At 44.6% G+C, this 230,686-nt stretch carries 205 protein-coding genes, 17 tRNA genes, 3 pseudogenes and 1 riboswitch (2 of these 226 running past the window's edge); of the genes and pseudogenes, 110 read left to right on the forward strand and 115 right to left on the reverse strand.

Annotated features, from left to right (window positions below; all coding sequences use genetic code 11):
- The 5 genes from lnt to miaB form a co-directional block, all read right to left on the reverse strand.
- Positions 1 to 1,355 carry the 5' portion of an apolipoprotein N-acyltransferase gene (lnt, locus tag OJ16_RS03745; protein ID WP_040987598.1) on the reverse strand. It extends 160 nt beyond the left edge of the window, so only the first 1,355 of its 1,515 coding nucleotides appear in the window; its start codon is at positions 1,353 to 1,355; the stop codon falls past the left edge of the window.
- Between the two features lie 30 nt (positions 1,356 to 1,385).
- Entirely contained in the window at positions 1,386 to 2,285 is a 900-nt protein-coding gene (gene corC / locus OJ16_RS03750) for a CNNM family magnesium/cobalt transport protein CorC (RefSeq protein WP_040987600.1), read from the reverse strand.
- A 100-nt stretch (positions 2,286 to 2,385) separates the two neighbouring features.
- Positions 2,386 to 2,850 (reverse strand): rRNA maturation RNase YbeY, encoded by a 465-nt coding sequence (ybeY, locus tag OJ16_RS03755; protein WP_040987602.1) that lies wholly within the window; start codon positions 2,848 to 2,850, stop codon positions 2,386 to 2,388.
- Positions 2,850 to 3,947, reverse strand: coding sequence for a PhoH family protein (locus tag OJ16_RS03760; protein WP_040987605.1), 1,098 nt, complete (start codon positions 3,945 to 3,947; stop codon positions 2,850 to 2,852). Before OJ16_RS03760 ends, ybeY begins: the two co-directional genes overlap by 1 nt.
- A gap of 67 nt (positions 3,948 to 4,014) precedes the next feature.
- Positions 4,015 to 5,439 carry a tRNA (N6-isopentenyl adenosine(37)-C2)-methylthiotransferase MiaB gene (gene miaB, locus OJ16_RS03765; protein WP_040987607.1) on the reverse strand — a complete coding sequence of 475 codons (1,425 nt, stop codon included), beginning with the start codon at positions 5,437 to 5,439 and terminating at the stop codon, positions 4,015 to 4,017.
- A 267-nt stretch (positions 5,440 to 5,706) separates the two neighbouring features.
- On the opposite strand from miaB, the gene OJ16_RS03770 reads away from it, so the two are divergent.
- Positions 5,707 to 6,876 (forward strand): 2-octaprenyl-3-methyl-6-methoxy-1,4-benzoquinol hydroxylase, encoded by a 1,170-nt coding sequence (locus OJ16_RS03770; RefSeq protein WP_040987609.1) that lies wholly within the window; start codon positions 5,707 to 5,709, stop codon positions 6,874 to 6,876.
- A gap of 61 nt (positions 6,877 to 6,937) precedes the next feature.
- Here the strand turns inward: OJ16_RS03770 and crr are convergent, their stop codons facing one another.
- From crr to cysZ, 5 genes are all read right to left on the reverse strand, one after another.
- The gene (gene crr, locus OJ16_RS03775) at positions 6,938 to 7,447 is read right to left on the reverse strand and encodes a PTS glucose transporter subunit IIA (RefSeq protein ID WP_040987611.1); all 510 of its coding nucleotides are present in this window, start codon (positions 7,445 to 7,447) and stop codon (positions 6,938 to 6,940) included.
- A 200-nt stretch (positions 7,448 to 7,647) separates the two neighbouring features.
- Positions 7,648 to 9,372 (reverse strand): phosphoenolpyruvate-protein phosphotransferase PtsI, encoded by a 1,725-nt coding sequence (ptsI, locus tag OJ16_RS03780; RefSeq protein ID WP_040987613.1) that lies wholly within the window; start codon positions 9,370 to 9,372, stop codon positions 7,648 to 7,650.
- Between the two features lie 137 nt (positions 9,373 to 9,509).
- Positions 9,510 to 9,767, reverse strand: coding sequence for an HPr family phosphocarrier protein (locus OJ16_RS03785; protein WP_040987615.1), 258 nt, complete (start codon positions 9,765 to 9,767; stop codon positions 9,510 to 9,512).
- A 297-nt stretch (positions 9,768 to 10,064) separates the two neighbouring features.
- On the reverse strand, positions 10,065 to 11,033 hold the full coding sequence (gene cysK / locus OJ16_RS03790; RefSeq protein WP_040987617.1) for a cysteine synthase A: 969 nt from the start codon (positions 11,031 to 11,033) through the stop codon (positions 10,065 to 10,067).
- A gap of 193 nt (positions 11,034 to 11,226) precedes the next feature.
- A complete protein-coding gene (gene cysZ / locus OJ16_RS03795) occupies positions 11,227 to 11,964 on the reverse strand; it encodes a sulfate transporter CysZ (RefSeq protein WP_040987619.1) in 738 nt (245 codons plus the stop codon).
- A 200-nt stretch (positions 11,965 to 12,164) separates the two neighbouring features.
- On the opposite strand from cysZ, the gene zipA reads away from it, so the two are divergent.
- The 4 genes from zipA (at position 12,165) to OJ16_RS03815 (ending at position 17,840) form a co-directional block, all read left to right on the forward strand.
- A complete protein-coding gene (zipA, locus tag OJ16_RS03800; RefSeq protein WP_040987621.1) occupies positions 12,165 to 13,226 on the forward strand; it encodes a cell division protein ZipA in 1,062 nt (353 codons plus the stop codon).
- A gap of 135 nt (positions 13,227 to 13,361) precedes the next feature.
- Positions 13,362 to 15,371: an NAD-dependent DNA ligase LigA gene (gene ligA / locus OJ16_RS03805; protein WP_040987623.1), complete on the forward strand. Its 2,010-nt coding sequence runs from the start codon at positions 13,362 to 13,364 to the stop codon at positions 15,369 to 15,371.
- A 503-nt stretch (positions 15,372 to 15,874) separates the two neighbouring features.
- On the forward strand, positions 15,875 to 16,984 hold the full coding sequence (locus tag OJ16_RS03810) for a porin (RefSeq protein WP_040987625.1): 1,110 nt from the start codon (positions 15,875 to 15,877) through the stop codon (positions 16,982 to 16,984).
- A gap of 85 nt (positions 16,985 to 17,069) precedes the next feature.
- Positions 17,070 to 17,840 (forward strand): YccT family protein, encoded by a 771-nt coding sequence (locus OJ16_RS03815; protein ID WP_040987627.1) that lies wholly within the window; start codon positions 17,070 to 17,072, stop codon positions 17,838 to 17,840.
- 78 nt (positions 17,841 to 17,918) lie between these two features.
- On the opposite strand, the gene OJ16_RS03820 is transcribed toward OJ16_RS03815, so the two are convergent.
- The 6 genes from OJ16_RS03820 to OJ16_RS03845 form a co-directional block, all read right to left on the reverse strand.
- A complete protein-coding gene (locus OJ16_RS03820) occupies positions 17,919 to 18,104 on the reverse strand; it encodes a hypothetical protein (RefSeq protein WP_040987629.1) in 186 nt (61 codons plus the stop codon).
- A gap of 244 nt (positions 18,105 to 18,348) precedes the next feature.
- Positions 18,349 to 18,798, reverse strand: a complete 450-nt coding sequence (locus OJ16_RS03825) for an NfeD family protein (RefSeq protein ID WP_040987631.1) — start codon at positions 18,796 to 18,798, stop codon at positions 18,349 to 18,351.
- 42 nt (positions 18,799 to 18,840) lie between these two features.
- Positions 18,841 to 19,761 (reverse strand): SPFH domain-containing protein, encoded by a 921-nt coding sequence (locus tag OJ16_RS03830; RefSeq protein ID WP_040987633.1) that lies wholly within the window; start codon positions 19,759 to 19,761, stop codon positions 18,841 to 18,843.
- A 167-nt stretch (positions 19,762 to 19,928) separates the two neighbouring features.
- Entirely contained in the window at positions 19,929 to 20,783 is an 855-nt protein-coding gene (locus OJ16_RS03835) for a co-chaperone YbbN (RefSeq protein ID WP_040987635.1), read from the reverse strand.
- A gap of 350 nt (positions 20,784 to 21,133) precedes the next feature.
- A complete protein-coding gene (locus OJ16_RS03840; protein ID WP_040987637.1) occupies positions 21,134 to 21,961 on the reverse strand; it encodes an SDR family oxidoreductase in 828 nt (275 codons plus the stop codon).
- A gap of 46 nt (positions 21,962 to 22,007) precedes the next feature.
- Positions 22,008 to 22,922, reverse strand: a complete 915-nt coding sequence (locus OJ16_RS03845; RefSeq protein WP_040987639.1) for a TIGR01777 family oxidoreductase — start codon at positions 22,920 to 22,922, stop codon at positions 22,008 to 22,010.
- Between the two features lie 339 nt (positions 22,923 to 23,261).
- Between OJ16_RS03845 and OJ16_RS03850 the strand changes: the two genes are divergently transcribed.
- Genes OJ16_RS03850 through yfcE form a run of 5 tightly spaced genes read left to right on the forward strand, consistent with a single transcriptional unit; the run spans position 23,262 to position 26,150 of the window.
- Positions 23,262 to 24,008 (forward strand): DUF1538 domain-containing protein, encoded by a 747-nt coding sequence (locus OJ16_RS03850; RefSeq protein WP_040987640.1) that lies wholly within the window; start codon positions 23,262 to 23,264, stop codon positions 24,006 to 24,008.
- A complete protein-coding gene (locus OJ16_RS03855; RefSeq protein ID WP_040987642.1) occupies positions 24,005 to 24,790 on the forward strand; it encodes a DUF1538 domain-containing protein in 786 nt (261 codons plus the stop codon). Before OJ16_RS03850 ends, OJ16_RS03855 begins: the two co-directional genes overlap by 4 nt.
- A complete protein-coding gene (locus OJ16_RS03860; RefSeq protein ID WP_040987644.1) occupies positions 24,791 to 25,141 on the forward strand; it encodes a P-II family nitrogen regulator in 351 nt (116 codons plus the stop codon).
- The gene (locus tag OJ16_RS03865; RefSeq protein ID WP_040987646.1) at positions 25,138 to 25,560 is read left to right on the forward strand and encodes a CBS domain-containing protein; all 423 of its coding nucleotides are present in this window, start codon (positions 25,138 to 25,140) and stop codon (positions 25,558 to 25,560) included. The genes OJ16_RS03860 and OJ16_RS03865 overlap by 4 nt, the downstream gene beginning before the upstream one ends.
- Before the next feature lie 32 nt (positions 25,561 to 25,592).
- Positions 25,593 to 26,150 (forward strand): phosphodiesterase, encoded by a 558-nt coding sequence (gene yfcE, locus OJ16_RS03870; RefSeq protein ID WP_040987648.1) that lies wholly within the window; start codon positions 25,593 to 25,595, stop codon positions 26,148 to 26,150.
- Between the two features lie 107 nt (positions 26,151 to 26,257).
- Here yfcE and OJ16_RS03875 read toward each other — a convergent pair whose 3' ends face one another.
- Genes OJ16_RS03875 through OJ16_RS03890 form a run of 4 tightly spaced genes read right to left on the reverse strand, consistent with a single transcriptional unit; the run spans position 26,258 to position 28,762 of the window.
- Positions 26,258 to 26,536, reverse strand: coding sequence for a SelT/SelW/SelH family protein (locus OJ16_RS03875; protein ID WP_040987650.1), 279 nt, complete (start codon positions 26,534 to 26,536; stop codon positions 26,258 to 26,260).
- A 9-nt stretch (positions 26,537 to 26,545) separates the two neighbouring features.
- Positions 26,546 to 27,301 carry a sulfite exporter TauE/SafE family protein gene (locus tag OJ16_RS03880; RefSeq protein ID WP_040987652.1) on the reverse strand — a complete coding sequence of 252 codons (756 nt, stop codon included), beginning with the start codon at positions 27,299 to 27,301 and terminating at the stop codon, positions 26,546 to 26,548.
- Between the two features lie 48 nt (positions 27,302 to 27,349).
- Positions 27,350 to 27,865, reverse strand: a complete 516-nt coding sequence (locus OJ16_RS03885; RefSeq protein ID WP_040987654.1) for a regulatory protein ToxS — start codon at positions 27,863 to 27,865, stop codon at positions 27,350 to 27,352.
- A 9-nt stretch (positions 27,866 to 27,874) separates the two neighbouring features.
- A complete protein-coding gene (locus OJ16_RS03890) occupies positions 27,875 to 28,762 on the reverse strand; it encodes a winged helix-turn-helix domain-containing protein (RefSeq protein WP_040987656.1) in 888 nt (295 codons plus the stop codon).
- 263 nt (positions 28,763 to 29,025) lie between these two features.
- Between OJ16_RS03890 and htpG the strand changes: the two genes are divergently transcribed.
- The 3 genes from htpG to hemH all read left to right on the forward strand — a co-directional run bounded on the left by htpG (position 29,026) and on the right by hemH (position 33,033).
- Positions 29,026 to 30,930, forward strand: coding sequence for a molecular chaperone HtpG (htpG, locus tag OJ16_RS03895; protein WP_040987658.1), 1,905 nt, complete (start codon positions 29,026 to 29,028; stop codon positions 30,928 to 30,930).
- A gap of 357 nt (positions 30,931 to 31,287) precedes the next feature.
- Complete coding sequence (gene adk, locus OJ16_RS03900; RefSeq protein ID WP_040987660.1) at positions 31,288 to 31,932, forward strand: adenylate kinase; 645 nt, start codon at positions 31,288 to 31,290, stop codon at positions 31,930 to 31,932.
- Between the two features lie 147 nt (positions 31,933 to 32,079).
- Positions 32,080 to 33,033 carry a ferrochelatase gene (hemH, locus tag OJ16_RS03905; protein ID WP_040987661.1) on the forward strand — a complete coding sequence of 318 codons (954 nt, stop codon included), beginning with the start codon at positions 32,080 to 32,082 and terminating at the stop codon, positions 33,031 to 33,033.
- A 71-nt stretch (positions 33,034 to 33,104) separates the two neighbouring features.
- Here the strand turns inward: hemH and OJ16_RS03910 are convergent, their stop codons facing one another.
- Together OJ16_RS03910 and OJ16_RS03915 are read right to left on the reverse strand one after the other, a co-directional pair.
- Positions 33,105 to 33,548, reverse strand: a complete 444-nt coding sequence (locus OJ16_RS03910; RefSeq protein WP_040987663.1) for a DUF411 domain-containing protein — start codon at positions 33,546 to 33,548, stop codon at positions 33,105 to 33,107.
- A gap of 8 nt (positions 33,549 to 33,556) precedes the next feature.
- On the reverse strand, positions 33,557 to 36,268 hold the full coding sequence (locus OJ16_RS03915) for a heavy metal translocating P-type ATPase (RefSeq protein ID WP_040987665.1): 2,712 nt from the start codon (positions 36,266 to 36,268) through the stop codon (positions 33,557 to 33,559).
- 480 nt (positions 36,269 to 36,748) lie between these two features.
- Here OJ16_RS03915 and chiP point away from each other — a divergent pair, with 480 nt between their 5' ends.
- The 4 genes from chiP (at position 36,749) to OJ16_RS03935 (ending at position 41,630) form a co-directional block, all read left to right on the forward strand.
- Positions 36,749 to 37,888, forward strand: coding sequence for a chitoporin (gene chiP, locus OJ16_RS03920; RefSeq protein ID WP_040987667.1), 1,140 nt, complete (start codon positions 36,749 to 36,751; stop codon positions 37,886 to 37,888).
- Positions 37,889 to 38,032: 144 nt separating this feature from the next.
- Positions 38,033 to 38,629 carry a YccT family protein gene (locus OJ16_RS03925; RefSeq protein ID WP_040987669.1) on the forward strand — a complete coding sequence of 199 codons (597 nt, stop codon included), beginning with the start codon at positions 38,033 to 38,035 and terminating at the stop codon, positions 38,627 to 38,629.
- Between the two features lie 207 nt (positions 38,630 to 38,836).
- Entirely contained in the window at positions 38,837 to 40,261 is a 1,425-nt protein-coding gene (gene gltX, locus OJ16_RS03930; RefSeq protein WP_040987671.1) for a glutamate--tRNA ligase, read from the forward strand.
- A gap of 409 nt (positions 40,262 to 40,670) precedes the next feature.
- A complete protein-coding gene (locus tag OJ16_RS03935) occupies positions 40,671 to 41,630 on the forward strand; it encodes an OmpA family protein (protein WP_040988774.1) in 960 nt (319 codons plus the stop codon).
- A gap of 110 nt (positions 41,631 to 41,740) precedes the next feature.
- On the opposite strand, the gene OJ16_RS03940 is transcribed toward OJ16_RS03935, so the two are convergent.
- Both OJ16_RS03940 and OJ16_RS03945 read right to left on the reverse strand, forming a co-directional pair.
- Positions 41,741 to 42,247 carry a hypothetical protein gene (locus OJ16_RS03940; RefSeq protein WP_040987673.1) on the reverse strand — a complete coding sequence of 169 codons (507 nt, stop codon included), beginning with the start codon at positions 42,245 to 42,247 and terminating at the stop codon, positions 41,741 to 41,743.
- 406 nt (positions 42,248 to 42,653) lie between these two features.
- Positions 42,654 to 43,790 (reverse strand): flagellar assembly protein FlgT, encoded by a 1,137-nt coding sequence (locus tag OJ16_RS03945; RefSeq protein ID WP_040987675.1) that lies wholly within the window; start codon positions 43,788 to 43,790, stop codon positions 42,654 to 42,656.
- Positions 43,791 to 43,952: 162 nt separating this feature from the next.
- Here OJ16_RS03945 and OJ16_RS03950 point away from each other — a divergent pair, with 162 nt between their 5' ends.
- Positions 43,953 to 44,588 (forward strand): FlgO family outer membrane protein, encoded by a 636-nt coding sequence (locus OJ16_RS03950; protein ID WP_040987677.1) that lies wholly within the window; start codon positions 43,953 to 43,955, stop codon positions 44,586 to 44,588.
- A gap of 8 nt (positions 44,589 to 44,596) precedes the next feature.
- Entirely contained in the window at positions 44,597 to 45,028 is a 432-nt protein-coding gene (gene flgP / locus OJ16_RS03955; protein ID WP_040987679.1) for a flagellar assembly lipoprotein FlgP, read from the forward strand.
- A gap of 126 nt (positions 45,029 to 45,154) precedes the next feature.
- Here the strand turns inward: flgP and OJ16_RS03960 are convergent, their stop codons facing one another.
- The 3 genes from OJ16_RS03960 to flgA form a co-directional block, all read right to left on the reverse strand.
- The gene (locus OJ16_RS03960; protein ID WP_040987680.1) at positions 45,155 to 45,580 is read right to left on the reverse strand and encodes a flagella synthesis protein FlgN; all 426 of its coding nucleotides are present in this window, start codon (positions 45,578 to 45,580) and stop codon (positions 45,155 to 45,157) included.
- A 15-nt stretch (positions 45,581 to 45,595) separates the two neighbouring features.
- Positions 45,596 to 45,907 (reverse strand): flagellar biosynthesis anti-sigma factor FlgM, encoded by a 312-nt coding sequence (flgM, locus tag OJ16_RS03965; protein WP_040987683.1) that lies wholly within the window; start codon positions 45,905 to 45,907, stop codon positions 45,596 to 45,598.
- 115 nt (positions 45,908 to 46,022) lie between these two features.
- Positions 46,023 to 46,769 (reverse strand): flagellar basal body P-ring formation chaperone FlgA, encoded by a 747-nt coding sequence (flgA, locus tag OJ16_RS03970; RefSeq protein WP_040987684.1) that lies wholly within the window; start codon positions 46,767 to 46,769, stop codon positions 46,023 to 46,025.
- Between the two features lie 76 nt (positions 46,770 to 46,845).
- Here flgA and OJ16_RS03975 point away from each other — a divergent pair, with 76 nt between their 5' ends.
- From OJ16_RS03975 to OJ16_RS04040, 14 genes are all read left to right on the forward strand, one after another.
- A complete protein-coding gene (locus OJ16_RS03975) occupies positions 46,846 to 47,772 on the forward strand; it encodes a chemotaxis protein CheV (RefSeq protein ID WP_040987686.1) in 927 nt (308 codons plus the stop codon).
- Between the two features lie 10 nt (positions 47,773 to 47,782).
- Positions 47,783 to 48,610 carry a protein-glutamate O-methyltransferase gene (locus tag OJ16_RS03980; RefSeq protein ID WP_040987688.1) on the forward strand — a complete coding sequence of 276 codons (828 nt, stop codon included), beginning with the start codon at positions 47,783 to 47,785 and terminating at the stop codon, positions 48,608 to 48,610.
- 173 nt (positions 48,611 to 48,783) lie between these two features.
- Positions 48,784 to 49,179 (forward strand): flagellar basal body rod protein FlgB, encoded by a 396-nt coding sequence (flgB, locus tag OJ16_RS03985; RefSeq protein WP_040987690.1) that lies wholly within the window; start codon positions 48,784 to 48,786, stop codon positions 49,177 to 49,179.
- A 4-nt stretch (positions 49,180 to 49,183) separates the two neighbouring features.
- Positions 49,184 to 49,600, forward strand: a complete 417-nt coding sequence (flgC, locus tag OJ16_RS03990) for a flagellar basal body rod protein FlgC (RefSeq protein ID WP_040987691.1) — start codon at positions 49,184 to 49,186, stop codon at positions 49,598 to 49,600.
- Positions 49,601 to 49,616: 16 nt separating this feature from the next.
- The gene (locus tag OJ16_RS03995) at positions 49,617 to 50,324 is read left to right on the forward strand and encodes a flagellar hook assembly protein FlgD (RefSeq protein WP_040987693.1); all 708 of its coding nucleotides are present in this window, start codon (positions 49,617 to 49,619) and stop codon (positions 50,322 to 50,324) included.
- A gap of 28 nt (positions 50,325 to 50,352) precedes the next feature.
- Positions 50,353 to 51,657: a flagellar hook protein FlgE gene (flgE, locus tag OJ16_RS04000; protein WP_040987695.1), complete on the forward strand. Its 1,305-nt coding sequence runs from the start codon at positions 50,353 to 50,355 to the stop codon at positions 51,655 to 51,657.
- A gap of 206 nt (positions 51,658 to 51,863) precedes the next feature.
- Positions 51,864 to 52,613 (forward strand): flagellar basal-body rod protein FlgF, encoded by a 750-nt coding sequence (gene flgF / locus OJ16_RS04005; protein ID WP_040987697.1) that lies wholly within the window; start codon positions 51,864 to 51,866, stop codon positions 52,611 to 52,613.
- Positions 52,614 to 52,632: 19 nt separating this feature from the next.
- Positions 52,633 to 53,421, forward strand: a complete 789-nt coding sequence (gene flgG, locus OJ16_RS04010) for a flagellar basal-body rod protein FlgG (RefSeq protein WP_006712360.1) — start codon at positions 52,633 to 52,635, stop codon at positions 53,419 to 53,421.
- Between the two features lie 29 nt (positions 53,422 to 53,450).
- Entirely contained in the window at positions 53,451 to 54,239 is a 789-nt protein-coding gene (gene flgH / locus OJ16_RS04015; RefSeq protein ID WP_040987702.1) for a flagellar basal body L-ring protein FlgH, read from the forward strand.
- A 50-nt stretch (positions 54,240 to 54,289) separates the two neighbouring features.
- Complete coding sequence (locus OJ16_RS04020) at positions 54,290 to 55,381, forward strand: flagellar basal body P-ring protein FlgI (protein WP_040987704.1); 1,092 nt, start codon at positions 54,290 to 54,292, stop codon at positions 55,379 to 55,381.
- A gap of 10 nt (positions 55,382 to 55,391) precedes the next feature.
- The gene (gene flgJ / locus OJ16_RS04025; RefSeq protein ID WP_040987706.1) at positions 55,392 to 56,315 is read left to right on the forward strand and encodes a flagellar assembly peptidoglycan hydrolase FlgJ; all 924 of its coding nucleotides are present in this window, start codon (positions 55,392 to 55,394) and stop codon (positions 56,313 to 56,315) included.
- 141 nt (positions 56,316 to 56,456) lie between these two features.
- Positions 56,457 to 58,331, forward strand: a complete 1,875-nt coding sequence (gene flgK, locus OJ16_RS04030; protein ID WP_040987708.1) for a flagellar hook-associated protein FlgK — start codon at positions 56,457 to 56,459, stop codon at positions 58,329 to 58,331.
- A 10-nt stretch (positions 58,332 to 58,341) separates the two neighbouring features.
- Positions 58,342 to 59,535 carry a flagellar hook-associated protein FlgL gene (gene flgL, locus OJ16_RS04035; RefSeq protein ID WP_040987710.1) on the forward strand — a complete coding sequence of 398 codons (1,194 nt, stop codon included), beginning with the start codon at positions 58,342 to 58,344 and terminating at the stop codon, positions 59,533 to 59,535.
- A 362-nt stretch (positions 59,536 to 59,897) separates the two neighbouring features.
- Positions 59,898 to 61,076, forward strand: a complete 1,179-nt coding sequence (locus tag OJ16_RS04040) for a flagellin (protein WP_040987711.1) — start codon at positions 59,898 to 59,900, stop codon at positions 61,074 to 61,076.
- A 741-nt stretch (positions 61,077 to 61,817) separates the two neighbouring features.
- Here OJ16_RS04040 and OJ16_RS04045 read toward each other — a convergent pair.
- From OJ16_RS04045 to lolB, 19 genes are all read right to left on the reverse strand, one after another.
- Positions 61,818 to 61,902 (reverse strand) — tRNA-Leu (locus tag OJ16_RS04045).
- A gap of 77 nt (positions 61,903 to 61,979) precedes the next feature.
- Positions 61,980 to 62,054: transfer RNA gene (locus OJ16_RS04050), tRNA-Gln, on the reverse strand.
- 33 nt (positions 62,055 to 62,087) lie between these two features.
- Positions 62,088 to 62,172 (reverse strand) — tRNA-Leu (locus tag OJ16_RS04055).
- A 77-nt stretch (positions 62,173 to 62,249) separates the two neighbouring features.
- Positions 62,250 to 62,324: transfer RNA gene (locus OJ16_RS04060), tRNA-Gln, on the reverse strand.
- Positions 62,325 to 62,392: 68 nt separating this feature from the next.
- Positions 62,393 to 62,477, reverse strand: a tRNA-Leu gene (locus tag OJ16_RS04065).
- An 80-nt stretch (positions 62,478 to 62,557) separates the two neighbouring features.
- Positions 62,558 to 62,634, reverse strand: a tRNA-Met gene (locus OJ16_RS04070).
- Positions 62,635 to 62,672: 38 nt separating this feature from the next.
- Positions 62,673 to 62,757 (reverse strand) — tRNA-Leu (locus tag OJ16_RS04075).
- A 77-nt stretch (positions 62,758 to 62,834) separates the two neighbouring features.
- Positions 62,835 to 62,909 (reverse strand) — tRNA-Gln (locus OJ16_RS04080).
- A 33-nt stretch (positions 62,910 to 62,942) separates the two neighbouring features.
- Positions 62,943 to 63,027: transfer RNA gene (locus OJ16_RS04085), tRNA-Leu, on the reverse strand.
- A gap of 27 nt (positions 63,028 to 63,054) precedes the next feature.
- Positions 63,055 to 63,139, reverse strand: a tRNA-Leu gene (locus OJ16_RS04090).
- 53 nt (positions 63,140 to 63,192) lie between these two features.
- Positions 63,193 to 63,269: transfer RNA gene (locus tag OJ16_RS04095), tRNA-Met, on the reverse strand.
- Positions 63,270 to 63,349: 80 nt separating this feature from the next.
- Positions 63,350 to 63,424, reverse strand: a tRNA-Gln gene (locus tag OJ16_RS04100).
- 33 nt (positions 63,425 to 63,457) lie between these two features.
- Positions 63,458 to 63,542 (reverse strand) — tRNA-Leu (locus tag OJ16_RS04105).
- A gap of 48 nt (positions 63,543 to 63,590) precedes the next feature.
- Positions 63,591 to 63,667: transfer RNA gene (locus tag OJ16_RS04110), tRNA-Met, on the reverse strand.
- A 283-nt stretch (positions 63,668 to 63,950) separates the two neighbouring features.
- Positions 63,951 to 65,042, reverse strand: a complete 1,092-nt coding sequence (ychF, locus tag OJ16_RS04115; protein WP_040987714.1) for a redox-regulated ATPase YchF — start codon at positions 65,040 to 65,042, stop codon at positions 63,951 to 63,953.
- Positions 65,043 to 65,052: 10 nt separating this feature from the next.
- Positions 65,053 to 65,643: an aminoacyl-tRNA hydrolase gene (gene pth / locus OJ16_RS04120; RefSeq protein ID WP_005595060.1), complete on the reverse strand. Its 591-nt coding sequence runs from the start codon at positions 65,641 to 65,643 to the stop codon at positions 65,053 to 65,055.
- A gap of 283 nt (positions 65,644 to 65,926) precedes the next feature.
- Positions 65,927 to 66,871 (reverse strand): ribose-phosphate pyrophosphokinase, encoded by a 945-nt coding sequence (locus tag OJ16_RS04125; RefSeq protein WP_040987719.1) that lies wholly within the window; start codon positions 66,869 to 66,871, stop codon positions 65,927 to 65,929.
- Between the two features lie 29 nt (positions 66,872 to 66,900).
- Positions 66,901 to 67,773 carry a 4-(cytidine 5'-diphospho)-2-C-methyl-D-erythritol kinase gene (gene ispE / locus OJ16_RS04130; protein WP_040987721.1) on the reverse strand — a complete coding sequence of 291 codons (873 nt, stop codon included), beginning with the start codon at positions 67,771 to 67,773 and terminating at the stop codon, positions 66,901 to 66,903.
- Positions 67,773 to 68,390: a lipoprotein insertase outer membrane protein LolB gene (lolB, locus tag OJ16_RS04135; RefSeq protein ID WP_040987723.1), complete on the reverse strand. Its 618-nt coding sequence runs from the start codon at positions 68,388 to 68,390 to the stop codon at positions 67,773 to 67,775. The genes ispE and lolB overlap by 1 nt, the downstream gene beginning before the upstream one ends.
- A 284-nt stretch (positions 68,391 to 68,674) precedes the next feature.
- On the opposite strand from lolB, the gene hemA reads away from it, so the two are divergent.
- The 8 genes from hemA (at position 68,675) to ybaK (ending at position 76,778) form a co-directional block, all read left to right on the forward strand.
- Positions 68,675 to 69,934 carry a glutamyl-tRNA reductase gene (hemA, locus tag OJ16_RS04140; protein WP_040987725.1) on the forward strand — a complete coding sequence of 420 codons (1,260 nt, stop codon included), beginning with the start codon at positions 68,675 to 68,677 and terminating at the stop codon, positions 69,932 to 69,934.
- 23 nt (positions 69,935 to 69,957) lie between these two features.
- Positions 69,958 to 71,046, forward strand: a complete 1,089-nt coding sequence (prfA, locus tag OJ16_RS04145) for a peptide chain release factor 1 (RefSeq protein ID WP_040987727.1) — start codon at positions 69,958 to 69,960, stop codon at positions 71,044 to 71,046.
- A 4-nt stretch (positions 71,047 to 71,050) separates the two neighbouring features.
- Entirely contained in the window at positions 71,051 to 71,905 is an 855-nt protein-coding gene (prmC, locus tag OJ16_RS04150) for a peptide chain release factor N(5)-glutamine methyltransferase (RefSeq protein WP_040987729.1), read from the forward strand.
- A gap of 17 nt (positions 71,906 to 71,922) precedes the next feature.
- Positions 71,923 to 72,294 carry a SirB2 family protein gene (locus OJ16_RS04155; RefSeq protein WP_040987731.1) on the forward strand — a complete coding sequence of 124 codons (372 nt, stop codon included), beginning with the start codon at positions 71,923 to 71,925 and terminating at the stop codon, positions 72,292 to 72,294.
- 12 nt (positions 72,295 to 72,306) lie between these two features.
- Complete coding sequence (locus tag OJ16_RS04160; protein ID WP_040987733.1) at positions 72,307 to 73,116, forward strand: SirB1 family protein; 810 nt, start codon at positions 72,307 to 72,309, stop codon at positions 73,114 to 73,116.
- A 47-nt stretch (positions 73,117 to 73,163) separates the two neighbouring features.
- On the forward strand, positions 73,164 to 74,015 hold the full coding sequence (gene kdsA / locus OJ16_RS04165; RefSeq protein ID WP_040987735.1) for a 3-deoxy-8-phosphooctulonate synthase: 852 nt from the start codon (positions 73,164 to 73,166) through the stop codon (positions 74,013 to 74,015).
- Between the two features lie 383 nt (positions 74,016 to 74,398).
- Complete coding sequence (ushA, locus tag OJ16_RS04170; protein ID WP_040987737.1) at positions 74,399 to 76,060, forward strand: bifunctional UDP-sugar hydrolase/5'-nucleotidase UshA; 1,662 nt, start codon at positions 74,399 to 74,401, stop codon at positions 76,058 to 76,060.
- Between the two features lie 244 nt (positions 76,061 to 76,304).
- A complete protein-coding gene (ybaK, locus tag OJ16_RS04175) occupies positions 76,305 to 76,778 on the forward strand; it encodes a Cys-tRNA(Pro) deacylase (protein ID WP_040987739.1) in 474 nt (157 codons plus the stop codon).
- A 152-nt stretch (positions 76,779 to 76,930) separates the two neighbouring features.
- Here ybaK and OJ16_RS04180 read toward each other — a convergent pair whose 3' ends face one another.
- On the reverse strand, positions 76,931 to 78,178 hold the full coding sequence (locus OJ16_RS04180) for a uracil-xanthine permease family protein (RefSeq protein ID WP_040987740.1): 1,248 nt from the start codon (positions 78,176 to 78,178) through the stop codon (positions 76,931 to 76,933).
- Positions 78,179 to 78,522: 344 nt separating this feature from the next.
- Here OJ16_RS04180 and OJ16_RS04185 point away from each other — a divergent pair, with 344 nt between their 5' ends.
- On the forward strand, positions 78,523 to 79,827 hold the full coding sequence (locus tag OJ16_RS04185; RefSeq protein WP_040987742.1) for a DUF2066 domain-containing protein: 1,305 nt from the start codon (positions 78,523 to 78,525) through the stop codon (positions 79,825 to 79,827).
- Between the two features lie 62 nt (positions 79,828 to 79,889).
- Here the strand turns inward: OJ16_RS04185 and OJ16_RS04190 are convergent, their stop codons facing one another.
- The 4 genes from OJ16_RS04190 to bepA are packed head-to-tail and all read right to left on the reverse strand — an operon-like array spanning position 79,890 to position 82,732.
- Entirely contained in the window at positions 79,890 to 80,339 is a 450-nt protein-coding gene (locus OJ16_RS04190; protein ID WP_372153967.1) for a DUF2069 domain-containing protein, read from the reverse strand.
- Between the two features lie 11 nt (positions 80,340 to 80,350).
- Complete coding sequence (gene wrbA, locus OJ16_RS04195; RefSeq protein WP_040987746.1) at positions 80,351 to 80,920, reverse strand: NAD(P)H:quinone oxidoreductase; 570 nt, start codon at positions 80,918 to 80,920, stop codon at positions 80,351 to 80,353.
- Entirely contained in the window at positions 80,917 to 81,261 is a 345-nt protein-coding gene (gene arsC / locus OJ16_RS04200) for an arsenate reductase (glutaredoxin) (protein WP_040987748.1), read from the reverse strand. The genes wrbA and arsC overlap by 4 nt, the downstream gene beginning before the upstream one ends.
- A gap of 13 nt (positions 81,262 to 81,274) precedes the next feature.
- Positions 81,275 to 82,732, reverse strand: coding sequence for a beta-barrel assembly-enhancing protease (gene bepA / locus OJ16_RS04205; RefSeq protein WP_040987750.1), 1,458 nt, complete (start codon positions 82,730 to 82,732; stop codon positions 81,275 to 81,277).
- Between the two features lie 231 nt (positions 82,733 to 82,963).
- Between bepA and OJ16_RS04210 the strand changes: the two genes are divergently transcribed.
- The 3 genes from OJ16_RS04210 to OJ16_RS04220 all read left to right on the forward strand — a co-directional run bounded on the left by OJ16_RS04210 (position 82,964) and on the right by OJ16_RS04220 (position 86,347).
- A complete protein-coding gene (locus OJ16_RS04210) occupies positions 82,964 to 83,206 on the forward strand; it encodes a sulfurtransferase TusA family protein (protein WP_408063498.1) in 243 nt (80 codons plus the stop codon).
- 1 nt (position 83,207) lies between these two features.
- On the forward strand, positions 83,208 to 84,272 hold the full coding sequence (locus OJ16_RS04215; protein WP_040987752.1) for an AI-2E family transporter: 1,065 nt from the start codon (positions 83,208 to 83,210) through the stop codon (positions 84,270 to 84,272).
- Positions 84,273 to 84,475: 203 nt separating this feature from the next.
- Positions 84,476 to 86,347 (forward strand): methyl-accepting chemotaxis protein, encoded by a 1,872-nt coding sequence (locus OJ16_RS04220; RefSeq protein WP_040987754.1) that lies wholly within the window; start codon positions 84,476 to 84,478, stop codon positions 86,345 to 86,347.
- A gap of 102 nt (positions 86,348 to 86,449) precedes the next feature.
- Here the strand turns inward: OJ16_RS04220 and OJ16_RS19715 are convergent.
- Positions 86,450 to 86,587, reverse strand: a pseudogene (locus OJ16_RS19715) (thioredoxin-dependent thiol peroxidase); the annotation flags it as partial.
- A 548-nt stretch (positions 86,588 to 87,135) separates the two neighbouring features.
- Between OJ16_RS19715 and OJ16_RS04225 the strand changes: the two are divergent.
- From OJ16_RS04225 to OJ16_RS04240, 4 genes are all read left to right on the forward strand, one after another.
- On the forward strand, positions 87,136 to 88,203 hold the full coding sequence (locus tag OJ16_RS04225) for a hypothetical protein (RefSeq protein ID WP_040987757.1): 1,068 nt from the start codon (positions 87,136 to 87,138) through the stop codon (positions 88,201 to 88,203).
- Between the two features lie 17 nt (positions 88,204 to 88,220).
- Positions 88,221 to 88,667 (forward strand): hypothetical protein, encoded by a 447-nt coding sequence (locus OJ16_RS04230; RefSeq protein ID WP_040987759.1) that lies wholly within the window; start codon positions 88,221 to 88,223, stop codon positions 88,665 to 88,667.
- The gene (locus tag OJ16_RS04235) at positions 88,667 to 89,413 is read left to right on the forward strand and encodes a hypothetical protein (protein WP_040987761.1); all 747 of its coding nucleotides are present in this window, start codon (positions 88,667 to 88,669) and stop codon (positions 89,411 to 89,413) included. Before OJ16_RS04230 ends, OJ16_RS04235 begins: the two co-directional genes overlap by 1 nt.
- Positions 89,414 to 90,384: 971 nt before the next feature.
- The gene (locus OJ16_RS04240) at positions 90,385 to 92,373 is read left to right on the forward strand and encodes an ATP-binding protein (RefSeq protein WP_040987763.1); all 1,989 of its coding nucleotides are present in this window, start codon (positions 90,385 to 90,387) and stop codon (positions 92,371 to 92,373) included.
- 186 nt (positions 92,374 to 92,559) lie between these two features.
- Here the strand turns inward: OJ16_RS04240 and OJ16_RS04245 are convergent, their stop codons facing one another.
- The 4 genes from OJ16_RS04245 to OJ16_RS04265 form a co-directional block, all read right to left on the reverse strand.
- Positions 92,560 to 93,273 (reverse strand): hypothetical protein, encoded by a 714-nt coding sequence (locus OJ16_RS04245; RefSeq protein WP_040987765.1) that lies wholly within the window; start codon positions 93,271 to 93,273, stop codon positions 92,560 to 92,562.
- 642 nt (positions 93,274 to 93,915) lie between these two features.
- Positions 93,916 to 94,167, reverse strand: coding sequence for a hypothetical protein (locus OJ16_RS04250; RefSeq protein ID WP_040987766.1), 252 nt, complete (start codon positions 94,165 to 94,167; stop codon positions 93,916 to 93,918).
- 775 nt (positions 94,168 to 94,942) lie between these two features.
- Positions 94,943 to 96,322, reverse strand: coding sequence for a DEAD/DEAH box helicase (locus tag OJ16_RS04260; protein ID WP_040987768.1), 1,380 nt, complete (start codon positions 96,320 to 96,322; stop codon positions 94,943 to 94,945).
- The gene (locus tag OJ16_RS04265; RefSeq protein WP_040987769.1) at positions 96,316 to 96,846 is read right to left on the reverse strand and encodes a hypothetical protein; all 531 of its coding nucleotides are present in this window, start codon (positions 96,844 to 96,846) and stop codon (positions 96,316 to 96,318) included. Before OJ16_RS04265 ends, OJ16_RS04260 begins: the two co-directional genes overlap by 7 nt.
- A gap of 103 nt (positions 96,847 to 96,949) precedes the next feature.
- Here OJ16_RS04265 and OJ16_RS04270 point away from each other — a divergent pair, with 103 nt between their 5' ends.
- Complete coding sequence (locus OJ16_RS04270) at positions 96,950 to 97,294, forward strand: helix-turn-helix domain-containing protein (protein ID WP_040987770.1); 345 nt, start codon at positions 96,950 to 96,952, stop codon at positions 97,292 to 97,294.
- A 54-nt stretch (positions 97,295 to 97,348) separates the two neighbouring features.
- On the opposite strand, the gene bcp (OJ16_RS04275) is transcribed toward OJ16_RS04270, so the two are convergent.
- The 7 genes and pseudogenes from bcp (OJ16_RS04275) to OJ16_RS04305 form a co-directional block, all read right to left on the reverse strand.
- Complete coding sequence (gene bcp, locus OJ16_RS04275) at positions 97,349 to 97,813, reverse strand: thioredoxin-dependent thiol peroxidase (RefSeq protein WP_040987771.1); 465 nt, start codon at positions 97,811 to 97,813, stop codon at positions 97,349 to 97,351.
- A 114-nt stretch (positions 97,814 to 97,927) separates the two neighbouring features.
- Positions 97,928 to 98,416: a bacterioferritin comigratory protein gene (locus OJ16_RS04280; RefSeq protein ID WP_040987773.1), complete on the reverse strand. Its 489-nt coding sequence runs from the start codon at positions 98,414 to 98,416 to the stop codon at positions 97,928 to 97,930.
- Complete coding sequence (locus OJ16_RS04285; protein ID WP_040987776.1) at positions 98,413 to 100,614, reverse strand: site-specific integrase; 2,202 nt, start codon at positions 100,612 to 100,614, stop codon at positions 98,413 to 98,415. Before OJ16_RS04285 ends, OJ16_RS04280 begins: the two co-directional genes overlap by 4 nt.
- Positions 100,615 to 100,627: 13 nt before the next feature.
- Positions 100,628 to 102,949, reverse strand: coding sequence for a hypothetical protein (locus tag OJ16_RS04290; protein WP_040987778.1), 2,322 nt, complete (start codon positions 102,947 to 102,949; stop codon positions 100,628 to 100,630).
- Between the two features lies 1 nt (position 102,950).
- Positions 102,951 to 104,342, reverse strand: a complete 1,392-nt coding sequence (locus OJ16_RS04295; protein WP_040987780.1) for a tyrosine-type recombinase/integrase — start codon at positions 104,340 to 104,342, stop codon at positions 102,951 to 102,953.
- 91 nt (positions 104,343 to 104,433) lie between these two features.
- Positions 104,434 to 104,766 (reverse strand): annotated as a pseudogene (gene bcp / locus OJ16_RS04300) (thioredoxin-dependent thiol peroxidase); the annotation flags it as partial.
- Positions 104,767 to 104,778: 12 nt separating this feature from the next.
- Positions 104,779 to 105,321: a glycine cleavage system protein R gene (locus OJ16_RS04305; RefSeq protein WP_040987782.1), complete on the reverse strand. Its 543-nt coding sequence runs from the start codon at positions 105,319 to 105,321 to the stop codon at positions 104,779 to 104,781.
- A gap of 428 nt (positions 105,322 to 105,749) precedes the next feature.
- Here OJ16_RS04305 and dapA point away from each other — a divergent pair, with 428 nt between their 5' ends.
- Together dapA and bamC are read left to right on the forward strand one after the other, a co-directional pair.
- Positions 105,750 to 106,628 carry a 4-hydroxy-tetrahydrodipicolinate synthase gene (dapA, locus tag OJ16_RS04310; RefSeq protein WP_040987784.1) on the forward strand — a complete coding sequence of 293 codons (879 nt, stop codon included), beginning with the start codon at positions 105,750 to 105,752 and terminating at the stop codon, positions 106,626 to 106,628.
- Between the two features lie 53 nt (positions 106,629 to 106,681).
- Positions 106,682 to 107,707: an outer membrane protein assembly factor BamC gene (bamC, locus tag OJ16_RS04315; RefSeq protein WP_040987785.1), complete on the forward strand. Its 1,026-nt coding sequence runs from the start codon at positions 106,682 to 106,684 to the stop codon at positions 107,705 to 107,707.
- Positions 107,708 to 107,820: 113 nt separating this feature from the next.
- Here bamC and OJ16_RS04320 read toward each other — a convergent pair whose 3' ends face one another.
- Both OJ16_RS04320 and rnt read right to left on the reverse strand, forming a co-directional pair.
- A complete protein-coding gene (locus OJ16_RS04320; RefSeq protein ID WP_040987788.1) occupies positions 107,821 to 109,146 on the reverse strand; it encodes a Na+/H+ antiporter family protein in 1,326 nt (441 codons plus the stop codon).
- A gap of 185 nt (positions 109,147 to 109,331) precedes the next feature.
- Complete coding sequence (gene rnt / locus OJ16_RS04325) at positions 109,332 to 109,991, reverse strand: ribonuclease T (RefSeq protein ID WP_040988780.1); 660 nt, start codon at positions 109,989 to 109,991, stop codon at positions 109,332 to 109,334.
- 291 nt (positions 109,992 to 110,282) lie between these two features.
- Here rnt and motY point away from each other — a divergent pair, with 291 nt between their 5' ends.
- Positions 110,283 to 111,164, forward strand: a complete 882-nt coding sequence (gene motY, locus OJ16_RS04330) for a flagellar protein MotY (protein WP_040987790.1) — start codon at positions 110,283 to 110,285, stop codon at positions 111,162 to 111,164.
- Positions 111,165 to 111,272: 108 nt separating this feature from the next.
- Here the strand turns inward: motY and gloA are convergent, their stop codons facing one another.
- From gloA to rsxA, 8 genes and pseudogenes are all read right to left on the reverse strand, one after another.
- Positions 111,273 to 111,689, reverse strand: coding sequence for a lactoylglutathione lyase (gene gloA / locus OJ16_RS04335; RefSeq protein WP_040987791.1), 417 nt, complete (start codon positions 111,687 to 111,689; stop codon positions 111,273 to 111,275).
- A gap of 120 nt (positions 111,690 to 111,809) precedes the next feature.
- Complete coding sequence (gene nth, locus OJ16_RS04340) at positions 111,810 to 112,445, reverse strand: endonuclease III (RefSeq protein ID WP_040987793.1); 636 nt, start codon at positions 112,443 to 112,445, stop codon at positions 111,810 to 111,812.
- 105 nt (positions 112,446 to 112,550) lie between these two features.
- Positions 112,551 to 113,239 (reverse strand): annotated as a pseudogene (locus OJ16_RS04345) (electron transport complex subunit E).
- Complete coding sequence (gene rsxG / locus OJ16_RS04350) at positions 113,232 to 113,870, reverse strand: electron transport complex subunit RsxG (RefSeq protein ID WP_040987795.1); 639 nt, start codon at positions 113,868 to 113,870, stop codon at positions 113,232 to 113,234. The pseudogene OJ16_RS04345 and the gene rsxG overlap by 8 nt, the downstream one beginning before the upstream one ends.
- A gap of 8 nt (positions 113,871 to 113,878) precedes the next feature.
- A complete protein-coding gene (gene rsxD / locus OJ16_RS04355) occupies positions 113,879 to 114,925 on the reverse strand; it encodes an electron transport complex subunit RsxD (RefSeq protein WP_040987797.1) in 1,047 nt (348 codons plus the stop codon).
- The gene (gene rsxC / locus OJ16_RS04360; RefSeq protein ID WP_040987799.1) at positions 114,925 to 117,561 is read right to left on the reverse strand and encodes an electron transport complex subunit RsxC; all 2,637 of its coding nucleotides are present in this window, start codon (positions 117,559 to 117,561) and stop codon (positions 114,925 to 114,927) included. The genes rsxD and rsxC overlap by 1 nt, the downstream gene beginning before the upstream one ends.
- Positions 117,562 to 117,569: 8 nt before the next feature.
- Positions 117,570 to 118,154: an electron transport complex subunit RsxB gene (gene rsxB / locus OJ16_RS04365; RefSeq protein WP_040987801.1), complete on the reverse strand. Its 585-nt coding sequence runs from the start codon at positions 118,152 to 118,154 to the stop codon at positions 117,570 to 117,572.
- The gene (gene rsxA / locus OJ16_RS04370; protein WP_040987803.1) at positions 118,154 to 118,735 is read right to left on the reverse strand and encodes an electron transport complex subunit RsxA; all 582 of its coding nucleotides are present in this window, start codon (positions 118,733 to 118,735) and stop codon (positions 118,154 to 118,156) included. Before rsxA ends, rsxB begins: the two co-directional genes overlap by 1 nt.
- A gap of 359 nt (positions 118,736 to 119,094) precedes the next feature.
- On the opposite strand from rsxA, the gene OJ16_RS04375 reads away from it, so the two are divergent.
- Positions 119,095 to 120,408, forward strand: a complete 1,314-nt coding sequence (locus tag OJ16_RS04375; RefSeq protein ID WP_040988782.1) for an anaerobic C4-dicarboxylate transporter family protein — start codon at positions 119,095 to 119,097, stop codon at positions 120,406 to 120,408.
- A 212-nt stretch (positions 120,409 to 120,620) separates the two neighbouring features.
- Here OJ16_RS04375 and OJ16_RS04380 read toward each other — a convergent pair.
- Positions 120,621 to 120,696: transfer RNA gene (locus OJ16_RS04380), tRNA-Asn, on the reverse strand.
- A gap of 542 nt (positions 120,697 to 121,238) precedes the next feature.
- Between OJ16_RS04380 and uvrB the strand changes: the two genes are divergently transcribed.
- The 3 genes from uvrB (at position 121,239) to luxU (ending at position 125,363) form a co-directional block, all read left to right on the forward strand.
- Positions 121,239 to 123,269: an excinuclease ABC subunit UvrB gene (gene uvrB / locus OJ16_RS04390; protein WP_040987806.1), complete on the forward strand. Its 2,031-nt coding sequence runs from the start codon at positions 121,239 to 121,241 to the stop codon at positions 123,267 to 123,269.
- A gap of 355 nt (positions 123,270 to 123,624) precedes the next feature.
- Positions 123,625 to 125,004, forward strand: coding sequence for a quorum-sensing sigma-54 dependent transcriptional regulator LuxO (luxO, locus tag OJ16_RS04395; RefSeq protein WP_040988784.1), 1,380 nt, complete (start codon positions 123,625 to 123,627; stop codon positions 125,002 to 125,004).
- A 20-nt stretch (positions 125,005 to 125,024) separates the two neighbouring features.
- Positions 125,025 to 125,363, forward strand: a complete 339-nt coding sequence (gene luxU, locus OJ16_RS04400; protein ID WP_040988786.1) for a quorum-sensing phosphorelay protein LuxU — start codon at positions 125,025 to 125,027, stop codon at positions 125,361 to 125,363.
- Here luxU and OJ16_RS04405 read toward each other — a convergent pair.
- On the reverse strand, positions 125,349 to 126,236 hold the full coding sequence (locus OJ16_RS04405; protein ID WP_040987808.1) for a YvcK family protein: 888 nt from the start codon (positions 126,234 to 126,236) through the stop codon (positions 125,349 to 125,351). The two genes, luxU and OJ16_RS04405, sit on opposite strands and share 15 nt — an antisense overlap.
- Before the next feature lie 190 nt (positions 126,237 to 126,426).
- A riboswitch (molybdenum cofactor riboswitch) is annotated at positions 126,427 to 126,565 on the forward strand.
- On the opposite strand from OJ16_RS04405, the gene moaA reads away from it, so the two are divergent.
- The 9 genes from moaA (at position 126,554) to udp (ending at position 135,063) form a co-directional block, all read left to right on the forward strand.
- Positions 126,554 to 127,543 (forward strand): GTP 3',8-cyclase MoaA, encoded by a 990-nt coding sequence (moaA, locus tag OJ16_RS04410; RefSeq protein ID WP_040987810.1) that lies wholly within the window; start codon positions 126,554 to 126,556, stop codon positions 127,541 to 127,543. It overlaps the preceding riboswitch by 12 nt.
- A gap of 87 nt (positions 127,544 to 127,630) precedes the next feature.
- Positions 127,631 to 128,143, forward strand: a complete 513-nt coding sequence (gene moaB, locus OJ16_RS04415) for a molybdenum cofactor biosynthesis protein B (RefSeq protein ID WP_040987812.1) — start codon at positions 127,631 to 127,633, stop codon at positions 128,141 to 128,143.
- A 25-nt stretch (positions 128,144 to 128,168) separates the two neighbouring features.
- A complete protein-coding gene (gene moaC / locus OJ16_RS04420) occupies positions 128,169 to 128,648 on the forward strand; it encodes a cyclic pyranopterin monophosphate synthase MoaC (protein WP_040987814.1) in 480 nt (159 codons plus the stop codon).
- Entirely contained in the window at positions 128,645 to 128,890 is a 246-nt protein-coding gene (gene moaD / locus OJ16_RS04425; protein WP_040987816.1) for a molybdopterin synthase sulfur carrier subunit, read from the forward strand. The genes moaC and moaD overlap by 4 nt, the downstream gene beginning before the upstream one ends.
- 1 nt (position 128,891) lies before the next feature.
- Positions 128,892 to 129,347 carry a molybdopterin synthase catalytic subunit MoaE gene (moaE, locus tag OJ16_RS04430; protein WP_040987818.1) on the forward strand — a complete coding sequence of 152 codons (456 nt, stop codon included), beginning with the start codon at positions 128,892 to 128,894 and terminating at the stop codon, positions 129,345 to 129,347.
- A 206-nt stretch (positions 129,348 to 129,553) separates the two neighbouring features.
- Complete coding sequence (locus tag OJ16_RS04435; protein WP_040987820.1) at positions 129,554 to 129,970, forward strand: CBS domain-containing protein; 417 nt, start codon at positions 129,554 to 129,556, stop codon at positions 129,968 to 129,970.
- A 59-nt stretch (positions 129,971 to 130,029) separates the two neighbouring features.
- A complete protein-coding gene (locus OJ16_RS04440; RefSeq protein ID WP_040987822.1) occupies positions 130,030 to 131,481 on the forward strand; it encodes an MATE family efflux transporter in 1,452 nt (483 codons plus the stop codon).
- Positions 131,482 to 131,552: 71 nt separating this feature from the next.
- Positions 131,553 to 133,859 carry a zinc/cadmium/mercury/lead-transporting ATPase gene (locus tag OJ16_RS04445; RefSeq protein ID WP_040987824.1) on the forward strand — a complete coding sequence of 769 codons (2,307 nt, stop codon included), beginning with the start codon at positions 131,553 to 131,555 and terminating at the stop codon, positions 133,857 to 133,859.
- 445 nt (positions 133,860 to 134,304) lie between these two features.
- Positions 134,305 to 135,063 carry a uridine phosphorylase gene (gene udp / locus OJ16_RS04450; RefSeq protein WP_040987826.1) on the forward strand — a complete coding sequence of 253 codons (759 nt, stop codon included), beginning with the start codon at positions 134,305 to 134,307 and terminating at the stop codon, positions 135,061 to 135,063.
- A 113-nt stretch (positions 135,064 to 135,176) separates the two neighbouring features.
- Here the strand turns inward: udp and OJ16_RS04455 are convergent, their stop codons facing one another.
- A complete protein-coding gene (locus OJ16_RS04455; RefSeq protein ID WP_040987828.1) occupies positions 135,177 to 135,656 on the reverse strand; it encodes a YehS family protein in 480 nt (159 codons plus the stop codon).
- Positions 135,657 to 135,840: 184 nt separating this feature from the next.
- Positions 135,841 to 137,898 (reverse strand): methionine--tRNA ligase, encoded by a 2,058-nt coding sequence (metG, locus tag OJ16_RS04460; RefSeq protein WP_040987830.1) that lies wholly within the window; start codon positions 137,896 to 137,898, stop codon positions 135,841 to 135,843.
- A gap of 157 nt (positions 137,899 to 138,055) precedes the next feature.
- On the opposite strand from metG, the gene apbC reads away from it, so the two are divergent.
- The 3 genes from apbC to OJ16_RS04475 all read left to right on the forward strand — a co-directional run bounded on the left by apbC (position 138,056) and on the right by OJ16_RS04475 (position 142,383).
- Positions 138,056 to 139,129: an iron-sulfur cluster carrier protein ApbC gene (gene apbC / locus OJ16_RS04465; RefSeq protein WP_040987832.1), complete on the forward strand. Its 1,074-nt coding sequence runs from the start codon at positions 138,056 to 138,058 to the stop codon at positions 139,127 to 139,129.
- 244 nt (positions 139,130 to 139,373) lie between these two features.
- Positions 139,374 to 140,015 (forward strand): uridine kinase, encoded by a 642-nt coding sequence (gene udk, locus OJ16_RS04470; RefSeq protein ID WP_040987835.1) that lies wholly within the window; start codon positions 139,374 to 139,376, stop codon positions 140,013 to 140,015.
- A gap of 226 nt (positions 140,016 to 140,241) precedes the next feature.
- A complete protein-coding gene (locus OJ16_RS04475; RefSeq protein ID WP_040987837.1) occupies positions 140,242 to 142,383 on the forward strand; it encodes an AsmA family protein in 2,142 nt (713 codons plus the stop codon).
- Positions 142,384 to 142,522: 139 nt separating this feature from the next.
- Here OJ16_RS04475 and cobO read toward each other — a convergent pair whose 3' ends face one another.
- The 4 genes from cobO to sodB form a co-directional block, all read right to left on the reverse strand.
- A complete protein-coding gene (cobO, locus tag OJ16_RS04480) occupies positions 142,523 to 143,128 on the reverse strand; it encodes a cob(I)yrinic acid a,c-diamide adenosyltransferase (protein WP_040987839.1) in 606 nt (201 codons plus the stop codon).
- 177 nt (positions 143,129 to 143,305) lie between these two features.
- Positions 143,306 to 143,968, reverse strand: coding sequence for an SDR family oxidoreductase (locus tag OJ16_RS04485; protein ID WP_040987842.1), 663 nt, complete (start codon positions 143,966 to 143,968; stop codon positions 143,306 to 143,308).
- Positions 143,969 to 144,159: 191 nt separating this feature from the next.
- On the reverse strand, positions 144,160 to 144,663 hold the full coding sequence (locus OJ16_RS04490) for a VC2046/SO_2500 family protein (protein ID WP_040987844.1): 504 nt from the start codon (positions 144,661 to 144,663) through the stop codon (positions 144,160 to 144,162).
- 122 nt (positions 144,664 to 144,785) lie between these two features.
- Positions 144,786 to 145,370, reverse strand: coding sequence for a superoxide dismutase [Fe] (sodB, locus tag OJ16_RS04495; RefSeq protein ID WP_040987846.1), 585 nt, complete (start codon positions 145,368 to 145,370; stop codon positions 144,786 to 144,788).
- 387 nt (positions 145,371 to 145,757) lie between these two features.
- Between sodB and OJ16_RS04500 the strand changes: the two genes are divergently transcribed.
- The gene (locus tag OJ16_RS04500; protein WP_006712385.1) at positions 145,758 to 146,093 is read left to right on the forward strand and encodes a Grx4 family monothiol glutaredoxin; all 336 of its coding nucleotides are present in this window, start codon (positions 145,758 to 145,760) and stop codon (positions 146,091 to 146,093) included.
- A 100-nt stretch (positions 146,094 to 146,193) separates the two neighbouring features.
- Positions 146,194 to 148,134, forward strand: coding sequence for a DNA topoisomerase III (locus OJ16_RS04505; protein ID WP_040988788.1), 1,941 nt, complete (start codon positions 146,194 to 146,196; stop codon positions 148,132 to 148,134).
- Between the two features lie 96 nt (positions 148,135 to 148,230).
- Here OJ16_RS04505 and OJ16_RS04510 read toward each other — a convergent pair whose 3' ends face one another.
- The 6 genes from OJ16_RS04510 to OJ16_RS04535 all read right to left on the reverse strand — a co-directional run bounded on the left by OJ16_RS04510 (position 148,231) and on the right by OJ16_RS04535 (position 154,705).
- Positions 148,231 to 148,434 (reverse strand): hypothetical protein, encoded by a 204-nt coding sequence (locus tag OJ16_RS04510; RefSeq protein WP_040987849.1) that lies wholly within the window; start codon positions 148,432 to 148,434, stop codon positions 148,231 to 148,233.
- A 146-nt stretch (positions 148,435 to 148,580) separates the two neighbouring features.
- Positions 148,581 to 150,218 carry a diguanylate cyclase domain-containing protein gene (locus tag OJ16_RS04515; RefSeq protein WP_040988790.1) on the reverse strand — a complete coding sequence of 546 codons (1,638 nt, stop codon included), beginning with the start codon at positions 150,216 to 150,218 and terminating at the stop codon, positions 148,581 to 148,583.
- 147 nt (positions 150,219 to 150,365) lie between these two features.
- Entirely contained in the window at positions 150,366 to 151,499 is a 1,134-nt protein-coding gene (locus OJ16_RS04520) for an acyltransferase family protein (RefSeq protein ID WP_040987852.1), read from the reverse strand.
- Between the two features lie 185 nt (positions 151,500 to 151,684).
- A complete protein-coding gene (locus tag OJ16_RS04525; protein WP_152613817.1) occupies positions 151,685 to 152,065 on the reverse strand; it encodes a RidA family protein in 381 nt (126 codons plus the stop codon).
- 47 nt (positions 152,066 to 152,112) lie between these two features.
- Entirely contained in the window at positions 152,113 to 153,549 is a 1,437-nt protein-coding gene (locus OJ16_RS04530; RefSeq protein WP_040987856.1) for a Na+/H+ antiporter NhaC family protein, read from the reverse strand.
- 4 nt (positions 153,550 to 153,553) lie between these two features.
- Positions 153,554 to 154,705 (reverse strand): trans-sulfuration enzyme family protein, encoded by a 1,152-nt coding sequence (locus OJ16_RS04535; protein ID WP_040987858.1) that lies wholly within the window; start codon positions 154,703 to 154,705, stop codon positions 153,554 to 153,556.
- A 200-nt stretch (positions 154,706 to 154,905) separates the two neighbouring features.
- Between OJ16_RS04535 and OJ16_RS04540 the strand changes: the two genes are divergently transcribed.
- A complete protein-coding gene (locus tag OJ16_RS04540; protein WP_040987860.1) occupies positions 154,906 to 155,556 on the forward strand; it encodes a helix-turn-helix transcriptional regulator in 651 nt (216 codons plus the stop codon).
- A 76-nt stretch (positions 155,557 to 155,632) separates the two neighbouring features.
- Here the strand turns inward: OJ16_RS04540 and OJ16_RS04545 are convergent, their stop codons facing one another.
- From OJ16_RS04545 to OJ16_RS04565, 5 genes are all read right to left on the reverse strand, one after another.
- The gene (locus OJ16_RS04545; RefSeq protein ID WP_040987862.1) at positions 155,633 to 156,541 is read right to left on the reverse strand and encodes a glucosaminidase domain-containing protein; all 909 of its coding nucleotides are present in this window, start codon (positions 156,539 to 156,541) and stop codon (positions 155,633 to 155,635) included.
- Between the two features lie 194 nt (positions 156,542 to 156,735).
- Positions 156,736 to 156,826 (reverse strand) — tRNA-Ser (locus tag OJ16_RS04550).
- Positions 156,827 to 157,015: 189 nt separating this feature from the next.
- A tRNA-Pro gene (locus OJ16_RS04555) sits at positions 157,016 to 157,092 on the reverse strand.
- Positions 157,093 to 157,143: 51 nt separating this feature from the next.
- Positions 157,144 to 158,943 carry a DUF3413 domain-containing protein gene (locus OJ16_RS04560; protein ID WP_040987864.1) on the reverse strand — a complete coding sequence of 600 codons (1,800 nt, stop codon included), beginning with the start codon at positions 158,941 to 158,943 and terminating at the stop codon, positions 157,144 to 157,146.
- A gap of 34 nt (positions 158,944 to 158,977) precedes the next feature.
- Complete coding sequence (locus tag OJ16_RS04565; protein WP_040987866.1) at positions 158,978 to 159,193, reverse strand: YejL family protein; 216 nt, start codon at positions 159,191 to 159,193, stop codon at positions 158,978 to 158,980.
- 86 nt (positions 159,194 to 159,279) lie between these two features.
- Between OJ16_RS04565 and yejK the strand changes: the two genes are divergently transcribed.
- The 3 genes from yejK to OJ16_RS04580 all read left to right on the forward strand — a co-directional run bounded on the left by yejK (position 159,280) and on the right by OJ16_RS04580 (position 163,237).
- A complete protein-coding gene (yejK, locus tag OJ16_RS04570) occupies positions 159,280 to 160,281 on the forward strand; it encodes a nucleoid-associated protein YejK (RefSeq protein WP_040988792.1) in 1,002 nt (333 codons plus the stop codon).
- 192 nt (positions 160,282 to 160,473) lie between these two features.
- A complete protein-coding gene (locus OJ16_RS04575; RefSeq protein ID WP_040987869.1) occupies positions 160,474 to 161,877 on the forward strand; it encodes an Hpt domain-containing protein in 1,404 nt (467 codons plus the stop codon).
- A gap of 169 nt (positions 161,878 to 162,046) precedes the next feature.
- Positions 162,047 to 163,237, forward strand: a complete 1,191-nt coding sequence (locus OJ16_RS04580) for a hypothetical protein (protein ID WP_040988794.1) — start codon at positions 162,047 to 162,049, stop codon at positions 163,235 to 163,237.
- A gap of 92 nt (positions 163,238 to 163,329) precedes the next feature.
- Here the strand turns inward: OJ16_RS04580 and nhaC are convergent, their stop codons facing one another.
- Positions 163,330 to 164,763: a Na+/H+ antiporter NhaC gene (gene nhaC / locus OJ16_RS04585; protein WP_040987871.1), complete on the reverse strand. Its 1,434-nt coding sequence runs from the start codon at positions 164,761 to 164,763 to the stop codon at positions 163,330 to 163,332.
- Positions 164,764 to 165,334: 571 nt separating this feature from the next.
- On the opposite strand from nhaC, the gene asd reads away from it, so the two are divergent.
- Both asd and OJ16_RS04595 read left to right on the forward strand, forming a co-directional pair.
- Positions 165,335 to 166,450 (forward strand): aspartate-semialdehyde dehydrogenase, encoded by a 1,116-nt coding sequence (gene asd, locus OJ16_RS04590; protein ID WP_040988796.1) that lies wholly within the window; start codon positions 165,335 to 165,337, stop codon positions 166,448 to 166,450.
- Between the two features lie 312 nt (positions 166,451 to 166,762).
- A complete protein-coding gene (locus OJ16_RS04595) occupies positions 166,763 to 167,419 on the forward strand; it encodes a GntR family transcriptional regulator (protein WP_040987873.1) in 657 nt (218 codons plus the stop codon).
- A gap of 239 nt (positions 167,420 to 167,658) precedes the next feature.
- Here the strand turns inward: OJ16_RS04595 and OJ16_RS04600 are convergent, their stop codons facing one another.
- Together OJ16_RS04600 and OJ16_RS04605 are read right to left on the reverse strand one after the other, a co-directional pair.
- Positions 167,659 to 168,510, reverse strand: coding sequence for an ion transporter (locus tag OJ16_RS04600; protein WP_040987875.1), 852 nt, complete (start codon positions 168,508 to 168,510; stop codon positions 167,659 to 167,661).
- Positions 168,511 to 168,604: 94 nt separating this feature from the next.
- Positions 168,605 to 169,246, reverse strand: a complete 642-nt coding sequence (locus OJ16_RS04605; RefSeq protein ID WP_040987877.1) for a YchE family NAAT transporter — start codon at positions 169,244 to 169,246, stop codon at positions 168,605 to 168,607.
- 650 nt (positions 169,247 to 169,896) lie between these two features.
- Between OJ16_RS04605 and adhE the strand changes: the two genes are divergently transcribed.
- Positions 169,897 to 172,593: a bifunctional acetaldehyde-CoA/alcohol dehydrogenase gene (gene adhE / locus OJ16_RS04610; protein WP_040987878.1), complete on the forward strand. Its 2,697-nt coding sequence runs from the start codon at positions 169,897 to 169,899 to the stop codon at positions 172,591 to 172,593.
- A 324-nt stretch (positions 172,594 to 172,917) separates the two neighbouring features.
- On the opposite strand, the gene minE is transcribed toward adhE, so the two are convergent.
- Genes minE through minC form a run of 3 tightly spaced genes read right to left on the reverse strand, consistent with a single transcriptional unit; the run spans position 172,918 to position 174,683 of the window.
- Positions 172,918 to 173,181, reverse strand: a complete 264-nt coding sequence (minE, locus tag OJ16_RS04615; RefSeq protein ID WP_040987881.1) for a cell division topological specificity factor MinE — start codon at positions 173,179 to 173,181, stop codon at positions 172,918 to 172,920.
- Between the two features lie 6 nt (positions 173,182 to 173,187).
- On the reverse strand, positions 173,188 to 174,000 hold the full coding sequence (gene minD / locus OJ16_RS04620) for a septum site-determining protein MinD (RefSeq protein ID WP_040987884.1): 813 nt from the start codon (positions 173,998 to 174,000) through the stop codon (positions 173,188 to 173,190).
- 20 nt (positions 174,001 to 174,020) lie between these two features.
- Positions 174,021 to 174,683, reverse strand: coding sequence for a septum site-determining protein MinC (minC, locus tag OJ16_RS04625; RefSeq protein WP_040987886.1), 663 nt, complete (start codon positions 174,681 to 174,683; stop codon positions 174,021 to 174,023).
- Positions 174,684 to 174,865: 182 nt separating this feature from the next.
- Between minC and OJ16_RS04630 the strand changes: the two genes are divergently transcribed.
- From OJ16_RS04630 to OJ16_RS04645, 4 genes are all read left to right on the forward strand, one after another.
- Positions 174,866 to 175,147, forward strand: coding sequence for a YcgL domain-containing protein (locus OJ16_RS04630; protein WP_040987888.1), 282 nt, complete (start codon positions 174,866 to 174,868; stop codon positions 175,145 to 175,147).
- A 27-nt stretch (positions 175,148 to 175,174) separates the two neighbouring features.
- Positions 175,175 to 176,149: a lytic murein transglycosylase gene (locus OJ16_RS04635; RefSeq protein ID WP_040987890.1), complete on the forward strand. Its 975-nt coding sequence runs from the start codon at positions 175,175 to 175,177 to the stop codon at positions 176,147 to 176,149.
- Between the two features lie 96 nt (positions 176,150 to 176,245).
- The gene (locus OJ16_RS04640) at positions 176,246 to 177,190 is read left to right on the forward strand and encodes a LysR family transcriptional regulator (RefSeq protein ID WP_040987892.1); all 945 of its coding nucleotides are present in this window, start codon (positions 176,246 to 176,248) and stop codon (positions 177,188 to 177,190) included.
- 239 nt (positions 177,191 to 177,429) lie between these two features.
- The gene (locus tag OJ16_RS04645; RefSeq protein WP_040987901.1) at positions 177,430 to 178,629 is read left to right on the forward strand and encodes a NupC/NupG family nucleoside CNT transporter; all 1,200 of its coding nucleotides are present in this window, start codon (positions 177,430 to 177,432) and stop codon (positions 178,627 to 178,629) included.
- Positions 178,630 to 178,754: 125 nt separating this feature from the next.
- Here the strand turns inward: OJ16_RS04645 and folD are convergent, their stop codons facing one another.
- Positions 178,755 to 179,615: a bifunctional methylenetetrahydrofolate dehydrogenase/methenyltetrahydrofolate cyclohydrolase FolD gene (gene folD / locus OJ16_RS04650; RefSeq protein WP_040987911.1), complete on the reverse strand. Its 861-nt coding sequence runs from the start codon at positions 179,613 to 179,615 to the stop codon at positions 178,755 to 178,757.
- Between the two features lie 901 nt (positions 179,616 to 180,516).
- Here folD and OJ16_RS04655 point away from each other — a divergent pair.
- From OJ16_RS04655 to OJ16_RS04690, 8 genes are all read left to right on the forward strand, one after another.
- On the forward strand, positions 180,517 to 181,953 hold the full coding sequence (locus tag OJ16_RS04655; RefSeq protein ID WP_040987912.1) for a tyrosine-type recombinase/integrase: 1,437 nt from the start codon (positions 180,517 to 180,519) through the stop codon (positions 181,951 to 181,953).
- Positions 181,950 to 185,294 (forward strand): hypothetical protein, encoded by a 3,345-nt coding sequence (locus OJ16_RS04660; RefSeq protein ID WP_040987914.1) that lies wholly within the window; start codon positions 181,950 to 181,952, stop codon positions 185,292 to 185,294. Before OJ16_RS04655 ends, OJ16_RS04660 begins: the two co-directional genes overlap by 4 nt.
- Positions 185,295 to 185,300: 6 nt before the next feature.
- Entirely contained in the window at positions 185,301 to 185,975 is a 675-nt protein-coding gene (locus tag OJ16_RS04665; protein WP_040987916.1) for a hypothetical protein, read from the forward strand.
- Between the two features lie 68 nt (positions 185,976 to 186,043).
- Positions 186,044 to 186,481 carry a VPA1267 family protein gene (locus tag OJ16_RS04670; protein WP_040987918.1) on the forward strand — a complete coding sequence of 146 codons (438 nt, stop codon included), beginning with the start codon at positions 186,044 to 186,046 and terminating at the stop codon, positions 186,479 to 186,481.
- Positions 186,478 to 188,643: an AAA family ATPase gene (locus OJ16_RS04675; protein WP_040987920.1), complete on the forward strand. Its 2,166-nt coding sequence runs from the start codon at positions 186,478 to 186,480 to the stop codon at positions 188,641 to 188,643. The genes OJ16_RS04670 and OJ16_RS04675 overlap by 4 nt, the downstream gene beginning before the upstream one ends.
- Positions 188,644 to 188,768: 125 nt before the next feature.
- Entirely contained in the window at positions 188,769 to 189,083 is a 315-nt protein-coding gene (locus OJ16_RS04680) for a hypothetical protein (protein WP_040987922.1), read from the forward strand.
- A gap of 3 nt (positions 189,084 to 189,086) precedes the next feature.
- Positions 189,087 to 190,529 carry a DUF4041 domain-containing protein gene (locus tag OJ16_RS04685; RefSeq protein WP_040987924.1) on the forward strand — a complete coding sequence of 481 codons (1,443 nt, stop codon included), beginning with the start codon at positions 189,087 to 189,089 and terminating at the stop codon, positions 190,527 to 190,529.
- A gap of 341 nt (positions 190,530 to 190,870) precedes the next feature.
- Positions 190,871 to 191,203 carry a hypothetical protein gene (locus tag OJ16_RS04690; protein ID WP_052810330.1) on the forward strand — a complete coding sequence of 111 codons (333 nt, stop codon included), beginning with the start codon at positions 190,871 to 190,873 and terminating at the stop codon, positions 191,201 to 191,203.
- A gap of 40 nt (positions 191,204 to 191,243) precedes the next feature.
- Here the strand turns inward: OJ16_RS04690 and ygjK are convergent, their stop codons facing one another.
- Both ygjK and OJ16_RS20195 read right to left on the reverse strand, forming a co-directional pair.
- Positions 191,244 to 193,916, reverse strand: coding sequence for an alpha-glucosidase (ygjK, locus tag OJ16_RS04695; RefSeq protein WP_040987926.1), 2,673 nt, complete (start codon positions 193,914 to 193,916; stop codon positions 191,244 to 191,246).
- 670 nt (positions 193,917 to 194,586) lie between these two features.
- Positions 194,587 to 194,739 carry an IS66 family transposase gene (locus tag OJ16_RS20195; RefSeq protein WP_330217472.1) on the reverse strand — a complete coding sequence of 51 codons (153 nt, stop codon included), beginning with the start codon at positions 194,737 to 194,739 and terminating at the stop codon, positions 194,587 to 194,589.
- A 647-nt stretch (positions 194,740 to 195,386) separates the two neighbouring features.
- Between OJ16_RS20195 and OJ16_RS04700 the strand changes: the two genes are divergently transcribed.
- From OJ16_RS04700 to OJ16_RS04710, 3 genes are all read left to right on the forward strand, one after another.
- Positions 195,387 to 195,764, forward strand: a complete 378-nt coding sequence (locus OJ16_RS04700; RefSeq protein WP_040987928.1) for a VOC family protein — start codon at positions 195,387 to 195,389, stop codon at positions 195,762 to 195,764.
- A gap of 143 nt (positions 195,765 to 195,907) precedes the next feature.
- Positions 195,908 to 196,402: a YcxB family protein gene (locus tag OJ16_RS04705; protein ID WP_040987930.1), complete on the forward strand. Its 495-nt coding sequence runs from the start codon at positions 195,908 to 195,910 to the stop codon at positions 196,400 to 196,402.
- Positions 196,403 to 197,480: 1,078 nt separating this feature from the next.
- Positions 197,481 to 197,981 (forward strand): hypothetical protein, encoded by a 501-nt coding sequence (locus OJ16_RS04710; protein WP_040987932.1) that lies wholly within the window; start codon positions 197,481 to 197,483, stop codon positions 197,979 to 197,981.
- Between the two features lie 296 nt (positions 197,982 to 198,277).
- Here the strand turns inward: OJ16_RS04710 and OJ16_RS04715 are convergent, their stop codons facing one another.
- Complete coding sequence (locus tag OJ16_RS04715) at positions 198,278 to 199,480, reverse strand: DUF5666 domain-containing protein (RefSeq protein ID WP_040987934.1); 1,203 nt, start codon at positions 199,478 to 199,480, stop codon at positions 198,278 to 198,280.
- 350 nt (positions 199,481 to 199,830) lie between these two features.
- Here OJ16_RS04715 and lepB point away from each other — a divergent pair, with 350 nt between their 5' ends.
- Entirely contained in the window at positions 199,831 to 200,355 is a 525-nt protein-coding gene (lepB, locus tag OJ16_RS04720) for a signal peptidase I (RefSeq protein WP_052810329.1), read from the forward strand.
- Positions 200,356 to 200,454: 99 nt separating this feature from the next.
- Here the strand turns inward: lepB and OJ16_RS04725 are convergent, their stop codons facing one another.
- The 5 genes from OJ16_RS04725 to OJ16_RS04745 all read right to left on the reverse strand — a co-directional run bounded on the left by OJ16_RS04725 (position 200,455) and on the right by OJ16_RS04745 (position 206,435).
- Positions 200,455 to 201,201: an RluA family pseudouridine synthase gene (locus OJ16_RS04725; RefSeq protein WP_040988804.1), complete on the reverse strand. Its 747-nt coding sequence runs from the start codon at positions 201,199 to 201,201 to the stop codon at positions 200,455 to 200,457.
- A 245-nt stretch (positions 201,202 to 201,446) separates the two neighbouring features.
- Positions 201,447 to 202,856 (reverse strand): leucine-rich repeat domain-containing protein, encoded by a 1,410-nt coding sequence (locus OJ16_RS04730; protein ID WP_236688416.1) that lies wholly within the window; start codon positions 202,854 to 202,856, stop codon positions 201,447 to 201,449.
- A gap of 341 nt (positions 202,857 to 203,197) precedes the next feature.
- A complete protein-coding gene (locus tag OJ16_RS04735) occupies positions 203,198 to 204,799 on the reverse strand; it encodes a long-chain fatty acid--CoA ligase (RefSeq protein ID WP_040987938.1) in 1,602 nt (533 codons plus the stop codon).
- Between the two features lie 325 nt (positions 204,800 to 205,124).
- On the reverse strand, positions 205,125 to 205,820 hold the full coding sequence (locus OJ16_RS04740; RefSeq protein WP_040987941.1) for a VC0807 family protein: 696 nt from the start codon (positions 205,818 to 205,820) through the stop codon (positions 205,125 to 205,127).
- A 213-nt stretch (positions 205,821 to 206,033) separates the two neighbouring features.
- Complete coding sequence (locus tag OJ16_RS04745) at positions 206,034 to 206,435, reverse strand: hypothetical protein (RefSeq protein WP_040987942.1); 402 nt, start codon at positions 206,433 to 206,435, stop codon at positions 206,034 to 206,036.
- A 911-nt stretch (positions 206,436 to 207,346) separates the two neighbouring features.
- Here OJ16_RS04745 and OJ16_RS04750 point away from each other — a divergent pair.
- The 9 genes from OJ16_RS04750 to OJ16_RS04790 all read left to right on the forward strand — a co-directional run bounded on the left by OJ16_RS04750 (position 207,347) and on the right by OJ16_RS04790 (position 215,034).
- Positions 207,347 to 208,132 (forward strand): DeoR/GlpR family DNA-binding transcription regulator, encoded by a 786-nt coding sequence (locus OJ16_RS04750; protein WP_236688415.1) that lies wholly within the window; start codon positions 207,347 to 207,349, stop codon positions 208,130 to 208,132.
- A gap of 27 nt (positions 208,133 to 208,159) precedes the next feature.
- A complete protein-coding gene (locus OJ16_RS04755) occupies positions 208,160 to 208,648 on the forward strand; it encodes a PTS system mannose/fructose/N-acetylgalactosamine-transporter subunit IIB (RefSeq protein ID WP_040987947.1) in 489 nt (162 codons plus the stop codon).
- Between the two features lie 11 nt (positions 208,649 to 208,659).
- A complete protein-coding gene (gene agaW, locus OJ16_RS04760; RefSeq protein WP_005594611.1) occupies positions 208,660 to 209,430 on the forward strand; it encodes a PTS N-acetylgalactosamine transporter subunit IIC in 771 nt (256 codons plus the stop codon).
- On the forward strand, positions 209,420 to 210,301 hold the full coding sequence (locus tag OJ16_RS04765) for a PTS system mannose/fructose/sorbose family transporter subunit IID (protein ID WP_040987951.1): 882 nt from the start codon (positions 209,420 to 209,422) through the stop codon (positions 210,299 to 210,301). The genes agaW and OJ16_RS04765 overlap by 11 nt, the downstream gene beginning before the upstream one ends.
- Positions 210,302 to 210,313: 12 nt before the next feature.
- Positions 210,314 to 210,754: a PTS galactosamine/N-acetylgalactosamine transporter subunit IIA gene (agaF, locus tag OJ16_RS04770; protein ID WP_040987953.1), complete on the forward strand. Its 441-nt coding sequence runs from the start codon at positions 210,314 to 210,316 to the stop codon at positions 210,752 to 210,754.
- A 176-nt stretch (positions 210,755 to 210,930) separates the two neighbouring features.
- The gene (locus OJ16_RS04775; RefSeq protein ID WP_040987955.1) at positions 210,931 to 211,971 is read left to right on the forward strand and encodes a glycoside hydrolase family 88/105 protein; all 1,041 of its coding nucleotides are present in this window, start codon (positions 210,931 to 210,933) and stop codon (positions 211,969 to 211,971) included.
- A gap of 56 nt (positions 211,972 to 212,027) precedes the next feature.
- Entirely contained in the window at positions 212,028 to 212,756 is a 729-nt protein-coding gene (locus OJ16_RS04780; RefSeq protein WP_040987957.1) for a carbohydrate-binding family 9-like protein, read from the forward strand.
- A gap of 2 nt (positions 212,757 to 212,758) precedes the next feature.
- Positions 212,759 to 213,400, forward strand: coding sequence for an RpiB/LacA/LacB family sugar-phosphate isomerase (locus tag OJ16_RS04785; RefSeq protein ID WP_040987959.1), 642 nt, complete (start codon positions 212,759 to 212,761; stop codon positions 213,398 to 213,400).
- Positions 213,401 to 213,537: 137 nt separating this feature from the next.
- Positions 213,538 to 215,034, forward strand: coding sequence for a DUF2264 domain-containing protein (locus OJ16_RS04790; protein ID WP_040987960.1), 1,497 nt, complete (start codon positions 213,538 to 213,540; stop codon positions 215,032 to 215,034).
- Between the two features lie 12 nt (positions 215,035 to 215,046).
- Here the strand turns inward: OJ16_RS04790 and OJ16_RS04795 are convergent, their stop codons facing one another.
- Both OJ16_RS04795 and OJ16_RS04800 read right to left on the reverse strand, forming a co-directional pair.
- Entirely contained in the window at positions 215,047 to 216,231 is a 1,185-nt protein-coding gene (locus tag OJ16_RS04795; protein WP_040987962.1) for a MalY/PatB family protein, read from the reverse strand.
- 93 nt (positions 216,232 to 216,324) lie between these two features.
- Positions 216,325 to 216,681: a PTS lactose/cellobiose transporter subunit IIA gene (locus OJ16_RS04800; protein WP_040987963.1), complete on the reverse strand. Its 357-nt coding sequence runs from the start codon at positions 216,679 to 216,681 to the stop codon at positions 216,325 to 216,327.
- A gap of 177 nt (positions 216,682 to 216,858) precedes the next feature.
- Here OJ16_RS04800 and OJ16_RS04805 point away from each other — a divergent pair, with 177 nt between their 5' ends.
- The 4 genes from OJ16_RS04805 (at position 216,859) to OJ16_RS04820 (ending at position 220,846) form a co-directional block, all read left to right on the forward strand.
- Positions 216,859 to 217,197 (forward strand): PTS sugar transporter subunit IIB, encoded by a 339-nt coding sequence (locus OJ16_RS04805; RefSeq protein ID WP_040987965.1) that lies wholly within the window; start codon positions 216,859 to 216,861, stop codon positions 217,195 to 217,197.
- Positions 217,198 to 217,268: 71 nt separating this feature from the next.
- On the forward strand, positions 217,269 to 218,612 hold the full coding sequence (locus OJ16_RS04810; protein WP_040987967.1) for a PTS sugar transporter subunit IIC: 1,344 nt from the start codon (positions 217,269 to 217,271) through the stop codon (positions 218,610 to 218,612).
- A gap of 76 nt (positions 218,613 to 218,688) precedes the next feature.
- Positions 218,689 to 219,768, forward strand: coding sequence for a M24 family metallopeptidase (locus OJ16_RS04815; protein ID WP_040988806.1), 1,080 nt, complete (start codon positions 218,689 to 218,691; stop codon positions 219,766 to 219,768).
- Between the two features lie 25 nt (positions 219,769 to 219,793).
- Positions 219,794 to 220,846: a M42 family metallopeptidase gene (locus tag OJ16_RS04820; protein WP_040987969.1), complete on the forward strand. Its 1,053-nt coding sequence runs from the start codon at positions 219,794 to 219,796 to the stop codon at positions 220,844 to 220,846.
- Here the strand turns inward: OJ16_RS04820 and OJ16_RS04825 are convergent.
- Both OJ16_RS04825 and yegD read right to left on the reverse strand, forming a co-directional pair.
- Positions 220,794 to 222,590, reverse strand: a complete 1,797-nt coding sequence (locus OJ16_RS04825) for a helix-turn-helix domain-containing protein (RefSeq protein ID WP_236688693.1) — start codon at positions 222,588 to 222,590, stop codon at positions 220,794 to 220,796. The genes OJ16_RS04820 and OJ16_RS04825 overlap by 53 nt on opposite strands.
- A gap of 175 nt (positions 222,591 to 222,765) precedes the next feature.
- A complete protein-coding gene (gene yegD, locus OJ16_RS04830) occupies positions 222,766 to 224,118 on the reverse strand; it encodes a molecular chaperone (protein ID WP_040987971.1) in 1,353 nt (450 codons plus the stop codon).
- A 171-nt stretch (positions 224,119 to 224,289) separates the two neighbouring features.
- Between yegD and yghU the strand changes: the two genes are divergently transcribed.
- A complete protein-coding gene (yghU, locus tag OJ16_RS04835) occupies positions 224,290 to 225,150 on the forward strand; it encodes a glutathione-dependent disulfide-bond oxidoreductase (protein WP_040987973.1) in 861 nt (286 codons plus the stop codon).
- A 112-nt stretch (positions 225,151 to 225,262) separates the two neighbouring features.
- Here yghU and OJ16_RS04840 read toward each other — a convergent pair whose 3' ends face one another.
- Positions 225,263 to 226,021 carry a hypothetical protein gene (locus tag OJ16_RS04840; RefSeq protein WP_040987975.1) on the reverse strand — a complete coding sequence of 253 codons (759 nt, stop codon included), beginning with the start codon at positions 226,019 to 226,021 and terminating at the stop codon, positions 225,263 to 225,265.
- Between the two features lie 355 nt (positions 226,022 to 226,376).
- Here OJ16_RS04840 and OJ16_RS04845 point away from each other — a divergent pair, with 355 nt between their 5' ends.
- Together OJ16_RS04845 and OJ16_RS04850 are read left to right on the forward strand one after the other, a co-directional pair.
- Positions 226,377 to 226,820: a TM2 domain-containing protein gene (locus tag OJ16_RS04845; protein ID WP_040987977.1), complete on the forward strand. Its 444-nt coding sequence runs from the start codon at positions 226,377 to 226,379 to the stop codon at positions 226,818 to 226,820.
- A gap of 433 nt (positions 226,821 to 227,253) precedes the next feature.
- On the forward strand, positions 227,254 to 228,726 hold the full coding sequence (locus OJ16_RS04850; RefSeq protein ID WP_040987978.1) for a protein adenylyltransferase SelO: 1,473 nt from the start codon (positions 227,254 to 227,256) through the stop codon (positions 228,724 to 228,726).
- A 36-nt stretch (positions 228,727 to 228,762) separates the two neighbouring features.
- On the opposite strand, the gene OJ16_RS04855 is transcribed toward OJ16_RS04850, so the two are convergent.
- The 3 genes from OJ16_RS04855 to OJ16_RS04865 form a co-directional block, all read right to left on the reverse strand.
- Positions 228,763 to 228,951 carry a hypothetical protein gene (locus tag OJ16_RS04855; protein ID WP_040987980.1) on the reverse strand — a complete coding sequence of 63 codons (189 nt, stop codon included), beginning with the start codon at positions 228,949 to 228,951 and terminating at the stop codon, positions 228,763 to 228,765.
- Between the two features lie 185 nt (positions 228,952 to 229,136).
- Positions 229,137 to 229,970 carry a heme ABC transporter ATP-binding protein gene (locus tag OJ16_RS04860; protein ID WP_040987983.1) on the reverse strand — a complete coding sequence of 278 codons (834 nt, stop codon included), beginning with the start codon at positions 229,968 to 229,970 and terminating at the stop codon, positions 229,137 to 229,139.
- Positions 229,970 to 230,686 carry the 3' portion of a FecCD family ABC transporter permease gene (locus tag OJ16_RS04865; protein WP_040987985.1) on the reverse strand. 354 nt of this gene lie beyond the right edge of the window, so 717 of the gene's 1,071 nt are visible here — the last part of the coding sequence; its start codon lies beyond the right edge, outside the window; the stop codon is at positions 229,970 to 229,972. The genes OJ16_RS04860 and OJ16_RS04865 overlap by 1 nt, the downstream gene beginning before the upstream one ends.

The raw sequence follows: 230,686 nt of genomic DNA on the forward strand, positions 1-230,686 counted from the left end.
TGACCTCTGTAATCGGTCACGGCAGTCACGCCGTTGTTGGTGGAGCGAATCACGGGTTTACCGAACTCTAATGCACGCATACGTGCGATTTCCATGTGCTGGAGTGGGCCAACAGAACGGCCAAACCATGCGTCGTTTGATAGGGTGAGAATAAAGTCGGTCTCATCGGTGATGTTTGCACGCACCTGTTCACCAAAGATGATCTCATAACACAATGCAGGGGCGAGTTGTTTGCCATTTGCATCAATGTTTTGCTGTATATAGTCACCACGACTAAACGATGACATTGGTAAATTGAAGAAAGGTGCGAGTGGTCGCAGCAACGCTTCAAACGGGACAAACTCACCGAAAGGCAGTAAGTGGTGTTTGTGGTAGCGCTTTTCTAAGTCGTAACTGTAATCACCGTAGCTCGTTTCACCTAGCGATAGGATGCTATTGTAGAACTGGCGATCGTTCCCTTGATTGACCACTCCAGTGATCACCGCACTTTGATTGGCCTTAGCATGGCTATCTAAATTTGATAAGAAAGAGCTGATCTCAAACTCGAAAGCCGGGATCGCGGCTTCTGGCCAAATGATAATATCCGCATCCCAGTTTTCACTGGTGAGATCGACATATTTCATAATGGTTGGCCAGCGCTGACTTGGTTGCCATTTTAGAGCTTGTTCGATGTTGCCTTGAATCAAAGCAAATTTAGTCGTGCTGTCTTTGTCTGGTGTGACCCAGTGGATATTGCGTAGACCAAAGCCGGTTGCCATGATAATCAGAGGCAAAAGCAGCATTGACCATTGTTTATGGATGATCGCATAAGCGATGGCGCTGGCACTGATGAGGATCAGTAAGGTAATCAGTTCTACCCCGCCTAGCGGAGCAAAACTCGCCAGTGGCGAATCGATTTGGCTGTAGCCAAGCCAAAGCCATGGAAAGCCCGTCATAACCCAGCCGCGTAACCAATCACAGATAAGCCATAGTGCGGGTGCGAGAAGTAAAAATCGAATGCGATTGCTTTTTGGCGCCAAGCGATTGAGTAGCCCAGCAAATAATGCAGGATAAATAGCCAGGTAAGTGACCAATAGCGTCATCAAAAACAGGCTGGCAATCTTTGGCATGCCACCGAAATTATCAATGCTAACGTGTACCCAACTGATGCCGGTTGCGAACTGACCGATGCCCCATGCAAAACCGATCACGATTGCTTTTTTGGTACTTTGACCCTCTAGAATCCACAGTAAGGCCACGATGCTGATGATCGCTAAAGGCCATACTTGGTATGGGGCAAATGAAAATGTGGTTAGAGCGCCAACAAAAGCGGCCCCTAGGGGCCGCTTGAGGCGATGAACTAGTGTACTAATCATCGTTATTATCTTATCTAGAAGAAGTGTAGATTATTCTTCAATAGGTTGCGGTGATGGTTCGCCGTCCGGCACAGTCACTTGCAGTTGGATAACGCGGCGGTTATCTGCTGCAGTTACTTTAAAGCTGTAGTGATCAATTTCTACAACTTCACCTCGTGCTGGTAAATGACCGAATGTCGTCATTACCAAACCACCCACGGTATCTACTTCTTCATCACTGAACGAAGTGCCGAAGGTTTCATTGAACTCTTCAATAGTGGTGAGGGCTTTGACAGCATACGTGTGCTTACTGAGCTGGCGAATATCAAGTTCTTCCTCGTCGTCGAACTCGTCTTCGATGTCGCCAACGATTTCTTCAAGAATGTCTTCGATAGTCACTAGACCTGATACACCACCAAATTCATCCACAACGATCGCCATATGGTAGCGTTCTTCACGGAATTCTTTCAGTAGTCGATCAACACGTTTGCTTTCAGGCACGACAACCGCAGGACGAATAACTTCTTCGATATCGAAGCCTGCGCAGTCAGAACCTAGGTATTTGATTAAGTCCTTCGCGAGTAGGATGCCTTCCACATGGTCTTTATCTTCGCTGATCACTGGGTAGCGAGAGTGTTGAGCGTCGGTAATCAGTGCAACCAGTGCATCTAGATTATCGGTGCGTTCAACCGTAACCATTTGCGAACGCGGGATCATAATGTCACGCACACGCATTTCGGAAATTTCCATAACACCTTCGAGCATGTCGCGAGTGTCGTGGTCAATTAGGTCATTCGATTCTGAGTCACGGATGACATCGACGAGTTCTTGGCGATCTTTAGGATCACCTTGAAATAGTTGACCTAGGCGTACAAAGAAGGACTTTCTACTCGGACCTTCTGATTTTTCTTTCTTACCTTCTAGAGATGAGGGCGAATTATCTTCGTTCATTGTGTCTCAATTACGTAACGCTATCAGAAGTGTGATAGCTCACATTCGAAAACCAAACTGGCAATGGCGAGCTTAATTTTTTTCGGTAGAGTAATCGAAATTACTCTTTTTCTGCAATGTACGGGTCTTCAAAACCCATAGATTGCATAATTTCAGTTTCGAGCGATTCCATCTCTTCAGCTTCATCGTCTTCGATATGATCATAACCTAGCAGATGCAAGCTGCCATGTACAACCATATGAGCCCAATGTGCTGAGGTCGGCTTGCCTTGTTCAATCGCTTCTTGTTCAACAACTTGTCGACAAATAATTAAGTCACCCAATAAATTCATTTCCATGCCAGCGGGCACCTCAAAAGGAAATGACAGGACGTTAGTGGGTTTATCTTTGCCGCGGTACGTTAAATTCAGTTGGTGACTTTCTTGTTCATCCACAATACGCACGGTGATTTCAGCGTCTTTTTGAAACAGTGAAATCGCTTTGCTCGACCAAAGGTGGAGATCTTCAAAACTTGGTAAACCTTGTTCATTGCCGACGGCAAGTTGTAGATCCAGTTCGATTGTCATTATTGCTTATTCTCCGGAGCTACTTGGCTAAGCTCGGCTTGTTGCATTGCAAGCAATTGCTTTTCGCGTTCTTCTTGGCGACGCTTTTCAATCGCTTTGCGTTCTTTTTGGTCTTGTGTTTCCCATTTCTCATAGGCATTCACGATTCGCGCAACCACTGGGTGGCGTACGACGTCGTCTGCAAGGAAGAAATTGAAACTGATTTCGTCGACTTCATTCAGCACTTCAATCGCATGACGTAATCCTGAACGAGCACCACGCGGTAAGTCGATTTGAGTTACATCACCGGTGATCACCGCACGAGAATTAAAACCAATTCGGGTTAAGAACATTTTCATTTGTTCTACCGTGGTATTTTGGCTTTCATCTAAGATGATAAAGGCATCGTTCAGTGTGCGACCACGCATGTACGCCAGTGGCGCGACTTCAATCACATTACGCTCGATAAGTTTTTCAACTTTTTCAAAGCCAAGCATTTCGAACAAGGCATCGTATAACGGGCGTAAATAGGGATCGACTTTTTGACTCAAGTCACCCGGTAAAAATCCGAGCTTTTCACCGGCTTCAACGGCAGGGCGAGTCAATAGGATTCGGCGTACTTCTTGACGCTCAAGTGCATCCACGGCGGCGGCTACGGCGAGGTAAGTCTTACCTGTACCGGCAGGGCCAATACCAAAAGTAATGTCGTGGGTGACCATGTTAACCAAGTATTGGGCTTGATTCGCCGTGCGAGGCTTGATCACCCCTTTCTTTGTTTTGATAAAGACTTCTTTACCATGGTCGGTATTTGGTGCGGTCTCTTGTTCAAGGATGCCCGTTTCTTTCACCGCAAGATGAATCTCTTCAGGGTCAATGTCGGGGATATTTCCGCGAACAGGGGCCGTATTGACGTAAAGGGTTTTAATGATTTCAAGCGCAGCTGCGGAGGTGTGAGGCTTGCCCACGATAGTGAAGAAATTACCTCGGTAGCTAATTTCAACGCCTAAACGACGTTCTAGATGCTTAATGTTGTCATCGAATGGTCCGCAAAGGCTGGCTAAACGGCGATTATCGGCAGGTTCTAGATCGATCTCTAGCGTGATAATTTTATTGCTCAAAGTTACCTCTCATTGTGGCCATGATAAGGAGAACTGAACGTCAGTTCTCCTATAGCATTATACGAGCTTATGGCGTAAACGTAGCAACACCGAGCTCGTCTTCGCGACGAGTATTCACCATCATTTGTGTTGGTGAGATCATCGAGCGAAGATCCATGTCTTTTTCTGTGCGAATCAGCTCACCACGTAGGGAGTTGGTCATCACATCGACAATTTTCACATCAACGAACTGGCCGATCAGATCAGCAGAGCCTTCGAAGTTAACTACTCGGCTGTTTTCAGTACGGCCGCGAAGCTCCATCAGATTCTTTTTCGATGGGCCTTCAACCAGAATGCGTTGCTCAGTATCAAGCATTTGACGAGAGTAGCGCATTGCTTGTGCATTGATGGTTTGTTGCAGTTCATACAAACGTTCTTTCTTCACTTCTTCTGCAAGATCACATGGGTAATCGGCCGCTGGTGTACCAGGGCGAGGCGAGAAGATGAAGCTGAAGCTCATATCAAAATCGACGTCTTTGATAAGCTTCATTGTGTCTTGGAAATCTTTGTCTGATTCACCAGGGAAACCAACAATAAAGTCAGAGCTAATTTGGATATCAGGGCGAGCTTTACGCAGTTTACGAATGATCGATTTGTACTCAAGTGCCGTGTGCGGACGCTTCATCATTGTTAAAACGCGATCACTACCACTTTGTACCGGCAAGTGAAGGAAGCTCACAAGCTCAGGCGTGTCTTCATAAACAGCAATGATGTCGTCAGTAAACTCAAGTGGGTGACTTGTGGTGAAGCGGATGCGATCGATACCATCGATAGACGCCACTAAACGCAGAAGTTCAGCAAATGAGCAGATTTCACCATCGTGCATTGGACCACGGAACGCATTCACGTTTTGGCCAAGCAGGTTTACTTCACGGACACCTTGTTCCGCTAGCTGTGCAATTTCAAAAAGCACATCATCTAGAGGACGGCTTACTTCTTCACCACGTGTGTATGGCACAACGCAGTAAGTACAGTATTTAGAACAGCCTTCCATGATGGAAACAAACGCCGTTGCGCCTTCTGCGCGAGGCTCAGGCAGGTTATCGAATTTTTCAATTTCTGGGAAAGAAATGTCCATTACTGGCGCTTCGGTCTGCTGCGATTGTTTAATCATTTGTGGTAGGCGGTGCAGAGTTTGCGGGCCAAAAATCACGTCCACGAATGGTGCACGCTGGCGAATATGATCACCTTCTTGAGTTGCCACACAGCCACCCACACCAATTACAACACCGGCTTTTTTATCTTTTAGTGTTTTCCAACGGCCCAGCTGGTGGAAAACTTTTTCCTGTGCTTTTTCACGGATCGAACAGGTGTTAAGTAGAAGTACATCTGCTTCTTCAGGGTCTTCCGTTAGCTCGTAGCCGTTTGCAGCATTAAGCAGGTCGGCCATTTTTGATGAATCGTATTCGTTCATCTGGCAGCCCCAAGTTTTAATTAGCAGTTTCTTACTCATCACTTTCGCTCGTGTTTAATCTTAAAAAATCGTTGAACTGGCGGTCTTTAATGACGGCTGTTCATTCAAATTATAGCCGCTGTCAAAGCGGTAAGCGGCGTATTGTACTGCTTTAAAAAGCACCTGACTAGTGCTGCGATAAAATCAGTCAATGCTTGATTTTACAAGGGCTTTGCCCATGGTCGCCTTGAGGTTTTTAGTTACATTTTATTAATCAATCCGTACAATAAAAATTCACCCACAAATCAAGATGATGACGCGCATAAAATGAACAAGTTTGATATTGCAGTGATTGGTGGCGGCATGGTTGGTGCTGCTGTAGCGCTCGGTTTAGCGAAGCAGGGCAGGCAAGTCGTATTGATTGAAGGTCAGCAACCACAAGACTATGTTGATGATCAGGCCATGGATATTCGTGTCTCAGCGATTTCTCATCATTCGGTTGAAATATTGCAAAAACTTGGCGCGTGGCAAGCCATTACACAAATGCGAGTTTGTCCGTATCGTCGCTTGGAAACATGGGAACATCCAGACTGCCGTACCCGCTTTAGCAGTGAAGAGCTCGGGTTAGAGCAGCTAGGTTACATTATCGAGAATCGCCTTATTCAGCTGGGCTTGTGGGCGCAATTTGAACAATATCCCAATTTAACAGTGATTTGCCCTGACTCACTCGCCTCTTTGTCATTTGGCGACAGTGTCTATTTGACGTTAAATTCGGGCAGCCAATTAACCGCTGAATGGGTCGTTGGGGCGGATGGTGCCAATTCAAAAGTACGTGATTTGGCCGGCATAGGCGTTACCGCATGGGATTATCGTCAACATTGTATGCTAGTGAATGTGGCCACAGAGTCCGAACAACAAGACATTACTTGGCAGCAATTTCATCCGACGGGGCCTCGTTCATTTTTACCGCTTTGTGGTCAGCAAGCATCATTGGTTTGGTATGACACACCGAAGCGTATTCAACAGCTCCGTATGATGACAGATGCGAACTTGCGAGATGAAATTCGCGCCCACTTTCCCGAAGAGTTGGGGGATATACAAGTGCTGCAACACGGAGCATTTCCTTTAACACGACGTCATGCTCAGTCGTATGTTAAGAATCGCTGTGTTCTTGTTGGGGATTCGGCGCACACCATTAATCCGTTGGCAGGTCAGGGCGTTAATCTTGGTTTTAAAGATGTTGCTGCGTTATTAGAGGCCTTGGAAGGGGAGTCGATGTCATTGGCTTTGTTCAAACATTATGAGCGTAATCGCCGTGGTGATAATTTATTGATGCAAGCAGGTATGGACGTCTTCTATAAAGGATTTAGCAATGACATTGTCCCTCTAAAATTACTGCGTAATGCGGCGCTTAAATTGGCAGATAAAACAGGACCGATTAAGCGAGAAGTACTGAAGTACGCTTTGGGTTTAGAGAATGCCGATAAGCGGAAATAAATGACCGCCAATAAAAAACGCTGCTCAAGGGCAGCGTTTTTTTCGTTTAGCTAAGTAGGAATTACTTAGTAACGCGTAGAACTGGAGTTTCACCAACAGTAACAGAACCAGAAAGCTTGTTCAGCTCTTTGATTTCGTCCATGTTAGAGATAACAACTGGTGTTAGCGTTGATTTTGCTTTTTCTTCTAGAAGAGCAAGATCGAATGTAATAACAGTGTCGCCAGCTTTAACTGATTGACCTTCTTCAGCGATACGAGTGAAGCCTTCGCCTTTTAGTTCAACAGTATCGATACCGAAGTGAACGAATAGCTCAACGCCGTCGTCAGACTCGATAGAGAATGCGTGGTTAGTTTCGAAGATCTTACCGATAGTACCGTTTACAGGAGCTACCATTTTGTCGCCAGTTGGCTTGATAGCAATACCGTCACCAACGATTTTTTCAGCGAATACAACATCTGGCACATCTTCAATGTTTACGATTTCGCCTGATAGAGGTGCGATGATTTCAATTGCACCAGCGTCAGCGCTGTCATCAGATACTAGCTTCTTAAGTTTATCAAACAGACCCATTGTGTCATGCTCCTAACGTTTAGTTTTGTTCTTTCGAAATATACTATACCAATCTAGTCGAATAGACGAACATTTTTAGCCGTCTATTCAACGCATTGCCAGGTTACTTGGAAACGCCTGTTTGTCCTTTACCCCGATAAAAGGGTATGTGACTTAGCGTGCGTTTCCAGTTTTCCTTACGTTTCGATTAGAAATGCAGATTATTGCGTTTTTTCAGCAATAAATTTTTCAACAACAGCTTCAATTTCAGCAGCAGTTGGTAGAGAAAGTGCTTCTTCAGCCATCGCTTTAACTTCAGCGAAGTTAGAGTTACGGATCACTTTCTTAACCGCAGGGATAGAAATGCCGCTCATTGAGAACTCATCTAGACCCATGCCAAGTAGAAGTAGAGTTGCACGCTCATCGCCTGCAAGTTCGCCACACATACCTGTCCACTTACCTTCAGCGTGAGAAGCATCAATTACTTGCTTGATCACAGTCAGTACTGCTGGTGATAGTGGGTTGTAAAGATGAGAAATCATCTCGTTACCACGGTCAACGGCAAGCGTGTACTGAGTTAGGTCATTGGTACCGATAGAGAAGAAAGAAACTTCTTTCGCTAGGTGGTGTGCAATGGCTGCTGCTGCTGGCGTTTCAACCATAACACCGATTTCGATGTTTTCGTCAAATGCTAGCTCTTCTGCACGCAGTTCTGCTTTGTATTCTTCGATCGCTTTTTTCAGCTCACGAATTTCTTCAACAGAAATGATCATTGGGAACATGATACGTAGCGTACCGTGTGCTGATGCACGTAGGATACCACGTAGCTGATCACGTAGGATGTCACGACGATCCAAGCTGATACGTACTGCACGCCAGCCTAGGAACGGGTTCATCTCTTTTGGTAGATCCATGTATGGTAGATCTTTATCACCGCCGATATCCATAGTGCGGATAATCACAGCTTGACCTTCCATTGCTTCCGCAACTTCTTTGTATGCTTTGTATTGCTCTTCTTCAGTTGGAAGCGCAGTACGATCCATAAATAGGAATTCAGTACGGTATAGACCAACACCTTCGCCACCGTTACGGATGATGCCGTCACAGTCTTTCACTGTACCGATGTTACCGCATACTTCTACGCGGTGACCGTCAGTGGTTTCTGCGTGTAGGTCTTTTAGTTTTGCTAGCTCTTCTTTTTCAGCAATGAAAGCCGCTTTCACTGCTTTTGCTTCTTCAATTTGAGCCTCAGAAGGGTTCACGACAATTTTATTGTTCATCGAGTCAAGAATTAGCATGTCGCCATTCTTAACTTTCTTAGTGATGTCGTTAGTACCAACGATCGCTGGAAGCTCAAGAGAGCGAGCCATGATTGAAGTATGAGAAGTACGACCACCGATATCACATGCAAAACCTAGCACGTAATCTAGATTGATTTGCGCAGTTTCTGATGGCGTTAGGTCGTAAGCAACTAGGATTACTTCTTGATCGATATCGCTTAGCGATACGATGTTGATGCCTAGAGCGTTTTTAACGAAACGAGAACCAATGTCGCGGATATCTGTCGCGCGCTCTTTTAGGTATTCGTCGTCTAGAGACTCAAGTGCACATGCTTGTTCTTCGATAACGGTGTAGATTGCGTTATCAGCAGACATTTTGTCTTTTTTGATTAGTGCTAGGATTTCTTCTTCTAGCTCTTCGTCTTCAAGAAGCATGATGTGACCTTCAAAGATCGCTTCTTTCTCTTCACCGAAGGTTTCAAGTGCTTTTTGCTTGATGGTTTCAAGCTGAGCAGAGGATTTGTTACGCGCGTCAAAGAAACACGCCACTTCTGCTTCTACTTGATCGTCTGTGATCGGGTTTGTATTTAGTACAATTTCATCTTCTTGAAGTAGTAGTGCTTTACCAATAGCAATACCAGGAGATGCTAGGATGCCTGAAATCATAGCCTTACCTTAAATTGGTCAACTTTAAACGGGAGAAATATGGATGCGCTAACGATTATGTTTAGCTTATTTTTTGCCCTATTTCCAACAAAGCCACTTTGTTTTCACAAAATGGCTTTTAAAAATAGGAGACCGGATTAGTGTAGTTGGTCCATTAGAGCAACTAGGTGGTCTACAGCTTGCTGTGCTTGTGGGCCTTCTGCTGAGATTTGAACTACTGTGCCTTTAACTAGGCCAAGAGTTTGCAGTTTGAAAAGGCTTTTTGCGCTAGCGCTTTTACCGTTTGAAGTCACAGTGATGTCCGCGTCGAAAGCTTTTGCTTCTTTTACGAACTGTGCAGCAGGACGAGTGTGAAGGCCATTTTCTGCAGTGATTTCAACTTGCTTCTCGTACATTTTGTATACCCCAATTAATTTATATTATAGATAGTTTATTCATCAGATCTAGCTTAACGGTTTCTGAAAGCGGCTTCTATAAACACGCCATCATTATTTGTTGAAACTGATGCTGATTACAAATATTGCAGTAACGACTGAAACATTAAACCGATCATTACTGTTTAAAAGTCGTTTGGCAATATTATTTTGAAGCCAAAAATAAAACATTACTGATATTACCAAAGGTGTGGCGAGGATCAACAAAAAAGCCCCTGCATGGGGCTTTTTTAAACGAAAAATTGATTTGGATACGTATTACTGTTGGTTCTCTTTTTCCGTAAAGACGTCTGCAAATAGCGCTGTACTTAGGTAACGCTCACCGGAACTTGGTAATACGACTACAATTGTTTTTCCTTTAAATTCAGGTAGTTCTGCAATTCTGTTTGCGGCAACAACCGCCGCACCAGATGAAATGCCAGCAAGAATACCTTCTTCTTCCATGAGGCGTTGAGCCATCGAAATTGCGTCTTCTGATGTTACGGCTTCAACACGGTCTAAAAGTTCTAAATCGAGGTTTCCTGGGATAAAACCAGCACCGATACCTTGAATTTTATGTGGCGCAGGCTGAATTGCTTCACCGGCAAGTGCTTGTGCGATCACTGGCGATTCTGCAGGTTCAACGGCCACTGACAAGATTGCTTTGCCTTTTTCACCTTTGATATAACGGCTTGTACCGGTAATCGTACCGCCTGTACCCACACCCGCAACGATGACGTCAACATCACCATCTGTCGCATCCCAGATCTCAGGTCCGGTGGTTTTTTCGTGAATTTCAGGGTTTGCTGGGTTATTAAATTGCTGTAGAAGCAAGTATTTATCAGGATTGCTAGCAACAATTTCTTCTGCTTTAGCAATGGCGCCTTTCATACCTTTTGCCGCTTCGGTCAGTTCCAAATTTGCGCCTAATGCTTTTAATAGCTTACGACGCTCAAGGCTCATTGATTCAGGCATGGTTAACGTTAGTTTGTATCCACGTGCGGCTGCAACAAATGCCAGCGCAATACCCGTGTTACCACTTGTCGGTTCTACTAACTCGATACCGGGTTTTAGTGTGCCTTTCTTTTCCGCATCCCAAATCATGTTTGCACCAATTCGGCATTTCACACTGAAGCTTGGGTTACGTGCTTCAATTTTAGCCAGCACGTTGCCGTTGCTTACTTTGTTTAAACGTACAAGTGGCGTGTTACCGACGGTCAGTGAATTGTCTTCGTAGATTTTGCTCATAGTCTGATCCTTGATTCGTTAGCAATTTGCTGAGATATCGAAAATTAAGGATATCGCGCAAACAGATTTGTTTATTGATTTTGTTAAGAGATTAGGACAGTAAAAAAATCTAGAGAAGGATTAAAAAGTTATATCTTATTAACTTGACGGTCCTCGCAAAGAAATTTTTCTAAGCTGGAACTCATCCTTTTCTCTATTTTTTAAACTCGGCAACCCACATCGCCGTCGCACCGCATACAGCAACAGGCATTACAATCAGGTTAAGAATAGGAATCGTGGTGAAAACGCTCACTAGAACGCCAAATCCATAGGCTTTGCCTTGTTTTTGTTTCAAATTGTAACGCATGTCATTAAAGCTGATTTTATGATTATCAAAGGCGTAATCACAGTATTGAATGGCGAGAATCCATGCAGTGAAAATAAACCATAAGATAGGGCCGATGGTTTGACCTAATGCTGGGATGAGCAGCAACAGGAAAAGGCCAATCGCTTTTGGCAATATATAAACAAGTTTACGCCATTCGCGCGCGAGTATGCGTGGGGTGTCTTTGATGACGCTAAGCATACCGTCGTCATTGATCTTTGCTCCGGTGAGGTGTTCTTCGACTTTTTCGGCCAGTAAGCCATTAAACGGCGCGGCAATAAAATTCGCCAGTGTGCTAAAAAAGTACGAAAACGTTGCCAGAATAGTAAGAACTAGCAGAGGCCAAAGTAGATAACTTAGCCACGACAAAAATTCAGGCAATTGTCCCATCCAAGAAGAAATCCAACGATCAAGATGAGAAAAGAGATAAAAGAGTGCACCGCCGACTAGAATGATATTAGCCAGTAATGGCAAGATAACGAATCGACGGATTTCAGGGCTTAACGCCAGTTCGATGCCGTAAAAGAAATAAGCAAACCCTGAGCGTTGTGTTGTGTTATTTTTCATAATGACTTTTTGAGTAGAAAATGACCTTCTTTTATCTTAACAAGAAAGAAGCGTGTCCAAAATCACAATATTAGCGGAACTTCTCACATTAATTTGTTCTAAAACCCTAGTGAGTTTTGGTAGAGTTGGTTGCTAACCGTTTTAATAAACTTAGCGATAGTAGCAAATTGGTACTTTGGCTAAGCAAATGAGAGCAAAAGATGCAGGAATTGCGATTCGTACTCATCGTGGTAGGCGTATTAGCCATCGCCGCTTTGTTATTCCACGGTCTGTGGACGAGTAAAAAAGAAGGTAAGTCTAAATTTGGTGATAAACCGTTAGGCAAATTAGATGTGGAAGGCGATGAGATAGCCGAACGCAGCGCTGAGCGTACTTTTTCTCCAGAAGACGATTTTGATGTTATCCGTAAAGAGCGTAAAGAACCGGTGTTATCGGCAGAGCCTCTTTTGGCTGATCCGTTAGTGTCTGATCCGCTTACCGAAGGGTATATCGACCCTATCGAAAGACACTATTCTGAACCGAGCGCGAAAGCACACGATTTTGACCTTCGTATGGGGGCGACGTCTGCTCAAAACCCTGCTCCTGGGGCGATGGTGACTGACATCGATCTTCAAGAGGAATTGCCGAAAGAAGACGTAAGAGTTACTGAACGCGCTTATTCGTTTGAAGCTGATTTACCTTCTATGTCTGCTCTGGACACGACGGTAGTAGATATCCCTGTACCCAAGAGCGTTCCTCAAAAAGTAGACAATCAGCTTGTAGATAGCCAAGTTGTAGAAAGTAGTGAGCCCTCGCCGATTGTTGACGAGCCAGAAGCCGTTGAACCTCAACCCGAACCAGAAATGCAAGTGATCGTGTTAAATGTTCATTGCACGGGTGAGAACGCATTCATTGGCACCAAATTGTTCGATAGTATGGAGCAAAATGGCTTGCTATATGGTGAGATGGATATCTTCCACCGCCATGCCGATTTGTCGGGTACCGGTAAAGTGCTTTTTAGTGTGGCCAATATGATGCAGCCAGGGACATTAAAACATGATGATCCTGCTGATTTTAGCACCAAAGGTATTTCGTTCTTTATGACGTTGCCGTGTTTTGGCGATGGTGAGCAAAACTTTAAACTAATGCTGAAAGCGGCACAGCAGATTGCAGACGATCTTGGGGCAAATGTTTTGGATGATGCGCGCAATCTGATTACGCCTAATCGTTTAGATGCTTACCGAGCTCAAATTAAGCAGTTTAAAGCCGCACAACACCACTAAAACACACTCGTTGTTTTTCAAAGGCTCCTTATTTAGGGGCCTTTTTCGTTTCCAAAGGGGTAATACTTGAGAATCTCAAATCAGGCGGTCATACTCCCACCATTCGTTTATTGCCTCTCGAACATTGAGTGAATTATGTCGACAGAAATCCAACAGAAACTTGAACAATTGCGTGAAACGCTTCATTACCATGCGGTTCGTTATTATGTAGAAGACAGCCCGGAAATCCCTGACGCGGAATACGATCGCTTGATGCGTGAACTATTGGACATTGAAGCTGAACATCCTGAGTGGGTCACGATAGATTCACCAAGTCAACGTGTTGGCGGTAAGCCTCTTGATGGGTTTGATTCTGTCGCGCATGAGATCCCAATGCTTTCGCTTGATAATGCTTTTGACGATGCAGAACTAGAAAGTTTCCATAAAAGAATGCGTGACCGTATCCCTGCGGCGCAATTTGATCTCTTTTGTTGTGAGCCTAAATTGGATGGCTTAGCCGTCAGTTTATTGTACGTCGATGGTATTTTGGTGCAGGCTGCGACGCGTGGTGATGGTAGCACGGGAGAAAATATTACCGAAAACGTGCGTACCATTAGCGCGATACCGCTGAAATTACGCGGAGAAGGCTGGCCAAAACGCATTGAAGTGCGTGGCGAAGTCTTTATGCCGAAAGCGGGTTTCGACAAGCTCAATCAATTGGCACTAAAAAAAGGTGAAAAAACATTTGTAAACCCACGTAATGCAGCGGCAGGTAGCCTGCGCCAGTTGGATTCACGTATTACCGCGACTCGACCATTGAGTTTCTATGCTTATAGTGTCGGTGTGGTTGAAGGTGCGCCGTTGTCATTGAGTCACTACGAGCGTTTCCTTCAACTGAAAGCCTGGGGATTACCGATGTGCCCAGAAACGAAGTTGGTAAAATCACTCGATGACGTTAAAGCCTACTATCACGATATTTTAGCTCGTCGTGATGCGCTGGCTTACGAAATTGATGGCGTTGTTATTAAAGTGGATGACGTGACATTACAGGATCGTTTGGGTTTTGTGGCTCGAGCGCCTCGTTGGGCGATTGCTTATAAATTTCCGGCACAAGAAGAGATCACTCTGCTCAATGATGTTGAGTTTCAAGTGGGTCGAACGGGAGCGATAACCCCTGTGGCGAAACTTGAGCCTATTTTTGTGGGTGGGGTGACGGTCAGCAACGCGACGTTACACAACGCTGATGAAATCGCTCGATTAGGGGTGAAAGTTGGCGACAGTGTCATCATTCGTCGTGCTGGTGATGTGATTCCTCAAGTCGTTTCCGTCGTCTTAGAGCGCCGCCCTGAATCGGCGCGCGATATCGTCTTCCCTGCGCAGTGTCCGGTCTGTGCTTCTGCGGTTGAGCGTGTAGAAGGCGAAGCGGTTGCCCGTTGTACGGGCGGTCTAGTTTGCCAGGCTCAGCGTAAGGAAGCGCTCAAGCATTTTGTCTCTCGCAAAGCGCTTGATGTTGATGGCTTAGGGGTCAAAGTCATTGAGCAATTGGTTGATAAGGAGATGGTGGAAACGCCGGCCGATCTCTTTAAATTGAGTGCGGGTATTATTACGGTGCTTGATCGCATGGGGCCTAAATCGGCGCAAAATGTGGTGGATGCCTTGGTGAAAGCCAAGCAAACGACCTTGCCCCGCTTCCTTTATTCGTTAGGTATTCGAGAAGTGGGCGAGGCAACGGCAGCCAACTTAGCGGCTCATTTTAAAACCCTAGAAGCCGTGATGGCTGCAAATCATGAACAGCTTATTGAAGTACAAGATGTGGGCGTCATCGTGGCTAGCCACGTAACGGCATTTTTTGCGCAAGAGAAAAACCAATTAGTGATTACTGAATTGGTAGAGCAGGGCATTCATTGGTCAGTCATTGAAGATCTTGATGACAGCGTACCACAGCCGCTAGCGGGCAAAACAGTGGTCTTAACGGGCTCACTTTCGCAATTATCTCGCAGTGATGCGAAAGCTGCTTTGCAGAACCTAGGTGCAAAAGTTGCGGGTAGTGTATCGAAGAAAACCGATATTTTATTTGTTGGTGAAAATGCGGGCTCTAAATTAGCGAAAGCTCAAGAGTTAGGTATTGAAGTTCAAACCGAGCAAGATTTGATCAATTTAATGTAAGTTGAGACTCGCCAATAAGCGCTCTACCAGTAGGTAGGGCGTTTTTTTTTGTTCAAAATTAAATCGGTGATATTTGCTTTTTGGAGGATAAAAATAGAACCGTGACCGAAATCAAATTACGTGTTGCTGGATGTGAACCGATAGAATAGTGCGACGAGCTTCAAATTGATCGCGCCTCCGTTTTGCTTAAAGTGTTGTTTTGTAATGGTTATTTTTGTTTTTGTGAAAGTTCAAAACATCCTTGCGATCTGGATCACTACTTTTGGAAAAGTATGCATTAGCTCATATTTTTTTATAAAGAAATTAAGTTCTGATTGATGTTTTTTGTTGCGAAGTTAGTCTAGGTGACATGGATACACGAGGTGTATGCCGTAGTTTTAAAATCAAAATTAATCTAAACGGTAATTGAGATTTTATAAAAGTTTATCTTCTTCCTTCGGCGGCCAAACTTTAGGAAGAGGAAACGAAAAACAGCTATATCCCATTTTTTAGGAGTTTTTTCCATGGACAAATTTTTCAAACGCACTCTTGTATGTGCGGCAGTAGCATCAGCAGCAATGGCTGGTTCTGCTAACGCAGCAATCGAGCTACACGGTAAAGCTGTTCAGCTTTACGGCCAAGCGGCTGGTTCATACCAGATCTGGACTCCAGAGGCTGAAGGTAAAGATACTACTGCTAGCGTAGAAATTGAATCACGTTTAGGTCTACGCGGTACAGTTGAATTTGCAGACTTCGCTCCAAATTTTATCTACCAAATCGAAACAGGTAACGCGGATCACGCTGCTGCTTCATGGTCTTCTGAGGCTGGTATTCTTGGCGGTCGTGACACTTGGTTAGGTCTAGATTTTGAAGGTATGGGTTCTATCAAGTTCGGTCGTCAATTAGTTGCTGCATACAACTATGTCGACTGGCCTCACACTAACCCTGGTCTAGGTAACGTATTTGACTGGTACAACCCTACTGGTGCTGCTATCGAAGCTCGTACAGACCACGTCCTTCGTTGGGACTCTGCAAACTTTGATGGTTTCAATTACCAAGCGTCTTTAAGCGCTATGGATAAGAGTGTTGATGGTGTAGCGGCAAGTATTGCAGCTTCTTACACTCAAGAGATGTTTACTGTACATGCGGGTTACTACGCGAGCAGTTCATACAACACAACAGAGACAACGAAAGATTCTTGGGCTATTAATCAAACGACAGGTGTTAACGAGTTAACACCAGGAAAAACAACAACTACTGAAAATGGCGATGGTTCATTCGCTATCGTTGGTGGTCAGCTATACTTAGACGCGTTCACGCTAAGCGCTGCTTACAAAATGGTTGATAACGGCGTAACTGGCAACAGCCAAGACTCTGTTTCTGCAAGCGCTCAATACGTAACAGGAAACTGGTTGTTTAAAACCGGTTACTCAAAAGCATTCGAAGCTGATGAAGACGTAGAAGTTGTTGCTGGCGTATTTAACAAAGCAGAAGCACAAGCTATTACTGGTCGAGTGATGTACATGCTACCAAGTACTGTTATCTATTTCGATGTTCGTAACTATGATGTGAACGGCGATGATGATTCTGGTGACGGTACGCGCACAATGCTAGGCATGGAATACTACTTCTAAGCCTTGTCTTATAAGTTAGTCTAACTGTCTTAAATTGCACGAGCACTCATTCTGAGTGCTCGTTTTTCTTATCAGGAGATTATAAATGAAGGTAATAAAAACCTTATTAGCTATTGGTGTAATGACGGCTTCATTCGCTCCCCACGCAGAAGTTGGACTGAATTTTCATCGTGATCTATCGCCAATTATTGTCAATGGTGAAGGGATGGGGTACGCACTATTTTCTAACTCAGAGCACACGTTAGACAATGGCACAAATCAAATAGTGTTTCGCATGTCTCGATTGATTGAAAATGGTGGTGAAAGAGATAAATTTAATTCAGACGCATTTGTTCTAAGTTTTGATGCTGAAGATATTGATCTTCGTTTAGAGCCGGTGATGCGAGTATTACGTGGAAGTGATGGCATTGAGTTTAACCGCAACCCTAAAGTTGCTTTAGTTGATGAAGCAGGGAATCATATTAAATTCACAATAGATACATTACCTGCAGGAAAAGCCCTGATCCGAGATTATGAAAAAGACTTGGTGAATTACAATAAAGTTAATGGCATTGCTACTGAGCAGGCTGAATTAGCGGTTGTACAAGCAGTTGCAGCTACTGAAGCGGCGCCAGTTGTTAAAGTCGTGACGGTGAACACCGGTGAAGTAGGCCCTGTTTCTATGATTCAGTATTGGATGGAAAAGGCAACACCTGTTGAGAATGATAAATTCATGACGTGGGCATTCGAAAATCGTGCGTTAGATTCAGTGAAACCTATCGAAGGATCCCAAGCGCTAAATATGCTGGGGTACTGGTATAGCGAAGCAAAAGTAGATGAAAGAAAAAAAATTCTTGCTTGGTTGATAAGCCAGTAAAAACTAAATCTGAAGAGGCCCTAGCACTCATCGAGTATTAGGGCCTCTCAACATCTAGTGTTCATAGCTTAGTTCTTATTAATACTTACGTTTGCCACCATTTTGCTTACAAATTTCACTTGGGATGTAATCGGTAGAGCCATCTGGATATTGACAATCTACCCAAGGTCCGCGTGCAGAACTAGGGCTAGACGTTGAACCAGCATTGGCAAAGAACGAAAAAGAAAGTAGCGCAGTACAGATTAGAGCAATAACAGTTTTCATAATAAATCCCCTTTATTTTTGCGAGTCATCTCAAATTTCTGAGATAGTTTTAGTATGAAACAAGATCGATAAAGATCAAAAAAAAATGATATTTTTCTGCAATAAATAACTGAAACATATGATTGATTAGGTATTTAGATAGGAAAATAGTCTTTTGAGCAAAAAGGGGATGATGAGGATTTATTATTGATATTGTTGTAAATAAAAAGGAGCGTTATACTCCTTTTTATATTATCGATGACAATTAATTTGGCTTTATTATCAACGTGATACCGTCAATGTTGACCACTTTTACCACGCTTCCTTCAGGTAACGCCTGTTCGCAATAGGCAGACCACGTTGAATCTGCAATTCGAATACGAGATTTACCAGCAGGTATACCCTCTTCAAGGGTGACAACCGTGCCAATCAGTTGCTTTTCTTTTTGGTTCAGCGTTCTCGAAGCGTCACTTGCCTTATCTTGCTTGAGTTGGCGTCGCCACCATAGCCAAGTGGTGGCCAGTGAAAACACAGCAAAGGAAACCCATTGAAGCTGCCAGCTCATTGGTAACCAAGAAAGCAGTAAGCCGACTAATAGCGCTGAGATGCCAAGCCAAAGCAGATAACCTGCCGCCCCGAGCAATTCCGCCGCTAAAAAAGCCAAGCCTAATGCTAACCAATGCCAATGAGTGAAATTATCGAATAGTTCAATCACATTTTTACTCTAGTTGATGGGATAGTAAACGCTCTGCTAAGGCTATTTCTTAGGTTCTTGCTTGAACATTTCTGCAATGCCAGCGACAGAGCCCATTAATCCTGTTGCTTCTAATGGTAGCATAATGATCTTACCATTTTCAGCCTGACCGATGGCTTTGAGCGCTTCGGTGTAACCTTGGGCAATAAAGTAATTGACGGCTTGCATGTCGCCTTGAGAAATAGCGTTAGAAACCATTTCTGTTGCTCTTGCTTCTGCTTCTGCGGCACGCTCACGTGCTTCTGCTTGTAAAATGGCGGCTTGTTTTGCCCCTTCCGCTTTAAGAATATCAGACTGCTTGTGGCCTTCTGCTTTTAATATCTCAGCTTGACGTACACCTTCCGCTTCAAGAATGTCAGCACGTTTATTACGCTCTGCTTTCATTTGCGCATTCATGGCCGCGGTCAGATCAGCGGGTGGTTGAACGTCTTTGATTTCAATACGGGTGACTTTGACGCCCCATGGGTTCGTCGCTTCATCGACAATCGCTAAGAGTTTGACGTTTATTTGGTCACGCTGGCTGAGCATTTCGTCCAGCTCCATTGAGCCTAAAACGGTACGCATATTGGTTAAGGTGAGGTTGCGAATCGCATGGACGAGATCGTTGACTTCATAAGCGGCTTTGGCCGCGTCAATCGCTTGCACAAAACAGACCGCATCGATGGTGACGTTCGCGTTGTCACGAGAGATCACTTCTTGTGCTGGAATATCTAGCACACGCTCCATCATATTGATGCGATGGCCAATGCTATCGATGAATGGAATAATAAAGTTTAGGCCGGGTTTTAGAGTGTGGGTATAGCGGCCAAAGCGCTCAACGGTCCAATGGTTTCCTTGAGGTACCGTTTTGACACCTGCGTAGATAAACGCAATGACAACGAGGACGAAAATACCGGTAGTAATGAGTGAATAGTCAATGGGCACAATGATTTCCTTATTTCATAGTTTGTACCATTGTTGCTCAATAAAGCAGCAACAACAAACTTAGAAATGAGAGATCTACCGCTATTTGACGAAAACCATCCAAACAAATTAGGGCTGGAATCATCCAGCCCTAACATTGACGCATTGCGAGTAAACGTGCTGATACTCTAGTAAAGAATAGAGTAAAGCTGACGGCGGTATTTGCCTGCGATCGGATTACCTTGTCCTAATGCACTCAATATATCCATAAAGGCTTTTTTCATGCTGCCATCAAGGGCATTGAGATTTTTAGCAATAAAACGCCAAATCAGTTCTAATGCTTCTTCATCTCGATTGACATTGTGATAGCTCAGCGCAAGCTCAAGTGCGAGTGTTTCATTCTCTGAATCGAGCGAGAATGCGGCTTCAAGAGATTGAATTTCTGGACTGTCGGCGGATTGCTGATGCAGTGCGAGTTTTGCAATTAAACTTTTGTATTCTGCATCTTGGTATTGCAGTGGTATATGCTCAAGTTGTTCTGCTGCTAGAGTGAAATCTTGCGCTTCGATATAGCAAGCAGCCAAAGCGAGTTTCACCTCTCCTTGGTTTTGCATGTCAGCAGGTAGCGCTTTAAGCAATGGTAGTGCTTGATCATGTGCCCCGTTTGCAATCAGTTCTAATGCTTTATTTAGCGCGAGAACGTCTTGACTTGGTAGGTGTCGATTGAGCATCTCTTCAACGGCATGGATTGGCTGTGGGCCACCTAAACCATCCACCGGTTGACCATTAACAAATAGTGCAATAGTTGGCAGTGCTTGCACACCAAATTGAGCGGCAATACCTTGTTCTTGTTCGCAGTTAAGTAGAGCGAGAGTAAACGCGCCGTTATAGTTTTGAGCTAACTGCTGAAGATGAGGCATGATTTCGCTGCTTTCGCGGCTCATGGGAGCCCAAAAATGGATAAGCAGTGGGGTTTCTCGTGAGGTTTCTAGAATTTGCATGAAATTCTGTTGATCGAGTTCGACGATAAAAGGTGATTGCATTTGCTTTATCCTTGCCCATAGTCATTGATAGAGACCATCGTATATCAGCGCACCATCAGGGCGTATGAAAATGATCCTAGTGATCATACAAATATGGGCAATAGGGTGGGATATCAAGTAAAAGATAAAAAAACACCACTGTTATCAGTGGTGTTTTTTTATTGGCAGTGCGAGTTTGGTCGCTGTTTATAAGACGATAAACAACGTTAGCGCAACAGTCACACATAGCCAGTTCAATTTGTTTAACGACATGTACAGCCACCGAATGAGACGCTGGGAATTTGGGGTATTTCCAGATTACCCTCTAATAATCCACTTTAATTGTGACGTATTGATGACATTAAGCCGCTCTATGCCGCTTTTTGCAAAATTTTGTCCAACCATCGACTTGGCAGTAGGCGCTTGAGGATGGCAAAAATTTTGGTCGGTCTCGTCACGCGATATCGGATCTTTGGCCGTGGCGCTTCTAGGGCATCAATCAGTGGGGGAATGCACGCTTCAGCGGGCAGAACAAAGGCATTATTTGAGCTCTCTTTTTCGAGGCGCTGAATTTGTTGCTGATAGGCCACTTGATGAACACTGTTATCAGTATCAATCCATTGGTGAAAGGCTTGCAGGGCATTTGCTCTAAAGCGCGTTTCAATTGGACCGGGTTCAATCAAGCTAATTTGAATACCGCTACCGATCAATTCAAGGCGCAAGGTATCAGTCCAACCTTCTAAGGCAAATTTAGACGCATTGTAAGCACCGCGATATTTCATGGCGGCAAACCCCAATACTGAGCTATTTTGCACAATACGTCCTTCCCCCTGTTGGCGCATAATCGGCAGTATTTCTTGCACTAACTGATGCCAACCAAAAAAATTACTTTCAAATTGGGCTCGCAGCGCGTCGGTCGGTAAATCTTCTAAAGCGCCAGGTTGCCCATAGGCGCCGTTGTTAAATAAGCCGTACAGCCTGCCTTGGGTTAGCGCAAGGGTGGATTGAACGGCATTATGAATGCTTTGGCTATCACTTAAGTCCAATTGAATGCACGTAAGTCCTTCACCTTGTAAGCGTTCAACATCATGCCGTTGGCGACATGAGGCGATGACTTGATAGCCACGCTGGTGTAACGCATGAGCGGCGGCATAACCAATGCCTGATGAGCACCCCGTGATCAATACTGCTTTCGACATGAAATCCTTCTCTTTTAAGCGCTTAATGACGACTTAGAGTAAAGGATTAATCATGATGTTGTAATAAGTTTTTCAGTGCCGGTTCAATGCGTGAATAACTGAAATGAAAACCCAATTCCGTCAATTTTTTGGGTTTAGCCCGAATGCTATCAAACAGCAATACTGCGCTTTCGCCCATCATCAATTTCATGGCCCATTTTGGGGTAAAGAATATATGTGGCCGTTTGAGTGCTCGTGCTAACGTTTTACTGAAATGACGGTTACTGACTGGATGAGGGGCACATAAATTGAAGGCGCCATGTGCGTGTTCAGTATTGAGCAAATAAACGATTCCGCGCACCATGTCGAGCATGTGGATCCACGGTAAATATTGTTTTCCTCGTCCTATCGGCCCGCCGACGCCAAGTTTGTATGGCAGTAGCATTTTCTGCAAGGCGCCACCTTCGCAGCCTAATACAACCCCTGTTCTTAACAAGCAGACACGAGTTTCTTCACTGCGTGCTCGATTGGCAATGTCTTCCCATTTTGCGCAAACATAATGAGGAAATCCCTTGGAGTGTACGTGCAAACTCTCATCAAATGGATGTTGCTGCTGATCACCGTAATATCCGACGGCCGAACCACTGATTAACACTGCCGGTGGTGTGGTGCTGGCGTGAATTAAGCTGACAAGATGCTCTGTGAGTCCCCAGCGACTTTGGCAGATCAGATTTTTTTGAATTTTACTCCAGCGCTTGTCGGCAATCGGTTCACCGGCAAGGTTGATGACCGCATCAAAATCATTGAGATCATGTAAATCATCCAAATTGGGGATGTAGGTGACATTACCCAAATCCGCGTAGTTGAGTCTCTGTTTCGCTTTTTCAGGCGAACGCGAGAGAAGCACAACATCGTGGGTGGTTAAATGCTTTAGCAGTTCTCGGCCGATAAACCCTGTTCCGCCAGTCACGAGTATTTTCATTGTTTTCTCCTTCTCTGGAGTAATTATAGCGAGATCCTTACCACTCGGATCGGGTGTCTAGTGTGATACTAATCTTATTTTTGATACGAGGATTCGGTGAGGTGTTCAAGCGCAGCCATGTTTAACTGATTTGTCACCAACGATCTCGGCCGCTATTTATGCGTCACTTTAGCGGGTTTGGGCATTTTTTTTCGTTAAATAACCTCGTTGAATGGTAAGACGTCACAGAATACACATTTTGTTACATTGCTAATGCGAAGTATTGTAATGAGTCACATTCTAACGGTAGGGGCTTTGGCAAGATAGACGTAAGAGAGAAGGCTGGCAGGGAGTGAAGCGATGACAGACATGAAACAAGCCATGATTGCTTTGTTGCGTGCCATGTTAGGCAGTTTGCGCGATCTTATGCCTATCATTTTAGTGATTACTTTTTTCCAGCTTGTCGTTTTGCAAGAACCGCTCCCCCATCTCGCCACCATTCTCTTTGGCCTTGTCCTGGTCATCTTGGGTTTAACCTTTTTTATTTTTGGGCTGGAAATGGGGTTATTCCCGATTGGAGAATCGATGGCGCATGCCTTTGCTAAAAAAGGCAGTGTATTTTGGTTATTGCTCTTTTCATTTTGCTTAGGTTTTGGAACCACGATTGCAGAACCTGCATTAACCGCCATTGCCGATGAAGCGGCAGAAGTTGCGGCGCTAGGCGGGATTATTGTCAATGATAGTGCGAGCCAAGAGGAGTATGCCAATGGCTTGCGGATTACCGTTGCACTATCGGTTGGTGTGGCGATTGTTTTGGGTGTCCTCAGAATATTAAAAGGCTGGCCAATCCAGTATTTGATTATTGGTGGCTATATTGGCGTGGTGATTTTGACCGCATTCGCACCTGAAAGCATTATTGGGGTCGCGTATGACTCTGGTGGCGTGACCACCTCGACGATCACGGTTCCGCTCGTTACGGCATTAGGGGTCGGGCTTGCGTCTGCCATTAAAGGCCGAAATCCGATGATTGATGGTTTTGGTTTGATTGCGTTTGCGTCTTTACTGCCCATGATGTTTGTCATGATTTACGGCATGGTGATCGTATGATAGGGCATTTCTTTGAGACGTTTTTCACCATGTTAACGGGCACCGTTATCGATGTTATACCGATAGCGACCATCATTTTTGGTTTCCAGTTTATGGTGCTGCGAAAACCCATCGTTAACCCCTTGAAAGCCATGCTGGGTTTCTTCTACGTTATTTTAGGTCTGACGTTATTTTTACTCGGTTTAGAGCTGGCCCTGTTTCCACTTGGTGAAACCATGGCTGAACAGTTGACGGCACCTGATTTCCTTCAGCAGGTGCGCTTTTCTGCGCAATCCACCCTAAGCTGGATTGATTACTACTGGGTGTACCTATTTGCGTTTTGTATCGGATTTAGCACCACGATTGCTGAGCCCTCCCTTATTGCCGTTGCGATAAAAGCCAATCAAGTCTCGGGTGGCAGTATCAGCGTGAATGGTTTACGCATTGCAGTCGCCTTGGGGGTTGCCGTTGGTATTTCGTTAGGCAGCTATCGGATCGTGGTGGGGGATCCCATCCATTACTACATTATTGCGGGTTATATTATTGTGGTGATCCAAACGCTCTATGCACCAAAATTAATTATCCCATTGGCGTATGACTCAGGTGGGGTAACGACATCGACCGTGACGGTGCCGCTGGTGGCTGCATTGGGACTTGGTCTGGCGTCCACGGTTCCGGGACGAAACCCCATGATTGATGGCTTTGGGCTCATTGCCTTTGCTAGCCTGTTTCCCATTATTTCGGTCATGGGGTATGCGCAAATCACCCAATGGCTTAATTACGCTAAGCAAGAGGATAAATAAATGCGCTTTAAGTTGCTTTTAGCTTTTGTTGAAGAGAGTAAGACTGAACTCGTCTTGGATGCCGCTCGCCTTGCTGGAGCGACAGGTGCCACCGTAATTAATCATGCTCGTGGAGAGGGGCTGAACCAAAAGCGGACGTTCTTTGGCCTGACATTAGAAGTGCAAAAAGATGTGCTGCTTTTTGTCGTGGAGGAGCACCTTGCTCGACATATTTTAGAAACGATCAACGATGTGGGTGAATTTGATCAAGAATCAGGGCAAGGCATTGCGATTCAAATTGATATTGAAGATGCGGTGGGGGTTGCCCATCAAATGGAAAAATTAACGCAAGTGGTAGAGGACGAGCTATGACAACACAACCAATTATCCGCGTTCGTGATGTAATGACTAATAATTACGCCATCATTGATGGGCTGACAACCGTTCAGGAAGGGATTCGCTTGGCTCGTCAGAATGAAGCGAAAGCCTTAGTTGTAAATAAGCGTCATCAAGACGATGAATACGGTATTGTGTTGATGAACGATATTGCGAAAAAAGTGCTGGCAAAAAATCGTTCGTGTGAACGCACCAATATTTATGAAGTAATGACGAAACCCGCCTTGAGTGTGGATCCGACAATGAACGTTAAATACTGTGCGCGCTTGTTTGAGCGTTTTGGCATTAGTCGCGCTCCAGTCATCGAAAATGACCAAGTGATCGGCATGGTCAGTTACAACAATATTGTACTCAATGGCATGGCGCGAGATGACGAGCGATCGACAATTTCGTAGAATGGCCTCAATTATCTTGAGGAGTGTATCTTGTGAAATTGTTTTTTGCTTCCGACCTGCATGGCAGTTTGCCTGCGACCACACAAATGCTGGCTGAGTTTGAACGTTCAGGTGTTGAGCATTTAGTGTTGTTAGGGGATGTATTAAATCACGGCCCTCGCAATCCTATTCCTGAAGGCTACAACCCCCCGGCGGTTGCGGAACGGCTAAACCAGTACGCTGATCGCATCATTGCGGTGCGCGGTAATTGCGATAGCGAAGTGGATCAAATGCTGCTTTCATTTCCTATGATGAGTGATTTTGCATGGGTGATGCTACCGAGTGGTCAGCGTTTATTCGTGACGCATGGTCATCTATATAACAGTGATAAACGCCCAGCGCTGCGTGATGGTGACGTGATTGTGCATGGCCATACGCATATTCCGGTCGCAGAGCGTAAAGGTGAGCAGTTTATCTTTAACCCAGGCTCAGTCACCTTCCCACGCGATGGTTTTGTCGCAAGTTATGGTTTATTAGAAGATAACACGATTAAAGTGATGAGTTTTACAGGGCAAACCCTAGTAGAAACTGTGCTCGACGCTGAATGTTGATAAACGCCGAGCGCGAATTAGCTGCGTAAAGAGAAAGCACAAAGGCACCGAATGGTGCCTTTGTGCTTTGTGTTGGATTGAAAGGTGTCGGATTGAAATTTTTTCGATCATTTATGATCGGAGTGACCTAAATCTCGCTCCGGATCAATGATATCTCGAACTCGTTGCTTGAGTACTTTCGCTTCCGGAAATCCGCCATCGCGTTTGCGCTCCCAAATGAGGTGGCCATTGCAAATAATTTCAAAACGGCCACCGGTATCCGGACGAAGAGAAATAGACTCAATCTCTTCGCTGAACGTGTGCAGTAACTCTTGGCTCAGCCAAGTGGAACGAAGCATCCAGTTACATTGGCGGCAGTAAAAGATCTCAATATTCGCTTTATCCATGTGACTTCCTTAAATCAGTAATTTGATGCCTACCAGCAAGGTGAGGATCTCAAAGCAGGTTTTGATCACTCGATTGCTAAAACGAGTGGAAAGATACGCGCCTAAGCTCCCCCCAAGAAAGGAACCGGCCAATAATATGGGCAACCATGGCCAATAGATTTGAGCGCCGGCTTGGACTATGGCTATCCCCCCGATGCCATTCCAAAAAAGGCCTACGCATATCATGGTTAATGCCACCGCTTGTTTATAGCTATAGCCAAACCATCGAACTAAAAACAAAGTAACGAGTAACCCTGACCCCGCCGTTAACGAGCCGTTGATGATGCCAATCAAAATCAGGCCCAAACTGCCGATTAACCAGCCTTGCCAGTCACGATGAATCGGCAGTACTTGTTGACCAAGTTGTTTTTTGAAAAAGGAGTAAATACCCAACGCTAAAATCATGACGCCGAGCGATTGCTCAGCAAGATGGGCAGGGATTGCGAGGATCATATTCGCGCCCATGATGACGCCAATACTGCCGACGATAATCAGATAAAGCGCTTCAGTCAGAGAAAAGGACTTTTGTTTTAGATGGGTAAAGGCCGCGCCTAATCCCAGCGCAACACTGGCGACTTTATGCGTGGCTAGTGCAACGGAAAAAGGTAAACCGAAGAATAGCAGTAAGGGGAATTGCAGTAAGCCTGCTCCGCCACCAGAAAGTGCGGAAAGTAGGTTAGCAATCAATGAGCCAATAAAAAGGCCGCTAGCGTTAATCCAATCCATGATAAATAAGAAGGGAGCATCATGCTCCCTTTCGTCTGTTAGTGAGAACTAGTTAGAGAAAAGTACCGTAGAACCGTGGCTTAAGCTAGTTAAAAGCAGTGTGTTCTCGTTGACAATGTCGATACGACGGCTTAACTGAGAGTCCATTTTAAACAGCTGCTTAATGAGCTGTAATTGTACGTCAGTAAAGTCTTTGCTTTGCGCTGAAGAGACGTCTTTGAACTCTTTTGGTGAAATCAGCAAATAGTTATCGCTAATTTCCCATTCTCCCGTTTCGGAAATATTGATGATGCTGTCGCTTTGTTCACTGTGAGCAAATAAGCGAATCGTCGCGACACGAATGTAGGTGCCATTGGGGAGGTATTTTACATTGGATACCACATCCACTTTACGCAACGGCCCAACCGCTTCCTCTTGCAGGCTGTCACTGAGCACCGTGACCATTTTCGATTGCCATTCTTTAGCGGTAATCGTGTTCTCGATTTTTATATCGCTGCCCCAATACAACCAGCCACTCAATAGAGCAGAGGCGGCCAATAAGACGAATGCTATCTTCTGATTCATAAAGACTCCTTACTGGCAAATATGCTCAAGATCGTTTTGGTCCGAGAAAATACGCAATGTAATATTTTCACTTGAATGCTCTAATCGATGAATGTAGTTCAATACCAGCTGGTTGTTTTGCCCGCCGGTAGCGATGACTTCTACAGGCGCGGTCACGCCATGGTGTGATTGAGTATATCGCGTGACACATTGTTCTATTGCCGGGTACCAATATGACAAGTCGGGATGGCTAATCGGTGTTTTAACGATGACGTCTGCATAAGTGGCAAGTTGGCGAAATTGAGGGTCTGTGGGTTTTTCTAGCGTAATGGCGATGAGAGGCAGCAGTAAAGCAACCACGAGCGCAAGGTTAATCAGCCATTTGTTTTTTGGTTTTGAAGTGTCGTGCTGATGTGGCGTTTCTGGCGTCAACGTATCGAGGGTAGGTGGCGCGATTTCGATTTCACGTTCCACTTCATCACTCAGATTAATCTCCGGCTCTTGTTCGTTTAACGAATCAAAAGGCGTGCTATTCACCGACGCAAGATTGAGTGAGTCACCACTGGTTAATGGCGCCATTCGCTCGACAGAACAAATCAGTTGGTATCCGCGTTTTGGCACCGTTTTGACAAATTCAGGTGATTTTGTTGAGTCTTTTAGAAATTTACGCAGTGTCGAGATGGCTTGCGTTAAGCTGGAATCGTCTACCTCAAAGCCTTGTTCGCGCCACACAAAATCGTGCAATTCATTTCTGGTGACCACTAGGTTTGGTTTTTCGGCCATCAGCAAAAGAATGCGACTTTCGTTGCTGCCTAGACGGATGATTTCCTGATCGTTATCCTTTTCTATCAGAGAATTTGTATTTGGGTCGAACGTAAATTTGTTCGCCAAATTGAACTTTGTACCTATGTTACTCATGCTATTGGCCTTCAGTTTGACAGGTCTCAGACATCACTACAGTGAACGAGTGGGGCGATTCTCAATCTTGATAGAGAGGGGGACACCATTGATAAAAATTTTGATATTAGGATAAACAAAATAAAATCAAAAAAACACCGTTTTTATAATTGTTGACCTTGATTTTACATTTGTCACCCTCATGTTAATTAGCAATCATCAGATAATTTTCTTAGCTTACAACGAGCTAGAATCCTGATAAGTATAGATGTTATGGAGTAAACATGAGCGAAACAGCAACACAAAATAAAGAAACTCGTGGTTTTCAATCTGAAGTAAAACAGCTACTTCATTTAATGATCCACTCTCTGTACTCAAACAAAGAGATCTTTTTACGTGAGTTGATTTCTAACGCGTCTGACGCGTCAGATAAACTGCGTTTTCAAGCGCTATCGAATGCAGATTTATACCAAGGTGATGCTGACTTAAGCGTTAAACTGTCTTTCGATGAGCAAGCGAATACCCTGACGATTTCAGATAATGGTATTGGTATGAGCCGTGAAGATGTGATTGAACATCTGGGCACGATTGCAAAATCGGGTACGGCAGAGTTCTTCTCTAAATTGTCTGATGATCAAAGCAAAGACTCACAGCTTATCGGTCAATTTGGTGTGGGTTTCTATTCTGCATTTATTGTTGCTGATGCCGTGACTGTGCGCACTCGCGCGGCAGGCTTACCGGTTGAACAAGGCGTTCAATGGCATTCTGCTGGTGAAGGCGATTACACCATTGAAGATGTACGTAAAGAAAGCCGCGGTACCGATATCGTTCTTCACATGCGTGAAGAAGGCAAAGAATTCCTAAATGAATGGCGTCTACGTGATGTCATTAGCAAATATTCTGATCACATCGGCATTCCTGTTGAAATGCAAACCGATGTTCGTGATGACGAAGGCAAAGAGACTGGCGAGAAAAAGTGGGAGCAAGTCAATAAAGCTCAAGCACTTTGGACGCGCAATAAGTCTGAAATCTCCGAAGAAGAATACCAAGAGTTTTATAAGCACGTTTCCCATGACTTTGCTGATCCACTGGTGTGGAGCCATAACCGTGTCGAAGGTAAGAACGATTACACCAGTTTGCTGTATATCCCAGCGAAAGCACCGTGGGACATGTTTAACCGCGATCATAAATCGGGTTTAAAACTGTATGTACAACGCGTGTTCATTATGGATGACGCAGAGCAATTTATGCCTTCGTACCTGCGTTTTATTCGCGGCTTAATTGATTCAAACGATTTACCATTGAATGTCTCGCGTGAAATTCTGCAAGACAATAAAGTGACTCAATCGCTGCGTAACGCGTGTACCAAACGTGTATTGACGATGCTTGAGCGCATGGCCAATAACGACAACGATAAGTACCTGTCTTTCTGGAAAGAATTTGGCCTAGTGCTAAAAGAAGGTCCAGCAGAAGACATGAGCAACAAAGAGAAAGTGGCCGGTTTGTTGCGTTTTGCTTCTACGGAAGTGGATTCAGAAGAACAAACGGTGGGTCTGGCCTCTTACGTTGAGCGTATGAAAGAAGACCAAGATAAGATTTACTACCTAACGGCAGACAGTTACGCGGCGGCGAAAAACAGCCCGCACCTTGAGCAGTTTAAAGCCAAAGGTATCGAAGTTATCTTGATGTTCGACCGTATCGACGAGTGGTTGATGAACTACTTGACCGAATTTGATGGCAAACAATTCCAATCGATCACCAAAGCGGGCTTGGATCTGAGTAAATTTGAAGACGACGCTGAAAAAGAAAAACACAAAGCGGCGGAAGAAGAGTTTAAATCGGTTGTGGAACGCACGAAAGATTACCTTGGTGAGCGCGTAAAAGAAGTTCGTACGACCTTCAAGTTGGCGACAACGCCGGCGGTGGTTGTGACGGATGATTTCGAGATGGGTACACAAATGGCGAAGCTGCTTGAAGCCGCAGGCCAAGCGGTACCAGAAGTGAAATACATTTTTGAAATTAACCCTGAGCACCCATTGGTGAAACAAATGGCGGATGAAACCGATGAGCAAGCCTTTGGTCGTTGGGTTGAAGTATTGCTTGGTCAAGCGATGCTGGCAGAGCGTGGTTCACTGCAAGACCCTTCGCAATTCTTAGGGGCAATTAATAGCCTTTTGACTAAGGGTTAATAGCCTTATAAAACCAAAAAGCTCGCATTGTGCGGGCTTTTTGTTTGAACATCAGAGATAAAGGGTAAAACGTGCCCTAGTTATGCTGAGCACGTGAGCCAATAACGTGGCTTAACATTCTTTAGTCTTATTAGAGTCGTGCTGTCTATAAAATATGGTAGACTCAGACACTTGAATGTGAGTCTTAAGGCGAGTGCTTCACTCGTCAAAACACAATACACAGTTTAGTGGGTATATACCGAAACTTACCGCTCGCATTTGTGGTGTCTGCTTAATCAAGATTGAGTAAATTCAGCATTTGTTCGGCATCTGATGGTGAGCTTCGGTATAAATTTCTAATATTAAAGAGGATAAATCATGCGCATCATTCTTCTAGGTGCTCCAGGTGCAGGTAAAGGCACACAAGCAAACTTCATCATGGAAAAATACGGTATTCCACAAATCTCTACTGGTGACATGCTGCGTGCTGCTATCAAAGCAGGTACAGAACTAGGCAAACAAGCTAAAGCTGTTATCGATGCTGGTCAGCTAGTTTCTGATGAAATCATCCTTGGCCTAATCAAAGAGCGTATCGCTCAAGACGATTGTGAGAAAGGTTTTCTTCTAGATGGCTTCCCTCGCACTATTCCTCAAGCTGACGGCCTAAAAGAAATGGGCGTAGCGGTCGATTACGTGGTTGAATTTGACGTTGCTGACAGCGTGATCGTTGAGCGTATGGCAGGTCGTCGTGCTCACCTTCCTTCAGGTCGTACATACCATGTAGTGTACAACCCGCCGAAAGAAGAAGGCAAAGATGACGTAACCGGTGAAGATCTTGTTGTTCGTGATGACGACAAAGAAGAAACGGTACTTGCTCGTCTAGGTGTATACCATGAGCAAACGGCACCACTGATCTCTTACTACGGTAAAGAAGCAGAAGCAGGTAACACTAAGTACCTTAAATTCGACGGTACTAAGCAAGTTGCTGAAGTAAGTGCAGACATCGAGAAAGCACTGGCTTAATTCTCACTAAGAGAAAATATTGCTATAGTAAAGGCGGCCTAATGGTCGCCTTTTTATTTGTGCTTTTAAATGCTTAAGTCTGCTGCTCGCTTGATCGCTTCGCTGTCGAGTGCGTAATTACATATTTCCAACTGTCGATAGGATGCCATGAACAAGAAGAACAAACAGGGTGTATTACTGGTTAATCTTGGCACGCCAGATGAACCTTCCGTGCCTGCGGTAAAACGTTTTTTAAGTCAGTTTCTGCATGATAAGCGAGTCGTCGATATGACCCGCTGGTTATGGTGTCCGTTACTTCATGGCGTTATTTTACCCATTCGCGCGCCCAAAGTTGCCAAATTGTATCAGTCAGTTTGGATGGGTGAAGGCTCACCATTAATGGTGCATTCTCAGCGACAAGCGGACAAGTTAGCACAGGCACTTGATATTCCGGTTGCATTAGCAATGACTTATGGCAACCCAAGTTTACTGTCGGGTTTTCAAGCGTTGATGGAGCAAGGCGTCGATGAGGTCATTGTATTGCCGTTGTATCCGCAATATTCGGCGACCACGACCGCCGCGGTTTCCGATGGTTTGACGTTGGCCTTCAAGAAAATGGCGGTTATTCCCAGCTACCGTTTGATTCGTGATTATCACCAGCACCCACTATATATCAAAGCGCTCGCCGACAGCGTACGTCGCTCATGGCAAGAAAAAGGGCAATCTGATTATTTGCTGTGTTCCTATCATGGTATCCCTCAGCGTTTTGCTGATAATGGGGATATCTACCCATTACATTGCCAGAAAACCACTCAGTTGTTGCAGCTAGAGTTGGGATTAAGCGATGAACAAATTGGCATGACGTATCAATCCCGATTTGGGCGTGAAGAGTGGTTACAGCCTTATACGGACAAAACACTCGAAGCACTACCGAATAAAGGGATTAAATCCATTGATGTGATGACACCTGCGTTTGCTTCGGATTGCTTAGAGACATTGGAAGAGATCTCAGTGGAGTGCCAAGCGCTATTTAAAGAACATGGTGGTGAGGTCTTTAACTTTATCCCATGCTTGAACGACGATGATCGTCATATTGAAATGATGGTAGAGTTAATTAAGTAGCGGACGAGAACAATAAAGCCCAGCAATGCTGGGCTTTGTTTTGTCGAGTGACAGGTAAACGCTAGAGAATATTAGCGATTACCTTGATACGTTTTGTATTCGAATACTTGACCACGCTCGTTATACGCGTAGACGGCATAGGAATCTTTTTCATTGCCATATTCCATACCCGGAGAACCCATCGGCATTCCCGGAACGGCCAGACCTTTGGCATTTTTCGGTGGGTTAGCGAGGAAGGCTTTAATATCATCCGCTGGGATGTGTCCTTCAAAGACATAACCACCAATCTCTGCGGTGTGACAAGACGCCAGCTTTGGCGCGAGGCCAAGATCTTGTTTGACCTTATTCATGTCGTCATGCAGTTTTTCTTTCACGGTAAAACCTGCCTCTTCCATGTGCTTGGTCCATTCTGTACAGCACCCACAATAAGGTGATTTGTGGTTAATGACATCTGTGGCCCAGGCGGCTGCAGGGCTCGCCAAAAGTAGTGCTAAAGAAAGTGTTTTAATGGTCATAGTTGCCTCTAATAACGATTCGTCGTTTTGAATAATCTTAATCTGTTTGCGTTACTGACCACTGTGATAGAAGAAAGGGCCATGGCCGCTCCCGCTACGACAGGGTTAAGTAAAAAACCAAATGCTGGGTATAAAATGCCCGCAGCAATCGGAATACCTAGAGAGTTGTAGATAAATGCTCCAAATAAATTTTGTTGCATGTTTTTCATCGTCGCTTTTGATAGCTCAATAGCATTTACGACGGCCAAAGGTGAAGAGTGCAATAGCGTCATTTGCGCACTTTCAATGGCGACATCACTGCCGCTGCCCATCGCAATACCGACATCAGCCAACGCCAGAGCGGGGGCATCATTCACGCCATCTCCGACCATCGCGACGTTGCGACCTTGCCCTTTTAATTGGGCGATGTAATGCGCTTTTTCATCGGGTAAAACTTGTGCCACAATAGTACTGATACCAATTTGTTTTGCAATCGAACTTGCCACTGTGTGGTTATCGCCGGTTAACATGATGGGCTCAATATTCATGGCTTTTAAGGCTGAAATTGCGATTGCCGCATCTGGTTTTATTGGATCCGCAATGGCGATCACGGCTCGTGCAATACCAGAAACGGTCAGGACGACAGGGGTCCATACGCGCCGTTCACACTCTGCGAGAGCGGTATCAAAGTGTCTTAAGTCAATATTGGTTTGTTGGGCATGTGGCAGAGAGATCACTGCAATGGGTTGATTGTCCCATAATCCGCTCACCCCTTTTCCTCGCAAATTCAGGAAGTCATCAACCTCTTTGAGAACGATATCTTGCTGCTTGGCTTGAGTGACGATCGCTTTTGCAAGCGGATGTTCGGAGTGCTGCTCTAGGCTGGCCGCAATTTGTAGCCAATGATCTTGTTTTTCGATATCACAAAACAGGTGTTCAACACTTGGCGCGCCTTGCGTTAATGTGCCCGTTTTGTCAAAAACGACGCAATCTACTTTGCTTGCAGATTGCAATACATCGGCATCGCGAATCAAAATGCCCATCTCGGCTGCTTTACCAATTCCTACGGTGACAGACAGTGGCGTCGCAAGGCCAAGTGCGCAAGGGCACGCAATAATGAGTACCGTGGTCGCGACAATCAGCATGTAACTGGCTTTCGGATCGGGGCCAATAAAATACCAGAGCAATGCAGACAGTATCGCTATCGCCACAACAACAGGCACAAAGACCGCAGAAATTTGATCGGCCAATTTAGCAATAGCAGGCTTGCTGCTTTGTGCTTGGCGAACCAAACCAATGATACGTGCGAGCATCGTGTCGCTGCCCACGCTGGTGGCTTGAATAATGATACTGCCATCTTGATTGAGCGTTCCTGCCGATACTGGGCTGTCGATTTGTTTATCGACAGGCATCGGTTCCCCCGTCAGCATCGACTCATCGATATAGGAATGGCCACGAATGACCGTCCCATCGACTGGGATTTTTTCACCGGGCTTTATGCGTAATGCCATGCCTTCAATGATGGCCTCGACAGCGATGGACTGATCGCCTTGTGGGGTGACTAATGTTGCATGCTTCGGCTGGAGATCGATCAGCGCTTGCAATGATTGTGTTGTGCGAGCTTTGGCTTTGGCTTCGATATAGTGACCCAAAGAAATCAGGCCAATGATCATCGCACTGGCTTCAAAATACACATGGCGAGAGGCCTCTGGAAACCAGGTCGGAAAAAGAACGATCAATATTGAGAAGATCCACGCCGATCCCGTACCGAGTGCGACTAGCGTATCCATGGTTGCACGGCGATGTGTCAATGCAAGCCAAGCGTTAGTGAAAAAACTGCGCCCAGCGGTGGCCAATAGCCATAAGCATAGAAGGCCCACGGCACCCCAAGCCCATTGATCCGTCGTATTGCGGATCATCATATTGCCGCCAAACACCCCCCAAGCCATTAATGGTGCGCCAATCGCTAATCCCACCCAAGCACTGTGTTTATGATGCGCTTGTATTTGGCGTAACTGCTGGGCTTGTTTCTCTTGTTGTGTCTTAGGATCGTCAATAATTTGCGCTTGGTAGCCACTTTTCGCGACGGCTGTAATCAGAGCATCATTGTTAAAGTGTGCACTGCTTGTAAAAACCAATGCACTTTGTTCCGCTAAATTGATTTGCGCTCTATTAACCCCGTCGACAGACATTAAGGCTTTTTCGACCGAAGACACGCAACTAGCACAAGTCATTCCGGTAATGAGCAGGTTGATTGTTCGTTCGGTGCTTGCCGCAGGCGCTTGGTCGGAAGGCGATCGTTGTGGCGTGGCAGTTTCTGTCGTTATCGAAGGTTGCGAAAGAGAGAGCGCAGAGCTGGATGCAGAGACAGATTGATAGCCTATTTCTGCGACTAACTGATTAATGGATTCGTCAGATAGCGTGGTCATTACGCTAAGCGTTGTCGTGGTGACCTCTAATTGGGCAATGTATGGCGACCGCTTTAAATGCTCGACCAATTTCTGTACGCAACGTTCGCAGCTCAGGCCAGTCAGTGAAAACTGTTTATGGATATCGGCTTGATAACCCAAATCTTCTATTTGCTCGATTATGGCGCTCAGCGTGGCTGACGTTTCTAGCGTAATAGACGTGGGGGAGAGCGATTGTATTGACAGATCGAACTGCTGTTTAAGGCGTTTTTCTACCTTACCGGCACAGCCCATACAATTTAGCCCTTGAAGTGGAATCTCAAACTGGTGCATCACTTGCCCTCAACCTAAAACGGTAACTGTGTTGGAGCATAAACCTTTCCTCAAGGGGAAGGTCAAGGCAGAAATTCAACTTTTTGATTTTGAGAGCACGATTTAATCAAGGTGGGGGCGGAGGATTCTCTTGCGAGTCATATCAAGGTTTCGTCAATGGAGTTCTAAAGCAACGTGAATCGTTCAAAATTCGTTGCGAGTGGGTTAACAAGAGAGGTTGAATTGAATGTGTTATAAGCAAAAAACAATAAAAAACGCTATTTTATATCTTTGGTGGCGTCGGATAATTAATTGTTTTTTAAGTATTTATATTTAATTTTGTTTTCTGGTTTTGAACTGGATCAGGTTCCAGTTTGGATTTTTTTTTGCGATTTAAAAATTTTGTCATATTTGCCCCGTCCACAAATTATTTCCGAATTCTAACCATGTCCTAGTGAGTGCATTTGGAAATGGAAAAACTAAAAAATATAGGGGTTAAACATGTCTTATCTAAAGAAAAGCTTATTAGCGACGGCCATCACCGGCATGATGTTCAGTGGTTCTGCATTTGCCGATGGTGCAGACAGTGATGCTGCGGAAAAGTTTTTAACGCAAGATTCATTCTCATATGAGGTGTACGGTATTATCGCGATGCAGGCCGCGTTTCGCGATTACGACTCCGGTAATTCAGTCACGGATGACAAACTCGGTGGCTCACAATTAAACAATGAGTCTCGTATTGGCTTTCGTGGGAAGAAGCAATTTGCCAACTTAGATTCGACGTTCATTTGGCAAATCGAAGGAGGGTATGTTGACCCAAGCTTTGGCGGAGAAGGCGCTGGTCTTGGTGAGCGTGACACATTCGTTGGTTTTGAAAGTGATTCGTGGGGAATGGTTCGACTTGGTCGTGTCTTAACGCCGATGTATGAATTGGTTGATTGGCCAGCCTCAAACCCAGGCCTTGGCGATGTGTATGACTGGGGCGGCGCCATCGGTGGCGCTAAGTATCAAGATCGTCAATCCAATACAGTGCGTTGGGACTCTCCAATATTTGCCGACAAATTTTCTATCGACGCGGCTGTGGGTGCAGGTGATGAAGCCGGCTTAGGTGAGGGCGATGATTACTGGGGGGGTATTGCGGCTCACTATAAACTGGGTCCATTGCAGTTTGATGCCGCCTATGAAGGAAACCGTAATATTGAATCAGAGGGCCAAACTTGGGAAAACAATACTTACCTCGTGGGGGTACAAGGTTGGTTTGATAACGGCGTTTCCTTTTTTGCCCAATACAAGTACATGGAAGCAGATGCCAGCAACGGCGTTAATGAGAAACAAGATTCTATGTCTGCGGGTTTGATGTACACCACCGGTGACTGGCAGTACAAATTGGGTTATGCGGCGAATTTCGATCTTGAGCGTGATGGAAAGACCATTGATAACACCTCCGATGATGTGTTGTCTGCACAGGTGATGTACTTCGTTGATCCTTCAGCAGTCATTTATGTTCGAGCGCGCACCCTAGACTTTGGTGATGGCGCGACGTTTGTTGACGGCTCGTTAGATGATAACGGCAATGCGAATGCTCGTTGGAAATCAGCGGATTATGATGAGTTCTCTGTCGGTATTGAATACTACTTCTAACACGACGGAAATATAAAGGGCGAACTTCACCTTTTACTTCTCTCTGTTCAACGTGAGGTTGCAGCAATGCTGCTGACTGGCAATCTGCAACGCCACGTTGATTGGGCATAAAGTCGGACTTTGAACGCGACAAATGAGATGACCATGATGAAAAAAATTATCACTATTCTGGGCTTGTGCACCCTAATGTCAGCGCCTGTATTGGCAGCCCAAATCACGCTCCAATCTGAATTGGTTCCTCGTGTCCTCAATGGTGAGGAGATCTACCCCGCCCAAATTTCAGCGCAAAATACGATTGAAATAGACAATGGGGAGAATCAACTGGCGATGACGGTTGGGCAAATTGTATTTGAAGATGGTAAGCGTCGAAAGTTTGATTCTCAGCTGCTGTTGTTGACGTTCGATGCGCAAGAGCACGCGAAATTAGCCTTAACATACGACAAATTTCGCACCATTGAAGAAGCAAAAGCATTTGAGAAAAATCCGGTCGTAGCGCTTACCGATGAGAATGGCAATAAGGTGAGCTTTTCGATGGTCCAGCTAAATAAAGGTGGCCTTCAAGGTTTTCGTGACTACCAACGTGAGGTGGCCGACTACCGTCAGGCGGTCAATAAAGAGGTGATGCAAAAACGTATTGTGGATTCGCCGGTTGTCACCCAAACGCTCAAAACATCCTTTAATGAATTGAGCCGCGAGGATCAACAAGCGTTCATGCAATGGGCGATGAGCAATTTAAAATAGTGGCCATAATGATTGATTTTTAAAGGGATGAAAACGGAGATGCGTTTCATCCCTTTTTGCCATCTAAGGTGTATAGAAGGCTTTATCGGTGAAATGTAATACAAAGATTGTAGAATTGGCTTACGATGATAAAATGTCGCCACTTTTTATCCTTGATATAATAACGAGAGATAGCTTTCTCGTGGTATTTACCCCTAAGGAATTCAAATGACGGTTAAAACTCGTTTTGCTCCTAGCCCAACAGGCTACCTTCACGTCGGTGGTGCACGTACTGCACTATATTCTTGGCTATATGCTAAACACAACAAAGGTGAATTCGTTCTGCGTATCGAAGACACCGATCTTGAGCGTAACTCTCAAGAAGCGGTTGATGCGATCATGGAAGGTATGGAATGGCTAGGTCTTGAGTGGAATGAAGGTCCTTACTTCCAAACTCAACGTTTTGACCGTTACAACGAAATGGTTGATCGTCTGCTTGCTGAAGACAAAGCGTACAAATGTTACGCGTCAAAAGAGTTGCTTGATGAAGTTCGTGCAGAACAAGAAGCAAACAAAGAGATGGCTCGCTACGATGCAAACCATCCAAAGATCAAAGCAGTAAACGAAGCGGCTAAAGATGGCGATCCATGTGTTATCCGTTTCCGTAATCCAACAGAAGGCTCAGTTGTATTTGAAGACCAAATTCGTGGTCGTATCGAAATCAGCAACAGCCAAATGGATGATCTGATCATTCGTCGTACTGACGGTTCACCAACGTACAACTTCTGTGTAGTGGTTGACGACTGGGATATGGAAATCACTCACGTTATCCGTGGTGAAGATCACATCAACAACACGCCTCGTCAGATCAATATCTACGAAGCACTTGGTGCACCAGTACCTACATTTGCTCACTGTGCAATGATCCTTGGCGATGATGGTGCAAAACTGTCTAAGCGTCACGGTGCTGTATCGGTAATGCAATACCGCGATATGGGCTACCTACCAGAAGCATTAAATAACTACCTAGTACGTCTAGGTTGGTCTCACGGTGACCAAGAGATCTTCTCTCAAGAAGAGATGATTGAGTTCTTCAGCCTAAATGCCATCTCTAAATCAGCGTCTGCATTTAACACTGATAAGCTACTTTGGTTGAACAACCACTACATCAAGACTTCAGCTCCTGAGCATGTGGCTAAGCACCTTCAATGGCACCTAGATCAGCAAGCGCTAAACATTGAAAATGGCCCAGCAATCACGCAAGTGATCAAGCTAGTGGGTGAGCGTTGTAACACTCTAGTCGAACTTGCTGAGCAAATCCGTTACTTCTACGAAGATTTCTCTGAGTTTGAAGCGGGCGCGGCGAAGAAGCACCTACGTGGTGTGGCTAAAGAGCCTCTAGAAGCGGCACTGGCGAAAGTAGAAGCGATTGAAGAGTGGACGACTGAAAACCTACACCAAATGATTGCAGACGTATGTGCTGATCTGGAAATTGGTATGGGCAAAATCGGTATGCCACTGCGCGTAGCAGTGACTGGCGGCGGTCAATCACCATCCGTTGACGCAGTAATGCAGCTGATTGGTCAAGAGCGTTGTGTTGCTCGTATCAAGATGGCACTCGCATTCATCGCAGAGCGTGAAGCAAACGCATAATTGTGACAGAAAAACCAAAACTGAAACCGCAGCCTTAGGGCTGCGGTTTTTTTTCGTCGCGTAATTTATTGGAATTTCTACTTTTCTTGTTCTACTTTTATTTGTGTCACTGTTGAGAAGTTACATAAGCAATCAACAATTCTGTTTTTGAATCAATCGATGCACGAATGTGTGCCAGCCTTTACTCTACTTAGCCTGACGGCCAAAGTTGAGGTTCGATTCGAAGATTGTGTAATGATTTCGGCACCTTATTCCCCCTTTAAGGTGGTTAGCAAATTGTTATAGTGTGACTGCTGCCAACAAAAATAATTCTTCTAGGCAGCTTTTTAGGAGTGATAACTCAAGTCGGTGTCGAATATTTAGACCCGTTACTTGCTCAAGTAAATAATGGATTAAAGGAATTTCCATGATGAAAAAATTAGCAGTGGTAATCTCAGCGTCACTTATGATGACTTCAAATGTCGCTTTTGCTGACCCGTATGTAGGTCTAAAAGCGGGTTATTCTTGGCTTGATGATGAATGCAAGGCAGGGATTGCGTGTAGTAGTGATGATGATTCAGCTTCCGTAGGCATCTTTGGTGGCTATAACTTTACCGATTATCTAGCGCTGGAAGCAGGCTACGATTATCTGGGTAAATTCTCTGGTGCGGGTCTTGATGACCGCAGCGTTGGTGCCGTTACGTTAGCGCCTAAATTAAGCATCGGCTTAACCGATGCACTAGACATCTACGGTAAGTTTGGTGGTGCCTACGTTAATTATGGATCGAAAGATGATGCGTCTTTCTTAGGTGCATTGGGTCTTGAATATGACGTAATGGAAAATGGTTCAGTTCGAGTGGAATACCAAGCTCTGACCGACATCAATAATGATATTGTGCGCGCATTTGCTAATACCGCGAGCATTGGTTTTGCCTATAACTTTGGCGGCAGCGAAGAGGCGGCCCCTGTCGTTGTTGAAGAAGTCATGGTGGAAGAAGTTGTCGAAGTCGTTGTGATGACGAAAACATTTGAAGCGACACTGCTTGATACCGAAACCTTCGCTCTAAATAGCACCGAGCTTAAACCGGAAAGTGCGAGTAAACTGGATGAACTTGTTCAGATGCTAGCGGCGTACCCACAAGCAGACGTTAATGTCGTCGGTTATACCGATTCATCGGGTGCGGCAGAATACAACCAAGCGCTTTCAGAGAAACGCGCACAATCGGTTGCGAATGTACTGTCTGAACGCGGCATCGACCCGAGCCGTATTAGCGTGAGCGGTGAGGGTGAAAATAACCCTATCGCGAGCAATGATACAAAAGAAGGTCGCGCTCAAAACCGTCGTGTTGAAATTACGGTTCCTGAATTTGAGTACCAAGTACAACAATAAATTCAGCGCCTAAATAAAGAAAAGCCTCGATAGTTGTCGAGGCTTTTTCGTTTTCAGTATGAGTCGTGTTGACGAATCGACGAAGAATGTGTGAAGGGCGTCTTGTCGCATCATTTTAAGTCGATACTAATCAGTCTACCCATAAATTCCAGTATCTCTAGGTTGGCTTTATTGGCTTCCAATAGAGCCTTTTTGGTTTTGGTGTAAGCGCCTAATCGACCGTGTTTATTGATTGAACAGACGACACTGCGATAGATTAACTTGCCATTTTCGTCATAGTTTCGCCACGCAGCAATGTAACATTCATCTTTTGCATCAGGGCTTTCTTTCGTTGGCCTTGGCTTGAAGATGATCTTTGGTTCGAGTGAATGAGGCAGGCGCGTCATGAGGTAGGGGTCTTTCAGCAAGCGACGCCAGAATTTTCCCCACATTTGACTGCCTAGTTCATTTCTTAACTTAATGGCTTTCTGAAGCCCTTTTTTCTCCCCAATTTTCAAAAAGCCCACCGAGCGGTGCAGCACAGTGTCTTCTGGCGTGTGGATATGGATTTTGTAGGCCGTTTTCGCTTTAGAAATAAACCGGTGTCCGGTGTTTGTTTTTAGATTGCTCTTTGGCATAAGTCTTAGTGATATATCTGTTATTAAAGAAAGGGTAAGCAATTGTTACGAGCACTTAAAGTGCGAATACTCAATAAAGATAGCTCATTCGGGAAAAATTGCTTAAGAACCTACTTTGCTCACAGAACAAGATTGGCGTGAAGGTGAATAGGGCTGAGGTTCGCGAGATAAATGGGCGATGATGAGAAGCCCCCGGAAATGGATGACAAGGCCACAAGTGTTCGTGTTACTCAAAGCCAGAGTGAAAACCGCTTCGTCACCGTGGTGGCATAAGAGAAGAGCCTAAGGTCGAGTGTCATTGCTTAATAGATAGCGACGAATTTATTGATGGGAACGGCATTGCCGCTCCCTTTTTGTTCTTGGGCATGAGTATCATGGCGCTAAAAATAGGCGATAACGATTGAGGTTACAGGATGAGCTTGTGCATCACATCGCCAATTTGAATGCTGCTGGCCAGTTCTGGCTGATCAACGTGTAGTTCAGCATCGTGCTCGTAGACGCGGCTAACCGTTAAGGTGATGTCAGACGCGGTGACTTTATTGCGTGGCAAGCCGCGTTGATCAATAAACGATCCGGTATGCCATAGCTGTAATTTGTCGCCTTCTTTCACCCCATGGATACGACCTAGATTCATGGTGAGCGTACTTCCCCACTTGGCAACAATTTCAGGTAACGTGATTTTGCAAGAGACTTCAGACTCGAGGTCAAGCATCACGTTGCGACTGACACGTAACATCATCTCACCATAGGTCGAGGCCCAAAAACGAGCGCTGCGCGTGTCCACTTGGCTGGTTTTAGGGAATGGCCATAGCGCCACTTCACGGTAATTACGGGTGTAAACTTCGCTGCCCGTTTTCCCGTCAAAAATGGTCAGCTCCATCGCGAATTGGCGGTTAGTCGTGTCGTCTTTGAGCAGCTTTTGGTCGATGGTTGCGGTTAAATCGGTAATAGTGCCACCAACAATATACTGCGCCCCGGTATCTTCCGCGATCATCTTTAAGCGCTCAGGATTATGCTTATTGATCTCAAAATCGGTGGTGCCGACAGAGACAAAACTGGAGGATTCTTGATCCAATTGTCGATTGATGACTTGGGCGAAGTCATCACCTAAGCTATACACTTGACCCATTACCGCTTGTTGTGGTGACGCTAAATCAATATTGCCGACCAAAAATGTCTTCTTGTATTGATCGACGTGGCAACCTGTTGCCGATGGATAAATATCAATTCGGGCTTTCACGACCATGACATTTTTACGAACTCTTTGTTCTTCAACTAAGAGGTAGCGCACTTCATGGTTAGTGAATTGATATTCCTTTCGTTCACTCTCTAGTAGTGGCTTTAGGTTCGAAATACTACCGATGTCCGCTCCAGAAAAACTGACGGCTTTATAGATCGCATCCTCCAAAGCGTGCAGGCGCGCGGCTTCTTCCGATGACACGACGGTTGCCATGCCAGTCACTTCATACCAAGCCGCATGAGCGATTGAGGCATTTGTGCTGAGTAAAAGTGTTGTAAATAAGCCGATAATAATTTTTTTCATATTTTATTTACCAATTAGGTACAGTTTTTGCTTTGTTAATCGTAGCAGATTTTGGCATTGCGTTTCTTTATGTATGCCAATAGAGAAAAGCAAAGAATGTTCCACTTTTTCCAAAGAGAGAAAAGTGGGGCGTTTATGCCTAAATGTATTGGAGATGAGAGAATGAAAAAATGGTTAGCCTTAGTGCCCGCGGTGTTCCTTACCGCATGTGCTTATGCCCCTATCTATAATGGTAAAGAACCTTACCAGGGCAGCCAGTTTATGTTGATGGATAGCCCACGACATACGCTTGATTTTTTTGTTGAGAGCTTGACGGAAGAGTTAGTGCAATCAAACACGAGTGTCTCTGCCCGTACTCCGATTGCGGTGACATCGTTTGTTGATTTACAGCATATGGATGCGACAAACTGGTTGGGTAACTCCGTATCGGAAGGCTTCATTTATCAATTCCAGCGCCGTGGTTTTAAAGTGGTTGATTATAAAACCACGGGCAATATTCAAGTGACTTCTCAAGGCGACTTTGCATTTAGCCGAGACTGGAAAGAGTTGGCACAAGAGCAAGATATCGAATATGTACTGACCGGCACGATGCTGCGGCAAGAAGGTGGCGTATTGGTGAATGCCCGTGTGGTTGGTATGCAATCTCGCGTGGTTGTCGCGTCTGCACAGGGCTTTTTGCCTGCGGATCGAATTGGCCGTGATCTTGATACGCTGAACACGATTCGTACTCAAGATGGTGTGTTGATTCGTTCCGATCCTACCATCCGTCAACCGTATACCGTTATTTTACGCCCATAGGAATCCCCATGAAGAAGTTACTACTCTTATTCGTTGTATTGTCTATGGTGGGTTGTCAGCCTCTAAGCCAAATGCGCCCAGATGACTGGCTGACGGCCGTTGGCTATGCCAGTATCAGTGAGCAAAAGGGACGCAATACGGATGAAAAACAAGTTCGAGCGATGCGTGCTTCAAAAATTGATGCGTACCGAGAGTTAGCTGAGCAGGTATATGGAATGCGCGTCAGTGGCCGTGCGGATCTTAAAGATCAACGTTTGGGAACTGAAATTACGTCTGGGGCTGTTGATGGTGTCATTCGTGGCGCAGAAGTCGTGCGTAGCTATAAAGTTGAGGATACATATGTCACTGAATTGCGTTTAGACATTCGTAAGATGGATAAATTACGCAGTTACGGTGAGGTGCAGCAAGTTCCGGAAAAACGTCAGCAAACGTTATTTTAGAACGCGGTTGATTTAACGCTTAATTCTCTTCTCTCTTCAATAAAAATGCGGCTATCGATTGGCCGCTTTTTTTCGATTTGAATACTGTGTTTCGCTTGGTGCCTGTATCGTTAGCGTGTGCGTGCTCTATGCTTTTAGGTTGGTGCCTAGCGTTGAAATATTGCGGGTTTGGCCTTCGGCAGTATACGTCATGCCTATTTTGCCTTGGCTTTGTTTCATCAAATTATTGAGTTTGTGAAAGCTCAATTGGGCGCGCTGCAATGCTTCACCATTAATGGTGTTCGTGTGCTGGCACTGTGCGATTAATTGATGAATATTCGCCACGATTTGGCTTAACTCAGGATCGGTTTTCAGGCTTTCTACATCGGGATGGCGACCAATGCGTTCATCGGTTTGCTGCAATTGAAGAATGAGCGTGCTTTTTTGTCGAGCTAGCGCTTCAATATCTTTCGAGATCCGTTGGGCAATCGCCTGCTGTTCTTTCTTTAATAATTCAGAAAGATCGTATGCATTGCGATGTTGAAATTCAACTAAGCCTTGTAACGCAGCCATAAACGCTCTCTATTTTTACAAACCAAGTTCTTTTTCAAACTTGATCATGTTATCCGCGAGTTTTTCAGGATCGACGGAGTAAGAGCCATTCGCAATCGCCTCTTTAATGGAGGCTACTTTCGCTTGATCAAAGCTCGGCTGACTCGCCATTTTATTGTGCATCTCGCCGACCGCTTTACCCGCAGAGCTTAAAGATACCGCGTCTTGAGGGGCGTATGATGTTTTGGTCGTGGAGGTTGACGACGTTGTACTCTCGCTACTACGAGCTGGGTTACGAGTGGACGTCGTCAGCGTTTGTCCTGCGCGTATATTATCTATACCTGCCATTTAAAAGCCTTTTAACATGTAGAAAATCCTGTACACAACCTATCGGCTGAGAGGGTGAGATCTTTAGCGATATTTATCATCGATTGTTGAAAATGATGATAGCAAAGAGTTTTCTTTAAAATATCACTGTCACTTCGGATATTCCGGTTACTCTTGCATCAATTATACGATTGGATTTGCTATTTTTCACTCTAATCTGCTCGCCTTGTGCTCCGTCAGTCAGCGCAACGCCTTTTGTGGTGATGGTCATACCTGACTTTGCGGCTTTAATGGTCACGGTATCGTTACGGCAAACGACGCAGATATCGTTTTGTTCGATAATGTCACCCACGCGTAAGTTTTTCTTCACTTTTGCTCCAATGACAGCATTTGTAGTGGAAAAACCTTGCCGCCTTAAGCGCTGCAAGTCTACCATGCTGATGCCTACATCATGGGCCGAAATGACTTGTCCTTTATTCATCGGAACATTCAGAGAAACTTGAGGCCCCGTGCGTTTAAGACGCACGGAAACATAGGTTTTCCAATTATCCTCTGGGCACTCAACCAATACGGTAATGTTACTGCTATTTTGGTTGGTTGATCTTGACGATGTAATGAGAGGAATCGGACAATCGGTTGCAAAGATACGGCTATCAATATTGGCCGATTTCGCTTCTAATGCGCCACCTTGCGGTTGTTCAATGGTGTCGAGAATGTATTGTTCTGCCGCATTTTGAATTTGAGCGATCTGCTCTTGCGTCGCGGATAGAGATGAAAAACTAAAGAATAACAGCGACGCGCCGATAAACTTAATTATTCGATTAAAAAAACACTTAACAGGGTGTTTGGAATTAGGGGGAAAGGATGTGTTTAAATACATCATTCGATTTCTCTAGTTTTCATTGCTTGTGCTAGATTACCACTTTTTTTGTATGAAAGTTTGAGAGGGAGAGGAGCTTATGACGGGTATTCTTGATTCTGTGAATCAGCGTACACAACTCGTCGGTCAAAACCGATTGGAATTACTCACATTTCGCCTGATGGGTCGTCAGCGTTATGGGATTAATGTGTTCAAAGTTAAAGAAGTACTCCAATGCCCTAAGCTGACTGTCATTCCGAACTTGCACCGCCTTGTAAAAGGCATTGCGCATATTCGCGGCCATACCGTATCGGTGATTGATTTAAGTTTAGCGATTGGTGGCCGACCGACGACCGATATTGATAAAGCGTTCGTGGTGATTGCGGAGTTTAACCGCTCGATTCAAGCTTTCTTGGTGTCTTCGGTTGAGCGTATTATCAATATGCACTGGGAGGCGATTTTGCCACCTCCTCAGGGTTCAGGCAGAGCACATTACCTGACCGCGGTGACCAACATTGATAATGAACTCGTTGAAATCTTAGATGTTGAAAAGATTTTGGCTGAAATTGCACCCGTTGATGAAACCATGGATGCGAACATTGGCGCGGAGATCGCACAGGCGCAAATGGATAAACCAACGGTTCGTCGTATTTTAATTGCCGATGATTCTACCGTGGCACGTAAGCAAGTTGAGCGTGCGATTACCTCAATAGGCTTTGAAGTTGTCTCGGTGAAAGATGGCAAAGAAGCGTATGAAAAATTACTTGAGATGGCGTCTCATGGGCCGATTGATGATCAAATTGCCTTAGTCATCTCAGATATTGAAATGCCCGAAATGGATGGATACACCTTAACGGCCGAAATTCGCCGTCATCCAGAACTGAAAGGTTTATATGTAATACTCCACTCATCACTGAGTGGTGTCTTTAACCAAGCAATGGTTGAGCGTGTAGGAGCCAATTCTTTCATCGCGAAATTTAACCCAGACGAGCTTGGTCATGCAGTGAAGACTGCACTTATCAATTAAAGAGAAGTGAATGACAGCGATAACAATAAGCGATCAAGAGTATCGTGACTTTAGCCGTTTTCTAGAGTCCCAATGCGGTATTGTGCTTGGTGAAAGTAAGCAATATCTCGTTCGCAGCCGTTTAAGCCCTTTAGTAACTAAATTTAAACTGGCTTCACTGTCGGATTTATTGCGCGATGTGGTGACCGGCCGAAACCGTGAACTTCGTATTGCCGCGGTTGATGCGATGACAACCAACGAAACACTTTGGTTCCGTGATAGTTATCCATTTACCGTTTTGGCGGACAAGATTTTTCCTGAAGTGGCCGCAAATCGACGTCCGATAAAGATTTGGTCGGCGGCGAGTTCTTCAGGACAAGAGCCATATTCCATGGCGATGACGGTGCTAGAAACACAAATGCGTAAGCCGGGAATGCTACCAAGCGTATCGATCACGGCAACCGATATTTCGACTCATATGCTGGATATGTGCCGCGCTGGCGTGTACGACAACCTGGCATTGGGTCGTGGTTTATCACCTGAACGTCGTCGCACCTTCTTTGAAGACGCGGGCGAAGGCCGCATGAAGGTGAAAGATAACGTTAAGCGACTGGTGAGTTTCCGCCCGCAAAACCTGATGGACAGCTACGCGCTGCTCGGCAAGTTTGATATTATTTTCTGTCGCAACGTGTTGATTTATTTCTCTCCTGAGATGAAGTCAAAAGTGCTGAATCAAATGGCCAATAGCCTAAACCCGGGTGGCTACCTTTTATTAGGGGCTTCGGAGTCTTTGACTGGTCTCACCGATCGTTTTGAAATGGTGCGTTGTAACCCAGGTATTATCTACAAACTGAAGTAAGTGCCGTTTGGTCACCTATCATTGAAGAACCCAGCCCAGGCTGGGTTTTTTATTATGGGTTGTCGGGGTTTGGAGAAGAAAACCCCCGATGCCGATGAGTGTGACATCTAAAGTTGGTACGTATATTGCTTTGTTATTGGCAATAACAGTCAGTTCTGAATATAGAGGCAAACATGGCTATTTCTTTTGACAAGGCTTTAGGCGTTCATCAACATACAGTCGGTGTACGTGAGCGCAATGCGGAAGTGATTTCCAGCAATATCGCTCAATCTAATACGCCAGGTTACAAAGCGAAAGGCATGAACTTTAATAAGGCATTGCAGGCGGCAACATCAGAGGCAAGTATCGGTCTTAACCGCACTGATGGTCGGCATATTCCTGCCTCTTCCAGAGTGACAGGGGAAGTGCAATATCGACTTCCAACACAACCTGACACCGGTGACGGCAACACGGTCGATGTGGATTTAGAGCGTAACTTGTTTATGCAAAACCAAATCAGACACCAAGCGTCAATCGACTTCTTAGGAAGTAAATTCAAGAACTTAACTAAAGCAATTAAAGGGGAATAATTAGATGAGCTTATTTAACGTATTCAATGTGACTGGTTCTGCCATGAGTGCTGAATCCGTTCGTCTAAATACTACCTCCAGCAACTTAGCGAACGCAGACAGCGTCTCAAGCTCAGCGAAAGAGACGTATAAAGCGCGCCATGCAGTGTTTGGTGCTGAGTTAAGTAAAGCACAATACGGTCGTGACCATAATGTGCCAGTGAAAGTGTTGGGGATTGTTGAAAGTGATAAACCGTTGAATGCGGAATACAACCCTGATCATCCTCTTGCGAATGGCGAAGGCTATATTTATAAGCCGAATGTCAACGTAATGGAGGAGATGGCAAACATGATTTCTGCTTCTCGTTCATATCAAACGAACGTTCAAGTCGCGGATGCGAGTAAACAAATGCTGCTGCGTACGCTGCAGATGGGTCAATAGGGATAGGGGGTAACGTATGGCCGGAATTAATAACGTTGGTCAAAGCGGCTTGTCCTATGTCGACCAGCTTAAAGCGCTTCAAGAGCAAAAAAAGCCAGAAGGAACAACCGGTAAACAAGATCTTAAACAAGAAGACTTTTTATCGTTGCTAACCAAACAGCTTGCTCAACAAGATCCATTTAAGCCAGTCGGCAACGATCAGATGATTGCTCAAATGGCCTCATTTGCCACGGTTGATGGCATTGGAAAAATGAACAATCAGTTTGACACATTGAACGCCTCAATGACGTCTAACCAAGCGCTACAAGCCTCGACTCTCGTTGGACGGGATGTCTTAGTCCCAGGGGCGGCAGGCTTAAAGCAAGACGGCAAATCGATGGCGGCAATGGTGAAATTGCCACAAAATGTCGACAACATGTTTGTCCGCGTAGAGAACGAGATGGGCCAATTGGTTCGAACGTTTGAAGTGGGGGCAAAAACCGCGGGCGACAACCGTGTGGTTTGGGACGGTAAAGATGAGAACGGTAATTCATTGCCGACTGGCAAGTACAAGATGAAAGCATCGGGCTTGTTAGAGGGAGAGAACCAAGAGTTTGCCGTATCCACATACGCAAACGTCAACAGTGTTCTTCTTGGTAAAGGTGATGGAAACGTACTACTCAATCTGGCTGGCTTTGAATCCCCAGTTCGACTTGCTGAAGTACTTGAAGTAGGCAAAGCGTAGCAACGCGAGCGAGATAGGAGAATTTAGAATGTCATATGTATCATTAAGCGGGTTATCAGCGGCTCAGTTAGATCTGAATACCACCAGTAACAACATTGCAAACGCGAACACGTTTGGTTTTAAAGAATCTCGTGCAGAGTTTGGTGATGTATATTCAAACTCGTTATTTACCAACTCTAAGACCTCTGCGGGTCAAGGTGTTCAGGCAAATAAAGTGGCGCAGCAATTTCATGAAGGTTCGAGTGTTTACACCAACAACCCGCTTGATTTGCGCGTATCTGGCACCGGTTTCTTTTCTGTGGCGAAAGAGCGTTTGATCCCTCAGCAAAATGAGCTGACGCGTAATGGTGCGTTCCACTTGAACAAAGATAACTACATGGTGACTTCGAACGAAGAATACCTATTGGGCTATCAAGTGAATCAAGATACGGGTGACGTTCTTTCTTATGAACCAACTCCGCTGAACATTCCGGCTGAATTTGGTAAGCCAAAGCAGACTGCGAACATCGAAGTGGGCGTCAACCTACCGGCCAATGGCGATCTTAAAAATCCGGCGCTGTTTGATTATTCTGATCCAGATACCTACAACCGCTCAACGTCATCGACGATTTATGACTCGATGGGTCAATCTTACAAGATGACCACGTACTACTTGAAAGATCAGACGCAGCCAAACACATGGCAAACTTACTATACCGTTACGGATAAAGCTGGCGAAAAACCGCTGAATATTACCGCGGGTGATGCCAATAACGGCAAAGGCCATATTGGCCACACAATGAAATTCAACAATGATGGTACGTTGGCGAGCTTAAATAATGGCCAAAATATCGTCAGTGACCCTATTGGTGGGGGCGCCAACCCAATCGATATGAATGGCGCAGATCCAAGCCAAACACTGTCTTTTGGTCTTGATTCAGCAACGCAGTTTGCCGCGCCTTTCGAATTAACCAAATTTGATGAAGATGGTGCTACAACGGGCTTTCTGACTAAGATCGATTTTGATGAAAACGGCAGTGTGTTGGGGACGTACTCTAACGGTGAGAACATCACTCTTGGTCGTGTTGCCCTAGTTCGAGTGTCTAACGAGCAAGGTCTGGATAAGAAGGGCGGCTCGCAGTGGGATTCAACCCAAGCTTCGGGCGATAAAATTTGGGGTGAATCGAATAAGGGTTCATTTGGTACGATCAACAATGGTTCGCTTGAGCAATCAAACATTGATATGACCCAAGAGCTGGTGGATCTGATTTCCGCGCAACGTAACTTCCAAGCAAACTCCCGTTCTCTAGAAGTTCACAACCAGCTACAACAGAACATCCTGCAAATTCGTTAATTCTCTTAAACGAATTCACCGCGCTTTATTAGAATGGCAACTGAGCGGCAACGTCTGGTTGCCATCGTTGCCACTTGCCCTTCTTTCTCTTTTTATCTCATTTTAAATCAGTGCTCATTGCGCGCATAATATTGATTAATAACAATAATTTATTGTGGCATAACAATTGCTTATTTATCGCTGAATAGTGATTTTTGGAGCAAGTTATGGATCGTTCTCTGTTTCTCGCCATGAGCGGTGCCAAGCAAAATATGCAGGCATTACAGCTCAGAGCGAACAACTTAGCCAACGTCGGCACCACCGGTTTTCGTGCTGATTTAGCACAAGCGCGTTCAATGCAAGCGTATGGCGATGGTTTGCCGACGCGCGTATTCAGCATGACCGAACGTCCGGGGCATAACTTCCAACAAGGCAGCGTGATCACCACGGGTCGCGATCTTGATGTTACCGTCCAAGGCGATGGTTGGATTTCGGTGCTGGATAAAACAGGCACAGAAGGCTTAACTCGCAACGGTAATCTGCAAGTGGATACCAATGGCCTATTGATCAGCGGCAGCGGTAATTTAGTGCTTGGTGAAGGTGGCGCGCCAATTACTTTGCCTGTACCGGTGAGCAAAGTAGAAATTGGCAACGATGGCACCATCTCAGTTGTCCCACAAGGTGCGCCTGCTGATGCGATGGAAATCGTTGACCGCATTAAACTGGTTCGCATTGATAACCAATCACTATTCAAAGATGTAAACGGCCTATTTCGTGCGAAAAATCCCAATGTGGCATACGAAAGCGATGCCGGTGTAAAGCTACTAAAAGGGGCGATCGAAGGAAGTAACGTCAACGCGGTGGGTGAAATGACGGCATTGATTGATCTTCAACGTCAATTTGAAATGCAGGTCAAAATGATGAGCACAGCGGAAGAGATGGACAAAGCTTCTGACACGCTACTTCGTTCTAGCTAATAGTTTTTAGGAGATAACGATGCATCCGGCACTATGGGTAAGTAAGACTGGCTTAGACGCTCAGCAAACCAATATTTCAACGATTTCAAATAACTTGGCGAACGCCTCAACCATCGGTTACAAAAAAAGCCGTGCGGTATTTGAAGATCTTTTTTACCAAAATATCAACCAAGCGGGCGGTCAGTCTTCACAGAATACTGAACTTCCGAGTGGTTTAATGCTTGGGGCAGGCTCAAAGGTTGTGGCAACCCAAAAGGTCCACACCAACGGTAATGCGCAAACCACCACCAATAGCTTAGACATGATGATCGAAGGCGATGGTTTCTTCCAAGTCCTAATGCCAGACGGCAACATCGGCTATAGCCGTAACGGCCAGTTTACGGTTAATGACGAAGGTGTCGTCGTAACGTCGGGCGCGGGTTATTCACTTGAGCCAGAAATTGCGATCCCTGAAGATGCGATTGGCATTACTGTCGGTACTGACGGTGAAGTTTCAGTGCGCTTACGTGGTCAACAAGATAACCAAGTGATTGGTCAGATCACCACGGTCGATTTTATTAACCCAGGTGGCCTAGAGCCAGTGGGGCAAAACCTGTACTTACCAACCGGTGCCAGTGGGGATCCACAAGAAGGCGTTCCGGGTTTTGATGGTTTTGGTAAAGTGCGCCAATCAATGTTGGAAACCTCAAACGTTAACGTGACTGAAGAGTTGGTTAACATGATCGAAGCGCAACGTGTCTACGAAATGAATTCAAAAGTGATTTCAGCGGTAGATAAGATGATGAGCTTTGTGAACCAACAGCTCTAATTGAGTGAAAGCATCAAGAGGTCACTAGAATGAATCGCATCTTAACTCTAATTGCCATTGCGTTAATGTCAGGCTGTACTATGTTAGAACCGCCGATTGAAACGCCCGATGTCGTACAAGGCACCACCACGGTGGATGCGGTTGAAGGCGATAAATCGGACGATGATAGTACGGGCATTATTGATACTTTACGCGGTCGTAATGATCCTGTGGCAGGCGATCCTGCTTGGGCACCGATTCATCCTAAACATGAGCCTGAGCACTATGCTGCGGAGACAGGATCGCTGTTCAATACGAGCAGCTCCAGAGCCGTAACCAGCTTGTATAATGATTCAAAACCTCGTGGTATTGGCGATATTATTACCGTGACGATGGATGAAAGCACTAAGGCGGCAAAAAGTGCCGATGCTGATCTGTCAAAAAATAATGCGGCCACGATGGATCCATTAGAGGTGGGTGGGCAGCAGCTCAATATGGGCGACTACAATTTTTCGTATAACCTTAAAAACGACAATAAATTCACCGGAAGTGCGGCCGCGAATCAAAGCAATAGCATCTCTGGTTCAATCACGGTTGAAGTAGTTGAAGTGCTCGCGAACGGTAACTTAGTGATTCGTGGTGAAAAATGGCTAACGCTAAACACCGGTGATGAATACATCCGCCTTAGCGGCACGATTCGTCCGGATGACATCAGCTACGATAACACCATCGCTTCAACCCGCGTTTCAAACGCCCGTATTCGCTATTCAGGCACGGGTACTCAACAAGATATGCAAGAACCTGGATTCTTGGCACGATTCTTCAATGTATCCCTGTAATTCGATTTAAAGGCGGTGTTTTGACACCGCCTTAAGTTACAGGTATCGCAATGCACAAAGTCATTCTCTTCATCACCTCACTATTGTTGATGGCCACCTCCGCTCAAGCGGCACGTATTAAAGACGTCGCACAGGTTGCGGGTGTTCGGAGCAACCAATTAGTGGGTTACGGTCTAGTCACAGGCTTACCGGGAACGGGGGAATCCACACCGTTTACCGACCAAAGTTTCAATGCGATGCTGCAAAACTTCGGCATTCAATTGCCGCCAGGCACCAAACCTAAAACCAAAAACGTTGCGGCGGTCCTTGTGACGGCTGAATTGCCGGCTTTTTCAAAGCAAGGGCAAAGTATTGATGTCACGGTCTCTTCCATTGGCTCAGCCAAAAGCCTACGCGGCGGCACACTGATGCAAACCATGATGAAAGGCTTGGATGGTCAAGTGTACGCGGTGGCACAAGGTAATTTGGTCGTGAGTGGTTTTAGTGCGTCGGGCGCGGATGGCTCTAAAATTGTCGGCAACAACCCCACCGCAGGTATGATTTCAAACGGTGCGATGGTGGAGCGTGAAATTCCAAGCCCGTTTAGTCGCGGCGACTTCATCACGTTTAACCTGCTTGAATCTGATTTTACCACCGCGCAGCGTTTGGCGGACGCGGTCAATAACTTCCTTGGTCCACAAATGGCACAAGCGGTCGATGCGACTTCAGTTAAAGTTCGCGCTCCGCGTGATACTAGCCAACGCGTGGCGTTTCTATCGGCGGTTGAAAACCTAGAGTTTGACCCGGCAGAAGGTTCGGCAAAAATCATTGTGAACTCGCGTACGGGCACGATAGTGGTCGGCAAGCATGTTCGCTTGAAAGCGGCTGCCGTGACCCATGGTGGTATGACTGTCGCGATTAAAGAAAATCTCAACGTTAGCCAGCCAAATGCTTTTGGCGGCGGCAACACGGTTGTCGTGCCTGATTCTGAGATTGAAGTGACCGAAGAACAAGGGAAAATGTTTAAGTTTGAACCGGGCTTAACGCTTGACGATTTGGTGCGAGCGGTGAATGAAGTTGGCGCTGCGCCTTCGGATTTGATGGCTATCTTACAAGCACTGAAGCAAGCCGGTGCAATTGAAGGTCAATTGATCATTATTTAAGAGGTTTACTATGATTAATAACGGCAATGACATTGGCTTCATTCACGATATTGCAGGGCTAGATAAGCTTCGCCAACAAGCGGTAAAAGGCGATGCTGCCAGTGAAAAAGAAGCGTTAACCGCGGCGGCTAAGCAATTTGAATCGATCTTCACGAGCATGTTATTTAAATCGATGCGTGACGCGAATGCCAGTTTTGATTCCGGTCTGTTAGACAGCCAAAATCAGCAGTTTTACCGCCAGATGCAAGATGAGCAGATGGCGAGTGAATTAAGCTCATCAGGTTCGCTTGGCCTTGCGGATATGATTGTCGCGCAACTTAGCACAGGATCAATTGAGAATAAAAGTGCTTCAAATCACGATGACTTTGCCGAGATTATGGAAAAAGTGGATCGGACTCGCCAATCTTATCCGTTACCAGATGCGAAACCTGTACAGGTTGAACCGGCAAAAACGGTGACAGCGAAAGCGGCAAACTTTGACTCACCGGAATCTTTTGTTGATTCGATGAAACCATATGCAGAAAAAGCAGCACGCGCATTGGGGGTGGATTCTTCATTGCTTTTAGCGCAAGCCGCATTGGAAACGGGATGGGGGCAAAAAATGGTTGCCAACACTCGAGGCAATAGTCATAACCTATTTAACATCAAAGCGGATAAAAGCTGGGATGGCGGCAAGGTGGCCACGCAAACATTGGAATATCACCAAGGTGTGCCTGTTCAAGAGAAAGCGGCATTCCGTTCGTATTCTGATTATGAGCAAAGCTTTAATGACTATGTACGCTTTCTTAACGAAAATCCGCGTTATACCACCGCACTTCGTCATGGGGGCAACTCCGAGCAGTTTATCCGTGGCATTCACCAAGCGGGTTATGCCACCGATCCTCAATATGCCGACAAGGTATTAAGAGTGAAAGAAAAAATAGACCAAATGTAAACAGACTCACCTTCGGGTGAGTTTTTTTATTCCTCTCATCATAAGCCCACTCACGCACGACCTTATGATTGGCACATATATTGCTTTTAACTAATCAGTTATTCAGCTTACGCTGATTTTATTCGATTTTTTGGGGGCAATATGGCGTCGGATCTTCTGAGTTTAGGTACACAAAGTGTATTGACGGCTCAGAGACAACTCAACACCACAGGGCATAACATTTCCAATGCGAATACAGATGGCTATAGCCGCCAATCTGTCATTCAAGGGACGAACAATCCACAGCAGTTCGCTGGCCAGACGTATGGCATGGGCGTGCATGTGGAAAATGTTCGCCGCGCTTGGGATCAGTTTGCCGTTAATGAGTTGAATATTTCGACCACCAATTATGCTTCTCGCTACGACAATGAAGAAGACTTGCAGATATTGTCGAGCTTACTTTCATCAGCGACATCGCAAAAAATCCCAGAGAATATGAATGGCTGGTTTGATGCGGTGAAATCGCTCGCAGACAGCCCCAATGATGTAGGTTCACGTAAAGTCGTGCTTGAAAAAGCTTGGTTTATCGCCCAAAACCTCAATGATTTAGACCGTGACATTCGACATCACCAAAAGACCGCGAATCGCAAGCTAGAACTTGGTGTTGAACGAGTCAATCAGTTGGGGCTTGAGATCCGGGATATTAACCGCTTGATGATGCGTAATACCGGCCCTCACAACGACTTAATGGACAGGCATGAACAACTGATTGGTGAGCTTTCTGAGTACACGAAAGTCACGGTAACGCCACGCTCAAACCGCGAAGGTTTTAACGTACACATTGGCAATGGGCACATGTTGGTGTCGGGAACCGAATCAAGTAAGTTAGCGTTAGTCGACGGCACACCTGATGCTCAGCAAAAGCGTCTTGCCATGATTGAAGGTAAGGGAATCAAGCCGATTTCAAGCACTGACATCGATGGTAAAATTGGCTCGATTCTGGATATGCGAGACAAAAAAGTCCCGTATCTACAGGATGAAATCGGCAAGCTGGCGATCAGTTTCTCTGATTCTATCAATAAATTACAGAGTCAAGGTTTGGATTTAAACGGCGACGTGGGCGCGGATATGTTTACCGATGTGAACTCTGCACTGGCCGTCAAATCACGCGTGGTTACCTCATCGAACTCGACGGCCGATCTTGAAGTTCATATTGAAGATGTCTCTCAGCTAAAAACGGGCGAGTATTCATTGCAATATGACGGTAGTAGCCACTTTATTACGCAACCTGGTGGTGCTCGTGAACCTGTTAAAATGGATGGCAATGCGTTCAGTATTGATGGTTTACGAATTCAAATAAACCAAGAATTGGCGAGCGGTGAGCGGGTGTTGATTCGCCCAACACGATCGGGTGCGGGTGAAATCAAAATGGCCATCACCGATGTGTCTCAAATCGCCGCGCAAAGCTATGAAGCGTCAACGACTCATGCCCAAGGCAATGCTAAATTTGAAATTGAAACGATTGGCGCACTAAAAGAATTTGACGTTATCGTATCACCAGACGGTAAACAATTTGCAGTGACAGACAAAGCTGGCACGGTATTGATGCAACCTCAAGAATACCCACCGAAAGGCGCGGTAGAGGTACTTGGCACTAAGTTCACCTTGACCAATGGTGCATTGCCGAACGATAAGTTTACGGCCAACCTTACCCCTTCAGAAGGCGGCAACGGCAACTTGCGGAAAATGCTGCACTTGCAAACCGAAAAGCATTTGAACAACGGTGAGTCGACCGTCATCGATATTTATCACGATCTCAATACCAATATGGGATTGAAGCTCTCGACGGCTTCTAAGTTAACAGACATATCCCGAGTTGAGAAAGAATCCGCACAAGCGCGCGTTGCCAGCGTGTCAGGCGTTAACCTTGATGAAGAAGCGGCCAATATGATGAAGTTTCAGCAGGCTTATATGGCCTCTTCGCGTGTGATGCAAGCGGCGAATGAAACCTTTGATACGATCTTGGCGCTGAGGTAGGGGACCGTAAATGTTAAACCGAATTTCCAGCTTTCATCATTACCAATCAGTGCAAAATGACATGCGTCGTCAAGAAGGCAAGGTTCATCATAACCAAGCTCAATTGGCGTCGGGTAAAAAGATGATTCAACCCAGCGATGATCCGCTGGCGACGCACTACATTCAAAATATTGGCCAGCAATCAGAAGAACTCAAGCAGTATGTGAATTCTATCGTCCTAACCCGCAATCGTATCGAGCAACAAGAAGTGATTGTGTCGAATGCTGAGCAATATATTGATGAAGGCAAACGCACGGTAATGGAAATGATCAATGGCTCGCTATCACCGGAAGATCGCATTGCAAAGCAACGTGAAATTGAAGAATTGTTTGATAACTTACTGACGCTTGGCAATAGCCAAGATGAATCTGGGAATTACATTTTTTCAGGCACTAAGCCTAAGATGCAGGCCTTTTTCCGCGATAACGCGGGAAATGTCACTTACGCCGGTGATGACTACCAACGGAAAATGCGTATTTCCAACAGTCAGGAAATGCCGGTGAATTTCCCTGGCAATAAAGTGTTTACACAGGTGGTGAATCCGCTTGGTGATTATGATCCAAAATATCAATTGGTTGAAGGCTCTGAACTGTTATTGGAGCGCGCGAACAATCTGAATGAATCGGATACGTCGAGCTATAAAATCACGTTTGTCGATATGCCTAATGGCCAGCATGGCTACCAACTTGAAAAAGATGGCGCAGTGGTTAAAGCGGATGAATTTGACCCTAAACAAGCGATTCAGCATGAAGGGTTATCGATTCAAGTCAAAGGTCAGATCACCAAAGGTGATCAGATTGAGCTTGAACCTAAAAAGACATTTTCAATCTTTGAAACGTTTAAAAGAGCGCGTGATCTTTCTGAAGGCGGCGTTTCTAATGCATCGAATACCGCGGAACTGCACCAAGTAACGCAAGAGTTCCACGCTGCATTTATTCATATGAACCAAGCTCGTTCTGACTTAGGTGCGCGCCTTAGCACGCTTGATCATCAAGAGATGCAGCATGAAGATTTTCAAATGACGCTGGCGAAATCAAAAAGTAATTTTGAGGACTTAGATTATGCCTCAGCGGTGATTGAATTTAATGAAAATACGCGAGCGTTACAGGCATCGCAACAAGCGTTTGGTAAAGCGAAAGATTTAACCTTGTTTAACTACCTTTAAGCCTTATGTGCAATGCCTTAAGAGCAAATGAAGGCGCTGGAAAGGCGAATATTTGTGCGAAAAATATCGTGGCAAATAGAGGCAAAGAAAGCGGCAATGTGTTTACACAAGGAGAGGCAAAGAAATCGTAGCGAGTAAAATTAGTTAGGTTTCTTTGTTTAAGTAATTGTATTTTAAAAATAAATAAAACTGGTTGATTCGTGTTCAAGTTGGCACATAAATTGAATTAACCATTTCAAGAAATGAAAACAGTTTTTTTAGGTAGGGTTTTCCTTACTGAACAAATAATTTACGGTCAGTACTTCCAAGCGAGATTAAGCTGGCCGCTTCGCAATACATTGCGAACTCACTAGGAGTGCATTATGACCATTAACGTAAATACCAACGTCTCGGCAATGACCGCTCAGCGTTACCTTACCAAATCGATGGATGATCTCAATACCTCGATGGAACGTTTATCATCAGGTAAAAAAATCAACAGCGCGAAAGATGATGCCGCAGGTCTACAGATTTCAAACCGATTAACGGCGCAATCACGTGGCCTTGACGTTGCAATGCGTAACGCAAATGATGGTATTTCTATTGCTCAAACGGCAGAAGGCGCGATGGATGAATCCACCGGTGTTTTGCAACGTATTCGTGATTTGTCCCTACAAGCGGCAAACGGCACCAACTCATTAGCGGAACGTGAAGCAATCAATGAAGAAGTTGGCGCTTTACAAGATGAACTGAACCGAATCGCAGAAACGACGTCATTTGGTGGCCGTAAACTGCTCAATGGTCAGTTTGGCGAAGCAGCATTCCAAATCGGTGCGAGCTCTGGTGAAGCGATGATCATGGGGCTAACCAGTATTCGCGCGGATGAGCCTAAAATGGGCGGCCAAAGTTTTATTGCTGCAAATGGCAAAGATAGCGAGTGGGGTGTACCAGAACTTGGTGCTGGCGGTGAGAAAAACAATAGTTTCTCCATCGCTTTTAAAACCCGAGATGGTGAAAGTGTCAATATTCCAATCACCGCACAACCGGGTGATGATATTGAAGAGTTGGCAACATTCATTAATGGCCAGTCACCAAAGGTCAATGCTTCTGTCGATCAAGATGGCAAACTGCAAATCTTTGTTCCTTACCGTCATCTTGAAGAAGGTGGTGAAGGCGTGGTTGGTGATGTGACCTTTAGTGGCCTTTTAGCGACGGAACTCGGTCTTACAACGGGTAAAGGAGAGGCTACGAGCGTTCAAAACATTGACGTGACTACTGTTGGTGGCGCGCAAAATGCCGTCGGTATCGTTGATTCTGCGCTGCAATATATTGATTCACAGCGTGCTGATCTTGGTGCGAAGCAAAACCGTTTAAGCCATAGCATTAATAACTTGGCCAACATCCAAGAAAATGTGGCGGCATCAAATAGCCGCATTCGCGATACTGACTTCGCGAAAGAGACAACGGCAATGACAAAAGCGCAAATTCTGCAACAAGCAGGTACCTCTATTCTTGCTCAAGCAAAACAGTTGCCTAACTCTGCAATTACGCTATTGCAGTGATAGTGAATCGCCCTACTGTATAACCTAGACGTAGGACGGTAGGGGATTGACGGCAAGCATGAATAGAATGATTGATTTATCGCTATAAACCACCAAAAATATTCATGCACGGCAGCCAAGTTCTGATCATTATTCTCGAACGTTCAATTGGCTGCCAAGCTATAGCCCCAGTTCTCTCAAAGAATGGGGCTTTTCTTTTGTCTGCGATTTCTGTTTCATGCCACAATTTGCCCTAGATTCAAAATGTGTATACCAATGAACATACGCATAAATACGCTCTAGCCTGTGGCATTTCTTTACTAGGTCGTAAGTTTTTTCTGCCTTTCTCATCGACGGTTATCGACTCTGCCTGTTTGGCTATCTCTGGGGCTTTCTCTGATGTCTTGAATATCGAGCAGTGAAATTACCTTTTTGCGGATAAAATCGCTCACAGCGCCGTATGGCTGGTGCAATGAGTCTACGCTGAGATGATAATCCATTGATAACGATCAGTCTTTACCACTTGCCGCCGGAATTAATCCTGTAGTGCTCAAGCTGCTTGGCTAACGTTATATAGCTAAGGCCAGGTAAGAGGGATTACTTGAATAATAAAATGGGGGTTAAATAGAGGAGCTAATGATCTGAATGGCTTTTGGGGGAAGCGCTATGGTGTTCACGCTGTCGTGAGATAGAAATGAAGAGGGGGAAGTAATTAAACGCCAGATAAAACAAAACCCAGCAAAAGCTGGGTTTTATTAATGATGGTGCGGTCGGAGAGACTTGAACTCTCACACCTTACGGCGCCAGAACCTAAATCTGGTGCGTCTACCAATTCCGCCACGACCGCAGCAAACTCTTATAGTTAAAAAGACATTGGTTATCTTAGTAACGTTGTCATGTCGATTACTCAACATGTTTAAATAGTGGCAGGTCTACCTGGATTCGAACCAGGGAATGCCGGCATCAAAAGCCGGTGCCTTACCGCTTGGCGATAGACCTACAGCAATAACTTCATCAAAGTTATTTAAATGATGGTGCGGTCGGAGAGACTTGAACTCTCACACCTTACGGCGCCAGAACCTAAATCTGGTGCGTCTACCAATTCCGCCACGACCGCAGCAAATCTTTATAGTTAAAAAGACATTGGTTATCTTAGTAACGTTGTCATGTCGATCACTCAACATGTTTAAATAGTGGCAGGTCTACCTGGATTCGAACCAGGGAATGCCGGCATCAAAAGCCGGTGCCTTACCGCTTGGCGATAGACCTGCAGATGCTCTTAATAGAGACTTGATCCTTCAGCATGCTTTAAACTGTTGCATTCATTCAAAAGAGAATGGTGCGGTCGGAGAGACTTGAACTCTCACACCTTACGGCGCCAGAACCTAAATCTGGTGCGTCTACCAATTCCGCCACGACCGCAGCAAAGTTTCTTGTTAAGCGTATGCTTAGCGAAGAATATGTAGTTAGAAAGACAATTGGAGAGTCTTAATAACGTTGTATGGTGGCTACTACGGGATTTGAACCTGTGACCCCATCATTATGAGTGATGTGCTCTAACCAGCTGAGCTAAGTAGCCAAGATGTAGTCGATATTAAATCGAAGACATTTTTATAATGGTGCGGTCGGAGAGACTTGAACTCTCACACCTTACGGCGCCAGAACCTAAATCTGGTGCGTCTACCAATTCCGCCACGACCGCAGCAAACTCTTATAGTTAAAAAGACATTGGTTATCTTAGTAACGTTGTCATGTCGATTACTCAACATGTTTAAATAGTGGCAGGTCTACCTGGATTCGAACCAGGGAATGCCGGCATCAAAAGCCGGTGCCTTACCGCTTGGCGATAGACCTACAGCAATAACTTCATCAAAGTTATTTAAATGATGGTGCGGTCGGAGAGACTTGAACTCTCACACCTTACGGCGCCAGAACCTAAATCTGGTGCGTCTACCAATTCCGCCACGACCGCATAAATTCCCGGTAGAGTTTTTCAAGATGGTGCGGTCGGAGAGACTTGAACTCTCACACCTTACGGCGCCAGAACCTAAATCTGGTGCGTCTACCAATTCCGCCACGACCGCGTCTTGAACTCTACATCAATCAATCTCTTGGTATAAGATTAACTGTTTAAATATGGTGGCTACTACGGGATTTGAACCTGTGACCCCATCATTATGAGTGATGTGCTCTAACCAGCTGAGCTAAGTAGCCTTTGTTTTTGAGCGAGCTAATATAAACTATTCCCTCTCTCAGTGACAACCCTTTTTATCAAAAGGTTCACACTTAAATAGTGGCAGGTCTACCTGGATTCGAACCAGGGAATGCCGGCATCAAAAGCCGGTGCCTTACCGCTTGGCGATAGACCTACAGCAATAACTTCTACGAAGTTATTCAAACAATGGTGCGGTCGGAGAGACTTGAACTCTCACACCTTACGGCGCCAGAACCTAAATCTGGTGCGTCTACCAATTCCGCCACGACCGCATCTATTCCTGATTGCTTTAAACTTTAAAAGCAGAAAACAATTAGGAATGGTGGCTACTACGGGATTTGAACCTGTGACCCCATCATTATGAGTGATGTGCTCTAACCAGCTGAGCTAAGTAGCCATTACCATGTTTTCCGTTCCGTTTCGATTCGTTGTTGTCTCGTTGGGAACGGGGCGCATTATGCGTATCTGAGCGAGAACCGTCAACAGTTTTTTCGAAGAAATTTGGATAAATGAATCGTTCGGTTTCTTTTTAAACAAAGAGGCGCGTTAATGATCTAAAACTGGTAAAAAATTGACGGCATTCATTTGAATTAAATGGTCACGTTTCTTGAGGTATAAAAAAAGCCAGCAATCATGCTGGCTTTTAAAGTCAATAACTTGGACAAAAAATGTGCAAATGATTAAACGTTAAAACGGAAGTGAACCACATCGCCATCTTTCACGATGTATTCTTTACCTTCAAGACGCCATTTACCTGCGTCTTTCGCGCCGCTTTCACCGTTGAATTGAATAAAGTCGTCGTAACCGACTACTTCTGCACGGATAAAGCCTTTTTCGAAGTCAGTGTGGATCTTACCCGCTGCTTTTGGTGCGGTTGCACCTACAGGGATTGTCCATGCGCGAACTTCTTTAACGCCAGCGGTAAAGTAGGTGTGCAGTTCAAGCAGCTCGTAACCTGCGCGGATAACGCGGTTTAGACCAGGCTCTTCGATGCCCATGTCAGCAAGGAACTCTTCACGCTCTTCATCTTCTAGTTCAGCCATTTCTGACTCAATCGCCGCACAAACAGCCACAACAACGTTGTTTTCTTTTGCTGCGTATTCGCAAACTGCGTCTAGGTAAGGGTTGTTCTCAAAGCCATCTTCATTGACGTTAGCAATGTACATGGTCGGCTTTAGCGTTAGGAAGTTAAGGTAATCAACTGCCAACAACTCTTCTTTAGAAAGCTCAACAGTACGAGCCATACCACCTTCAGTTAATACTGGCAGTAGTTTATCGAGTACAGTGATTTCAAACTTAGCGTCTTTGTCGCCGCCTTTTGCTTTCTTAGCGTTACGCTGAATTGCGCGCTCACAAGAATCTAGGTCAGCCAGTGCAAGCTCAAGGTTGATAACCTCGATATCTTCGATAGGAGATACTTTGCCTGCTACGTGGATGATGTTCTCGTTTTCAAAACAACGTACAACGTGACCGATCGCATCCGTTTCACGGATGTTTGCTAGGAATTTGTTTCCTAGGCCTTCACCTTTTGATGCACCCGCAACTAGGCCTGCGATGTCTACGAATTCCATTGTCGTCGGCAGTACGCGCTGTGGGTTCACAATTTTAGATAACGCATCAAGACGTAGATCTGGTACTGGTACCACACCTGTGTTTGGCTCGATAGTACAGAACGGGAAGTTTGCTGCTTCGATACCCGCTTTCGTTAGTGCATTGAACAGAGTTGATTTACCAACGTTTGGTAGACCAACGATGCCGCATTTAAAACCCATGATTGTAACCTTATTCAGCTTTGAACGTGTGTAAGCGATTTTGTGCTTTGCTTAGGCCATCTTTCAATAAGATGTCGAGACAGCGAACAGACTCGTCTGCTGCTGCATCAAGGAGCTCTTGCTCTTTAGCGGGAGCTTTACCTAACACATAACCTGCCACTTTATCTTTGTGCCCAGGATGGCCAATGCCAATCCGTAGACGATAAAAATCTTTATTGTTGGCTAATTTGCTGATGGTATCACGCAGGCCATTATGACCACCGTGACCACCGCCTTTTTTGAATTTAGCCACACCAGGAGGTAAGTCTAGCTCGTCGTGAGCGACCATGATCTCTTCTGGTTTAATTTGGTAGAACTTGGCCAGCGGCGCAATCGCTTTGCCAGACAAATTCATAAACGTGGTGGGGATCAAAAGACGAAGATCTTCACCATTTACCATGATGCGTCCAGTTAGACCAAAGAACTTTGGCTCATTCTTTAGCGTGACGTTATGAACGCGAGCTAACTCTTCCACTACCCAAGCACCCGCATTATGGCGAGTTTTCGCGTATTCAGGGCCAGGGTTAGCCAGTCCGACAAGAAGTTTGATCTGTTGAGTCAAGGTAGGGATCTCTCTGGAAAATCAAAAAGCGCAGTATGATAGCACACAAATCCCAGTATGGGCGAGGTGTCAATACTTCGCAATATCAACCCATTTTATCGCCGAGTTTGACTTGATGCGCCCGCGGCGTTGATGGGATCTTTTAAACTTCATTTGATCGTTTCTCAATGCCCAGAGGTTTTATTGGCTTGCATCCGATTAGCAACATTACTTTACTAACGTATAGCCATAAAAAAACACCCCATAAAGGGGTGTTTTCAAATTTGGTCTAATCTGGGAAAGATTAGTTAAACATCGCAGAGATTGACTCTTCGTTGCTGATACGACGAATCGCTTCAGCTAGCATGCGAGATAGGCTAAGGGTAGTGACTTTACCTGTCGCTTCCATTTCTTTAGACAGAGTGATTGAGTCAGTGACGATCACTTGGTCTAGAACAGAGTTCTTGATGTTTTCAGCGGCGTTGCCAGAGAATACAGCGTGAGTTGCGTAAGCGAATACACGCTTAGCACCGCGCTCTTTCAAAGCTTCTGCTGCTTTACATAGTGTGCCACCAGTATCGATCATGTCATCTACGATCACACAGTCGCGACCTTCAACGTCACCGATAAGGTTCATTACTTCTGAAACGTTTGCACGTGGACGACGCTTATCAACGATAGCAATATCGATGTCGCCAAGCGCTTTAGCCGTTGCACGAGCACGTACAACACCGCCCAGATCAGGAGAAACCACAACAGGATTTTCTAGACCACGAGTTTGCATATCTTCAAGAAGTACTGGTGTACCGAAGATGTTGTCGACAGGTACATCGAAGAAGCCTTGAATTTGCTCTGCGTGTAGGTCGATAGTCAGAACGCGGTCAACACCAACGTTAGAAAGGAAATCCGCCACAACTTTCGCAGTGATAGGCACACGAGAAGAACGTACACGACGGTCTTGGCGTGCGTAACCAAAGTAAGGGATAACTGCTGTAATACGGCCAGCAGAAGCGCGGCGCATCGCATCAATCATAACGACAAGTTCCATTAAGTTGTCGTTGGTTGGTGCACAGGTAGATTGGATGATGAATACATCACTACCACGTACGTTTTCGTTGATTTGAACAGCGACTTCGCCATCAGAAAAACGAGAAACAGTAGCGTCACCAAGTGAGATGTAAAGACGATCAGCAATGCGTTGGGCTAGTAAAGGTGTTGCGTTACCAGCAAATAGCTTCATATCAGGCACGGTGGAAACCTCGGGGTTGCGTCCAGTGTTTAAATAAATTGATTGTGGGCTAAACGGTAGTTAGCCAGTGTCTGGTAAAGCGGCGAAACGTTACTACCTTTCGCTACAAAGGCCGACACAGTGTCAGGAAGCTGCTCGAGTACCTGTTGTGCATCGTTTTTATGAATAAATTCAGCAAAAACGCACGATCCCGTACCGGTCAATCTTGACGGCGCATATTGTAGCAGCCATGAAAGTTGCTTATCAACCTCTGGGTACAGCATTCGGACAATTTTTTCGCAATCGTTTCCGTAATTCTCATTCAATAGTACGGATAATGGCTGTTTTTTCGTGTTTCGGGTCAACTCGGGATGAGAAAAAATATCCGCAGTGGCAATACTGACGTTTGGTCGAACGACGAGGTACCATTTTTCTTCTGGCTCGACGGCAATAATCTCTTCACCCACGCCTTCGGCAAAGGCCGCATGACCGCGTACAAAGACCGGAACATCGGCGCCAAGTGCCAAGCCGATTTCAGCTAATTGGTCATCACTGCATTGGGTTTGCCACAGATAATTGAGCGCAACAAGTACAGTGGCTGCGTTAGAAGAACCGCCACCAATGCCGCCTCCCATAGGTAAGATTTTTTGTAACTGAATGTCAGCACCAAAGGTGCAGCCAGTAAATTGCTGCAATGCGTTTGCCGCACGCCAAATTAAATTGTCATGCAGTTCAACGCCCGGAATGTTCGGGGTGAGCGTAATGTCGCCACTGTCATTCGCGGTGATCGCCAGTTGGTCATTATGATCAATGAACTGAAACAATGTTTGCAGCTCATGATAGCCATTTGGACGGCGTCCCGTGATATACAGAAAAAGGTTTAGCTTAGCCGGAGAGGGCCAGTGCGTGGTGTCACTAATCATTACTTCAAGGTCCACTTGGAGATAACCAGATTAATCGAGATGTTATCTTGCTTTAGTTTAAGTTTATGAGGAACAGGTAACAAAGAACCTAAAAAAGTGACATCTTGGTAACTGAGGTATTCAAGCTGCCAGGTTTGCCCTTGAATCGTCTTGGTTAACGATGCCAGTGTTTGGTTTTCGTTTAAGGTGTAATCATCGGCATGAGTGGGTTTTCCCAATAGCCAATCATTCAGTTGTTCTACCGGGATCGTCAGCCCTGTCAGTCGGGTGATCAAACGATCGGCGCTCACATCGGTCAATACTTGGTCATCATACGTCTCAACCTTCGCGCTGCCTTGATGGCTTTGCATATTTAAAACCGTTTGGCCAAGAAAAGTGCTCAAGCGTAATTGATTGCTATCTGCGTTGTGCTGCCATTGAAAATTTAACGATTCTCTTTGCTCTGGTGAAATGTACCCCAGTTTACCTACCGCTTGATAATCGCTAACTAAAGCCAGTCTTTGTTGATGCGCTAACCATTCAACACTGGTTTCACTGTCCTGGATAGCGCTACAGCCAACGAGCGCCGTAAAAAAGGCGAGCATGGCAAATAATCGAAAAGAAAAATGGTAAGGCATTCGGCATTCATCCTAAATGAGCGATTTAAGGGGAGATACTATAGCATTGTTATTGTGATGAACGCTTACATGAAAAGGCGTTGTCGTAAAATGAAATAATACGCGTGATGGGCCAGCTTGAACACCGATGTAAACTGGGCGTAATTCGGTTTTTTCCGCACAAAACACGTGTTTTGCCTAGTGAGGAATAAAAACAAATTCGCAATCCTCTTTTATTCAAGGGGGGCATCAAGTAAAATTCCGTCCTTGTTTGATCATAACTTGATTCAGAGAACCCACAGTACATGTCCTTGCTTGCTATCGGTATAAATCATAATACGGCTTCTGTAGAACTGCGCGAAAAAGTCGCTTTCGGGCCGGAAAAACTACCGAGGGCATTACAGCAGCTGTCAGAAAATCAGTTAGTTAATGGCAGTGTTATCGTCTCAACATGTAACCGCACCGAAGTGTATTGTGATGTCAAACCCGCTGGAAAAAACAAGGTGGTTGATTGGCTTTCACAATTCCACCAAGTGAGTCCTGAAGAGCTAAAACCCAGTATTTATGTGCATGAAGAACAGGCTGCCATTCGCCATTTGATGCGAGTTGCGTGCGGTTTGGATTCGTTAGTGTTGGGCGAACCGCAGATTTTAGGCCAAGTTAAGCAGGCTTTTTCTGACTCTCGCGATCAAAAAAGTGTCAATGCACCGTTGGAAAAGTGGTTTCAAAAAACATTTTCAGTGGCGAAGCGAGTTCGTACCGAAACGGATATTGGCGGCAATGCCGTTTCAGTGGCGTATGCCGCATGTACTCTGGCGAAACATATTTTTGAATCCTTGCAAAAATCGACCGTATTGTTGGTTGGTGCAGGTGAAACGATAGAATTAGTCGCGAAGCATTTAGCTGGAAATGGGTGTACCAAGATTATCGTCGCTAACCGAACGCGCGAGCGCGCGTTGACGTTGGCGGAAGAGTTTGGTGCGGAAGTGATCAGCCTACCTGAAATTCCAGACCATCTTGCGCGTGCTGATATTGTGATCAGTTCGACCGCAAGTCCTTTACCGATTATTGGTAAGGGGATGGTAGAAAGCGCGCTGAAAGCCCGTCGTAATCAACCGATGTTGTTTGTTGATATTGCGGTTCCGCGTGATATCGAGTCCCAAGTCGGTGAACTCGATGATGCCTATTTGTATACCGTTGATGACTTACAGTCGATCGTCGACAGCAACATGGAACAACGTAAAGTTGAAGCCATTCAAGCGGAAGCGATCGTTAGTGAAGAGAGTGCCGCCTTCATGACTTGGCTACGATCTTTGCAAGGCGTTGACAGTATTAGAGATTATCGCACTAGTGCCAATGACATTCGTCAAGAATTGTTGGCGCGTAGTATTCATGCCCTGCAGGCTGGTGGCGATCCGGAAAGCGTGTTGATTGAGCTTAGCAATAAGTTGACCAACCGCTTGATTCATACCCCGACTCGCGCATTACAAAGCGCCGCAGAGCAAGGCGAGCCAGCTCGGCTTGCTATTATTAGACAAAGTTTGGGTCTTGATGACCCGCTATAACTAGAACCCTGAGTTAATAAAATATGAAAGCCTCAATTCTGACTAAGTTAGAAACGCTAGTAGAACGTTACGAAGAAGTACAACACCTATTGGGCGACCCAGGTGTGATCGGCGACCAAAATAAATTTCGCGCCTTATCAAAAGAGTACTCTCAACTTGAAGAAGTGACTCAGTGCTTCCAATCCTATCAGCAAGCTCAAGACGATCTTGAAGCGGCAGAAGAGATGGCGAAGGAAGACGACGCAGAAATGCGTGAAATGGCTCAGGAAGAAATCAAAGACGCAAAAGAAGCGATCGAGCGCTTGACCGATGAGCTGCAAATTTTGCTTCTACCAAAAGATCCAAATGATGATCGTAACTGTTTCTTGGAAATTCGTGCCGGTGCGGGTGGTGATGAAGCGGGTATCTTTGCGGGTAACTTATTCCGTATGTACTCGAAGTTTGCCGAGAAAAAAGGCTGGCGCGTTGAAGTGATGAGTTGTAATGACTCAGAGCAAGGCGGCTATAAAGAAATGATCGCGAAAGTGAGCGGCGATGGTGCATACGGCGTACTGAAGTTTGAATCAGGCGGTCACCGCGTACAACGTGTACCAGAAACAGAATCTCAAGGTCGTGTGCATACTTCTGCATGTACGATCGCAGTGATGGCTGAAATCCCAGAAGCGGATCTTCCAGAAATCAAAGCAGCGGATCTTAAAATCGATACTTTCCGTGCATCAGGCGCGGGTGGTCAGCACGTCAACACCACGGATTCTGCAATCCGTATTACCCACTTACCAACCGGTACTGTGGTTGAGTGTCAGGACGAACGTTCACAGCACAAGAACAAAGCGAAAGCAATGCAGGTGCTTGCGGCTCGTATCGTTCAAGCAGAACAAGCACGCCGTGCAGCGGAAGTGTCGGACACACGTCGTAACCTACTAGGTTCTGGTGATCGTAGTGACCGTATTCGTACATACAACTACCCACAAGGTCGTGTTTCTGATCACCGTATCAACCTAACCATCTACCGTCTAAACGAAGTGATGGAAGGAGATTTAGCGAGCTTGATTGACCCTGTTGTTCAAGAGTACCAAGCGGATCAGCTTGCCGCTCTCGCTGAGAATCACTAATTCAATGACGGCCTCAAACAGTGTTGAAAACACACTAAAGCGCGCCGTGCAGCAACTTCAAGAGAGCGGCAGTGAATCGCCCTCTCTTGATGCCGCCGTATTGCTCTGCCATGCGCTGGAAAAGCCTCGCTCATTTTTGATGACTTGGCCTGAAAAAGAGCTGACTTCACAAGAGCTCGCACCATTTGAAGCGTTATTGGCGCGCCGTTTAAACGGTGAACCGGTCGCGTATATTGTTGGCGAGCGTGAGTTTTGGTCGCTGCCTCTGCAAGTTTCTCCTACCACATTGATCCCTCGTCCTGATACCGAACGTTTAGTTGAACTGGCGTTAGATAAAGCGCTTGAAACCGACGGGGACATCTTAGATCTGGGTACTGGCACGGGTGCGATAGCATTGGCGCTGGCGTCTGAGTTGCCGCAACGCAACGTCGTAGGAATTGACTTGATGCCAGACGCTCAGCAGCTGGCGATCAATAACGGTAAACGATTGGCGATCCCTAACGCGACTTTTTTCGCGGGAAGCTGGTTTGAACCTCTGGAAGCGGGCACGCAGTTTGCGGTCATCGTCTCTAACCCGCCTTACATAGAAGAAAACGACCCGCACTTAACTCAAGGTGATGTGCGTTTTGAACCGCTTAGTGCACTCGTGGCGGCTGAAAATGGCTTGGCGGATATTCGCCATATCATTCAGGCTTCACGTGACTACTTATGTGATCAAGGATGGTTGTTGTTTGAACATGGATTTGAACAAGGTAAAGCAGTAAGAACAATCTTTGAAGAGTATGGCTATCAAGAAGTCGACACTTACCAAGATTATGGTCACAACGATAGGGTAACACTGGGTCGTTTTATTAAATAACGCTAGGAGAGCATCTCATGTACGAAGGTTTGAAGCATTTCCATCTATTAACTATTGCGCTTAGTGCCACACTATTGTCAGTGCGCTTCGCTCTGTTAATGGCCAACTCCCCACTGCGTGAGAAAAAATTTCTTAAGGTCTTTCCTCACATTGTCGATTCGGCATTGCTGATCTCTGGTGCTGCACTCATCATTGGTTTTATTCCTTGGTCGGCGGCGCCGTGGCTACCGTCAAAAATGACGTGTGTTTTAGCGTATATTGCATTGGGTTTCTTTGCACTTAAGTTGGCGAAAAACAACTGGTTACGTGTGTTTGCCTTTTTTGGCGCGCTCGGTTGGTTATTGATGGCCGGTAAAGTGGCGATAACTAAAACGCCGTTGTTGTTCTAAATGAGTACTGACATGCAACCATTGTTTGATGAAGACTTTGACGCGCTGGAACTGATCGAAGGTGCCTTGGTACTGAATCAGGCGATTAACCCAGAAACCCAAGTCGATTGGGTAAAAGTAGAACTGCAGCGTCTGGTTGAAGAGGCCGAACTCGCTTTAGTCCATGAAAGTAATGAGCAGCAACGATTTGAATCGTTCTTACGTTTATTTTATTTCGATTGGGGCTTTCAAGGCGATGTGGAGGCTTATTTTGATTCGGCCAATGCTTTTGTCGATAAGGTCTTAGAGCGACGTAAGGGCATTCCCGTCAGTTTAGGTGCGGTGATGCTCTATATCGGTAAAAAGCTCGGCTTTCCGATCAATGGGATTACGTTTCCAACTCAATTTCTATTAAGCGTCGAATGGCCAGATCAAGCACCATTGTATGTGAATCCGTTTAACGGTGAGTACGTGTCTCAACACACGCTGCGAGCATGGCTGGTAGGTCACCGTGGCCCATTTGTACAATTAGAGTCGAAACATCTTGAGACGGCCGATCACCCGACCATTATTGGTCGTTGGTTAGCGTTGATTAAAAGTGCGCTACTGCGTGAAGAGCAGTATGCCTTAGCTTTGCATTGTACCGATCTGGCATTGGGCTTTGTTCCCGATGACCCGTATGAAATTCGCGATCGCGGCTTTATCTATCAACAGCTAGACTGTCATAAAATGGCCTTGTCTGATTATCAATATTTTATTGACCAGTGCCCTGATGATCCTGCTGCTGATCTGCTGAAAAATCAGGTGCAGGCGATGAGCCAAACTCAAGTTACCTTACATTAAGTCCAGCCATTAAGGCTGGCGTCAAACGTTGAAATAGAGAGAAAAAAATGGAACAGAAAATCGTTCGCGTTGGTGATATTCCTGTTGCTAACGACAAGCCGTTTACTTTGTTTGCTGGTATGAATGTTCTAGAGTCTCGCGATCTTGCGATGCAGATTTGTGAGCACTACGTAAAAGTGACGGATAAGTTAGGCATTCCTTACGTTTTTAAAGCGTCTTTTGACAAAGCAAACCGTAGCTCTGTTCATTCATACCGTGGCCCAGGCCTAGAAGAAGGTATGAAGATCTTCCAAGAGTTAAAAGATACCTTCGGCGTAAAAATCATTACAGACGTACACACAGAAGCACAAGCACAGCCTGTTGCCGATGTGGTTGATGTTATTCAGCTACCGGCTTTCCTTGCGCGTCAAACCGATTTGGTTGAAGCAATGGCGAAAACGGGTGCGGTTATCAACGTTAAGAAACCTCAATTTATGAGCCCAAATCAAGTGGGTAACATCGTTGATAAGTTTGCTGAATGCGGTAACGACAAGATTATCCTGTGTGAACGTGGTTCATGCATGGGTTACGACAACCTAGTGGTTGATATGCTTGGCTTTGGCGTAATGAAAAAGGCGTCTAACGGCAGCCCAATCATCTTTGATGTTACGCACTCACTACAAATGCGTGACCCGTCTGGCGCAGCTTCTGGTGGTCGTCGTGAGCAAACGGTTGAACTGGCGAAAGCGGGCTTGGCGACGGGTATTGCGGGTCTATTTATCGAGGCGCATCCAAACCCTGATCAAGCGCGTTGTGATGGCCCATCAGCGTTGCCACTCGACAAACTAGAGCCGTTCCTAAAACAGATGAAAGATCTGGATGATTTGATTAAGAGTTTCGCAAACATCGACATCAAATAATCATTAATAGTGATGTAAAAAAACTGCCAAACGGCAGTTTTTTTTTGCTCAAATTAGCAAGGCGTATGTATTTTAATCGATGCGCTGGTGGAAATATCAACAGAGAAATATGTCAAAAAAGTTAGGCGGGTTATCGGTTAAACGTTTGCCTGTGATCATTTATTCAATCGGATGTAAGCAACTGTCGATATTGCACTTTTTACGTCAAATAATAGTGATCGCTCTGGCATAAATATGAAAATGGCATGTTTACTTTGAACGGTTAATTTAAACTATATCAAGTTTTGCTACCGATAATCCTAAAATATGCAGTGTTAAACACTATGCATAATCTTAATGGTAGCAAATTGGCAGTGGGTTCTAATTAGTTCAAAGGTATGACAATGAAGCAACGCCTGATTGTAAAAACAGCACTAAGTGCAGCGATTCTTGCAACGCTAGCGGGTTGTGCAACCGCTCCTCAACAAGAGTGGGAAGCGGATAAAACGTATAAATTGACCGTTCTACACACTAACGACAACCATGGTCGTTTTTGGGAGAACAAATATGGCGAGTACGGTATGGCTGCTCGCAAAACGTTGATTGACCAGCTACGTGCAGATGTTCAAGCTGACGGCGGTAGCGTATTGCTACTTTCTGGTGGCGATATCAACACAGGTGTTCCAGAGTCTGATTTGCAAGATGCAGAACCTGACTTCAAAGGCATGAACAAAATTGGTTACGATGCAATGGCATTGGGTAACCATGAGTTTGACAACCCATTAGAAGTGCTTTTCAAACAGGAAGAGTGGGCTAATTTCCCAATGCTTTCTGCCAACATCTACGATAAAAAGACTGGCGAACGTATGTTCCAGGCTTACGAGATGTTTAACAAGCAAGGTATCAAAATTGCGGTAATCGGTTTAACAACGGAAGACACGCAAAAAATTGGTAACCCAGAATACATCGGTGGTCTTGAGTTCCGTGACCCTAAAGCAGAAGCGAAAGCGCTGATCGCTGAACTTGAGCAAACCGAAAAACCGGATCTAATCTTCGCTGTGACACACATGGGTCACTACGAAGATGGTAACCGTGGTATTAATGCTCCGGGTGACGTGGCACTGGCTCGCTACCTTGATGAAGGTTCGCTAGACATGATTGTGGGTGGTCACTCACAAGAACCAGTGTGTATGGAAGCACCAAATGTCATGAAGAAAAACTTCCAACCGTCTGACGAATGTAAGCCTGACGTACAAAATGGCACTTACATTGTTCAAGCACACGAATGGGGCAAATACGTTGGCCGTGCTGACTATGAGTTCCGTAACGGTGAATTGAACATGGTGAGCTACGATTTGATCCCAGTTAACCTGAAGAAGAAAATCAAGGTTGATGGTGAGAGCAAGCGTGTGTTCATTGAAGATGAAATCACGAAAGATGCTGCGCTGCTTGAATTCCTACGTCCTTACCAAGAGCAAGGTCAAGACAAGCTAAACGTTAAGATTGCAGAAACAAACGGTAAGCTTGAAGGCGACCGTAACGTTGTGCGTTTTGAGCAAACTAACCTAGGCCGTTTAATTGCCGCTTCTCACATGGAACGCGCACAAGCAGACTTCGCAGTAATGAACTCTGGTGGTGTACGTGATTCTATTGCTGCGGGCAACGTGACTTACAAAGACGTACTAACGGTTCAGCCATTTGGCAACATCGTGACTTACATCGATATGTCAGGCAAAGAAGTACTGGATTACCTAAGCGTAGTAGGTACTAAGCCAGTGGATTCAGGTGCATACGTACAGTTCTACGGCGTATCAATGACAGTCGCTGACGGCAAAATTTCTGACGTGAAATTGGGCGGTAAAGCGGTTGACCTAGAAGAAACATACCGTTTCACCGTACCAAGCTACAACGCAGCAGGCGGTGATGGTTACCCGAAAGTGTCTGATCACCCAGGTTACGTAAACACAGGTTTTGTTGATGCAGAAGTTCTAAAAGAATTCCTAGAAGCAAACAGCCCTGTAGACGTTAACAAGTTCGCGCCTAAAGGCGAGATTGTTTACAAATAATGCGTTTCTGCGAAACGGTTATTGACTGTTTATAGCCGATCGATTTAACTAAAACGGCGCTCATAGAGCGCCGTTTTTTATCGTGGCGATCGTTGCTATTTATGCTTGTGCTTACGGCTTTCATTAATCGTCAGCGCGATAAAATCCCCTTTAACTATTAATGCCACTTATCACTATAAGTTATTGCCAATCGTGCCTTGGCGCGATAAGCAGTGGTTTATCCTGATCAGTGTTAGGAACGACCATGACACCTGCAATTAATATGGCGAAAAAGAAAAAAATTCCGCATACCATTCATCAGTATGAACATGATCCGCGAGCGGAGAGCTTTGGTTTGGAAGCGGTAGAAGCGCTCGGTAACGATCCGAAAGAAGTGTTTAAAACCTTGCTGTTTTGTCTTAACGGCGAAGCAAAGAATTTAGCGGTGGCAGTGATACCGGTAGAACAAAAGCTGAATTTGAAGTTAGCGGCGAAAGCGGCAAAGGCGAAGAAAGCTGACATGGCCAACCCTGAGATAGCGCAAAAGACGACGGGCTATGTGCTTGGTGGTATTAGCCCTCTAGGGCAAAAAAAAGCATTACCGACCTTCATTCATCACAGTGCTCTGGAACTCGAGACCATGTTTGTCAGTGCGGGCCGCCGAGGATTGGAAATTGAATTAGCACCGAAGGATTTAGCCCTGCTGACTCGCGGTGAGTTTGTTGAGTTGTGTTTATAAAAACACAATGAAGATAGAGGGTTAAGCACGGAAGAACGCGACTCCTCATCATTCAAAATGCGAAATAAAAAGGCTGACGCAGAATAACGTCAGCCTTTTTTAATGGAAATTCGTTGAGATGCTATGGTTTAAATCAACTCTCAACGACAGTGTTACTTTGAGTTGTTTTCCATCTGAGCATTATCCACAACGTGGTTTTCACCGAGATCTTTTGGCAGAACAAGGTTTAGTAAGATTGCGACGATACCACACAGGCTGATGCCTTGTAGGCTGAAGTCACCAATACCAAATGCCATGCCGCCGATACCAAATACCAACGTGATAGCAACGATCACTAGGTTGCGAGACTTGTGTAGATCAACGTTATTCTTGATTAGTGTATTCAAGCCCACTGTTGCGATTGAGCCGAACAGTAGAATCATGATACCGCCCATCACGGGCATTGGAATCGTTTGTAGTACCGCACCAAGTTTGCCCACAAGTGATAATGTGATCGCCGTGATCGCCGTCCAAGTCATGATCACTGGGTTGAATGACTTCGTCAGCATAACTGCGCCAGTCACTTCTGAGTAGGTCGTGTTTGGCGGCGCGCCAACCATTGATGCTGCGATGGTCGCAAGGCCGTCACCCGCGATAGTGCGGTGTAGACCTGGTTTTTTCAGGTAATCTTTACCCGTTACGTTTGAAATTGCCAGCATGTCGCCAACGTGCTCAACCGCAGGTGCGATCGCCACTGGGATCATAAAGAGAATCGCGTTGATGTTGAACTCCGGCATTACAAATGCAGGCAATGCGAACCACGCCGCTTGATGAACGGGCGTGAAATCAACGATACCGTAAAACAAGCTCAAAGCGTAACCGACAATAATACCACCAAGAATCGGCATGAGTTTTAGGAATCCGCGGCTGAATACGCTGATGGCGATGGTTGTGATCAGTGACGCGGCTGAAATGATCAGTGCGACATCCGCATCGATGATTTGCGCGCCATCACCACCACGACCCAGTGCCATGTTGACAGCATTAGGCGCGAGGCCAAGACCAATCACCATGATAACGGGGCCAACCACGACTGGTGGAAGGAGTTTGTGAACAATGCCAACGCCACGAACTTTAATCAGCGCACCTAATGCCACATACACGAGACCAGCGACCATTAAACCGCCCATGGTGGCAGGAATACCCCAAGATTGAACACCGTATAAAATAGGAGCGATAAAAGCGAAAGAAGAAGCAAGGAAGATAGGAACAGAACGACGGGTAACAACTTGGAAAATCAAGGTACCGATACCAGCACCGAAGAGAGCAACACTAGGATCTAATCCCGTCAGCAACGGAACCAGAACTAGGGCACCAAATGCAACAAATAGCATCTGTGCGCCTTGAATGGCATTTTTCATTTTTTATTCCTTTAGGTGCAATGTATCCCAATTTTGCGTTATTTCGGTAGAACGATCAGCGAAGTAAGGATGCAAAATAAAATTCGCAGGATTCTATCACCCTTGTAAACGATTGCAATTTGAATTGGATCAAATGTGGGGCGACTTAGTAAATAAATACCAAACTATCAATAGCCTGCACATCTTGCCAGCCAGACCTCATGTCGCGGTTGAATTCACCCCATAGAAGTCGCGTACAGCGCTGGACATAAATAGACCGCAAATTGACAGTATGTTAGTTGCTCCTATTTAGGAAGTTGCTTATCATCGACGTTTGAGCTGCTGTAACTGATTCTAGGAAAATTATGCGTGGTTTAGTTGTGTTCGCATTGGGATTGATTGCCTTTCCCGCAATGGCATTAACGAATGTCGATTTATATCATACTGAAATTGTGTTGGATCAGAGTGCTGAAAAACCTGATGCGCAAGCACGTATTGAGGGCATGACAGAGGTCATCGTTCGAACTTCAGGTGATCAAAGTGCGGCGGAGAATCCAGTCGTACAAAAAGCGTTATCACAAAACTCTCAATATCTGGCTCAAATTAGCCATGGTCAGATTGCTGAGCAGCCTACCGTGAAAATGCTGTTCAGTGCGCCTCAAATCAAAACGTTGCTTAGCCAAGCTCAGCTTCCAATTTGGCCAGCACAGCGTGCCAATATCCTAGTATGGTTAGTTGAAGAGGATCAATCAGAGCGCAACATCATTTGGGAGCATTCTGATTCAGCGGTTTTGGACCAGATGAAGCAAGAAGCGCAAAGTCGTGGCTTACCTCTTACCGTTCCCGTGGGCGATTTTGATGATGTCACTGGATTAACGGTGTCTGATCTTTGGGGTGGTTTTGCCCAACCTGTGGGTCAAGCTAGCCAGCGATATCCTGCCGATGCTGTACTGGTGGTTCGCGCTCAAGGTGATAACTTACGTTGGACATTGTATGACCAAACGCCAGAAACCATTGGCGTGACGCGTCAAGCGCCGATGAATGGTAGCAATGAGGGTGTGGATGCCGCTGATAGCATGATCAACCAAATCAGTGATTATTACGCACAGCAAAGCGCGGTTATTGTGGCCAGTGAGTCATCTGAATCGGTGAAAGTACGTTTTACATCGTTGGATAATGCGACTGATTTCTTTGTACTTGAACGCAAACTGCAGCAACTAAGTTCGGTCGCCTCTTTGGATATATTGAAAATCCAAGGTAAAGAAGTGACGTTCCTAGTCCATTTACTGACGTCTCCTCAAGCGTTTGAGCAGGAAGTATCACGCATGCGTGAAGTGTTGCCGTTACCGGCGGTGGTTGAATTAACGGACAGCGTGGCTACCGCCGAAGCGACTGAGTTACAACCTCAACCAAGCACAGACGTGACACAAGAGTCGTTGGTGAGTGCAGAGCCAGTATTAACCCAAGAGCAGCAGACCGTGATAGAGCCTGTTGTGGCAACGGCCGAACAAACACTGCCGGCCATTATAGAATCCACTCAGGTGACCCCGCCGTCAGAATCTATTTTGATGTTTGAGTGGCAGGGAGGGCATTACGCAGTCCCAGTTCCTGAAGAAGAAGAGACTCAATTAGAGGCTCCACTCGAAGGCATCGATGTCGATAATGTATAAATAAAAAAAGCTTCGCATTGCGAAGCTTTTTTATTGGTTGCGTGAAAGCGGTCAATTAAGCGCTATTCGTATGTCGATTTTTCTTGTTTTTCTACTTCGGACAAGCGCTTTAATTTTAAACCTAACTCTTTTCCTCGAGCTCGAGCATAGAGAATATTCCCGACAAATGCCCCGCTGGCGAGCAGCAATTCTACGAGTGCAAGCCATCGTTCGCCACCATCAAGGTAGAGGATGGTCAATGCATGTAAGAAATAGAACATCAAAATAAAGTTTGCCCACGCATGCGTGTACGGTTTACCGGCTAAAATTCCGGGTAATGGCAGCAGCAGCGGTATGCACCAAGCGATGGCAAGCGTTGTGCTATTGATGTGCGGGTGGGGTGATAGGAATATCTGCCAAATCGCGACCCAAGCCAATAAGCCAAGATTGGCGGACAATGCCAAAAAGCGGTAGGTTTTGGTGGTTGGCTGCAATTCTTTTAGCAAATGATCGGTTCGATCTTCCGTTTGCATTTCAGACATCATCACTCCTTGAGCAGTTTAACGGCCGTCTTGGCCAGTCGTTTTCCTAAGTTTTGTGCTAATTCGATTTCTTCGTGGCTGAGTCCTTTATCGTGGCCGACGTGTGTTGCCCCGTAAGGGGTACCACCACTTGTGGTGGTGTGCAGTGTTGGCTCAGAGTAAGGAATGCCCATCACCAACATACCATGGTGAAATAACGGCAGTTTCATACTTTGTAGCGTGGTTTCTTGCCCGCCATGGAGACTGGAAGAAGAGGTAAAAACACAGGCGGGTTTATCAATCAATGCGCCACTCATCCAGAGCGCAGAGGTTTGATCCCAGAAATGTTTTAGCGGCGCGGCCATATTACCAAACCAAACGGGGCTGCCCATCGCAAGGCCATCACAACGCTTAAGCTCTTCAAGTGTGATGATCGGATCATGGCCTTGGTGCTCGTGTGAGGTAATCTCTTCAACCGTACGCAGCAGCGCCTCGCAATGAGGAACCGATTCGATTCCTCTTGCGATCTGACGTGCCAATGCTTTTGTTGCACCATGGCGACTATAGTAAAGGACGATCAGTTGGCAACTCATAGAATGGTGAGTACTTGCTCTGGTGGGCGACCATGTCTGGCTTTGCCGTTCGCAACCACGATTGGACGTTCGATGAGCTTTGGATTCTCTGCCATGGCGATAAACAGTTGTTCATCGTTAGCGTCAGCAAGAGCAAGTTCTTTATAGACATCTTCTTTTGTACGCATCATGTCACGGACATGGGTGACTTCAAGCTGAGCGTAAAGGGTTTTTAGCGCTTCTACACTGAGTGGCGTATCTAAGTATTTAATCACTTCAGGCTGAACATTATTTTGTTCTAACAGCTCTAATGTTTGGCGGCTTTTTGAGCAGCGAGGGTTGTGATAAATCACGACTGACATACATTTCTCCGATTTATTGTAATGCCATGAAACGGTCACGCTGAACCATGAGTTGATCAATGCGTGCGTCGTATCGGGCTTGTTTTAAACTACCTAACTCTGCCAGTTGGCTGGCTTGTGTGTAGTATTGAATCGCTTTGTTCCAGTTGGCTCTGAGCGCTAAAATTTCGGCACGAGCGGCTAATTCTTCATCGCTCTGGCCTAGCTTTGTGTAGGCCTCAGACAGTAAGTGCCAGCCATTAACGTCGTTAGGAAAATCATGGCTATAGCGTTGTAATACGCGGGTGGCTTGCTCGTATTTCTCTTGAGCTAACAATGTGTTGCCATAGTTGATCATCAACACTGGGTTTTTGGGTGTCGATTTCAACGCTTTTTCCAGCATTTCAGAGGCTTTTTCAGGCATCTTTAAACCGATGTAAAGATCCGAGAGCGCATCGAGGTAAAAGAGGTTGTTTTTATCTTGTTGGTATAGGTCGAGCAAGATCGTTTTGGCTTGGTCGAACTCTCGATTATCCAAGTGCACTAACGCTCGACCATACTGGAAGGTCGGTTTTAACGCCGGTGATGATTTTTTCTCTGTGCGGTTAAACCAATCAAGCGCAGAAGCGGCTTTAATATTGGCATAACGGGCGACAATTCGAGCTTTTGCAAGGTGGTAATCAACAGATTCCGGCACTCGTGTTTGCGGATAATTTTGCGCTCTGACACGGGTGTCTGTAATACGGTCGGCTGGCAATGGGTGCGTTAATAGCATCGGTGGCGGTGTGCTGGCATAGCGATATTCATCGGCTAAGCGAGTAAAAAACTTCGGCATCGCATTCACATCAAACCCCGCTTTAGAAAGGGTTGCGATACCAAAGCGGTCCGCTTCTTTCTCATTGCTTCGCGTGTAGTTTATTTGCCCCTGCATATTGCCAGCGGTGGCGGCGGTGATGGCTGCCATCCCGGCTTCTGGCGATGCAATCGCTAATAGCAATGAGCCCGCGAGTGCGGCAATCGTGGCCGGAGAGCGACGAGCTTGCTCCTCCATACTGCGAGCGAGATGTCGTTGCGTGACGTGCGCAATTTCGTGCGCCACAACGGAAGCCAGTTCACTTTCACTCTGTGCGTGTAAAAATAAGCCAGAATGCAACGCCACATAGCCACCAAAAAACGCAAAGGCGTTGATGTTGCGGTCACGAATCATAAAGAAAGTGAAGGGCGTTTTTACATCATCAGCGTTCGCGACTAAGCGATGACCGAGCGAATCAATATACTCGTTCAAAACGGGGTCATTGACGATCGGCGCTTGATTGCGCAGCATGCGCATATAAGCATCGCCGTACACTAATTCTTGGTCGATAGTCAGCGTACCGCTGGCTGCGGTGCCGATATCCGGTAAGTTAAGACTGTTCGCCATGGCTGGTAGTGACGATGTGGTGAGGGCTACCGCCAAACTCAAAGCGAGTAAAGATCGAGTACGTTTTAACATATTAGACAGGTCATATTCCCTTTTGATAATCGGCTGTTCAATGAAATAAACGACAGCCAAAGAGTCACTTCTATAACGCTATAGACACTTTATTGTTGTGAGGGTTTCAAAGCAAATAAAGTTATCTGATATTTCTGCCTTCCCTCGCGATGTATGACGATTTTAAGCTCATTCCGTGTCTTGGCGAGCAATTTCATGGTGTTGAGTATACAATAACCCACCGATAACGGATTGTTTGCTGAGCTGATGCCATTAGTCGATTTAGATTTGCGTGATCAACGTTGCCCTTTAGCGCTGTTACTTGCCAAGCGACACGTTGCGGACATGGTGGAGGGTGAACTCTGTACTATCTTGGTAAAAGATCACAGTTCCAAATCAGACATTGTCCGCTTTCTTAACCAGTATGATTTTCAGGTCGACTGTGTTGAGCTTTGTCATTCTTATTTATTGAACGTGAAGAAAGGAACCGAATGAGATGTTAGAAATGGTGAGTCGTTGGTATAAGCGACGTTTTTCTGATCCGCATGCCGTTAGCTTAGTGGCGATTTTATTTTTCGGTTTTATTATCATTTACTTCTTTGGTAATTTAATCGCGCCTCTACTCGTGGCGATCGTGCTTGCTTACTTACTTGAGTGGCCAGTCACACACCTTTCTCGACTCGGGATCCCAAGAACCCTTGCGGTTATCCTCGTGATCGTCTCTTTTTTCGCGTTAGCTATTGTGGCCATTTTCGGTCTCGTCCCAACCATCTGGCAGCAAGTCGGCAATTTGATCAACGATATCCCGAACATGTATGCGGGCTTACAGAGTTTTATCGCGGAGTTACCGGTCAAATACCCAGAGTTAGCGAATTTCCAAATTGTTGAATCGTTAGCAAGCAATGCCAAAAACCAAGTGATTAGTGTCGGTGAGAGTGTTGTTAAAGGCTCACTTGCTTCTCTGATTAGCATTGCAACATTGGCTGTTTACTTAATTTTAGTGCCGCTATTAGTGTTCTTCTTGCTTAAAGATAAACAAGAAATGATTGCGATGGCGAGTGGTATGTTGCCGCGTAATCGCAAATTAGCGACCAAGGTGTGGGATGAGATGAACGAGCAAATCTCAAACTATATCCGCGGTAAAGTGATGGAAATTTTGATTGTGGGGAGTGTCAGCTACGTCACTTTTGCCATTCTCGATCTCCGTTATTCCGTATTATTGGCGGTGGCGGTGGGCTTTTCTGTGCTCATCCCTTATATCGGCGCGGCGGCTGTGACGGTGCCAGTTGCGATTGTGGGTTTGTTCCAGTGGGGGCTATCTCCAGAGTTTTACTACTTGCTGGTGGCTTATGGCATCATTCAAGCACTTGATGGCAACGTATTGGTTCCGGTGCTTTTTTCTGAAGCGGTGAATCTTCATCCTGTGGCGATCATTGTGGCGGTTTTAGTCTTTGGTGGCTTATGGGGTTTTTGGGGGGTCTTCTTTGCCATCCCGCTCGGCACGTTAGTTAAGGCGGTGTGGAACGCATTACCCGGACCAGAAGAGCAAGAGGCAAGCTAGCCAGCCAGTCGTCAGATAATTCTGACAAGATTGCGAATGAATCAGAAAAGCCAAGCACAGCGGTGTTTGGCTTTTTTTATTATTAATCAACCTCTTATATTCATGCTCTTGCGAATGTAAGAAAATGTAAGAATTAAATTAAACTTTTTGGCTATTTTGTCGATATAGCTAACAGTAATAAAGTTGATTAAATAAGAGGAAGTATGCGATTTAGCCAGAAAATAGTAGCAGCATCATCGGCATTGCTCCTAGTTACGCTAGTGTTGCTATCATTTCAACAATCTATATTGGTAAAGCAGGAAGTTGAAACGTTAATTGATACCAGCCTAACAGAGCTAGAGCAAGGTGTGAGCACTGCCGTGAGTGCAGAGATGGATGCGAAACGCACATTAGCCAAGTCTATCTCACAAGTAGTGCAGCTGAATCCGAACGATCGTCTTTATGTGGCTGATATTTTAGAAACACCGGTAATTAAAAACACCTTTATCACCGTTGGATTTGGCTACGAAGCGGATGGTTTCGTGGTTGAAAATGACGATGCTTGGGACGTGGAGTCGAGCTATGAGCCCCGCACTCGTCCTTGGTACATCCAAGCTAAAAACCGTGGCGACATCGTGGTGACAGAGCCTTACGTTGATCCTACCACCAAAAAAGTCATCATTTCTATCGGTGCACCTGTTCGTTCTGCGGGTCAATTTGTCGGCAGCTTGTTTTACGATGTGGAGCTCGATGCCCTTGCCGATCTTGTGAATCAAACCGATTTGTTTGATGCGGGTTACTTATTTATTGTGACTCAAGACGGCACCACGATTGCGCACCCAGACACCAATCGCAATGGCGATCCGCTTGCGAATTACTTACCACAGGTTCGAATTCAAGAGGGAACCCAACAATTTGAGCGTGATGGTAAATCTTACCTTGTTCGATTTACTAAAGTGGGCTCAGAAGGTTGGTATGTTGGTGCATTGCTGGATGAATCAGTCGCGTTTTCGACGATTGATGATATGCGTACCGGTTCAATGATTTATACCATCATCGCGCTGCTATTGAGCGTGTTGGTTCTATCCGTGCTGATCAAAGTGCTTATGCGTCCTCTTGCTGCATTGAATGCCGCGATTCAAGACGCGGCGAGCGGTCAAGGTGATCTCACGCGACGACTTGATACCAATACCGATACCGAGTTCGCCGAATTAGCGCTAGGCTTCAATACCTTTACCGAGAATTTGCAGCAGCAAATGATTCAGTCGAAAGCGATCAGTGCCGAAATCTTATCGGGCTCCGAGCAATCGGTGGTTGGTGCGCAGCAAGCATCATTCGCGGTCGCAAGCCAACTTGAAGAGCTGGAACAACTTGCCACGGCGATGCATGAGATGTCTGTGACGGCAATGGAAGTTGCCAGCAACGCTCAAAGCGCATCAGAAGCCGTAAAACAAGCCGAACATGCGAGTACAATGGGTTCTCAAGTGGTCAGCGATACGACAAATGCCATTAGTCAGCTTTCACTGCGTGTCGATCAAGCGGTAGAAGAGGTCGCTGGACTTGAGTCCGCGACGTCGAATATTGAGACCATCCTGAAGGTCATCAACGATATTGCCGATCAAACCAACTTGTTGGCGTTGAATGCGGCGATTGAAGCGGCACGTGCGGGTGAGTCAGGTCGTGGTTTTGCGGTTGTTGCTGATGAAGTGCGCACACTTGCGCAGCGTACACAGCAATCGACGACAGAAATTCGCAGTATGATTGAGCAGCTTCAAGCGGGCGCAAGCTCTGTGTCGAGTGCGATGAACGAGAGCAAAGCAACGGCTGATATCGCGGTTGCCCATGCTCTGCAAGCGGATCACTCACTGCAAGATATTCGCAATATCATTCAAAGTATCACGGATATGAATATCCAGATTGCTTCTGCGGCAGAAGAGCAGAGCTTAGTCGCCGAAGAGATCAACAGTAATACCGTGCGTATTAAAGATTTCTCGACACAAGTTTCTGATGCGGCGATTCAATCAACGCAAGCGATGAATGAGCAGATTAGTCATGTTCGTCAGCAAGATGAATTGCTGAATAAGTTTGTGGTTTAACGATCGCTGCGATTGCAACTTAGATAACCGGTTTTATGAATGAAAAACGCCAGCATGCAAGCTGGCGTTTTTGTTTTTCTTTGACGGTATTTTACCGAAGTCTTACTGAGCTTGATTTAAGTAGTCCAGCACCACTTCATGGTGATCTTTGGTCTTAAACTTATTAAACACATGCTCAATCATGCCTTGTTCGTCAATCAAGAAACTGATGCGATGCAGGCCATCGTACGTTTTGCCCATATGGTCACACCCTTGGAAATAATCTAAGACGACAACTTTGACAAATTTATGAAAAATCTTTTTTTAATAGTGGTTTAGATTAATATTTTCTCTTGTTCAACTACAAATATAGCAGTTGTCATAATTTTTTGTAAATTTGGCTCTATTTACCGATTTTCCAAGTGAAGCCTGTCATAAAAATCTTAGGTAAGCTATGACGTGGAGCTACTAGTATATATGACAGAATCGCTTGGTGATCACACGCTTGATGATCACACCTATAACTCACTTTTGGACAAAAGCAAGTTAGAGTTTGCACGCTAAACTATGCGGTTCGGATTAGTTGAGTTTGGTAAGATTTAGCTTGTTACAGTTTATAAAATCGGGGGGCTATACAGCAAGCATCATTGTGTCGTGTCAATATCCAATAGCAACATTGTTGAGTAATTGCATTTTATTTCTCCATATGAAACTAGATTTCACTAAATTAATCGATATCAAATGATACTCAGCTATGTGCATGATATGATTGAAAACGTAATAACCAGTCATATTGTTTAAGGGAATTTATGCCAACATCTTACGAGCATCAAATCAACAAGTTGCTAGACCGTTTTAACTTTCACTTTACTAAAAGTCAGGTTAAGCAGGTGATCGATACAGTTGCTAGGTCAAAAGATGATTTCAAAAGGGATGTTCTAAATGCTGTTGGTACAAGTACGGATCTGCAGAATAAGCTCAATGAGCTTGGCTTATTGGCGCTTCAACTTGATACGAGACAGGTTGAGCTCTTTAATGTGACTGAGCAAGCTGACAAGATCGCTCTTAACTCACTGTTCGCAACATTGCCGCTCACTACAGAGCAGTCAATTATTGATGCGTTTCCATTCCCAGTTGAAAATGTTTCACTATTAAATAGCTTGCAAACTAGCAGAGTTTATCCAGTATTGAGGGATAGTGTTTCTTTTGGCGGTGAAACATATAAGCGAATTGTTGCATCTGTAATCACAGACCGAGAGATTGAAGAACCTGTACCAGCATCACACTTATCTGCAAGTGGTATTCAACTCCAGAATGCTGATACAACATTTATGATGAAACGCAGAGTGAGAACTCAACTCTTTCATGTGATTTACTGGAGTGAGAATCAATCGAGACTAATCTTATCTGTAGATAGAGCTTCGATGTCAAGAACCGCCTGTCAAACGCAACTGTTTATCATGCGTCAGTTTTTGATGGCGAATAACGTTGACCATGGTGACCCAATCAACGTGTTCCACGCTATCGGTCCTATGTATGATGCTGCTGATGGTTACATAACGAAAGTTGGACATGTTACAACGGACTCTAACCCAGTTCGAATTCCATTAAAGGGTAGCCAAAAGTGCTTGAAGCAAGATAGCTACCACAATACAGGTGAAACAGCTGGTTATGTGCATGCTAAATTTGCTGTAACCAAAAAATGGGAATTCCCAGTAGCAAATACAACACGTAAGATTGACATTGAAGTTGGGTTGATGGGGCATCCAAAGATGCTTGATACATCGCAACCACTAACTGATTTCTCAGTTAATAAATCGTCAAGATTAGATGATTTCAATTTCGCTATCGAGAAAGTGCTGTTGCACCTTCCATAGATATTTTAAGGTTTGTCATGAGCAACGTAACTCAGATCAGAGCACTGTTAGCCGAGTTGGTGTCGACAACGCAGTCACCAATCTATGCTGTTTGTGACGCCATCGCTTCTTATTTGGAGCAAAATCCTCGACAAAACAATCTGACTATTGGAGGGTTACGAGCAGCATTAAATCGTGCTCCCTCTGGTGATGGTGAGTTGATTCAGGCTGCATATGCCCTGACGGCCAATCCTTTTGATGCTCTAGAAGTCAGATATAAATTGTACGATGACAGTATCACGAATGTGATTGAAGAGTTAGATCAGCATACGTATATGATGGCGTTGAACGAGCAACGGTATATTGACGATGATGGGAATACACTCAAATTGGAGGAGCTAAACTCCAGAGTGTTTCCATACTTCGTGAACAGACTTCAAGTACCAACTAATTCGTTGTCCCAAGAAGTAGTGGGGCATCAATAATGACAGTTTCTCCAATTGACAGCATGGCACAAGCTGCAGGCTATAGTATGCAGGATATTTTTTCTGCATGTCCTGATATCATGGAACAGTTAGCACGTCAGAGACCATTATCATATGATGCGTTTGTCAGCCAAATTGACAAAGATTTGAACAAAATAATCAGTATCACCGAGTCAGGTAGACAACACCATTATGAGAAAGGTGAAGATGCTATAACCGAACATCTTATCGTCCAACTCAAACAAAAATATCCATCGGTGCATCATGATGCTCAAAATGGTGGTCATTGTGATATTTATATCGAAGTAACAGGTTCCAGCGGTGATTTGTACAAATGGGTGATGGAAGCAAAGCTTTGGAATGGTTTTGATTATGTTTATGGTGGGTTAGAGGATCAATTGCTTGGTAGCTACGCAATGGGTGGAGCTAATAATTGCAAGGGTGGTATGATTTTCTACTCGAAGCTTCAGAATGGCGCATCGTATGCGATGAGTGAATGGGAAACAGGATTAGTAGCTAAGAGCATTGCTGTTAATAATAAAACTTCAGATGGCTTAAGATTTGCGACCGAACACAAGCTTAACGGTGGCATGGGTGCTGATTTTTCTGTAAACCATTACTGTGTCGACTTATACCACGGACCCACGAAAGCTAAACTTGCTAAAGCGGCAGAAGACAAAAGAAAGAGGCTTGAAACAAAAATTAGAGCTGAATTAGCCACTAAGTCTAAATCTCAACGTAAATAGAGTTGTACTTACGAAATCCCATGTGATACTCCTTAAATAAAGGTGATCACATGGGATACTCCGACTTTAAACGTAACAAAACCAACTCACCAAAAGACATCAATTCGCATCTCGATACGGTGATGTAGTCTCAGGTCTGAATCAGTACATCTCGAGCTCCAGAGCTATTAGAATACCTCACAAATCCTCGAACTCAGAAATTAGATTGCTCTGCGAGAGGGCGTTTCTGGATGTGCTGCATTCGGATAACTTTTGATAGGTCAAACGCACGCCAATAAAATATGATTGAGTGTATACTCTGACTGATTTTGGGGCAAAAGTGCTTCAGACTGATTTTACCAAAGGCTGTTGCCCTATTGGATCAGACTAAGAAAACAAGAGGTAAATGACTGCAATCGCAGTGACAGGCACGAACAAAAAAAGAGTCAATAGTCTAAGCTGCTTGCTCGACTGACTCAACTCAGAAGCTTCCTGTTTAAGCTCTTTTTCGGTCAACTTTTTCTTGCTCATCACATACAACCTGTCAGGAGATTAGATTAGTTTCAGTATAGCAAAATCAGCCAAGCTGCCGCTAGAACGAATGCGTTGAAACAAATCTTTGGACATAAACGAGTTAGAGTTGGTGGTCAAAACCGTGCACTTCAGATAAGTTGAATTGGGTAAAAACCAAGTAAACGAGTCTAACTGAAGCAAGTCTATCAAGTCGGGGGCTATTCAGATTTTAGAGAGTTAGACCTTTCCAGAGGAAGTGCTTTGACCGTTCAACAAACTCAGATTCTCACTCCTCAGAGCATGTAAGAATCGTGCTATGCACTTTTAATGAAATAGCTTGCTCTATTGCATCGAATAACGGTTTACGATGCTTTGTTAGTATTCTTGTACACAAGCACAAAACTGCTCTAAGTAACTATTTTTATATGCACTTAGTGGTAGAGTGATACCTTAAAAATAATAAATAGGCTTTGAACGTCATGGCAACTCGGATACTTAAAGTTGAGGTGGAAAACGATTTCCTCAACAAAGTCTCAAATAGTGGGGCTTACACCGCAATTTCTGAACTCGTTTGGAACTCTCTCGATGCAGATGCTAGTACTGTTAAAGTTAGGCTTTGTGAAGACGCTATCATGGGCGGGTGGGATAAACTGCAAGTCATTGATGATGGTATAGGAATTTCAAACAAAGTTGCTGATAAACACTTTAGTAAACTTGGTGGTTCGTGGAAAAAATTTGCTCAAAAAACAAAGAAAGGAAGATTCTTACACGGGCAAGAAGGACAAGGAAGATTTAAGCCGTTTTCACTTGGTCGTATCATTGACTGGAACACCGTTTACCTTGAAGAAAGTCAACAACAACTACAATCGCTTGTCATAACTGGAAAATCGGAAGAGATAGGTAACTTTACCCTAAACGATGGTTCGCCAAAAGATGAACTACGCCACACAGGAACCACAGTAACAATTTCGGAGTTAACCCCTAAAGGACTAAAAGTTTCTGAAAATGGCTTGATCAATTATATCTCTTGCGCATTTGCTATTTACTTAGCTAAATACCCAACGATAAGCCTATATGTCAATGATAAAAAAATTGACCCCGCAGAATACGTAGAACACGAAGATACTATCGATTTACCATCTGTCATTTTTGAAGAAGAGTCTTACGCATACTCGCTAAAAGTAATCGAGTGGAAATGTGATACCAAGAATGAACTTCATTTCTGTGACAGTAACGGTTTTCCGTTACACTCCTACGATAAAACGATTCGGGGAACAAGTGACTTCAATTACACCGCTTACTTAATTTCCGACCATATTAGCAAATTATCAAGTAAGGGTGTTCTAGAACTAGGCTCACTTGAGCCAACCTTGTCGAAGCCAATTGATGATGCTCTTGCATCATTGAAAAACCACCTTTATTTAAGACGTATTGCCAAGTCCGCGAACATTATACAAAAGTGGAAAGATGAAGATATTTACCCATACAGCGGAAAGACTCTCAATACGATAGATGAAGCGGAAAGACAAATATTTGATGTATTGGCTATTAATATTAGTCAAGAACTGCCAGATTTCGAAAAAGCACCAGTAAAAGTTAAAAAGCTCCAATTTAGGCTGTTAAAACAAATCGTGACTTCTAATCCAAATGATCTACAGCTGATTTTTGAAGAAGTACTAAACTTGACAGTTAAAAAGCAGAAGGAACTAGCTGAACTCTTACAAGATGTTAGCTTAACTTCAATAATTAATGCTTCTAAGATTATATCTGACCGACTAAAGTTCATTGCTGGTTTAGAGCATATTGTCTTTGACCCAGAAAAGAAAAAAGTACTGAAAGAGCGTAGTCAATTACATAAGATTTTAGCTGAAAACACATGGATATTCGGTGATGCTTTTGCTTTATCAGTAAATGACCAATCATTGACTGAAGTACTAAAAAAACACCTTAAAGCGCAAAATGTTGACCTCATACCAAACAAACCAGTGACTCGAATTGATTCTTCCCGAGGAATCGTAGATCTGATGCTCACGCAATCAGTGCCACAAAATCATGCTGAACAATTAGAGCATTTGGTAATTGAACTCAAAGCACCTAAAGTTGCTATAGGCGCAAAAGAGATACAACAAATTGAATCTTACGCATTTGCCGTTGCTGCTGACGAACGCTTTAACAAACTAGATGTCAGATGGAATTTTTGGATTGTATCAAACGACACCGACGCCTTTGCAGATAATAGAGCTAAGCAAGACAAAACTGGGCAAGGCATCATTTATCAAACCGATAATGTAACGATCCAAATCAAAACTTGGGGGCAATTAATAAAGGAATGTAAACATAGATTAGAGTTTGTACGCTCTCATCTGGACTTAGATGTGAAAACAACTGATGGCTTACAGTACTTGCAAGAAAATTACTCCGAATACACCGAGAGTATCATTTTAGATAAAGAACTACTGACCGACTAATACACTCGCCCCCAAAGTTCGGGGGCTTTTCATTTAATTCGCATAGTTTGTTATTGAATACTAACGCCCGCTTAAGTTGTGAGTGACGCTCCACCAAACTTAACTTGGACGCCGAAATCACGCAAGCTCAAATTGACGACAAAAGTGCCGAGCGTTACAAATCAACTTGAAGCGTTTGTTAAATTGCTATGTGATCTCTTCAATTTTACCACTTAGAAAATCACCGCTTTGATTATTAACAATATCATCAAGTTTATCTTGAAACTTTTGAATATCTAAAAACCAAAAACTTCGCCCGCAAGGAAGCCCTGAACGACTAGGTTTAGTGTTAAAACTAGTTTCAAGGTAATAACGCTCACCAAGCCTGTAACCTGTCACTTTAAGTATTCTCGAATTTGTTTCATCAGTTAATTCTTTAACTACCTCTGTCGTGGCTATTTGCTCCAAGTTCCTAGTTGAAGGCCACTGGATAGCCCAATACTTACCAGTTTGATCAACAACATATGCTTTGAGAACATCAGGTATGGAAATACCTTGGGGAAGACTAATTTTAATTTCTCCTTTTTCACCTTCAGCAAGCTTGATGTTGTCCACTTTTTGAAAACAAACCCACCGTCCGTTACGGTAGTGCCATTGCTTGAATAGTTTTTGCTTCCAGTTTTTTGGTTCAATACAATATTGAATACCGTCTATAGAAACTGGTCGCCTTCCCACAGAACGTACGGTAACTTGGTGTTTTGAACTATTTGGGGAATCAAAACCAAACGAACTTTCACACTTAAGTTTTGACTTGTCCAAACCATGCTGGCGAAAACGAAGCCATAACCCAAGCAAACCAGCAAACGTGCCAATTGTACCTGTCACAGCCCCCCAGAGAGCCAACACTTCTGTTTGTTCCATTTCTACCTTCTCTCAAAATAACTTACTTATTTAAAAGCAATGTAGCTTTATAGACGGAATTTTTCCGTCTTTGCATTCCGTTGTATATGTTGCTTGTATTCATTATGAAACTCAACAGCTATCAAACGGTTGTGTGAATCAACTGAGAGTTACGGGGCGAACCACGGAAGAATTCTGTATAAGAACCCAAAATACGGATTAGGTTTGTTTGGTCTCTTACAGTACTTGTTGGGCAGTCTGTTCGTTGGGGCTAAGAAGGTTTGGGGCAGAAGCAAGCTTGCCACATACAGTCCTTAGCTTTAAACTAACGTCGAGAGCCTCGGGTATCCCTGCTTTTTCTTGGATGTACTATTTACTGTCTGGCCAGAAGTAATTGTATCGAATTGAACTTGGCTTAATTGCAAAGCAGACCACCGAGGACATATGATAAGTCTAGGTGCTTTCCCTTCCATATACTTTGGTGATAAAACACCCGACGCTGCACCCAGAATTCAAATTAATGAAAACATTCTGTATGTAGCTGTTATACAAAGCCTGTGGCTTTGTCATATCTGAAAGTAAGAGCAATTGTGCAAGGACTTCTTGCACAAATTATTTTACTGCCATCTAAATTGATTGAGGCAAAACTGAAGGTTAGCTAGTTTAAAATGGGAAGTGATCTTCTTCATACCCTTCAACCCAAGTTACTAGCTTTTCAAGCTCATCACCTTCGGGTGTGCCTGGTTCAGCCACATCAAAGAAGGATTCAATTCTTTTCAAAACGGCTTTATAGTCGCTTTCTGAGGGTTCTAGTCCCACTTCATCTAATGAAACTGTAGCAAGCCCATCAGCGTGGGCAGTCTTAGGTGTAATACCCTTAAGCAGTTCTTTTTTTGATAGCTTTTTCTTGCTCATAAGTCGTTTCTCGATTCGAAAATGACATTAGATTAGTTTATAGCATAATGGACTACTAGCCGTAATGTAGAACCTTATTCAAAACACACTAGAGGGCAGATCATTGTGTTTCCTAGCGCCGTCAACACAATGATCTGCCCTCTGGTGTGTTAATTAGAAGCACGTGTAACCCTTCTTACAGAAAGTAAGATTCCGGGTGGTTTTAACTTCACATCGCAACTTGCGATGTGAGGGGCCACTTAAGAAGCATCAGCGCAAAGAGTAATGCATTACCCTTAAAATCAATGGCTTAAGTTTAAATTATTATGGCGTTACTGATAAATTATCCTTCGACTGAGAGAGGGCGTATAAAAAAGCTCTCCAGAATAGAGAGCTTTGATAGGTTATCGGTAGTATTGTTTTTGGCGCTTCGAGTTATACTTCCAACTTTTTGCTAGGCCATACACATGCGACTGGTAGTCGTCCCATGGGTTAGCTAACGCTTTTCTTCGCGCGGCGCGCAGTTTAATCGGGTAACCTCTACACTCAACCTTGTGAAGAAAGTAATAGCTCTTCTCCTGCTTGGTAGAAAAGTGCTTATGAGTTCCACTGCGAACGCTTGGATAAAGATCCCAAAGATATTGGCACTGGTATTTTATACGGTTCCGGTACTGCTGTTTTAGCCTTTTCATTTACCCTCCAGGTTTGCATTACCTAGAAGGGGTCCTCTGCAAAGTAATTCATTCCGGCCTCCCCAGTGTGCCTTTAGTGAAATTGTAGCCTATGGTTTTTTCAACTACATAGAAGAGAAAGCCGAGATCACTCTCTGCTTAAATGCCCCAAGTCGAAGCTCATCAAACGTCCCTAGTGTTCCATAGAGACTATTTGAACTGTCTGTACTGCTTTCCCAAGATACTGTTGTTCTCCCGCCTTTTGGGGACTCAAGCGGAAGCGCGACACTTAAGCTATTTCCTCGACCAGAGAACTCTGTTTCGATAGGTTTCCACATACTTACATAGAGACGAGACTCAGGAATATCCTGTTCAACCCTTTCAGAAAACTCAATCAGACTTTGTTCAGCAAAAGTGAATAACCACGCTTGTTGGTTTATTGTATTATTCACACGAAGTATTCGTCCGAGCACCTGCCTGAAATACAATTCAGTTTTGACTGAACTCATATGGCAACATACTTGAAGGCGCGGAATATCAGTACCCTCACTGATCATACCTACACTAACAATCCATTGTGCGTCGTTTTGTCGATAACGCTCTATTTCTGCTAGCGGTTCTTCATGTCGATAAGTGACGATAGAAACGGTTTGCCCAAACTTTTGAGATAGTATCTCTTTGATTGTTTGCGCATGTTGAACCGACGCTGCAACAATCAGTCCACCGGCATTAGGGGATCTGATACGTACTTTTTCTAACCGCTCACATCCTAAACCGAGTAGATATTCCATCGCCTCTTGGTTGTGAATAACACTCTGGTAGGATGATTTTGTCTGTTTAAGCATCTCTAATATTGATGAATAGGATTCGACTTTTTCGCGACTACTAACAGACAAGTCTTCATTATCAACCAAGACGATTTTAGGCCTTCTACAAACACCATCAGCTATAGCTTGTTTAAGAGTGTATTGGTAATCGACAAGAAGCTGTCCGTCTGGGGCGCTGTATTCACCCATCACAATGGGTAAAGAGTCTGAACGCCACGGTGTACCTGAAAGTGCGAGGGTAAAAGTAGCAAGCCCTTGAATCTTAGTGAGAACTTGCTGCCCCCAAATGTTCGCATTTTCAACCTCAGAGCCAGAGCAATGGTGTATTTCATCAAAGACAACAAAGACCCTGTGATTCCGCAATGTTTGCCAAAATTCGTCATTGAGGAATTGGATAGATTGGTATGTTAAAGATTGCCCGACAGATCCCATGCCACCATTAAACGTACACTTAAGTCTCGACGAAAAGGTTCTTTTTATACCATCAGAAACCGTCAACGATGGTGAGAAGCACAATACAAGATCTACCATGTCACTTTGTAACAACCTTGACGCAATGTTAGCGGCAAGCACTGTCTTTCCTGCTCCAGGTGTAGCTTGGCAAAAGAAATGGGAGCAGTTGGATTGATATTTTTCCAACGCTCTGTCAGAGCATTCACTTTGCCACTTCCTTAACACGGTTCATTTCCTTCATAGAGAGTATTAAGAACCTTTGTTAAAACGTTCACTTTACCGAGCAATAAAGCGGCGCGCTCTTTAGCCTCTTGATGTAAAGGGGCCAGTTTATTCTCTAGTTCAGGAAATCGAGATACGATCGACTGATACTCGTCAATCTCCCCAAGTATTATTTCCAATTCGCCCTTATATTCGTTACGTTCATTGCTCAAAATAGAATAGTTTTGAATGGGTACTTTAGGCTTTATATCCGCTTGGTTATTCGTGGTTACATTGTTATGTAACTCTTTAAATTGCTCCGCTTGAAAGTAACGTTTTTTCCGACCTGAACCTTCACTTCGCAACCAACTTTTCTTTTCAAAGTGAAAAATTGCTCGGTATACCTTTTTGCGAGCTTCGGCAGAATTGGAGTCCACATTATCAAGAGATAGCCACAAATCTCTCGCTTCTAGCACGGTGAATCCATCTAACCCATTTTCTATCAATAACTTGTGCATGACCGCACTAATTCTTCGAGCCCGTTTCATTTCCAAAATTACACCAACCAAAAACTAAGGATTGCTTAGTATACAGAAATCAGTAAAACTAAGAAAATCTTAGTTACCTTGAGATCAGAGACATGAACTATAAGTGTCATTTACTAACCCAATCCCTGAGCGTCTTAAAGAAGCACGCAAAAAAGCGAAACTCTCCCAAAAAGCTTTGGGAGTGCGTATAGGTATGGATGAAAGCTCCGCAAGCCCGAGAATGAATCAATACGAAAAGGGGAAACATACACCAGATATCAGTACGTTAAAGTCAATTGCAGATGAGTTTGGTGTGCCTTTGAGTTACTTCTTTTGTGAAGATGAGATTTCTGCGGAGTTAGCTGTGAATCTAAATAAGCTCTCTGAAACGGATAAGCAGAAGGTTCTTGAGGTGACGGTGCGGCTTATTGAAGAGTCATTTGAAAATAGTAGTCCGAAAGGGGACTAGCTACGTGAGCCAGTGAAAGGGCACTGGCTCGGTTTGGAGCCTGTAATTTAAATACTATTTGTTGTTGAGGTAATCTAGAACAACTTCATGATGGTCTTTGGTTTTGAATTTATTAAATACATACTCAAGGTTGCCAGATTCATCAATTAGGAAGCTTGTTCTTACAACGCCCATGTTTTCACGGCCCATGAATTTCTTAAGTTGCCAAACACCGTACTTCTCACAAACTGCGTGGTCTTCATCGGCTAACAAAGTGAAATTAAGTTCTTGCTTATTGATAAAGTTAGTCAGTTTTTTCGGTGTGTCTGGGCTTACACCAAGAACAACGACATTCTGGGCGTCTAGTTCAGCTTTTGTATCACGTAGACCTTGAGCCTGAATAGTACAACCAGGTGTTGAAGCGCGTGGGTAGAAGTAAAGCAATACTTTCTTTCCTTGCAACTCAGAGAGTGTGATAGGGTTATTGTCTTGGTCATTTAAGGTAAAATCTGGAGCGGTTTGTCCTGCTTCGATAGCCATGGGTTATCCTTACTTTCTTTAATTTACTCTGAATCGAGCTTTCTTATTATGTCAGTGTGTAGTTTTATCTATGCTTAGTGGTGTTGTCTAGTGGTAACTCTAAACTAGGTTTAGTTACTTTCTGAAGTTGCCTTCAACGATATTATTGGGCCTAGTGTTAACGACTTTATCCATGGCTTTCTCACGCTCTGAAGCAGGAAGCATTTCCATGAGTTCTTGAATCATCTTTATGTGGTTAGCTGCTTGTATGGCTAACGCTTGTTCATGGTTTTTTGCAGATTCGTGATACTTTTTCTTGAGCCGGTTGAGGTCGGTCTTCTCGCTTTTTAGTTTCTTGTTCTCTTGTTGCAATAGCTCGATTTCCGAGCTTGCTGAGTCACTGTTGGCCACTTGAACTTTCAGCGAGTTAGATTTTATCATTTCTTTAATATCGGCATGGTTGCGAAGTGCCCCCACGGATAGGCCGGCTTCTTTTTCAACGGTGCTATTGTTGATTTTTAGCTTGCCATGTTGTGCTTTCTTTCTTAAATTTCGGTCATTAGGCGTACCCGCCATCAGTCGCTCCAACGCCTCGATTAATGCTTTTCGTGTCGCGATTTTCATGCTGGCGCTCCGATATAGGGAATAAGTAAATCTTGCACTTCCTTTGGCAACACTACAGGCTCATAATCAACACCTAAATTAGCCATGATGCGCTCTGCTGCGGTGATTTTAATGTATGATTCCGTGGCCGTTTGTGGGTTTAATTCGTCATGCTCAATATCGTAAAGCATATTGATTTCCGCCTCTTTGCGCTTGGCTTCTGCAAATACCGCATCTACGATGTAGTCGTTTGGACAATCGACACATTCTAAAAGGTTGACTTGTGTGCGCAAACTGCACTCTGTAGAGGTACAATACACACCAGGAGCAACCGCATGGATGTGCCTTTGACCTTCTCGTACCAAGCGCTTCCAGTAGGTTAGAGAGAGCATATCGTTATCAACTTTATCTTTAAATAAACTATTTTCATCGAGTGCAAGTCTGCGCTTGGCAAATTCTTTACCTTTACCGCCAGCCACGCGCTCTTTATTCGCTAGTTTGTGATAAATATTGAGGTAAACTTGTGCCTGTTGGGCAATTCTTTCTTCCTCAATGCAGTGGCAAAGGTTTTGTTTTTTCTTTCGCAGCTTTTGAAACTTACTTGCGTTTCTGGCGTAGTGTCTTGCCATCGCAAGTGAGACGTGACTGAATTGCTGTTTGAGTTGTGGGAAAGAGAGTAGTTCATAACCAATTAGATAGTAGGCAAAAGAGCGGCGAAGTTGATGCCCTGAGAAGTCGTAGTTCTCACCAAGATGAAAAGAGCGATTAGGGTCAGACACCTTCAAATCGGCAATGTCTGCTTTGGTTAGGGCTAACTGTCCCTCAAGTGCGTTGTAGAACCATTCTTGATAGTGTTTGCACAAAGGGCTTTTTTTGATTGGACCAAAATCCCCCTCAGTTTTATGGAAGAATAGTAGGCTATCAGAATGTAACTTTCGAAGTGGATCGTGAAGGACTTGTAATAGTTCGTAGGCTTTCTTACCAAGCTCAGTTGTGACGAACTCATCCTGTTTTGACTGAATGCCTTCTGTTGTCTTTGAAAGGTCAGCATGAAGCACATTGATAACCTGCTTAGATATAGTCTCAGTCGTGCAGCCTTTGATGGTATGAAGGTGAAAAACTTCATCAGATCGCATACCAGAACGAGCAATCAAGCCCCACAAGCAGCCGCCATTAAATGTTTTAAATAGGTTTTGGGCTCTATTAAAGCCGGATATGACTCTATCACCAATTGACACTGAAAAGTCAGGGTGAAAGCGCTCATGACATTCATTTCTGATTTCTGGTTTATGCTGTATCAATAACTCATACACTTGCTCTTTTGACGGCGAACTAAGTGCAAGAAAAGCGGCTTTAAATGCGCTGTTTTTTGCTTTGGCGCTATCATTGCGGCCATCCAAGTACCAAACAACCTTACCGCTTAGCATGGTGGCGTTATTGCTGAGAAGGTATACAGCGTACTCTTGGTAGATCTTATCAAAATAGGTGGCGAGGTAGTTTGGTAGCTTGCCCAACTCATCACGTAAAGGGTACAGATAGTCGATGAGCGCGCCGGACTTCTTTAAGCCTTGGTAATATAAGCGCTGAGGAATAACCGGATGAGGCTTAGCCTCTTTAAGCACTAACCCAAAACCTTTAGCGCTTACTCTTTGCTTCAACTTAGTATTGAATGGTAGGCCTCTTGCTTCAATGGTGAGTTTATTTAGGGCTGAGTAAATACCCTCTCGTTCAAAGTCAATCTCAGTGGATTCCGTAGTAATCCAACGTTCAAGACGATTGAAATCAACGTATTCAAAGCTGTTAAGGTCCTCTTCCAAAAGAGGGGGAATGCACTTCTTTAAATTGGTGATAGTTTTATAAATCGATAGAAATGAGTAGTTGTGCTCGGATGTCCACATCATTGTTAAAGACAGTGCTTTTAATTGATTTTCTAGGTTGCGTTCAATTACGTACCCATTTAATGTGAAATCCAAGGTTTCAGTTTCTGTCGAATGGGGCTCAAAGAACGAGTGTAGGCGCCTCCACGCCTCATTATCACCAATTTTACCCAATGATTCACCCGTTACTGTAAACCCGATATCAAGCTGTTCAAACTCATCCCAATTACCTCGCTTGATAGCAGGCTTTAAAACATCAAGTAGGTAGTTACGATGTGCGCCAAGGTGGTTTTGAGCCATCTGGATTGATTTCAAAAACTTTAGGTCTTCTATCTTAATCATTATAACCCCTTAATTAGCGATAAATGGAAAGGGTGGCGTGGTCAGTGGATACGCGAGGGTGACGTCCATTTTTTTTAAATAGCGCTAACGCCTCATTGTAAACCTCAGAGCTGGCGCCATCGAGTGTACATTCATAAGCTTCAATTCGATCCAGTACCTCTCGTTTGGCGTGGGGGTATTGGTCAAGGACTTCGCGCAGAACATCAATAAAGGATATTAGTTTATAAATGGACTGAGGCTCATCGACGGCTTTTGCTGAGTAGCACAAGTGGCACATATCGAACTCCGCACAAGGCAGCTCCCCCCCCATTAGCTTATTAGTTGCTCGTTGGGTTCCTTTGCCATTTTGAACATATTGCTCTCCATTGCATGCAATTCCATTTGGATTGGTTTTTTTCTTACTCTTTAGCCACTCATCGTGCGCCAGTATCGGAATGCCTAATTGGGTTTGAACATGATCTTTTGCCTCTTCAAGTGAGTCCCCTTGTGCCATTCTTTCCAGCACCCGTAAGGCTTGAGATAGGATGATTTTGTTTTCTTTAGGGTTGCCATTGGCATAATGCTTATTAAGTGTTTCCAGAGTATTTTGCAGCAGATTAACCAGGTGGCTCATGAAGCCGTCTTGGTATTCCTGTGAACTGGTAGTTTCTCTGAATCTGCTTGATGTCAGGTTAATGAAATACTCACCAGGCTTGATTGCCCATTTGGACATTAGGTTCGCAGATATAGGGTTAATGCCTTCCCATTGTTCGGACTTATCATTGTTACCTTTCTTCAAAAGAAAGCGAGGCAGCGTTTTCAATTGATTATCCGCTCTTTTTGTTGCCCATAGCTCGATATCTTTGATTAAGGCCTTGTCCGCTGCGGGAATGACAAAGTGACCGCTATCGCCATTTTGATAGTGAAAGGAAATGGTAACATTGCCATTTTTGTCTTTTTCTGAGTAACTCAGTGGCAGTATAATGCCTTTTAAGGGTTGGTCGGTATAACAAGATAAAATGCAGTAACCTGAGAGAAATAGCCCTGAAGTGACTCTTGCTTTATTTGTAATCGGTGCAGTGATTTTACTGACCATTGCTCGCCCAAGCTCATTGGTTGTTTTTTTTAGTCCTATGCATTCATGGTTAAAATAAGAATAAAATAACTCTTGGAACCAAGGGAGAAGGAGCGCTCGCTCTGAAGACACAAGATTTAATGTAGTGGTTAAGTGTCGATTGATACTCTTGATGTTGAAGGCGTGACTTTCTTGTGCATTAGTGTCTAGTGTAAATAGTAAATCACGCTCCTCCCCATAGAGCGTAGATAGCTCTGCAAGCGTTTTAATGAACATAACCCCGCTTTTTTTCTCGACATCAAATGAGAAATCGGATTCATTTGTGAGAATGGCTCCCACTTCCTTGTTCGCCCTTGCCTTAAAACTGCTTACCTTCACCGTCTGTAGGCTTTTATCGCGGGTATCGGCGTGGACGGTAATTGGGTGGCTAATTTTTCTCACATCGCTATCATTCAGCGATGTGAAATAGCACATTAAATGGTAGGCAGCCCCCATAGCAAGGTTGAACGCACAACCAGAATGGGCAAAGCCATTTTTCGTTTTCAAATCCGTTTTCACCATCAACGTTTCTTTGTATTCACCAAAATTAATGCAGATTGGGAGCTCATTAGGTGCAGGTGTGTTTCCAGTCTTGAGTGCAATTAACTGTGATGCTAAACCAAAGAATAAGTCGCTTAATCGAGTCACGATAATTTTTTCATCAGCATCCGAATACGCCTCGGTTGAGTCGTGTCTTGAATTGAAGGGGCGATGTAAAATCGTCCAGCGCTCAGAGGGTAATCCGCACCATGATAGGGCTTTTGATAGTGATGAAATAATAAGGCTGGCGGTAGATTCTTTAATGCCAAGCTCATCATAGTGATATTTTTCCCAAAGTCGCTTTGATGGGTTATAAACCTTGACTCTGTGCCTTAATTCACCATCATTGCCTGCGTATTTCAGGTATCCCTTTTCGGATAAAGGGTTGATGTTTACTGCATCGCAAAAGCATAAGTAACCCCTTAATACCCCGTAGAGTTCCGCAACAGTACGTGGTGAGTTCCCATTTAATACAGACTCATGTGCTTTTTTGCAAAAACGTCTTAAGTAAGGCATGCGGCTTTGTACTTTTCCGCGAGTTTTATCGCAACCCATATGCGCTAAATGTGATATATCAAACTCACCTGTTCTTTTATCAGTTGCTTGTTTATAAGGAATAGTGAGATTGAGTTGGACGACATTTTTGTTGCTTCGTGTTGTCTTGACTTGGGTTGAGCCTTTGGAAAGTGGACTTTTAGCCATGCTACCACCCCCCGTTTAGTTTGTTGTTTTTGCGTTTTGCAGCGCGGAGTTTGGATTCATACTCATTCATAAACTTGATGTACTTCTCAGTTGTTGTGGTACTTTCGTGCCCCATGAGTTCTGCTAGTTCATCCATAAGAAATTCGTAGCTCACCCCTCTGGCTTCGGACTCAGTAAAAAGCCAATAAGTCGCAAATGTTGAGCGGCAATCGTGAACACGGTAATACCATGCTGGTTCTACTTCTTGAATCAGTTTACGTAGCGCAGAGAAGTGTTTCTCTAAAGTGTTTTCTGAATAAGCATTCCCTTTATTTGAGATAAACAGATAATCCTCAACTACTGACTCTGAGTTGGAGTAGAATAAATGTTTACGCTTTAATGCATTTCGCTCTCTTTGACGGCTGTATTTGTATTGCTCTAGTTCTTCGTAGAGATAAAGAGGCACTTCGATATTACGTGGCTTACTGCCTTTGGTTTTAGTTAGGTGAATGGGGATAACGTCCAACTCGCTCATGTCAGCCTCACCAATGTTAGATGCTGGGAGGTGAGTAAGTTCCTCAATTCGTGTGCCTGTTTTAATGGCCAACCTAAACATCAAAGCGAAAGGCTTCGGTAAGCCGTCAATATATTCTTCAAATAGTGCTAAATGCTCAGGTGGTATTGGCTTTAACTTCTTATGGATAGGTGTAGAGTCGGCGCGAGGAAACTCCTTCATGATGTTTGAAATTTCATATTCTCGTTTCGTACTTGATTTGGTGTGTGTGAGCATATCGTGTTGGTCATAGCCTTCATAAAGATACGTACCTTTACTAAAGTGAGTGACAAGATGGTCATCATCATTTTTTAGATAGCCAAACTTTTGCATCCACTTATAAAAACCAAGAACGGCCCCCATATAAGCTCTTGCAGTCGTTAAAGACCAAGCTTCATCCCCATCTGATCGCCTATGGCGACAATTCTTTTTTAGGAACTCAGCAAAGCGCCAAGGTGCGCCTTCTTCTTCGTATTTCGATAGACTTTTATAAGTTAGGCATTCCGCAGGAATTTCATTGCCATCCTCATCTTCTTGGTTGGAATGGGTAGAGTCCAAGAAACGAGTAAACAGTAGGAGGGCTTTAGCAATACTGTCTGTGTTTTTTACTTTCTCATTTCCCCTTAACTTGGATACAAGATAGAGAGATTGTGGGTAAACCCCCGAACCATCAGGGGCTATGATAATTTTGGTTTTTTTGTAGCGCTCTTTGATACTGGACGGGTCAAGGTGTGGGGTTAAGACAGTTTCGCCAGTGTCTTCGTTTATCTTCCCTATAATCTTTAGCTTGGCTAGAGTATCAACCTCAATATCTAGCAACCAAAAGTCATCGTAATTGAGTTCTGCTTGAACATTTGACACAGTACATCTCCTTGATATATTCCACCTATATTAAAGCTAGACTATCAAAGAAAATTACCAAGGTTTTCTGTCAAATTTTTTATCCAAGGGTAAATTTCTTTTCGCCCCAAACGCCGAACAATTCAGCCGCCGCATGGTCTTCATCAGAAAGAAGAGTGAAATTTAGGTTATCGCGTTCAATAAACTTGCCTAAGCGTTTAACGGGATCAATGCTGACACCCAACACAACCACATTGTGCGCATCAAGTTCTGCTTTAGTATCACGAAGACCTTGAGCTTGCACCGTGCAGCCAGGGGTCATTGCTTTTGGGTAAAAGTAAAACAGCACTTTTTTACCTGCGAAATCCGCAAGAGAAACGGTGTTACCGTCTTGATCAAGTAAAGAGAAAGCGGGTGCGGCTGTACCGGCGGTCAGTGTGTTCATGAGCATTCCTTATTAAAGACTATTTTTTATGAAGTTCAATGAACCGCTAACACCAAGCTGCTGACACAAGTTCGAAAAATCTTCCTGAATCTGCATTAAGTTACACTCGGAATCCACAGAGGCCGTCAAGGTCAGATGAAATTGATCATGCTGTGATTGCAGCTTTTCTTTGTCGATGGTCTGAGCACTCAATGACGACAAGCCGATATTTTTTTCAGCGAAGAATTGAGTGAATTTTTCGGTGAGGCCTAACTTATCATCAGATTCAATAAAGGCTTCAAGCGTATAGCTATTATCTTGTAAAGCATGCTTAGCGGTGCGCTTCATCATAGTAATGAGGTCATGTTCTTGACCAAGCAAAGGCAGCGTTGTTTCAACACGGGTTACCGACGCATTATTACCGGATAACAGCATGATAAGCGTAAATTCGCTTCCAAATAGTGCGATGCGACTATCGACAATATTGCAGCCTGCTTTTGTCACTAAGCCAACAATTTGGTTGCATACGCCAGGGCGATCGCTGCCAACCGCGGTAATTACCAGATGCTGAGTCATACTATCACTTCAATGTTAGTTTTGATTATTAAGTCGCTAGCTTAGCATACTTAATGCTCATAAAAATGGTGAGCAAGTTCATTTTATCGGCAATCAAAAGCAATCAATGAGTAAATTGTTTATTGGCTCGGAAATTACCGACGCTGGCGCTTTCAAATCGTGTTCGCTTTGCCGCATTGCTTGGGTATCAGGCCAGCAATCTATTCTACTATCCGCTCTACAATCGGGGGCTTGTTAGACGCTCTTTTTGCTTTTGATGCTCGGGGCGGCGCGGAGGAAACAACATGACGTAGATCTTAATTCTGCCGCTTGAAGCTTGTTGGGTTGGAATATTCCTATAAATAGATGACTTAAGGCGGTTTAAGCGCTTGTCTTCATTCCTCCCATTACAGTACCATGCAGAAAGTATCAAATTTAGGGAGAAGGACATGTTTTCAGGAAGTATCGTAGCGTTAATCACACCTTTTAATCTTGATGGCGAAGTAGATTACGTTAGCCTGAAGAAGTTAGTCGACTACCATGTGGAGGCGGGCACTGATGGGATCGTTGCTGTTGGCACCACGGGTGAATCAGCGACGCTAACTATCGAAGAGCATGTCAAAGTTGTGATGAAGACGGTCGAGTTTGCCGATGGCCGTATTCCGGTTATTGCTGGCACGGGCGCAAACGCAACGCATGAATCGGTGACGTTTAGCCGCCTACTGAATAATTCAGGCATCGTTGGTTGTTTGAGTGTGACACCATATTACAACAAGCCAACACAAGAAGGTTTGTACCTTCACTATAAAGCCATTGCTGAAGAAAGCGATCTACCGCAAATTCTTTACAATGTACCCGGTCGCACAGGGGTGGATCTTCTTCCTGAAACCGTTGCGCGTCTTGCTGAAATTGAAAATATCGTTGCATTAAAAGATGCGACTGGTGATTTAAGCAGAATTGCAAAACACCGTGAACTTTGTGGCCAAGATTTTATCTTACTAAGTGGTGATGATGCGACAGGGCTTGATTTTGTTCGCCTTGGTGGCCAAGGTGTGGTTTCTGTGACGAACAATATCGCCGCGGCAGACATGGCAACCATGTTCCGTCTTGCACGTGAAGGCCGTTACGAAGAAGCTGCCGTCATTAACCAACGTTTAATGCCATTGCACAATAAACTGTTTATCGAATCGAGCCCAATCCCAGTGAAGTGGGCTGCGCATAAGCTAGGCTTGATTGAATTTAGTGGGTTACGCCTACCATTGACTGAGCTATCAGAAGCATCAAGACCCGTGATTGCCCAAGCGATGTCAGAAGCTTGCATTTACTAATTTTAAGGATTGCTGAAGCGTTAAGCTTCAGCATTGATTGATCAGGAGTTTCAATGAAGTTGTCTCCCCAGCTAGTCGTTAGTGCACTAGCTGTTTTTGTTTTAAGTGCATGTTCAGGTGGTGCAAGTCAGCGCCGTCAAGCTCAAGATGACTTTGAGTACCTCAACACGCCTTCGCTAAAAGAATGGCAGTCGCTTCAAGGAGCGGAGCCAAAATTTTATACCAACTATGTCATCCCTCAAGGTGACTTTGCGGGTGGAATTGGTAGCCAAGTTGATATTCGTCCACCACAGCAAATTTTAGAATTGATCCCTGGAGCTCGTATCGATCGCTCTGATGGTAATGTGACAATATTGCTGCTTGATCGCGATGAAGCAAATAAAGTATGGCAAACCGCAGAGACATTGCTTGCTGAACGCAACATTGCCATTCGTGAACAAAGTGACAATCGTATTGAAACCGAGTGGGTGACTTGGGTTTCAGAAGATGAAGATGCGCCACTGTCTGCTCGTTATGAAATGAGTCGTTCGGTAGTGAATGGCCGCCAAGCGTTGAAGTTATCGTTGATTGATTGGCGTCATGGTTCTGAACAGCAACCAGTGAGCCTGACGAATAAAGAGCGTTACAGTGCTTTCATGAGCAACTTAGTCGCCGCTCGTTACGATCTTGATATTCGCCTAGAATCGGAGCGTAAAGCGCGTGAATTGGTGAAACATATTCCAATTACAATGGGCGCTGACCGTTCGGGTTTACCGGTTATCATCGCTCGTGCTCCTTATGATGTTTTATGGAATCGCTTACCAAATATTCTGCCAGAGATGGGTTTCCAGATTGAAGAGCGCAACCAGTCACAGGGTACGATTAAAGCGAAATATTTAGAACCGGATGATGAGTTCTGGGCTGAAGTCGGCGTGAAACCAGTTGAGTTGAAGTCGATTACCTATACCTTCCTATTTGGTGATTTAGGTAACCGTACGTCAATCAACGTGACCGATCCAAAAGGCAAGCCAGTCGAAGAGCAGTTGCTTAAAGATATGGTGCCCGTCTTTGCTGCAATGGCCAGCAAGCATCAAGAGTAAGTTGTTTACACCTTGGTGATTTCGTTGAATAAAAAAAGCTGACCTTGGTCAGCTTTTTTTGTCGGTGATGTTTTGCCCCTGACGCTGCATTGCGTCAGGGGGCTTAAATGGTCCTACAAGACCATCGCAGCAATCCAACCGAAGATAATCAGTGGGATGTTGTAGTGGATAAACGTTGGAACAACGGTTTCCCAGATATGTTCATGCTGACCATCAGCATTTAGGCCAGATGTTGGGCCCAATGTTGAATCTGAGGCTGGAGAACCCGCGTCACCCAGTGCTGCCGCGGTACCCACAAGAGCAATCGTCGCCATTGGCGAGAAGCCAAATGCTGCCGCTAGCGGTACATAGATCGTGGCAATGATAGGGATGGTTGAGAATGAAGAACCGATTCCCATGGTCACCAGTAGACCGACAACCAGCATCAACAATGCGGCTAATGGTTTGTTGTCACCAATGCTGGTCGACAATGATGCAACCAGTGTTTCAACACCGCCAGTCAGTTTCATTACCGCCGCAAAGCCTGCCGCTGAAATCATAATAAAGCCAATCATCGCCATCATATGCACGCCTTTGGTAAATACATCGTGCGTTTCTTTCCACGCGATGACGCCACCAAAGGTAAACACCATAAAGCCTGCTAATGCACCAATGATCATTGAACCGGTCGTTAACTGCACTGCCAAAGCGGCAATAATGCCAAGTATCGCGATAACGATATTTTTCTTATTGATGGCTTGGGTTTCTTGAGCGGCCTTCGTGTGGCTTGTTTCTGCATACTCACGCGGCTTACGGTAAGTAAAGAAAATCGCGGTTAACAAACCAAACAACATCCCTGCAGCCGGTAATAGCATCGCCGTTGGAATTTGGCTTGCCACGACATTATCAAGGCCGTTGTCATGAAGATTTTTCAGCAAGATGTTGTTGAGGAAAATGCCACCAAAACCAATCGGTAATACCATGTATGGGGTAATCAAACCAAAGGTCAGCACACAAGCAATCATGCGGCGATCGAGTTTGAGTTTGGCAAAAACACTAAGAAGAGGCGGGATCAAAATAGGGATAAAAGCGATATGAACAGGTATCACGTTTTGAGAAGACATCGTCACTAAGATAAGCGCAACGAGCACGGCATACTTTAAGCCGGTAGTGGTAGAACCATTCTCTTTGCCGTTTAAACGGCGGATAACGCTGTTAGCAAGTAAGTCCGTGATGCCCGAGCGAGAGATAGCAACGGCAAACGTACCTAACATGGCATAGCTTAAGGCGATAGTCGCGCCGCCACCAAGACCACTTTCAAATGCTGAAACGGTGTCATTTAAGCTCATACCAGAGACAAGACCACCGACGATGGCACTGAATGTTAATGCGACCACGACATTCACGCGCATTAGCGCGAGTATCAGCATGACACAGACAGATATTACGACTGGATTCATAGTTAACTCATTAGTTGTGTTTACATTTATATATCAACCTAATTCAGTCTGGGTCATTTATGCAGAGGTAAGCGCTGACAACATCGTATGTGAAAAAGGGTTTCAATAACGGGTTATCGACAATCTAGGCGTTGTTCTAAGCGCTTACGAGGCAACGGATGCCCACTGACTTATCTGTATTGATATTATTCTTTTTTGTCAGCCTCTGGTTCAATAAGTGGCCAACCACCAAGTGCTTTCCATTTATTGACGATACCGCAAAACAATTCTGCTGTTTTTTGGGTGTCGTACAGTGCTGAATGGGCTTCTTTGTTGTCAAACGCCATCCCTGCCGTTTTGCAAGCTTTAGCCAGAACGGTTTGGCCGTAAGCAAGGCCGCTTAATGCAGCAGTATCAAAAGTAGCGAAAGGATGGAAAGGGACTCGTTTTAATTTACTACGCTCACTCGCCGCCATGACAAAATTCAGATCAAATGTCGCGTTGTGCGCAACGATAATCGCGCGGCTACAATCGGCCTCTTTTTGCTCTTTGCGAACTTGTCGGTAGATCTCTTTTAATGCTTCAGATTCTGCAATCGCGCCACGTAAAGGGCTGAAAGGATCGCGAACACCAATAAATTCCAGTGCTTCTTTTTCTAAGTTCGCACCTTCAAAAGGTTCAACATGAAAATGGAGAGTTGACGCTGGATGGAGATCGCCATTTTCGTCCATCTTCAAGGTAATGGCACAAATTTCTAATAGCGCATCAGTTTGGGCGTTGAAACCCGCAGTTTCGACATCGATAACCACTGGGAAATAGCCGCGAAAGCGTTTTTTGAGCGTCAATGCTTCGTTTTCTACAGTCATGTTGTAATAGATTAGTGTGACAAGGTTTGCATTATTGCAGATTCTAAGTTCAATACCAATCAACATTATTTTACATATTCGCGTGGTTAGCGGTGTGCTTTTTAAGCATGTGATGAAAAGCGCGGAATTATCATCATGGTATTGCTTAACTTATCAACGAAGAAACGTGAAATCGGATAGGAATATAGAAAGTTGGCGGGAATTTTGCTTTATCTGCTACGGCATGTGACGATTCTCTTTAAGAGGCAAGGCTGTGCCGCCAATGAATACAACAAAGAGAAGCAGAACGTCATGAAAATGCACATTGTCACTAGTCTTGCCCTATCCATACTCACTTTTAGCTCAAGCAGCTGGGCGATGGATAAGGTTTATGTTGCCAATCCTGGGCAGTCCCAATGGCAAATGGTGGCAAACACTCCTCTTGAATGTCAACTGGTGCACCCGATCCCCAATTTTGGTGACGCCGTTTTCTCATCGCACGCGAGTAAAAACATTAACCTTGATTTCGAGTTAAAAATGAAACGCCCGATGGGGGAAACGCGCGATGTATCACTGGTGTCGATGCCGCCAGTATGGCGACCGGGTGATAGTGCCGATCGCATGACGAATATTCGCTTTTTTAAGCAGTTTGATGGTTATGTGGGTGGCCAAACCGCTTGGAGTATTTTGAGTGAGTTAGAGAAAGGCCGCTATCCGACTTTTGGCTACCAAGAATGGCAAAGTCGCGATCAGCGTGTTGAGGTCGCCTTATCCTCGGTGCTTTTCCAGCCGTCATACAATGTATTTAGTGACTGTATTGCGAATTTATTGCCATACAGTTTTGAAGATATTGCGTTTACGATTTTACATTATGACCGCTCAAGTGTGCAGTTGAACAAAGCGTCGCAAAAGCGTCTAACGCAAATTGCTGAGTATGTCCGTTACAACCAAGATATTGATTTGGTGTTAGTTTCGACGTACACCGATTCAGAAGACAGCAAAAGCGAAAGCCAAGGGCTATCAGAGCAGCGTGCCGATGTGTTGCTCCAATATTTTCAATCGATAGGGTTGCCAGAAGACCGCATTCAAGCGCAAGGGTATGGTAAGCGTCGTCCAATCGCAGACAATGCTTCACCGATTGGTAAAGATAAAAACCGCCGCGTAGTGATTTCGTTAGGACGCACACAGATCTAGCACGAAACAGACGAGCATGAACCTACAATATTACGTCAGTGAGTGTTCGATAAACGCTGAGCAATAAAAAAGGGCAGCGAGGCTGCCCTATGTACAATGCGGTTTAGACTAGCCTTCTAAACCTGCTGAGGCTTGAGAGCTTTGGATGAGCTCGATCATGTAACCATCAGGATCTTTTACAAAGGCGATGTGTGTGGTACCGCCTTTTACTGGACCGGCTTCACGAGTGACATTGCCGCCTGCCGCTTTGATAACATCACAAGTTGCGTAGACATCTTCTACGCCGATCGCAACGTGACCAAACGCATTACCTAAGTCGTATTCACTGGTGCCCCAGTTGTAAGTCAGTTCAATTACCGCGCCCTGAGATTCATCACCATAACCCAAGAAGGCTAGGGTGTACTGGTACTCAGTATTTTCATTTTTACGTAATAGCTGCATACCCATTACGTTGGTGTAGAACTCAATAGATTTATCTAAATCGCCGACACGCAGCATGGTGTGTAGAATGCGTCCGTTTGACATAATTTGCTCCCAATATAATTCTGCTCAAATATTACCACGAAGTTTTCGTTTATCTAGCAATGATTTAGTGTCCAATGCCTTTGCTTATCGCACAAAAAAGCAGCCATTTGGCTGCTTTGATTACACGTCGGTTTTATCTTTAAAATCGCACAGATCTTCAATGATGCAACTGCCGCAGCGAGGCTTACGAGCGATACACGTATAGCGTCCATGAAGAATCAGCCAATGGTGCACATCCAGTTTGAATTCCTTCGGTACAACCTTGAGCAGCTTCTCTTCGACCTGATCGACATTTTTGCCCATGGCAAACTTGGTGCGATTAGAGACACGATAGATATGAGTATCCACTGCGATGGTCGGCCAGCCAAATGCCGTATTAAGCACAACGTTTGCCGTTTTTCGGCCTACGCCGGGTAAGGCCTCCAGTGCTTCACGGTTTTCAGGGACTTCACCACCGTGTTGATCGAGAAGAATGCGGCAGGTTTTAATGACGTTTTCGGCTTTAGAGTTAAATAACCCGATGGTTTTAATGTAGCTTTTGACACCATCAACACCCAGATCAAAGATTGTTTGCGGTGTATTGGCAACCGGATATAGCTTATCGGTTGCTTTATTGACACTGACGTCGGTCGCTTGCGCAGAAAGTAGCACGGCGATTAATAACTCAAAAGGAGAACTCCAGTTTAGTTCTGTTTGCGGGTTCGGGTTGTTGTCCCTTAGGCGCTTGAGAATTTCAACGCGTTTGGTGTTATTCATTGATTCGTTACGTCCTGTGTCGATACTTTACACGGGGTGAACGGCGTAAAGTATCGATTGTGCTTCGAGCTTTGAGAGTAAAGGCGCATGGCTTACGAATGATGATCAGTTCGTGACACGCACGCGTTCAATACTTGGTTTCTCTTGTTTTGGTTGGCGTTCGGCGATTTTTTATCGATGATGTTTTTTAATGCGATTAAAAAGCCGACCCCGATAAATGCCCCTGGCGGAAGAAGCGCCAGTAAGAAGCTGCTATCGAATTGGAACACTTCAATACGCAACATCGTAGCCCATTCACCAAGCAATAAGTCAGCGCCGTCAAACAGGGTTCCATTGCCAATGATCTCACGCATTGCACCAAGTACAACCAGTACGCTTGTCATGCCTAGGCCCATCCATAACCCATCCAATGCCGCTGGAAGTGGATCGTTTTTAGACGCAAAGGCTTCCGCTCGACCAATGATGATGCAGTTGGTGACGATGAGAGGAATAAAGATACCCAGTGATAAATACAGGCCATACGCGTAAGCATTCATTAACAGCTGCACGCAAGTTACGAGAGCGGCAATGATCATCACAAAGACCGGAATGCGGACTTCTTTTGGCACGTAATCACGCACTAATGAAACAGTGACGTTTGAACTGACCAAAACCAATAAGGTGGCAATGCCGAGACCCAATGCATTGGTGACGGTTGATGACACCGCAAGTAGGGGACAAAGACCTAATAATTGAACCAATGCAGGGTTATTGTCCCACATGCCATCTTTAAACAATTTTTTGTTATCAGCCATTATTTTCTCCTCCACAATTACGTGGCTGAGCCAGTAACTGTTGACGATTTTGGTTGATGTAATCGACGGTACGTTTTACCGATCTTACCACGGCGCGTGGGGTAATGGTTGCGCCGGTAAATTGATCAAATTGACCACCGTCTTTACGAACTTCCCAACTGGATTGATTGCCTTCGGTGACTTTTTTACCCGTAAAGTTCAAAACCCAGTCGCTGACGCGCAGATCAATCTTATCACCCAGCCCCGGCGTTTCTTGATGAGACAAGACTCGCGTCCCTAATACTGTTCCATCTTGTTGAACCGCGACAATGATTTTGATTGCGCCGTTATAACCATCTGGCGCAATGGCTTCAAGCGCGATGGCGCTCGGTGCGCCGTTTAACGTGGCGATATACGCAGGCATGGCCTGAGTCGTGCCGAGTGCAGGATCTTCTACCAGCGTACAGGCTTGGTATAAACTATTGTCATGCAATTCTGTTGGAATCACTTGGTTCAGTACCGAAAGCAGCTGTTTTTGTTCCTGCAATTGAATCTGATCTTTGGTCAGATATTGAGTTAACGCCACCAAGCCAGTCGATGCACAAGCAAAGATGGCTAGCGTAACCCCGTTTTTACGAATAGCGTTTAGCATGTGGATCCTTAGTGGCCATAAGTGCGAGGTTTGGTGTAGTAATCAATCAGTGGTACACACATATTGGCGAGCAATACCGCGAATGCCACGCCATCAGGGAAACCACCCCAACTGCGGATAATGAATACCATCGCACCAATAAAGGCGCCAAAAATCAGTCGACCTTTCACCGTGGTGGAGGCTGAAACCGGATCGGTCGCAATAAAGAATGCCCCTAACATGGTGGCACCAGAGAAGAGATGAATCAGTGGTGACGCGGTTTGATCAGGGGTAAATAGCATGAATAAACCGCTGATCACCATCAAGCTCGCTAAAAAGCTGACTGGGATTTGCCAGTTGATGATACGTAGTTTGATCATCGCAATACCGCCAATCAAGTAAGCAAAGTTAACCCACTGCCAACCAATGCCGGCAAAAGCGCTAAATTGCGGCTGTGTTATCGCTTCACTTGCCGTGCTGCCTGCCATTAGTGCCGTTTTAAAGCTGTCGAGTGGGGTCGCCATGGTCACCCCATCAATACCGGTTCGGATTTGCTGCAGTGACAACCCTTCGATATCGTAACCGGTAAAAATGAGCCAAAACGCATCAGCCGAACTGATTGGGGTCGATTGCAGTGCAATCGGTGAAATCCAACTGGTCATCTGCAAAGGGAACGAAATCAGTAATACCACATAAGCGATCATCGCCGGGTTAAACGGGTTTTGACCTATGCCACCATACAATTGCTTGGCGATGACAATCGCAAAGATCAAACCAATCGCAATGATCCACCAAGGAGAGAGTGGGGGAATGGCAACGGCCAGTAACCATGCGGTCACTAGTGCGCTATTGTCGCGCAATGCAGACATAGGTGAACGTTTACGCAGTAGCATCACTGCGGCTTCAAGACTTAATGCAATCACAATGGCAAACACTAATTGAATCAGTGTTCCCCAGCCAAAAAAGTACGTTTGGGTAATAAGGCCAGGTAGCGCACAAAGCGCGACCCACTTCATTAAGTCAGGAGTACTTCTGCGGCTATGCGCATGGGGTGAGCTGGCAATAAAGAAGGCCACTACTCTTTCTCCTCAGATTGTTTTTGTTGTTCTTGTTCTGCTTTACGAGCTTTTGCTCGGGCAATTGCAGCGGCGACGGCGGCTTTCTTTGGATCAACGTCGTCTACGGCTTCAATCGCTTCGCTTGGCGCTTCAACGGATTCTTTTACTGATGATTCTGCTTGCTCAGCTTTGCGTGCTTTTGCTCGGGCAATTGCAGCGGCGACGGCAGCTTTTTTGGGATCAACGGCGTTTACGGCTTCAATTGCTTCGCTTGGCGCTTCAACAGATTCTTTTACTGATGATTCAGCTTGTTCAGCTTTGCGTGCTTTAGCTCGGGCAATCGCCGCAGCAACAGCGGCTTTTTTTGCATCCGCTTCGCTTGGTGCGTCGGCCGGTGTGCTTTCCGGTTCAGCTTGCTCGGCTTTGCGTGCTTTTGCTCGGGCAATTGCAGCGGCTACAGCGGCTTTCTTTGCATCCGCTTCGCTTGGTGCGTCGGCCGGTGTGCTTTCTGGTTCAGCTTGCTCGGCTTTGCGTGCTTTTGCTCGGGCAATTGCAGCGGCTACAGCGGCTTTCTTTGCATCCGCTTCGCTTGGTGCGTCGGCCGGTTTTCTTTCTGGTTCAGCTTGTTCAGCTTTGCGTGCTTTAGCTCGCGCAATTGCAGCGGCTACAGCGGCTTTCTTTGCATCCGCTTCGCTTTCCGGTTCAGCTTGCTCAGCTTTGCGTGCTTTAGCTCGGGCAATCGCCGCAGCAACAGAGGCTTTCTTCGCATCCGCTTCGTTTACGGCCTCAATCCCGTTATTTTCAGCGTTAGCTGGTGCAGCATCTGCTTGCATTTGCTGTGCTTTTTTGGCTTTTGCGCGCGCAATGGCGGCGGCGACAGCACTTTGTTTATTGCTTGCAGAGGTCGGTTCTGTATTGCCCGTTATTTCATTGTGCAATTCAGCTTTACGCTCACGAGCTTGGCGTTTGCGCTCTTTACGCAACTTAACCATTTCACTATTGTCTGGTTCAGCTTGGCCTTGCTGCATCGCTTGTGCTTGTTTCTCTTTTGCGCGTGCAATGGCTGCCGCAACCGCGGGTTTAACGTCTGGCGTATTCGCTTCGGCTTCTGTTTTTTGCGCTTTAACACGAGCAATCGCGGCGGCAATGGCATCATCGCTGCCACTCGATTTCATCTCTTGACGGCGATCATCGGCCGCTTTCTTAAAGCGGTTTTCTCGTTCGGCTTTATCACGCTCTAAACGCAGTTTCTTATCTTCAAAACGTTGACGTGCACGCTCGGCAGAATCGGCTTCCTCTTTACGTGTTCGGATTTCCGCTTTTGCTTGACGATAGTATTGAACCAGTGGGATTTCGCTTGGGCATACAAAAGCACAGGCACCACATTCAATACAGTCTTTGATATTGAGCTCGGTACATTTATCGAAATCTTGTGCCTTGGCATACCATTGTAGCTGTTGCGGTAGCAGTGAAGCCGGACACGCTTCAGCACAGGCACCACAACGAATGCAGGCCATTTCATGTTGATCCGATACGATTTCGCGGCGCGTTGGCGCCAAAATGCAGTTGGAGGTTTTCGTGATTGGCACATTGGCATGTGGCAGAGTAAAGCCCATCATCGGGCCACCCATGATCAAGCGTGGCAGTTTACGCTCAGCTTTGTAATCAAACTCATCCAACAGGGCTTGAACGGGGGTACCGATCAAGGTCCAAATATTTTTTGGTTGGCGAAATGCATTGCCCGTGAGAGTGACAATACGTTCAATCAACGGTTCACCATGGCACACCGCGCGCTGAATCGCATACAGTGAGCCAACGTTTTGCACTAACAAGCCAATATCGGCTGGGATGCCATTGTTGGGCACTTCTTTGTTAGTGAGCACTTTGATGAGCTGTTTTTCACCACCCGAAGGGTATTTGGTTGGAATCACGCGGATCACAATATCTTTGTGCTGCGCAGCCAATTCGAGCGCTTTGATGGCGTCTGGCTTGTTATCCTCAATACCGATGATAGTGAGTTTCGGCTTTAGAATGTGCTCAACAATTTCAATGCCTTGGATAATCGCATCAGCGTATTGCTGCATTAATACATCATCGGCAGTAATGTAAGGTTCACATTCCGCCGCATTGATGATCAAAATTTCAGTACGACCAAGCCCGGCTTGAATTTTTTTCGCCGTTGGGAAGCCTGCGCCCCCCATACCTGAAATACCCGCTTGACGGATCACTTCAATCAGCGCTTCGGGTGTTTTCTCTTGAAAGTTTTCGTCGTTATTTTCGTGACTGTGGCTCGCGACCCATTCTTCTTTGAAGTCAGGTTCAATTACGATACAGATTTCTGATAAACCTGATGGATGAGCGGTCGTGCGTGGTTCAATCGCGGTAATAATGCCAGACGTTGGCGCATGCACAGGCAACATGAAACTCATGTCGTACTTGGTCAGAGGTTGACCTTTTAATACGCGATCGCCCGCAGAAACAATCAAATTGCCCGGTTTACCAATGTGTTGTTTGATCGGTAAAACGATCTCTTTGGCGATGGATGCGCGATCAAGAGTGGTTTTTAGCGACTGTTGTTTATTTTCTGGTGGATGAACGCCGCCTGGAAAGTTCCAAAGTGCGCCAGTTTTAATTTGTTCGATTAATGACAACATACCAGCCCTTAATTCACGCGATTCTGCGCATCGGCAGAAGGGGTAATATCGACAACAGGAATAGCATTTAATTGCCATTTCCAATTCGCTGTAGTGGTTTCTACAGGGATCATTTCAATACAATCCGTTGGGCATGGAGCAACACAAAGATCACAACCGGTACATTCATCCTTAATGACGGTATGTAATGCTTTCGTCCCACCCACAATCGCATCGACTGGGCAAGCTTGAATGCATTTAGTGCAACCGATACACATGTCTTCATGAATAAACGCAACGGTTTTGACTGCGCTATCAAGATCATGAGCAGATTCGGTGGCTTCAACGCCCATTAGAGCGGCCAGTTTTTCAATCGTAGCTTGACCACCAGGGGGGCATTTGTTGATTGCGTCGCCATTCGCTATTGCTTGAGCGTAGGGGCGACAGCCAGGATAACCACACTGGCCACATTGAGTCTGTGGCAGAATTTCATCGATTTGGTCGACGATAGGATCGGCTTCAACTTTAAAGCGAATGGAAGCAAACCCAAGCAGCGCGCCAAAAACCGCGGCTAAAACCGCGAGGGCGACAATGGCAATGACAATGGTATTCATTACAGCTTCACCAATCCAGTAAAGCCCATAAAGGCAAGAGACATCAGTCCGGCAGTGATCATCGCAATCGATGCACCTTTGAATGGCGTAGGAACATCAGCCGCGGCAATACGTTCACGCATCGACGCAAAGAGAATCAACACCAAAGAGAAGCCCACTGCTGCACCAAAACCATAAATAATGGATTCGATGAAGTTGTGGTTTTCGTTGATATTGAGCAAAGCCACGCCGAGTACCGCGCAGTTGGTGGTAATCAGCGGTAAGAAGATTCCCAACAAGCGATAGAGCGTAGGGCTGGTCTTATGCACGACCATTTCAGTGAATTGAACCACGACCGCGATGACGAGAATAAAGCTCATCGTACGCAAATAACTCAGTTCTAACGGCACTAAAATGTAGCTTTCAACAAGATAGGCACACACAGAAGCAAGGGTTAGCACAAACGTGGTTGCTAGCCCCATCCCAATTGCAGTTTCGAGTTTTTTAGACACGCCCATAAATGGACAGAGGCCCAAAAACTTCACTAGTACAAAGTTGTTGACGAGCACAGTGCCAACCAACAACAAAAGATATTCGGTCATAGTATTAATTTAAGAAATTCCGATCCCAGTATTATCCTGCTTTGCTCAGTTAATAACAACCAAGGAAAGCTAAGGTTTTTCTCTCCTGAGTGAAAATTATACGCATAATTGCCACGTTTTGGTCTGTTGTGGTTTTGAGCGTTGAGCCGTTTGTGATTAATGCGTCACCAAGTGTACATGCTTCTGTTGCTTTGTTATTACAAGGTGATAACAGCAAGGGGAGATATCGCGATACGCTAAGCAGTTTTGTAATATGGTTTTTTACTGTTGTACCAACTGTGACGTGATGCGGATAATTTATGCAATAAAGAACTTACAATTCACAGGGTTAAATGAACGTTGTCATCAAGGAGTTTGATGTGTTTTTTATTGAGTTTTTTATTGTTCTAGGATGTATTTTAATCGGTGCCCGTATTGGCGGGATTGGCCTTGGTGTTTTAGGCGGGGTCGGTCTAGCCATTTTGAGTTTTGGCTTTGGCTTGAAACCAACCAGTCCACCGATTGATGTTATGCTGATGATTATGGCGGTCGTCGCCGCAGCAGCAGCGATGCAAGCTTCAGGTGGCTTGGATTACTTAATCAAAATTGCGTCTAATATTTTACGCAAAAACCCTCGTCACATTACCTTTATTGCCCCTTTAGTGACGTACACTTTTACTTTCCTTGCCGGTACGGGCCACGTTGCTTACTCAGTACTGCCTGTTATCGCTGAAGTCAGTCGTCGTAGTGGTGTTCGCCCTGAACGTCCACTTGGCATGGCGGTTATAGCTTCTCAGTTTGCTATTGTGGCAAGTCCAATTGCGGCTGCGGTTGTGGCTTTGGTTGCGTTCCTTGAACCACAAGGCATCACTCTTGCTGACGTACTGATGGTGACGATTCCGGGTACTTTCCTTGGTTTAGCGGCGGCGTGTCTGATCGTGAATAAGCTGGGCAAAGAGCTGAAAGACGATCCAGAATATCTACGTCGTATGGAAGATCCTACTTTCCGCGCTGAAATGGAAGCGGAAGTACAAGTTGATGAGCTTGTGATTAAGCCTCAAGCAAAAACAGCCGTAGGTCTATTTTTATTTGGTGCTTTGGCCGTTGTCATTATGGGTGCTTTCCCTGTACTGCGTCCTAACTTTGACGGCTCACCGATGGGGATGGCACATACCATCGAAATCATCATGCTGGCGATCGGTGCATTGATCATTTTGATCTGTAAACCTGATGGGAACGATATTACTCAAGGCTCGGTATTCCATGCCGGTATGCGCGCTATCGTCGCTATCTTCGGTATCGCATGGCTAGGTGATACGTTCATCGCAGGCCACGATTTAATGGTGAAAGAAGCGGTGTCAGGCATGGTTGAAATCGCGCCTTGGACTTTCGCATTCGCACTGTTTGGTTTATCGGTCATGGTGAACAGCCAAGGTGCAACCACGGCAGTATTGGTGCCGGTTGGTATCATGCTTGGTCTACCGACTGAAGTGATTATCGCGACGTTTGTGGCAGTTAATGGTTACTTCTTTATCCCGAACTACGGCCCAATCATCGCATCGATTGATTTTGACCGCACGGGCACAACTAAGATTGGTAAATATATCTTCAACCACAGCTTCATGATCCCAGGCTTACTGAGTATGGTATTTAGTATTTTGTTTGGTTTTATGTTTGCAGGTTTTGTTCTTTAGAATGAGAGAACAAAAAGTACGGTAACAATCTCGGTAACAATAAGGCGCCTTCGGGCGTCTTTTTTTGTTCGTTAAAATGACCACAACCGAATGCTAGTTAGCGTAAGTCTTTGAGCATTCTTGCTCAGGATGGGAGGTATGTATGGGGCTTAACGTTGATGCTTCGGAAATAAAAAAAGCTCAACCGTTAGGTTGAGCTTTTTCTTTGAATTTGGCTCCCCCTGCAAGACTTGAACTTGCGACATACGGATTAACAGTCCGCCGTTCTACCGACTGAACTAAGGGGGAATTGCTTTAGAAGCGGGGTGAATATTAGCGAGAGCTTACGGAGGTGTCAATAACTGAATGCAACAAAATGAGGCAAAATTTGGTAAAAAATAACTTTACTTTCGTGCAAGGCTTGTCGTTATTGGCTTGGATTTACTTATCCACTAAATTTGTGGATAACCATGTTGATGAAACCTGAATTAAAAATAGTTATCCACAAAATGGGATTTTTCATTATCTTAGATTAAAGAAGGATCTTTGCTAATGCTATGTCTGACAGTGCTTTATTGTTATTTTGATCAAAATTCGTTGTGAAATTCAAATGATGAGCAACTGCGAGAAACTGCACATTTTCAATCTTTTGTGAATAAGCTGTGTATGGAGGAGGTGAGATTTTTAGGGGGTGTTGCTGTAGGGCGAAGAATAGTATCAGGATCATAAGAGCGGATCTAGACTTAATCGAGTAAAACTAAAAATTCAGCCATTAATTTTTTAGCTTAGCTATTGAGTCTGTATATATATACAGACAAAATAGGGGAAGAATATAGAACCTCGAGGATGTTATGAGCAAACTGTATGAGCTTGTCTCAGATTACCAACCGTCAGGTGATCAACCTACGGCGATAAAAAAGCTATTAGATGGCATTGATTCAGGTTTAGCCCATCAGACATTACTTGGGGTGACGGGATCGGGAAAAACCTTCACGCTAGCGAATGTGATCGCGCAAGCGCAGCGTCCTGCCATTTTACTTGCGCCGAATAAAACCCTTGCCGCCCAGCTCTACGGTGAGATGAAATCGTTCTTCCCGAATAACGCCGTAGAGTATTTCGTCTCTTACTACGACTATTACCAACCTGAAGCTTATGTGCCGACGACAGATACTTTTATTGAAAAAGACTCGTCAATAAACGCGCATATTGAACAAATGCGTCTTTCCGCGACCAAAGCGCTGCTTGAGCGTAAAGATGCGATTATTGTCGCGTCGGTGTCTGCTATTTATGGTTTGGGTGATCCACAAGCCTATTTGCAAATGATGTTGCATGTTCGACGTGGTGACATTATCGATCAACGTGACATGATTCGCCGTCTAGCGGAGCTGCAATATACGCGCAATGACGTGGCTTTTGAACGTGGCCAATTTCGAGTTCGTGGTGAAGTCATCGATATTTTCCCCGCGGAATCTGAGCAAGATGCCGTTAGAATCGAAATGTTTGATGATGAAATTGATTGCATCAGCGTGTTTGATCCGCTCACAGGGGCGCTCAAGCAGCGTGATTTGGCGCGTTATACGATTTATCCCAAAACGCACTATGTGACTCCAAGAGATCGAATTTTGGATGCCATCGAACATATCAAAGTCGAATTAGCGCAGCGTAAAAGTTATCTTTTAGACAGTAATAAACTGCTAGAAGAGCAGCGCATTAGTCAGCGTACGCAATTTGATATTGAAATGATGAATGAGCTTGGCTTCTGTTCGGGGATTGAAAACTACTCTCGTTATCTCAGTGGACGCTTAGAGGGGGAGCCGCCTCCGACGCTGTTCGATTATTTGCCTCATGACGGTTTGCTGGTGATTGATGAGTCACACGTCACGGTTCCGCAAATTGGCGCGATGTTTAAAGGCGACCGCTCGCGTAAAGAAACATTGGTGGAATATGGTTTTCGTCTGCCTTCTGCATTGGATAACCGACCGCTTAAATTTGAAGAATTTGAAGCGTTGGCGCCGCAAACTATTTTTGTTTCAGCGACACCGGGCCACTATGAGTTAGAAAAGTCAGGCGATGACATTGCCGATCAAGTTGTGCGACCAACAGGACTGCTTGACCCAGAGTTGGAAGTTCGCCCCGTTTCGACACAGGTGGATGATCTGCTCTCTGAAATCCGCATTCGTGCCGCTAAAGATGAGCGTGTACTTGTCACCACATTGACGAAGCGAATGGCAGAAGATCTGACGGAATATCTGACGGAGCATGATGTGAAAGTTCGTTATTTGCACTCGGACATTGATACCGTTGAGCGTGTTGAAATTATCCGAGACCTACGTTTGGGCGTGTTTGACGTGTTAGTAGGTATTAACTTACTACGCGAAGGTTTGGATATGCCAGAGGTGTCGTTGGTGGCGATTCTTGATGCTGACAAAGAAGGTTTTCTTCGTTCAGAACGTTCATTGATTCAAACGATCGGTCGTGCTGCTCGTCATATTGAAGGCAAAGCTATTTTGTATGCCGATAGAATCACCGGCTCAATGCAGCGTGCGATGGATGAAACCGATCGCCGTCGTGAGAAGCAACACGCTTACAATATTGAGAAAGGTATCTCTCCAACGGCTCTAAGACGTAATATCAAAGATATTATGGAGCTGGGGGACATTGCGCGAGGTCGTAAGAAAACACCAGGCAAGCAAGTACCACTGTCGAAAGTCGCGGAATCGTCGCAAAGCTATCAAGTGATGACGCCACAACAACTTGAGAAAGAGATCAGTAGACTGGAGGCGCAAATGTACCAGCATGCACAAAATCTTGAGTTTGAATTGGCGGCAGAAAAACGCGATGACATTGAGAAATTACGCGCTCAATTCATTGTGAATAGTTGATTGTTCGATAGGTGATTCACATTAATCGGCTTCAACACTTTAATACGCCGACACTTTAATTCTTCAACACACTGGCTAAGCCAGCAGTAAGCAAATAGCGGACAAAAAAATAGCCAATAGAAAGAAAGGTTCTATTGGCTGCTATTTGTGAACACTGAGTTCACTAACAACGTCAGTTGGCTAGGTGACCCATGAGGGTCAAATAGTATGTTGCACTAACCATGCCAACCGATTAAAGCCACATAAATGGCTTAAAATCGGACTTCTCTTCAGTAAGTGATGGGTTCTATTTGCAAATTGCAATGCGCAATGCAATTATTTAGATAGAATGCAAATGGATTTACGTGACTTGGCTATGCAGACAGAAACTCAAAAAAATAAATACCTCCTCATGGTTGAGGATACCGCTTCTGTGGCGGCTCTCTACCGTTCCTACCTGACACCGCTTGGCATTGATATTAACGTTGTGGGTACTGGGCGAGATGCGATTGAAAGCTTAGCGGTCCGTACCCCTGATCTTATTTTGCTCGATTTACGCCTGCCCGATATGACGGGGATGGATGTCCTTCACGCGGTTAAACAGCAAGATCCTGATGTGCCGGTTATTTTTATGACGGCGCATGGTTCCATTGATACCGCGGTTGAAGCGATGCGACATGGTTCGCAAGACTTTTTGATCAAACCTTGTGAGGCCGACCGATTACGCGTTACGGTCAACAATGCAATGCGTAAGGCCAGTAAATTAAAAACCGAATCCGGCAATAGTCCCGTTTACCAAGGCTTTATTGGCAGCAGTCAAACCATGCAAGCGGTCTATCGCACCATTGACTCAGCGGCGAGCAGTAAAGCGAGTATTTTTATTACCGGTGAGAGTGGCACAGGCAAAGAAGTGTGTGCAGAGGCGATACACGCCACCAGTAAGCGAAGAGAGAAACCGTTCATCGCGATTAACTGTGCGGCTATCCCTAAAGACCTGATTGAAAGCGAATTGTTTGGCCATGTGAAAGGGGCGTTTACCGGGGCGGCAACGGATAGACAAGGCGCGGCTGAGTTGGCTGATGGTGGCACGCTGTTCTTGGATGAATTGTGCGAAATGGATTTGGAATTGCAAACAAAATTGTTGCGCTTCATCCAAACGGGCACCTTTCAAAAGGTAGGCTCATCGAAAATGAAAAGCGTCGATGTGCGCTTTGTGTGTGCGACTAACCGTGATCCGTGGAAAGAGGTGCAGCAAGGCCGTTTCCGAGAAGATTTGTATTATCGCCTCTATGTTATCCCACTTCATTTACCGCCTTTGCGTGAAAGAGGCGAAGATGTCATTGAAATTGCATACTCCTTATTGGGCTTTATGTCGAAAGAAGAGGGTAAAGATTTTGTTCGACTGTCTCCGGATGTGGTCGAACGTTTTGCTCGCTTTGAGTGGCCAGGTAATGTGCGTCAATTACAAAACGTGTTGAGAAATGTTGTGGTGCTTAATAACGGCAGTGAAATCCAATTGGATATGCTCCCTCCGCCGTTGAATCAGCCGAGCGAAGGGTTACCTCGTGTCGTGATAGAAGACAATAATGCGCTATCAGTGCATGACATTTTTCCGTTGTGGTTGACCGAAAAAAATGCCATTGAACAAGCAATTTCCGCCTGCGAGGGCAATATTCCTAAAGCGGCGGGTTACTTAGACGTGAGTCCATCAACACTCTATCGCAAGCTGCAAGCTTGGAGTGAGAAGGAACAGTAATCAGTGTTATGGAAGTGGTTATGCAAGTATTAAATCAAGCAAAAGTGGATCGTTTGTCGAATGAGATAGGTCGAGAAAACGTGCCGATCTTATTGGATATTTTCCTCGGTGAACTTGCCCAATACATTGAAAGGTTAACCACGGTTAGCGAAGGGCAAGGGGCTTATATTCAAGATATTAGCCATGCTTTGAAAAGCAGTGCGGCCAGTTTTGGTGCAGAAGCGTTGTGTGCGCTAGCGATTGATTTCGATGCAGCAGCGAAAGCGGGCGCATCGCTGAATGATGAAGAGACAAGACAAAAAATGATAGCGCTGTTGAAAGAAACACAGCAGCGCTATCACCACTTACTCAGCCAATAGCGTTAAAATGGCTTGTTGTAACTTTTGACGATCGTGTCGCCAATCTCGGTTTGGTGACGCGAGATCGCTGGTAACATAATTCCAACCATCGACTTCAGCTTGGTTTTGCTCACCAAGTATCGCATCAATTTTTCGCCCCTGGCACGCACGTTCACACCACTCCAACTTCTCACGTAAACTCATTCGTCCTGCGGGACCATATTCTGGCGACAGGTTTTCAATAAACACGAGTTTAGCGTGTTGGTTTTGGGCAATTGCGCGACCCACTTCGGGCAGAAGAAGAGGGGGCATGATGCTGGTGAGAAAGCTGCCTGGGCCAAGAATGATCATATCGGCTTGTTCAATGGCCTGAACGCCTTCTTTCGTCGCAGGGACTTCGGGATCAAGATCTAAGCGTTGTAGGTCCGCTTCCATTTCATCAACACTGGTTTCACCCGTGACCCATTTCCCTTCTTTCGAGAGCGCTTTTAAATCGGAAGGATGCTCCGACATCGGGACGATATTCACGTCGACTTTAAGCATGTTTCGGATCAGATTGATTGCATCAAGTGGGCGGACCGAAAGGTTATCCAATGCGGTCAGCATGAGATTACCCAAATTGTGCCCATTGAGCTCGCCGGCACCTTTAAAGCGATACTCGAACATCATCGAGCTGATCGAAGGATCGGTGATCAACTGGTTGATGCAGTTACGCGTATCACCCCAAGCGATTCCACCTTGGCAATGACGAATACGGCCCGTTGAGCCTCCGTTATCTGTTGTAGTGATGATGCCGGTTGCGTTGCTACCAAAATCATTTAAAGCGGCGAGCATTCGCCCTAAGCCATGGCCACCGCCAATGGCGACAATTTTACGTTGTGAATATAGGGTCATTGTTTTTTCTTATTTTGACATAAACGACTATAATTTAAATTAATCCATTTATCGTCTGTACTCAATAGTCGGTATTTTATCCTTTAAACATGATTTTTTTGTCTAGAGGGTAGAATCACCCATCATTATTCAGTATTTTAAAAGACAGCTACCGTTTATATGGATTTGCATCGCAATGATATCATATTGACGGTTGCCATAACTCCGAGCTCTGTTCGCTAAGTTCTCTCCTAGAATAAGCCAGCTGAGCCAGTGACGAAAGGTCACAAGGGCATAATTGGAAATGATTGTGCCTCCCGTGTTTGGAAAGGTGTTCCGTGGCGCAACAATTAGAAGATAAATTTCACCGCAAGTTTTATTACTTGCGTCTTTCTGTTACAGATGTCTGTAACTTCAAGTGTACATACTGCTTGCCTGATGGTTATAAACCTTCGGGGCAGAAAAACTCGTCATTTTTATCCCTACCTGAGATCAAACGTGTTGTGCGAGCGTTTGCCGATTGTGGTACCAGCAAGGTACGCATCACCGGTGGTGAGCCGAGTTTACGCAAAGATTTCACGCAAATAATCGAAACGGTTGCCAATACTGAAGGCATTCGTAAGGTCGCAACAACGACCAACGGTTATCGCATGGAAAAAAGCGTCCAAGAATGGCAGCAGGCAGGTCTCACTCACATCAATGTCAGTGTCGATAGCCTCGATCCTCGACTGTTTCATCAAATAACGGGTGAGAACAAGTTTGCCCAGGTGATGGGTGGGATTGAGCGTGCGCTCGAGATTGGCTACAAGCAGATTAAAGTGAATGTGGTGTTGATGAAAGATCTCAACTCACATCAATTACCCCTATTTTTAAACTGGATAAAAGATCGTCCCATTCAATTACGTTTTATCGAATTGATGCAAACGGGCGAGATGGATGACTTGTTTAAACAGCATCACGTTTCCGGTGTTCAAATTCGCAATCAACTGATTGCCAATGGCTGGCTACTTAAAGTTCGTGAAAAAAATGATGGCCCAGCTCAGGTTTTCGTTCATCCTGATTACAAGGGTGAGATTGGCCTGATCATGCCGTACGAAAAAGGTTTTTGTGAAAGCTGTAACCGTCTACGCGTGTCTGCGCTCGGTAAGTTGCATCTTTGCTTGTTTGGCGATCATGGCGTTGAATTGCGTGATTTGTTAGAACAAGATGAGCAAGAACCACAGCTTATTGAACGAATCCAGCAACAGCTGCAAACCAAATCAGTGAGTCACTTCTTACAAGATGGCAACACTGGTATGACGCCAAACTTGGCTTCAATTGGCGGCTGATCGAATCAATTCTCGTAAAATTCAATCAAATAATAAGCCGTCGGTCTTGATCGACGGCCAAATAAATCACAACAGGTAGGTGATCAAATGGGTCATGCAGAAAGCAAATTCCAAGCGGCAAACATTGCAGTACTAACCGTGTCTGACACGCGTACAGAAGAAAACGATACATCGGGTGGCTACCTAGCGGAAAACGCGAAAGAAGCGGGCCATAACGTTGTTGATAAACAAATTGTTATTGATGACATGTACAAAATTCGTGCAATCGTGTCGCAGTGGATCGCAGATGAAAATGTCCAAGCGATCATGATCACTGGTGGTACGGGGTTCACTTCACGCGATAGCACGCCAGAAGCATTGAAGCCATTATTTGATAAAGAAGTTGAAGGTTTTGGTGAGTTGTTCCGCCAAGTGTCTTACGAAGAGATCGGTACTTCAACGATTCAATCTCGCGCGATTGCAGGTTTTGCTAACCACACGGTTATTTTTGCAATGCCAGGTTCAACGGGCGCATGTCGTACCGGTTGGACAAAGATCATTAAGCAGCAGCTTGATGCGAGCCACCGTCCATGTAACTTTATGCCACATCTATCGGTTTAATCCCGATTAACAACGCGGAGCAATCATGAGCCAGTTTACCCATATTAATGCTTCAGGCGAAGCGAACATGGTTGATGTATCAGCCAAAGTTGAAACGGTACGCGAAGCGCGTGCTGAAGCTTTCGTCCATATGGCGCCAGAAACCTTGCAGCTGATTTTGTCAGGTGATCATCACAAAGGTGATGTATTCGCAACGGCACGTATTGCCGGTATTCAAGCCGCGAAAAAGACTTGGGATTTGATCCCTTTGTGTCATCCACTACTGCTGTCAAAAGTAGAAGTGCAGCTTGAGTCAAATGAAGCTGAAAATTACGTGCGTATTGAATCTGTCTGTAAGTTGGCCGGTAAAACTGGCGTGGAAATGGAAGCGCTAACGGCGGCTTCTGTGGCTGCGTTGACGATTTATGATATGTGTAAAGCGGTACAAAAAGACATGGTGATTAGCCAAGTCCGTTTGCTGGAAAAGACTGGCGGTAAGTCTGGTCATTTTAAGGCGGATGCATGATTAAGGTTCTTTTCTTTGCTCAAACGCGTGAATTAGTCGGTATTGATGAGCTGCAAGTGGAAGCGTCGTTTGTCAGTGTTGAAGCTCTGCGCGCCCATCTTGCCGCTCAAGAAGGTAAGTGGGACCTTGCACTGGATCCAGGTCGTCTATTGGCGGCAGTGAACCAGTCGATCGTTCCGTTGACTCATGCCATTACGGATGGTGATGAGGTTGCCTTTTTCCCACCGGTAACCGGAGGTTAATATGGACGCTCGTGTCGCAGTATACGCAGAAGACTTTAACGTTGGGGATGAATACCAAGCGTTAGCTCAAGGTACAGCTTCTGGTGCCGTTGTCACGTTTGTTGGCAAAGTGCGCGATATGAACCTTGGCGACAATGTGGTCGGGTTATCTCTGGAGCATTATCCAGGCATGACGGAAAAAGCGTTGTCAGAGATCTGTGATGAAGCAGAAAAACGCTGGCCCTTAGAAGCGATCCGCGTTATCCACCGTGTGGGTGACATGGATATTGGCGATCAAATTGTGTTTGTTGGTGTGGCAAGTGCACACCGCGGCGCGGCATTTGATGCGTGCGAGTTCGTGATGGATTATCTGAAAACCAAAGCCCCATTTTGGAAGAAAGAGCGCACGACAGAAGCCACTCGCTGGGTGGATTCTCGCGATTCTGACGCCAAAGCAGCAGAGCGCTGGGAGCAGTAATTCCGCTGTTGTTATGTCAATATAAATGAATAATTGAAGACGGCCATAGGTAACCCTTATGGCCGTTTTTTTGTTTAATTGGAAATACCTATCGCAAAAATCGTTGCTTTCCATTTAGTAAAATCAAGAAATTAGGCGACACTTACTGTAACGAACATTTTTCATAGCAGCCAAACCAACGTCAGTTGCACGAAAAGGAGATAAAGATGGAATCGTTAAAAGTAAGAGATTATATGACCCTACAAGCAGTGACGTTTACGCCTGAAATGTCGCTCAGTGCAGCGTTAGATAAAGTCATGGATTCAGACTATCTTGGTGGCCCTGTCATTAATGAACAAAAGCAAGTGATTGGTTTTCTTTCTGGCCAAGATTTGCTTGATAAGCTCATAAAGGTGAGTTATTTCTGTCAAGACACCCACATTGTCAGTGACTGTATGTCGTCTGAGGTGCTGTCAGTATCGCCGGATATGTCGATTATAGATTTGGCGGATATGATGCAAATTGGCAAGCCTAAAGTTTACCCGGTTCTCGATAATGGTAAGCTGGTGGGTATTATTACTCGTAAACATGTCTTGCGGGCGATCGCGAAAAATATCGATGCATGCTTTAAGCATCCGGTATAAATACGTTTTATTGAATCGAGGCGCTACGGCGCCTTTTGTTTTGTTCTCAAGGAAATAATATGACTGAACAAAGTGCCAAATTTACTCAAGGTTCCACCATGCGCCATATCTTGGTCATGTCGGGGGCGGGGTCGATTGGTTTGATGGCACTGTTTGTCGTTGATCTGCTCGATATGCTGTTTATCAGCATGCTAGGCCAAGTTGAATTGGCCGCGGCAGTCGGGTTTGCAGGCACTCTGACGTTCTTTTCTACCTCTATTTCTATTGGTACCTCGATTGCCATGGGCGCTTTAGTGTCTAAAGCGATTGGGGCTAAGCAATTGACTTACGCTAGAGCGCTAAGTAGCAGCATCATGCTCACGGCGTTTCTGATCAGTTGTGCGGTCAGTGCGGTGATGTTCGCTTTTATTCCTGAACTGTTAGCCGCGCTGGGCGCAAAAGGGTTTGTCGCGGAACGTGCGCAAGCTTATTTACAAATCTTACTGCCGAGTGGTCCCATTCTCGCGTTGGGTATGGCGGCGGGGGCAGGCTTAAGAGCGGCGGGTGATGCAAAGCGTTCTATGTGGGCAACCCTATCCGGTGGCATTGTGAATGCGATTCTTGATCCTATCTTCATTTTTGTTTTTTTGTGGAATGTTGAAGGTGCCGCGTTTGCGTCGGTGATTGCGCGTTGTACCGTATTGGCTTTTTCACTTTATCCTTTGATCAAAACGCACGATTTAGTCGCCAAACCTTCGTTTTCGGTATGGCGCAGTCACACCAAAGTGATCCTTGCCATCGCGGTTCCGGCGATCATCACCAATATAGCAACGCCGATAGGCAATGCGATTGTGACCTCCACCATTGCGCCGTATGGGGAAGACTTTGTTGCAGGATTAGCGGTGATTGGTCGTTTGACGCCGGTCTGTTTTGCGGTGATTTTTGCTCTTTCTGGTGCCGTTGGGCCGATTATCGGTCAGAACTTTGGGGCGGAGCGATTTGATCGCGTCAAAGAGACATTGAATAACTCATTGTTGGTCACCACCGTGTATACCTTATTCGTCTGTGTGATCCTGTATCTTACCCAGCAATATGTGATTAAAGGCTTCAGCCTTACCGGTGATGCTGCGTTGATTGTGGGCACGTTTTGTACTTACGTCGCGCTGAGTTTTATCTTTAATGGCATGCAGTTTGTGGCGAACACGTCGTTTAATAATCTCGGAAAACCACTCTATTCCACTGCATTGAATTTAGGTAAAGCAACCTTAGGTACATTACCGTTTGTCTACTTTGGTTCCCATTGGTTTGGCGCGTTAGGCGTACTCTATGGTCAAGCATTGGGTTCGGTCGTGTTTGGTTTGATTGCTTTGTGGGTATTACAAAAACACATTCGCGACTTGATGCAAGGTGAGGCGGTGGAGTTAAGCCCGCAGGACCCGTCAATCACCAGTCTCAATACCACGCCATTTTGCAGTCATGATGCGGTGCTAATTGAAGACGTGGCGGCAAACAAAGATTTTTTACAAAAGTAAGCAAAACAGTTTGACCTTGGAGTCTACTCCAAGGTTTATGCTTGTGGTGTACAGTGATAGGAGAATCAAATATGTGCACCAAACATGAAGGATGTCGTTCGCCAAAAGTGGCGGTGAATCCAACGCAAGAAAGCCATTGCGCAAGCCCTAAAATCAATAGCATTAAAATGGCCAGTGTTGCTACCAGTGATGTCGATTGCTGCAGTAGTTCTGCATGTGCAAGCGGCAGTGATCCGACTGATGAGGAAAGCGACTCCGGTTCCCAACACCAAGCCCGCTTTACCCATAGCTGGAAAATACAAGGGATGGATTGCCCTTCTTGTGCTCGAAAAATTGAAACGGCAGTCAATAAAGTCAGCGGTATTGTTGAAGCGAAAGTACTGTTCGCCACTGAAAAATTGGTGATCAAGTCGAACGATGTTGGTGTTGCTGCGCTCGTGGAGCAAGCCATTACCGATACAGGCTTTACGTTTACTGCCCCTAATCAAAAATCATCGCCTGCGAAACCAACCGGTTGGCTTGCGGTGCTCAAACAAAATGGTCAGATTGTGGCTATTGCTTCGGCAATGGCGATCGCGGCAATGATCAAACCAACATTCCCCCAAGCCAGTGAGTGGCTGTTTATTCTTACCTGTTTAGCCGGCCTTTATCCGATCAGTAAAAAAGCACTGATGTTGGCAAAATCGGGAACGCCTTTCGCGATTGAAACGTTAATGAGTGTTGCAGCTCTTGGCGCGCTGTATTTAGGCGAAAGCGTTGAAGCGGCAATGGTACTACTGCTGTTTTTAATCGGTGAGCGATTAGAAGCGTTTGCCGCCTCTCGAGCGCGCAGTGGCGTGCAAGCGCTGATGGAATTGGTGCCAGAAAATGCGACTAAAATTGTCGACGGTCAGCGCGTTGCAGTGTCCGCGAGTGAGTTGAATCCCGGAGATGTGATTGAAGTTTCGCCGGGTTCGCGTTTGCCTGCTGATGGCCGATTGCTCAATACCGCAGCAAGTTTTAATGAAAGCGCGTTAACAGGAGAGTCAATTCCGGTTGAACGCTTGCCACAAGATCCTGTGATGGCAGGAGCTGTGGGCGTGGATAGAGTGGTGCGTTTAACCATCACGTCCAAACAGGGTGAAAATGCCATCGACCGTATTCTTCATTTGATTGAAGAAGCCGAGTCACGTAAAGCGCCACTGGAACGATTCCTTGATCGCTTCAGCCGTTGGTATACGCCGTTGATGATGCTGGTGTCATTGCTCGTCATCATAACTCCGCCATTGCTGTTTGCTCAGCCATGGGAAACGTGGGTATATCGTGGTTTGGCTTTATTGCTGATTGCTTGTCCTTGCGCATTGGTGATTTCTACTCCCGCAGCGATCACTTCTGGTCTTGCGGCGGCAGCTCGTCGTGGTGCCTTAATTAAAGGGGGGGCCGCGCTTGAGCAACTTGGTCATGTTGAAGCGATTGCCTTTGATAAAACCGGCACCTTGACTAAAGGCAAACCTGAAGTGACCGATGTCATCAGTGCTCATGGTTTTAATGACCTTGAGTTACTCCAATCGATTGCCGCGATCGAAGTGGGCTCAAGCCATCCTCTTGCGACTTCGCTAGTGAATCATGCTCAGCAACAGGGCGTGAGTTTACCAGAGGCCAACGAGAAGCAAGCTCTCATCGGCAGCGGTATTCGCGGTGTGATTGCCGGAGTGACCTATCAAGCGATTGCGCCGAGTAAATTGACCGTTGCATTGAGTCGCGAGCTCGAACAGTGCATTACTGATCTAGAAGGGCAGGGTAAGACGGTCATTGTGGCTTTGCACGATCAGCAAGTAATGGGGGTTATTGCTTGGCAAGATACCCTACGAGAGGATGCGAAACGCGCCATAAAAGCGCTGAAAGATCTGGGTATTAGTTCGATTATGCTCACCGGTGATAACCCGCGTAGTGCGGCTGCCATGGCCAGTCAGATCGATATTGATTATCAAGCCAGCTTATTGCCGCAAGACAAAGTGCATTATGTCGAATCGCTGTCTGCACAGCGTCATGTTGCGATGGTCGGTGATGGTATTAATGATGCGCCAGCAATGAAAGCGGCCAGTATCGGTATTGCCATGGGCGGTGGTACGGATGTTGCGCTGGAAACAGCAGATGCCGCAATCACGCACAACCGTTTAACTGAGTTGCCGGCAATGATTGAACTGTCACGGGCGACGATGAACAATATTCGCCAGAATGTCTTCTTAGCTCTGGGGCTAAAAAGTGTTTTTCTAGTGACAAGCTTGATGGGGATCACCGGCTTGTGGGTTGCGGTGTTGGCTGATAGCGGTGCGACCGCGTTAGTGACCCTGAATGCTCTGCGTTTGTTAAAGTTCAAAAGTCAGCAAGATGACTAGCGGTTAACGGTATTTAAACTTTACCACTCGACTTGAAGTTGCAGCGGTGACTGGCACTCTCAAACCTCATCACATAGCGCCTCTATGTTTAGAGGGCATGCTCAAAGTTTGACTTAGAAGAGGCTATGCCCAGAGGTTTTGTTCGCTTGTCGCCGACCTGCATCTTCAAGTTGTTTGGGGCTATTTTTACTCAATACCAGCCAGATTGGCTCACCGATAGCCACGTAATTTCGATTCGTGGCTATCATTTTTATGCAATGAGTTGATTTCAAACTTGGATTTATTGTGATGCCAACCGTTTTTATGTGTAAATGATTTAGGTGTTACCGTTGATGGTGTGACTTTTATCACTCTTTATCTTTTGGTTGTTGGTTAGAGTGGTTTTGTACCCAATAAATTAACACAGTGAAGCTAATTTGGCGTTCGCTGTTATAAGGAGTTCTCTATGTCCCAAGCTGTATTCCATTTAGGTGTTACTGAAGCTGATCTTGCTGGCGCTACGTTGGCGATCATTCCTGGCGATCCTGCTCGAGTGCAAAAAATTGCTGAAGAGATGGAGAATCCGGTATTTCTAGCCAGTCATCGTGAATATACGCTTTACCGAGCGGAACTTGATGGTAAGCCAGTGGTTGTTTGTTCTACTGGTATTGGTGGCCCTTCGACTTCTATCGCTGTTGAAGAGTTAGCGCAACTTGGTGTGCGTACCTTCTTACGTGTTGGCACGACGGGTGCCATTCAGCCGCATGTGAATGTTGGCGATATGATTGTTACGACCGGTTCTGTGCGTTTAGATGGTGCAAGCTTGCACTTCGCGCCAATGGAATTCCCAGCAGTGGCCGACTTTTCGGTCGCGACGGCAATGAAAGCGGCAGTCGAAGAGTCAGGCGCGACCGTTCATATGGGCGTGACCGCTTCGAGCGATACTTTCTACCCAGGTCAGGAGCGTTACGATACCTTTACAGGCCGTGTAGTACACCGTTTCCAAGGCTCAATGAAAGAGTGGCAAGAAATGGGTGTTTTGAACTTTGAGATGGAATCAGCGACGCTGCTGACCATGTGTGCGAGCTCTGGCCTTAAAGCGGGTTGCGTTGCGGGTGTGATCATCAACCGTACTCAGAAAGAGATCCCGGATCATGCAACGCTAAAAGAAACTGAAATGCGTTCAATCAAAGTCGTGGTAGAAGCGGCGCGCAAGATGCTTTAATTCGTTAACGCATAGCAAAAAGAAAACCCTCAATAGCGGCCAGTGCCATTATTGAGGGTTTATTGTTTCTCGGGTTTGTAAACCGAAAACGAACGGACTTATCTAGCTGCGGATTATCCCGCGAACTCTACTGAGTCAGGACGTTGGGAAAATTGAACCGCATTTAAGAAGTCACACAACAATTCATCACTGCATACTTTGTAGTTTTTGTTGTCTGTCTTGCGGAAGTAAGCACCAATTTCATATTTGCTTAATGTAATGCCCACCACTTCAAGTGCATCCAGTACATCATCAACCTTCATATTTAAGGCAATTCTTAGCTTCATAAAAATCATATTGTTGGTTAGCTGAAGCTCAGGTTTTGGTTGCTCGCCTTCTTTTTTACCACGTTTGAGATTGATAAAACCGTTAAGGAAAACCGCAAGCTCTTTGTCTTTCATTTTCGAGAAAGATTTCTCATTTTCTTCTTTCAACCAGTTGTTCATTTGGTCATGAGTAACGGTCATGTCAGCTTGTTCAAATGCTTTAATAAGCTGGGCATTTTTAAGGTTTAAGGCGTGCTGGATGCGGCGCAAGATTTCATTGTTAGTCAAAGGACAATCCTAATTTGGCTATAAGTCGACGAGAGCTTCATCGACGGAGTAAGGCGATTGTTGAGGGCGACTCTATCAGAGTTATCTATCAGAGAACGCGATCTATCAACAGAGATAAAAAATCCCCAAGGCATCTCTGCTTCGGGGACATTGTTCATGTGTAATATTGTGGCTAAAGCCTCAATTACATTACGCGCATGCCAGGTTGAGCACCTTCGTGCGGCTCAAGAATCCATAGCTCGCTGCCACCAGGGCCTGCTGCTAGGATCATACCTTCAGACATACCAAATTTCATCTTACGAGGTTTCAGGTTCGCGACCATAACAGTCAGTTTGCCTTCTAGCTCTTCAGGTGTGTATGCAGACTTGATACCAGAGAACACTTGACGCGTTTCGCCGCCAATATCCAATTGGAATTTCAATAGTTTGTCTGCTTTTGGTACCGATTCACATGAGATGATGCGTGCTACGCGAATATCCACTTTAGCAAAATCATCAAACTCGATTTCATCGACGATTGGATCTTTGCTTAGTTCAGTTTCGCCCGCAGATTTCGCCGCTTCTGCTTGTTCTTTCGCTGCCATTTCTGCCGCTGCATCTTCTTTTGATGCTTCGATCATCGCTTCGATGTTCTTAGGATCGATGCGGTTAAATAGCGCTTTAAACTTAGTCACTTCATGGTCTGTCAGTGGCTGTGCAATGCCTTCCCAAGTCAGTTCTTCGTTTAGGAACGCTTCAGTACGCGCCGTCAGTTCAGGCATGACTGGTTTTAGGTAAGCGATCAGTACGCGGAACAAGTTGATGCCAACAGAACAGATCTCTTGCAGCTCTTGATCTTTGCCTTCTTCTTTTGCCACAACCCAAGGGGCTTTTTCATCAACGTATTGGTTTGCTTTGTCTGCTAGCGCGGTGATTTCACGGATCGCACGACCAAACTCGCGTGATTCGTAAAGATCGCCAATGCGACCAGCGGCTGCAACGAATTCGTTGTATAGCTCTGGTTCTGCAAAGTTTGCTGAAAGCTTGCCTTCAAAACGTTTTGCGATGAAGCCTGCGTTACGAGAAGCTAGGTTCACAATCTTGTTTACTACGTCTGCGTTTACACGCTGAGTGAAGTCTTCAAGATTCAGGTCTAGATCGTCGATACGGCTGTTTAGCTTCGCCGCGTAGTAGTAACGTAGACACTCAGGGTCTAGATGCTGAAGGTACGTGCTTGCTTTAACAAACGTGCCTTTAGACTTAGACATTTTCGCACCGTTTACCGTTACGTAGCCATGTACGAATACGTTGTTTGGCTTACGGAAACCAGAACCTTCTAGCATTGCAGGCCAGAATAGGCTGTGGAAGTAAACAATGTCTTTACCGATGAAGTGGTAAAGCTCAGTGGTGCTGTCTTTTTTCCAGTACTCGTCGAAATCAAGACCGTCAGTTTTATCACATAGGTTCTTAAATGAAGCCATGTAACCAACCGGTGCGTCTAGCCATACGTAGAAGAACTTGTTCTTCTCGCCAGGGATTTCAAAACCGAAGTAAGGTGCATCACGTGAGATATCCCACTGTTGCAGACCTGATTCAAACCACTCTTGCATCTTGTTTGCAGTTTCAGTTTGTAGCGAGCCAGAGCGAGTCCACTCTTTTAGCATGCTTTCAAACTGAGGCAGATCGAAGAAGAAGTGCTCAGAATCTTTCATGATTGGTGTTGCGCCAGAAACCGCTGATTTCGGGTTAATCAGTTCAGTTGGGCTGTATGTCTCACCACAAGCGTCACAGTTGTCGCCGTATTGGTCTTCTGATTTACATTTCGGGCACGTGCCTTTTACGAAACGGTCAGGAAGGAACATCTCTTTTTCTGGGTCAAACAGCTGAGAAATGGTGCGGCTTGAAATAAAACCGTTTTTCTTCAGCTCAAGATAGATGTGAGAAGCCAACTCGCGGTTCTCTTCAGAGTGCGTGCTGTGGTAGTTATCAAAGCTAATATCAAAACCAGCGAAGTCTTTCTGGTGCTCTTCACTGACTGCGGCGATCATCTCTTCAGGAGAGATACCCATCTGTTGCGCTTTAAGCATGATTGGCGTGCCGTGAGCGTCGTCAGCACAAATGAAATTTACAGTGTTGCCACGTAGGCGTTGGTAACGAACCCAAATGTCAGCTTGAATGTGCTCAAGCATATGGCCAAGGTGGATCGAACCGTTAGCGTACGGAAGGGCGCAAGTTACCAGCAATTTTCTTGGATCGTTTGCCATACTTAATATTCGCTTATCTCGATAGGTATAAAAAATTGATGATAATACTAACTCATGAAACCTCTAACTCCAAGGTGTCAGCGAATCGATTACCCTAGTTTTTTTGGGGTTCTGTAGCGCTTTACTCAGTGGTACGATGCAGTGATAAGGAGGGCCTATGCGCCAATTTACTTCAAAGCAAGATTTCTGTGATTGGTTGAACGAGTTTCGTCATCCAAATTTAACGCCAGGTTGGGCCGATGAACCGAATCTCGTGAAGGTGGATCCGAATGGTTTCTTTGCGATTCAAATTCCCTACGCGGCCAATGACCTTGCAATGGCCATGCAGTGTTGGATTGAGCATCAAGTCCGCACGGAGCAAGTCAGTCCATTTGAGTTTCAGATCAGCATCGCACCGAAAGCACTACACACTCAAGTAACGGCGACCGTTAAAGGGGTGAAAAACATCATCGCAGTCAGTTCTGGTAAAGGCGGTGTGGGCAAATCAACCACGGCGGTGAACTTGGCACTGGCTATCGCTCAATCAGGCGCCAAAGTTGGCCTGCTTGATGCCGATATTTATGGTCCATCAGTACCGATGATGTTAGGTAAAGTCGAAGCCAAGCCAGAAGTTCGTGATAATAAGTGGATGCAACCCATCGCGGCGCATGGCATCTATACTCATTCTATTGGCTATTTAGTCTCGCAATCGGATGCCGCTATTTGGCGTGGCCCGATGGCGTCTAAAGCGCTGGCGCAGATGATTAATGAAACCGATTGGCCAAATCTCGATTATCTGGTGATTGATATGCCGCCGGGCACCGGGGATATTCAGCTGACCTTGTCGCAACAAATTCCGGTGACGGGCGCGGTGATCGTCACCACGCCGCAAGATCTTGCTCTAGCAGATGCACGTAAAGGCGCGGCGATGTTCGATAAAATTGAGGTTCCAGTGATTGGCTTAGTGGAGAATATGAGCTATCACATTTGTAGTCATTGCGGTGAGAAAGAGCACATATTTGGTTCTGGCGGGGCTGAAAAAATGTCCGCGGAATATGGCTTGGATATTTTGGCGCAGATCCCGCTGCACATTCATGTGCGTGAAGATCTTGATAATGGTATTCCGACTGTTATCGCAAGACCGGATTCTGAGCACACAGAGCACTATTTGGCATTAGCTGAATCTGTCTGTGCGAGAATGTTTTGGCGTGGTGAAGTGAAACCGGAAGCGATTAACATTACCATGTTATGAGGTCATGCTCATATTGGAAGAGGAAATGTAAACGAACTTTGACGAAATCTTATATTAGTTAAACGTTTGCTTTGCGATTACTTATTCCTTTTAGCCTTTATCGAGAGAATATAACTATTCCCTGCTGGAATCTCGGCAGGGTTCTCCCTATAATCAGGCGGTTTAATTAGGCACTGCTAACCATTCCATGCCAAATTTTTTAGCAGGCCACAGATCACCAATCAATTCATCGGGTGCAAGAATAATGTCTCATAATAATCAATGTGTCATCGTCGGTATTGCTGGCGCTTCTGCTTCAGGTAAAAGCCTAATCGCAAGCACTATTTATAATGAACTTCGTGAGAAGGTAGGCGATCATCAAATTGGTGTGATTACGGAAGATTGCTATTACAACGATCAGACTCATTTGAGCATGGAAGATCGTGTAAAAACCAACTATGACCACCCGAGTGCACTAGATCACAATCTATTGTGTGACCACCTAGAGAAACTGATCAAAGGTGAAGCGGTTGAAGTGCCAGAGTATAGCTACACAGAACATACTCGTATGACTAATACCACCACTATGACACCGAAAAAAGTGATCATTTTAGAAGGTATTTTACTATTGACGGATCCACGTTTGCGTAAACTTATGCACGCGACCGTATTCATGGATACTCCATTGGATATCTGTCTACTGCGCCGTGTTAAGCGTGATGTAGAAGAGCGTGGCCGTACGATGGAATCAGTATTAAAGCAGTACCAAGCAACAGTTCGCCCAATGTTTATGCAATTCATTGAGCCTTCTAAGCAGCACGCGGACATCATTGTTCCTCGTGGCGGTAAAAACCGTATTGCTATCGATGTACTAAAAGCTCACATTGCTAAATTGTTGAAATCTTAACAATACTCTGTAATTGAGACTTTATTAATGATGAGAAAAGTGGCACTTTAAGTGCCACTTTTTTTTTGCGTGAAAACTATGCATTGGTTTGCAAAAACCACGCGGTGAAGCGTTATACTTGCTGTACTAACCATCTGAATAAGTCTCTAAGCAATCATACTTATTCAGATTGGCATAATCTCATATCTCTTTTTTGGCCTTTGGCTGTGAAGTAAGGACACTGTTGATGAAAAAAATCGCGTTATTACTCGCTATCCCTATTGTAACAATACTTGCTCTCGTGGTTGGGCTGGTACTGCTCGTTAATCCTAATCAATTCAAGCCTCTTATTGTCGAGCAAGCTAAGCAGCAAACCGGCTTAGATTTGGTTATCGACGGTGATATTAGTTGGCAATTTTTCCCATCAATCGGTCTGACTCTTGGGCAGACAGCATTAGAAAACCCACCAGGTTTTACTCAACCGAATCTATTTAAAGTGAATCAGGTCGGCGTTGATGTTTCTGTTATGCCGCTGTTGAGCAAACAGTTAGAAATTGGCCAAGTGACGCTCGATGGGGCAGAGTTCTATCTGGAAACGCGCAAAGATGGTGTGAAAAACATTGATGCGTTAACTCAAAATCAGGTTCAAAACACTACGGATGAAGCGGTAAACGCAAAGCAAGACAGTGCGAACAGTGAGCCCGCGGCGCCTTCATCATCCGCAGCAAGCGATTGGAGCATTAGTCTTGCTGGCATTTCAATTACCAATGCATTGTTAGACATTCAAGATGATCAAACGGGCAGCCACACCAAGTTGTATGATGTTTCTCTGTCTGTTTCGGAATTTGCGTTTGGTCAATGGAGCAAAGCTGACTTTGCCGCCAAAGGTGAAACCAATCAGCAAACCTTTACTGCGAAAGGCACGGCAGAGTTAAATCTCGCCAAGGGTTTCAGCCAATACGCTTTGCGTAATATTGCCTTTGATGCCAGTTACAATGATGCCAATAATCAAATTGATGAAGCGAAAATTGAGCTGGCGACGTTTGAGTTTGATCAAGCGAATGCATTGAAGTACGCCGTAAAAGGGACAGCGGCTGAACTAGGGTTTAACCTAAAAGGCAGTGCGCAGCTTATTGTAGACAAAGCGATGTCAAAAGTAGCAATGAATCAATTGATTCTGGATGCTAACGTTGAAGGCGCAAGTTTACCGCAATCACCAATGAAGATAGACATGGCGTCGGATCTTTCGTTTGACCTCACCAAGAGCCATTTGAGTTTTGCGCTTGAGAAGCTGACTGCGAATGCCCTGCAATTTGACGGGCAGTTTGATGTTACGCTCGCGGATATTCCAAAAATTGTGTTTGCGCTGCACAGTCCCAATATTGATGTCGATGCGTTTTTTGCACAAGACAATAACCAGCCTGAAGTGGCAAATTCAGAGTCGGCAAGCAAGCCCACAGCCGAAAAATCGTCTGCATCTGCGGCGGTAACGGTGGAACAAGAACCGGATCTTTCGGCATTAAAAACGTTGGATCTAACTGGCGCGATCACGATTGATAAATTCAAAGCGGGCAATGCGAAAATGCAAAATGTGGCCGCTAAGTTCAATGTCAATCGCGGCTTAGTTAAGCTTACTTCGTTCACATCGAATCTTTATGATGGTTCGATAAAAGCCACCGCAACCTTAGACGCACGCAAATCACCGGCTTCGTATACGGCGAAAAAATTTATTAAAGGCGTCAAAGTACAACCCTTGCTTATCGATGTCGCAGACAACGATAAGTTGGAAGGGACAGGCAACATTGATGTTGATGTCCGAGGTAGCAGTTTAACGCCAACGGGTATGAAGAAAAATCTGGTCGGTACTATCAACATCAACTTTGCCGATGGCGCCGTGAATGGCTTAAATGTGGCTCAGCTGATCCGTGAAAACTACGCTAAGTTCAAAGGTCAATCAGTCGAGGGGCAAGACGCGCCGAAAAAAACCGACTTTAGCGCCATGACGGCGACTCTCGCGCTGAATAAAGGCGTCGTGACAACCGACAACCTACACGCACAATCTCCGTTGCTTCGTGTCCGCGGTAACGGCAGTGCAAACTACATCAATGAGACGGTTGATTTTACCATCAGCACATCGATTGTAGGATCATTAGAAGGTCAGGGTGGTAAAGACATCGATGAGCTTAAAGATCTAACCATTCCAGTGAACGTGTCAGGCTCATGGGCCAAACCCAAATTCAAACTGATTTTTGATGATGTTTTGAAACAAAAAGCCGAAAAAGAAATCGACCGTGGTCTGAAAAAACTGGATGAAAAGTTCGGTGACAAGATTAAGGACGAAAAGACCAAAGAAGCCGTGAATAGCTTGATTAAAGGTCTATTTAATTAGGTAACACATTCGCTGTGATGTTTTGTAATTAAACCCGCTGTAAAGCGGGTTTAATTATTGTGAGCCATCTGGTGGGTAACATACCAGGCATGGTAGTGCTGGTATGGTTATGCGCTGAAATAGAGCCTCTGGACAGGGCTTACCAATCAACGCCCTTAAGTGCTTTAACACCAGATTCAAAAGCATGTTTAATGTTTTTGACTTCCGAAACGGTATCGGCCATCTCGATTAAGGTGCGGTGAGCGCCGCGTCCGGTAATGATGACCGATTGCATGCTAGGTCGGTTGTTTAATGCTTCAACCACTTCATCGAGCTCCACATAGCCGTAGCTGACCATGTAGGTCAGTTCATCGAATAACACCACATCAATACTCTCATCTTGCAACATGCGTTTGCATTCCTGCCAAACGATTTGTGCTGCATCAATATCGGCTTGTTTATTTTGCGTCTCCCAGGTAAATCCGGTGGCCATGACTTGAAATTCAACGCCAAGCTTTTCTAGGAGGTTACGTTCGCCATTGTCCCACGTACCTTTGATAAATTGCGCGACAGCACAATTTAAGCCGTGTCCGACGGCGCGCGCAATGGTCCCAAAACCTGACGTGGATTTGCCTTTGCCATTACCCGTGATGATCAGTAACAAGCCTTTTTCTTCGGTTGCCGCGGCGACTCTCGCATCGACTTCTTGTTTTACTTTTTGTTGTCGTGCTTTGTGGCGAGCTTGCTTGTTCTCTTCAACAGACATGGGACTTCCTTTTTACTCATAGGGTTTATCGCTATGATAGTGCAATGCTGCGTGAAGAAAAACCTTTGATAATTAAGGACATCAAATACAAATGATCGTTTGCCTGTTGGGTTAACATTTTTGGCGTGAATGCGCTCCGGACGGCAATGTGCTCTCTACGGCAATGCGCATGAATCATTAAGCCGCGACAACTCGACCACTAAAATAATCATTAGTCACGATGTACTCGGTGTTGCGGATGAGATCATCTTGAACTTCCGCCCAGTGCTGGCCGTTTTTTGCGCTCGCCGGTACGACGCCACCGATTCGAATGTTAAAAGGAGAGAGCTCCTTCGCCCAGCTCTGAGTAAAGCCAGACACCATCGATGAGGCGTTATCAAATCCCGCAATGACTTGTTGATCCGCATAGCCAATCACATTGACGATCACCCCATTTTTACCTTCATTTTTCATCCGCTCTGCTGTTGCTTGGCTAAACGCAAATAAAGTATTTGCCATCACGGCTAAATGCTGTGAAAAAACATGACTGGCACTGTGATCAAAAATGTCGGGCATAGCTTCGGCGGTAAAGCTGTTGATGAGTACATCTGGAGAGGCGTGACAATTCGTATCGATCAATTGGAAGAGTTGTTGAATAGACTGAATCGAGTAATCGGAGAGTGGGAACTGATGAATGCGATCAGAAATACTATGGCAACGTTGATAGGTTTCATCGAGTAGACGTTTATTCGTATCACAAATGATCACGGTCGCCCCGAGTGACGAAAAATGCATCGCGAGGTTGCTGCCAATTTGAGATCCAGCGGTGGTCACCAAGATCATCGCGCTACCAATTTCCATAAATCTCCATCTCCGATAAAAATGTCGCCAAAATTATGAGAGTAAAGAATGGTTGATTAATGATTATTCAGGCGTGAATAAGGTCAAAGAAGTCACACGTAGACTAACTAAGTGTTCATTTTTTGCGTTCATTCACATAATGACATGTTTCAATAAACGGGAGTACATTCTAAATCGAGGAGACTCAGTGCTTAGGCCTGAGCTTGGATTTGATACGTGCGCTGAGCCGTGACTAATTGATTGTACAAATCAAAGGGCATTAATTTTTTCGGAGTTTTACTGCCTAACTGACTTTGCTGATGAACGGAAAGGTTATGGTAAACCTCTTCTGGGAGATCATGCGTCTGTTCGGGTAAATAGACTAATGCTTCGGGCATGAGATAGTGCGCCAATTTCGCACTGGCTAAACCGCCGTGATGGAACTGGTGTGCTTGTTGCGCCGATATTTGGTAAGAACTTTGATCGGATTTAAGTTGTTGAGGTGATGGCAAATCAAAGCGTTGTCGTAATGAGGTATCGGAAATTTCGACCGCATCAATTTGTTCAACTGGCGTGTTATCGCGAAGATCATGAGAAAACATAGAAACCAGTAACGCAAAGTCGGCACGACGCCCTTCATGAACAGCATGGTTGATACCATTACTGAAATGAAGTTCGCTGACTGGGTTGATGTTGTTTATGGTTTCGACGTGCATTCGCTTCCTCACTTGCCAACTAAATTAGCGGCTAATCGCTCGGAAACTTTAAGTAATTTTGCGCAAGGCACAAAAAAAGCCTGCTGTTTGCAGGCTTTTTATTCAATTTCTAAGAAAAGAAATTATTTTGCTAGGTTTTCTGCAACGAATTCCCAGTTTACTAGGTTCCAGAACGCAGCCATGTAATCAGGACGAACGTTACGGAAATCGATGTAGTAAGCGTGTTCCCACAGGTCAACCGTTAGAAGAGGAGTTGTCCCTTCTTCTGTTAGCGGTGTTGCTGCGTTAGACGTGTTAACGATCTCTAGAGAGCCGTCTGCTTTCTTAACAAGCCAAGTCCAAGAAGAACCGAAGTTGTTGATTGCAGAATCTGTGAATTTTGCTTTGAATTCTTCGAAAGAACCAAATGCAGCGTTGATTGCGTCAGCAACTGCGCCTGTTGGTTCGCCGCCTGCTTTAGGAGCAAGACAGTGCCAGTAGAACGTGTGGTTCCAGATTTGAGCTGCGTTGTTGAATACACCACCAGTAGAAGTCTTAACGATCTCTTCTAGTGTTTTACCTTCAAACTCAGTACCAGGGATAAGACCGTTTAGCTTAACAACGTAAGTGTTGTGGTGCTTACCGTGGTGGAAATCTAGAGTTTCAGCTGAGATATGTGGTTCTAGTGCATCTTTTGCGTAAGGAAGAGCTGGTAGTTCGAATGCCATTGCTCGGTTCTCCATTATAGGTGGAAAGAGTTGCCTCTTTCGATTGCTTCCAATTAATTGTTATTTTATCCGAATTGGCGTTAAACCATTCGTTGTCGATTTGACTGACTTGCCGCCTAGTTTAGCAACTTTTGGCTTGAATAAAAGCATGCAAATGTAAATTAATTCAGCGAAAGTGAGCATCTAAGTGTTTATTTAAGCACATAAAATGCAGGGTATTAGTGATGAAATGTCATAAACGTGGGCACTATTCACATTCTGAATGATGCCTTTTAGGAATAGCTAGAATAGAAAAGGTCTAATTCCCCAAATATTCTATGCTTTTTATTCTGTGCTAATGGTTTAGAATATGCAGGTATATTGCAGTAAAGCCATAAAGAGGAAGCAATGGAAACTATTGATAAAATTAAGCAGCAAATCGCAGAGAACGCAATCCTTCTATACATGAAAGGTTCACCAAAACTACCAAGTTGTGGTTTCTCTTCTCAAGCGGCACAAGCGCTTATGGGTTGTGGCGAGAAATTTGCTTACGTTGATATCCTACAAAATCCAGATATCCGCGCGGAACTTCCAGCCTACGCACAATGGCCAACATTCCCACAACTATGGATCGAAGGCGAGCTAATCGGCGGCTGTGACATCATCATGGAAATGTTCCAAAAAGGCGAGCTTCAACCATTAGTGAAAGAAGCAGCAGCACGCGTAGAAGGCGACGCTGAATAAGCACTGACATCAGATAATACTGTGTAAATTTACAGTTTTTCTTGAATTATTAAGGCCACATTGGATAATGTGGCCTTATTTATTTGTGCAGATTCAATTTATGTCTCGTCTGTTTATTGCTGAGAAACCCAGCCTGGGTCGCGCCATCGCGGCGGCCTTACCTGGCCCCAAAAAGAATGATCAGGGGTTTATTCGTTGTGGTAACGGCGATGTGGTGACGTGGTGCATTGGCCACTTACTTGAGCAAGTTGAACCAGACGTGTACGACGAACGTTATAAAAAATGGAATCTTGCCGATCTGCCTATTGTGCCGCAGCAGTGGCAACTACGACCGCGCAAAAGTGCCAGCAAACAGCTCACAGTAGTCAGAAAGCTACTCAAAGACGCGGTGCAAATCATTCATGCTGGAGACCCGGATAGAGAAGGGCAGTTGCTGGTGGATGAAGTGCTTGATTACTGCAAAGTCAGTAAAGCGAAAAAAGAGTCCGCCCAGCGACTACTGATCAGCGATTTAAACTTACCGGCAGTAAAACGCGCTTTATCCAGTATGCGCAGCAATCGTGATTTTATTCCGTTGTCCATTTCTGCGTTAGCGCGTTCCCGTGCTGATTGGCTTTATGGTATGAATATGTCACGTGCGTATACGTTACTGGGGCAAAAGGCGGGATATCAAGGCGTACTCTCGGTTGGTCGAGTGCAAACGCCGGTATTGGGTTTAGTGGTGCGCCGTGATGAAGAAATTGAAAAATTCATCTCGCGAGACTATTTCTCTTTGCATGCGCTTATTCCTTATCAAGGGGAATTTGGTGGATTTGATATTCGCGCCAAATGGCAGCCGAGTGAAGCCTGCCAACCATGGCAGGATGAAGAAGGTCGTGTGCTTAACCGCAAGTTGGTCGAAAACGTCGCGGCTCGCATAGCCAACCAACCTGCCACGGTAACGGAGTCTGAACAGAAACAAACCAAACAAACAGCGCCACTACCGTATTCACTCTCGGCATTGCAAATTGATGCGGCGAAACGTTTTGGCATGAGTGCTCAGCAAGTGTTGGATACGTGTCAATCCTTGTATGAAAAACATAAACTCATTACTTACCCTCGCTCCGATAGCCGCTATTTACCGGTTGAACACTTTGCTCAAGCCCCTTCAGTGTGTCAGGCGATAGCCAACAATGCGAAAGAGCTTGATGCCGCCGTTAACGGAGCAAACTTAAGCCAAAAATCCAAAGCGTGGAACGATAAAAAAGTCGATGCGCACCATGCAATTATTCCAACGCCGAAACAGGCCTCGAGCAATGCCCTTTCTTCTTATGAAATGAAAGTATATCAGCTGATTGCACGCCAATATCTGATCCAGTTTTATCCTGCTGCGGTGTATGCGGAGGCGAAGTTGGTGTTTGATATTGCGGGTGGCCTCTTTATTGCCAAAGGGCGCCAGCTCATTACGGCGGGTTGGAAGGCGCTGATGGGGAAAAGCGATGACGAAGACAGTGGTGTGGACTGCGTTCCGCCATTGAAAAAGGGCAGCGTATTAACGTGTCGAGAAGGTGAATTAAAGCAGCACCAAACCGAGCCGCCGAAACACTTTACCGAAGCAACCTTACTACAAGCGATGACAGGGATTGCCCGCTTTGTCGCGGATAAAGAGCTGAAAAAAATTCTGCGTGATACTGACGGCTTAGGCACGGAAGCAACCCGCGCGGGTATTTTAGATACCTTGTTTAAACGTCAGCTTCTCACTCGACAAGGAAAAAGCATTTTAAGCTCACCCGCAGGTCGAGGGTTAGTGAATGCCTTGCCGGAAGAGTCGACTTATCCCGATATGACGGCGCATTGGGAGCATCAATTGCAAGGTATGGCAGAGCGCAATCAGGCTTATCAACCGTTTATGATGGACTTGCTCACGAGAATGGACGGATTGATGAGTCACGTAAAATTAGGTGTTGTACCTGAATCGTTGCGTCATTTACCAAAAGTTGAACGACCGGCGTTTAAGCGTAAAAAGCGCACCGCCAAGAGGTCGGCAAGTCCGAAAAAATAGACCTCGCATTCCTCAATGACATCCGTGGACCAGATCGTCACTCAACGCGAACGCATCATCGGAAAAAAACGGCATCGCTACGATGCCGCTCATCGCTCAATCAAACAGGTTGCCATTGTCAACGATGGCTCCTTTCACGTCATTTTGTGTCAGTACTCGTTTGCCTAATTCATTTTTGACTTGTCGACCTAAATCAACGAGAGCATCTCGATTGGCCTGGGTTTGTCGCTTACCTGTACTTCTCAAGCAATAGTTGAGTTCATGATCTTCACTAAAGTTAACCAAATGTCTGTCTGCCATTTTATTTCTCCTTATTGAGTGAATTCATACTAAGTCTGGAATGAAGCTAGAAAAATTCAAGTTGTCGGAAAAATTATTTTAAATCCAACCGAACACGATAGAGCTAAGGCATTGTTATTATGCGTATTCGGTCAGGTTTTTTATGGCTATTCGTTGGCGTTTTTTTGCATCGAGCTAATGATTACTGTGCAGTTTTTACCTGCGTGTTTTGCTTGATACATGGCCATATCGGCTTGATGCATAAGTTCATCGAGCGGTGTGTCACCATGGTGATCAAAGTAACCACCAATACTCGCATTGACTTGGCAATACACTTGCGGAGAAACCTCTATTGGGCACTGAAGCATTTGGATGAGAGAGGCTGCATATTGCGCTGGATTTTCCAAGTGTTGTTCATCGTGGAGTAGAATGGCAAATTCATCACCACCAAGGCGGCTAAGTAATGCATTTTCACCAAACACGGTTCTCATCATTTGTGCGGCGTGGCAAAGCGTTTTATCACCCGCCGCATGCCCATGCACATCGTTGATCGCTTTAAAATCATCTAAATCAATGTAAATCAAACAGAGCGATTGGCCTTTTTTTGCATTCAATAGAATTTTAGCCTCTGATTGATGACGGAATGACCAGCGGTTATGCAGGTTGGTGAGGGCGTCATAATGCGCTAAGTAATGAATGCGCTTGTCATCGCGATATTGCTGTAATTGATATCGAGCTAATAGATACGCGATGAGTACGCTCAGCAGAGCCCCTTGTAATATCAAGCCATAATGGATTTTCAATGCGTGTTTAAAATCAATTCGCTTATCAAATGCGCTAAAGGAAACCAATTTCCAGCGAGTCGAACTATTATTGCTAACATGGTATTCCTGGAAGCAATAAGGATTAATGTTACTTACACTCCCCACGGATTGAATGGTCATAATTCCTTTTTCGGTTTCAAACTGGCCTTGGTTGGTGCGTTTAATTTGAGACGCTAAGTTTGGGAATTCGGCATAAATATTGGCATCGTCTTTATCAAACATAAAACCAAATTCTAGGTCGGATTTTACGTCGTTATAAAGAAACTGACCGTCGTTATTGACCAACATGTAGTTGGTGCCGCTGTTGAGGTTAAAAAGCTGCAAACCATCGAGTAAATATTTTGCCAAATAGTTGATGACCACCACGCCTTGTTTTTGACCATGTTCATCAAACACGGGAGTTGAAAAGCGAATCATCGGCTTAAAAGGCATTTCAATTTGGTTATGCTCGATATTGAGGTCCAGTGGCGAGATGTAAATTTGACGCCATTTCAATCCCATGACCTCTTGAAAGTAGTAGCGATTCAGTTTGTTTTGTAAATCATGCGGTGCAACGATGTTAGGGCGACCATCGTTAAAGTTGACGCGAATAATCTCGTTACCGTCTAAATCGAGATAGCGAATTTGGTCGTAGATTTCTTTACGGTTGCTGATTAGTTCAATAATGTTGCCGAATTCATCCAACGCTTCTTTCTGGAGTTTTGCGTTCGGTAAATCTGCGATCTGATAAATCTTACGTTGAGATAATATATCCGCTAGCAGCGCTGTCTCTTTAACCACCGAGCCCATGCTCCACTCGATATAGTCTTTTTTACCTTTGAGGAGCGCGCTTTGTTGCACTTCAAGATTGCTCTTTCGCGTCGACATATCTGAAAGAGAGTCGTAATAAAAAATAGCGATAAAGGTGGCAATGAATAAGGAAAAAATAACGATAAAGCGCGTGGCAAAAAATCGCAAATCGGAGAATGAGGCAGTATTCATCAAAGAGTAAATCGGGCTTAAAAACAAAGGGCGCAGATTATAGTTAAGAGTGACCGGTATAGATAGCAAATTCATCTTTTGCCATCGATACCGGAAAATAGCGAACAGACCGGTTTATGCGTGCCGATCCAAAACGAGATGGAGTTTCTATGCCGTCGATGAGACCGAGGCCAGTTTGGATGGCTTCATCGCTTTCTTCTTACCTAAGCGTTGCCCGACCAACTCAATGTAGTGATAAGTGAAATGAGAGACGAGCAAGACGAAGGCGACAATGACGAAGACGGCTAAGTTATTGAGAGCCTCATTTCCAAGCGTTAAGTAACGCTGTTGCTCGATCATGTGGGTGAATTGAACTCCGGTAAGTTTGCCAACCACCATCAGTATGGATTGCAAACAGAACAAGACCGCGGCGTGCGTCATGTATATTGAGTAAGACAACTTGCCTGCATACTGTAGAGGCGATTTGAGCAGTAACGTCGATAACCATCCCCCCTCGAAAGCAAACATCAATACCACACAAGAAAAGAGTAAGGCAGAGGCGACGGGCTTAAAAGGGATCTCATAAATAACGACAATAACCGTACAGAAAATCATTAGACCTTCTAACAAAGTTGCGCTCGTTTTTGATAGGCGATAGTGATGTATTTTCCTAAAAATTACATACGTGGCTGCGCCAGAGAAGAAGCATGCCAGGCCCGTTAGTGCTTGTGAGGTTATGATCATCTGATTGGATGCTAATAGCGAGAGGCTCACTATCGCGATGACGAGCCAACTGACTTGTTTTCTCTGGGAGAAGAGCGTGAGTGTGCAATAGAGGATAAGGTACAAGTAGAACTCAACGCTGATGCTCCAAGCGGGATAGTTGAAGCTTAAGTAATCAAATGATCCAAACCAAGACTGAATCAACAGCAAGTTTGGAAGGATTTCGCTCACGTGATTCTGACCAGAAAATGGCGAGGTATTAAAGCTTAACCCTGCGTATTCAAAGGCAAGCCATTTACCGACTTCTAAACCAATAAAGACAAGTAACATCACCACATGCAGCGGGAATAATCGCCACATTCGAGCTTGTAAAAAAGGGACAAATGGTAATTTTTCTTTGTATCCATAGCCATGGGCGAGCACAAAACCACTCAGCACAAAGAAAAACTCGACAAAAATCTCAGCTTGTTTGAAAAATGGCCATTCTGTGATGCTGCCGGTTAGGTGGAGGTGGAATAGCACCACTGAAATGGCACAAATGCCGCGAAAAGCATCAAGAGCATGAAAACGGTGAGTCATCAATTAAACCAATCCTTGGTATGACGTTAACGATATAAGGACAGCAGTATAGCGACTCAGTTACTAGGCTATGTTATCGGTAGAATGTAATTGTTATTAGTATCAAAAATGAGTCATTCCTTTTTCTTTAGACAAAAAAAACCAGCAAGGCGCTGGTTTTGAAAAAAAAAGGGGGGGAAGAAGAATTACTGACTTACATCAACTGTAAATTCCATCTCTACTTGAGCATCTAAAGGCAACTTAGATACTTCAACGCAAACACGAGCCGGCTTATGTTCAGAGAAGTAACTGGCATAAACTTCGTTCACTTTCGCAAAATCGCCCATGTTGGTGATAAAAATGCCTACGCGAGCCACGTCGTTCAGTGTTGCCCCCGCTTCTTCAATAATGGCTTTGGCATTTTCGATCGATTGTTTCGTCTGCTCAGCCACATCTTCCGAAATAAACTGCATGGTTTCAGGTACTAATGGCAATTGGCCTGAAACATAAAGCGTGTTGTTGATGATTGTCGCATGTGAATAAGGGCCAACGGCTTTAGGCGCGCGTTCTGAGTTAATTATTTTCATTATATTTCCTAGCGGTTGGGCACCGAGAACGGTGCCCAGAGTCGTGATTAAGCAAGCATGCTAAAACCACAAATGGTGAACAATACGGTTGCAACTAAGCCTGTTGCGATCGCATATGGGAACTGTGTACGAATATGGTCAATGTGGTCATTCTTTGTTGCCATTGATGCCACGATACCGGTGTCACTGATTGGTGAAGTCATGTCACCGAAAATAGCACCAGAGATAGCGGCACCAATCATGAGTTGAGGTTCAATGCCGACAGCCGCACCAATTTGAATGCCGATTGGGATCATGATTGAGAACGTGCCCCAAGATGTCCCCGTCGAGATAGCCATAACCACGGCGATTAAGAAGACAAAGGCCGCAGAGAAACCCGATGGAATGATGCCATCGATAGATTGAGTGATGTATGCACCCGTGTTTAGATCACCCGATACGTTACCCATCAAAAACGCTAGCGTCATGATTGCACCCAGTGGAATCATTGATGCATAACCCGCAAAAAGGTGTGTAAAGAAGCTTTCTACATTTAGGATCTTACGGCCAACAAAGTAGATGAATGAGCAAGATGTACCAAGCATGACTCCCCAGAATACAGAGGTTGAACCAGAACCGTTCGCAAGATCACCGTTACCGGTAATGTAAAGGCCGATTGGAACCATCAAAATTGTAGGAATAAGCGGCATCAAGAAGTTAAGAATAGATTCTTTACCTTGTGCGGATTCAATCACTTCAACATCTTCTTCCGATGTGATTGGAAATGCACCATCACGTAGCTCTTTACCGGTCGCGGCGCGATCTTCCGATTCGCCCATCGCACCCCACTTGAAGCCAGAAAAAATGTAAAAGAAAACAGAAGCAAGTGTTAGCCAGGCCATGAAGTTATACATCATTGAGCCCGCTAGAATGCCAAACGGTTCGCCTTCGATGAAGCCTTTAGAGACCTGAACACCGATAACGCCCATCATCGCCGCGCCCCAACCATTGATCATGATGCTTGAACACACCGATACACATGATGCTTGGATAACGTAAGCCATTTTTTCGCGAGAAACACCGTAGCGTTTTGCGAGCTCATTGGTTGACGTACCTGCTGCCATGATCGAAATCGAAGACTCGATAAAGATCACACTAGTGATGAACATCGCTAAAAGCTGAACGGCTTTTTTGTTGTTAATGATGTTCGCTTTTTCCGTTAGGTAGCGAACAAGCGCTTTGGTACCACCTGTCACTTGGATTAGACGGATTAGACCGCCGACCATAAAGCAGAAAAGGATTGTACGTGTTGAACCGGCTGAACCAAAAATACCGACAATGCCATCAAGGGTAGATTCCACACCCGCGAAAGGGTTGAAACCATTGATCACTGTGAAGCCAACAAAAATACCGGCAAGTAGAGAAAGGATAACTTGACGAGTCCAAATTGCTAAACCAATCGTCACCAGTGGTGTGATGATTGTCCAAATACCGTAATCAACCATTTAATTAGCCCTCTAAAGCTTGTTGTAGGTCGTTGATTAAATCGTCGGCGTCTTCGATGCCGATAGAAAGACGAAGAGTTTCAAAATAGATTCCCATCGATTCACGCTCTTCTTTAGGGACAGATCCGTGAGACATAGACGCGGTGTGGTTAATCATACTTTCCACGCCGCCTAAAGATTCAGCTAAAACAAAATAACGAAGTTTACCAATAAACTGTCTGACCTCTGCTTCACCACCCGCAAGGCGAATCGTGACGACGGCACCGCCAGTCTTCATTTGGCGCTGGCATAACTCATGTTGAGGGTGAGATGGCAGGCCAGGGTAATGTACTTCGGTAATTTTTTCGTGTTTTTCTAGGAATTCAGCCACTTTCAATGCATTGGCACAGTGACGTTCCATACGAACGTCTAGAGTCTTTAAGCCGCGCAGTGAAAGGTAAGAGTCGAATGGAGAAGCAATCGCACCAATCGTCGTCTTGTAAGCGCTGATTTTGTCTGCAAGATCTTGATTATTAGTAATCAAAGCACCACCGATCACATCAGAATGGCCACCGATGTACTTACTTGCTGATAGCATCACCATGTCGGCGCCAAGGTCAAAGGGACGTTGATTCCAAGCCGTAGAAAAGGTGTTATCGACACAAGTCGTAATGCCTTTTTCTTTCGCTAGATCACAGATCGCTTTGATATCGACTAATTCAAGTAATGGATTCGTGGGGGTTTCGATCCAAATCAATGCAGTTTTGTCAGTGATAACGGCTTCCACCGCTTGTAGATCATTAAGATCAACGTAGCTGAACTCGAAACCAGATGTGCGGGTGCGTAGGCTTTCAAACAAACGATAAGTACCACCGTATACGCTGGACATCACTACAACATGCGCATCTTTTGATAGCATTTCTAGCGCAAGCGATGTTGCAGCCATACCTGAAGCTGTCGCAGTGGCATAAAGGCCGCCTTCTAACTCCGCAAGTGCAGTTTCGTAAGCATTACGTGTAGGGTTACCGCAACGTGAATAGAAGAATTCGCCACTCTCACCTAAGTTAGGTTGAATAAACGAACTTGCCGTTACGATAGGAGGAAAGATTGCATTATTGCCTTTATCCGTTTGATTGCCGCCGTGAATGGCAATCGTGGCAATTTTATTGCTTTTCATAATGAATCCTAGTTTGTTTCAGTGCGGCGATATTAAGACAATGCCAAGGAAAATATTGTGATTTAGTTCAATTTTATTATACCAAGTATAAAAATAATAAACTAAGTATAAAAATAATGTATTTTGTTGTTTTTTAATTGACTTAGTTGTCGTGGATTATACTTGATGGTAAAATTTTTTGACGAATAGGGAGGGATAAGATGCAAGATAAAGAATACCAGTTCACGGACCAAGACCGAAGCCAGCTCGAAAGATACGTACCGTTGATGGAGTGTATAGGCGCGATGTTCGGTGAGAGTTGTGAAGTGGTTCTTCATAGCTTTGAAGATCTCAACTCCTCTGTTACCCATATAGTGAATAGCCATGTCACGGGGCGCCAAATTGGGGCACCAGTGACAAATGTTGCGCTGGAAAAAATTTCACGCTTTACGGAAAGTGATGAAACTTGGGATGTGTATCATACCGGAGAAGGTGATATCAGCTCTCGTAAGTCTGCCTCTGTATTATTAACGAATGATGCAAATCAGCCTATCGGGATGCTTTGTATCAACTACTCGTTAGATATTCCGTTACACGCATTTATGAATGCGATGCTGAATACTAAATCAGGGCATAGACAAGAAAACTTCACTAACGACGTGAATAGTCTGGTTTTAAGCCATTTAAACCCGATCAAAGCGACGGTGCATTCGAATAACAATATCCCAAGTAAAAACAAAGTTTTTGAAATCGTAAAGCGCTTGTATGAAGAGGGGATGTTTGATTTACCGATTACAATAAAATTGGTGAGCCAAGAGTTAAGCATTAGCCCTGCGACGATTTATAAGCATTTACGTGTCATCAAAGAGTAATTCAATGGCGAAGTAACCATCCCTTATTTTAAGGAGATGGTTACAAATTCCATTTTTACAACAACAGAACCGTCACTTAGTGAGTGAAGCGAACTCGTAGGCTTTGCTGTTTATCCAACTCGACGTTATCGAAGCTATCGAGCTTGTGGTGTGTGATCAGCGCGCGTAGATTGTCTACATAAGCTTCACCACGGGTGGAGTAGTGCGATAAGGCCTGTACCAGCTCATATCCGGTTAGGTTATTTTGCTTACGTAACTGATGACGTAAGTTCCAAAGCTCCTTATAAGCGCCAGTGGTGTTAAGATTGTGCATATAACTGGCGGTGCCTTGATAGAGATTATCAAAGGCCGCGACTTTCACATGTCCACCAGGTGTCGTTAGATATTTACCACCATGAGCGGGCAAGTGCTCACCATACAAACTATTGCCTTTTATCGCAAAATGACTGGTCCCCCAACCACTTTCATCGATTCCTTGCGCCAATACCATCCCCACAGGAATAATATCGATATGCAGAAGGAGCTGCTGGATATCGCCTGATTTCACATTGTATGAAGCATAGAGCTGCTTAATCCATTGCTTTTCATTACTTGACCACTCCGTCGTCTCTTTATTTGCGAGCACTTCAACTTGATGGCGAACCGCTAAAATTTGGTCATTGACGGCTTGAATCGTCGGTAATAACAAACGGATAAACCCAGAGGTTTTTTGTTGAACGGGTAGGCTGTTGAGATCGTCAGGGAGATTTTCAATAAAGTACGCGGGTAGTTTTGAGCTATTCGCGATCTTTTCTAGCTGGTAGTCATGCTGCTTAAATACGGCAATCAATTCTGGTGCAGAGTGGAGCGTGGTGACTGCGATGTCTGGATAAGGCTGGCTGAGCTGATCTGGAGAGAGAGGCAGCTTATCGCTAGCAAGAGTGAAAGATGAAACAAGCAGAGAACAACAAGCAAGAGTCGAAAAAATACGTTGTAACAAGGACATATTAATCATTCCTTTTTTATCATCAGGTACATAAACCTAAATTAGTATAGGTGAACATTATCCACCCAGAAGGTCATATTATGCAAATCGAGACAGGGGAGGTGATGAGTGTATTTGTTGGCGTATTGGTATTCGACAATATTTTTTTCAGATAGCAAAAAGGCCGCTAATTTCTTAGCGGCCTTTTCTAAATGTGGCGGAGAGATAGGGATTTGAACCCTAGGTGGGCTATAAACCCACGCCGGTTTTCAAGACCGGTGCTTTAAACCACTCAGCCATCTCTCCGTTGATGTGCATAATATAGAGGTCTCTGAACCTTGTAAACCCCTAAACTGTTCGTTTGCCTTGTTTTTAAGCGATTTCAGGTTCTTTTTTTGTTTTTGTTGGTTTGTTGAGCTATCTAATTGATTGTTAGGTTAAATATGAAAGGCAGATAGCAAAAAAGAGAGCCGAAGCTCTCTTTTTAAAGGTGTATGGTCGGACTGAGAGGATTTGAACCTCCGACCCCCGACACCCCATGACGGTGCGCTACCAAGCTGCGCTACAGTCCGATGCAGTTACTCTATCGAGTCGTTCTGCGTTGGTCAACATAACAGACTGATTTATTTGCTTTTTGTGTAGAAGCGCTGCAATTCAGTTAGACCTTGCATTAACACAGGCAAAGCTGGGTTTTCATCGCGTAGGCGGCTGTAGTTCGCATCGTACAGCTTATAATTACCAAATTTATCAATCACAGTCGTATTGCTATTGGTGATCAGAGCAAGCTCATGGTGGTCACCCGCAAGAATCCATTTACGTGGACGTTCATCGAATAAGTTACGACCGCTGCTATAATCGGACGGGTTTGATGATACTCCCAGCAAATCTTGCAGTAGCGTTACTGATAAATCCAAATGGCTTGTACGGTGATTATATTGGCCAGCCAGCTTGCCTGGCCAGTGAATGACCATCGGCACTTCCAATTGGAATTGGCTGTAGTTTGAGCCAGAACCCCAGCTGTTTGATTTTGTTTCGTTAAACTCAGTACCGTGGTTAGAAGTAATGATGATCACCGTCGAGTCGGATAAATCGAGCTCATCGATTTTTGCATAGAGTGCAGTGAGTTCTGTGTCTGCAATCTTAACCGATTGTTCGTAGCTGTCTGCTAGCGATTCGATAGAGCCGCCTTCGGATGCGGCATAATCGTTAAAATTATCGAGCGTCGTCAGCTCAATAAAGCTAAACCAAGGCTGATCTTGTTGTTCTTTAACCCAGTCACCCCAAGCCGTTATCGCTTGCATATCCGAAGAACTTTGTTTCGCCAACTCAATAGAGTGAATCTCTAAGTTGTTGAATACCGTATCTTTATAAATCGAGTCATCAAAGTTGTCACCACTAAACAGACCAAATTGATACTCTTGGTCTTTTAATGTGGCTAACACGATTGGCAGTGATGCTTGTTCTTTAATGCTGCTTGCGTAGCTTGTTGGTAAGCCATAAAACAGACCAAATACGCCATTACTGTCATTGCTTGAGCTGAAATGATTATTGAAGCTTAAGTTGTCGAGCGAGTATTGAAGCGTATTCGGCATCAAACTTTCGTTCAAAGCATCGGCTCTGAGGTTATTCACGCTAACAACCAATACATTCAGTGGATTTGCTCGACGGCTGAATTCAATTTTTTCTAGCGGATAACGGACTAGCTCTGATTCACCCAAACTTTCAGCGCGGCGCTTTAGGTACTCTTCACGATCCAGTAAACCGTGTTTTTCCATGAAGGACTTCGCCGTCATTGGGTATGACAAAGGGAAGTTCGCTTGTTGAGAAGTAATGGGTGTATAAAAATGAGCGTCTGCCCATGAATAAATCAAGTGGCTTGAACTAAAACACACGAAGAACAAAGCGGCGATCGGTCTGCCTACGTGTTTATGCGACAGCTTGCGCTGCTTGCGCCATACCCATTCGGATAGCGCGAGTTGTACGAGAAAGATCAGTGGTAAAACGACAAACAGATGCTGTAAGTCAGCACTCACCGTGCCACTGTTTTCTGAAAATAGGACTTCCCACACCACAGGGGTGAGGTGAAGATTAATCGTTTGGTAAGCTTGGGTATCAACCAATAAGAGCGTTAGGCCGATCGTCGCCAAACACACCGACACCAAGCGAAATAGCTTGCGTGACGGTATGATGAACGTCAACGGAAATAGAACAAGCAGATAAGCTGCAAACGCAAGAAAACCAAAGTGGCCCACCCACGACACGGCAAGATAAAATTGGCCGAGTAGTGTCTCAGGCCACGGAGATTGCGTGATGTATCGGGTACCAATAAGCATTGCTGCGATTATATTAAAAAACGCAAACCAGTGGCCCCAACCAACTAAACGCGAAACGCGTTCACCGTATGTATTTCCGTTATCTACCATGTTTTGTTCTAAAATCCGGTTCTAATTAATGAGCTTACTCGTCGATTGAAGACAGCAAAGCTTGGGCAAATTTTTCAGCGATTGCTTTGCGTTGACCGCGACCTACACGGTCGTTGATCACGTTAGTCACAATGTTACCAGCGATCATCAAAGATAAATCTGGACCAGCGCCATGTTTTTCTAGCACGGCTGCTACTTCGGTCAGAATATTTTCAAATTTTTCGTCGCTGTATTTAGATGTAATCGGCATAAAGACTCTAATGAAGAATAGTAAAGCGGCTTATGATAACCTACAATGCCGATCAACTGAATCCTACAGCGACGATAAATTTCATCATGAGTCTCTATCTTTCTAACGTTATTTTACACCAACTACAGAAAAACGAATCCGAAGAACTGGTTGTTAACTACCGCTCGGAATCTTTGGCGAACGATACTTCGAGTGAAAATCTGGTCGCTGAACTGCATCGCGTCTTTAACGCAAAAGCAGGCAAAGGATTCGGCTCATTTAAGTCAGACAGCGAATTTCAGGTCTGGTTGCAAGAATTACGCAAGCAAGAGAGAAATTTTTATGATTTCTCACAGGTTAGCGCCAATCGCTTGAAAGATGAGCTGTCTAAATACCCGTTCGCTGATGAAGGCATCCTCGTGTTTGCTGAATATCAATCATTAGCAACAGACTATCTATTTGTTGGTATTATTCCATCGAATCACAGTTTAAAAGTCACCGAGGGGTTAGATATTCGCGCCACGGACTATTTGGATTTGAGTAAAATGGACATTGCTGCGCGCATTGACCTATCTAGCTTTGAAACCGATAAAGATTCAAATCGTTATCTGACTTACATTAAAGGCCGTGTTGGCCGTAAAGTGGCAGACTTCTTCCTTGATTTTCTACAAGCCGATATTGGCCTTGATACTAAGCAACAAAACCAAGTATTGATGCAAGCGGTTGAAGATTTTTGTAGCGATTCAAAACTTGAAAAATCAGAAGCGAATGATTATAAAAAACAAGTGTTTGATTACTGCAGCGGTCAGCTAAAAACCGGCGATGAAGTTCAAATTAAAGAACTTTCAGGTGAGCTACCACCGGCTCAAGATGGATCAAGTTTCTTGCAGTTTACGCAAGACCACGGTTACGAATTAGAAGAAAGCTTCCCAGCCGATCGCTCGACAGTACGCAAACTGACGAAATACGTTGGCGCGGGTGGCGGTTTAAATATCAGCTTCGATAGCATGCTTTTGGGCGAGCGCATGTTCTACGATCCAGAAACGGATACGTTAACCATTAAAGGCACTCCGCCAAACTTGCGTGAGCAATTAACGCGTAATCGCTAATACGCTCTCTGCAATGTGTTCGCAGATTGACGAACACCAAGCCTCGCCTATGCGGGGCTTTTTTATGTCTGCAACATAGGGGCCGGACATCATCATAATTTGCGTTTGGCGACATTTTGCGCCCTGCATCCTGCAGAAGCGCCAATTTATGTATAGTCTTGTATTGAAGGGAATTGACACTGACGGATTGGTATGCAGAAAAGACAATTGAAGTTTGGCTGGGGCTGGAGCTGGAGCGTAGTTTTGGTGTGGGCATTTGGCCTAGCTGCGATAATGATGAGCTACCAAAATACGGAAAAAGAGATGGAGCGTGTAGAGCGACTGGGTACTCATATCGAGGAGTTTCGTAGTCACCTGTTTTTTGATTCTCCTTACCGTATCGATCTCGCCTCACAGCAAATCATCAATTTGGACGATATTGAAGCCATGCACAAAGAGTTGGCGACGGCAGATCAAGGGGCCGGTTTTATGCCTGATATTCAACAACTGCTGTTTACGACAGAGTGGTTTGTTGAACAAAGCCGAGCATTTATGGGCACTGAATTAGCATTGGTGGCTTTGATTGATGAGATACAAGCAAAGCGCTTAGTTTATGCGGGGAATCAAGAGAGACAAGCGCATTATTACCAATTGAGCGCTTATGTGTTTGAAGCCTTGTTTGCATCGCAATCCGCCAATTCTGTGGCATACAGAGATTTCGAAAATCTCTACAAGCAATCACTATTGTTACCAGAAGACGAAAAAAAACAGCTGCAAGCTCTTTTGGCTAAGACATCTCAAGTGATGGGGAATTATGCTCAAGGTTCTTACTTTGTGTCGCAATTGATCAGCCATTCTGTTCATAACGAGATAACAGAGGTGGAAACCCAGTATCATCACCTGCTTGAAAAATATCTATTCGTAATGATGGTGCTGAGCGGCGCTGCCCTTTTGAGCATTATGCTTCTATGGTACAGCAGTTATGCCATGCTACAGCGATCATCCTCGCTTGATGATAATGCTAACGCAGTGGGCGATGATAATGCGGCAGAAGTTGAATCTAAACCTATAAGCTCAGCGAAAAGCGAAGGGGTCCACACTCAACATCCTCCACACACGGCGGTCGTTGAAGATCGCGCTAAGTATGACAGTGCTAAGAATGATAGCGCTAAGAGTGACAGCGCGGTTACTCATGTTGATGACATCTCACCTATAGCCCCGCCTTCTCATGAACCCAATGACGATCTCACGGCGACAATCGTTCAGACTGAAACGGCTCAAGCTGAAATTAATTTCTCGGGAATGCTTGAATCACTTGGTAACGATAGCGAATCTCTCTGCATGTTGCTTGAAGTCTTTATTGAAGATCACCAAAACGATGTCACCGATATTTCACGTCTGATTCATGATTCTCCCGAAGAGGCGATTCGCAAAGCCCATAGCTTAAAAGGTGTGGGGGGAAATTTAGGCGCGATGAACCTGCGAGATGTTGCTGGCCAGTTAGAGCATGCGATTCAACATGACAGCACGCGAGTCCCAGAATTGTTGGTGGCTCTTAATAAACATTTGAGCAAAGCCACCAATGAAGCGCAGTCTTTTATTCACGAAAAAGCCTGATTTATCCGTTGTTTTACCTAGGCCCAAAGCGTCTTATTTAGGATAACAATGTTGGGTTAAAAATTACCGCGATAATTTCCCAAAATGGATTAGAATGCCCGGCAATAAGTACCGCCAGTTCGTTCGACACTGGCGTCGTACTCTCGTTGTCTTTTTCTCAGGTAATTCTATGTCTATCCGCCATTTTTTCTTGGGGTTGGTGCTTTCTGCCAGCGCCTTACTTTCTGGTTGCTCTTTATTAGAACTAAAAATTGATACGCAAACCGTGCCATTGACTCAGCAAGAGCTGAACATGCGCATTATGACGCGTGAATACACCCAGCAGTTTTTCGCTCAGGTAGAGCAAGCGGCCGATGTGTTGCAAACTCGCTATGAGGCGGATGACAAAGTGCATCAGTCTTATGTTTTATTGTGGAAAATTAACGCTGAAGAAGGCATGCAAGCGGCGGCTTACCAAGTCTCGCCAATGGCAGGGTTGATTGATAGTTGGGTTTTTGTTCAGCAAATGAACCAATTTTATGCGCATGGTAATGGTCAGCACCTTTTCGTGGGTAAAACACTCGCCAATGGTGAGCGCAGTGACGACGAAGCAAAGCAAGTCTCACAGCATCTGGCTAACGAAGTCGATAAGCTTGCTCGTTCGCTTTTAAAACCAGCGGTATATAAACAATCCCAAGCGTTTGTGACCAAGTTTGTAGAGACATACCCATTTGCGGATTTGAGTTTGATTCGTACACCGGCTTACCGAGCGTGGTTAGAAGCGAATCAAATTAACGAGGAAGATGCGGTAACAACATTAGGGACAATGCCTGAAGCGTTGGGGGACGTCTCTGATCGCTTAAGCCTGGTTTCAGAGCAAACCCCAAAAGTGATGACTTGGAAAGCGCAGTTATTGGCCTTGAATAGCTCAGCCAGCATTGCACAAGTGAATCAAGCGTTGGATAGCTTAAAAGTTACCTCCGACGCGCTGAGTGATTTTATCCGTAACAACCCGGAGTATATGGGGCATTTAGCGGAAGAAATGGCTTTGCACCTTCAACCTTTGGTTGAAGATATCGATAAAAAAACAGAAGCGCGATTGGTGCAATTAAGTGAAGAGCGCCAAGCATTAGAAACCATGGTGGCAAGAGAAAGACAAGAAGTGGCTAGCATCATTAGCCAAGAGCGAGAGAGATTTGCTCAAGATCTGGACCATGTATCACAAGAGGTAGTGACCCTCGCGATGGACAAGCTTATTGAACTGGTGAAAAGTACCATTCTGTATTTTGTGTTGTTCATTATTGTGATTTTCTTTGCTCCGCTAGGCATCGGCTACCTGCTAGGTAAGCGCGCAGCGGTGAAAACCAAGGCCGTAAGTTAACGAAGACAGCAAGTTAACCAAGGCAGTAAGTTAGCCACAACGATAAAATAACAAAGAGCGCCTAGGCGCTCTTTGTTTATGGGGTAGAAGAATTAGGCGTTTTGCTGTTGTAAATCCCGCGCTTCTTCTTCGCTTGCTTGCGCTGTGGGTTCGCACTTATCAACAAACCAACCCATGTACGAAGTCACGATCGTAACAATGATACATACGAAGCTCAGCCACATGAACGGCGCATAAGAAAGTGTCGCCACGCCTAAAATACTCGCCATATAAATGCCGTTGTCACTCCAAGGCACCATACCGGACGTTAACGTGCCACCAAACTCGGCATTGCGAGATAAGTTCTTACGTTTGTAACCTAATCGGTCGTAGTTTTTCGCGCATATTTTTGGCGTTAAGATCAGTGACACATACATAGCCGAGCCAAAAACGTTGCCCATAAAGGCCGTCGCAATAGTTGACGTTGCTAAAGAACCCGCGCTGTTCACGCGACGTTCGAACATTTTAGCCACTGTCTCTAAAACGCCCACTTTATCCAGTAAGCCACCAAAGCCTAAACCAAATACGATCACCGCCACCGATCCCAGCATAGAAGACATGCCGCCGCGATTTAAGATGGAATCAATAAAGTCGACACCAGATAAAATCGAGTAAGGTTCCCAAGCGGTTTGGAACGCGGTGAGGAAATCCACATCTTGAATCATGACCGCCCAGATAATACCCAGTAAAGAACCAAAGCTGATCACAGGGAACGAAGGCATACGCATCGCCAATAGCGCTAATACGATAATCACAGGAACAAACGAAAATGGAGTGATGTAGAACTGTTGATCCATCGCTGCAATCACGCCATCGACTTGCGACATGTCGATATTGCCCGCGAAATGAAAACCAAACAGAGTAAACAGAATGCCGGTAATGATGTAGCTGATCAGTGCAATCGGCAACATGCCTTTAATATGCTCAACAACTTCAACATTTGACATAGAAGAGGCAAGGATCACGGAGTCTGACAGTGGTGACATTTTATCGCCAAAGTAACAGCCGGATAGAATTGCGCCTGCGGTAATGGGGGCGGGTACACCAAGGCCTTGACCAATACCCATCATCGCGATACCCGCAGTACCCGCTGCGCCCCACGATGTCCCTGTCGCTAACGCGGTTAATGAACAGATCACCATGGTTGCGAGAAGGAAGATAGAAGGGTGAATCGCCTTAAGGCCATAGTAAATGATGGTTGGTACGATGCCGCCTGAAATCCAGGTTCCAACAAGAGCACCAACGGCCAATAGGATCAGTACCGCCCCAAGGCCATTTGAGATTCCGCTAAGGGCTGCTTGCTCTAACTCTTTGTATTTATGGCCCAGTCTCAGACCTAATACGATAATAATGAACCAGCCGATATACAACGCAAGCTGAATCGGTAGATTAAACTTGGCAGTAAACGAAAATGCCATCGTTAAGAATAAACCAAGTGAAACAATTACTTGCATCAAGCTTGGTAGGCGAAGTGTACGTTGCGTCATCGCGAGCCTCTTAGCTATTTAATACCGTTCATCACTCAACACCACAAATCAAACAAAATTTAGGGCAAAAACATTGAAGCAAGGGATTAGCTTACCTATCGCCGTGTGATTGCATAAAGGTTGCGGTTCGAGTTGCTGGCAGATTACTCTGCAAGTGCTAAGTGATTGATACGAGTGTTAACTCCTTTTTAATAGCACGGACTTTACCCTAAACAGATGAATATATCGAGTCTGTTTCATTTGTGTATTGTATTTGGCTTACTTTGAGTTTGGTTTTGGTTAAATAAACTGGCCATTGTTATCTTGTTGGTGTCAATTGGATCTTGTAATGTGTTATTTATGTGGCACAGCTGTAACGCTGAGTTCGGAGGACGTTAGCCGAGTAAAAAGTGGGATTGAGCGAATGAAATAACGTCATAAATGACATTTTTATGGTTAATTTATAAAAATAATCGCAAAAGATGTAGCAAAGCGTGATTTTTAACTTGAGATTTTTGTTTGAAAATTGAAGTATGGAGAGAGTACAAATTTCAAAGAATAGCCATTTTTTAAAATACATGGAGAGTAGATGATGAGAGTAGGTTTAGTTGGTTGGCGTGGCATGGTGGGTTCTGTGCTAATGCAACGTATGGTTGAAGAAGGTGACTTCAATTTCATTGAACCGGTATTTTACAGTACATCACAAATTGGTATCCCAGCCCCGTTTTTAGGAAAAGAGGCCGGAGATCTGCAAGATGCGTTTGATATTGAAAGTTTAAAGCAGCTTGATGCCATTATTACGTGTCAAGGTGGTGGTTACACCGAGAAAGTGTACCCAGCACTTCGCCAAGCAGGTTGGAAGGGCTACTGGATTGATGCTGCTTCGACGCTTCGTATGGCATCGGATTCAATTATTACTCTTGATCCGGTCAACCACACCCAAATCCAGCAAGGCATCCATAACGGAACGAACACCTTTGTTGGTGGTAACTGTACCGTGAGCCTAATGCTAATGGGCCTTGGTGGTTTGTTTGAAAAAGGTCTGGTTGAATGGACCAGCGCAATGACCTATCAAGCGGCGTCAGGTGCAGGCGCACAAAACATGCGTGAGCTTATTTCCCAAATGGGCGTTGTGAACGATGCGGTCAGTTCACAGCTTGCTAATCCTGCGAGTTCTATTCTTGATATCGACAAAAAAGTGGCTGACACCATGCGCAGCAGTTCGTTCCCTACGGACAAATTCGGTGTTCCGTTGGCAGGCTCGTTGATCCCATGGATCGACGTGAAGCGCGATAATGGTCAAAGCAAAGAAGAGTGGAAAGCGGGCGTAGAAGCAAACAAGATTCTTGGTTTCCAAAATGCACCAGTGCCGATTGATGGTACCTGTGTTCGTATTGGCGCGATGCGTTGTCACTCTCAAGCATTAACCATTAAGCTTAAGCAAAATGTGCCGATGGATGAAATTGAAGAGATCATCGCGACGCACAACGATTGGGTGAAAGTGATACCGAATGAGCGTGACATTACTGCGCAAGAGCTGACGCCGGCAAAAGTAACAGGCACACTATCGGTTCCGGTTGGTCGTCTGCGTAAGATGGCAATGGGTGATGATTTCCTCAATGCGTTCACCGTTGGTGACCAGCTATTGTGGGGTGCTGCAGAGCCATTACGCCGCACGCTGCGTATCATCCTTGCTGAGAAACAATAATCAGTCATTCGTTTTACTTACAGTGAACCGGTTAAGTATTTGATGATAAATTGACCCGTAAAATGAAAGGCTACCACTCGGTAGCCTTTGTTGTTTTAACGTTACACGTTTGATGCGTGAAGCCAGTGAGTGATTTATCGCCATAAGCCAGCGTAACTAGACATTATTTAAGCCATTGCACCTGTTTTCACATTAGAGTAGTGCGGATGGAAAGCAGAGTTTGCTATGATACGCACAGATCCCAGACAATGTGCTCGACATGCCAGTTTAGGATGACTGTGTATCGATAGAGCCAATGGATAACTTGAAACAATGATAATCAATAAACAAAGCTTAGAAGAGCAAGCCACTGACTACCTCCGCGAGAAAATCGTTAACGGTGAAATGGAGCAAGGCGAAAAAATTGTTGAAAGCACTTTAGCCAAGGACTTGGAATTGTCGCGCAGCACGGTTCGTATGGCGCTTAACACCTTATCTCATGAAGGCTTGGTAGTTCAAAAACCTTACGCAGGTTGGCATGTTTTCATGCTAGATGAAGATGATCTGTGGGAGCTGTACAACATACGAGTCGCGTTAGAAAGCCAAGCGGCATCGATGGCGGCTGAAAAAGCGTCAGAGCAAGATAAGAAAGCGCTGAGTGCACTGTTCCAAGAATATTGCGATCTTTGTGCTGCAGTGCCGGATGACATTCAAGCCATCAGCCAAGCTGATTTCAAATTACATCGAAAAATCATCGAAGTGAGTTGCAGTAAAAGAATGGAAAAGGCTTACAGCCAAATTGCCAATCAATTACTCAGTTACTTGAGTATGACGCATATTGATTATGATCTTTCACAAAGTGCGCTTAGCCATAAGCCGATGATTGATGCGATTTGTGACGGTAATGCAGAGCTTGCGTGGCAAGAGGCAAAAGCCAATATCACGCCAGTTACGCCCCTGTGTGATTCAATAAAGAATCATCAAGCATAACGGATAGCTTGTCGCTCGCGAATCCGATTATTGACTCTCACTCGGTCGAGTTATCTTTAAGGTATACGGGCAGTGGAGTGGATGACTAAAGAGAAGCGAGGGAGTAAAGAAAGAGAAGCGACTTGGTGCAAGGTGAAATACACAATGGACATACAAGTTGGAATGAACTTTCGCTAATTTAATAAAGAGGGTGTCTATGACACCCTCTTTTGCATTTCTGAGCGTGGAATATCGCTCTTTCAATCACGTTCAGCGTGTTGAACCACCATCCGCTCATCAGGATCAGCAAGTTCGCTGCCGCAGAACTTACAATTCATCGCATCCGATTCATGACCCGCCTTTGAACAGTTTGGACACTTAACCAAAGTTCGGTGTGACTTCATCTCTTGGTTGAGTTCAGCGGTGATGATCCCGGTTGGTACTGCCAATATTGAATAACCCAGCAACATCGTGATGGATGCGATGCCTTTACCCAAAGCGGTTTGAGGCACGAGATCCCCATAACCCACCGTCGTAATCGTCACAATTGCCCAATAGATGCTTTGCGGAATACTGGTAAAGCCATTAGAGGGGCCTTCAATAACATAAATGAGCGAACCTAGAATCGTGACCAAAATGGCGACGGTATTAAAGAAGATAAAAATCTTACGCTTCGCCATAAGCAATGAACGCAGCAAAATATTTGAATCTTGCAGATAACGCACGAGCTTTAATACGCGGAAAATACGCATCACGCGCAATAGCCTTATCACACCCATGAATGAAACCGCAGGGAAGAAGATCGCTAAATAGGTCGGTAAAATGGCCAGTAAATCGATCACGCCATAAAAGCTGGTGGCGTAAGATTTTGGTTTTGGAGAACAGTACAGGCGCAATAGGTATTCAAGCGTGAATAATGCGGTAAAGGCATATTCACAGTAACGAAGCTCTGTACTCCATTCGGTCATTACAGAAGGTAACGACTCTAAAACCAGAACCACAAGCGACGTTAGAATGGCAATGATTAAGCCAATATCAAACGCTCGGCCTGCTTTGGTGTGCGTACCGAAGATAATGACGTAAAGATGGTGCTTTAAAGAGGTCTTTGGCATGACATGTCATCGATAAAAAATAATGCAATATCATACCAGAAAGTAAAGAAAGAGGCCTATCCGAGATATCGCACAGGCCCTTATATCAAAGCGCTTAGCCTATTAAGGCTGGGAATAAACCGCGTAAACCATTGGCGATAAATTCAATGCCTAGAGCGCCCAAGATCAAACCCATGATACGAGTAATGACGTTGATGCCCGTTTGGCCTAAGAAACGAACCAATAGTGGGGCTGAGCGGAATAGTAACCATGAGCAGAAGCAAAATGCGATGATGGTTAAAATAATGCCCAAGGTATCAAACATACTCGGGTAGCGTGCGCCGTAAACAATCGTTGAACTGATTGCACCAGGGCCAGCCATCAAAGGCATCGCTAGTGGCACCACGCCGACTTGTTCACGAGTAACCGATTCCGTTTTCTCTTGTTTGTTCTGTTTATCTTCACCGAGTTTCCCGCTCATCATTGAAAACGCGATGCTAATTAACAGCATGCCACCCGCTACACGGAATGAATCGATAGAAATACTGAACATGTCGAGAAGAAACTGACCCGCCAGCAAAGAAACAACCAAGATGATAACAACGGCAAAATTTGCCGTTAAGGCAGTCTTTTTCTTTTCCTCTAATGTCATGTGGTTCGTTAACGAAACAAACACAGGCATGATACCAATAGGGTTAACGGCCGCGACAAGGCCTAAAAAAAACTGAAGAAAAATCGCAAGCTCGATGGTTTGCATAGTAATGACTCACGCGTTGGCAGTATGAAAAAGGTAAAGGGGTAATTTCGCGCATAATGTAGTTCATTACGAGAAAGTAAACGAATGAAAAAATCTAACGTATAAAGGTTCGAATGGGTGAGAAAATCTTATTATTGACGCTTTTGTGAACGATATAAAAATGGTTTGTTACAGAAGCGGCAGAGATAGAGAGGATGCTTTTTTCATAAGTGTTAACATTCGCACATTTTCAACAAAAGATAAGTGTATTTATAGAGAGATAATGTGATTTGGATATACTATCAGTGGCACGTAAAATCTTACTTACAATCGTGAGTTTTGTAGATAAATGAAAGTTTTTTACAGAATTTTGAAAGTTTTTGAGTTTTTGTTGGTTAAGTGCGGTTTTTTTAAACACCAGTGGTTCGGGGTTATATTTGTTTTAAATCAGTGTGTTAATGATGTATTCTTTCGGTGTTTACCACTAAGGGAGTAATTAGTTTTTCATAACTGATCTGAGTCAATTTTTTTCACACTCTGAAATATTATACTCAGCCCTGAAAGCAATTTACTAAGAGTGTTATTCACCCAGTCACGAAGCAACGTGAAAGAGTACAAATAACGAGCTTAATAAAAAGTTTTTAATATTTGTTAATTTTAGGAGATTCCCTATGCCTGTAACTAATCTGGCTGAACTAGATGCTCTAGTAGCTCGCGTAAAAGCGGCTCAAGAAGAATTCGCTACTTTCTCACAAGAACAAGTAGATGCAATTTTCCGTGCAGCATCTCTAGCAGCTAACCATGCTCGTATCCCGCTAGCACAACAAGCGGTTGCTGAGTCTGGTATGGGTATTGTTGAAGATAAAGTAATCAAGAACCACTTTGCATCTGAGTTCATTTACAACAAATACAAAGATGAAAAAACCTGTGGCATCCTTGAAGAAGATGACAACCTAGGCACAATGACCATCGCTGAGCCTGTAGGCATCATCTGTGGTATCGTTCCAACAACAAACCCAACGTCTACAGCGATCTTTAAATCACTGATCTCTCTGAAGACTCGTAACGGTATCATCTTCTCACCACACCCACGTGCTAAAAACTCTACTAACGACGCAGCTAAACTTGTTCTAGATGCAGCAGTAGCAGCCGGCGCACCAAAAGACATCATCGGTTGGATCGACCAACCTTCTGTTGAGCTTTCAAACGCTCTGATGAAGCACGATGGTATCGCTCTTATCCTTGCAACTGGTGGTCCAGGCATGGTTAAAGCGGCTTACTCTTCTGGTAAACCAGCAATCGGCGTAGGTGCAGGTAACGTTCCTGTAGTTATCGATGAAACAGCAGACGTTAAACGTGCTGTCGCATCTATCCTTATGTCTAAAACATTCGATAACGGCGTAGTTTGTGCTTCTGAGCAAGCAGTTATCGTAATGGACGAAGTATACGACGAAGTGAAAGAGCGTTTTGCTTCTCACAAAGGTCACGTACTAAGCAAAGCTGACGCAGATAAAGTTCGTAAAGTGCTTCTTATCGACGGCGCACTAAACGCAAAAATCGTAGGTCAGCCTGCAGTAGCAATCGCTGAAATGGCGGGTGTTAAAGTGCCTGCTGATACTAAGATTCTTGTTGGTGAAGGCCTAGGCGAAGTGTCTTACGATGACGAATTCGCTCACGAGAAACTATCTCCAACTCTTGGTATGTTCCGCGCAACTTCTTTCGAAAACGCAGTTGACCAAGCAGTAACAATGGTAGAAATCGGTGGTATCGGCCATACATCTGGTCTTTACACTAACCAAGACGTGAACGCAGACCGTATCCGTTACTTCGGTGACAAGATGAAGACTGCGCGTATTCTTATCAACATCCCAACGACTCACGGCGGTATCGGTGACCTGTACAACTTCAACGTTGCACCATCACTAACGCTAGGTTGTGGTTCATGGGGTGGTAACTCTATCTCTGAAAACGTTGGTCCTAAGCACCTAATCAACAAGAAAACTGTTGCGAAGCGAGCTGAAAATATGTTGTGGCACAAACTACCAAAATCAATCTACTTCCGTCGTGGTAGCCTTCCAATCGCTCTTGGCGACCTAGAAGGTAAGAAACGCGCGTTCCTAGTAACTGACCGTTTCCTATTCAACAACGGTTACGCTGATGACGTAGTTCGTCTACTTAAAGCTCAAGGTATCGAAGTTCAAACATTCTTTGATGTAGAAGCGGATCCAACTCTATCAGTAGTAGAGAAAGGCGCTGAAGCAATGAAGAGCTTCCAACCTGACGTAATCCTTGCTCTAGGTGGCGGTTCTCCAATGGACGCGGCTAAGATCATGTGGGTTATGTACGAGCACCCAGAAACTCACTTTGCAGAACTAGCAATGCGCTTTATGGACATCCGTAAACGTATCTACAAGTTCCCTAAAATGGGTCAAAAAGCTGAGCTTGTATGTATCACTACAACTTCAGGTACGGGTTCAGAAGTTACGCCATTCGCGGTTGTTACAGACGACAAGACAGGTGCTAAGTACCCACTAGCTGACTACGAAATCACGCCAAACATGGCTATCGTTGATGCGAACTTAGTAATGAACATGCCTAAGTCTCTAACAGCGTTCGGCGGTTACGATGCAGTAACTCACGCTCTTGAAGCTTACGTATCAGTTCTAGCGAACGAATACTCAGACGGTCAAGCGCTTCAAGCACTTAAGATGCTTAAAGAATACCTACCATCAAGCTACAAAAATGGTGCGGCTGACCCAATCGCTCGTGAGAAAGTACACAACGCAGCAACCATCGCTGGTATGGCATTTGCGAACGCATTCCTAGGTGTTTGTCACTCAATGGCACACAAGCTAGGTGCTGAGTTCCACCTACCACACGGTCTTGCTAACGCACTACTTATCTCAAACGTTGTACGTTACAACGCGAACGATAACCCAACGAAGCAAACTGCGTTCTCTCAATACGACCGTCCACAAGCACGTCGTCGTTACGCTGAAGTCGCTGACCACCTAGGCCTAAGCCAAGCTGGTGACCGCACTGCTCAGAAGATTGAACGTCTACTAACTTGGTTAGAAGAGCTGAAAGTTGATTTGGATATCCCACTATCAATCCAAGCTGCTGGCGTAAACGAAGCTGATTTCATCTCTAAACTAGAAGAGCTATCAGTTGAAGCGTTCGATGACCAATGTACTGGTGCGAACCCACGTTACCCACTAATCAGCGAGCTAAAAGAAGTTCTAACTGCTTCTTACTTTGGCACTGCATTTGTTGAAGGTGAAACTTTCGAAGGTACAACAGTTATCAAGAAGAAAGCAGACCAAGAAGCAAAACCAGCTAAAGCTAAGAAAGAAAAATCTGACGCTTAATTAGTCAGCGTTATGATGAGTTAGATTTCGCTAGCACGAAATTAGCAAAAAATAGAAAGCCCCTGTCGAAAGACGGGGGCTTTTTTTGTGCGCGGCAGAAAAAGGTAGATGGAACGATCATGGAGGGTGATGGCGAGATTGTGTTGAGCAATATTGCCTTTTATTCATCAGGGTCAATCAGTCTTAATTAGATGCTAGATGCTAGATGCTAGATGCTAGAAGGTGAGGGCTATGACGGACATAAAAAAACCGATGCGTTAGCATCGGTTCTTAGGCGTTAGGATAAAGACTTATGCCGCTTGGTGTACCACGACAGTTAAGCGTTTATCTTTCTTCATCTGGCAACTTAACATTCAGTTCAAGCACGGAAATGTCGTCATCCTTGTGCTCAAAAGTCAGGTCAACCATTGAAGGATCAATCGCCACATATTTACTGATCACTTTCAGAATGTCTTCTTTCAGTTGAGGTAAATAAGAAGGCGCAGGATCATCAAGGCTGCGTCGCTCTGCCACGATGATTTGTAATCGTTCTTTGGCTAAGTTTGCCGTTGTCTTCTTCTGTGGACGGAAAAATTCCAATAATGACATGCCGTGTTAGCCTCCAAATAGTCGTTTGAAAATCCCTTTCTTCTGCTCAGTTAGGAAGCGGAAGTCAATTTGATCACCCAATAAACGATCAACGGTATCAGCATAAGCTTGGCCCGCATCAGACTGATCGTCAAAAATTACTGGCACACCTTTGTTTGAGGCGTTGAGTACTGCTTGGCTTTCTGGAATGACACCCAGTAAAGAAATATGCAGGATTTCTTCTACATCTTCTACGCTCAGCATTTCGCCTTGGTTAACACGCGCAGGGTTGTAGCGAGTTAGCAGCAGGTGTTGTTTTACAGGCTCTAAACCTTGTTCTGCACGCACTGATTTAGAATCAAGGATACCTAAAATGCGGTCTGAATCGCGGACAGAAGAAACTTCAGGGTTAGTCGTAACAATCGCTTCATCAGCAAAGTATAGCGCCATGAGTGCGCCTTGCTCGATACCGGCAGGCGAGTCACAAATAATGAACTCAAAGCCCATCTCATCTAACTCGTCAAGCACGCGTCTTACGCCTTCTTTAGTCAACGCATCTTTGTCACGAGTTTGAGAAGCCGGCAGAATGAATAGGTTGTCTGTGCGCTTGTCTTTGATCATCGCTTGGTTAAGTGTCGCTTCGCCGTTGATGACGTTAACAAAGTCATACACAACGCGACGCTCACAACCCATGATTAAATCAAGGTTACGCAAACCGATATCGAAATCGATAACCGCTGTTTTTTTACCTTTTAGCGCAAGGCCAGAGGCAATCGCAGCGCTGGAGGTTGTCTTACCTACACCACCTTTACCTGACGTGACGACAATAATGCGTGCCATTCTTCTTTCCTTATAATCTTTTAAATCGTCAACAACTCAAACTTCAGTGAGTCATCTTCTAAACTAAATAAAACTTTTTGCTGCCAAAACGCTTCATCAAACTGCTCGGTTAGCCAGTAGTGGCCAGCAATAGACATCAATTCTGCATGTAATTTATTACAGACAATGACGGCGCCTTTATTTCCGTTTGCGCCAGCAATCGCACGACCACGCAAGGTGCCGTGGATATGGATAGATCCATCGGCGATCACTTCCGCGCCTTCGCTAACGTGATTCAATACCACCAAATCCGCGTCTTTGGCGTAAATTTGTTGACCAGAGCGTACAGGGGTACGAATGATCTTAGTCGGTGCCATCATTACCGGGGCTTGCGCTGGCGATTTGCTTGTCGACATAATGGCAAATCCGGCTTCGCTGGCCATATTTTGTGTGCGTTTATCTTTGCTGCCAGTAATGCCGACAGGTATCATACCAACGCTAGAAATACCTTGCTTCAGCGTCAAAAAATCAAGATCGCCTTGTACTAAGGATACATTGATTACCACAGGCGCTGAGGTGAAAAAAGCGGGAGCTTGCTCGACCTTCTCTTTCAGGAAATGGATAGTTTTTTCGACATCGTTGTCAGAAAGGTGCAAAACTGACAAAGTAAAGCTACTACCTTTTAAATCCGGGGTATGTGACATCTTTTACTTTTGTCCTCATTGGGTTATCGCCGTCGTAGAAATGACGTTGCCTGAGAGTAGGGTTGTCATGTTATATTCCCCGCATACGGTCAGCAAGTTATCTTGCTCTCATTTGGGCGTTTTCTTCCCAAAAATGACTTAAGATTGATATTCTTTAAACTAAGATGGATTAAAGGCTTCCCATGATTTGTGCGATTTACAAAAGTTCGAAAAAAGAAGGTGCCTATTTGTACGTGCCAAAAAAGGACGATTTTTCACAAGTTCCTGATGCACTGATGCAAATGTTTGGTAAACCAACCATGGTGATGGTGGTCAAACTTGAAGGTCGAACCTTAGCACAAGTGAATGTCGAAAAAGTGAAACAGTCGATGATGGACGATGGTTTCTTCTTACAATTGCCACCACCGCCTAAAAATTTATTGGACGAATACAAAGAACAGAAAGCTCGTCAAGAATCAGTATAGAGATCTCGTTGCTCAAGGAGGGAGAGTGTGAAAAAACTACTGTTAGCCGCGTTAAGTTTAACCCTGGCATCACCGGTGTTTGCTCAAGATAAAGACTTTGATCAATACGTTGAAAGTTTAAAAGAACAAGCGCTACAACAAGGCATCTCTGAGTCGATCGTTACCCAAGCATTCGCTGACGTGAATTATAAACCACGTGCTGTTAAAGCCGATCGTAACCAACCAGAGAAGAAACTCACCCTCGATGAGTATATTCCGCGTGCCGTACCAGAATGGAAAGTGAAACAAGCGAAAGAGTTGTATAAAAAACACCAAGCTGAATTGACGCGCATTGGTGAAGAATACGGTGTACAGCCCAGATTTATCGTGGCGCTGTGGGGCGTAGAAAGCAACTTTGGTAAGTTTACCGGCAATTACAGCGTGGTGGATGCACTTTCCACGATGGCTTATGACGGCCGCCGTGAAGCGTTCTTCCGCAAAGAGCTAATGTCGGCGCTGACGATTCTCGATCAAGGCCACATTAAAGTGGATGACATGAAAGGGTCATGGGCAGGCGCAATGGGACAGTGTCAGTTTATGCCAAGCTCATTCATTAACTTTGCCGCGGATGGCAATGGTGATGGCAAGAAAGACATCTGGAACACCAAAGCGGATGTGTTTGCTTCTACGGCCAATTATTTAAGCCAATCTGGTTGGAACGACGCTTACACTTGGGGTCGTCAAGTCAAACTGCCAGCGAACTTTGATATGAATATTGAAGGCCGCGTAGAAGGAAAACAGAAGAGCCTCGCCGAGTGGAGTAAACTTGGGGTAACGCGCTTTGATGGCCGTCCACTGCCGAAGCTCGACAATGACATTGAAGCGTGGTTAACCGCACCAGATCAAGCCGATGGGCGCGTCTTCTTGGTGTACAACAACTACAATGTGTTGATGAAGTGGAATCGCTCTTATTACTTCGCCTTGGCGGTAAGCCACTTAGCGGATCGAATCGTTTTCGATTAATCGCTTTTTGACTCAAGTGACTGTCGTCACTTGAGGTTATTTAAACAGGTTATCTTTAGGGGCTCATTGAGCCCCTTTCATTTTTCAGGAGATGCAGTGCTTTCCGATCGAGCCGCACAAATGGTGGTGTTTTCCGCCTTACTTAAACATAAAAATTTCACTCTGGCGGCTAAAAGTTTAGGGGTGTCGGTTTCGCATGTCAGTAAGCAATTGGCGCAACTGGAGCAATCGCTTGGTGTTAAGCTCGTCCAACGTACGACGCGCAGTTTCACCGCGACCGAAGCGGGGGAGCGATTCCATCGTCACTGCCAAAAGATCGTTGCCATCATCGATGAAGCGCAAAACGAAATAGAAAGCCAGCGCGATGAAGTGGAAGGCTTGGTGAAGCTCGGTCTTTCTCAATCGTTTGGTACCTTGCATATTATCCCTGCGATTCAAGAATTGCGTGAGCAGTACCCTAACTTGCAAGTGGAAGTGCACTTGTTTGACTACAAAGTGGATATGCTTGAAGAGGGGCTTGATCTTTGGATCACCAACAATGAACATCTACCAGAAGGTTACATTGCACGCCGTATAGCCGATTGCCAATTTGTGGTGGCGGCTTCACCGGATTATTTAATGCATTACACCGCACCCGCACACCCTCATGATCTGAGTGATCATAACTGTTTGATTTATCGCAGTTGGCAACGGGACTACACCAACTGGGCATTTGTGAATCCTGAGCAACAAATCAATGTCAAAGTGTCAGGCAACTATTCTGTCGATCTGGCTGAAGCGGTACGCGACGCTGCGGTTGCCGGGTGGGGGATTGCCTACTTAGCCACTTATTTGATTCGTGATGAATTTAAAAACGGTCAGCTTATTCAGCTCTTACCAGAATGGAAAGCGAGCCAAACCATGCCTTTTTATGCGGTTTACCCTAGCCGTCATTACCTGCCTAAAAAGACCTCTGCGGTGATCGAATTTATCAAAGATAAAATTGGTAGCCCATGTTATTGGGATGTACAGCTTTCGCCTTACATTAGCCGTCCGAGTTAGTGACCCGAATGAGTTGCGTTAAATCGTCGTTATTATTTCCAAAGTCGGAAACATCTTTTCCATTTGGAAATAAACGCATTGAGCAATCGTTTATCCTCTTCAAAAACAATTAGTTAAAATGGTGGTGTAAAAAGCAGCACCAATAAGTACAAACTTGCAACAAGTGTGACTTGCATCTCATTTTTTCGCCGCTATTATCCGATGCCTTTCCAATTCCCCCTTTTAGTCGGATTCACTTTATGAACTCAATCTTAGGTATTGTGGCGATTTTGCTTACCGCGTGGTTGCTATCAACCAACCGTAAAAACATTAACTACCGTACAGTATCACTGGCGTTTGCGTTACAAATCTCTTTCGCCTTATTAGTGCTTTATGTGCCGGCAGGGAAAGAGGCGCTTGGCAGCGTGACAGCCGCGGTATCTAATTTAATCAATTACGGCCAAGAAGGGATTACGTTCCTATTTGGTGGCTTAGCGACGGGCAGTTTTACCTTCGCGATTAACGTATTGGGTATCATTGTATTCTTCTCCGCTTTGATTTCAGGTCTGTATCATATTGGCTTAATGCCGAAGGTGATCAACTTCATCGGTGGTGGCTTACAAAAATTACTTGGCATTGGCCGTGCGGAATCCCTGTCTGCAACCGCAAACATCTTTGTGGGTATGATTGAAGCGCCATTGGTGGTGAAGCCTTACCTAAAGCACATGACGGATTCGCAGTTCTTCACCGTTATGACCTGTGGCTTGGCATCAGTTGCCGGTGGTACTTTGGTGGGCTACGCATCATTGGGTGTTGATCTGAACTACCTTATCGCCGCGGCATTCATGTCAGCGCCTGCGGGTCTTTTGATGGCAAAAATCATGATGCCAGAAAGCGAAACGTTAGCGCCTGAAGTTGAGCTAGAAAACGTTGAAATGCCAAAAGCGACGAACGTAGTTGAAGCCATGGCTGATGGCGCAATGGCGGGGTTACGTATTGCTGTGGCTGTTGGTGCGACATTGCTAGCGTTTGTCAGTGTGATTGCATTGCTAAACGGCATTCTTGGCTGGGCGGGTGGCTTGGTTGGTATCGACTTGAGCTTTGAACTGATCCTTGGCTACCTATTTGCACCAGTCGCATGGCTACTTGGCGTGCCATGGAGCGAAGCAACGATTGCGGGTTCTCTGATTGGTAACAAGATTGTCGTTAACGAATTTGTCGCTTTCATCCAACTAATGGAAGTAAAACCGCTATTGAGTGAGCACTCACAAGCGATCGTGACTTTCGCACTGTGTGGTTTTGCTAACATCTCAACCATGGCAATGCTGATTGGTGGTCTTGGTAGCGTTGTGCCTGAAAAGCGCAGCTTTATTTCCCAATACGGTTTCCGCGCAATTGCAGCGGGCGTGATGGCCAACTTAATGAGCGCATCACTAGCGGGTGTGATTCTGAGTTTATAAGCGTTCAGTATTGATCGTATAAACCGTAAAGCAAGATCCAAAAAGGGATGACGTATGTCATCCCTTTTTATTTTGGCACTCACCCAAGAGCTATCCTATAAATAACGCAAGGTGGGTAGGCGAGGTTATGATTGCGTATGAAACTGCTCACAAGCCAGCATAGTATTTTCAATTAGGCTCGCCACCGTCATTGGGCCGACGCCGCCCGGAACGGGAGTAATGTAGCTCGCGCGTTCTTTGGCTTTGGCGTATTCAACATCACCGACCAATTTACCGTTATCTAAACGGTTGATGCCCACATCGATCACAACAGCACCTTGTTTGATCCAGTCTCCTGGAATGAAGTTAGGTTTACCAACCGCCACCACAACCACGTCTGCTTGACGTACGTGGCCTTCTAAATCTTTAGTGAACCGATGGCAGGTTGTTGTCGTACAGCCAGCGAGAAGCAATTCTAGCGTCATTGGACGGCCAACAATGTTTGAAGCCCCCACGATAACCGCATGCTTACCACGCATATCAATATTGTAACGCTCCATCAGCGTAATAATGCCTTTCGGTGTGCATGAACGCAGTTTTGGAATACGTTGTGCCAGGCGACCTACGTTATATGGATGGAAGCCATCGACGTCTTTTTCTGGATGGATACGCTCTAAAACTTGTGTGGTATCAATACCGGCAGGTAAGGGCAGTTGAACCAAAATCCCATCAATAGTGTCGTCAGCATTCAGCTCATCGATCAAGCTAAGTAACGCTTGCTCATTGGTAGTGGCGGGTAAATCAAAAGATTTAGAGACGAAGCCAACTTCTTCACAAGCGCGACGCTTGCTACCTACATACACCTGTGATGCAGGATCTTCACCCACAAGAACCACGGCCAAACCTGGTGCACGTAAACCCGCTTCCTTGCGCGCTTTAACTCGTGCAGCAACTTCCGATCGCACGGTTTGCGATATCAACTTCCCATCAATGTTTTGAGCTGTCATGACTTTCCTTCAGAAATAGAATGGCGAGTAATACATAAGGTATTGTCGCAAAAAATTTGACGAACATCTATAAGCAAACGTTTGCTTCGTGGTGTTTTTAGTCACCACGCCCGTCATTGGCCTTTTTTTAAGCATTCAGATCAGAATGTTACTAAAAGCACTTGTGTTGCGCGCGCTAACTCGTATAATTCTGCCCTATAGCGCGCCCTTAGCTCAGCTGGATAGAGCACGTCCCTTCTAAGGATGTGGTCGCAGGTTCTTATATTAGGTTATTTCTGGTGTAACGGATCAAGATGATTGACTAAAGGCTTTGTAACCTAATTTGGTGAAATGAAGCGTACAAATGATTTGAATTTCGTTTTTTAGCTAGATATAGTTGAGAAACAAAATAAAGCGCCCTTAGCTCAGTTGGATAGAGCACGTCCCTTCTAATTGGCTAGATTTTTCTAGCGTTCAGATTGGGCCTCTTTTTGGAAACGATAAGAGTGTAAGATGTCAAATTCGGGGAAACCTTACTTTAACGAGTTGGCAATCCCGAGCCAAGCCCAGTAATTTTGGGAAGGTGTAGAGACTAGACGGCATCTACCTAACGCTTGCAAAGCTATGGTAAAGGTATAGTCCAGCGCACGAAGCCTTAATAGGTGGTAGCGAAAGCTATAGTGTGACGAAGGATGTGGTCGTAGGTTCGAATCCTACAGGGCGTGCCACTTTTAAGAGCCAGTATCTATTAATTTAGGTACTGGCTTTTTTGCATTTTCTTTCGACCGAAAACCTATTCCTTGTATTTAGATCACAAACTGTGTAAAAAAACAGCCATCATTGCACCATCATTGCACCACCATTGGTTTTTCTATTGTAGGATATACATAAGTTGAGGTTAATTTAGTGGTGCAATGGGAAGATGGTTAGAAAAACAAAAAATGTTGTAAAAAGGGAACTCACCACACCAGGCGGTGTGATTTTTTATTCATTTGTTTCGAAAACCACAGGTTCAATTGTGGAGCTTGAAGAGCATATAAATAATCTGATATTGAACAACCAGCCATACAACACCGTCAAAGCGAAAGCTTCAGATTTAGCGAAGTTCTATGATTTCTTCATTGAAGCATCAAATGTCCTCCACACACAGGCGTTTAAGGAAGAGCTTACGAAAAAACGTCATTACTCCTCTGCTTTTCATTTAAGAACCACCCTGAATAATATTTTTAAAGCTTATCCTTCTTTTCTTATGGATGGAAAAAACTCAGAAAACCCACTTGCTAGAGTGTGCGCTATAAATCTTGATTCAACCCCTCTGAGTAGAACATCAGCTAAACGTATGATTTCAAGTATGTGTGATTTTGTAACTGCATCAAATGCCCTTGAATACAGCATAGTGCAGCAGAGAAAGATGGATGGACTTATTAATGTAGATCAGCCATTTACTGCCGTTGGTGAAGAACTGGGTATGGTAAAAGAGATACAACCAAGTCAGCGTAAAGCGCTAATTGAGAACTCGTACTTAGCTGGTTGTATTTCGGGCGGAGCTAGGGTCTCGAAAATTAAAAACTTTTTCAAACTGCCCAGTGAGACCAAAAGCGAGGAACCTAAACACTTTCCAATGGATGCCATAGGGAAATTTCTCCTGAACACCAAAACTCATCGTGACAAATGTTTATATGCACTCTGCTTCGGTGGAGGGTTAAGAATCTCTGAGGCTGCCAAGGTACGGTTTTGTGATTTGGATGTAATCAATGAAGAAGTTAAATTACACGATGAAGGTATAATTAGTTACCTTGAACTTGTTGATTATAAATCAAAAAGTGGTAAGTCTGTAGAACACTTTCAGGTGACTTTTATAGAACCTTTTAAATCATTTTTCTTTGAAGAATTAACAAACTATTTAGATCAAGAAAGACCAGAGTCAAACTCTGAGTATGTCTTTTTACAAAGTCGATCCACAAAAAATAAGCAGACTGGTCTATTCGAATATCAACCCTACTATCGTTCTGCAAAGAGCACTATCAAGGAAGCGTGGGATTCAAACCTTGAGAGAGCTAGCTTAAATACAGATCCAAGGTTTGATTCACTTGGCACTCATTCAATGCGTCACTACTTCGGTGATTTCATGATCAATTACGCCCCTAACCCTATAGGTGGTAACGGCTACTCGCTTCTGGAAGTCCAATATTTTATGAGACACGCAGAATCAAAGAGCACAAAGATTTACACCTCGCGCATTGACATTGAAAAAGTGCGCAAGGACACGCAAAAGATGAATGAAGTGATACTGAAAGCAATTCAATCTGGACGCGAGCAAAACTTTATCTCAATAACAAATCAGGTTCACGATATATGATTTTTCTAGAAACCTTTACTCGGGTTAGCTTTAAGTCTCTCCTAGTTGAATTTAAGTCTAAGATTAAAGAATATTGTAAAGAGGCTTACCCACCTGAATATCAGACAAATTATAGGGGGGCTAATGACGGTTCAGACCTTCTTCTTTCAGCATTAAACAGAGAGTCAACCAAGCAACTTGACGAAATTAAGTTCTTTTTAATTCGCTGCGAAGAACTTGTTATAAAGGAATCCCGAGGCGACAGTATCGGGAGGTGCATGGATGTACTCGACGAGTTAATTCCATGGGAATCAAAGCCTAAAGTCAATGATATTTATAACCGATTGCATAATATGCGCTTGTTTTTGAGTTTTTTGGCTTTGAATAAGGTAATTAGGCTAAATCATATGTTTGGCTCCCACCCCAAAGCACTAATTGTCGCAGAGCGGATTGCTACCACAAAGCTAAGGCTCTTCATGCCTGTAATAGCTAATGATTTGTGGTTAGGTGCGACTAATAATCGCTTTAATAAACTTGGGGAACATATCGGAAGCGCCTCAATTATTACCCACTATTCTGCTTATACTAAAGGTGTCGGTACAGATACGATTAATCAGTCTTTTAAAAGGCTGGCAGATGTTATCATCTCGAATGGAATAACTGATCTAAGTGAACTTAATACGGAAATTCTTTTGGATTATCACACTGATCTCCTTGAGTATTACAATGGTACGCCGCCTGGATATAATCTTAGGTTTGCAATTGATTTCCTAGTTGAATGCGGACTTATCGTTGATGCCAAATTTCACGACGAATTTAAACGTACTCCGAAGGACAATATCAAAAAGGCCGTGTCATCTTCAGTAAAAACCCACCCAGCTAAAAACAAGCTTGCTCGCACCTTTATCGGGGAATATGTCCAGAATGCTGAAGAGATTGTAGTTTCTAGACGAGATAAGAATACCATAGTTGACTATGGATACTGGTCTGATTCTGGCGGTAGTGATTTTAACTTTTTCGCTGATAATCTTGACCAAAGCAATATTTGGATTGCAGCGCAACAAGATTATATTCGAGCTTCTTCAGTTGAAGCTGGAACTAAGAAGCAGAAGAACACTCGTTTGAGTATATTCAACAAATACCTCTTTTCTTATCTACCATCGTATTTTAAGTCTGGGCTTTCGGGGAAATTCACTTATCCTGAAACTCCAAGTGAATTTATACATAGTTTGTATGTGCAGAGAAGTAACGTTTTCGAACTGCAAAATTCTGATAAATTTGTAAATAATTTTCAGTATCCTGTATCTATACAACAATTTGTCTACGATATGACAGGTGCGGCTAGTAAAGCCAACACCGAAGGTAACAATAGCGGCAGGGATGCATTGGTTGTGATCAATGCCTTTTTTGATTATCTGACAGAGTTGGACTCAGGCATTGTTGGAAAATTCAGAAACCCTTTATCTGGTAAAGCAAAAGAAAAGGTTGGCAAAAGGTATACCAAAAACAGGAAATACGTTTTCAGTCTCACTTATTGGTTGGGATTGCGCTCATATGCAATGGCAGTTACCCATCGGATACTGGATGACGTTCTTAACGCATTGAAGAATGGTGAAAACTGCCAACAATCAATTTATGTCCCTGAAGCGATTAACATCGATGGTGGCGATCAAAAAGCCATGGTTATTGGTCGAGTGTCGCTAGAGTCAATAACGAGGGTAAAACTTACCAAAGACGACAGCGTTATTTACACAAACGGTGTTAAAGACACTAGTATTTATATAAATAATCACATTCCATGGGCAATGATAACGCTGTTTTTGCACTCTGGACTTAGAAGATCTAACGCTCTCTGGTTAGATGAACGAGATTGTTTCTCTTATGTTGTGGAAGGCGCTGAATATCAGGAGATCGTGGTATCGACAGATAAAACGAAAACCAAACCATATAAGGTTTTGGTTCCTAATGAAGTGGTGACGCTATTAAAGAAAGTTGTTGAAATAAAACAGTTTGCAGCTAAATCCAACAAAAAACTAACAGAAGCAGTGCCTTACAATAATAGTGAGGATTCAAAATGGGGAGATATCTGCCCTATATTCCAAATTAAGGATTATCACGCTGATAATTCTGTACCGCACTGTTTCTCTGCGATAATTAATGAATACGAGAGTTTTTTAATTAGAAATAACGTAAGTTTTGAACCAACAACAATATATGCCCCTCAGTTGCATTATGCTCTCGATGAATTCGTTTACTTACGAGAGCATGGGGATATTGACACGAAACCTTGCGAAATATCAGTTAAGTATCTTCTAGATCCTGAATTGGTGAAATTTATACCATTGGAAAAGAAGACGTTAGTTACTCCACACTCATTACGTACGATGACTGATAGTGTGTTTGCGCCAATTGTTGGCGCAAAGGTAGTTGGTAAACTATTGACTGGCCAAACAGAATCTACCGTCGGCTACTACACAAAGTTGTTGCCAGATAGTGCATCTAGAGATTTTATTAATCAAGTTGCGTACCTTGTGGCAGCCTCTAGAGAGGATGCTGCTTTAGTTACGGTGTCTGAGTCTCAAATTAATCAGGAGAGCTTTGAAAGTGATCTTAACAATTCGCCTCAGTCTACTATCAGTAAATATAACGCACAGTCCGTCAATTTCACATCGCCTGAAGGTGACGAAAAGCCGCTTAACGGATTAGCTGAGTTAGGGGCGGCTTATCACAGCAACATTGCTTATTTCCGCACACACATCTGCCCAATCGGTGGAAAATGTCCGAAAAAGGTTGTTACGGAAATTGGAGAGAAGCATTGTTACGTTTGTCCTTTGGCGGTAGTTACTAATAACCATCTCCCAGCGATCGCCGCTACCATCCGTGCTTTGTGCGATGACATTAAAAGCATCAACATAAAGTTGGATCACTTTAAAGACACAATGTATGAAATTGAAGTCGAAGAACTGGAACGACAGAAGACTCAGTATGTTGTTGAAGCTTCGTATTGGTTAGCACGAAAGGATATCGCGGACCAATCTAATAATGGCAAAAATTCATATTATGTTTCGGACGAAGGCTTGGAGCTAATGCATGAAATTAAGCCAATAGATGCAAGCGATCAGGCAAAGCTATTTTTACGACTGAAAGAAACGGAAGGAGTCCCTACACTTCAAACGCAAACCTTATCTAATCAAGCGGCAAGATTGAGAAGGAAAGTCCAAGTGCTATCTAAGGATGGATGGGATGAAGCAGACGAGCTAACTGATATTGAATACCTTGCTCAATTGTTTAATCTTAAAACTGAAATTCGAGGCATAAGCAATGAAGACAAAATGAAGATGCTTTTGCTTACAGAGGGATGAGGCTTTATGGCTGGTTTAATTGATGTAAAAGTGGAAACGGCTAATCGTAGAACTGATATGGTTAAAGAAATCCTCTCAGGTCTTGCGAGATCCCATGCTAGCTTTAAATCCGCTAGAAAACTTTCGGAGTTCATTGCGGAAAAGATGACTGAAAAAGGTGAGCGTATAGATAGCTCTACATTGAGGCGTAAGGGATCAAAATATAAAGAGTTAATTGATAATTATGTAGGAAAAAAGGCTAGTTCAAATGAAGTGGCTAACAATGTAGCAAGAGACTTAAAGTTAAGGCGACAAACAAAAAAAATTGAAGAACTTGAGGCTCTTATTAAAGATAGGAATCGTGAGTTGGGCGAGAAAGAGTCTGAAATTGAAACCGTGCTTATCGAATTGCATCAGGAGAAAAGCAAAAGTTTGTCTACAATAGCACCACCTAAGGCATCGACATATAACAAGAGCGAACTCACCAAGGCTAAGTTGATCATTGAGGAGCAAACAAAACAGCTAGAACAACTTAGCCGCCAGCTTGATTTGGCGTGCAAGACGTTGAACCAAATAATGTTGGACTCTCACAAATCATACGTTGTCGATAATGGACAGTTTAAAGATACGGTCGCTAGTAATGAAGTCATGTTCCACAAAGGTAACTTAGAGAGATACTTTCTACTATATGGTTCAGAGTAAATATCAAACTAGGTACAAAAAACTATACTTTTGTTAAACATTTACAGTGCCCATAGGAGCTAATACTTATGGCAAATGGTCAGCAGAAAGCGCAGCAAAATCTAGAGGCTTTTGAGGTCTGGAAAGCCACACAGACGGACGATGACTTAAAACAAATCGTGTTCAGAGGTCAGCTTAATCGTATCGAAGTGGCAAAGGGTATCGGTTGTGGTAAATCTGCTTTAAACCAAAATCCTGCTCTTAAAAATGCACTCAAAGAGCTAGAAAATGAACTGCGTGACCGAGGTGTTTTGCCAGATTTGACGGATTTCGCTAAAGAGAATGCGGATAACCCCAATGTCTACGACAATTCGGCTAATCGTAAGTTACTAGACTCTAAGCGTCTGTCTTCATTAGAGGCTGAGAATATTGAACTGAAAGCCAAGATCAAGGAACTTGAAAAACGACTTGAGCGCTTCGGTGAGTTGTCAGAAACCTTATCCGAAATAGGGTTGATGCCACGATGAATGTCACTTTCTATCAAGACCAGATGCGTGTCACCAGCATCCCTTATCGCACGAATAAACTAGTGATATTCAGTGGTGTGCCGCTGGCGAAGGACTCTTATAAAACTAATAGCGGGAAGTATTACGTCACAATCAAAGCCGACCCTGATAGCCTTCCTGTGCTCCCTACATTAGGCCAGCATTGGTCAGTTAAAGGCGCTCTCCAGATAAAAAATGTGGAGGTGGGTGATTATGTAATGCAGCAGCACACTTATGAATCACCTAAACATGTTGAATGCACTTTACCTGAAACTGGTGAGCAACTGATACGCTTTATCGCCAGAGAAAAAGACTTCAAAGGTATTGGCGAAAGCAAAGCTAGGGCGCTCTGGTCGCTTTTAGGTAAAGACCTGCATTCCACATTAACAAATGACACGACTGAATCCAGAAAGCGTCTGACATCGATTCTGAGTGAAGATTCAGTAGATGCGCTCTTTAAGGGGTACGCCAAATACAAAAATTTGGCACATTGCAACTGGATGAGTGAGCACAACATCCCCGCCAGTGTGCAACAACGGCTACTCAAGTATCATGGCGGAGCCTCCATTGATGTTATCAAGGATAATCCTTACGCTCTGATGGGCTTTGGTCTTTCGTTTAATGATATTGAAGATATTATCAAGAAAACGCCCTTTCAGACCGATGTGGCGCAGGATGACCCAAGAAGGCTCAGCGCAGCATTGGAAATGGCGATTCGAAAGGAGATTGAAAAAGGTCATACCTATACTACTCATGCTAATGTGTGCCCTTATCTCGTTAAGTTACTGCAAGACAAAGCACTGGTCACTCAGGCGTTCCAATCAGGTCATGATAAAGCTCAGTACATTTTAAACCCCGATACAGGGGCTTACCATCCCACGGCGCAACTTCTGATGGAAAGCGTTGTTGCTAAACGACTTAGCATACTGATTAAACGAAATGGCTTGTATGATGAAAAGGCTAATATTGCTTATTGCTCGGCGGCTGCCGAGCTTCCCTACGACCTAACTCGTAAACAAATCGAAGCTGTAACAACATGCCTGGATCATTCCGTAAGTTGTATCACAGGCGGAGCTGGAACAGGCAAGACAACTGTACTAAGAACTGCTCTCAGAGCTTACCATCAACTCGGATTTGAAATACACGCTGTGGCGCTCAGTGGTCGTGCTGCAATGAGGCTTCATGAATCAATCGGCTTTATTACTTCAACTATTGCTAAACTGCTGCGTGAAGAACCCATAGAACCAAGTGTAGATAAACCAAACCATCTACTAGTAATTGATGAAGCGAGTATGATTGATCTACCGACCATGTATCGTCTTGTTAATCACATTCACCCTTCTGTACGAATGATATTCACTGGTGATCCTGAACAACTCCCACCGATAGGCTGTGGTAAGGTGCTTGCAGATATCGTAGAAGCCAAAACGGTCGCCAATACCATGCTAGATATAGTCAAAAGGCAAGAAGGCTCAACAGGCATTCCTGAATACTCAAAGTTCATCAATCAAGGTGTGATGCCTAAACAGTTAAGTACGAGCGCAATACACTTTCACGAAACCAGTAAAACAGACATTCCAAAAGTATGTAGCGAGCTTTACCAAGAATCTCCTGCAAATAGTCGTGTTATGGCTCCAACAAAAGCATTGGTATCAGAAATCAATAAACTCATCCAACAAGCGGTCAACTCAAGCAGCGACAGTCTTGAATTCGAAATCAATGGCGACAAATTCTTTCTACCTATCCGTCGTAATGATGCTGTGCTATTTACACAAAATCATTACGACAAAGGTATTCAGAATGGGTCTCTTGGCACACTCACTAGCGTCAAACCTTCTGATGGCAGTTACGGTGAAGTGACACTAGATACAGGTGAAAAGGTCGATATAAAACAATCAGTGCTCGACTGTATGGAGTTGGGGTATGCAATCACACTGCACAAAGCCCAAGGCTCACAGTTTCCACGCATCATTATTGCCCTGCAAAAAGGAAGAATTGTAGATAGGGCTTGGCTCTATACGGCAATTACCAGAGCAGAAAGAGAAATTCATATTGTTGGCAGTAGTGATGACATGAAGCAAATTACCGAAGATCTTAGTCATTCTCATAAGCGAAATAGCTACTTGAAAGTGCTTTTGCAGTAGGTATTTCAAACAAATTGATTTTTCAAAAAAAATATGCCATCTATTTGATATGGTCACCAGTTACAAGTAGTTGATTGTGCTAACATCCAAAAAGTCAGCATTACACTACTTTAAAGGAGAAACCATTGGCTAGACGAGGTAGTGGTTTACGAACGGCGATAAAGGTTGTTAAAGCAATAGATAGAGCTAACAAACAGGCTGCTCGTGAATCCCTGCGCAGGCAAAAAGCTCGTGAGCGAGCGCATGCTCAGGCAATGAGAGAGCACGAGAGAGAGGTGCGAGAAGCTCAGCGCGAATTACAGAGACAAGTAAGACTAAAGAAGTCAGCAGCAAAGCAAGCTTTTAAAGATGCCATAGCTAACGCCGCAGAAGAATACCAAGAGCGGTGTGAAGAGCGAGCCGCTCTTAGGAAGCAATTCATACAAGAGGTTCTAAAGTAATCAATGGATAATAATTTACTGATGTTGGCAGGCTTATCATTAGTAGCTGTCGTATTAACTTATATTTTAACAAAACGCTCAGCCGATAAGAAAATCGAGCAATATAAGTCGCTAGATGAAGCACTAGCAAAGACAAAAGAGGAATATGACTCTGCGTGTCTAAGCCGAGAAACAATAATCGCTGCCAATGAAACCGCAAAGCGAGATCTAGATAAAATTAATGAGGAAACAGCCGAGCTTCAAGCTTTGAAAGGACAAGATGATACACTAAAACAAAGTATTCAAGAGCAGCAAATGACCTTAGAGTCAACCAAATCAAGATTAGATGAACTCAACTCAAGCATTGAAAAAGGTGAGCTTGATCTAGAAGAGTTAATGGGAGATCTCGATTTATATTCAAGGCTTGATGAGTATACTGCTCATGGTCACTTTGAAATGCCGCAGTACCTTTACGAAACATCTACTCGATTCGCAGAAGAGATCAAGGACGTTAGGCAACAACAAAAAGACATGATCAAAGATAAAACAGCGATCACTTTCCCTGAGTCGACGGTGATATCTAACGACAAGTCATTCAATAATAAAATTCTAAATGGTCAGGTTAAGCTCATGCTTACTGCTTTTAATATTGAATGTGATCTTCTTATCGGTAAAGTGTCGCCGAGTTCGTTTGGACGAACTCTAGAACGTATAGAAAAGCTTGCCAATACATTAGAGAAGTCAGCCGCGACCTTAGAGTGTGGATTTGATATAGATTATATCGAACTTAAGTTCGAAGAATGTAAGCTTCAATATCAATACACACTCAAAAAGCAAGAAGAGGTTGCTGAGCAGAAGCTTATCAAAGAACAGATCCGTGAAGAACAGCGAGCTATTAAAGAGTTTGAGAAAGCGATTGCCGATGCAGAAAAAGAAGAAAAAATGTACCGTAATCTTCTTGATAAAGCACAGCAAGAACTTGCTAAGGCTACTGAGCAGGATCGCTCAGAAATGGAGCAACGTATAGCAATTCTTGAGCAGCAACTCGCTGAAGCAGAAGCGAAAGAAGAACGAGCTAAGAGTATGGCAGAGCAAACCCGTAAAGGGCATGTTTACGTCATTAGTAATATTGGTTCGTTTGGAGAGGATGTTTACAAGATCGGGCTTACTCGCCGTCTAGAGCCAATGGACAGGGTTAAAGAACTAGGCGATGCAAGTGTACCATTCCCATTTGACGTACATGCTATGATTTATACTGATGATGCCCCAGCTCTTGAAACAGCGCTACACCGCGAATTCAATTCAAAACGTGTAAACGCAGTAAACCTTCGCAAAGAGTTCTTTAACGTCGATCTAGCATCTATTCAAGAAGCCGTAGAAAAGTTAGCTGGCATAGAAGCGGACTTTAAAATGACTGCTCTGGCTGAAGATTACTATGAAAGCTTAAGATTAAGTGAAGCAGCATAAGTTGTTTTCATTTACCGCTGATTATTGAGCTAGCTTCCTTGGCTAGCTCAATTCTGCCCAAAGCGCATTGAGCATAGTTAAAGAACAGATCCCATACCAGACTATCGCAAGACTTTAATTAATGAAGGTAAAAAATAAAGGTCTCCCCCAATAACTTTTCGAGTTTGGCCTATAAGATAAGTGGCTGTAGGGTAATTATGAAAGAAATAGCTGGCTCTGCTGTCATTGGATCCGATGACTTAATTAAGAATCCATCGGCAATGATGCGGGTATAAATTGACGTTATTCCGTAGTTTGCAATAATATTACAGAGTTGTGTTTTTAGATTGGCTGCGTTAGTAATGAAGAATAGTAAACTTGAAGCTTTTATTAATAAGTCGATTGGTATGTGGGGAGATAGGCTAGATTATTCTTTAGTGGAATATATTAATCAAAGAACTAGTGTTAAATTGATATGTAATAAGCATAGGGAACAAAGTTTCTTCTTGCAAACGCCTAAATCTCATTTCATGTGCAAACACCATCCTTGTCCACACTGTTATAAAGAAGAATCTGGGAAATTTCAAAATCTATGGCGAGAAGACCCAAATCATTGGAAAAACAAAACCGAAGAATATTCAGATCTTGTAATAACTAATTATGATTTTACTTTGATTAATTTAGTTTTAAAGTGAATAAAAAAAGCCGTATTATACGGCTTTTTTTATTTATTACTTACTTCCCAACAAAACCGTTGTAAAGCATATACAAGTGAGCAGCTGACCACGAGAAGTTGTTAGCTCCCATTACTTCACCAGTTTCAGGATTGTAGTTTTCCTGAATTGGAGTAGTTTTCGTTAGTCCTTCAGCATTTGCGAATAGCTTATCAACAATTGCTTTAGCTTCTTCATTGTAGCCGTAGTTGTCTAGGCCGCGAACGCCGAAGTAGAACTGATCTAGCCATACACGGCCACGCCAGTAAATGTCACCACCGTAAGCAGGGTTGTATGTACCTGCTGTACCTAGAGGAATCTTTAAAGCAATATCGGTCTCAAATTCAGGTGTCATTGTGAAGCTGAATTCACCGTCAACCATGTGTTTCTTAACTGCATCAGCATTTACTTGAGTTGCTGCTTTGTTAAACAACGGGGACCAGCCCTCAGAACCTTTACCACGTTCAACAATTGGTTTACCAGCACAGTTGATAGGCGTTTCGTTGTTGAACTCAGTGACCACAGGAACTACGTTTTCAATCTTGATGTCGTAGAAGAAACCAGAAGCATTGTACTTGTCGTCGCCACCTTTAGCATCGTAGAACATACATTCGTTAATGTAGTTCGCTGTGTATGCTGCAAAATCGGTATAGTGTTTAGCTTCGTCTTTCTTACCTAGAATCTTTGCGATTTCTGCTAGATACAGGTTATCAGAATACCAGTATGAAGCTTGGTCAACCGATTCTTGATCGATTGTGTAGCCGTTTAGTTCTTTTGTACTAGGATCGCGAACTTCAGTTACACGTAGTTCCCAGTCTTTAGAAGCTGCTGTTAAGTCACCGCCGTGATATTTGTCAGCGTAGTCTTGCAACTGCTCATCGTAGATGAAGCCGTATGCTGAAGCGTTATCACGACCAGATTCCCAACCCGCTGCCGTTTTAACAGGAATATTCATGTTAGCAGGAGTTGCATGACCTTCGTCGAGAACTTGGTTGTATTCATCAATACCACCGATCCATGTAGTGCCTGCGTCAGTTTTAACACCGAACTTCATAGCATCTTTAGATGTATCACCTAAGTATTCACTGGAACCGATTTCATCACCCATGATAGTATGAATCGGGTCTTTAGCTGCGCCGTATTCAGGGATGCCATTGTGGTTTGTATCGCGATTGTTTTTCCACCAATCGTGATAAGCAACCAACTTAGGATACATTTCTTCTAACCACGCTTTTGCTTCTTCTTCACGGCTGTGTTCAGTTACAAGCGCATTGTAAACTTCAATTACTGCCCATGCCGCAAGTGAAGGTTTAGTGTTACGTTCGTTCCAGTTTAGACCGTTAGTAGCAAGTGGGTGATTTTCTTTGTATTCATCAGACTGAGCATTCCAGCGTTCTTCTGGCATGTTGTATGTAACAACGTCAAGAAGATAACCTTTATCCCAAGGACGAACAACGTCATCAGCTTGTACTTGATACTGGAATACAGTGCGAATGTTTTCCATAGCTAGGTCAGGGTTGAAGTGAGCCAGTGCGTAAGCTTGTTTCCAAGTATCCCACGGCCAAGTCATGTTACCTGAGAAGTAAGGTGCAGTAACAGATGGGGTAACAGTGCTATGGGCGATTGCGCCTGCTGCACCGCGCCAGTTAGAGTGAAGAGTTTCAATAGCTTTCACAGCTACGAACTCTTGTTCATCAGTCGCTTTGTCGTTAGTCAAAGCTTTATCAAGATATGTTTCCCAACGTAATGCTGATTTATTCATAGCTTGAATTGGATCTTGCATCAACTCAGTTAGCTTAGCGTATTCGCGTTCTTGTTCGGCTTTATCTTGAACGTGCGTGAATGCAGTGTTGATCACAACTGTTGAGTCGCTACCAAGGTCTGCATACTGAGAGTAAGAAGATGAACCAGTTTTTGCGTTAGGAACGATCTTAGTTTCACCATCGTGAGACACAGAACGAGTGACGCGGAATTTAGAATCACCTGAAGTTAGCAATGACCAAGAATTACGAACCGCACCGAATGAAACTTCAATGCCGTCTTTCGTTTCTATAATCGAACGATCATAAGTTGGATATGCTTCAATAACAGTTTTTACTGAACCGTCTTTATTTTTGTTATAACCATCTTCGTTCTTGTAATAGTTGTCCATTAGAGAACCACTCCAAGTCGCACTTAGCTCAAGATTATTTGGATTCTCGATAGTAATGTTAACAACTGAAGTACGTTCTTCAACAAAACGCATTGTTAGCTGTGCTGCTAGACCTTCGTCCCCAACATATTTTTGAATCAAAGCCCCCGCGATTGAATACGCTTCTGTTAGCATCATTTTAACAGGTTCGCCGTTTGCTGCTAATGTAAGTGCGTCAAAACGTGAAGCCATGTAATGTGGATATTCTTCAGTTAGAAGAGAAACAGAACCAAGTGCAATTGAACCATCTTTCGTGGTGTCAAGAGTGTGACCATGCCATGAACCATTGTCGAACATTGGAATATATTCAAGATGGCTATGTGCTAAATCACGAAAAGCAGTAGGATTGCCTGAACGATCAATAGTATTTTTGAATTCAGAGGCTTTTAGATCTGATTCAGGGATTAAAACATTTTTTTGAGAATGTGAATCCTCTGAGTTGCAACCTGAAAGTGCAATAGCAAAACCAACCGATAATGCACAAATTGTTTTTTTCATTTTCATTTAGTTATTCCGTTTAATAGCTTAGATGATAGCCATGATCAAATGTGACTATATTGAACAGAAAATATAGTGGTTACATATTTAGTTTTTGATTCGTTGGGGGGATTGAATCAAGTTAATTTAGTATGTGCCGTTTTGAGGCGTTTGCATTATATGTTTGCTTTATAATTTAGATATAGGTGTTTGTCACAAAATTGAACTCGAAAATAAATTACAGATGTAAATATTTGTGACTCGCAAATTTGTGTTGTTAAATTGTTAAATTGTTAAATTGTTAAATTGTTAAATTGTTAAATTGTGGTGAGCACCTTGAGTGAGATGTAAGCTTTCATTTGAGTGATTGTTTTTATGTTTTAATAGATTAACGCACATAAGTTCGTGATTAAATTCTAATATTGAATGTGTAAAAATATATATTTTTATACATATAGGCTAATGGGCATCTCAGGGATAGGTATAACTTGCGATAACGATTTAGATATCGTGTCGAGTATTGATAACTGCCTAATTTGAGCCAGTGAAGCCAGCTTTTCCTTAACTGCCTGAGTAGCCGAACATACAGAGTGTCTGTTATTTTACTTTCCATATACCGATGATGGCACCTGAATACGCTGTGAGCGATTAATGCGAGCTTTCCGCCGTTTTTTTGATTTTCAGGTGAAACGCTTTCTTAGATTGCAATGACGTTTCTTAAGATGTGTGCCCAGCAGAGTTGCCGATTAGATTCATCGATATATTTATAGGCGGAGTATTGGTCTGTGACTGAAATATGTGGGATAGCCTTCACCGAGAAGTCGCTTAGCGGTATGTTGATTCCTGCCACTGTTTACTTGGAAGAAGGCTGCATCTTTACTGAGTGCTTAGTAAAATGAATAAATATTCACGAATTGGTTTGTTTGGTATGGTAAATATTTATTCGCATTGTGTATGTTGAGGTTGAATTTTCAAGTCGTTATAGCAAATTTGAGAAATGGTATGATGTTAACTTGACAATTGCACCAGTGGTGCAATTGTCAAGTTCAAGAAAATTGATCACATTAATACCCATGAAGCTAAGTTATATCAAGGTGTGGAAGAGTTGGTCACTCACTCATTCATTCATTAGGTTGAAAATTAACCTTATATAAGAGTTCGAATCCTGCAGGGCGTGCCATTTATTCTAGAAAGCCCCGACAACTCAATGAGTTGTCGGGGCTTTTGCGATCTGGTGGCGCCATTCTTTCATTTCTCACATTTTTAGCCCACCACTGGGCGAGCTAATGTTGCTAATTCACCTTTCCTTGCTTTATTTCGAGTAGCATAACCACATGGCCTAACGCTTCTATTTTCCCTAATTTGTCTAATACGATGATGTGAGGTTTGGCCTGTCGTTGTGCGGTTGAGCTTATAGTATTCGTTCTATCGCACTGCGCTTTAAAGTTCAAATGCAATAAGCTAATCTCTCTGCTTATCCAAATGGCAGGCAAAAATATGATTGATCACGTTACCCTTTCCGTCAGCGATTTAGAGCGAAGTAAAAAGTTCTATGAAGAGGCTTTTGGCCCATTAGGCTATAAACTCGCATTTGGAGAACCGGGCAAATTTTGGGCTTTTGACTTAGGGAAAGGCTTTCTGTTTGAGATATGCAGTGCTAAGGCAAAAGGGGCTTTAACAAGCTTTCATATTGCTTTTCGGGTTCCAAGTCAGCAGAAGGTACACGAATTTTACGAAGCCGCTCTGCTTGCTGGCGCTAAAGATAACGGTGCGCCAGGGCCTCGTCCTCAGTACACAGAGAATTATTATGCTTGCTTTGTGCACGATCCAGATGGGCATAACATTGAGGCTATGTTCGACAATTGGGCGGTATAACCGTTCTACTTGACGTTGCCGCGGTGTAGACTGACAAAACAGAATCTAATTGTTCATGAGAAGCTCGAAGAAGCGATACAATGCTCGTGTTGCAAGTTCGCAATATGGAATCCCCATTCACAGAAACCTTGAAGTAATCATACATGTCTAAAGATTTCGATTTCACCACAGAATATACGCTCGACAAGCCTTTCTTTGCCGAGTGTTATGATCAAACGAGTCAACCTGCTAAGTTTCCACACGCGTATTTAAAAGGAATACTCTTTCTTATTTTTGGTGTGGTTTTAATAGAGTTTGAGCTGTTACCTAACGGTTATGTCGGTTGGTTCTTTATCGTATTGAGTGTTATTGAAGCGTTCAGTGTTTATTGCAAGCGAACATGGTGGCTATGGCGACAAACTATCAGCTCAAGCCGTGTCAATAAAGTGGTGCTTCAAGTGAATGCTGAGGGGGTGACTTATAAAAGTGGTAAAATCGACCGCAAAGTCGCCTGGAGTGAAATCGATCAACTTGAGCAAACCGATTTAGGCTTCATCTTTCATATCGGTAAACAACGCCAATATGTGAGTAAATCTTGCTTAAATGAAGAAGTGATCGCGTTTATGGTTGAGCAGCACGCCGCATCAATATCAAAATAACGTTATTGCAGCGAGCGATAAGGTTGTGTTTTAAAGCGACTCATCAAGCTTTCAGTAAACAAGAGGCGAATCGATTGATTCGCTTTTTTTGATCTTGCCTTTGCCTGAATAGAAGGCATTGTTGAGAGTAAATAGACCTAACTCGTTTTTGCCCCGAAGTATGTTCCGCTTATTACTTATGTACCGGTCACTCGCTTATTCATCAGCGGCCCAATGACTCTTTGCCTTGCCAAAGAGTAATCAGAAAGGCGCTTTGGTTCGGTAGTCATTGTTCGGTCGGTTTTAGGCGTTCCCGACGCCGAAAACCTAAAAATGCGTCCTGTATTTTTGCCTATAGCCGTATTTATCTTGGGCGCATTGAAATTCTCTTTAAATGGGGAGGCTCTGCCCAGAACTTTCACAGCTGGCACTTCATAACACAGAATTGCCCGAAGTATGTTCCGCTTATTACTTATGTACCTGTCACTCGCTTATTCATCAGCGGCCCAATTACTCTTTGCCTTGCCAAAGAGTAATCAGAAAGGCGCTTTGGTTCGGTAGTCGTTGGTCGGTCGGTTTTAGGCGTTCCCGACACCGAAAACCTAAAAATGCGTCCTGCATTTTTGCCTATAGTCGTATTTATCTTGGGCGCATTGAAATCCTCTTTAAATGGGGAAGTTCTGCCCAAAGCCTTCACCGTTGGCACGTCATAGCACAGAATTGCCCCATTGTTGGTTTCGTCAAAAAAGCCTATGTTCGTAGGTAGCCGAATTTCCCGCAAATCTAGCTAATGTGACCCCCAAAGTTCACAAAGTATGAAAAATGAGCATCATTGTGCGGTTATTTTTTCAAATGAACATACCGATTTTTGCTCTGTAACTCGCTCTAAAAGCGTCACAAAATCACAAGGCAAAGCCTTGAACAAGTGTCCAAAATCTTCGCTAAGAGCGTTTGAGAAGATTTGAGGGTTGTTTTGATAGCTAACCCGTCCGTTCAACATAATAGGAATAATAACCACCAGATTTTTAGCTAAAAACGCGAACTTTAAATCTCTGTTATGATAGCGATTGATGCTTTGGTGGAGGTGGAGGAGTGAGTTATGAGCAAATACGATGTAGATAAAATATTCCGCAATTTATCAACTGTTAATGGAATGACCGAGTCACTAGAAAAATTAAATAAGAGTTTCGTTAACTACGATGAATTTATGGGCCTTTCTAGTGTGAGTCGAATTGAATCCCCATTAGTCGAACTGAATCAGAGTGTGGAGTCTTTTCATCGCGGCTATGATGCAATCGAATTGGTCAAAATGAAAAGTACATTTCCTGAGTCTATATTAGGGCCAGATAAGCCAAATATAGCTATTGACCCGGACTTAATAAAGCCAAGAGGAACAATAGTGAAAAACATTTATAAGATTGACTCAAAAGCTTTTCAGATTGGTGACGGTAATACGCAGGCTTCGGTTGAACAAGTTGCAAGTAGTAGTGATGAAGGAATTTCTATTGCGCGTCGTAGTTTGAATATAACGATAATCGGGGTGATTGTAGCTATTATCGGGGTGATTGTATCGGTGGTAATTTATCTTAGCGGCACTTAATGCGCACCTCAACCAAGCTTGTTAGCTAGTGCGATTTTACACATCGCACTAGCTTTACCATACCTGTAGTTATTCATGAATCGCTAATGCTGGATCTTCCGAAACTCATTCCTGTCCAGAGACGTGCCAGCGCGATCACTGCTAGCATGTGATTACCTTCCCCTCAGTCAGGGTGATTCCGTTTTCTTTCAACCTAACAGCTTTGCTGGGCAAACAAAAAACCAGCGCATCAGCGCTGGCTTAAAATGTTGCATTTATTTCACGTCAAGCGTCAATGACTTGTGCATCAATGCTGCTTAGTCATCACAGTCATTATCGTTACTGTCATCTTCAACGTCGATGCTACGAGCAATGTGCTGACCTTCAAATAGGTGACCTTCTACTTCAACGTATTGCCTGTGCAGTTCATCAAAGTTAGCCAGACCTTCGTAGTTGGTTAGGTTATCTACGCTAACAGTGAACTCTTTATTTGAACATACATCGGTGATAGTGAACGTTTTTAGCTCAGAATCTGAAACGAGTGCGTACCCTTCGATGTCAAACTCGTTTTGTTCCCAATCGTTGTCGTCGTTGTCGTCGTTATCGTCTTCAAACTCAATCTCTTTTGCCATGAGTTTATTTTTGTTGTTTTTCAATTCAACTTCAACCCAAGCACCTGCGACGAGGTCACGATGGTCGCCGTAGAAACCGTCATCATATTCGGTTGAGCCCACGGTTTGAATTTGTGCGCTGTAGTTCAGTGTAAATGAACGCGGTTTGCCATCAGGGCCGCGTTTAACGAAAGTGACGATACCCTCGATTTCACCATCGTTAGGGATGTCAGTGTAATCGTCACGCGTGATCTTTTCTGCGCGTAATATGCCAGTGTCAGTATCGTACATACCAATCACCTCGACCCACATGCCGTTGCTCAATGGGAACGTAACGTTGATATTGCTGAAGTCAACAGTTAGCGAAGCGCCGATTTTAAAGGTGTTGTTGCCAAGTTGGCTTATAAGGCCTTCGGTTTCCGCTTGACCATTCCAGTGATTGAACTCGATCACTGAAAGTACGTTGTAGCCCGTTTCCGTTGGTAGCGCAGATACCATCACGTTACTGCCAACATTGATGTTACTGCTTAATGTAAATGGAAGCTCAACACCGTTGATCACAAATGATTTTCTGTCTGGTGAAATACTATCCACTTTACCGGTGAACGTAGGCTCTAGCGTGACGACAGCCCCACCAGGGCGGCGAGTGTTATCTTCAGAGATACGTACCATCATATTTTTTGACAAGATCGAGGTTGGAAGCGTCTCATCTTGGTAAGTGACGGTTAAATTATCAAGAGAATAGTTGTGGCCATTAACAGAGATAGTGTCGCCAGTAACGCGTTCGATGGAGCCTTGAGAGACAGGGGGCGTTTGCGCTGTGCCAGTTTCACCGCTGCTGCTGTCACTACCACCGCCACAGCCAACCATAGCGAGAGAGAAAATAGGTAAAATTGCGTAACGTTTCATAGAACTGCCTGTAAATAACAAATGTGCCCGATCGGCGGAGCGAAAACTAGCACATAAATTGGTAAGAAATTTCTTGGCAATGTCAGGAAAATGATAAATCTGGACTGAATTGGTCAAATGAGCAACTCAAACGATTCCGATGGCCACCACACCCATCAATAAGGGCTACTTTCCATGCGTTTTTTGCCTTAGCTTTTGGTCTGCCCTGCATCGTGTTCATGAGTATTGCGATGCGCATATGATAAATATAACAAACACTTGGCGTTTTCGGTTCGGTTGAGTTTAGTCTTTATGGTGATTAATTGAGCGGTGTGACCGGTGTGCTAGCCGCTGAGTGTTAGGAGACGTCGATGAAACTATGGGTACTGGTGTTACTCTTTTTGAGCCATTCTGTTGTTCAAGCAAAAGAACAAACCATGCTGTTGGGGTATATGACTAGCGAAGTGACAGCGGATGGCATGTCACCAACTCTGCTCTACGGGGATTATATCGCCTCTAGCCCAACGTATTATCAAGAACATGAGATTGAAAGAGGGGATATCGTTTTAATCAAAAGCCCTAAAAATGACGGTAGTTTGTGGATCAAACGTATTGTCGGGTTGCCAGGTGAAACGATACAGACAAAAAATGGGAAAATATATGTTAACGATAACGCTCTGATAGAGCCTTATGTTGATCAAAAAAACAATAAGGGCTGGGTGTTAAATCATCATGAGCGCTATCAGCCTTTGAATGATGAATATTTTATTTTGGGCGATAATCGAATAAACAGCCTGGATAGTCGGCACTTTGGGGTAATAAATAAAAATCAAATCGTCGCGAAAGCCATTCGTATTTACTATAGCCCGTCCATTTCGAGAATCGGAAAGCTCTGATTTAGTGACGCCAATATATGGCTATTTGATAGGGTGATTTAAGAGGGCATAGCGCCCCCTATATTCCCTGCGTTATGCCCGTTACTTTTTCGGAACGACTCAAAATAGGCTTGGACTTTGCCCATGAATAGGCTGGCCCGTGCTGGGATGCGTAAAGTAAATATCGCTAGCATGAAGCATTAAACGCGGCGGGGTGTCACTCCCTTCAAAGCCATTGTTCGATTCTGGGGTGTTATAAAGATCGCAACCCAAAATTGGGTGGCCAAATTCAAGGCTATGGATCCGCAATTGATGAGTGCGCCCGGTGATGGGCGTGTATTGAATTAGGGTTCGACAAGGGGTGTCTAAGCGACGTATGACTTGGTAGTCACTAATGGCACTTTTGCCGGTGTCGAGGCAAATTTTTACGCGAGGAAACAGCGCCTTATCTTTTGCTATCGGGGCTGAAATTTGGCCGATATCGGCTTCCACCCATCCTGCTAACATCGCGATATAGCGTTTTTGAACCGCTCGATCTTGAAACTGTTTATTCAGGCTCTTTGATGCTGCACTGTTAAGCCCTACCACCATAATGCCCGACGTCCCAAAATCGAGTCGATGTGGCAATTTAGCCTCGGCAAAAGCCGGGGTGGCTTTTTGGCTTTCGGTCGCCTCTTGACCGTTAACCAAACGGTAATGTACGGAATCCCAATTAAGCTGGTTTTTTCCCGACAAACTTAATAAGCCACTCGGCTTATTGATCAGCAATATATCGTCGTCTTGATACAAGATTTCGATTCTGCCTTGGCACTCAGGAGCCACAAAATTATCGATTATTTCATTCTTAGTATCGTCAGATGGAGACATTTGGAGGTCCGAATGGGTAAGAAAAGAGACAGCGCGAATTATAGTGTAATTCGCTAAGCGAGCGACTGTTTTCTTGGTTGCTGGGGGCTTTTTGTTTTTATGATAGCCGTTATTGATATTGTTGGCTTCGTGTGATTTTTCGTAAGATTTAGCCCCTAACGCGGTCATTAGGGCGCGTTAGGGGCTTGGGGATATGATGGTTTATCAAGAGGGGTTTGTCGCCTCTCCATATCTTCGTGAAAGGGTCAGCGAGTGACGGTGACCGAAGGATCTGTTCCCAGATTACTGTCAGTGATTTTTTTATTGCTCTGCACGTCTAGTGACGTGATTTGGTTTTGACGTAAAACGAGAACTTCAAGGTTGGGGTTTTGACTCACATCAATCGTAGAAATTTGGTTGTCATTGGCATACAGGTGGGTCAGTTCGCTTAAATTCGATACATCAATCTGGGTTAAACGGTTATGACCTAGATACGTTGTTTTCAGTGATTGCAGATGGTTGATATCGATCTCTTCCAGTTTATTTTTCCACATCACTAGGTGTTTGAGATGAGTGACGCCGCCGAGGTCGATCTTGCTAATCGCATTATCGGCAATATGAAGTGATTCAAGATCTGGGTGCCCGCCGAGTTTGATGTCATTGATCATATTGGTCGTCGCGTAGAGACGAAGGAGTTTATTGGCTCTCAAATCGATCTGCGTAATATTGTTGGCGTAAAGATTAAGATCTTTTAGATGGGTTAAATATTCAACGCCTGCAATCGAGTCTATCCCTTTGGATTTACAGACTAAGTTTACAACATCGGCAACCTTTTTATATCCATTGGATAAGAGACACGCTCTAAACTTTTTATCCTTAAAGGGCACATCCTTCACCCATTCAAATGGCTCAAATTGAATCGCGGTTGTATAGGAAAATGTGATGTTCTCAAAAAGCACATTGCTGTCGGCTAAGTTGATCACATCAATATTATTGCCATCAGTACGCAGCTCGACTAACTCGGCGTTAGATGAAATATCGATACTTTTGAAGTTGTTATTATCAATATCAATCAGCACCAGTTCAGGAAATGCTGAGAAATCAAATTCGGTTAACTGGTTACCCGCCATTTCAAGCTCTAACAGCGGTTGTTCTTCTAAACCGGCGATCGTGTCAATCATGTTATTATTTAAATTGACTTCCCTTAGCTTTAAATTATGGGAAAGGTCTAGTTTTTTGATGGGGGTGTGGGTGATTTTTAATGTCTTTAAGTATTTGAGATTCGATAAATCAATGTCTGTCAGAGGGCTGTGGCTAATGTCTACATAGGTTAAAAAGCTATCATTTGAAAACGTAATGTCGTCAAGTTGAGTATTCGCTGCTCGAAACAGCAAAAGGTTTTTATTTTGTGAAAGATCAACAACCTTAAGTTCGCTGTCATAAATCTTTAACATCTGTAAATGCGTGAGTCGCTCAACGCCCACGAGAGACGTGATGTTATTATCACAAGCTAAATGATCAATCTGCGCTATTTTTTCGCCGTTATCCAATACACATGCCCTAAATTTAGGGTCTTCAAAATGGATGGAAGTAACCAGCGAATAATAGTACCAATATGCGCCACAAAGTAACGACACAGTGACGGCGACTAAAATTAATTTTGTCGATGCTTTCAATGAAATGATCCCAGTGATAAAGAGGATGAAAGGGCAAAAGGCTATCGTAAACCCTCAATATCAACAAAGATATCTGGCGTTATTACCTAAAATTTGGAGCTAAATCATTAATCTATGATTGGTTAACGCTGTTTATTCAAAGATCAAAGGCCGCTGGTGACGTACCTCAAACATCGGGGGAGTGACGATTGTTTGTTTTGGGCCATTTTAAAATCGATCGTCGGGGTTTTGTCGTCTATTTCAATACCAAATCGCTGAGAAAATGGTGTGAGGGGGCAGTATGCCGCCCAAACAGGGCGACATATTTGATAATGCGTTGGGCGGGCTTAGCCAGCGTTTGACTATAGATACAGCCTACGAAGTTCTTTTTTATCAACTTTCCCGACGCTGGTTTTCGCGATGCTTTCAACAAACTTCACTTTCAATAGCAGCGCTTCTCGCGCAAGAATGCCTTTAGTGATGAAGTCTTTGGCGTATCCGAGTAACTCTTTTTCTGTCACTTGGGCATCGGCCTTTAACGTCACGAGAGCGAGAGGAACTTCGCCCCACTTGTTGTGTTGCATGCCGATAACCGCCACTTCAGACACGGCCTGATGCTGGTGGAGAATATCTTCTAGCTCAAGAGAGCTGACCCATTCGCCAGAGATCTTAATCATATCCTTCACGCGATCAGTGATTTTGATGAAACCGTCGCCATCAATGGTCGCGACATCTCCGGTGTGCAAATAGCCACCGCGCCACAGTGCTTTCGAGTTTTTATTATCTTTGTAGTACGTTGGTGTTAGCCAAGGTGCTCGCACTACAATCTCACCGCTTGTTTCGCCATCATGCGGCAGTTTGTTCATCTCTTCATCGACAATATGCGCTTCCACGAGCGCGACTTTTTTGCCGGTCTTAGAGCGATATTCAGCTTGTTTGTCGAGATCCATTTCTAAGTATTCGTGTGACAATTGCACGATCGAAAGAATAGGGCCGGTTTCGCTCATACCATACCCTGCAAACACATCAATATTGCGCTCAAGTGCCGCTTTACATAGCGCTTTTGGCAGTGCTGCGCCCCCAATCACCACTTTCCATTGTGAGAAATCAATAGAGGATGACTTTGGTGAGCTCAAGAGTAAGTGCAGAATGGTCGGCACACAGTGTGAGAAGGTGACGTTTTCTTGTTCAATTAGATTCAACAGGGTATCAGGAACGTATTTACCCGGGTAAACCTGCTTCACGCCAAGCATGGTGGCCATGTAAGGAAGCCCCCAAGCATGTACGTGGAACATTGGCGTAATCGGCATGTAGATATCGCCTTGATGCAGTCGACCTTGAACCGCATTAGTGCCGATAGAGCTTAAGATGCCGAGTGTGTGCAAAACCAGTTGGCGGTGGGTAAAGTACACCCCTTTTGGCATGCCAGTTGTGCCCGTGGTATAAAAAGTGGTCGCTACGGTGTTTTCATCAAAATCAGGAAAATCAAAGTGAGCCTCTTCTTGGTCCAAAAGCTGTTCGTATTCACACGCTTCGCCATCGCGTAATACGACATAATCGGTGACCGTATCAATGCGGCCTTTGATTTGATCAAGAATCGGTAAAAATTCTTCATGGATAAGAATAATGTCGTCTTCTGCGTGGTCAATGGTGTAGAGGATCTGTTCCGGAGACAAGCGCACATTGATCATATGCAGCTTCGCGCCAAGCATCGGAATCGCAAAGTAACATTCTAAATAGCGGTGAGAGTCGTAATCCATCACGGCAACCGTGTCGCCTTTTTTTACCCCCATTTTAGTCAGCGCATTCGCTAACTTTTTCACACGCTCGTGAAACGTCGCATAGCTATGGCGACGGTGGTTGGCATAGACAATTTCTTGCTCAGGATTGAATGCCACTGGAGAAAAAAGCAGATTTTTGATGAGTAATTGATAGTTGGATGGTTCATTCACATATTGGTTCATATCGGTTCTTCGTTATCTTTTTTATTTATCGATTTTCTGGTCATAACGCTCGCGATGTATTTCAGGCGCTTATGATTATTTTAGGGTGATGTATTCTTTTGTACACAGCAATTATCAGTCACCTCAATTGTTAAGTGGGTAACGTTTTCTCTGCATTATAAAGTGATGGCCTCAGCTCTGCCCGTCGCCATGATGTGAGTTAACTTGAGCATCGTGCCACGGATTCAAAAACGCCCCGATACTCATTGAGTGACCGAGGCGTTAGCACTTTGCTCATATTGAGTGTAGTGCGTTCATTCGTTGGCCGAATAGGGCGCAGAATGATTTATTTGGTGTGGAAAATCTGTTCTGTTTCCAGAGAGGTCATTGCTCTGATTTGACGCCAAACGTAGTAAAAGATACCCAACATCATCAACATGCTTGGAATGGCAATAATTGGGTAGCTGTATAGTGTGAGCTTACCAAGCTCTTCATTAAACTGAGCGGTGCCAGCAGGGCTGGTCACAATCCAAGTGGCAAGGAAATAATTCATCGCTGAAGAAAAAGCAAACGTGCTTGCGAAAAGGTAGTTTGATGAAGTTAGACAACGCTCAAATTGCGCTGACTGGCCATTTTCTTTTAAGCGTTCAGTGATCAATGACAGGTTCAATACGGTGTCATTCAAAATCATCTTCTGCATGAATGGGTAACGAGTAAACGTTGAGCCGAGTACCGCTAAACCAATCAGTCCTGGAATTAATGCTTCTTTAAGCGCTAACCAGCGAGTATCCAGTTCGAGTAAGCCAATCCCACCGGTCAATAGCACACTGATAAAGCCCAGCGCTGCGATGAAGTTGAATTTCTTGTTGCGGATGAGGTCCATACCGCCGTAAACAATGGGAAAGAGTAAAGCGACGACAAGTGCCATTGCTGTCCCCAAGTGCTCATCACCACTGAACTTCATTAAGATGAATGATGGGATGAAGACATTGAAGAGAATCTCGAATAGGGGATTCGACTTTTTTGTGGTCGTATTTTGCATAATTTCCTACTGACTTTATTTTGCTGACGACTGTTTGACGTCGGGAGCGAGTGTTTATCGCCTAGCGCTCGATGTAAAGCGTTAAAATGCCAACTTGTGTAACGATTTATGAAACAAGTCGGTCATTGCGGTATGGTCTAACGAACCTACGGATGGCTTAGGCAAAACCTATCACGATGATAAAACGCTCGCCTTCGAAATGCTATTTTTCATTCATTTCGGTGACTGGTAGCTCTCGGGTAATAGGGCATGTCCGCGTTTATCGGTGAGATAGATCAACGCATCAATCACGCGTATCGGCGTTAACAAGTTTTCTTCTGTGCAACGGTCTAATTCAAATGAAAGGTAAAGCTGATTCATTTCGACTTTTAAAAAGAGGTTGCCTTGTGGCGCTCTCTCTTGCGTTAGCGCGAAAACACCAATGCCAAGAAAGTGGGTGCTTTTTAAACTGTTTGTCGCGTAGATATCACATTTCAATTTGTGTGCGAGCGTTAAGAAATCGAGCAGTAAGTTTATTTGGTCGTCTGAAACGTCATCGAGTGCATGGATATGCGGCTCTTTACAGAAGCGTTCTAGATAGTTAAGCATCTGGTCGATATCGTTGTTGAATGGCATTTTGGGGCGCTCTTACAAAAGGGACGTAATTGTATCGTAGGGGCCTCGTCATACAAAGTTTTTCGGAGGTTTTGTTGGCCTGTGGGTTTGCTAAACCGTTCATAAAACAGAAGTCGTTTCTAGCATCGCTTGATGCTTTTCGACGATGCCGGTAGCGATCACATTGAAGCCGTTCTGGGCACGTTACCTCCATCCAATAGCAACCACTCGTTGGAACGAAGACCAATCAACATAACTCTTGGAGCCTTCTTGCTGATGAAAGAAACGAGTTAACGACAGTCTTATCCTCGTTTTAAGCGTTTTCACGCACTTACTCAGTCTGAACGGTATCGAGTCAAGCATACGCCCGCCTCCAGCATGGTGATCATTAAAGAGTTCTGCGTTATGCCTTCCCTTAAAAACGAAAAATAGGCATTAACGTGTACGGCATCGTTTGCCATGTCCTCGTGATTTTATTTTTCATTATGAATTTTCATTTGCTTTCATTTTCATTGTGATAATGAGTATGTGAGAGCTTTTCTAGTTTAACAAGAGCTAGATCAGATGATGTTTAATTATTGATAAACAAGTCACATCTAGACGTTTATTAGCAACAAATGCTGATCATTGCAAAAGTGAAATATCGGTTTGAAAATTAGAAGGTAAATTTTAAGTCATTGATTTATATTTACTTTATTTTCAGTTGCTATGGGTTTTGCATTTGTTTTTCTTGGTTTTATGGTATGAAGTGTGAGTTACATTTATAATGCAGAGCATAGAGGGATTTAAAATGTGAGTTTAATCATGCTTAGCGTAAAAAGTATTTGCTCAATAAAAATTATTGAAAGAGAATCGCTGCAAATGAAAAGAAATGAAAATTCAAATAAAAGATTAGCGGTATGTGCGTCGAGAAAAAAAATGGGGACGCAACAATGAAAACCGGAATTGAAAGACGTATGGAAATTGCCAACATGGTTGGTATGAAAGGCAAAATGCACGTTGACGACTTGGCTGATTATTTCAACGTGACTGGAGCAACAATACGGGCTGATTTACGCTTCTTAGAGCAAAATGGCTACATCATACGTTCACACGGTTTTGCACTCGTGAATAGAGACGTTCTTTCAAGGTTAGCGTCGTCAGCAACATCAAAAATGCAAAGGGGCGGATCAGATTTTTGTGAGTTGATTGCCAATACGATTCATGACGCGATTGATGAGAAAAACACTATTTTTGTCGATAGCAGTGTTTTAATTAGAAAGGCATTAAAGCAATTAAGCGATCTTAAGTCGTCGACAGTGATTACTCGTGATTTAAATTTGGTGCAGAACTTACCACAACTCACGGATTGTAATTTTTTCGTGACCGGTGGCCGAGTCAACGTCGAACAAATGAAAATGACAGGAACACGCATGATTAGCAGTTTAAAGCAATATCGCTTTAACAATGTGTTTGTTCAAGTAGACAGCTTTAATACCAAGCTAGGTGTTTTTTCTAAAAGTGAATCAGATGCAGACATGCTCAGATTGTTATGCGAAATATCTGAAAAAATAACGATAGTCGTCGAGTCTTCTGCATTTAATACCAGTGATTCATTTTGGGCTTGTGAATCAAATAAAATAAATTCAGTGATAACAGATTACGATTTAGATGATGATATTAAGCGATCATTGGAATCAAATAACATAAAAGTTATAAAACTCAGTTTAAATACTTAAACATCAATAATAAAAAGGAATATTTTTATGGCTAATATAGTTTTAGCTCGTATCGACGAACGCCTAATTCACGGTCAAATAAGATTGCAATGGGGCAAGCATTCAGGTGCCAATACAATTTTGGTCGCGAATGACGAAATTGCACAACTTGAACCGCTTCAAGCGCCATTCAAAGCGTCAGCAGGTAGTGATTTTGCCGTTATATTTAGAACGATAGAGCAAACTATTTCTAACCTGCCAAAAGCGGGTATGGACCGTAAAATTTTATTGCTTTGTAAAAACCCTGCAGATTTCGCAAAGATTGTCCAAGGTGGAATTGAATTGCCAGAAATTAATATTGGCAATATGCATTTTCATGAAGGGCGTGTCGCAGTTAATAAGTATATTAATGTAGACAAAAAAGACATGGAAGCGTTTGATGTTTTACGTAGCCATGGAAGTGTAAGTACTATTCAGCACATGCCAGAAAGCAATAAAGAATGCATTTTTGAAATGACGAAAGATTTATCTATCTAAGGTGAAATAAAATGTTAATGGAAGCTATTTTAGTCGCCGTTTGGGCGGCGCTATGCGGCATCGATAAATTCGATGTATTTACGGGGATTCACAGACCATTAGTTACCGGTACTGTGGTGGGTTTAATTCTTGGTGATCTACAAATGGGTTTGATTGCCGGCGCTACATTTGAACTGGCATGGCTAGGTCTTGTTGCTAACGCGGGTGTTCAGCCACCGGATACCACCGTGGGCGCTATTGTCGGTACGATGTTCGCGATTAAACTGGACATGACGCCTGAAGCGGCCATCGGTATGGCGATTCCTTTTGCTTTGGCTATGCAAACTTGTGTTCTTTTCCTATTTACGTCTTGTGCACCAATGATGCAAAAAGCGGATCAATATGCTGAAAGTCTCAACTTAAAAGGCATCGATAAGCTTATCTATATTGGTTTGAGTGCGCGCGCATTGTTATACGGTGTGGTTGGCTTCTGCGCGATTTACTTTGGTGCGACAGGTGCAGAATTCATTCAAGAATACTTACCTCAAAGTATCGTGAAAGGTATGGCGATTGCAGGTGGCATGATGCCAGCGGTTGGTTTTGCAATGTTACTTCGTACAATGTTTAACGTCGCTATTCTGCCGTACTTCTTCTTAGGTTTTGTGTGCTCGACTTATTTCAATATGCCTATTCTAGGAACCGCACTGGTCTTTACTTGTGTTGCCGTCCTCGATTACATGAACAATAAAAAGTCTGACACTCCTCAAGCAGCTCAAACACAGGTATTTGACGATGAACTCTAATGACATGACGATGAATCCAGCTGACTTCCATGATGATTCAGCAAGTTCATTGATTAGTAATACGGACAGTTACACCGATAAAACGGCAACGAAAGTCATCACCAAAAAAGATTTATGGAAAATTGGTTTCCGCGGTCTATTGATGGAAGGTAACTTTAACTTCAACCGTATGCAGGCGGGTGGTTTTTGTTACTCAATTAGTCCAGCGCTTGAGAAAATCCATAAAAACCCAGAAGACTTAAAAAAGGCATTAAAGAACAACCTACAGTTCTATAATGCGAACCCTAAAATGTTTACTTTGCCTCTTGGCCTTGCGATTGCAATGGAAGAGAGCAAAGAAAAACCGTCGACCATTGCTTCTGTAAAAGCGGCGACGATGGGATCGGTTTCGGGTGTGGGTGATGCACTAGACCATTCGGTTATGCTGCCATTAACGTTGGCGATTGGTAGTTCAATTGCTCTACAAGGTAACCCACTTGGTGTTTTGGTCTTCTTCATTTTGTACCAATCATACCGTATTCCAATGTACTTTTGGCTATTGTTCCTTGGCTACAACGCGGGTGTATCAGCGTTAGAAAAACTGTCCGATCAAGCTGAAAAACTAGGCCGTGCGGCGAACATCGTCGGTCTGGGTGTGATTGGTTCAATGGTGGCGAAATACGTGAAAGTTTCAACGGTCATTGAACTGGAAGCGGGCGCGGCGGATATTAGCCTTCAAACCGGTATGTTAGATAAATTGATGCCTAACTTACTGCCAATGGCATTAGTATGGCTGATGTACTACCTAGTGAAAAAAGGTAAATCACCAACGGCGCTTATTTTCGGCACGCTATTTGCGGGCGTTGGCGGTCACTTACTGGGTATTTTCTAATAAAGGCATTTTATGATAGGTATTATTGTTTCTGGGCATATTAATTTTGCTACAGGCATGCAATCAGCGGTAGAAGCCATTGTTGGTGAGCAAGCGTCGTTAGAGTTTATTGATTTTGTTCCAACGATGACAACGGAAAAATTAGAAGAGCAAATGCTTACTTCTATTAATAAAATGAACGATGGCTCAGGTGTTCTGATACTGACTGACGTTCCTGGTGGTTCTCCATGCAACCGTGGTGTGTCTATTATGTTGAGCCGTGATGATGTTCGAGTCGTTGCAGGTTGTAACTTACCAATGATCACTAACGCATGCTTTGAGCGTGATGATGTTTCTCTTGAAGAGCTTGCTGATATTGTTTGTGAAATTGGCGCCCAGTCAATGAAAGACATGGCAAAAGAAATTGCTCAACTTGAGAATAATGATTCTGATTCATTCGAAGACGAATTATAAAATAAAATATTAATAATGAAATAAAGGCACTACTTAATTTAATTCAATTGTTCCCCTAATTGGATTTGTTTAGTCAGGATAGTAGTGCCTTTTTTTTGACTTTTTTATATTTTAATTCCCCACAATATTTTTTAGATATTGGTTTTCTCCCGAACTCCAATAAAAAGGCATGCAACATGAACCGTACAGAAATTCTTAATAACATGAAGCGCGTGTACTCGTGGCAACGTGACAATCGCACGCGTTTTGTTACTCGTAGTACCGGTAAAAAACGTTTTTTGAAAGCGACAGATTGGGAACGTGGCGTGTTCTGGTTATCTGTTGCTGACGCTTGGCAAGCAACGGAAGATCAAGACTATCTTGATGGTTTGTTGGATTTCACATTGCACACTGGATTCCGTGCGGGTCCTCTTCCTCGTTTTGCTGATGATCATGTTTGTATGCAAGCGTATCAGCCTCTTTATCCTTTGTTTGATATTCCAGAGTCAGTTGATTACGCAAAGACGGCATTGGATATCATGATTAATGATCCGAAACCCGGCCGAGAAGATTGGTGGTGGTGTGATTCATTATTTATGGCTCCGCCTGTTTTTGCGGGTTTAACGGCTTACACCGGTGACGAGCAATACATTAATTATATGGATAAGGCGTGGTGGGATGCGGTTGAGAACTTGTTTGATCCTGAAACGAACCTGTATTACCGCGATAAGCGTTATATTCCGAACGCTGAAGGAACAGAGTTCCGTGAAGCGAACGGTGAAAAAGTATTTTGGAGTCGTGGTATCGGTTGGGTTCTCGCTGCCGTTCCTCGAATTTTGGATCATATGCCAGAAGACTACCCAACGCGTCCACAATACATTGCCATGTTTAAAGCACTCGCAGCTGAAGTGATTAAATACCAACAAGAAGATGGTTTTTGGCGCACAAGTCTGCTTGACCCACAAAGCTTCCCAGCGAAAGAAAGCAGTGCAACATCGCTATTTTGTTACGGCCTAGCATGGGGTATTAAGCAAGGCTATTTAGACAAAGAAACATATTTGCCAGTAGTAGAAAGCGCATGGGCATCGGTTGAATCGTGCATCCACGAAAATGGCATGATCGGTTGGGTTCAGTTACCCGCTTTTAACCCCCGTGATGTGAAATTTGAGCACAACATTGACTACGGTGCAGGCACATTCTTGTTAGCCGCCACCGCGATGTTGGCGTTGTCTGAATAAAGTTATTTCCGAACGTTGCTTGTGTATTACAGGCATTGATAAAAAAGGATCGTTGTATGAATAAGTTACTAGGTCTCTCTGTTGCACTCTTAAGTGGTGCGATTTCAGCTACAGCGGTAGCGGACGTCAATACTCAGGAATATCAAATTCGCTTTACGGAACAGGCGCCAATGATTGACGGCAGTGGTACAGATACTGCGTGGCTAGAAGCGGATACATTGACTCAGTTTACCTTTCCATGGCGTCCAGCGGTGGCCCCTGCGACTGAATTTAAAGCACTTTGGGATGCGGAAGCCGTCTATTTTCGCTACCGTGTCAGCGATGACAATATTGCCATTGGTACGGACCCAAAACGCGCCATTTTAGATTCTGATCGTGCTGAAATTTTCTTAGCAAAAGACAAGGCACTATCAACATATTACACGATGGAAATTGATCCGAAAGCTCGTGTATTTAGCGCCAAGGCCGCATATGACTCAGAGAACAAAAAGATTGGTTCGCTTGATAGTTCATGGAAGTGGCCTGGTTTAGTGGCTAAATCCAGTACAATGGACAAAGGCTATATCGTTGAAGGTAAAATTCCATTGAGCACATTGACCTCGTTAGAGCTTTGGCAAGACAGCCAAAAAACGGAGTTATTGTGTGCGTTAATGCGCGCGGAGTTTACACAAAAGCCAGATGGTAGTTTGGACATGGGCTGGATGACATGGATTGACCCGAATACGGCAAAACCGAATTTCCATAACCCATATACCTTTGGGTCTTGCAAATTAACGAAGAAATAAACATGAAAATTGCATTAACGATGGAAAATAGCCAAGCGGCTAAAAATGAAATTGTCTTAAAAGAGCTTGAATTTGTTACTGCTCAAAGCGGTGATGAAGTCTTTAACGTGGGCATGTGTGATGCGGATGACCATCACCTGACTTATATTCATTTAGGCATTCAAGCGTCAATTCTGTTGGCGTCAAAAGCAGTGGATTTCGTTTTCACTGGGTGTGGCACAGGCCAAGGTGCTTTGATGTCTTGCAATGCACACGGCAATGTTGTGTGTGGCTATGCACTAGAGCCTTCTGATGCATTTCTGTTTAATCAAATCAATAATGGCAACGCGTTGTCATTAGCCTTTGCAAAGGGTTTTGGTTGGGCGGCAGAACTGAATGTTCGTGGTATTTTTGAAAAAGTGTTGATGTCAGGTTGTGAAGGTGGCCAAGGTTACCCAATCGAACGTGCTGTACCTCAACAGCAAAATGCGGCCATCTTAAATGACGTGAAACAAGCACTGGCAAAAGACTATCTTGACGGTCTAAAAGCGTTGGATGTTGACCTGGTTCGCACCGCTTGTTCTGGCGAGCGATTCCAACAATGTTTATTTGAGAATAGCCAAGTGAGCGACATTTCGGATTACGTACGTTCAATTTTGAACTAATTGTATCGCTGAACTGTTGTGAGGAAAGGCCAATCGTATGATTGGTCTTTTTTTTATTGGCTTTTTTTGACGGGCAGTTGGCGGTGTTTTCCAAGTGAGTTGATATCGTATTTTCATTTCTTCAATTAGGAGGGGAAATGGCTAAATTTATTCAGGCATCAGAGCGTCCACGCATTCCATGCGAGCATCCTGATTTTAAAATGTATTGTCGGCTGTTTAAGGAAAACCTTATTCGGATAAAATCTAAAAAATCGCCTTTCACTAAGCACGATGCAGACATTCAAGCGCTATTCGAGCAAAGCAATGACCTCAAACATCAATGTGAATCAGTGGTGAACTATGTTGCAGCGTCATTCAAGCATTATGCGCTATGGGATTACACACACGCGTACTACCCAGGGCGTCCTAGCCAACAAAATGCCCGACTGGATGCGATGGAAGGGTGCAGCCGCGTGCTGCCAACGCTCGCGGCTTGGCTGCACGCAAACCCAACCCAGCAAGGTTGTTTGTATTCAAAAAATAATGAAACGCTTGATGTTGCCTATTGGATCCAAAAAGCATTTCTTGCTGGAACCGATCCGCAGCATAAGGGCTATTGGGGGAGGATTGAAGACTACGATCAACGCATTTGCGAAAGTGCCGATCTGGCTTTGACGTTGTGGCTAAGTAAAACGCAAGTTTGGGACTACTTTTCCTCTCCACAAAAGCAGCAAGTCGTGACGTGGTTTGAGCAGGTTAACCAAGCGAAGACGGTCGATAATAACTGGCACTTGTTTCCGTTGACGGTACAGTTTGTGTTGAAATCATTGACCGGTGTTGATCAGATCGATCAGAAGCGTTATGCCCGTATCAAGGCATTTTACGTCGGTGATGGTTGGTTTCGAGACGGTGCGAATGGCAATTATGATTATTACAATGCTTGGGGTTTTCACTATTCATTGTATTGGCTAGATCAAATCCAACCAGATTTTGACCCAAGTTTCATTCGCGAAAGCTTACAGCAGTTCAGTGAAACCTATCGCTATCTTTTTACTTCGCAAGGCTTTCCAATGTTTGGTCGCAGTGCGAGTTATCGCCTTTCCGCCACCGCCCCTTTACTTGCCACGCTGGACGCAAATGGCCCCGACTTACCAGAGTGTTACTTGGGGCAATTTAAGCGAGCGTTCCGCACCAATTTAGCGTTTTTTATTACGAACGGCGCGTTGAAACAAGGCCGCCCGACACAGGGCTTGTTCGATGATGATGTGCGCCTAACGGATAATTACAGCGGCCCCGCGAGCAGTTTTTGGTCTTTAAGAGCCATCAACATTGCGCTCTATTGTGGTGATAGAGTGGGCCTTTGGCAGGCGAAAGAAGCGCCTTTAGAGATAGAAAAAGACAGTTTTATGTTTTCTCTTGATGGGCCGAATATGTTGGTGATTGGAGTGCAAGATACCCAAGAGGTGACCGTGATATTTAAAGAAGAGTATTTGCCTCACTCGCAACAACCAGCAGCAGCTAAGCGCGGGCTGGAATCACAATCGATCCCTAAACAAATTAAAGAAAGCATTTTAGGCCGGGCAGAACGGCCTAAGAATAACTTGCTGCGCAAAGGCGTGACTTGTTACAGCTCGAAGCTGTCATCGTTTGTTTAGCGTTATTGTGCTTTAGCGTAGTGAGTGAAGCGCCTTAATCAGCCCTTCAAGCCCGGCTTCTACTTTACTTCTTTGGCACCCGACGTTAAAACGCAAGTGATTATGGCCTTGAGGGCCATAGGCGTCCCCGCGCATGATGGCAATTTTTTGATCATGAATCAGCGCATGCTGAAGCGCATCCATATCGACGTTTAACGGCGAGAGATCAAGCCAGGCTAAATAGGTGCCCTGTGGTAGACAAATATTGAGTTCAGGAAACTCGCGATTAAGCCGCTCAGTAACGTACGACAAATTTTGATGCAAATAGTGCTTGAGGGATTTGAGCCACGGTGCGCCTTCACGATACGCCGCGATGGTGGCGATAACCCCGAAAATAGTGGGTGATGAGAGCGCATCAGTGAGTTTTAACGTGTCAAGATAAGCGAGTTTTGTCTTCTCGCAACCTATGGCGGCATAAGCCCCACCGAGTGCGGGAATGTTGAAGGATTTCGACGCCGAACTGACTAAGGCCCATTGTGTATCTTTAGCCACGTCAACCCATGGGGTGTAAGGGTCAAAACAGATATCCATATGGATATCATCGCTAATGACGTGCAAGTTATTGCGATGAGCGATGTCGGCGATTTTCTCTAACTCTGCTCGTGTCCAGACTTTACCGGTTGGGTTGTGCGGGTTACACAGCATCAAAATACGGCATTGTGGCTTTTCTGCCTGAGCGATAAGGTTATCCCAGTCAATCTCAAAGCCGCCGTTGACCTTCTCTGCATTTTTTTTCAGTGGGCAAGGCAGTGATGTTCGGCCTGCGGTTTCAATGATCGGTCGGAAGGCATCGTAGGCGGGCGCAAAAAATAGAATACTGTCGCCAGGCTCAGACCAAAGCTGAATCAGTCGAGAGATGATATACATCACGGAAGGGCCGTATACGATACTGTCTTCTTCGATGGTCGCTTGATACTGGCTTGAAAACCAGTGACAAATGGATTGTTTGAAATCCGCATGATTCCAACGGCTGTACCCAAAAATGCCATGGTCCAATCGTTGCTGTAGAGCCTTGGTAATACAAGGCGCGGCGGCAAAATCCATGTCTGAAATGGTGAAAGGCAACAGGTCTGAATAACCGAATCGGTCGCCGACATAATCCCACTGTGTTGAATAAGTATTGAGGCGGTTGGTCGGGGCAGAAAAATCAAAACTCATCGCGTAATTCCTAGAGAGAGAAAGAAAAACGCGGTGATGGGGGTCACCGCGTCAGCATTACTGCAGGAGCAATTAACCTCTGGGGGAAGAGGATTATTTATTCAGTAATGCTTGTTCTAAACGGTGTAAACGACGGTTTTGCTCAATCATTTTTCGGATCAGTTCGCGTTCAGATAAGGTCGTCATTAGGTGGTCTTGTGCGTGAACCATAATCATGCTGACCACGATTTTCTCACCACAAATTTCCTGGCGAATCAGATCAGTTTGTACGGCATGAGCTTTACGAACGCTCACGTTGCACTGTTCCATCATCGCTTCAACTTCATCAAATTTGCCTTCCTCTGAAAGCGCGAGAGCCTCATATGCATAGCCCTTTGCTTCGCCAGAATAGCTGACGATGGAGATTATGATTTTTTCAAAGTCTTCATTCATTTCTTGGGTATTGCTCATGGGAGATTCCTTGGATTTCGTTTGATGTATGCACCCTATCAGAAGCCGAATAAAAAGCGACGAAACTTGATTTCACTAAATCTGTGAAATCAAGTTTCGTTGACGAAAGTAGGCAGATGTCTGTTAATTGGGGTGTCATTTAATACGAATTTTATTACCAATAGAAAGGAATTAACGATGAAGATATTACTAGTCTGTGCTGGCGGTTTCTCTACCACGATGATGATGGAAGAAATTAAAAAAACGATCAACGGTAGCCAGAAATTAAACTTGGAAGACTTCACATTAGAAGCTATTTCTGTTGACCGCCTATCAGAAAAAATCGGTAATTTTGAAGTTATTTTGGTTGGCCCACAATTAAGCCACAAATATAAGGCAATTGAAGCTTCTGCATTAGAGAACAATAAACCGTCGGTTCTTTTGTCTGCGGAAATTTATGGCGCAATGGATGGTGCTACTGTTCTGAAACAAGCGCTTCTCGCCCATAGAAAGCATCAGATGAGCCTAACGGACTAATTTTACGTCTCTTTTGGGTTTTTTGCGTGATTCTGTTGTACCCATTATTATAATGAATAAAGGTTATTTATATGAGCCTGTTCGCTTCTTTTGAAAAACTGCTCAGTAGCATATTGCTGCCAATAGCGGAAAAAATAGACAAGCAAGTCCATCTAAGTGCAGTAAAAAAAGGCATGGTGGTATTAACGCCAATATTATTGCTTGGTTCGATGGCGTATCCATTAAAAGCACTGAAAAACGTATTTTCTGATTCAGCCGCTGTACAAGAATGGTTTATTAACAATACGTACTTAATCGATCTTCTGATTAAGTTTTCACTTGGCTTTATTGCCATCTATACCGTTATTGCGATCGCTTACTTCTTGAGTGAAGGCTATAAAATCTACACGGTCGGCGCGATTGCGTTATCGCTCTTTTCTTATCTCATATTGACGACGTCGGTAAACCCGGATGGCTCGCTGGATATTCGTTTCTTTGACTCGAAGGGTCTATTTACAGCGATATTCGTTGCGATTGCCAGTGTTGAGATATATCGATTCTTTACCGAGCGAAAACTGGTTATCAGAATGCCAGAAGGCGTGCCGGATTTTGTTTCTAGCTCGTTTGAATTGATCACACCAACCGCATTTATCGCTGTGTTGTTTATCTCAATTCGTTACTTTGTCGCCGATTTCACGGGTGGTTTACTGGTACCAGAAATCTTGATGGAAGTATTAGCGCCGGTTGTTGGTAGCTTGGATAACTTATGGGTTGTGTGGTTCGTTATCATGCTGCGCTTGTTGTTCTGGTTCTTCGGTATTCACTCTGCGGTACTGAGCCCAATTCTTTCACCTATTTTTGTGCAATACCTGTCTGAAAATATTGCGGCAAAAACACTTGCAGAAGAGCTTCCACACTTTGTGACCGGCGGTACGTTCTCAGCCTTTGTTAACTTTACGGGTTCCGGCGTCACGTTGGGTCTGGTGATTGCGATGATGATTGCCAAAACGCAACGTTACCGGAAAGTGGGTCAAGTTTCGTTAGTGCCAAGCTTATTTGGTATCAACGAACCGGTGCTCTTTGGTGCTCCAATCATCTTGAACCCGATTTTGTTTATTCCGTTTGTACTGGGCGGCTCGCTTATCGGCATCTTCCCGCTGGTTCTAATGAAATATGGCTTCTTAGCGAAACCGTTCTTTGATCCACCGTATCTGCCATTGTTCTTTGAAGGCTACCTAACGGCCTTTGACTGGAAGACACCGTTTGTTCAGCTAGTTCAGATTATGGCGTCGTTCTGTGTTTACTATCCGTTCTTTAGAATTATGGATAAACAAGAAATGATCCGTGAAGCCGAAGTTCAAGCGGAAAAAGAGAAGAAATCAGTGTTCAGCAAGAAAGATGATGAACTACTCGATGAGCTAGGGCTCGATTTCTAAGGCAATTCAATGTGTCGCGGCTCCTAATGTTTAGGAGCCGTATTGCTAACTAATGGATACGTTTGAGGCAAATATTATGCATGAATTGAGTCTTGAAACTTACAAAGCCCAGTTTGATGCATTGTTGGTGAGTGATCCTTACCATAAGCGTTATCTGAGCGGATTTACGGGCAGTGGAGGCCACTTGCTTTTAACACAAAGCGGCAGCGAGTTATTCATCGCCGGTAAGTATTGGAATCAAGTTGCGGAACAAAGCCCGCATTGTCACCGAGTGAATACTGATGAGGCGGGGTGGATTGCAACGCTGCAACAGCGATTAAATCAATTGGATATTGAGCGACTTGGCTTTGAAAGCCATGCGTTAAGTTACCAAGATGTCTCGGTGTTACAGCAGGGTTTATCCCAGCAGCTTGTCCCGACAACGGAGGTCGTCACGCCTCTTCGTCGCTGTAAATCCCCCCAAGAAATTGAGTTGATACGCCAAGCCTGTGCCATCACCGAATCGGCGATTGAATCTGGATTAGCGGATTTTAAGCAAGGCATGAGTGAGCATCAGCTTGCGGCTCATATTGAATTTCATGCTCGTTTACTCGGCGCGGATAGTATTGACTTTTTGATTGTCGTATCGGGCGAGCGCGGCGCGTTACCTCATGGGCGTCCGTCGAACCGTATCATCGGATCCTGCGAGCTCGTCACGATCGATTTCGGCGTTGTGTATCAAGGCTATCACTCTGATGTTACCCGTACGTTTTGCACCGGTCAGCCCGCACAAGCGTTACAAGATTTGTTTGATGCGGTGAAAACGGCGCAGCAAATGGGTGTGGCGATGCTCCGCCCAGGAATCACCGCAAGCAGCGTGGACCGAGCGGTGCGGCAAAACCTTACGCAACAAGGATATGGCAAGGCCTTTTGCCATGGTTTAGGCCACGGCGTGGGATTACAAGGTCACGAGTACCCAATATTAAACGAAAGCAGCCAAGCCATTTTAGAGGTGGGCATGGTCTTAACAATAGAGCCGGGCGTTTATATTGAAGGGCTAGGTGGCGCGAGAGTCGAAGATACGCTGGTCATGACACAAGATGGCTGTGAAAGCCTAACCACACTCCCTAGAGAGTTACGTGATATTGATTCGATATCCGTCAACGCGCTCAAGTGATGCTAATAATTCAGGATTAATAACAATGACAGATTTCAGTTTGTTGGCTCAATTAAATAATGCTCACGGCCCTTCAGGAAGAGAAGAGGAAGTGAGAAAAGTGGTGTGTGAGGCACTTTCGTCTGTGGCCGATGAGATCAGTTTTGATGGGCTAGGAAGCGTGATTGCGCGACTCAACCGTCATGCTACTGGCCCAAAAGTGGCCGTTGTGGCGCATATGGACGAAGTGGGTTTCTTGATTCGTGAAATTCGCCCAGACGGTTTACTCAAAGTGTTTAAATTGGGTGGCATTGATCCTGCGGTGGCAGTGAACAGTGAGTTAGAAATTAAAACTCGTCATGGGAAAAAATACACCGGGTTAGTGTGGAGTAATAAGCCCGTTACAGAATTGACCATCGATGATTTGTGGGTCGATGTGGGCGCAACATGCCAACAAGAGGTGATCGAGATGGGGATTGAAATCGGCGACAGCGCCGTCTTTGCAACCCGTCATTTTGACTTGAATAACAGCGGTAATTTGGTGGCGAAAGCGCTCGATGATCGTATTGGCTGCTGGCTTGGTCTTGAATTAATGCGCACATTGGCCGACAAAAATTTGCCATGTGATTTCTACTTTGTTGCCTCAGTACAAGAAGAAGTCGGCACGAAAGGCGGAAAAACAGCTATCGAACAATTACGACCGGATGTCGTATTGGTATTGGATGTGGCAACAGCGAAACATGTCAGCCCAAGTTCCGGTTCACAACGTGTATACGGCCAAGGGCCATGTGTCGTGGTTGCGGATAAAATCGCATTAGGCCATTACCCGCTCTTAAACTTCGTCAGTGACGTGGCAAAAGAGCAGGGCATTCCAATTCAACGCGATTTTCTCGCAGGGGGCGGAACCGATAATGGCCCAGCAACACTGGTGGGTAGCGGTATTGCAGGGCTTGCAGTGACACTGCCTGTGCGAAATTGTCACTCCGCTTATACGCAAGTCAATCAGCAGGATGTGACTCAATGCTTGTGCTTATTGCAGCATGTGATCACTCAACTGGATGAAACGCAGAAAGCGCGCTTGTACCCCTATTACTCTTAGGATTATCCGTCTCAGTAAGGTTCGCGAATGGGTCTTGTTCCGTCAGTCGCTGGTGGAGTTGATAGACGGCTCGTAGGTGCTGAACATTATCAATATGGCTGATCATCATGATTTGACGAATGGTTCGTTGAAACACATCTTTGATTGGCTTTGCCAGTGGAAGATGCGCGATGGCAATGCGGTGTGAATGCGCCGCACTCTTGCCATGGCAGATTAACAATCCGTGCTGTGCGAAGTAGGCGTGGCTATGGGCGTAGAATAACGTCTGCACGCCGCTCGCATACTCTTTCGTGACTAAGCCCATACGTTCCATTTCACCACTTAACCAATTTAGCGCTGGCGTTAGTTCCTGGCTTTTGGGCATGCTGCTGGTGTCTCTTAGTGTGACCAGTAAATCATCCAAGGCGGGCAGGGGACGATCATCGGTGATGTTATCGCCCATCTGACGGGTAATTTTGTTCACAAACTCGTCGCTATTAAAATCGTGGCTGCAACTTTTGGCAATCGTCAGCAATTTTTTCAACGAGATGGCGTGTTGACCTCGCGCTTCGATCGCTTTGTGGATCAAGTGGCTTAAATAGCCGATTTCTTCTTTACGCAGTGGCTCCACTAAGTGATGAGCATGCTGATTCGCAACGAGTTCTACTTTTTCAAACAACTGGCGAGAGTAGAGGTTTTGCTCACAATAGTGAGTATTGAGATTGTTTTTGGCTCGGTATACCGCGGTGATAAGGTAAGAAACCATATCATTGAGCAAGACTCTATCGGTCAGAAGATCGTGACCACAATCCAGACTGACCGAGGTCAGCAGTTGAAAGATAAAACTCTCAGCTTGTAGGCGCTTTTCATAAAAACCATCGGTGTTATTGCCACTTAAAAAGTACTCAGCGAGATGTTGAGCCTCAAAACGGTAGCATTCTTGCTGCCAATCTAACGCTTCTTGAATATAGAAAAAGGCTTTGGTTGATTGCAGAAAAGAACCGTTATTTTTCCGATTGATCAAAATGCCCTGTTGAATACGAATCAACGTGATCATCAAATAGATGGTGAACAAGTTTTTAAATTCATGACTCAGTGAACAATTCGCGCTTTTCTCGAGACGGTTAACCGCAGAGAAGGCCGCGGTAGGGGCATGTCGTTCAAGGTACTGGCGAATAATGGCCACGATATCCCGCTCATAGAAATAGCGCTTTTGTAAGTAATGGATACCATCCGTTTTACAAAACAGATACTTGGAAGCGTAACACATCTGTAGATAGCGAATTTGCTTCTCTTTTCCTGAGACAAAGAGTTGCTGATCAATCACTTCCAACTCTAAATCGAGCTCATTAAACATTTGGTTGGTATTGCGGAGATCTTTATTGAGCGTTGGTCTGCTTACTCGTAAATAGCTTTGGATATCCGATAGAGCTGTTTCTGGCGCAAATAGAGCCGTTGTCGCCAAATATTCTTCTCTCTCATGCTTAGAAAAGACAAAATTAGTCGCTAACGTATCACTGAAAAAGCGTTGAGCGTCATGCGGATAATGCAACTCGCCTTGAGTGAGTGCGATTGGCGTCATCTCAAGCTTTTCTAAGTAATAGTTGATGTTTTCTATCGCGTAGCGAAGATTTCGCGAGGTCATATTAAACACCGCGGCAAGGGCGTTAATATTGCTGCGCTGCATGGTGAGCGCAGTTACGATATCAAAATGCTGTTTATTTAAGCTCATCAGACAGTAGAGTTCACCAAAAAATTTGGCCAAGTTTAACAACATGAAACGAGAAAAGATGAGAGGCGTGCGACTAAATGAAGGCTTGTAACTGGCTGATGTTTAATGGAATGTTGTTATTCTGATCACAAGGTAAAAAAAGCTAGGCAGTTCAGTGAGCAAAAAAGCGTAAAGAAGTATTGGACCTTCTTTACGCAGATAATGTCTGTTAACGGTAAATCAAATCAGACCAATGCGTTAAGCCTGCAGTGACCGAACCGAAATAGTTACCCGCCACAATTTCAGTGTTTGGTAGAACTGAGGCCACGGCGGCGGTGAGCACGGTTGAGCGAGCTGAACCACCGGTCATGTAAATAATATCGGGTTTAATACCACTTTGAGTGACTGCTTCTTCAACCAGATTTCGGATCTTGACCATTGGGTTATCAATCGCCGCTTCAATATCACAACGCTCAGTGATGATCTCAAATTTTTCGGCTAGGAGATCAATCGTCGCAGTGTAATTATCATGATCAGATAACGCGATTTTGGCTTTTTCTGCTTGGTTGATGACACCATAACCTAAGGTTTCTTGATGCAGTTTTAATAAGCGCCCGAGTTTGTGAGGCTCTGCGGCACTTTTGAAAAACTCATGCAAAGGCTTGGTGTTGTCACTGCCATAAAAACTGCGTTGCGCTTGAACGTCGTTGATCGCCATCGCATTCCAATATTGAATCAGTGGCAGATCCAAACCGTTGAGCAATTTACTGCCAAGGCCAAATTCTTTCATAAAGCATTTGAAGGCTATAAAAATATCCAGATCATTGCCGCCAACCATTTGGCCGGTATGGGCAAGCAATGAATCATTACGTTCCAGCTTATTGCGCCAGCTTGGCCCCATACGAATCATCGAGCAGTCGGTCGTACCACCGCCAATATCAACCACCAACACATTTTTATCTTCGGTCAGTGTTGCTTCAAAATCGAGCCCGGCCGCAACGGGTTCGTACTGAAATTCGACGTCTTTAAAGCCTGCGCGTTTGGCTGCGCGAGTCAGGATGTTGATCGCTTGAATATTTGAACTTTCACCTCCGCGTCCTAAAAAGTTCACGGGGCGACCAATCACCGTTTGAGTCAGTTCTGCTTGAATCGATGCTTCGGCACGGAGCTTAATGTTGCTCATCATCGCGCACACTAAATCTTCAAAGAACGAAAGCTGCATATCACGCAACCCCATGGCGCCGAGGAAAGACTTGGGGGATTTGACGAAATAGGTATCTTTAGGATCTTCGAGATACAACGCGAGGGCTTGATGGCCAAACTTTACGTCGTCCGCTTGCACTTCTAGGCCTTCTTCATGGTTAATTTTTACCGCTCTTCGTAAGACCGCTTCATTGGTGTCGTCGCTTGGTTTGATGTCTAAGCAACGAAAAAGATATTCTGAGACAGACTCTGCGTTAGGCGCGCATAACGTTGACGGTATAAATGCGCTGTCACCGACGAGTGGAATTGGGGTGATGTTCCCATCCACAGTGTGGGCGACGCAGCAATTCGCGGTACCGAAATCGAAACCAATAGACATATTTACCTCAGAGTATCTGGAATAAGGGGGCGCACACTAAACCTTAGACTAATAGACGGGTCAAGCGAATCGATAAATTAAAATGATTTATTCGCTTTTGCTGCTTGTTTTTTGAGTCATGTGGCGCCAAGTTAGTTAGGTAACGGTGCATCAATGAATAAGGACAATGTCATGACAAATGAGTACATCCCAGCCGCAGTATGGACAGACAATAGTGAAACAGGAGGTGCGTGGGCCAGTATTAATCGACCAACCGCCGGAGCTCGGAATGAGCAAGCGCTCCCCGTTGGTCAACATGCCTTACAACTTTATTCAATGGGCACCCCTAATGGGCAGAAAGTCACCATTATGTTGGAAGAGCTATTGGCGCTGGGCGTGAAAGAAGCCGAGTACGACGCGCACTTAATTCGTATTGGCGATGGCGATCAGTTCTCTTCAGGTTTCGTGGCGGTAAACCCCAACTCGAAGATTCCCGCGCTGGTGGATACAACGGCAACCCCCGCGATTAATGTGTTTGAATCTGGGCACATTTTGTTTTATTTGGCGGAGAAGTTCGGCCAATTATTGCCCACTGATGTCGCGAAACGCACGCAGGCGATGAACTGGTTATTTTGGCTGCAAGGCAGCGCGCCTTATTTAGGGGGTGGCTTTGGCCACTTTTATGCGTACGCCCCAGAAAAGCTCGAGTACCCGATTAATCGTTTTACGATGGAAGCGAAGCGTCAATTGGATCTGCTGGATAAACATTTGGCCGATAATCGTTACTTGGCTGGAGATGATTATTCGATTGCGGATATCGCCACTTGGCCTTGGTATGGCAATTTAGTGCTGGGCAAATTATATGGCGCAGCCGAGTTTCTTGACGTGGAAAGTTACCCTCACTTACTGCGCTGGGCGAATGAGGTTGCAGCGCGTGAAGCGGTGCAACGTGGCCGCATCGTTAACCGCGTAGCGGGTGAAGAGTGGGAACACGTCCCTGAGCGTCACAGTGCCGCTGATATTGATCAAGTCTTGGCGAAACGACCGAAATAATCGGCGTTGCCACTGGCCGTGATACGTTTGATTTAAACCCTCGCAAGAGGGTTTTTTATTGCATCAATAAAGTGAAAAAGGTGAATGCAGGCTCGTAATATAAAGGCTCATATTACAAAGGAACGATAAAGTCCGCATCCGCTAAGGCAAACTGCGCCGCTTCACTCTGGCTGTCTTGCTCACCAATGGTTGACGCTTGAGGCAAGACAATAAACACCACCTCTGGATGACGAGAGATCCGTTGACCGCGTTCGCCCTCAGTATTAATCCGATAGCCATCAATATACACCGTTAACACGGTGTCATTTTTATCCCTTTCATAGACAAGAAAAGACCCCAGCTTATGAACCGCGCCCCATAAAATACTCAGTGGTGCCTGCTGTACGCTGGGCAGATAAATATCGTAACTGCGCGTTGGGTAATCTGAGCGAACCGTGTGGGTCGTGATCTCGAGTCGATCGGTCACGTATTGCCCATCCTGAAAAGGCATGGCTTCTTTGACGTGCTTGTTTTGTATTTCCCCATTGCAACGCTTGGATTCAGGTTTCAACGCATAATGGCGATGAGTGGCACAGGCAAATTCACTGACAAGGGTTTGAATCCCATCCACGAGCGCCGGTGAAGCAAAGGCATCGAGTTCAATTTGGCCTAATCCATCGACTTGTTTGAATAAGTCAGCTGCGGCGGCTTTGAATTGGTTATCGAAACGAACGGGAGTAAATCGCTCTTGCTCGATACCGGCTTTTAGAACGTTGTCGGTGTCGTAAACACGTTGACCTTGGCTGTCGATAATGGTCCAAGCGAGATTGCTGTATTCGGCGTAACTGCTGCAAGAGATCAACCAAAGCATAAGAGTGGCAGAGAGTCGCATGTTCTAATCCTTGAACGATTTGGCGTCCTTTGAGTGTAGCGTCTGCCAGTCAGTGTGCGGCAAGTAAATGGATTATATTTGCTGAAAGGCCTTGTGGCGGAAATCAAAATAGGCGTGATTTGCATCAAAATAAGTAATGAAAATGTTATTTTTTGCTGTGAAATTTGATAACTAAACCCACTGACATTTAGTGACATTTCATCGTCAAACTTCATAATGAAGGGAGCTCAGATAGCGAAGTGATGGGGAGCAACAAACGCCATGACTTTGAGTTGGATAGGGAAATTGCGCCGTGGGTTTTTAATCGCCCAGTGAAAAACGGCAAACGAATAATGACAATGTAATTGGAGTCAAAATGAAAGGGACAGTATTAGAGTTCAATAGCGATGATCGCTTGGGGTTAGTTTCGGCCGAGGATGGCCAGCGCTACACATTAGCCGGTGACGATTGGCGCGGACAAACGCTACCTAAAGCTGGCGTGAAAGTGGATTTTACGATTGAAGGTGAACAGGCGAAGTCGGTATACCCTGAATCGGCTCCGGCGAGTGCGGGCTCGAAAAAAATCGTGGCGGCGTTATTTGCTTTTTTCCTTGGCGCATTCGGTGCTCATAAATTCTATCTAGGGTATACAAAAGAAGGCGTGATCATGCTGCTTTGTTTCCTATTCGGATTTATTTTGCTGGGTATCCCATCGATTGTGATCGGCGTTATCGCCTTTATTGAGTTTATTCTTTACCTGGTTAAATCGGACGAAGAGTTTGACCGAATTTACATTGAAGGGAAGAAAGGCTGGTTCTAAATCACGCTCACGTCGTGCTTTAATCGAGTCAAAGCCAGTGCATTGCCGCTGGCTTTTTTGTGCCTAATCAACAGTCCACATTTTGGTCTCTCACCTGAGGTGTCATAAAAAGTTCATCATGATTCTGATTGTTAAATCTCTTAAACTTCATCATATTGTAATGACGATGTAATATTTGATGAGGTGTTTATGCAGCAACAAGAAATGATCCATCCTTCAACGTTAGGCATGATTAGCCGCACGTGCCTTTTCTCGCTGATCGGCATAGTGAGTGTCTTTTTATTGGTTTAATCCTTTGGTATTAATCACTGACCGTTTGTGGGTAGCGTTAGGAATACGATAAAGCGATACAATTCACTTGACGTTTTAACCTAGCACCCACCGACCGGTTCTGTTAGTTTGCTTACAATCTAAACGTGTAAATGGATTGTACATGGCCTCTCAAAACCCCCTTGATATCTCAACTCGCTTCTCGCAGTTACCCAGCGCATTTTTTACCGCAGTAAAGCCTCAACCGTTAGTCAATACACGGTGGATGGCGTGGAATGCCTCCCTGGCGACACAGCTAGGTTTGCCTCATTTTGCCCCTACCGACGATCTTAAGCATCAACTGGTGGGCGAGGCTGAACACCCTCTGTTTTCGCCGTTAGCGATGAAATACGCTGGCCACCAGTTTGGGTCGTACAATCCTGATCTTGGCGATGGGCGAGGTTTATTACTGTGCGAACTGAGCGATTCGACCGGCACTGTTTTTGACTTGCACCTAAAAGGTGCTGGGCTTACGCCTTATTCACGTATGGGTGATGGACGTGCTGTTATACGCTCAACGATCCGCGAATATCTATGCAGTGAAGCCATGGCTGGGCTTGGTATTGCAACGACGCGAGCACTCGGCATGTTAGCCTCTGACACCCCGGTGTATCGTGAGAAGCAAGAGTTTGGCGCATTGCTTTTACGTGTGGCAGAAAGCCATATTCGTTTTGGGCATTTTGAGCATTTCTTTTATAGCGACCAACTGGCGGAGTTATCGTTACTCGCCGATAAAGTCATTGAATGGTATTGGCCGGAACTGTCTTCTGCCGAACAACCTTATGCGGCCATGTTCCAGCAAGTGGTGAACAACACCGCTTTAATGATCGCCCAGTGGCAAGCCGCAGGCTTTTGCCACGGAGTCATGAATACCGATAACATGTCTATTTTGGGCCAAACGTTTGATTACGGCCCCTTCGCTTTTTTAGACGATTATGATCCCAATTACATTTGTAACCACTCGGATTATCAAGGTCGTTACGCTTTTAACCAGCAGCCACGCATCGCACTTTGGAACCTTTCTGCACTTGGCCATGCATTATCACCTTTAATCGAAAACAAACAGATTGAAGCCGCATTAGGGCAATTTGAGCCACTATTGCAGCAATACTATAGCCAGCATATGCGCGCCAAGTTGGGGTTGCATAATACATTAGCCGAAGATGGTGAATTGTTTGTCACGTTGTTTGAACTCTTGGAGCAAGCAAAGCCGGATTACCCGAGGTTTATGCGAGGATTGGCCAATATTGATAAAGACGGCGAACAAGCGGTTATCGATTTGTTTATCGATCGGCCAGCGGCTACGGCATGGTTAAATCGCTACCTAGCTCGTTGCGCACTTGAGCGGGATGAAGAAGGCATGGCGGTGCCGGCCGACGAACGTTGTCGTAAGATGCGAATGGTGAATCCGAAGTATGTCCTACGAAATTACCTATTGCAGAATGCCATCGATAAGGCGGAGCAAGGCGATTATGCGGATATTGAGCAGTTAGCACGAGTATTGGCGGCGCCATTTGATGAACATCCAGAGGATGAAATGTTAGCGCAATTGCCGCCCGCGTGGGGCAAAGGGATGGAAATTAGCTGCTCTTCTTAAATGGGGAGACGTTAAGCGAACGTTAGGTATTCGCTATCATACCTCTTCATCAATGCGAACAGAGGTTTGATAGCGAGGGTCCGCTGTTGATTTTCGACGCTCATAAAAGCGCCATTTTTTTGTTGTGTTTTTACGCCGCTCTACTCCCGAACGCTCATCAGATTGGTAAACGCCATCAATTAAAACCGTCTCTGAGATACTCTTTATTTTGATTTTTTCGCCCAAAATACATCCCCACCGCCTGTCCTTTTTCTCAGTATTGTCTACGTCTTACCGCGGTGCCAAATATTGCGCGATTAAATTGCGTACAGCTGCAATGCTAAACCCGCGTTGTTGCATAAATCACCATAAGAATGTGGGAGTTATGCAAAAAAATCGATGAGTTCAATGGCGAAGAACCACCGTGAGAGCTACGCAGCGATGACCACGGGGTGCCCAAGAGTGGGGTGTGAAATAATCGCGACATTATGTTGGTACACCTCTTTAATCACCTGACTACTTAGGGCATTTGTTGGCGTGTCATCGCTCACAATTGAGCCATTATTGAGCAGTACAATTCGGTCAGCATATTGGGCCGCTAGATTCAAATCGTGTAATACCGCCACCACCGTCGCCCCTTTTTTTGCCAATGTTTGCGCTAAAGCAAGCGTACTGTGTTGGTGATGAATATCTAAGGCGGATGTTGGTTCATCAAGCAGCAGAATTGAATTTGAACCACTTTGCTCGAGTTGCGTTAATACGCGGGCAAGATGAAGACGTTGTTTCTCGCCACCAGACAGGGTGGGGTAGTCACGATTTGCGAGGTGTATGACATCGGTTTGGCGCATCATCTCATCAATCACCAGATCCAGTTCTTCTTGTGACATCGTTAAATTGAGCCCACCTAATGCAACCACTTCCCGCGCCGTAAAATTGAACGACAGTGAGCTGCTTTGGGGAAGAACGCCGACATGTTTGGCAAGATCCTCTGATGCCCATTGCTCTCGGGGTTGGCCAAAGAGAGAAAACTGACCGTGAGCGGCTATCTCTCCGGTGAGTGATTTCAGCAACGTGCTCTTACCAGTGCCGTTTGGCCCGAGTAGCGCGGTAAACTCTCCTCGATTGAGTGATAAATTAATATTGTCCAGAATGACACGACCGCTCAGCGTGACAGACAAATTCTCTATGGCTACGGTTTCAGGCCCTTGATAGTTAAAAATAGAGGCTTTGCGACCTGATTTTGTCGATGAGAAGAAGGAGAACATTATAGGCGGCCCTTTTGTTTTATCAGTAACCAGATGAAAAATGGTGCGCCAAGTAACGCGGTGACAATGCCGACGGGCATGTCTAAAGGCGCAACGACGGTACGAGCTAACATATCGGCAATCAACAATAACAGCCCACCCATCAGTAACGTGACGGGAAGCAAAGAGCGGAAGTTCGGGCCAATAAGCATGCGCGCTAAATGGGGGACAATTAAGCCAATAAATCCAATCATACCCGCCAGTGCAACCGTAACGCCGACACCGGCGGCGGCTAAAATGATTAAGCGACGTTTGAGCGATTGAACATTAATGCCCATGTGACGGGCTTCAGCTTCGCCCAATAACATGGCATTGAGTTTATCGGCATCGCGGTAATAAATAACAAACAGAACAATCAAGGTGCCAAAAGCCAGCCATAAGCTGCGAGGATTCGCACCAGCAAGTGAGCCCATGGTCCACAGAGAAAGATCACGTAAGGCTTGGTCATCGGCAAAATAGTTTAATAGGCCTAATGCCGCTCCAGCTAATGCCGCAATCGCGACGCCAGCCAATAGCATCATGGTGACAGAGGTGCCATTTGCGCCGGTGCCTAATCGATAGACGACAAAGGTAATGACGCTTCCGCCAAGGCAAGCAAAAAGTGGTACGGTGCCAAACAGCAGTAAGGTGGGATAACTGGCTGCCAATTCACCAAATAAGACGATCGCAATGGCAGC

Source organism: Vibrio renipiscarius (genome assembly GCF_000827885.1).
Classification (GTDB): Bacteria; Pseudomonadota; Gammaproteobacteria; order Enterobacterales; family Vibrionaceae; genus Vibrio; species Vibrio renipiscarius.

Excerpts from the sequence above, each read along its gene's own strand:
- OJ16_RS04860 (WP_040987983.1), bottom strand. The coding sequence starts at position 229,970 with ATGTTCTCCTTCTTCTCATCGACAAAATCAGGTCGCAAAGCCTCTATT.
- cobO (WP_040987839.1), bottom strand. The coding sequence starts at position 143,128 with ATGTCTGTTGAAGAGAACAAGCAAGCTCGCCACAAAGCACGACAACAA.
- OJ16_RS03810 (WP_040987625.1), top strand. The coding sequence starts at position 15,875 with ATGGACAAATTTTTCAAACGCACTCTTGTATGTGCGGCAGTAGCATCA.
- OJ16_RS04780 (WP_040987957.1), top strand. The coding sequence starts at position 212,028 with ATGAATAAGTTACTAGGTCTCTCTGTTGCACTCTTAAGTGGTGCGATT.
- OJ16_RS03855 (WP_040987642.1), top strand. The coding sequence starts at position 24,005 with ATGATAGGGCATTTCTTTGAGACGTTTTTCACCATGTTAACGGGCACC.
- OJ16_RS04155 (WP_040987731.1), top strand. The coding sequence starts at position 71,923 with ATGTACGAAGGTTTGAAGCATTTCCATCTATTAACTATTGCGCTTAGT.
- ispE (WP_040987721.1), bottom strand. The coding sequence starts at position 67,773 with ATGATTAGTGACACCACGCACTGGCCCTCTCCGGCTAAGCTAAACCTT.
- luxU (WP_040988786.1), top strand. The coding sequence starts at position 125,025 with ATGCAAGTATTAAATCAAGCAAAAGTGGATCGTTTGTCGAATGAGATA.
- apbC (WP_040987832.1), top strand. The coding sequence starts at position 138,056 with ATGCGCCAATTTACTTCAAAGCAAGATTTCTGTGATTGGTTGAACGAG.
- OJ16_RS03975 (WP_040987686.1), top strand. The coding sequence starts at position 46,846 with ATGACGGGTATTCTTGATTCTGTGAATCAGCGTACACAACTCGTCGGT.
- OJ16_RS04725 (WP_040988804.1), bottom strand. The coding sequence starts at position 201,201 with ATGTCTCCATCTGACGATACTAAGAATGAAATAATCGATAATTTTGTG.
- OJ16_RS04190 (WP_372153967.1), bottom strand. The coding sequence starts at position 80,339 with ATGCAAACGGAAGATCGAACCGATCATTTGCTAAAAGAATTGCAGCCA.
- gloA (WP_040987791.1), bottom strand. The coding sequence starts at position 111,689 with ATGTCAAACGGACGCATTCTACACACCATGCTGCGTGTCGGCGATTTA.
- flgJ (WP_040987706.1), top strand. The coding sequence starts at position 55,392 with ATGATTAATAACGGCAATGACATTGGCTTCATTCACGATATTGCAGGG.
- OJ16_RS04580 (WP_040988794.1), top strand. The coding sequence starts at position 162,047 with ATGTCTATCCGCCATTTTTTCTTGGGGTTGGTGCTTTCTGCCAGCGCC.
- rsxA (WP_040987803.1), bottom strand. The coding sequence starts at position 118,735 with ATGACCGAATATCTTTTGTTGTTGGTTGGCACTGTGCTCGTCAACAAC.
- OJ16_RS04305 (WP_040987782.1), bottom strand. The coding sequence starts at position 105,321 with ATGACTCAGCATCTGGTAATTACCGCGGTTGGCAGCGATCGCCCTGGC.
- prfA (WP_040987727.1), top strand. The coding sequence starts at position 69,958 with ATGAAAGCCTCAATTCTGACTAAGTTAGAAACGCTAGTAGAACGTTAC.
- OJ16_RS04405 (WP_040987808.1), bottom strand. The coding sequence starts at position 126,236 with ATGACCCTATATTCACAACGTAAAATTGTCGCCATTGGCGGTGGCCAT.
- uvrB (WP_040987806.1), top strand. The coding sequence starts at position 121,239 with ATGAGCAAACTGTATGAGCTTGTCTCAGATTACCAACCGTCAGGTGAT.
- OJ16_RS03820 (WP_040987629.1), bottom strand. The coding sequence starts at position 18,104 with ATGAAAACTGTTATTGCTCTAATCTGTACTGCGCTACTTTCTTTTTCG.
- flgG (WP_006712360.1), top strand. The coding sequence starts at position 52,633 with ATGCATCCGGCACTATGGGTAAGTAAGACTGGCTTAGACGCTCAGCAA.
- OJ16_RS04545 (WP_040987862.1), bottom strand. The coding sequence starts at position 156,541 with ATGTCCTTGTTACAACGTATTTTTTCGACTCTTGCTTGTTGTTCTCTG.
- moaC (WP_040987814.1), top strand. The coding sequence starts at position 128,169 with ATGAGCCAGTTTACCCATATTAATGCTTCAGGCGAAGCGAACATGGTT.
- OJ16_RS04240 (WP_040987763.1), top strand. The coding sequence starts at position 90,385 with ATGGCAACTCGGATACTTAAAGTTGAGGTGGAAAACGATTTCCTCAAC.
- OJ16_RS03960 (WP_040987680.1), bottom strand. The coding sequence starts at position 45,580 with ATGGCTGCGTTACAAGGCTTAGTTGAATTTCAACATCGCAATGCATAC.
- rsxC (WP_040987799.1), bottom strand. The coding sequence starts at position 117,561 with ATGTTGTCATTAATCGAACAAATTAAAACTGGCGCACTTTGGAACTTT.
- OJ16_RS04810 (WP_040987967.1), top strand. The coding sequence starts at position 217,269 with ATGAGCCTGTTCGCTTCTTTTGAAAAACTGCTCAGTAGCATATTGCTG.
- OJ16_RS03860 (WP_040987644.1), top strand. The coding sequence starts at position 24,791 with ATGCGCTTTAAGTTGCTTTTAGCTTTTGTTGAAGAGAGTAAGACTGAA.
- miaB (WP_040987607.1), bottom strand. The coding sequence starts at position 5,439 with ATGAGTAAGAAACTGCTAATTAAAACTTGGGGCTGCCAGATGAACGAA.
- crr (WP_040987611.1), bottom strand. The coding sequence starts at position 7,447 with ATGGGTCTGTTTGATAAACTTAAGAAGCTAGTATCTGATGACAGCGCT.
- OJ16_RS03995 (WP_040987693.1), top strand. The coding sequence starts at position 49,617 with ATGGCCGGAATTAATAACGTTGGTCAAAGCGGCTTGTCCTATGTCGAC.
- OJ16_RS03835 (WP_040987635.1), bottom strand. The coding sequence starts at position 20,783 with ATGCAATCACCTTTTATCGTCGAACTCGATCAACAGAATTTCATGCAA.
- kdsA (WP_040987735.1), top strand. The coding sequence starts at position 73,164 with ATGGAACAGAAAATCGTTCGCGTTGGTGATATTCCTGTTGCTAACGAC.
- OJ16_RS04530 (WP_040987856.1), bottom strand. The coding sequence starts at position 153,549 with ATGGTTGATTACGGTATTTGGACAATCATCACACCACTGGTGACGATT.
- agaF (WP_040987953.1), top strand. The coding sequence starts at position 210,314 with ATGATAGGTATTATTGTTTCTGGGCATATTAATTTTGCTACAGGCATG.
- OJ16_RS03940 (WP_040987673.1), bottom strand. The coding sequence starts at position 42,247 with ATGCCAAAGAGCAATCTAAAAACAAACACCGGACACCGGTTTATTTCT.
- corC (WP_040987600.1), bottom strand. The coding sequence starts at position 2,285 with ATGAACGAAGATAATTCGCCCTCATCTCTAGAAGGTAAGAAAGAAAAA.
- bcp (WP_040987771.1), bottom strand. The coding sequence starts at position 97,813 with ATGGCTATCGAAGCAGGACAAACCGCTCCAGATTTTACCTTAAATGAC.
- OJ16_RS04605 (WP_040987877.1), bottom strand. The coding sequence starts at position 169,246 with ATGCAAACCATCGAGCTTGCGATTTTTCTTCAGTTTTTTTTAGGCCTT.
- OJ16_RS04690 (WP_052810330.1), top strand. The coding sequence starts at position 190,871 with ATGAAGAATAGTAAACTTGAAGCTTTTATTAATAAGTCGATTGGTATG.
- OJ16_RS03815 (WP_040987627.1), top strand. The coding sequence starts at position 17,070 with ATGAAGGTAATAAAAACCTTATTAGCTATTGGTGTAATGACGGCTTCA.
- ybaK (WP_040987739.1), top strand. The coding sequence starts at position 76,305 with ATGACACCTGCAATTAATATGGCGAAAAAGAAAAAAATTCCGCATACC.
- asd (WP_040988796.1), top strand. The coding sequence starts at position 165,335 with ATGAGAGTAGGTTTAGTTGGTTGGCGTGGCATGGTGGGTTCTGTGCTA.
- yejK (WP_040988792.1), top strand. The coding sequence starts at position 159,280 with ATGAGTCTCTATCTTTCTAACGTTATTTTACACCAACTACAGAAAAAC.
- adhE (WP_040987878.1), top strand. The coding sequence starts at position 169,897 with ATGCCTGTAACTAATCTGGCTGAACTAGATGCTCTAGTAGCTCGCGTA.
- OJ16_RS04675 (WP_040987920.1), top strand. The coding sequence starts at position 186,478 with ATGAATGTCACTTTCTATCAAGACCAGATGCGTGTCACCAGCATCCCT.
- OJ16_RS04230 (WP_040987759.1), top strand. The coding sequence starts at position 88,221 with ATGAGCAACGTAACTCAGATCAGAGCACTGTTAGCCGAGTTGGTGTCG.
- rsxB (WP_040987801.1), bottom strand. The coding sequence starts at position 118,154 with ATGAATACCATTGTCATTGCCATTGTCGCCCTCGCGGTTTTAGCCGCG.
- motY (WP_040987790.1), top strand. The coding sequence starts at position 110,283 with ATGAAAATGCACATTGTCACTAGTCTTGCCCTATCCATACTCACTTTT.
- agaW (WP_005594611.1), top strand. The coding sequence starts at position 208,660 with ATGTTAATGGAAGCTATTTTAGTCGCCGTTTGGGCGGCGCTATGCGGC.
- OJ16_RS04685 (WP_040987924.1), top strand. The coding sequence starts at position 189,087 with ATGGATAATAATTTACTGATGTTGGCAGGCTTATCATTAGTAGCTGTC.
- OJ16_RS04840 (WP_040987975.1), bottom strand. The coding sequence starts at position 226,021 with ATGCGACTCTCTGCCACTCTTATGCTTTGGTTGATCTCTTGCAGCAGT.
- OJ16_RS04700 (WP_040987928.1), top strand. The coding sequence starts at position 195,387 with ATGATTGATCACGTTACCCTTTCCGTCAGCGATTTAGAGCGAAGTAAA.
- OJ16_RS04735 (WP_040987938.1), bottom strand. The coding sequence starts at position 204,799 with ATGAACCAATATGTGAATGAACCATCCAACTATCAATTACTCATCAAA.
- rsxG (WP_040987795.1), bottom strand. The coding sequence starts at position 113,870 with ATGCTAAACGCTATTCGTAAAAACGGGGTTACGCTAGCCATCTTTGCT.
- htpG (WP_040987658.1), top strand. The coding sequence starts at position 29,026 with ATGAGCGAAACAGCAACACAAAATAAAGAAACTCGTGGTTTTCAATCT.
- flgK (WP_040987708.1), top strand. The coding sequence starts at position 56,457 with ATGGCGTCGGATCTTCTGAGTTTAGGTACACAAAGTGTATTGACGGCT.
- OJ16_RS04540 (WP_040987860.1), top strand. The coding sequence starts at position 154,906 with ATGCAAGATAAAGAATACCAGTTCACGGACCAAGACCGAAGCCAGCTC.
- OJ16_RS04565 (WP_040987866.1), bottom strand. The coding sequence starts at position 159,193 with ATGCCGATTACATCTAAATACAGCGACGAAAAATTTGAAAATATTCTG.
- OJ16_RS03840 (WP_040987637.1), bottom strand. The coding sequence starts at position 21,961 with ATGTCGAAAGCAGTATTGATCACGGGGTGCTCATCAGGCATTGGTTAT.
- OJ16_RS04645 (WP_040987901.1), top strand. The coding sequence starts at position 177,430 with ATGAACTCAATCTTAGGTATTGTGGCGATTTTGCTTACCGCGTGGTTG.
- OJ16_RS04440 (WP_040987822.1), top strand. The coding sequence starts at position 130,030 with ATGACTGAACAAAGTGCCAAATTTACTCAAGGTTCCACCATGCGCCAT.
- moaE (WP_040987818.1), top strand. The coding sequence starts at position 128,892 with ATGGACGCTCGTGTCGCAGTATACGCAGAAGACTTTAACGTTGGGGAT.
- ychF (WP_040987714.1), bottom strand. The coding sequence starts at position 65,042 with ATGGGTTTTAAATGCGGCATCGTTGGTCTACCAAACGTTGGTAAATCA.
- OJ16_RS04785 (WP_040987959.1), top strand. The coding sequence starts at position 212,759 with ATGAAAATTGCATTAACGATGGAAAATAGCCAAGCGGCTAAAAATGAA.
- OJ16_RS03950 (WP_040987677.1), top strand. The coding sequence starts at position 43,953 with ATGAAAAAATGGTTAGCCTTAGTGCCCGCGGTGTTCCTTACCGCATGT.
- OJ16_RS04160 (WP_040987733.1), top strand. The coding sequence starts at position 72,307 with ATGCAACCATTGTTTGATGAAGACTTTGACGCGCTGGAACTGATCGAA.
- OJ16_RS04285 (WP_040987776.1), bottom strand. The coding sequence starts at position 100,614 with ATGATTAAGATAGAAGACCTAAAGTTTTTGAAATCAATCCAGATGGCT.
- OJ16_RS04815 (WP_040988806.1), top strand. The coding sequence starts at position 218,689 with ATGCATGAATTGAGTCTTGAAACTTACAAAGCCCAGTTTGATGCATTG.
- cysZ (WP_040987619.1), bottom strand. The coding sequence starts at position 11,964 with ATGAAAAATAACACAACACAACGCTCAGGGTTTGCTTATTTCTTTTAC.
- ushA (WP_040987737.1), top strand. The coding sequence starts at position 74,399 with ATGAAGCAACGCCTGATTGTAAAAACAGCACTAAGTGCAGCGATTCTT.
- OJ16_RS04630 (WP_040987888.1), top strand. The coding sequence starts at position 174,866 with ATGATTTGTGCGATTTACAAAAGTTCGAAAAAAGAAGGTGCCTATTTG.
- metG (WP_040987830.1), bottom strand. The coding sequence starts at position 137,898 with ATGGCAAACGATCCAAGAAAATTGCTGGTAACTTGCGCCCTTCCGTAC.
- OJ16_RS04595 (WP_040987873.1), top strand. The coding sequence starts at position 166,763 with ATGATAATCAATAAACAAAGCTTAGAAGAGCAAGCCACTGACTACCTC.
- OJ16_RS04805 (WP_040987965.1), top strand. The coding sequence starts at position 216,859 with ATGAAGATATTACTAGTCTGTGCTGGCGGTTTCTCTACCACGATGATG.
- OJ16_RS04250 (WP_040987766.1), bottom strand. The coding sequence starts at position 94,167 with ATGAGCAAGAAAAAGCTATCAAAAAAAGAACTGCTTAAGGGTATTACA.
- flgL (WP_040987710.1), top strand. The coding sequence starts at position 58,342 with ATGTTAAACCGAATTTCCAGCTTTCATCATTACCAATCAGTGCAAAAT.
- flgM (WP_040987683.1), bottom strand. The coding sequence starts at position 45,907 with ATGGCAGGTATAGATAATATACGCGCAGGACAAACGCTGACGACGTCC.
- OJ16_RS04515 (WP_040988790.1), bottom strand. The coding sequence starts at position 150,218 with ATGAATACTGCCTCATTCTCCGATTTGCGATTTTTTGCCACGCGCTTT.
- dapA (WP_040987784.1), top strand. The coding sequence starts at position 105,750 with ATGTTTTCAGGAAGTATCGTAGCGTTAATCACACCTTTTAATCTTGAT.
- OJ16_RS04020 (WP_040987704.1), top strand. The coding sequence starts at position 54,290 with ATGCACAAAGTCATTCTCTTCATCACCTCACTATTGTTGATGGCCACC.
- OJ16_RS03935 (WP_040988774.1), top strand. The coding sequence starts at position 40,671 with ATGAAAAAATTAGCAGTGGTAATCTCAGCGTCACTTATGATGACTTCA.
- chiP (WP_040987667.1), top strand. The coding sequence starts at position 36,749 with ATGTCTTATCTAAAGAAAAGCTTATTAGCGACGGCCATCACCGGCATG.
- OJ16_RS04755 (WP_040987947.1), top strand. The coding sequence starts at position 208,160 with ATGGCTAATATAGTTTTAGCTCGTATCGACGAACGCCTAATTCACGGT.
- gltX (WP_040987671.1), top strand. The coding sequence starts at position 38,837 with ATGACGGTTAAAACTCGTTTTGCTCCTAGCCCAACAGGCTACCTTCAC.
- OJ16_RS04850 (WP_040987978.1), top strand. The coding sequence starts at position 227,254 with ATGGCCTCTCAAAACCCCCTTGATATCTCAACTCGCTTCTCGCAGTTA.
- flgE (WP_040987695.1), top strand. The coding sequence starts at position 50,353 with ATGTCATATGTATCATTAAGCGGGTTATCAGCGGCTCAGTTAGATCTG.
- OJ16_RS04575 (WP_040987869.1), top strand. The coding sequence starts at position 160,474 with ATGCAGAAAAGACAATTGAAGTTTGGCTGGGGCTGGAGCTGGAGCGTA.
- zipA (WP_040987621.1), top strand. The coding sequence starts at position 12,165 with ATGCAGGAATTGCGATTCGTACTCATCGTGGTAGGCGTATTAGCCATC.
- hemH (WP_040987661.1), top strand. The coding sequence starts at position 32,080 with ATGAACAAGAAGAACAAACAGGGTGTATTACTGGTTAATCTTGGCACG.
- OJ16_RS04845 (WP_040987977.1), top strand. The coding sequence starts at position 226,377 with ATGAAAGGGACAGTATTAGAGTTCAATAGCGATGATCGCTTGGGGTTA.
- wrbA (WP_040987746.1), bottom strand. The coding sequence starts at position 80,920 with ATGAGTTGCCAACTGATCGTCCTTTACTATAGTCGCCATGGTGCAACA.
- ptsI (WP_040987613.1), bottom strand. The coding sequence starts at position 9,372 with ATGATTTCAGGCATCCTAGCATCTCCTGGTATTGCTATTGGTAAAGCA.
- flgF (WP_040987697.1), top strand. The coding sequence starts at position 51,864 with ATGGATCGTTCTCTGTTTCTCGCCATGAGCGGTGCCAAGCAAAATATG.
- OJ16_RS04745 (WP_040987942.1), bottom strand. The coding sequence starts at position 206,435 with ATGCCATTCAACAACGATATCGACCAGATGCTTAACTATCTAGAACGC.
- lepB (WP_052810329.1), top strand. The coding sequence starts at position 199,831 with ATGAAACTATGGGTACTGGTGTTACTCTTTTTGAGCCATTCTGTTGTT.
- OJ16_RS04490 (WP_040987844.1), bottom strand. The coding sequence starts at position 144,663 with ATGCACGTCGAAACCATAAACAACATCAACCCAGTCAGCGAACTTCAT.
- cysK (WP_040987617.1), bottom strand. The coding sequence starts at position 11,033 with ATGAGCAAAATCTACGAAGACAATTCACTGACCGTCGGTAACACGCCA.
- OJ16_RS04775 (WP_040987955.1), top strand. The coding sequence starts at position 210,931 with ATGAACCGTACAGAAATTCTTAATAACATGAAGCGCGTGTACTCGTGG.
- yegD (WP_040987971.1), bottom strand. The coding sequence starts at position 224,118 with ATGTCTATTGGTTTCGATTTCGGTACCGCGAATTGCTGCGTCGCCCAC.
- ybeY (WP_040987602.1), bottom strand. The coding sequence starts at position 2,850 with ATGACAATCGAACTGGATCTACAACTTGCCGTCGGCAATGAACAAGGT.
- OJ16_RS04245 (WP_040987765.1), bottom strand. The coding sequence starts at position 93,273 with ATGGAACAAACAGAAGTGTTGGCTCTCTGGGGGGCTGTGACAGGTACA.
- OJ16_RS04220 (WP_040987754.1), top strand. The coding sequence starts at position 84,476 with ATGCGATTTAGCCAGAAAATAGTAGCAGCATCATCGGCATTGCTCCTA.
- flgC (WP_040987691.1), top strand. The coding sequence starts at position 49,184 with ATGAGCTTATTTAACGTATTCAATGTGACTGGTTCTGCCATGAGTGCT.
- OJ16_RS04475 (WP_040987837.1), top strand. The coding sequence starts at position 140,242 with ATGAAAAAAATCGCGTTATTACTCGCTATCCCTATTGTAACAATACTT.
- flgB (WP_040987690.1), top strand. The coding sequence starts at position 48,784 with ATGGCTATTTCTTTTGACAAGGCTTTAGGCGTTCATCAACATACAGTC.
- minD (WP_040987884.1), bottom strand. The coding sequence starts at position 174,000 with ATGGCACGCATTATTGTCGTCACGTCAGGTAAAGGTGGTGTAGGTAAG.
- OJ16_RS03915 (WP_040987665.1), bottom strand. The coding sequence starts at position 36,268 with ATGCACCAGTTTGAGATTCCACTTCAAGGGCTAAATTGTATGGGCTGT.
- OJ16_RS04185 (WP_040987742.1), top strand. The coding sequence starts at position 78,523 with ATGCGTGGTTTAGTTGTGTTCGCATTGGGATTGATTGCCTTTCCCGCA.
- OJ16_RS04820 (WP_040987969.1), top strand. The coding sequence starts at position 219,794 with ATGACAGATTTCAGTTTGTTGGCTCAATTAAATAATGCTCACGGCCCT.
- OJ16_RS04485 (WP_040987842.1), bottom strand. The coding sequence starts at position 143,968 with ATGGAAATTGGTAGCGCGATGATCTTGGTGACCACCGCTGGATCTCAA.
- minE (WP_040987881.1), bottom strand. The coding sequence starts at position 173,181 with ATGTCATTATTGGAATTTTTCCGTCCACAGAAGAAGACAACGGCAAAC.
- OJ16_RS04525 (WP_152613817.1), bottom strand. The coding sequence starts at position 152,065 with ATGAAAATAATTAACTCAGAACGCGCGCCTAAAGCCGTTGGCCCTTAT.
- OJ16_RS03850 (WP_040987640.1), top strand. The coding sequence starts at position 23,262 with ATGACAGACATGAAACAAGCCATGATTGCTTTGTTGCGTGCCATGTTA.
- OJ16_RS04040 (WP_040987711.1), top strand. The coding sequence starts at position 59,898 with ATGACCATTAACGTAAATACCAACGTCTCGGCAATGACCGCTCAGCGT.
- prmC (WP_040987729.1), top strand. The coding sequence starts at position 71,051 with ATGACGGCCTCAAACAGTGTTGAAAACACACTAAAGCGCGCCGTGCAG.
- luxO (WP_040988784.1), top strand. The coding sequence starts at position 123,625 with ATGCAGACAGAAACTCAAAAAAATAAATACCTCCTCATGGTTGAGGAT.
- OJ16_RS04705 (WP_040987930.1), top strand. The coding sequence starts at position 195,908 with ATGTCTAAAGATTTCGATTTCACCACAGAATATACGCTCGACAAGCCT.
- OJ16_RS03885 (WP_040987654.1), bottom strand. The coding sequence starts at position 27,865 with ATGAATCAGAAGATAGCATTCGTCTTATTGGCCGCCTCTGCTCTATTG.
- folD (WP_040987911.1), bottom strand. The coding sequence starts at position 179,615 with ATGACAGCTCAAAACATTGATGGGAAGTTGATATCGCAAACCGTGCGA.
- OJ16_RS03890 (WP_040987656.1), bottom strand. The coding sequence starts at position 28,762 with ATGAGTAACATAGGTACAAAGTTCAATTTGGCGAACAAATTTACGTTC.
- OJ16_RS04790 (WP_040987960.1), top strand. The coding sequence starts at position 213,538 with ATGGCTAAATTTATTCAGGCATCAGAGCGTCCACGCATTCCATGCGAG.
- OJ16_RS03770 (WP_040987609.1), top strand. The coding sequence starts at position 5,707 with ATGAACAAGTTTGATATTGCAGTGATTGGTGGCGGCATGGTTGGTGCT.
- OJ16_RS03980 (WP_040987688.1), top strand. The coding sequence starts at position 47,783 with ATGACAGCGATAACAATAAGCGATCAAGAGTATCGTGACTTTAGCCGT.
- udk (WP_040987835.1), top strand. The coding sequence starts at position 139,374 with ATGTCTCATAATAATCAATGTGTCATCGTCGGTATTGCTGGCGCTTCT.
- bepA (WP_040987750.1), bottom strand. The coding sequence starts at position 82,732 with ATGTTAAAACGTACTCGATCTTTACTCGCTTTGAGTTTGGCGGTAGCC.
- OJ16_RS04320 (WP_040987788.1), bottom strand. The coding sequence starts at position 109,146 with ATGAATCCAGTCGTAATATCTGTCTGTGTCATGCTGATACTCGCGCTA.
- OJ16_RS04535 (WP_040987858.1), bottom strand. The coding sequence starts at position 154,705 with ATGAAAAGCAATAAAATTGCCACGATTGCCATTCACGGCGGCAATCAA.
- moaD (WP_040987816.1), top strand. The coding sequence starts at position 128,645 with ATGATTAAGGTTCTTTTCTTTGCTCAAACGCGTGAATTAGTCGGTATT.
- OJ16_RS04280 (WP_040987773.1), bottom strand. The coding sequence starts at position 98,416 with ATGAAAATCGCGACACGAAAAGCATTAATCGAGGCGTTGGAGCGACTG.
- bamC (WP_040987785.1), top strand. The coding sequence starts at position 106,682 with ATGAAGTTGTCTCCCCAGCTAGTCGTTAGTGCACTAGCTGTTTTTGTT.
- OJ16_RS04435 (WP_040987820.1), top strand. The coding sequence starts at position 129,554 with ATGGAATCGTTAAAAGTAAGAGATTATATGACCCTACAAGCAGTGACG.
- arsC (WP_040987748.1), bottom strand. The coding sequence starts at position 81,261 with ATGTCAGTCGTGATTTATCACAACCCTCGCTGCTCAAAAAGCCGCCAA.
- ygjK (WP_040987926.1), bottom strand. The coding sequence starts at position 193,916 with ATGAAAATGAAAAAAACAATTTGTGCATTATCGGTTGGTTTTGCTATT.
- lolB (WP_040987723.1), bottom strand. The coding sequence starts at position 68,390 with ATGCCTTACCATTTTTCTTTTCGATTATTTGCCATGCTCGCCTTTTTT.
- minC (WP_040987886.1), bottom strand. The coding sequence starts at position 174,683 with ATGTCACATACCCCGGATTTAAAAGGTAGTAGCTTTACTTTGTCAGTT.
- OJ16_RS04710 (WP_040987932.1), top strand. The coding sequence starts at position 197,481 with ATGAGCAAATACGATGTAGATAAAATATTCCGCAATTTATCAACTGTT.
- yghU (WP_040987973.1), top strand. The coding sequence starts at position 224,290 with ATGACAAATGAGTACATCCCAGCCGCAGTATGGACAGACAATAGTGAA.
- OJ16_RS04235 (WP_040987761.1), top strand. The coding sequence starts at position 88,667 with ATGACAGTTTCTCCAATTGACAGCATGGCACAAGCTGCAGGCTATAGT.
- OJ16_RS03910 (WP_040987663.1), bottom strand. The coding sequence starts at position 33,548 with ATGACCATTAAAACACTTTCTTTAGCACTACTTTTGGCGAGCCCTGCA.
- OJ16_RS04600 (WP_040987875.1), bottom strand. The coding sequence starts at position 168,510 with ATGCCAAAGACCTCTTTAAAGCACCATCTTTACGTCATTATCTTCGGT.
- OJ16_RS03845 (WP_040987639.1), bottom strand. The coding sequence starts at position 22,922 with ATGAAAATACTCGTGACTGGCGGAACAGGGTTTATCGGCCGAGAACTG.
- sodB (WP_040987846.1), bottom strand. The coding sequence starts at position 145,370 with ATGGCATTCGAACTACCAGCTCTTCCTTACGCAAAAGATGCACTAGAA.
- OJ16_RS04265 (WP_040987769.1), bottom strand. The coding sequence starts at position 96,846 with ATGAAACGGGCTCGAAGAATTAGTGCGGTCATGCACAAGTTATTGATA.
- OJ16_RS04290 (WP_040987778.1), bottom strand. The coding sequence starts at position 102,949 with ATGGCTAAAAGTCCACTTTCCAAAGGCTCAACCCAAGTCAAGACAACA.
- OJ16_RS04715 (WP_040987934.1), bottom strand. The coding sequence starts at position 199,480 with ATGAAACGTTACGCAATTTTACCTATTTTCTCTCTCGCTATGGTTGGC.
- OJ16_RS04750 (WP_236688415.1), top strand. The coding sequence starts at position 207,347 with ATGAAAACCGGAATTGAAAGACGTATGGAAATTGCCAACATGGTTGGT.
- flgP (WP_040987679.1), top strand. The coding sequence starts at position 44,597 with ATGAAGAAGTTACTACTCTTATTCGTTGTATTGTCTATGGTGGGTTGT.
- nhaC (WP_040987871.1), bottom strand. The coding sequence starts at position 164,763 with ATGACGCAACGTACACTTCGCCTACCAAGCTTGATGCAAGTAATTGTT.
- flgH (WP_040987702.1), top strand. The coding sequence starts at position 53,451 with ATGAATCGCATCTTAACTCTAATTGCCATTGCGTTAATGTCAGGCTGT.
- OJ16_RS03925 (WP_040987669.1), top strand. The coding sequence starts at position 38,033 with ATGATGAAAAAAATTATCACTATTCTGGGCTTGTGCACCCTAATGTCA.
- hemA (WP_040987725.1), top strand. The coding sequence starts at position 68,675 with ATGTCCTTGCTTGCTATCGGTATAAATCATAATACGGCTTCTGTAGAA.
- udp (WP_040987826.1), top strand. The coding sequence starts at position 134,305 with ATGTCCCAAGCTGTATTCCATTTAGGTGTTACTGAAGCTGATCTTGCT.
- OJ16_RS04795 (WP_040987962.1), bottom strand. The coding sequence starts at position 216,231 with ATGAGTTTTGATTTTTCTGCCCCGACCAACCGCCTCAATACTTATTCA.
- OJ16_RS04655 (WP_040987912.1), top strand. The coding sequence starts at position 180,517 with ATGGTTAGAAAAACAAAAAATGTTGTAAAAAGGGAACTCACCACACCA.
- OJ16_RS04510 (WP_040987849.1), bottom strand. The coding sequence starts at position 148,434 with ATGGCAGACAGACATTTGGTTAACTTTAGTGAAGATCATGAACTCAAC.
- OJ16_RS04665 (WP_040987916.1), top strand. The coding sequence starts at position 185,301 with ATGGCTGGTTTAATTGATGTAAAAGTGGAAACGGCTAATCGTAGAACT.
- nth (WP_040987793.1), bottom strand. The coding sequence starts at position 112,445 with ATGAATAACACCAAACGCGTTGAAATTCTCAAGCGCCTAAGGGACAAC.
- adk (WP_040987660.1), top strand. The coding sequence starts at position 31,288 with ATGCGCATCATTCTTCTAGGTGCTCCAGGTGCAGGTAAAGGCACACAA.
- OJ16_RS04225 (WP_040987757.1), top strand. The coding sequence starts at position 87,136 with ATGCCAACATCTTACGAGCATCAAATCAACAAGTTGCTAGACCGTTTT.
- OJ16_RS03865 (WP_040987646.1), top strand. The coding sequence starts at position 25,138 with ATGACAACACAACCAATTATCCGCGTTCGTGATGTAATGACTAATAAT.
- OJ16_RS03880 (WP_040987652.1), bottom strand. The coding sequence starts at position 27,301 with ATGGATTGGATTAACGCTAGCGGCCTTTTTATTGGCTCATTGATTGCT.
- OJ16_RS04445 (WP_040987824.1), top strand. The coding sequence starts at position 131,553 with ATGTGCACCAAACATGAAGGATGTCGTTCGCCAAAAGTGGCGGTGAAT.
- OJ16_RS04740 (WP_040987941.1), bottom strand. The coding sequence starts at position 205,820 with ATGCAAAATACGACCACAAAAAAGTCGAATCCCCTATTCGAGATTCTC.
- moaB (WP_040987812.1), top strand. The coding sequence starts at position 127,631 with ATGGGTCATGCAGAAAGCAAATTCCAAGCGGCAAACATTGCAGTACTA.
- OJ16_RS04520 (WP_040987852.1), bottom strand. The coding sequence starts at position 151,499 with ATGACTCACCGTTTTCATGCTCTTGATGCTTTTCGCGGCATTTGTGCC.
- OJ16_RS04765 (WP_040987951.1), top strand. The coding sequence starts at position 209,420 with ATGAACTCTAATGACATGACGATGAATCCAGCTGACTTCCATGATGAT.
- rnt (WP_040988780.1), bottom strand. The coding sequence starts at position 109,991 with ATGACTGTAGAAAACGAAGCATTGACGCTCAAAAAACGCTTTCGCGGC.
- OJ16_RS04180 (WP_040987740.1), bottom strand. The coding sequence starts at position 78,178 with ATGAAAAATGCCATTCAAGGCGCACAGATGCTATTTGTTGCATTTGGT.
- flgA (WP_040987684.1), bottom strand. The coding sequence starts at position 46,769 with ATGATGTATTTAAACACATCCTTTCCCCCTAATTCCAAACACCCTGTT.
- ligA (WP_040987623.1), top strand. The coding sequence starts at position 13,362 with ATGTCGACAGAAATCCAACAGAAACTTGAACAATTGCGTGAAACGCTT.
- OJ16_RS04500 (WP_006712385.1), top strand. The coding sequence starts at position 145,758 with ATGGAAACTATTGATAAAATTAAGCAGCAAATCGCAGAGAACGCAATC.
- OJ16_RS04800 (WP_040987963.1), bottom strand. The coding sequence starts at position 216,681 with ATGAGCAATACCCAAGAAATGAATGAAGACTTTGAAAAAATCATAATC.
- OJ16_RS04560 (WP_040987864.1), bottom strand. The coding sequence starts at position 158,943 with ATGGTAGATAACGGAAATACATACGGTGAACGCGTTTCGCGTTTAGTT.
- OJ16_RS04505 (WP_040988788.1), top strand. The coding sequence starts at position 146,194 with ATGTCTCGTCTGTTTATTGCTGAGAAACCCAGCCTGGGTCGCGCCATC.
- OJ16_RS04215 (WP_040987752.1), top strand. The coding sequence starts at position 83,208 with ATGTTAGAAATGGTGAGTCGTTGGTATAAGCGACGTTTTTCTGATCCG.
- OJ16_RS03945 (WP_040987675.1), bottom strand. The coding sequence starts at position 43,790 with ATGAAAAAAATTATTATCGGCTTATTTACAACACTTTTACTCAGCACA.
- OJ16_RS03875 (WP_040987650.1), bottom strand. The coding sequence starts at position 26,536 with ATGGATAAAGCGAATATTGAGATCTTTTACTGCCGCCAATGTAACTGG.
- OJ16_RS03785 (WP_040987615.1), bottom strand. The coding sequence starts at position 9,767 with ATGTACGAGAAGCAAGTTGAAATCACTGCAGAAAATGGCCTTCACACT.
- OJ16_RS04670 (WP_040987918.1), top strand. The coding sequence starts at position 186,044 with ATGGCAAATGGTCAGCAGAAAGCGCAGCAAAATCTAGAGGCTTTTGAG.
- OJ16_RS04660 (WP_040987914.1), top strand. The coding sequence starts at position 181,950 with ATGATTTTTCTAGAAACCTTTACTCGGGTTAGCTTTAAGTCTCTCCTA.